226 protein-coding genes, 4 tRNA genes, 2 rRNA genes, 1 other RNA gene and 11 pseudogenes (2 of these 244 running past the window's edge) are annotated in these 230686 nt (G+C 34.9%); 108 read left to right on the forward strand and 136 right to left on the reverse strand.

Annotated features, from left to right (window positions below):
• Window positions 1–398, reverse strand: partial view of an IS3 family transposase gene (locus tag ABWU47_RS07075; RefSeq protein WP_174930894.1) — the 5' portion only. The gene continues 25 nt to the left of window position 1, outside the view; 398 of the gene's 423 nt are visible here — the first part of the coding sequence; its start codon is at window positions 396–398; its stop codon lies beyond the left edge, outside the window.
• 51 nt (window positions 399–449) lie between these two features.
• Window positions 450–713 (reverse strand): transposase, encoded by a 264-nt coding sequence (locus ABWU47_RS02690; RefSeq protein WP_236515149.1) that lies wholly within the window; start codon window positions 711–713, stop codon window positions 450–452.
• A gap of 136 nt (window positions 714–849) precedes the next feature.
• On the opposite strand from ABWU47_RS02690, the gene ABWU47_RS02695 reads away from it, so the two are divergent.
• Window positions 850–1557, forward strand: coding sequence for a pyridoxine 5'-phosphate synthase (locus ABWU47_RS02695; protein WP_006279877.1), 708 nt, complete (start codon window positions 850–852; stop codon window positions 1555–1557).
• On the opposite strand, the gene ABWU47_RS02700 is transcribed toward ABWU47_RS02695, so the two are convergent.
• From ABWU47_RS02700 to rplM, 3 genes are all read right to left on the reverse strand, one after another.
• Window positions 1550–1861, reverse strand: coding sequence for an HU family DNA-binding protein (locus ABWU47_RS02700; RefSeq protein ID WP_006279876.1), 312 nt, complete (start codon window positions 1859–1861; stop codon window positions 1550–1552). The genes ABWU47_RS02695 and ABWU47_RS02700 overlap by 8 nt on opposite strands.
• Before the next feature lie 146 nt (window positions 1862–2007).
• Entirely contained in the window at window positions 2008–2463 is a 456-nt protein-coding gene (gene rpsI / locus ABWU47_RS02705) for a 30S ribosomal protein S9 (RefSeq protein ID WP_006279875.1), read from the reverse strand.
• A 10-nt stretch (window positions 2464–2473) separates the two neighbouring features.
• Window positions 2474–2932: a 50S ribosomal protein L13 gene (gene rplM / locus ABWU47_RS02710; RefSeq protein ID WP_010082596.1), complete on the reverse strand. Its 459-nt coding sequence runs from the start codon at window positions 2930–2932 to the stop codon at window positions 2474–2476.
• Between the two features lie 129 nt (window positions 2933–3061).
• Here rplM and ABWU47_RS02715 point away from each other — a divergent pair, with 129 nt between their 5' ends.
• The 7 genes from ABWU47_RS02715 to ABWU47_RS02745 all read left to right on the forward strand — a co-directional run bounded on the left by ABWU47_RS02715 (window position 3062) and on the right by ABWU47_RS02745 (window position 10511).
• Complete coding sequence (locus tag ABWU47_RS02715; protein WP_006279873.1) at window positions 3062–4285, forward strand: TolC family protein; 1224 nt, start codon at window positions 3062–3064, stop codon at window positions 4283–4285.
• A 19-nt stretch (window positions 4286–4304) separates the two neighbouring features.
• A complete protein-coding gene (locus tag ABWU47_RS02720; protein WP_010082598.1) occupies window positions 4305–4880 on the forward strand; it encodes a PopZ family protein in 576 nt (191 codons plus the stop codon).
• 76 nt (window positions 4881–4956) lie between these two features.
• Window positions 4957–5535, forward strand: coding sequence for an RlmE family RNA methyltransferase (locus ABWU47_RS02725; protein ID WP_006279871.1), 579 nt, complete (start codon window positions 4957–4959; stop codon window positions 5533–5535).
• An 832-nt stretch (window positions 5536–6367) separates the two neighbouring features.
• Window positions 6368–8380, forward strand: a complete 2013-nt coding sequence (locus ABWU47_RS02730; protein ID WP_353285749.1) for an ankyrin repeat domain-containing protein — start codon at window positions 6368–6370, stop codon at window positions 8378–8380.
• Window positions 8381–8885: 505 nt separating this feature from the next.
• On the forward strand, window positions 8886–9296 hold the full coding sequence (locus ABWU47_RS02735) for a DUF3168 domain-containing protein (protein WP_006279870.1): 411 nt from the start codon (window positions 8886–8888) through the stop codon (window positions 9294–9296).
• Window positions 9271–9660 carry a phage tail tube protein gene (locus ABWU47_RS02740; protein ID WP_006279869.1) on the forward strand — a complete coding sequence of 130 codons (390 nt, stop codon included), beginning with the start codon at window positions 9271–9273 and terminating at the stop codon, window positions 9658–9660. The genes ABWU47_RS02735 and ABWU47_RS02740 overlap by 26 nt, the downstream gene beginning before the upstream one ends.
• Window positions 9661–9725: 65 nt before the next feature.
• Window positions 9726–10511: a hypothetical protein gene (locus ABWU47_RS02745; protein ID WP_077188485.1), complete on the forward strand. Its 786-nt coding sequence runs from the start codon at window positions 9726–9728 to the stop codon at window positions 10509–10511.
• Between the two features lie 429 nt (window positions 10512–10940).
• Here ABWU47_RS02745 and ABWU47_RS02750 read toward each other — a convergent pair.
• The 5 genes and pseudogenes from ABWU47_RS02750 to ABWU47_RS02775 form a co-directional block, all read right to left on the reverse strand.
• Window positions 10941–11763, reverse strand: a pseudogene (locus ABWU47_RS02750) (IS5 family transposase).
• Between the two features lie 58 nt (window positions 11764–11821).
• Window positions 11822–11986, reverse strand: coding sequence for an IS3 family transposase (locus ABWU47_RS02755; protein WP_010082072.1), 165 nt, complete (start codon window positions 11984–11986; stop codon window positions 11822–11824).
• Window positions 11979–12140, reverse strand: a complete 162-nt coding sequence (locus tag ABWU47_RS02760) for a DDE-type integrase/transposase/recombinase (RefSeq protein WP_010082071.1) — start codon at window positions 12138–12140, stop codon at window positions 11979–11981. Before ABWU47_RS02760 ends, ABWU47_RS02755 begins: the two co-directional genes overlap by 8 nt.
• A gap of 3 nt (window positions 12141–12143) precedes the next feature.
• Entirely contained in the window at window positions 12144–12566 is a 423-nt protein-coding gene (locus tag ABWU47_RS07080) for an IS3 family transposase (protein ID WP_174930894.1), read from the reverse strand.
• A gap of 51 nt (window positions 12567–12617) precedes the next feature.
• Window positions 12618–12881 (reverse strand): transposase, encoded by a 264-nt coding sequence (locus ABWU47_RS02775; protein ID WP_236515149.1) that lies wholly within the window; start codon window positions 12879–12881, stop codon window positions 12618–12620.
• A 154-nt stretch (window positions 12882–13035) separates the two neighbouring features.
• On the opposite strand from ABWU47_RS02775, the gene ABWU47_RS02780 reads away from it, so the two are divergent.
• The 6 genes from ABWU47_RS02780 to ABWU47_RS02805 all read left to right on the forward strand — a co-directional run bounded on the left by ABWU47_RS02780 (window position 13036) and on the right by ABWU47_RS02805 (window position 18047).
• A complete protein-coding gene (locus tag ABWU47_RS02780; protein WP_353285750.1) occupies window positions 13036–13359 on the forward strand; it encodes a hypothetical protein in 324 nt (107 codons plus the stop codon).
• Window positions 13356–13754, forward strand: a complete 399-nt coding sequence (locus tag ABWU47_RS02785; protein ID WP_077188486.1) for a hypothetical protein — start codon at window positions 13356–13358, stop codon at window positions 13752–13754. Before ABWU47_RS02780 ends, ABWU47_RS02785 begins: the two co-directional genes overlap by 4 nt.
• Window positions 13755–13761: 7 nt before the next feature.
• Window positions 13762–14766 (forward strand): Mrp/NBP35 family ATP-binding protein, encoded by a 1005-nt coding sequence (locus ABWU47_RS02790; RefSeq protein ID WP_077188487.1) that lies wholly within the window; start codon window positions 13762–13764, stop codon window positions 14764–14766.
• A gap of 467 nt (window positions 14767–15233) precedes the next feature.
• Entirely contained in the window at window positions 15234–15362 is a 129-nt protein-coding gene (locus ABWU47_RS02795; RefSeq protein WP_338482715.1) for a hypothetical protein, read from the forward strand.
• A 131-nt stretch (window positions 15363–15493) separates the two neighbouring features.
• A complete protein-coding gene (gene ubiH, locus ABWU47_RS02800; RefSeq protein WP_077188488.1) occupies window positions 15494–16642 on the forward strand; it encodes a 2-octaprenyl-6-methoxyphenyl hydroxylase in 1149 nt (382 codons plus the stop codon).
• A gap of 442 nt (window positions 16643–17084) precedes the next feature.
• Window positions 17085–18047 (forward strand): IS481-like element ISWpi4 family transposase, encoded by a 963-nt coding sequence (locus tag ABWU47_RS02805; RefSeq protein WP_006279689.1) that lies wholly within the window; start codon window positions 17085–17087, stop codon window positions 18045–18047.
• Window positions 18048–18049: 2 nt separating this feature from the next.
• Here ABWU47_RS02805 and pth read toward each other — a convergent pair whose 3' ends face one another.
• Together pth and ABWU47_RS02815 are read right to left on the reverse strand one after the other, a co-directional pair.
• Complete coding sequence (gene pth, locus ABWU47_RS02810; protein ID WP_006279688.1) at window positions 18050–18598, reverse strand: aminoacyl-tRNA hydrolase; 549 nt, start codon at window positions 18596–18598, stop codon at window positions 18050–18052.
• Window positions 18598–19209 carry a 50S ribosomal protein L25/general stress protein Ctc gene (locus ABWU47_RS02815; protein ID WP_006279687.1) on the reverse strand — a complete coding sequence of 204 codons (612 nt, stop codon included), beginning with the start codon at window positions 19207–19209 and terminating at the stop codon, window positions 18598–18600. Before ABWU47_RS02815 ends, pth begins: the two co-directional genes overlap by 1 nt.
• A 145-nt stretch (window positions 19210–19354) precedes the next feature.
• Here ABWU47_RS02815 and ABWU47_RS02820 point away from each other — a divergent pair, with 145 nt between their 5' ends.
• Window positions 19355–19654: an NADH dehydrogenase ubiquinone Fe-S protein 4 gene (locus ABWU47_RS02820; RefSeq protein ID WP_006279686.1), complete on the forward strand. Its 300-nt coding sequence runs from the start codon at window positions 19355–19357 to the stop codon at window positions 19652–19654.
• Between the two features lie 51 nt (window positions 19655–19705).
• Here ABWU47_RS02820 and ABWU47_RS02825 read toward each other — a convergent pair whose 3' ends face one another.
• Window positions 19706–20011, reverse strand: a complete 306-nt coding sequence (locus tag ABWU47_RS02825; RefSeq protein WP_006279685.1) for a hypothetical protein — start codon at window positions 20009–20011, stop codon at window positions 19706–19708.
• Window positions 20008–20952, reverse strand: a complete 945-nt coding sequence (gene rsmH / locus ABWU47_RS02830) for a 16S rRNA (cytosine(1402)-N(4))-methyltransferase RsmH (protein ID WP_006279684.1) — start codon at window positions 20950–20952, stop codon at window positions 20008–20010. Before rsmH ends, ABWU47_RS02825 begins: the two co-directional genes overlap by 4 nt.
• A 220-nt stretch (window positions 20953–21172) precedes the next feature.
• On the opposite strand from rsmH, the gene ABWU47_RS02835 reads away from it, so the two are divergent.
• Window positions 21173–22420 (forward strand): MFS transporter, encoded by a 1248-nt coding sequence (locus ABWU47_RS02835; protein WP_353285751.1) that lies wholly within the window; start codon window positions 21173–21175, stop codon window positions 22418–22420.
• 27 nt (window positions 22421–22447) lie between these two features.
• Here ABWU47_RS02835 and map read toward each other — a convergent pair whose 3' ends face one another.
• Together map and ftsA are read right to left on the reverse strand one after the other, a co-directional pair.
• Window positions 22448–23230: a type I methionyl aminopeptidase gene (map, locus tag ABWU47_RS02840; RefSeq protein WP_006279681.1), complete on the reverse strand. Its 783-nt coding sequence runs from the start codon at window positions 23228–23230 to the stop codon at window positions 22448–22450.
• A 132-nt stretch (window positions 23231–23362) separates the two neighbouring features.
• A complete protein-coding gene (gene ftsA, locus ABWU47_RS02845; protein WP_006279680.1) occupies window positions 23363–24601 on the reverse strand; it encodes a cell division protein FtsA in 1239 nt (412 codons plus the stop codon).
• A 138-nt stretch (window positions 24602–24739) separates the two neighbouring features.
• On the opposite strand from ftsA, the gene def reads away from it, so the two are divergent.
• The 11 genes from def (at window position 24740) to uvrC (ending at window position 37007) form a co-directional block, all read left to right on the forward strand.
• On the forward strand, window positions 24740–25279 hold the full coding sequence (gene def, locus ABWU47_RS02850; RefSeq protein WP_006279678.1) for a peptide deformylase: 540 nt from the start codon (window positions 24740–24742) through the stop codon (window positions 25277–25279).
• Window positions 25269–26090, forward strand: a complete 822-nt coding sequence (locus ABWU47_RS02855) for a uracil-DNA glycosylase family protein (RefSeq protein WP_077188492.1) — start codon at window positions 25269–25271, stop codon at window positions 26088–26090. The genes def and ABWU47_RS02855 overlap by 11 nt, the downstream gene beginning before the upstream one ends.
• Before the next feature lie 669 nt (window positions 26091–26759).
• Window positions 26760–26966 (forward strand): hypothetical protein, encoded by a 207-nt coding sequence (locus tag ABWU47_RS02860; protein ID WP_049973611.1) that lies wholly within the window; start codon window positions 26760–26762, stop codon window positions 26964–26966.
• Between the two features lie 66 nt (window positions 26967–27032).
• Complete coding sequence (locus ABWU47_RS02865) at window positions 27033–27245, forward strand: hypothetical protein (RefSeq protein WP_006279675.1); 213 nt, start codon at window positions 27033–27035, stop codon at window positions 27243–27245.
• Window positions 27230–29299 carry an NADH-quinone oxidoreductase subunit NuoG gene (gene nuoG / locus ABWU47_RS02870; RefSeq protein WP_353285752.1) on the forward strand — a complete coding sequence of 690 codons (2070 nt, stop codon included), beginning with the start codon at window positions 27230–27232 and terminating at the stop codon, window positions 29297–29299. Before ABWU47_RS02865 ends, nuoG begins: the two co-directional genes overlap by 16 nt.
• Window positions 29283–30308, forward strand: coding sequence for an NADH-quinone oxidoreductase subunit NuoH (gene nuoH, locus ABWU47_RS02875; RefSeq protein ID WP_006279673.1), 1026 nt, complete (start codon window positions 29283–29285; stop codon window positions 30306–30308). The genes nuoG and nuoH overlap by 17 nt, the downstream gene beginning before the upstream one ends.
• Window positions 30301–31296 carry a porphobilinogen synthase gene (hemB, locus tag ABWU47_RS02880; RefSeq protein WP_006279671.1) on the forward strand — a complete coding sequence of 332 codons (996 nt, stop codon included), beginning with the start codon at window positions 30301–30303 and terminating at the stop codon, window positions 31294–31296. Before nuoH ends, hemB begins: the two co-directional genes overlap by 8 nt.
• Window positions 31297–31442: 146 nt before the next feature.
• A complete protein-coding gene (locus ABWU47_RS02885; protein ID WP_006279670.1) occupies window positions 31443–32201 on the forward strand; it encodes a hypothetical protein in 759 nt (252 codons plus the stop codon).
• 44 nt (window positions 32202–32245) lie between these two features.
• Window positions 32246–33085 carry a glycine--tRNA ligase subunit alpha gene (locus ABWU47_RS02890; RefSeq protein ID WP_077188493.1) on the forward strand — a complete coding sequence of 280 codons (840 nt, stop codon included), beginning with the start codon at window positions 32246–32248 and terminating at the stop codon, window positions 33083–33085.
• Window positions 33086–33088: 3 nt separating this feature from the next.
• The gene (glyS, locus tag ABWU47_RS02895; protein WP_077188494.1) at window positions 33089–35206 is read left to right on the forward strand and encodes a glycine--tRNA ligase subunit beta; all 2118 of its coding nucleotides are present in this window, start codon (window positions 33089–33091) and stop codon (window positions 35204–35206) included.
• Complete coding sequence (gene uvrC, locus ABWU47_RS02900; RefSeq protein WP_077188495.1) at window positions 35190–37007, forward strand: excinuclease ABC subunit UvrC; 1818 nt, start codon at window positions 35190–35192, stop codon at window positions 37005–37007. The genes glyS and uvrC overlap by 17 nt, the downstream gene beginning before the upstream one ends.
• Before the next feature lie 101 nt (window positions 37008–37108).
• On the opposite strand, the gene ABWU47_RS02905 is transcribed toward uvrC, so the two are convergent.
• Window positions 37109–37185: transfer RNA gene (locus ABWU47_RS02905), tRNA-Arg, on the reverse strand.
• Between the two features lie 147 nt (window positions 37186–37332).
• Here ABWU47_RS02905 and ABWU47_RS02910 point away from each other — a divergent pair.
• From ABWU47_RS02910 to ABWU47_RS02935, 6 genes are all read left to right on the forward strand, one after another.
• Window positions 37333–38106 carry an ABC transporter ATP-binding protein gene (locus tag ABWU47_RS02910; protein WP_006279498.1) on the forward strand — a complete coding sequence of 258 codons (774 nt, stop codon included), beginning with the start codon at window positions 37333–37335 and terminating at the stop codon, window positions 38104–38106.
• Window positions 38107–38234: 128 nt separating this feature from the next.
• Entirely contained in the window at window positions 38235–38402 is a 168-nt protein-coding gene (locus ABWU47_RS02915; RefSeq protein WP_006013840.1) for a twin-arginine translocase TatA/TatE family subunit, read from the forward strand.
• A gap of 166 nt (window positions 38403–38568) precedes the next feature.
• On the forward strand, window positions 38569–39225 hold the full coding sequence (locus tag ABWU47_RS02920; protein WP_264705549.1) for an exopolysaccharide biosynthesis protein: 657 nt from the start codon (window positions 38569–38571) through the stop codon (window positions 39223–39225).
• Between the two features lie 90 nt (window positions 39226–39315).
• Window positions 39316–39972, forward strand: a complete 657-nt coding sequence (locus tag ABWU47_RS02925) for an exopolysaccharide biosynthesis protein (RefSeq protein WP_353271229.1) — start codon at window positions 39316–39318, stop codon at window positions 39970–39972.
• Window positions 39965–41338: a cysteine--tRNA ligase gene (cysS, locus tag ABWU47_RS02930; RefSeq protein WP_353285753.1), complete on the forward strand. Its 1374-nt coding sequence runs from the start codon at window positions 39965–39967 to the stop codon at window positions 41336–41338. The genes ABWU47_RS02925 and cysS overlap by 8 nt, the downstream gene beginning before the upstream one ends.
• A 6-nt stretch (window positions 41339–41344) precedes the next feature.
• Complete coding sequence (locus tag ABWU47_RS02935) at window positions 41345–41764, forward strand: YqaA family protein (RefSeq protein WP_077188498.1); 420 nt, start codon at window positions 41345–41347, stop codon at window positions 41762–41764.
• A 156-nt stretch (window positions 41765–41920) separates the two neighbouring features.
• Here the strand turns inward: ABWU47_RS02935 and ABWU47_RS02940 are convergent, their stop codons facing one another.
• The 4 genes from ABWU47_RS02940 to ABWU47_RS02955 all read right to left on the reverse strand — a co-directional run bounded on the left by ABWU47_RS02940 (window position 41921) and on the right by ABWU47_RS02955 (window position 46881).
• Window positions 41921–43690, reverse strand: a complete 1770-nt coding sequence (locus ABWU47_RS02940; RefSeq protein ID WP_353285754.1) for an NB-ARC domain-containing protein — start codon at window positions 43688–43690, stop codon at window positions 41921–41923.
• Window positions 43691–43742: 52 nt separating this feature from the next.
• Window positions 43743–45164, reverse strand: coding sequence for an Asp-tRNA(Asn)/Glu-tRNA(Gln) amidotransferase subunit GatB (gatB, locus tag ABWU47_RS02945; protein ID WP_077188500.1), 1422 nt, complete (start codon window positions 45162–45164; stop codon window positions 43743–43745).
• A 768-nt stretch (window positions 45165–45932) separates the two neighbouring features.
• Complete coding sequence (locus ABWU47_RS02950; RefSeq protein ID WP_082246250.1) at window positions 45933–46568, reverse strand: transposase; 636 nt, start codon at window positions 46566–46568, stop codon at window positions 45933–45935.
• Window positions 46552–46881 (reverse strand): transposase, encoded by a 330-nt coding sequence (locus ABWU47_RS02955; RefSeq protein ID WP_007548762.1) that lies wholly within the window; start codon window positions 46879–46881, stop codon window positions 46552–46554. The genes ABWU47_RS02950 and ABWU47_RS02955 overlap by 17 nt, the downstream gene beginning before the upstream one ends.
• A 490-nt stretch (window positions 46882–47371) precedes the next feature.
• Here ABWU47_RS02955 and ABWU47_RS02960 point away from each other — a divergent pair, with 490 nt between their 5' ends.
• Window positions 47372–47515 (forward strand): hypothetical protein, encoded by a 144-nt coding sequence (locus tag ABWU47_RS02960; protein WP_209473144.1) that lies wholly within the window; start codon window positions 47372–47374, stop codon window positions 47513–47515.
• 89 nt (window positions 47516–47604) lie between these two features.
• Window positions 47605–48072, forward strand: a complete 468-nt coding sequence (gene ruvX, locus ABWU47_RS02965) for a Holliday junction resolvase RuvX (protein ID WP_077188502.1) — start codon at window positions 47605–47607, stop codon at window positions 48070–48072.
• A gap of 44 nt (window positions 48073–48116) precedes the next feature.
• On the opposite strand, the gene ruvC is transcribed toward ruvX, so the two are convergent.
• The 9 genes from ruvC to ABWU47_RS03010 all read right to left on the reverse strand — a co-directional run bounded on the left by ruvC (window position 48117) and on the right by ABWU47_RS03010 (window position 55393).
• Window positions 48117–48605 carry a crossover junction endodeoxyribonuclease RuvC gene (gene ruvC / locus ABWU47_RS02970; protein ID WP_015588791.1) on the reverse strand — a complete coding sequence of 163 codons (489 nt, stop codon included), beginning with the start codon at window positions 48603–48605 and terminating at the stop codon, window positions 48117–48119.
• Window positions 48606–49433: a cytochrome c oxidase subunit 3 gene (locus ABWU47_RS02975; protein WP_006279354.1), complete on the reverse strand. Its 828-nt coding sequence runs from the start codon at window positions 49431–49433 to the stop codon at window positions 48606–48608.
• 47 nt (window positions 49434–49480) lie between these two features.
• Complete coding sequence (locus tag ABWU47_RS02980) at window positions 49481–50140, reverse strand: TenA family protein (RefSeq protein ID WP_010962391.1); 660 nt, start codon at window positions 50138–50140, stop codon at window positions 49481–49483.
• Window positions 50141–50184: 44 nt separating this feature from the next.
• A complete protein-coding gene (locus ABWU47_RS02985; RefSeq protein WP_070356740.1) occupies window positions 50185–50856 on the reverse strand; it encodes a TenA family protein in 672 nt (223 codons plus the stop codon).
• A protein-coding gene (locus ABWU47_RS02990; RefSeq protein ID WP_353285763.1) for an IS5 family transposase occupies window positions 50853–51637 on the reverse strand; the annotation gives its coding sequence in 2 pieces (ribosomal slippage) (window positions 50853–51316 and window positions 51316–51637; 786 coding nt in all). Before ABWU47_RS02990 ends, ABWU47_RS02985 begins: the two co-directional genes overlap by 4 nt.
• Window positions 51638–51756: 119 nt before the next feature.
• Window positions 51757–52768 (reverse strand): IS630 family transposase gene (locus ABWU47_RS02995; protein WP_410530061.1). Its coding sequence is split into 2 segments (ribosomal slippage): window positions 51757–52287 and window positions 52289–52768, totalling 1011 coding nucleotides; the frame shifts between segments, so codons are not numbered across the junction.
• 140 nt (window positions 52769–52908) lie between these two features.
• Window positions 52909–53172, reverse strand: coding sequence for a transposase (locus ABWU47_RS03000; protein ID WP_010082296.1), 264 nt, complete (start codon window positions 53170–53172; stop codon window positions 52909–52911).
• A 170-nt stretch (window positions 53173–53342) separates the two neighbouring features.
• The gene (locus tag ABWU47_RS03005) at window positions 53343–54515 is read right to left on the reverse strand and encodes a porin (RefSeq protein WP_077188504.1); all 1173 of its coding nucleotides are present in this window, start codon (window positions 54513–54515) and stop codon (window positions 53343–53345) included.
• Between the two features lie 62 nt (window positions 54516–54577).
• Window positions 54578–55393 carry a PAS domain-containing protein gene (locus ABWU47_RS03010; protein WP_077188505.1) on the reverse strand — a complete coding sequence of 272 codons (816 nt, stop codon included), beginning with the start codon at window positions 55391–55393 and terminating at the stop codon, window positions 54578–54580.
• A gap of 233 nt (window positions 55394–55626) precedes the next feature.
• Between ABWU47_RS03010 and ABWU47_RS03015 the strand changes: the two genes are divergently transcribed.
• On the forward strand, window positions 55627–56412 hold the full coding sequence (locus ABWU47_RS03015) for an enoyl-ACP reductase (RefSeq protein ID WP_006280349.1): 786 nt from the start codon (window positions 55627–55629) through the stop codon (window positions 56410–56412).
• Window positions 56413–56428: 16 nt separating this feature from the next.
• Here ABWU47_RS03015 and secD read toward each other — a convergent pair whose 3' ends face one another.
• Window positions 56429–57784 carry a protein translocase subunit SecD gene (gene secD, locus ABWU47_RS03020; protein ID WP_236514340.1) on the reverse strand — a complete coding sequence of 452 codons (1356 nt, stop codon included), beginning with the start codon at window positions 57782–57784 and terminating at the stop codon, window positions 56429–56431.
• On the opposite strand from secD, the gene ABWU47_RS03025 reads away from it, so the two are divergent.
• On the forward strand, window positions 57771–58052 hold the full coding sequence (locus ABWU47_RS03025) for a hypothetical protein (protein ID WP_039964338.1): 282 nt from the start codon (window positions 57771–57773) through the stop codon (window positions 58050–58052). The two genes, secD and ABWU47_RS03025, sit on opposite strands and share 14 nt — an antisense overlap.
• A gap of 129 nt (window positions 58053–58181) precedes the next feature.
• Here the strand turns inward: ABWU47_RS03025 and ABWU47_RS03030 are convergent, their stop codons facing one another.
• The 4 genes from ABWU47_RS03030 to guaB form a co-directional block, all read right to left on the reverse strand.
• Window positions 58182–58352, reverse strand: a complete 171-nt coding sequence (locus ABWU47_RS03030) for a DDE-type integrase/transposase/recombinase (protein ID WP_080717647.1) — start codon at window positions 58350–58352, stop codon at window positions 58182–58184.
• A 462-nt stretch (window positions 58353–58814) separates the two neighbouring features.
• The gene (locus ABWU47_RS03035; protein ID WP_007548509.1) at window positions 58815–58949 is read right to left on the reverse strand and encodes a hypothetical protein; all 135 of its coding nucleotides are present in this window, start codon (window positions 58947–58949) and stop codon (window positions 58815–58817) included.
• The gene (locus ABWU47_RS03040; protein ID WP_007548354.1) at window positions 58946–59080 is read right to left on the reverse strand and encodes an IS3 family transposase; all 135 of its coding nucleotides are present in this window, start codon (window positions 59078–59080) and stop codon (window positions 58946–58948) included. The genes ABWU47_RS03035 and ABWU47_RS03040 overlap by 4 nt, the downstream gene beginning before the upstream one ends.
• 63 nt (window positions 59081–59143) lie before the next feature.
• The gene (gene guaB / locus ABWU47_RS03045; protein ID WP_006279746.1) at window positions 59144–60637 is read right to left on the reverse strand and encodes an IMP dehydrogenase; all 1494 of its coding nucleotides are present in this window, start codon (window positions 60635–60637) and stop codon (window positions 59144–59146) included.
• A 228-nt stretch (window positions 60638–60865) separates the two neighbouring features.
• Here guaB and ABWU47_RS03050 point away from each other — a divergent pair, with 228 nt between their 5' ends.
• Entirely contained in the window at window positions 60866–61003 is a 138-nt protein-coding gene (locus ABWU47_RS03050; protein WP_156518046.1) for a hypothetical protein, read from the forward strand.
• A 192-nt stretch (window positions 61004–61195) separates the two neighbouring features.
• On the opposite strand, the gene rsmA is transcribed toward ABWU47_RS03050, so the two are convergent.
• Window positions 61196–62008 (reverse strand): 16S rRNA (adenine(1518)-N(6)/adenine(1519)-N(6))-dimethyltransferase RsmA, encoded by an 813-nt coding sequence (gene rsmA / locus ABWU47_RS03055; RefSeq protein ID WP_077188507.1) that lies wholly within the window; start codon window positions 62006–62008, stop codon window positions 61196–61198.
• Between the two features lie 80 nt (window positions 62009–62088).
• On the opposite strand from rsmA, the gene ABWU47_RS03060 reads away from it, so the two are divergent.
• A tRNA-Thr gene (locus ABWU47_RS03060) sits at window positions 62089–62161 on the forward strand.
• Between the two features lie 24 nt (window positions 62162–62185).
• A complete protein-coding gene (locus ABWU47_RS03065) occupies window positions 62186–62902 on the forward strand; it encodes a triosephosphate isomerase (protein WP_006279748.1) in 717 nt (238 codons plus the stop codon).
• Window positions 62903–62976: 74 nt separating this feature from the next.
• Here ABWU47_RS03065 and dprA read toward each other — a convergent pair whose 3' ends face one another.
• Window positions 62977–64065, reverse strand: a complete 1089-nt coding sequence (gene dprA / locus ABWU47_RS03070; protein WP_353285755.1) for a DNA-processing protein DprA — start codon at window positions 64063–64065, stop codon at window positions 62977–62979.
• A 61-nt stretch (window positions 64066–64126) separates the two neighbouring features.
• On the opposite strand from dprA, the gene ABWU47_RS03075 reads away from it, so the two are divergent.
• From ABWU47_RS03075 to ABWU47_RS03110, 8 genes and pseudogenes are all read left to right on the forward strand, one after another.
• A complete protein-coding gene (locus ABWU47_RS03075; RefSeq protein WP_077188509.1) occupies window positions 64127–64501 on the forward strand; it encodes a ferredoxin family protein in 375 nt (124 codons plus the stop codon).
• 188 nt (window positions 64502–64689) lie between these two features.
• Window positions 64690–65733, forward strand: coding sequence for an RDD family protein (locus ABWU47_RS03080; RefSeq protein WP_049973617.1), 1044 nt, complete (start codon window positions 64690–64692; stop codon window positions 65731–65733).
• Between the two features lie 60 nt (window positions 65734–65793).
• Window positions 65794–66813 (forward strand): D-alanine--D-alanine ligase, encoded by a 1020-nt coding sequence (locus ABWU47_RS03085; protein ID WP_077188510.1) that lies wholly within the window; start codon window positions 65794–65796, stop codon window positions 66811–66813.
• Entirely contained in the window at window positions 66794–67552 is a 759-nt protein-coding gene (locus ABWU47_RS03090) for a cell division protein FtsQ/DivIB (protein ID WP_006279753.1), read from the forward strand. The genes ABWU47_RS03085 and ABWU47_RS03090 overlap by 20 nt, the downstream gene beginning before the upstream one ends.
• Before the next feature lie 713 nt (window positions 67553–68265).
• Window positions 68266–69372 (forward strand): D-alanyl-D-alanine carboxypeptidase family protein, encoded by a 1107-nt coding sequence (locus tag ABWU47_RS03095; RefSeq protein WP_006279754.1) that lies wholly within the window; start codon window positions 68266–68268, stop codon window positions 69370–69372.
• Between the two features lie 99 nt (window positions 69373–69471).
• Complete coding sequence (locus ABWU47_RS03100) at window positions 69472–69786, forward strand: DMT family transporter (RefSeq protein WP_006279755.1); 315 nt, start codon at window positions 69472–69474, stop codon at window positions 69784–69786.
• Between the two features lie 16 nt (window positions 69787–69802).
• Window positions 69803–70147: a DMT family transporter gene (locus tag ABWU47_RS03105; protein WP_006279756.1), complete on the forward strand. Its 345-nt coding sequence runs from the start codon at window positions 69803–69805 to the stop codon at window positions 70145–70147.
• Window positions 70148–70413: 266 nt separating this feature from the next.
• Window positions 70414–71367, forward strand: a pseudogene (locus tag ABWU47_RS03110) (transposase); the annotation flags it as partial.
• Window positions 71368–71375: 8 nt separating this feature from the next.
• Here ABWU47_RS03110 and ABWU47_RS03115 read toward each other — a convergent pair.
• Window positions 71376–72387 (reverse strand): IS630 family transposase gene (locus ABWU47_RS03115; RefSeq protein WP_410530061.1). Its coding sequence is split into 2 segments (ribosomal slippage): window positions 71376–71906 and window positions 71908–72387, totalling 1011 coding nucleotides; the frame shifts between segments, so codons are not numbered across the junction.
• Between the two features lie 192 nt (window positions 72388–72579).
• Here ABWU47_RS03115 and ABWU47_RS03120 point away from each other — a divergent pair.
• Window positions 72580–73364, forward strand: a protein-coding gene (locus ABWU47_RS03120) for an IS5 family transposase (protein WP_353285763.1) whose coding sequence is annotated in 2 segments (ribosomal slippage) — window positions 72580–72901 and window positions 72901–73364 — 786 coding nt in all. Because the reading frame shifts where the segments join, the coding sequence is not laid out codon by codon here.
• 22 nt (window positions 73365–73386) lie between these two features.
• Window positions 73387–73574: pseudogene (locus ABWU47_RS03125) on the forward strand (IS4 family transposase); the annotation flags it as partial.
• Between the two features lie 141 nt (window positions 73575–73715).
• On the opposite strand, the gene putA reads toward ABWU47_RS03125, so the two are convergent.
• From putA to secB, 3 genes are all read right to left on the reverse strand, one after another.
• The gene (gene putA, locus ABWU47_RS03130; RefSeq protein WP_077188511.1) at window positions 73716–76856 is read right to left on the reverse strand and encodes a bifunctional proline dehydrogenase/L-glutamate gamma-semialdehyde dehydrogenase PutA; all 3141 of its coding nucleotides are present in this window, start codon (window positions 76854–76856) and stop codon (window positions 73716–73718) included.
• A 134-nt stretch (window positions 76857–76990) separates the two neighbouring features.
• On the reverse strand, window positions 76991–79576 hold the full coding sequence (gene acnA / locus ABWU47_RS03135) for an aconitate hydratase AcnA (protein WP_236514421.1): 2586 nt from the start codon (window positions 79574–79576) through the stop codon (window positions 76991–76993).
• Between the two features lie 14 nt (window positions 79577–79590).
• Window positions 79591–80094 carry a protein-export chaperone SecB gene (gene secB, locus ABWU47_RS03140; protein ID WP_006279761.1) on the reverse strand — a complete coding sequence of 168 codons (504 nt, stop codon included), beginning with the start codon at window positions 80092–80094 and terminating at the stop codon, window positions 79591–79593.
• 164 nt (window positions 80095–80258) lie between these two features.
• Here secB and ABWU47_RS03145 point away from each other — a divergent pair, with 164 nt between their 5' ends.
• The 9 genes from ABWU47_RS03145 to ABWU47_RS03185 all read left to right on the forward strand — a co-directional run bounded on the left by ABWU47_RS03145 (window position 80259) and on the right by ABWU47_RS03185 (window position 86636).
• On the forward strand, window positions 80259–80909 hold the full coding sequence (locus ABWU47_RS03145; protein ID WP_006279762.1) for a Tim44/TimA family putative adaptor protein: 651 nt from the start codon (window positions 80259–80261) through the stop codon (window positions 80907–80909).
• Window positions 80910–80926: 17 nt separating this feature from the next.
• Complete coding sequence (gene dnaQ, locus ABWU47_RS03150) at window positions 80927–81622, forward strand: DNA polymerase III subunit epsilon (RefSeq protein WP_006279763.1); 696 nt, start codon at window positions 80927–80929, stop codon at window positions 81620–81622.
• 44 nt (window positions 81623–81666) lie between these two features.
• Complete coding sequence (locus tag ABWU47_RS03155; protein WP_077188513.1) at window positions 81667–82275, forward strand: SCO family protein; 609 nt, start codon at window positions 81667–81669, stop codon at window positions 82273–82275.
• A 208-nt stretch (window positions 82276–82483) separates the two neighbouring features.
• Window positions 82484–84871 carry a DNA topoisomerase (ATP-hydrolyzing) subunit B gene (gyrB, locus tag ABWU47_RS03160; RefSeq protein WP_353285756.1) on the forward strand — a complete coding sequence of 796 codons (2388 nt, stop codon included), beginning with the start codon at window positions 82484–82486 and terminating at the stop codon, window positions 84869–84871.
• Entirely contained in the window at window positions 84858–85022 is a 165-nt protein-coding gene (locus tag ABWU47_RS03165) for a hypothetical protein (protein ID WP_353285757.1), read from the forward strand. The genes gyrB and ABWU47_RS03165 overlap by 14 nt, the downstream gene beginning before the upstream one ends.
• A gap of 43 nt (window positions 85023–85065) precedes the next feature.
• Window positions 85066–85395: a transposase gene (locus tag ABWU47_RS03170; protein WP_007548762.1), complete on the forward strand. Its 330-nt coding sequence runs from the start codon at window positions 85066–85068 to the stop codon at window positions 85393–85395.
• Complete coding sequence (locus ABWU47_RS03175; RefSeq protein WP_353271095.1) at window positions 85379–86014, forward strand: transposase; 636 nt, start codon at window positions 85379–85381, stop codon at window positions 86012–86014. Before ABWU47_RS03170 ends, ABWU47_RS03175 begins: the two co-directional genes overlap by 17 nt.
• Before the next feature lie 33 nt (window positions 86015–86047).
• The gene (locus ABWU47_RS03180; RefSeq protein ID WP_338482731.1) at window positions 86048–86173 is read left to right on the forward strand and encodes a hypothetical protein; all 126 of its coding nucleotides are present in this window, start codon (window positions 86048–86050) and stop codon (window positions 86171–86173) included.
• Complete coding sequence (locus ABWU47_RS03185; protein ID WP_077188515.1) at window positions 86166–86636, forward strand: hypothetical protein; 471 nt, start codon at window positions 86166–86168, stop codon at window positions 86634–86636. The genes ABWU47_RS03180 and ABWU47_RS03185 overlap by 8 nt, the downstream gene beginning before the upstream one ends.
• 14 nt (window positions 86637–86650) lie before the next feature.
• On the opposite strand, the gene ispG is transcribed toward ABWU47_RS03185, so the two are convergent.
• The 14 genes from ispG to ABWU47_RS03255 all read right to left on the reverse strand — a co-directional run bounded on the left by ispG (window position 86651) and on the right by ABWU47_RS03255 (window position 97369).
• Window positions 86651–87931: a flavodoxin-dependent (E)-4-hydroxy-3-methylbut-2-enyl-diphosphate synthase gene (gene ispG / locus ABWU47_RS03190; RefSeq protein WP_077188516.1), complete on the reverse strand. Its 1281-nt coding sequence runs from the start codon at window positions 87929–87931 to the stop codon at window positions 86651–86653.
• 16 nt (window positions 87932–87947) lie between these two features.
• Window positions 87948–88568: a TRP75-related protein gene (locus tag ABWU47_RS03195; protein WP_006279518.1), complete on the reverse strand. Its 621-nt coding sequence runs from the start codon at window positions 88566–88568 to the stop codon at window positions 87948–87950.
• 188 nt (window positions 88569–88756) lie between these two features.
• Window positions 88757–89302 carry a hypothetical protein gene (locus ABWU47_RS03200; RefSeq protein WP_006279517.1) on the reverse strand — a complete coding sequence of 182 codons (546 nt, stop codon included), beginning with the start codon at window positions 89300–89302 and terminating at the stop codon, window positions 88757–88759.
• Between the two features lie 154 nt (window positions 89303–89456).
• Window positions 89457–91580 (reverse strand): FtsK/SpoIIIE family DNA translocase, encoded by a 2124-nt coding sequence (locus ABWU47_RS03205; protein WP_077188517.1) that lies wholly within the window; start codon window positions 91578–91580, stop codon window positions 89457–89459.
• Window positions 91581–91859, reverse strand: coding sequence for a YggT family protein (locus tag ABWU47_RS03210; RefSeq protein ID WP_006279515.1), 279 nt, complete (start codon window positions 91857–91859; stop codon window positions 91581–91583).
• Between the two features lie 171 nt (window positions 91860–92030).
• Complete coding sequence (locus ABWU47_RS03215) at window positions 92031–92306, reverse strand: type II toxin-antitoxin system RelE family toxin (RefSeq protein WP_015588829.1); 276 nt, start codon at window positions 92304–92306, stop codon at window positions 92031–92033.
• Complete coding sequence (locus tag ABWU47_RS03220; protein ID WP_006279415.1) at window positions 92297–92518, reverse strand: hypothetical protein; 222 nt, start codon at window positions 92516–92518, stop codon at window positions 92297–92299. Before ABWU47_RS03220 ends, ABWU47_RS03215 begins: the two co-directional genes overlap by 10 nt.
• Window positions 92519–92619: 101 nt before the next feature.
• Entirely contained in the window at window positions 92620–92913 is a 294-nt protein-coding gene (locus ABWU47_RS03225) for a type II toxin-antitoxin system RelE family toxin (protein WP_306700832.1), read from the reverse strand.
• Window positions 92894–93112, reverse strand: a complete 219-nt coding sequence (locus ABWU47_RS03230; protein WP_006279413.1) for a hypothetical protein — start codon at window positions 93110–93112, stop codon at window positions 92894–92896. Before ABWU47_RS03230 ends, ABWU47_RS03225 begins: the two co-directional genes overlap by 20 nt.
• A gap of 200 nt (window positions 93113–93312) precedes the next feature.
• Complete coding sequence (locus ABWU47_RS03235; protein WP_006279412.1) at window positions 93313–93750, reverse strand: ClpXP protease specificity-enhancing factor SspB; 438 nt, start codon at window positions 93748–93750, stop codon at window positions 93313–93315.
• A 22-nt stretch (window positions 93751–93772) separates the two neighbouring features.
• Window positions 93773–94103: a transfer-messenger RNA gene (gene ssrA, locus ABWU47_RS03240) on the reverse strand.
• Between the two features lie 124 nt (window positions 94104–94227).
• Window positions 94228–94818 carry a CvpA family protein gene (locus ABWU47_RS03245; protein ID WP_010962383.1) on the reverse strand — a complete coding sequence of 197 codons (591 nt, stop codon included), beginning with the start codon at window positions 94816–94818 and terminating at the stop codon, window positions 94228–94230.
• Between the two features lie 57 nt (window positions 94819–94875).
• Entirely contained in the window at window positions 94876–95472 is a 597-nt protein-coding gene (locus ABWU47_RS03250) for a riboflavin synthase (RefSeq protein WP_077188519.1), read from the reverse strand.
• A 181-nt stretch (window positions 95473–95653) separates the two neighbouring features.
• On the reverse strand, window positions 95654–97369 hold the full coding sequence (locus ABWU47_RS03255; RefSeq protein ID WP_077188520.1) for a hypothetical protein: 1716 nt from the start codon (window positions 97367–97369) through the stop codon (window positions 95654–95656).
• 146 nt (window positions 97370–97515) lie between these two features.
• Here ABWU47_RS03255 and pheS point away from each other — a divergent pair, with 146 nt between their 5' ends.
• From pheS to metK, 6 genes are all read left to right on the forward strand, one after another.
• Complete coding sequence (gene pheS / locus ABWU47_RS03260) at window positions 97516–98559, forward strand: phenylalanine--tRNA ligase subunit alpha (protein WP_077188521.1); 1044 nt, start codon at window positions 97516–97518, stop codon at window positions 98557–98559.
• Complete coding sequence (glmU, locus tag ABWU47_RS03265) at window positions 98560–99852, forward strand: bifunctional UDP-N-acetylglucosamine diphosphorylase/glucosamine-1-phosphate N-acetyltransferase GlmU (protein WP_077188522.1); 1293 nt, start codon at window positions 98560–98562, stop codon at window positions 99850–99852.
• A gap of 1249 nt (window positions 99853–101101) precedes the next feature.
• Window positions 101102–101404, forward strand: a complete 303-nt coding sequence (gene rplU, locus ABWU47_RS03270; RefSeq protein ID WP_006279565.1) for a 50S ribosomal protein L21 — start codon at window positions 101102–101104, stop codon at window positions 101402–101404.
• A gap of 10 nt (window positions 101405–101414) precedes the next feature.
• Window positions 101415–101684 carry a 50S ribosomal protein L27 gene (rpmA, locus tag ABWU47_RS03275; RefSeq protein ID WP_006279564.1) on the forward strand — a complete coding sequence of 90 codons (270 nt, stop codon included), beginning with the start codon at window positions 101415–101417 and terminating at the stop codon, window positions 101682–101684.
• A gap of 9 nt (window positions 101685–101693) precedes the next feature.
• A tRNA-Ile gene (locus ABWU47_RS03280) sits at window positions 101694–101770 on the forward strand.
• 57 nt (window positions 101771–101827) lie between these two features.
• A complete protein-coding gene (gene metK / locus ABWU47_RS03285; RefSeq protein ID WP_353285758.1) occupies window positions 101828–103000 on the forward strand; it encodes a methionine adenosyltransferase in 1173 nt (390 codons plus the stop codon).
• A gap of 217 nt (window positions 103001–103217) precedes the next feature.
• Here the strand turns inward: metK and ABWU47_RS03290 are convergent.
• A protein-coding gene (locus ABWU47_RS03290) for an IS630 family transposase (protein WP_410530061.1) occupies window positions 103218–104229 on the reverse strand; the annotation gives its coding sequence in 2 pieces (ribosomal slippage) (window positions 103218–103748 and window positions 103750–104229; 1011 coding nt in all).
• A gap of 192 nt (window positions 104230–104421) precedes the next feature.
• Here ABWU47_RS03290 and ABWU47_RS03295 point away from each other — a divergent pair.
• The 3 genes from ABWU47_RS03295 to ABWU47_RS03305 all read left to right on the forward strand — a co-directional run bounded on the left by ABWU47_RS03295 (window position 104422) and on the right by ABWU47_RS03305 (window position 105612).
• Window positions 104422–105206 (forward strand): IS5 family transposase gene (locus ABWU47_RS03295; protein ID WP_238513981.1). Its coding sequence is split into 2 segments (ribosomal slippage): window positions 104422–104743 and window positions 104743–105206, totalling 786 coding nucleotides; the frame shifts between segments, so codons are not numbered across the junction.
• Between the two features lie 87 nt (window positions 105207–105293).
• Window positions 105294–105455 (forward strand): DDE-type integrase/transposase/recombinase, encoded by a 162-nt coding sequence (locus ABWU47_RS03300; protein ID WP_010082071.1) that lies wholly within the window; start codon window positions 105294–105296, stop codon window positions 105453–105455.
• Complete coding sequence (locus tag ABWU47_RS03305) at window positions 105448–105612, forward strand: IS3 family transposase (protein ID WP_353285729.1); 165 nt, start codon at window positions 105448–105450, stop codon at window positions 105610–105612. Before ABWU47_RS03300 ends, ABWU47_RS03305 begins: the two co-directional genes overlap by 8 nt.
• A gap of 294 nt (window positions 105613–105906) precedes the next feature.
• Here ABWU47_RS03305 and ABWU47_RS03310 read toward each other — a convergent pair whose 3' ends face one another.
• From ABWU47_RS03310 to mutS, 7 genes are all read right to left on the reverse strand, one after another.
• Window positions 105907–107310 (reverse strand): NAD(P)H-dependent flavin oxidoreductase, encoded by a 1404-nt coding sequence (locus ABWU47_RS03310; RefSeq protein ID WP_077188554.1) that lies wholly within the window; start codon window positions 107308–107310, stop codon window positions 105907–105909.
• A 253-nt stretch (window positions 107311–107563) separates the two neighbouring features.
• A complete protein-coding gene (locus ABWU47_RS03315; RefSeq protein WP_353285731.1) occupies window positions 107564–108199 on the reverse strand; it encodes a transposase in 636 nt (211 codons plus the stop codon).
• On the reverse strand, window positions 108183–108512 hold the full coding sequence (locus tag ABWU47_RS03320) for a transposase (RefSeq protein WP_049973609.1): 330 nt from the start codon (window positions 108510–108512) through the stop codon (window positions 108183–108185). The genes ABWU47_RS03315 and ABWU47_RS03320 overlap by 17 nt, the downstream gene beginning before the upstream one ends.
• 223 nt (window positions 108513–108735) lie before the next feature.
• Window positions 108736–109323 (reverse strand): dephospho-CoA kinase, encoded by a 588-nt coding sequence (gene coaE / locus ABWU47_RS03325; protein WP_006280338.1) that lies wholly within the window; start codon window positions 109321–109323, stop codon window positions 108736–108738.
• A gap of 311 nt (window positions 109324–109634) precedes the next feature.
• Window positions 109635–110813, reverse strand: coding sequence for a ribonuclease D (locus ABWU47_RS03330; protein ID WP_006279667.1), 1179 nt, complete (start codon window positions 110811–110813; stop codon window positions 109635–109637).
• A 77-nt stretch (window positions 110814–110890) separates the two neighbouring features.
• Window positions 110891–111043 (reverse strand): hypothetical protein, encoded by a 153-nt coding sequence (locus ABWU47_RS03335; protein WP_338482739.1) that lies wholly within the window; start codon window positions 111041–111043, stop codon window positions 110891–110893.
• Between the two features lie 945 nt (window positions 111044–111988).
• Window positions 111989–114484: a DNA mismatch repair protein MutS gene (gene mutS / locus ABWU47_RS03340; protein WP_353285759.1), complete on the reverse strand. Its 2496-nt coding sequence runs from the start codon at window positions 114482–114484 to the stop codon at window positions 111989–111991.
• 166 nt (window positions 114485–114650) lie between these two features.
• On the opposite strand from mutS, the gene ABWU47_RS03345 reads away from it, so the two are divergent.
• Window positions 114651–114803, forward strand: a complete 153-nt coding sequence (locus ABWU47_RS03345) for a hypothetical protein (RefSeq protein ID WP_353285760.1) — start codon at window positions 114651–114653, stop codon at window positions 114801–114803.
• Window positions 114804–115094: 291 nt separating this feature from the next.
• On the opposite strand, the gene ABWU47_RS03350 is transcribed toward ABWU47_RS03345, so the two are convergent.
• Together ABWU47_RS03350 and ABWU47_RS03355 are read right to left on the reverse strand one after the other, a co-directional pair.
• Window positions 115095–115910, reverse strand: coding sequence for an ankyrin repeat domain-containing protein (locus tag ABWU47_RS03350; protein ID WP_077188556.1), 816 nt, complete (start codon window positions 115908–115910; stop codon window positions 115095–115097).
• Window positions 115911–116095: 185 nt separating this feature from the next.
• The gene (locus ABWU47_RS03355) at window positions 116096–116278 is read right to left on the reverse strand and encodes a hypothetical protein (RefSeq protein ID WP_006279522.1); all 183 of its coding nucleotides are present in this window, start codon (window positions 116276–116278) and stop codon (window positions 116096–116098) included.
• 397 nt (window positions 116279–116675) lie between these two features.
• Between ABWU47_RS03355 and ABWU47_RS03360 the strand changes: the two genes are divergently transcribed.
• Window positions 116676–117389: a TerC family protein gene (locus ABWU47_RS03360; protein ID WP_006279523.1), complete on the forward strand. Its 714-nt coding sequence runs from the start codon at window positions 116676–116678 to the stop codon at window positions 117387–117389.
• Window positions 117390–117496: 107 nt separating this feature from the next.
• Here the strand turns inward: ABWU47_RS03360 and guaA are convergent, their stop codons facing one another.
• The 3 genes from guaA to ABWU47_RS03375 all read right to left on the reverse strand — a co-directional run bounded on the left by guaA (window position 117497) and on the right by ABWU47_RS03375 (window position 122861).
• Window positions 117497–119059, reverse strand: a complete 1563-nt coding sequence (guaA, locus tag ABWU47_RS03365; protein WP_006279524.1) for a glutamine-hydrolyzing GMP synthase — start codon at window positions 119057–119059, stop codon at window positions 117497–117499.
• An 882-nt stretch (window positions 119060–119941) separates the two neighbouring features.
• Entirely contained in the window at window positions 119942–121726 is a 1785-nt protein-coding gene (locus ABWU47_RS03370) for a ribonucleoside-diphosphate reductase subunit alpha (RefSeq protein WP_353285761.1), read from the reverse strand.
• A 58-nt stretch (window positions 121727–121784) separates the two neighbouring features.
• Complete coding sequence (locus ABWU47_RS03375) at window positions 121785–122861, reverse strand: methyltransferase domain-containing protein (protein ID WP_006279417.1); 1077 nt, start codon at window positions 122859–122861, stop codon at window positions 121785–121787.
• 335 nt (window positions 122862–123196) lie between these two features.
• Between ABWU47_RS03375 and ABWU47_RS03380 the strand changes: the two genes are divergently transcribed.
• The 3 genes from ABWU47_RS03380 (at window position 123197) to ABWU47_RS03390 (ending at window position 127647) form a co-directional block, all read left to right on the forward strand.
• Window positions 123197–125962: ribosomal RNA gene (locus ABWU47_RS03380) — 23S ribosomal RNA — on the forward strand.
• 66 nt (window positions 125963–126028) lie between these two features.
• A 5S ribosomal RNA gene (gene rrf, locus ABWU47_RS03385) occupies window positions 126029–126135 on the forward strand.
• Between the two features lie 129 nt (window positions 126136–126264).
• Entirely contained in the window at window positions 126265–127647 is a 1383-nt protein-coding gene (locus ABWU47_RS03390) for an IS66-like element ISWen3 family transposase (protein ID WP_353285577.1), read from the forward strand.
• A gap of 63 nt (window positions 127648–127710) precedes the next feature.
• Here the strand turns inward: ABWU47_RS03390 and ABWU47_RS03395 are convergent, their stop codons facing one another.
• The 3 genes and pseudogenes from ABWU47_RS03395 to rpmH all read right to left on the reverse strand — a co-directional run bounded on the left by ABWU47_RS03395 (window position 127711) and on the right by rpmH (window position 128538).
• Window positions 127711–127974, reverse strand: coding sequence for a hypothetical protein (locus ABWU47_RS03395; RefSeq protein ID WP_077188558.1), 264 nt, complete (start codon window positions 127972–127974; stop codon window positions 127711–127713).
• Window positions 127975–128060: 86 nt separating this feature from the next.
• A pseudogene (gene rnpA / locus ABWU47_RS03400) lies at window positions 128061–128336 on the reverse strand (ribonuclease P protein component); the annotation flags it as partial.
• 67 nt (window positions 128337–128403) lie between these two features.
• The gene (gene rpmH, locus ABWU47_RS03405; RefSeq protein ID WP_006279898.1) at window positions 128404–128538 is read right to left on the reverse strand and encodes a 50S ribosomal protein L34; all 135 of its coding nucleotides are present in this window, start codon (window positions 128536–128538) and stop codon (window positions 128404–128406) included.
• Between the two features lie 107 nt (window positions 128539–128645).
• Between rpmH and pstC the strand changes: the two genes are divergently transcribed.
• The 3 genes from pstC (at window position 128646) to ABWU47_RS03420 (ending at window position 131620) form a co-directional block, all read left to right on the forward strand.
• Window positions 128646–129734 carry a phosphate ABC transporter permease subunit PstC gene (gene pstC / locus ABWU47_RS03410; RefSeq protein WP_038199744.1) on the forward strand — a complete coding sequence of 363 codons (1089 nt, stop codon included), beginning with the start codon at window positions 128646–128648 and terminating at the stop codon, window positions 129732–129734.
• Between the two features lie 101 nt (window positions 129735–129835).
• Window positions 129836–131263: a F0F1 ATP synthase subunit beta gene (gene atpD, locus ABWU47_RS03415; protein ID WP_010962432.1), complete on the forward strand. Its 1428-nt coding sequence runs from the start codon at window positions 129836–129838 to the stop codon at window positions 131261–131263.
• 12 nt (window positions 131264–131275) lie between these two features.
• Entirely contained in the window at window positions 131276–131620 is a 345-nt protein-coding gene (locus ABWU47_RS03420) for a F0F1 ATP synthase subunit epsilon (protein WP_006279902.1), read from the forward strand.
• Between the two features lie 651 nt (window positions 131621–132271).
• Here ABWU47_RS03420 and ABWU47_RS03425 read toward each other — a convergent pair.
• From ABWU47_RS03425 to ABWU47_RS03440, 4 genes are all read right to left on the reverse strand, one after another.
• Window positions 132272–132442, reverse strand: a complete 171-nt coding sequence (locus ABWU47_RS03425) for a DDE-type integrase/transposase/recombinase (protein WP_080717647.1) — start codon at window positions 132440–132442, stop codon at window positions 132272–132274.
• Between the two features lie 462 nt (window positions 132443–132904).
• Window positions 132905–133039, reverse strand: a complete 135-nt coding sequence (locus ABWU47_RS03430; RefSeq protein WP_007548509.1) for a hypothetical protein — start codon at window positions 133037–133039, stop codon at window positions 132905–132907.
• A complete protein-coding gene (locus ABWU47_RS03435; protein WP_007548354.1) occupies window positions 133036–133170 on the reverse strand; it encodes an IS3 family transposase in 135 nt (44 codons plus the stop codon). The genes ABWU47_RS03430 and ABWU47_RS03435 overlap by 4 nt, the downstream gene beginning before the upstream one ends.
• Before the next feature lie 105 nt (window positions 133171–133275).
• Window positions 133276–133986, reverse strand: coding sequence for a class II aldolase/adducin family protein (locus tag ABWU47_RS03440; RefSeq protein WP_077188560.1), 711 nt, complete (start codon window positions 133984–133986; stop codon window positions 133276–133278).
• 280 nt (window positions 133987–134266) lie between these two features.
• Between ABWU47_RS03440 and ABWU47_RS03445 the strand changes: the two genes are divergently transcribed.
• A complete protein-coding gene (locus ABWU47_RS03445) occupies window positions 134267–134890 on the forward strand; it encodes an AAA family ATPase (protein ID WP_077188561.1) in 624 nt (207 codons plus the stop codon).
• Here the strand turns inward: ABWU47_RS03445 and tsaB are convergent.
• From tsaB to ABWU47_RS03460, 3 genes are all read right to left on the reverse strand, one after another.
• Window positions 134885–135469 carry a tRNA (adenosine(37)-N6)-threonylcarbamoyltransferase complex dimerization subunit type 1 TsaB gene (gene tsaB, locus ABWU47_RS03450; RefSeq protein ID WP_077188562.1) on the reverse strand — a complete coding sequence of 195 codons (585 nt, stop codon included), beginning with the start codon at window positions 135467–135469 and terminating at the stop codon, window positions 134885–134887. The two genes, ABWU47_RS03445 and tsaB, sit on opposite strands and share 6 nt — an antisense overlap.
• On the reverse strand, window positions 135469–136599 hold the full coding sequence (locus ABWU47_RS03455; protein ID WP_049973631.1) for a cation:dicarboxylate symporter family transporter: 1131 nt from the start codon (window positions 136597–136599) through the stop codon (window positions 135469–135471). The genes tsaB and ABWU47_RS03455 overlap by 1 nt, the downstream gene beginning before the upstream one ends.
• A gap of 138 nt (window positions 136600–136737) precedes the next feature.
• A complete protein-coding gene (locus tag ABWU47_RS03460; RefSeq protein ID WP_077188563.1) occupies window positions 136738–137727 on the reverse strand; it encodes a ribonucleotide-diphosphate reductase subunit beta in 990 nt (329 codons plus the stop codon).
• A 131-nt stretch (window positions 137728–137858) separates the two neighbouring features.
• Between ABWU47_RS03460 and ABWU47_RS03465 the strand changes: the two genes are divergently transcribed.
• Window positions 137859–138197, forward strand: a complete 339-nt coding sequence (locus ABWU47_RS03465; RefSeq protein WP_006279908.1) for an outer membrane protein assembly factor BamE — start codon at window positions 137859–137861, stop codon at window positions 138195–138197.
• A 184-nt stretch (window positions 138198–138381) separates the two neighbouring features.
• Here ABWU47_RS03465 and ABWU47_RS03470 read toward each other — a convergent pair whose 3' ends face one another.
• Complete coding sequence (locus ABWU47_RS03470) at window positions 138382–139002, reverse strand: hypothetical protein (protein ID WP_006279909.1); 621 nt, start codon at window positions 139000–139002, stop codon at window positions 138382–138384.
• A 171-nt stretch (window positions 139003–139173) separates the two neighbouring features.
• Here ABWU47_RS03470 and ABWU47_RS03475 point away from each other — a divergent pair, with 171 nt between their 5' ends.
• Window positions 139174–140205: a YhcG family protein gene (locus tag ABWU47_RS03475; protein ID WP_077188564.1), complete on the forward strand. Its 1032-nt coding sequence runs from the start codon at window positions 139174–139176 to the stop codon at window positions 140203–140205.
• Between the two features lie 207 nt (window positions 140206–140412).
• A complete protein-coding gene (gene recO / locus ABWU47_RS03480) occupies window positions 140413–141135 on the forward strand; it encodes a DNA repair protein RecO (RefSeq protein WP_065094880.1) in 723 nt (240 codons plus the stop codon).
• A 144-nt stretch (window positions 141136–141279) separates the two neighbouring features.
• Here the strand turns inward: recO and ABWU47_RS03485 are convergent, their stop codons facing one another.
• The 12 genes and pseudogenes from ABWU47_RS03485 to ABWU47_RS03540 all read right to left on the reverse strand — a co-directional run bounded on the left by ABWU47_RS03485 (window position 141280) and on the right by ABWU47_RS03540 (window position 160298).
• Entirely contained in the window at window positions 141280–142662 is a 1383-nt protein-coding gene (locus ABWU47_RS03485; protein WP_077188565.1) for a PleD family two-component system response regulator, read from the reverse strand.
• Complete coding sequence (locus ABWU47_RS03490) at window positions 142634–142930, reverse strand: hypothetical protein (protein WP_038250226.1); 297 nt, start codon at window positions 142928–142930, stop codon at window positions 142634–142636. Before ABWU47_RS03490 ends, ABWU47_RS03485 begins: the two co-directional genes overlap by 29 nt.
• Window positions 142931–142934: 4 nt before the next feature.
• Window positions 142935–147686: an NAD-glutamate dehydrogenase gene (locus tag ABWU47_RS03495; RefSeq protein ID WP_077188567.1), complete on the reverse strand. Its 4752-nt coding sequence runs from the start codon at window positions 147684–147686 to the stop codon at window positions 142935–142937.
• A 26-nt stretch (window positions 147687–147712) separates the two neighbouring features.
• Complete coding sequence (locus ABWU47_RS03500) at window positions 147713–150388, reverse strand: ATP-dependent Clp protease ATP-binding subunit (protein WP_082246123.1); 2676 nt, start codon at window positions 150386–150388, stop codon at window positions 147713–147715.
• A 132-nt stretch (window positions 150389–150520) separates the two neighbouring features.
• Window positions 150521–151532, reverse strand: a protein-coding gene (locus ABWU47_RS03505) for an IS630 family transposase (RefSeq protein WP_410530061.1) whose coding sequence is annotated in 2 segments (ribosomal slippage) — window positions 150521–151051 and window positions 151053–151532 — 1011 coding nt in all. Because the reading frame shifts where the segments join, the coding sequence is not laid out codon by codon here.
• A gap of 109 nt (window positions 151533–151641) precedes the next feature.
• A protein-coding gene (locus tag ABWU47_RS03510; protein ID WP_238513981.1) for an IS5 family transposase occupies window positions 151642–152426 on the reverse strand; the annotation gives its coding sequence in 2 pieces (ribosomal slippage) (window positions 151642–152105 and window positions 152105–152426; 786 coding nt in all).
• 956 nt (window positions 152427–153382) lie between these two features.
• Window positions 153383–153628 (reverse strand): annotated as a pseudogene (locus tag ABWU47_RS03515) (PD-(D/E)XK nuclease family transposase); the annotation flags it as partial.
• Between the two features lie 62 nt (window positions 153629–153690).
• Window positions 153691–155520 (reverse strand): translational GTPase TypA, encoded by a 1830-nt coding sequence (typA, locus tag ABWU47_RS03520; RefSeq protein ID WP_065094924.1) that lies wholly within the window; start codon window positions 155518–155520, stop codon window positions 153691–153693.
• 105 nt (window positions 155521–155625) lie between these two features.
• Window positions 155626–156222 (reverse strand): orotate phosphoribosyltransferase, encoded by a 597-nt coding sequence (pyrE, locus tag ABWU47_RS03525; RefSeq protein ID WP_006279657.1) that lies wholly within the window; start codon window positions 156220–156222, stop codon window positions 155626–155628.
• Between the two features lie 3 nt (window positions 156223–156225).
• Complete coding sequence (locus tag ABWU47_RS03530) at window positions 156226–157410, reverse strand: dicarboxylate/amino acid:cation symporter (protein WP_010082165.1); 1185 nt, start codon at window positions 157408–157410, stop codon at window positions 156226–156228.
• 198 nt (window positions 157411–157608) lie between these two features.
• Complete coding sequence (locus tag ABWU47_RS03535; protein ID WP_077188568.1) at window positions 157609–158934, reverse strand: dihydroorotase; 1326 nt, start codon at window positions 158932–158934, stop codon at window positions 157609–157611.
• A gap of 122 nt (window positions 158935–159056) precedes the next feature.
• Entirely contained in the window at window positions 159057–160298 is a 1242-nt protein-coding gene (locus tag ABWU47_RS03540; protein ID WP_006279654.1) for a hypothetical protein, read from the reverse strand.
• Window positions 160299–160466: 168 nt separating this feature from the next.
• Here ABWU47_RS03540 and ABWU47_RS03545 point away from each other — a divergent pair, with 168 nt between their 5' ends.
• The 3 genes from ABWU47_RS03545 (at window position 160467) to secF (ending at window position 165660) form a co-directional block, all read left to right on the forward strand.
• Window positions 160467–162428, forward strand: a complete 1962-nt coding sequence (locus tag ABWU47_RS03545) for a heme lyase CcmF/NrfE family subunit (protein WP_006279652.1) — start codon at window positions 160467–160469, stop codon at window positions 162426–162428.
• Between the two features lie 173 nt (window positions 162429–162601).
• Window positions 162602–164584: a hypothetical protein gene (locus ABWU47_RS03550; RefSeq protein ID WP_353285567.1), complete on the forward strand. Its 1983-nt coding sequence runs from the start codon at window positions 162602–162604 to the stop codon at window positions 164582–164584.
• 200 nt (window positions 164585–164784) lie between these two features.
• Window positions 164785–165660, forward strand: coding sequence for a protein translocase subunit SecF (secF, locus tag ABWU47_RS03555; RefSeq protein WP_006279649.1), 876 nt, complete (start codon window positions 164785–164787; stop codon window positions 165658–165660).
• Window positions 165661–165666: 6 nt separating this feature from the next.
• On the opposite strand, the gene ABWU47_RS03560 is transcribed toward secF, so the two are convergent.
• Window positions 165667–166182 (reverse strand): TIGR02281 family clan AA aspartic protease, encoded by a 516-nt coding sequence (locus ABWU47_RS03560; RefSeq protein ID WP_006279648.1) that lies wholly within the window; start codon window positions 166180–166182, stop codon window positions 165667–165669.
• Between the two features lie 134 nt (window positions 166183–166316).
• Between ABWU47_RS03560 and yidC the strand changes: the two genes are divergently transcribed.
• From yidC to nusB, 3 genes are read left to right on the forward strand one after another with little or no spacing between them, the layout of a single operon-like run.
• A complete protein-coding gene (gene yidC / locus ABWU47_RS03565) occupies window positions 166317–168026 on the forward strand; it encodes a membrane protein insertase YidC (RefSeq protein ID WP_077188570.1) in 1710 nt (569 codons plus the stop codon).
• On the forward strand, window positions 168004–168432 hold the full coding sequence (locus tag ABWU47_RS03570) for a 6,7-dimethyl-8-ribityllumazine synthase (RefSeq protein ID WP_006279647.1): 429 nt from the start codon (window positions 168004–168006) through the stop codon (window positions 168430–168432). Before yidC ends, ABWU47_RS03570 begins: the two co-directional genes overlap by 23 nt.
• A complete protein-coding gene (gene nusB, locus ABWU47_RS03575) occupies window positions 168432–168914 on the forward strand; it encodes a transcription antitermination factor NusB (protein WP_007549265.1) in 483 nt (160 codons plus the stop codon). The genes ABWU47_RS03570 and nusB overlap by 1 nt, the downstream gene beginning before the upstream one ends.
• Window positions 168915–169008: 94 nt before the next feature.
• Here nusB and ABWU47_RS03580 read toward each other — a convergent pair whose 3' ends face one another.
• The 7 genes from ABWU47_RS03580 to yihA all read right to left on the reverse strand — a co-directional run bounded on the left by ABWU47_RS03580 (window position 169009) and on the right by yihA (window position 174969).
• On the reverse strand, window positions 169009–169977 hold the full coding sequence (locus tag ABWU47_RS03580) for an IS110 family transposase (RefSeq protein WP_353285568.1): 969 nt from the start codon (window positions 169975–169977) through the stop codon (window positions 169009–169011).
• Window positions 169978–170453: 476 nt separating this feature from the next.
• The gene (locus tag ABWU47_RS03585; RefSeq protein WP_255324039.1) at window positions 170454–170576 is read right to left on the reverse strand and encodes a hypothetical protein; all 123 of its coding nucleotides are present in this window, start codon (window positions 170574–170576) and stop codon (window positions 170454–170456) included.
• A gap of 5 nt (window positions 170577–170581) precedes the next feature.
• The gene (locus ABWU47_RS03590; protein ID WP_041573564.1) at window positions 170582–171910 is read right to left on the reverse strand and encodes an IS4-like element ISWosp9 family transposase; all 1329 of its coding nucleotides are present in this window, start codon (window positions 171908–171910) and stop codon (window positions 170582–170584) included.
• A 33-nt stretch (window positions 171911–171943) separates the two neighbouring features.
• Entirely contained in the window at window positions 171944–172519 is a 576-nt protein-coding gene (locus tag ABWU47_RS03595) for a hypothetical protein (RefSeq protein WP_236717775.1), read from the reverse strand.
• 78 nt (window positions 172520–172597) lie between these two features.
• Complete coding sequence (gene dut / locus ABWU47_RS03600) at window positions 172598–173059, reverse strand: dUTP diphosphatase (protein ID WP_006279458.1); 462 nt, start codon at window positions 173057–173059, stop codon at window positions 172598–172600.
• Between the two features lie 400 nt (window positions 173060–173459).
• Entirely contained in the window at window positions 173460–174371 is a 912-nt protein-coding gene (gene argB, locus ABWU47_RS03610; RefSeq protein WP_006279509.1) for an acetylglutamate kinase, read from the reverse strand.
• A gap of 4 nt (window positions 174372–174375) precedes the next feature.
• On the reverse strand, window positions 174376–174969 hold the full coding sequence (yihA, locus tag ABWU47_RS03615; RefSeq protein WP_077188571.1) for a ribosome biogenesis GTP-binding protein YihA/YsxC: 594 nt from the start codon (window positions 174967–174969) through the stop codon (window positions 174376–174378).
• Window positions 174970–175067: 98 nt separating this feature from the next.
• Here yihA and prfA point away from each other — a divergent pair, with 98 nt between their 5' ends.
• The gene (gene prfA / locus ABWU47_RS03620) at window positions 175068–176147 is read left to right on the forward strand and encodes a peptide chain release factor 1 (protein WP_007548640.1); all 1080 of its coding nucleotides are present in this window, start codon (window positions 175068–175070) and stop codon (window positions 176145–176147) included.
• 27 nt (window positions 176148–176174) lie between these two features.
• Here the strand turns inward: prfA and ABWU47_RS07085 are convergent.
• Window positions 176175–176447, reverse strand: a pseudogene (locus ABWU47_RS07085) (MFS transporter); the annotation flags it as partial.
• A gap of 107 nt (window positions 176448–176554) precedes the next feature.
• On the opposite strand from ABWU47_RS07085, the gene ABWU47_RS03630 reads away from it, so the two are divergent.
• Window positions 176555–177339 (forward strand): IS5 family transposase gene (locus ABWU47_RS03630; protein WP_238513981.1). Its coding sequence is split into 2 segments (ribosomal slippage): window positions 176555–176876 and window positions 176876–177339, totalling 786 coding nucleotides; the frame shifts between segments, so codons are not numbered across the junction.
• A 36-nt stretch (window positions 177340–177375) separates the two neighbouring features.
• On the opposite strand, the gene ABWU47_RS03635 is transcribed toward ABWU47_RS03630, so the two are convergent.
• Together ABWU47_RS03635 and ABWU47_RS03640 are read right to left on the reverse strand one after the other, a co-directional pair.
• Window positions 177376–178387, reverse strand: a protein-coding gene (locus ABWU47_RS03635; RefSeq protein ID WP_410530061.1) for an IS630 family transposase whose coding sequence is annotated in 2 segments (ribosomal slippage) — window positions 177376–177906 and window positions 177908–178387 — 1011 coding nt in all. Because the reading frame shifts where the segments join, the coding sequence is not laid out codon by codon here.
• A 109-nt stretch (window positions 178388–178496) separates the two neighbouring features.
• Window positions 178497–179281 (reverse strand): IS5 family transposase gene (locus ABWU47_RS03640; RefSeq protein WP_238513981.1). Its coding sequence is split into 2 segments (ribosomal slippage): window positions 178497–178960 and window positions 178960–179281, totalling 786 coding nucleotides; the frame shifts between segments, so codons are not numbered across the junction.
• A gap of 176 nt (window positions 179282–179457) precedes the next feature.
• Between ABWU47_RS03640 and ABWU47_RS03645 the strand changes: the two genes are divergently transcribed.
• Window positions 179458–179616, forward strand: a complete 159-nt coding sequence (locus tag ABWU47_RS03645) for a hypothetical protein (protein WP_010962502.1) — start codon at window positions 179458–179460, stop codon at window positions 179614–179616.
• A gap of 183 nt (window positions 179617–179799) precedes the next feature.
• Here ABWU47_RS03645 and groL read toward each other — a convergent pair whose 3' ends face one another.
• Both groL and ABWU47_RS03655 read right to left on the reverse strand, forming a co-directional pair.
• Window positions 179800–181449 (reverse strand): chaperonin GroEL, encoded by a 1650-nt coding sequence (groL, locus tag ABWU47_RS03650; RefSeq protein WP_077188581.1) that lies wholly within the window; start codon window positions 181447–181449, stop codon window positions 179800–179802.
• A 100-nt stretch (window positions 181450–181549) separates the two neighbouring features.
• A complete protein-coding gene (locus ABWU47_RS03655; protein ID WP_173862895.1) occupies window positions 181550–181831 on the reverse strand; it encodes a co-chaperone GroES in 282 nt (93 codons plus the stop codon).
• Window positions 181832–182017: 186 nt separating this feature from the next.
• Between ABWU47_RS03655 and ABWU47_RS03660 the strand changes: the two genes are divergently transcribed.
• The 3 genes and pseudogenes from ABWU47_RS03660 to ABWU47_RS03670 form a co-directional block, all read left to right on the forward strand.
• Entirely contained in the window at window positions 182018–182824 is an 807-nt protein-coding gene (locus ABWU47_RS03660) for a YgfZ/GcvT domain-containing protein (protein ID WP_077188580.1), read from the forward strand.
• 260 nt (window positions 182825–183084) lie between these two features.
• Window positions 183085–184379, forward strand: a pseudogene (locus ABWU47_RS03665) (IS4 family transposase).
• Window positions 184380–184458: 79 nt separating this feature from the next.
• Window positions 184459–184716 (forward strand): annotated as a pseudogene (locus ABWU47_RS03670) (IS256 family transposase); the annotation flags it as partial.
• Between the two features lie 54 nt (window positions 184717–184770).
• On the opposite strand, the gene recJ reads toward ABWU47_RS03670, so the two are convergent.
• Both recJ and ABWU47_RS03680 read right to left on the reverse strand, forming a co-directional pair.
• Window positions 184771–186510 (reverse strand): single-stranded-DNA-specific exonuclease RecJ, encoded by a 1740-nt coding sequence (gene recJ / locus ABWU47_RS03675; RefSeq protein ID WP_353285569.1) that lies wholly within the window; start codon window positions 186508–186510, stop codon window positions 184771–184773.
• A gap of 60 nt (window positions 186511–186570) precedes the next feature.
• Window positions 186571–186804 carry a hypothetical protein gene (locus ABWU47_RS03680; RefSeq protein WP_010962507.1) on the reverse strand — a complete coding sequence of 78 codons (234 nt, stop codon included), beginning with the start codon at window positions 186802–186804 and terminating at the stop codon, window positions 186571–186573.
• A 176-nt stretch (window positions 186805–186980) separates the two neighbouring features.
• On the opposite strand from ABWU47_RS03680, the gene ABWU47_RS03685 reads away from it, so the two are divergent.
• Window positions 186981–187310, forward strand: coding sequence for a transposase (locus ABWU47_RS03685; protein ID WP_007548762.1), 330 nt, complete (start codon window positions 186981–186983; stop codon window positions 187308–187310).
• Window positions 187294–187929, forward strand: coding sequence for a transposase (locus ABWU47_RS03690; RefSeq protein WP_082246250.1), 636 nt, complete (start codon window positions 187294–187296; stop codon window positions 187927–187929). Before ABWU47_RS03685 ends, ABWU47_RS03690 begins: the two co-directional genes overlap by 17 nt.
• Before the next feature lie 2 nt (window positions 187930–187931).
• On the opposite strand, the gene ABWU47_RS03695 is transcribed toward ABWU47_RS03690, so the two are convergent.
• Together ABWU47_RS03695 and ABWU47_RS03700 are read right to left on the reverse strand one after the other, a co-directional pair.
• Entirely contained in the window at window positions 187932–188093 is a 162-nt protein-coding gene (locus tag ABWU47_RS03695; protein ID WP_353285570.1) for a hypothetical protein, read from the reverse strand.
• A 570-nt stretch (window positions 188094–188663) separates the two neighbouring features.
• Window positions 188664–189884: a cbb3-type cytochrome c oxidase subunit I gene (locus tag ABWU47_RS03700; protein WP_236718461.1), complete on the reverse strand. Its 1221-nt coding sequence runs from the start codon at window positions 189882–189884 to the stop codon at window positions 188664–188666.
• Between ABWU47_RS03700 and ABWU47_RS03705 the strand changes: the two genes are divergently transcribed.
• Window positions 189796–190002 carry a hypothetical protein gene (locus ABWU47_RS03705; protein ID WP_236718462.1) on the forward strand — a complete coding sequence of 69 codons (207 nt, stop codon included), beginning with the start codon at window positions 189796–189798 and terminating at the stop codon, window positions 190000–190002. The genes ABWU47_RS03700 and ABWU47_RS03705 overlap by 89 nt on opposite strands.
• Here ABWU47_RS03705 and ABWU47_RS03710 read toward each other — a convergent pair.
• The 6 genes from ABWU47_RS03710 to ABWU47_RS03735 form a co-directional block, all read right to left on the reverse strand.
• Entirely contained in the window at window positions 189958–191253 is a 1296-nt protein-coding gene (locus tag ABWU47_RS03710) for a Na+/H+ antiporter NhaC family protein (RefSeq protein WP_077188578.1), read from the reverse strand. The genes ABWU47_RS03705 and ABWU47_RS03710 overlap by 45 nt on opposite strands.
• 289 nt (window positions 191254–191542) lie before the next feature.
• On the reverse strand, window positions 191543–193996 hold the full coding sequence (lon, locus tag ABWU47_RS03715) for an endopeptidase La (RefSeq protein WP_006279987.1): 2454 nt from the start codon (window positions 193994–193996) through the stop codon (window positions 191543–191545).
• A 15-nt stretch (window positions 193997–194011) separates the two neighbouring features.
• A complete protein-coding gene (gene clpX / locus ABWU47_RS03720; RefSeq protein ID WP_006279985.1) occupies window positions 194012–195289 on the reverse strand; it encodes an ATP-dependent Clp protease ATP-binding subunit ClpX in 1278 nt (425 codons plus the stop codon).
• Window positions 195289–195915, reverse strand: a complete 627-nt coding sequence (gene clpP / locus ABWU47_RS03725) for an ATP-dependent Clp endopeptidase proteolytic subunit ClpP (protein ID WP_006280254.1) — start codon at window positions 195913–195915, stop codon at window positions 195289–195291. The genes clpX and clpP overlap by 1 nt, the downstream gene beginning before the upstream one ends.
• Window positions 195916–195926: 11 nt before the next feature.
• Complete coding sequence (gene tig, locus ABWU47_RS03730) at window positions 195927–197261, reverse strand: trigger factor (RefSeq protein ID WP_077188577.1); 1335 nt, start codon at window positions 197259–197261, stop codon at window positions 195927–195929.
• A gap of 158 nt (window positions 197262–197419) precedes the next feature.
• A tRNA-Leu gene (locus ABWU47_RS03735) sits at window positions 197420–197501 on the reverse strand.
• Between the two features lie 140 nt (window positions 197502–197641).
• On the opposite strand from ABWU47_RS03735, the gene ABWU47_RS03740 reads away from it, so the two are divergent.
• Together ABWU47_RS03740 and gshB are read left to right on the forward strand one after the other, a co-directional pair.
• Window positions 197642–198238, forward strand: a complete 597-nt coding sequence (locus tag ABWU47_RS03740) for a BON domain-containing protein (RefSeq protein WP_006279461.1) — start codon at window positions 197642–197644, stop codon at window positions 198236–198238.
• 60 nt (window positions 198239–198298) lie between these two features.
• Window positions 198299–199228: a glutathione synthase gene (gene gshB / locus ABWU47_RS03745; RefSeq protein ID WP_015589118.1), complete on the forward strand. Its 930-nt coding sequence runs from the start codon at window positions 198299–198301 to the stop codon at window positions 199226–199228.
• Here the strand turns inward: gshB and murG are convergent.
• Window positions 199213–200244: an undecaprenyldiphospho-muramoylpentapeptide beta-N-acetylglucosaminyltransferase gene (murG, locus tag ABWU47_RS03750; RefSeq protein WP_015589119.1), complete on the reverse strand. Its 1032-nt coding sequence runs from the start codon at window positions 200242–200244 to the stop codon at window positions 199213–199215. The two genes, gshB and murG, sit on opposite strands and share 16 nt — an antisense overlap.
• Before the next feature lie 69 nt (window positions 200245–200313).
• Here murG and ABWU47_RS03755 point away from each other — a divergent pair.
• Window positions 200314–200705: pseudogene (locus ABWU47_RS03755) on the forward strand (hypothetical protein).
• A 5-nt stretch (window positions 200706–200710) separates the two neighbouring features.
• On the opposite strand, the gene lpdA reads toward ABWU47_RS03755, so the two are convergent.
• The 5 genes and pseudogenes from lpdA to ABWU47_RS03780 all read right to left on the reverse strand — a co-directional run.
• A complete protein-coding gene (gene lpdA, locus ABWU47_RS03760; RefSeq protein WP_077188576.1) occupies window positions 200711–202084 on the reverse strand; it encodes a dihydrolipoyl dehydrogenase in 1374 nt (457 codons plus the stop codon).
• A gap of 75 nt (window positions 202085–202159) precedes the next feature.
• Window positions 202160–202582 (reverse strand): IS110 family transposase, encoded by a 423-nt coding sequence (locus ABWU47_RS03765; protein ID WP_049973639.1) that lies wholly within the window; start codon window positions 202580–202582, stop codon window positions 202160–202162.
• Window positions 202583–202905: 323 nt separating this feature from the next.
• Window positions 202906–203073 (reverse strand): hypothetical protein, encoded by a 168-nt coding sequence (locus ABWU47_RS03770; RefSeq protein WP_153296805.1) that lies wholly within the window; start codon window positions 203071–203073, stop codon window positions 202906–202908.
• A 483-nt stretch (window positions 203074–203556) separates the two neighbouring features.
• Window positions 203557–203718 (reverse strand): annotated as a pseudogene (locus ABWU47_RS03775) (transposase); the annotation flags it as partial.
• A gap of 339 nt (window positions 203719–204057) precedes the next feature.
• A pseudogene (locus ABWU47_RS03780) lies at window positions 204058–204715 on the reverse strand (IS5 family transposase); the annotation flags it as partial.
• Window positions 204716–205017: 302 nt separating this feature from the next.
• Between ABWU47_RS03780 and ABWU47_RS03785 the strand changes: the two are divergent.
• The 5 genes from ABWU47_RS03785 (at window position 205018) to ABWU47_RS03810 (ending at window position 208639) form a co-directional block, all read left to right on the forward strand.
• A complete protein-coding gene (locus ABWU47_RS03785; RefSeq protein ID WP_077188575.1) occupies window positions 205018–205320 on the forward strand; it encodes a hypothetical protein in 303 nt (100 codons plus the stop codon).
• Window positions 205317–206633, forward strand: coding sequence for a hypothetical protein (locus ABWU47_RS03790; protein WP_353285571.1), 1317 nt, complete (start codon window positions 205317–205319; stop codon window positions 206631–206633). Before ABWU47_RS03785 ends, ABWU47_RS03790 begins: the two co-directional genes overlap by 4 nt.
• A gap of 249 nt (window positions 206634–206882) precedes the next feature.
• Window positions 206883–207212, forward strand: a complete 330-nt coding sequence (locus ABWU47_RS03800; protein ID WP_353285572.1) for a transposase — start codon at window positions 206883–206885, stop codon at window positions 207210–207212.
• Window positions 207196–207831: a transposase gene (locus ABWU47_RS03805; RefSeq protein ID WP_353285573.1), complete on the forward strand. Its 636-nt coding sequence runs from the start codon at window positions 207196–207198 to the stop codon at window positions 207829–207831. Before ABWU47_RS03800 ends, ABWU47_RS03805 begins: the two co-directional genes overlap by 17 nt.
• 304 nt (window positions 207832–208135) lie before the next feature.
• Window positions 208136–208639 carry a protein-disulfide reductase DsbD domain-containing protein gene (locus ABWU47_RS03810; RefSeq protein WP_015589109.1) on the forward strand — a complete coding sequence of 168 codons (504 nt, stop codon included), beginning with the start codon at window positions 208136–208138 and terminating at the stop codon, window positions 208637–208639.
• A 265-nt stretch (window positions 208640–208904) separates the two neighbouring features.
• Here the strand turns inward: ABWU47_RS03810 and ABWU47_RS03815 are convergent, their stop codons facing one another.
• The 3 genes from ABWU47_RS03815 to ABWU47_RS03825 all read right to left on the reverse strand — a co-directional run bounded on the left by ABWU47_RS03815 (window position 208905) and on the right by ABWU47_RS03825 (window position 210543).
• Entirely contained in the window at window positions 208905–209540 is a 636-nt protein-coding gene (locus ABWU47_RS03815; RefSeq protein WP_265038583.1) for a transposase, read from the reverse strand.
• Window positions 209524–209853: a transposase gene (locus ABWU47_RS03820; protein WP_049973609.1), complete on the reverse strand. Its 330-nt coding sequence runs from the start codon at window positions 209851–209853 to the stop codon at window positions 209524–209526. The genes ABWU47_RS03815 and ABWU47_RS03820 overlap by 17 nt, the downstream gene beginning before the upstream one ends.
• Window positions 209854–210270: 417 nt before the next feature.
• Entirely contained in the window at window positions 210271–210543 is a 273-nt protein-coding gene (locus tag ABWU47_RS03825; RefSeq protein WP_353285574.1) for a hypothetical protein, read from the reverse strand.
• Between the two features lie 21 nt (window positions 210544–210564).
• Between ABWU47_RS03825 and ABWU47_RS03830 the strand changes: the two genes are divergently transcribed.
• From ABWU47_RS03830 to ABWU47_RS03840, 3 genes are all read left to right on the forward strand, one after another.
• Window positions 210565–211908 (forward strand): alanine:cation symporter family protein, encoded by a 1344-nt coding sequence (locus ABWU47_RS03830; RefSeq protein ID WP_038198671.1) that lies wholly within the window; start codon window positions 210565–210567, stop codon window positions 211906–211908.
• Window positions 211909–211943: 35 nt separating this feature from the next.
• On the forward strand, window positions 211944–212102 hold the full coding sequence (locus tag ABWU47_RS03835) for a hypothetical protein (RefSeq protein ID WP_153296804.1): 159 nt from the start codon (window positions 211944–211946) through the stop codon (window positions 212100–212102).
• A 152-nt stretch (window positions 212103–212254) separates the two neighbouring features.
• Complete coding sequence (locus ABWU47_RS03840) at window positions 212255–214387, forward strand: hypothetical protein (protein WP_353285575.1); 2133 nt, start codon at window positions 212255–212257, stop codon at window positions 214385–214387.
• Here ABWU47_RS03840 and ABWU47_RS03845 read toward each other — a convergent pair.
• The 3 genes from ABWU47_RS03845 to ABWU47_RS03855 form a co-directional block, all read right to left on the reverse strand.
• Window positions 214379–214975, reverse strand: coding sequence for a Maf family nucleotide pyrophosphatase (locus ABWU47_RS03845; protein WP_007550161.1), 597 nt, complete (start codon window positions 214973–214975; stop codon window positions 214379–214381). The two genes, ABWU47_RS03840 and ABWU47_RS03845, sit on opposite strands and share 9 nt — an antisense overlap.
• Window positions 214953–215216 (reverse strand): translation initiation factor IF-1, encoded by a 264-nt coding sequence (infA, locus tag ABWU47_RS03850; protein ID WP_007550159.1) that lies wholly within the window; start codon window positions 215214–215216, stop codon window positions 214953–214955. The genes ABWU47_RS03845 and infA overlap by 23 nt, the downstream gene beginning before the upstream one ends.
• A 112-nt stretch (window positions 215217–215328) precedes the next feature.
• Entirely contained in the window at window positions 215329–217767 is a 2439-nt protein-coding gene (locus ABWU47_RS03855; protein WP_077188572.1) for a hypothetical protein, read from the reverse strand.
• A gap of 269 nt (window positions 217768–218036) precedes the next feature.
• Between ABWU47_RS03855 and ABWU47_RS03860 the strand changes: the two genes are divergently transcribed.
• A protein-coding gene (locus tag ABWU47_RS03860) for an IS5 family transposase (RefSeq protein ID WP_238513981.1) occupies window positions 218037–218821 on the forward strand; the annotation gives its coding sequence in 2 pieces (ribosomal slippage) (window positions 218037–218358 and window positions 218358–218821; 786 coding nt in all).
• Window positions 218822–218930: 109 nt separating this feature from the next.
• A protein-coding gene (locus tag ABWU47_RS03865) for an IS630 family transposase (RefSeq protein ID WP_410530061.1) occupies window positions 218931–219942 on the forward strand; the annotation gives its coding sequence in 2 pieces (ribosomal slippage) (window positions 218931–219410 and window positions 219412–219942; 1011 coding nt in all).
• Between the two features lie 162 nt (window positions 219943–220104).
• On the opposite strand, the gene ABWU47_RS03870 is transcribed toward ABWU47_RS03865, so the two are convergent.
• The 10 genes from ABWU47_RS03870 to ABWU47_RS03915 all read right to left on the reverse strand — a co-directional run.
• Entirely contained in the window at window positions 220105–223254 is a 3150-nt protein-coding gene (locus tag ABWU47_RS03870) for an AsmA-like C-terminal domain-containing protein (protein WP_077188166.1), read from the reverse strand.
• A complete protein-coding gene (gene rnhA, locus ABWU47_RS03875) occupies window positions 223247–223684 on the reverse strand; it encodes a ribonuclease HI (RefSeq protein WP_077188167.1) in 438 nt (145 codons plus the stop codon). Before rnhA ends, ABWU47_RS03870 begins: the two co-directional genes overlap by 8 nt.
• A 175-nt stretch (window positions 223685–223859) precedes the next feature.
• Window positions 223860–224747: a heme o synthase gene (locus ABWU47_RS03880; protein ID WP_077188168.1), complete on the reverse strand. Its 888-nt coding sequence runs from the start codon at window positions 224745–224747 to the stop codon at window positions 223860–223862.
• Window position 224748: 1 nt separating this feature from the next.
• The gene (ctaD, locus tag ABWU47_RS03885) at window positions 224749–226299 is read right to left on the reverse strand and encodes a cytochrome c oxidase subunit I (RefSeq protein WP_077188169.1); all 1551 of its coding nucleotides are present in this window, start codon (window positions 226297–226299) and stop codon (window positions 224749–224751) included.
• A 15-nt stretch (window positions 226300–226314) separates the two neighbouring features.
• The gene (gene coxB / locus ABWU47_RS03890; protein ID WP_010962498.1) at window positions 226315–227079 is read right to left on the reverse strand and encodes a cytochrome c oxidase subunit II; all 765 of its coding nucleotides are present in this window, start codon (window positions 227077–227079) and stop codon (window positions 226315–226317) included.
• A 1093-nt stretch (window positions 227080–228172) separates the two neighbouring features.
• Complete coding sequence (locus tag ABWU47_RS03895; RefSeq protein ID WP_353285576.1) at window positions 228173–228391, reverse strand: hypothetical protein; 219 nt, start codon at window positions 228389–228391, stop codon at window positions 228173–228175.
• Window positions 228392–228570: 179 nt separating this feature from the next.
• Window positions 228571–228735 (reverse strand): IS3 family transposase, encoded by a 165-nt coding sequence (locus ABWU47_RS03900; protein WP_081600772.1) that lies wholly within the window; start codon window positions 228733–228735, stop codon window positions 228571–228573.
• 238 nt (window positions 228736–228973) lie between these two features.
• Complete coding sequence (locus tag ABWU47_RS03905; protein ID WP_095866567.1) at window positions 228974–229315, reverse strand: IS3 family transposase; 342 nt, start codon at window positions 229313–229315, stop codon at window positions 228974–228976.
• A gap of 21 nt (window positions 229316–229336) precedes the next feature.
• A complete protein-coding gene (locus tag ABWU47_RS03910) occupies window positions 229337–229621 on the reverse strand; it encodes a transposase (protein WP_038198869.1) in 285 nt (94 codons plus the stop codon).
• A gap of 142 nt (window positions 229622–229763) precedes the next feature.
• Window positions 229764–230686, reverse strand: the 3' portion of a protein-coding gene (locus ABWU47_RS03915; protein WP_186809115.1) for an HlyD family type I secretion periplasmic adaptor subunit. The gene runs 598 nt beyond the window's last position; the window shows 923 of its 1521 coding nt (coding positions 599–1521); its start codon lies beyond the right edge, outside the window — the gene reads right to left on this strand; it ends in the stop codon at window positions 229764–229766.

The raw sequence follows: 230686 nt of genomic DNA on the forward strand, positions 1-230686 counted from the left end.
CCAAATATAGCCATCCCTCCTTGGTTTTGATGTAAGTAATCCCATACTTTATTTGGTTGATCAACAATAAAGTTTTGATCTAGTATATTGGGAGCTACAGCTCTATTATCTGTTTGTTGTTTTTTAATTTTAAACTTTCTTCTCAGTATAGCCCTGATGTCATTTTTCTGCATAATACTTTGCACCGTTTTCAAATTGCAACTTTTACCCAAAGCCTTCAATTCAGCATGAATTTTAGGAGCTCCATATCTACATTTAGAAACTTGATATATTTTTTGAATAGCTTCGAGTAGCTCTTTATTTGCTGATTCTCTACTGCTTATTTTTCTTGTGGTCCACTTATAGTAGCAACTAGCAGAAAATCCTACATAATTCCTGTACTTTATAGCAGTTACTATGCTCTTTTATAAAAAAATATTTTACTCTTTTTGACTGGCCAGGGCTTTTTTTTAAATGTCTCTTTCCCTTGTTACTTTTGCTAACTCTTTCTGTAAATCAAATCTCTCTTTGTCGTAAGGAGCCATGTTACCTCTACCTGGAAATGCATCTGCTGCCGACTTTTTTTCGTTGTGTTTCTTTATCCATTTTCCTAATAAACCACCCTTTATTCCTAAATCCTTTGCTGTTTTTGTAATTGTTTGACCTACCTTTCTTTGTTCATTTGCCAGCTTAACAGCTTCCAATTTGAATTCTGCCGTATATTCTCTTGCCATTTCTAATCCTCCAAAATTTTATTTTACCCAAAAAAACTCTTTTCTTTCTCTCCACTTTTTCTGGATAAGGTCAAACAATGACTATGCAAAAAACCTAATAACATGTATAATCTATAAATAATTTCTGAGGTAGATTGTGAAACTAGGTGTTAATATCGATCACGTTGCAACCCTCCGCAACGCACGCGGAACTTCTTATCCAGATCCATTGAAAGCAGCAGAAATAGCCATTGACGCTGGAGCAGACTTTATTACTGTACACTTACGAGAAGATAGAAGGCATATTAGAGATGAAGACGTATTTAACCTAAAAAAAAGCATTAGCACTGAGCTAAATCTTGAAATTGCAGCCACGGAAGAAATGCTTGAAATAGCAAAAAAGGTAAAACCCTATTCGATTAGTATAGTACCAGAAAAAAGAGAAGAATTAACAACCGAAGGTGGCCTGGATATCGTGAATATGCACAGTAAACTTTCTAGTATAATAGAGGAAATGCATAGCTCTAGCATAAAAGTCTCACTGTTTATCGATCCAAATATTGATCAACTAAAATATCTTGAAAAGCTAGGGACAAAACCTGACATAATAGAAATTCACACAGGGGATTACTGTGATAATCCATCAGAAAAAAAGTTACAGTTAATTACTAATGCTGCAGAGTACGTCAATAAATTAGGAATAGAATGCCACGCAGGACATGGCATAACTTATAAACACGCTAAGAAGATGACAAGAATACCTCACATCTCAGCTCTTAACATAGGCCACTATTTAATTAGCGAAGCTGTATTTTACGGCTTACACAGCGTAGTAAAAACAATGAAAATGACAATGTCTAACTAACTGCTGCTTTTTCCTTCTCATTTAAAATACTTAAAAGAGTTTGGCTTGCTTTAAATTTTACCCTTGTCTTTTTAGGAACAGTCATGATCTCACCACTTTGGGGGTTACGACATTGTTTTTCCTGACTGATAGCAGTAGAAAATGTTCCTATTCCATGCAAACGTATTTCACCTTTCCCATGCAGCTCATTCTTTATTATTTTAATAAACGCATCATGAATCTTGCTCAAATCAGATTTTGTTATATCTATATTCTGACTAGAACAATCTTCCTTTAATTGTTTTATTATATCTTCTTTACTCATAAATTACCTTAATATTGAAAAAATCACATAAATAGCATATTATGTTGACACCGATAGTCAACTAAATTCATCACAAAAATAGAGGATATCATACATTTTTGCAAATATTTGTATAATACTTACAAAAAAACACCCCTATAAAATAACTATCTCTTAGAAAATTGACACTTTTTCCGAGCTTTATGTTGACCATATTTCTTACGTTCAACAACACGTGAATCTCTAGTTAAGAACTCACCATTACGTAGTATAGAATGCAAATCTTGGCTTACACTACTTAAAGCTCTGCTTATTCCATGAGCTAGAGCACCTGCTTGACCAGATAGCCCTCCACCTTTTACAGTTGCAAATACATCGTATTTATCCAATGTGGAAGTTGCAACAAATGGCATTTTTACTATTTGGCACACTGACTCTCTTTTAAAATAAGAAATTAGATCGCCTTTTTTGTTAACACTAAATTTTCCACTCCCCGGCTTTATCCATACTCTTGCTACAGATTCTTTTCTTCGGCCTGTAGCATATAAACGACCAAGCGAATCAACTGCTGATTTAATTGTCTTTTCTGACCAATCATTGTTATTTATTGTAGAACTCTTCATTTTTACTCCATTACTTTTTATTTTTACGATTCAAAGAGGCAAAATCTATCTTTTCAGGTTGCTGTCCTTGATGCTTATGCTCTGAACCAGAATAAACATACAAATTTTCAAAGCGTCTACGTGCCATAGGCCCATCATCAAGCATCCTTTTCACTGCCATTTCTATTACACGCTCAGGAAATTTGCCATTTAAAATATTATCTGGAGTAGTTTTCTTCAAACCACCAGAATAACCTGTATGCTTATAGTAAATTTTATCTTTAAGCTTCTTTCCGGTGAAATGCACCTTTTCTGCGTTGATAATAATTACATTATCGCCACAATCCATATGAGGTGTATACTCAGGTTTATGCTTTCCACGTAATAGTGTCGCTACAAATGCTGCAAGCCTCCCTACCACTAATCCTTCTGCATCTATGACAAACCACTTTTTATTGATTTGTTTCTCCTTTAAGAAAAAAGTCTTCATTATTTGATCCAACAATAGTAGGCTATGATATACTTAATTTCTCAATAGTGTCAACAATATTAGTTATTGATTATTAAAGTAATTTATGTTAGTAATTGAGCTGCGCAACCAATATGCATAGGAATTAGAATGTTTCGATTGATTATCACACTTGCGATCATTTTTAATACTATAAGTTGCTATGCAACCGATGTGGGAGAAGTGATAAGCAAAGCCATCAAAAATAGCTCAAAAATAAAGTCTCAATTTTACCAATATAAAAGCGCAGAAAAACACTATAAATCTTCTGGGTTAGCTGGATTTTTACCTGACATTAATTTGCAATACAATTTCGATAGTAACTTTAATCTTGATACATCTGAAAAAAAACTTACATTGCGCCAGAAATTAATCGATGGCGGTGGTACCTTTGCCACATTCAGTCGATCAAGCCATCTTCTCAAAGCAGAAAAGATGCGATTTCAGCAATTAAAACAAGAGCTTGCACTTAATGCTGTGAAAGCATATGTTAATGTTTTACAAAAGACAGAAATATTAAAGCTCAGAGAACATAAAGAACGCGTTTCTTTGGAACATTTGTCAGCTATGAAAAAACGCTTTTCCCTTGGAGAGGTAACCAATGCTGAAGTTTTGTTAGCAAAAGCAAAATTTTCGTCTTCTATATCCGAAAGAGTTGATGCTGAAGGTAAATTAAAGTTGGTAAATATTGCTTATTATCATTTGATTGGCGAAGATGCTGATGACCTTTCTGAAGCTAATGATAAACTACCTTCTGTTCCAGAGCTAAATGAATGTTTACAGTTAGCAAAAACCAATAATTTATCTCTAAAAGCAGCAGTTTATCAAAAAAGAGCAGCCGGAATGGAAGTGATTGCTGAAAGCTCCAAGTGGCTTCCTTCTTTAAATCTAAGTGCAAGCAAAAATTTTGGGGAGGATGGTATGAAGGTAGACAAACTATTAGAAAATGTTCATGTAGTTTTTACTCTTGATGTTCCGATCTTTAAGAGAGGAGTTAATGCTTTTGGTGTCAGTAAAGCTAAAATGGATGCAAAAAAATCTACCTACGATTATTATGAAACGGTAAAAAATATAGAACAAGCAGTTGTAAATGCTTGGAATAATGTGTTGACAGCAAAGGCCATTATCAAAGCAAGTCAAGAAGCGGAAAAAGCAGCAGCTCTAGCATTGGAAGGAGTTGAGCAAGAAGTAAACTTAAATTTAAAGAGTACATCTGACCTTTTGGACACTGAAGATGCATTATTTAAAGCACGTTCAGACTTAGTTGAAGCAAAAAGCAATTATGTGATTAGTGTTTACAACTTGCTTTTTATGATAAATAGTATAGACCTCTAAATTTAATGGTATTAGCACTATGCATGATGAACAAGGCAATCAATCTGTAAAAGATATCCTAGAAGATATAAAAAAAGCTATATCGGGTAAAAACGCGAGTAACGATAAAGCAGAAATAAAGGATGAAAATGATGATGTGCTATACCTTGAGGAAGAGTATCCAGAAGAAATAGAAGAAGATGGCAAAAAAGAAAATAATGAAAAAGAGGACATTGATAATGATGACCAAAGTGAGGAAATGGCTTGCAACAATAACCAATTTAATGGCCATAGCTACAATTCAGAAGAAAAAAAAGATATTTATTTGTACGATAATATCCAAATGAGTAATAACAAAGCGAGTAATAGCGGCTTACAAGCGCAAAATAACGATCATCTAATTTTAAAAGAGAATATGGAAGAGATCAAAGCGTTGCTTGGAAAAATGCAAAACGAATTACAGCATAAACAACAAAAAAAAGCGAACCTTACTGTTGAAGAATTAGTTACATCTCTTTTAAAACCTCAGCTCTCAGAATGGCTGAATAAATATCTACATGCACTGGTAAAAGAAGTAGTTGAAAAAGAGCTTAAAGATATAATCAATAATAAGTAGGGTATTAGCAATAAAAACTAGAGTAAAGACGGCTAGAGGCAGAAAACTATCTTCAACAAGGTGGCTACATCGTCATTTGAATGATCAGTATGTGCAAAAAACTAGCAAGGATGGTTATAGGTCACGCTCAGCATATAAGCTGGTAGAAATGGATAACAAATTTAAATTATTCCAAGAAGGGCAAAAAATTATTGATCTTGGTGCTTCTCCTGGTGGATGGTCACAAGTTGCATCTCAGAAAGATGCAAATGTAGTTGCTCTTGACGTAAAACCAATGAATGCAATTAATGGAGTAGAGTTTATACAATGCGATATTATCAATGAGCTTGAAATTTTAAGAGAAAAATTCAAGGATCAAAAATTTGATGTAATTTTATCTGATATGGCCCCCGAATCTTGTGGTTTAAAATCGTTGGATCATATCAGAATTATGCTTTTATGCGAAGCAGCGCTCAATTTTGCAAAGCATTTCTTGAGTCATGGTGGCACGTTTGTAGTAAAAATTTTCCAAGGAGAATCTGATAAAGATTTTTGTAACGAGCTAAAAAAAATGTTTAAAACAGTAAAATACTTTAAACCAAAGTCAAGTAGATCTGAATCTACAGAAATGTATTTGGTAAGTTTAGGCTTTATTGGCAGCAAACCTTCTATATAATATTAATCCAGGTAGTCCGCAGAAACAAAAAACTTACTTGACAAACTCCGCCAGCGCCCTTATCATGAAACTGAAGCTATTTATTTATCTTCTCTGTACAGATTAAATGACAAAAAAACTCACGTATCTGGCGTCTCATGTTTAATTTTTTGCACTATGTGCACCTTATGTCTTTATAAAACTTCTGCCTACATAAGCTGAAACGCGCTTATAAAGCGTTTAAAACATAAAAAAACGCCAACTTAAAAAATGGATAGTGAATAACTAGCTACCCTAGGGTTTCTTTTGCCTTTTTTTCTGTTTAGTAAATTTCTTAATGTTTATAATTTAGATTAGTTGCGGCTTAAAAGCAACTAAATCGCGGTTATTAAGCGTTTAGAATAAAAAAACGCCATACTTGAAAGTATAATGTAAGTAATTAGCCAACCACGAGGCTTCTTTTGCCTTTTTTTTCGTTTGGTAAATTCCTTAATGTTTATAGCTAAACGACAACCGTCATCCCGCTACTTGTTAGCGGGATCTATGTTAAGGTATGACGGTTAAGTAACTCGTCATCCCGCTACGTGTTAGCGGGATCTGGAGATACCGTCACGGTATGATGAGGGAGAACAGTTAGCGGCTGAGATACCGCGAATGAATCGCGGTATGACGGTTCGCGGTGGCATGATGTAGGACTGCTGTGACACCATTATAGAGTGAACCAGTGTCAGCTACTTGGATGACAGACAAGAAAATGTTTATGACTAATTTTTAGATCAAACATGGAATTTCGACAAACTTAACTTTTTTGTGAGACTGTTCAGCAATAATAAATAAATTGAGAGGAAAGGTTATGGCAATAAAAAAGGAAAAGTTTTTTGAAATAATAAATGAGGTAAGCAAGAGTGAAGGTTTAAATGAGAATAATTTACTTGAAAGAATAGGAAGTGAGCTAAAAGATGCAGACTCAATAGTATATAGCACTTATAACAATTTGAAGATAGATAAGATGTTCAGTATATTAGATTCAGACAAAATTGTAAATTATATGTTGGTACATCTTGCTGTGGAATGTAACAGTGTACCAATAGTAAAACTCCTACTAGCAAAGGAAGCAAAAGTTAATGAACCAATATATGAACTTGATGAAGCTAAGTCTAAGCTAACTGCTTTGCACATTGCTGCTTTGCATGGTCATCAAGAGATAGTTCAGCTTTTATTGAATAATGACGCAAATTCTTTACTAAAAGATAGTCAAGGCCGAACTCCAAGGGATATTGTCGGTGATGTAAAAGGTAAAAAGGCTATAATAGAAATGTTAGAGGAAGGAGAACAACGTTATGCTGAGGCAGGAGCTACGAGAAGACAAAATAGACAAGGCACTTTACCGCAGCCTAATAATAAAACTCCAGGAAATTTAGCTGTGAACGGAAATAACGCAACTGCTGCAGTGCAAGCATGTAATGCAAGAGATCAGGAAGAGAACAACGGAACTACACCAAACAACAGAAAAATCTATGTACAAGATGAGGATGAACAGACTTCTTCAAACTCAATCGTTAATGAAAACAATACAGACAAAGTAGATGATACATTAGAAAAAGAACAGGCTATAAGAGAAAGAGATGCTATGGCGCAAAAGTTGCAAGAGGCAGAACAAAGACTTGCCAATAATCAGAAGCGCATAGAACATAATGACTTGCACAGTCAACATCCAGAGCAGTATACTACATATAATGGGGAACAGATCTTTTTAAATAAAAGTAATAGTGGCGATAGTGGAATATATTTTGATGCAGATGAATCTGAAGCTTTAGACCAATCTATATTAGAAGATGGAGAAGACATTAATGCACAAGATAAAGATGGCGTGACCCATTTACATTATGCTGCTACATATGGTTATGTAGAGATTGCAGAATATCTAATAGATAATGGAGTAGATGTTGATGCACAAGATAAAGATGGCGTGACCCCTTTACACTATGCTGCTGCAAAAAGCGCTAAAGAATCAGTAAAACTTTTGATAAAACGTAAAGCAAATATTAATGCACAAGATAAAGATGGACATACCCCTTTATATTTTGCTGTTGCAAATGACAATAAAGAATTAGCAAAACTTTTGATAAAATATGGAGCAGATTGCTCATTGATAAAGGATGAAGACCTAATAGATAGACTAAACAGTATGTGTGATCAGCCATCTGAGGTTGTACCTAGTACCTTTTCTCATTCCAAAACACACAACGCAACGGAAACTCCAGAAAAAGCAGAAAAGGTTGAAAAACGTAAAGCTAAGTTAAAAGAATTACGTACTCAGCTAAAGGATGAGCAGAAAAAGAATGAATTGCTAAAACAAAAAATACAAGATCTAGAAAGTAAAAATACAACGCTTAATAGCGAATTAGAAGAAAACGAAAATAAGCATTCTAAAACAAAAGTGTTGTTAGAAAAAGCGCAAAAGGAACTAGCAGAATCAAAAAGTTGTATAGCTAGACATGAGACTAAGTTGAAACAATTCAATAAAGAGAATGAATCACTAACACAAAAAATAAGAAGTCTGGAGAATGAAAACACACCACTTGAGGGTGAACTGGGCAAAACTAAAACAAATGAAGTGTCACTAGAAAAAGTAGGAAAAAGACAATTTTCCCCAAAAGTTGCCTACGCGAGCCTTGCAGCTATGTTAGCAGTAGGTGCTGCTCTTAGTATTGCTTCCGGATTGTCTGCTCTATTAATAGTTGCAGCTTCTGTGGTATCTGCATTGATAGCTGGTGGCATTACATACACAATATCAAAACCCATCGCTCCTGACACTGAATTGAAAGAAGTGGATATTCAAGGTTCAGCACAACGGTGTTTGTAAAACTTAGCACCCACAGTTGTACGAACATTGCAATTTGCAGATGCAAGTAGCTGCACTGGAATCCCAAAAAAGGATGATGTCATTCCAGTGCTTGACACTGGAATGGCTTTGTTGCATCGCTACTTATGAAAGGCTAACTATAGTTAGGATTATAAGCAACCTATTGAAAATCTTGTTTTTTTGCAATCAATCTGATCAAATTTAAGAATAGTAACTTGTTATTTATATTAATAAATTTAATTCTATTGAAAATAGCTAAAGCATTGAAATTCTTGAATTTTAGCCGGATTAGTGAGTGGTAGTGAAATTTCTTTTACTCAAATTTAGGTATTCACTGACCGTTCTTGTTATAAATACCAGAATAATAAGCTACTGATATTCTCCACCTTTTTTATCTTTAATCCATCATAGCTAGCGATGCAACAAAGCCATTCCAGTGTCAAGCACTGGAATGACACCATCTGCCACCTGCAAATTGCAATAGCCGTGTCTGTGAGGGTTAATTATGGAAAAAATTCAAGCTATAAATGAGTTGTACAATAGCATTTATGCAGCACTAAAGGCAAATTCTGATTTAAGAAAATATGTTACTAACATTTATGACTACTTACCTAAACAGGTCACCATTCCTTACCTAAGATTGCGCGTAGTGAATTATAATAACCTGCATATGCTGTCCAATTTTGCTACAAAGGCAAGATTTTCATGCGACATATATACCCATCATATAGGCAGTATGTTTGCCATTATAAGGCATATTAACTTGATACTTAAGAGCATTGAAGGTTTTAATAATGAGGCCATTTTAGAAAGTAATTGTGCTATGGATCAACACGATGAAATTTTACATTCAACAATTAATTTTGATATTTTAATAAAAGGAGGTGATAATGAGCAAATTACAGCTAAAAATTAAAGATCATGACAATAATTTTATTGTGTTAAATAATATACGAAACCTAAGGTTTACTTTGCGTAATAACAGAGAAGAGGTGAAAGATATTTCTTCTTTTGGCTGGAGAAAAGTATTGGATTCTGCTGGAAGCAGACACATTACGATAAAAATTAATGGAATTTTAGACTCTGTATTAGCTGATGAATTATTACGTAATTCTGCTATGCTAAACTCTAATAATGATTATGAAATTAGTTTTAATGCTAAGGAAAAGATAAGGCTTAGGTGTTCAGTTGAATTGTATGAGAGGTGTTATGATCCTGTTACTTTTGACAGCTTTACTGTCGTTTTAGTCAGTGCTGAAGTTGTAAACGCTTTTCATTAATGTTAATTTAATTTTTTCATATACAATAGTAACTGGTGAGAATTTTAACTAAATTAAAAAAAATCATGAACGACAAAGACCTTTTCGAGGAAGACGGTGATGATATTGAAGAAAATAACGATGATAAAAGAGAGAAAAGTTTAGAAAATGAAAATCAGCAAAATCAAGAAGAACAACACAAAGAGGAAGATAAGCAATACATAATACAATATATTCAAGACTATTTGAAAGTTTTTGAGGATATTCTAAATCAGATCGACGAAGGAATTGATAATTTAGATAGTTACGAAAGGACTATGCAAATAAAGCGAAGCATAGACAGGCTCATAGAGACTTTATATAGTCAGGCTGCGTCCGAAGATATTGATGCAGAATTTGAAACTACCAAACACACTCGCGATAAATCAGAATCTATGAAAAGAGTTAGAGAGAAGAGAAGAAAGCAAGTGATAGAAGAAGTATTAAGTAGCATGTTTGCCCAGCAACAAAAGGAGCTAATGAACGCTAAACACTTAAGTCATGGACATGAAACAGCAAAAGATGGGGATGTCCACGAAGCAAAGGAAAAAGTGAAGTCTTCAATCAGGGGAGTGTTGTTTTCGGTGATTGCTCATAGGATGGATCCAAGAAGGAGGGCAGGGGAAACTGCTGACGGTAACGAAAAGCAAGCTCATATATATGGCAGGGAAGCAGTTGGTGGAGCTTTAGGTGCATTGTTAAAAACGTTTTTAACAGCAGTTATTGCCGTTGTGCGTGAAATTGCTAAGCCACTTCAGAAACCGGAAACATCTTTTGCAAAACAAGTTGAAGAAAGCAGAAACGCAGATTCACAAAAGGGTCGATCTGTGTAGATTTCTCCTTGTAATAATCTTTCGATTCTACTGTCTGTTAATTCAAATTAGGGTTATAAAATTTTAGAAGCCAGCTCTTATATAACCAATTTATAGCAAGAAATTACGATACAAAAATCAGCGTCCGTTAGAAAATAAACATAACACAGGGTGATAGAGTTGCCCCTATCCATAAGCGTCAGTTAAGCTCAAAATTGTAAGCTTAAAATATGGTTGAATAATTATTAATAATAGTATATAATTATTAACGTTTTTCAGGCATTTTTGTTATGGGTGCGCCAAGTAAGCGTTTAGAATACAATTGGTGAAAATCCAACTGACCTTACCCAGAAAAAGTGGAGAGAAAGTTTGGAATGTTTTTTACAAAAAGAATGATGCATCAAATTGTTCTGGAATGCAATAGTTAGAGGTTGTCCACAAACCAGTAAATCAAGCATATTCCCTACTTAACATAACTTTACTCATAGCCAGATATATGAAACTTTCAGTAGATGTTGTAAGTAAATCGTACTCCTTTGATAGCCTTCTATTTCTATTGATCCAAGCAAAAGTCCTCTCTACCACCCACCTTCTCGGCTGTACTGAAAATCCAGGATCCCGTTGTGGCAATAGTTCTAGTGGTGTATCTTTATGCACCCAAAACCTACATGGAGGCCTTTTGACAATTTCAATATCTATCCCATATTCTCTCTTTACGTAATCCTTTAAATCTTTTCCTTGGTATCCCATATCAGCCCACATTTTCTTAATATTGCTGTATTTTTCCTTCATATTGTCCAATGCCATCTTCACCCCATCTCTGTCATTTTCGCTTGCAGCTCCTACATAGCAACCAAGCACAAATCCTTGAGTATCTGTGATTATATGTCTTTTTCTCCCCTTTACCTTTTTCGCACCATCATAACCTTTGCCCCCCCTTTTTCCGTGGTTTTTACCGATTGACTGTCCACTATGCATGCGCTCGGCTTCCCATTTTTGACCTACTATATTTAGTGATATCATAGTTCATTTTCTCAAAAATTCTCTGCTTTTTCCATCTTCTAAACTGTTCATGCACAGCCTTCCACGGCGGAAAATCGTGTGGTAAATAGCGCCATTGACATCCTGTGCGCAGTATATAAAGAATTGCATTTACTATCTCACACTTACTGTATTTTGGTGGCCTTCCTCCTTTCTTGTACGATACTCTGAAGTGTTTTTCTATTCTTGCCCATTCCCTTTTACTTAAATCTGTTGGATATTTTTTCCTCATCTCTTACCTCAATATTCTTTCTTTATATACTACGTATTCCTTGGTTTGTGGACAACCTCTAATAGTGACGTTGTTTGTTATAAAAAATTTCTATGTATTCAAATATTGCAGTTCTAGTTTGTTGAGCAGAGTGTTGTGAAGTATCAATAAGTATTTCTCTTTTCAATGAGCTAAAGAAGCTTTCTGCAACAGAATTGTCGTAACAACAGCCTTTATTACTCATCTATATTCTTTACAGCTAAGAGATATTGATACCCTTGCGCAGTATATTGTGAACCTTGGTCACTGTGCAGCAGTAGATTTTTAACAGGTTTACGCCTATTAATGGCCATTAATAAAGAGTTCATAACCAATTGTTTATTTATTGCACTACTCATTAACTACCATACGTGAGAATTATTGCTGCCAAATATAGCCATCCCTCCTTGGTTTTGATGTAAGTAATCCCATACTTTATTTGGTTGATCAACAATAAAGTTTTGATCTAGTATATTGGGAGCTACAGCTCTATTATCTGTTTGTTGTTTTTTAATTTTAAACTTTCTTCTCAGTATAGCCCTGATGTCATTTTTCTGCATAATACTTTGCACCGTTTTCAAATTGCAACTTTTACCCAAAGCCTTCAATTCAGCATGAATTTTAGGAGCTCCATATCTACATTTAGAAACTTGATATATTTTTTGAATAGCTTCGAGTAGCTCTTTATTTGCTGATTCTCTACTGCTTATTTTTCTTGTGGTCCACTTATAGTAGCAACTAGCAGAAAATCCTACATAATTCCTGTACTTTATAGCAGTTACTATGCTCTTTTATAAAAAAATATTTTACTCTTTTTGACTGGCCAGGGCTTTTTTTTAAATGTCTCTTTCCCTTGTTACTTTTGCTAACTCTTTCTGTAAATCAAATCTCTCTTTGTCGTAAGGAGCCATGTTACCTCTACCTGGAAATGCATCTGCTGCCGACTTTTTTTCGTTGTGTTTCTTTATCCATTTTCCTAATAAACCACCCTTTATTCCTAAATCCTTTGCTGTTTTTGTAATTGTTTGACCTACCTTTCTTTGTTCATTTGCCAGCTTAACAGCTTCCAATTTGAATTCTGCCGTATATTCTCTTGCCATTTCTAATCCTCCAAAATTTTATTTTACCCAAAAAAACTCTTTTCTTTCTCTCCACTTTTTCTGGGTAAGGTCAGTCTTTAGGCACCCAAACAAAGGGAAATGCTGGATAAAAAGAAAATACTTTAAAAAGTATAATAACGATAACTGGCGTTTTATGACAAGTAACAAGATACATCTTATTATACACAGCGATCATGATATTAAACGACATATCAAAGTGCAAAAAACCAGATCTCCATATGATGGTGGTTGGGTATATTGGGGTAAACGTCTGAGAAAAATACCAGATAAGCCATTAAGAGTAATAAAACTATTGAAGTTACAACAAAGTAAATGTGATAATTGTAGACTATGGTTTAAAAGTGATGATACAATAGAAATACATCACAAAGACCGGAATAGACGAAACAACATGATCAAAAACTTATCTTTGTTACATGGACATTGTCACGATGAATTACACAGGAGGTGTGCATGAAAAGCACCAAATTGGAGAGAAGCCGTATGAGGCGCAAAGTCTCACGTACGGTTTTGAAGTCGAGTGAGGAGGGGCGACCTTCTTCACTTAGACAACAATATGCAGATGAAACTACGGAAGAAGACTTAAGGAAAATAGCAGAAAAAGCACCAATAATAAAGTTAGCCTACGATGAATTAGACAGGTTTAGCTGGAATGAAAAAGATTTAGTAGCATATGAAGAAAGAATAATGGATCTGCGGAAAGAAGAAGGCATCCTCGCTAAAAAACTTGATGAGGGAAAGATTGAAGTAGCAAAAAACCTACTTAAGGCTGACATCTCTATTGATATTATCTCTCAGACAACCGGCCTTCCTCAAGCTGAGATTAAACGACTTCAGGAAGAAATCACCTAAAAGGCTAATGATCAACGAAAAAATTGTAAGAGAGAACTTAAAAAAAGTCATAGAGCAAAAAAGCGGTAAAGATGTGACCGCTCTTGGCATAATATCCTCAATTATTATTAAAGGTCAAGATGTTGGTTTTGTGCTTGAAGTTGCCGGTAACACGCAAGCAAATGAAGAATTAAGAAAAAATTGTGAGCAAGCTGTTAAAGCTATACCGGGGGTGACAAAAGTGACCGTGGTTGCTACTGGTCAAAAACAAACTGGGCAACAAAAAGCTAAATTACATATCGAAGGAGTGAAAAATATAATCGTTGTAGCCTCTGGTAAAGGCGGTGTGGGCAAGTCCACAGTTGCGCTAAATCTTGCTCTCTCATTAGCAAAGTTGAAACATAAAGTTGCGCTGGTTGATGCAGATATATATGGTCCTTCAATTCCTAAAATGCTTGGCGCTGAAAAATTAAAGCCAGAAATACAGGATAGTAAAGCAATGCCTATAGAAAAGTATGGACTGCATACTATTTCAATTGGCTATTTTATCGATAAAGATCGTGCAGCAATATGGCGCGGACCTATGATTACAAAAGCACTTTATAGTCTGCTAATGGGAACAAAATGGTCCGATATAGAGTATTTGATAATTGATACACCACCTGGAACTGGCGATGTGCATTTAAGTCTTATGGAAAATTTTAACTTAACTGGGGCGATAATAGTTTCAACTCCACAGGAGCTCTCTTTAATCGATGCTCGCAAAATTTATGATATGTTTACAAAGCTCAGCGTACCGGTTATTGGCATTGTAGAAAATATGAGTTATTTCATTCAAAGCGGCTCAAAAATATACATATTTGGAAAAGACGGTGCAAAAAAAATGTCTGAGGAGCTGGGCATCAAACTTCTAGGCAGAGTTCCTCTAGATCCACAAATATGCCATGCTTCTGATTGCGGAAATCCTTTAATGCTAAGTGAGGATTTGGCAGAGATTTATGAAGACATTGCTCAAGGTATAGTTAAACAATAGAATAAGCGTGAGAAACATGCGAATCAAAGTCCTCTTTTGTTAGTTACAAAATAGACTGCTTGCATAACCATTATTTACATGAAAAATTAGCAGCTTTTGTCATTCCAGCGCGTGACGCTGGAATCCAGAAAAAAAGAAGAATGGATTCCAGTGGGCTTTGTTGCATCGCTACTTATGAAAGGCTAACTATAATTAGGATTATAAGCAACTTATTGAAAATCTTGTTTTTTTTGCAATCGATCTGATCAAATTTAAGAATAGTAACTTGTTATTTATATTAATAAATTTAATTCTATTGAAAATAGCTAAAGCATTGAAATTCTTGAATTTTAGCCGGATTAGTGAGTGGTAGTGAAATTTCTTTTACTCAAATTTAGGTATTCACTGACCGTTCTTGTTATAAATACCAGAATAATAAGCTACTGATATTCTCCACCTTTTTTATCTTTAATCCATCATAGCTAGCGATGCAACAAAGCCATCCCAGTGTCAAGCACTGGGATGACACCTTTATGTTTGAGGCAAAACCGGCCATAGCATTTAACACACTGCCTTCGCAAAATGTTCGTACAGTTGTTCGTTACGTGCTGGAATGACAAGGTGGAGTGTCTTTAGATGTCATCCAAGTAGCTGACACTGGGATCTAAAAAATTTAATTTATATATAAAGTTTGTTTAAACTATTTTCAAAACAGATAAAATATAATTTTACAATTAGCGTAAATAAAATGAATTATGATGTAATCATTTCAGGTGGTGGGTTACTTGGTCTTATTACTGCCATTGGCCTCAGTTGTGACTCTGTGTCTGTAGCTGTGATTGAAAAAAATAGTCTACCACGTGTAGTAGATGATAATCGAGCATTTGCTATTTCTCAAGGCTCGAAAAAAATATTGGAAAAGTTAGGGATTTGGCAGTTTGTGGAAAGTGAAGCTGAGCCAATACTTGATATATGCATATTAGATGCGGTTACTGTGCATTACAATCATAAAATGGTTAGCGAAGAGCCAATGGGTTATGTTATCAACAATGCTACTATATGGAATGCAATCAACAATAATTTTCTAAATAAACTGAATATATACTCTCCACATTCCTATAAAACAATTGCTTGTGATTCAGGATATGTGGAAGTGATTCTTGATAATAACCAGGAATTAATATCATCGCTACTTATCTGCGCTGAAGGCAAAAACTCTAAATTACCAGAGTTATTTTCTATACCGACAGTGAAATTTGACTATAAACAAAGTAGCATAGTATTTAATGTAAAGCATGAACTGCATCACCAAAACTTAGCTGTAGAGCGTTTTTTTCCTGGCGGTCCATTTGCAATTCTACCGATAAAGGATGGCTATACTTCTTCGATAGTTTGGACAGAAAAATCTGGAATTTCAAAAATGCTAATGGATCTGTCTGAAGAAGAATTTATTATAGAGCTTAAAAAAAGATTTGGTTCTTATTTAGGAAAGATAAAACTAGAGGGTGAAAGAAAACTTTATCCTTTAAGTTTTGTTTTCGCAAAAAAGTTATATAAGGGTAGAGTTTTGCTTATCGGCGATGCAGCACATTCAATTCATCCAGTTGCAGGTCAAGGGCTTAATCTTGGAATTAGAGATGTAGAAAGTATTATAAAGCACGTAGTTGCCGCAAAAGCATCTGGTATTGATGTTGGCAGTAGTTATTTATTAAAGAAAATTTCACGTAACAGATACTTTGATAATTTTACAATGGCGCTTGCAACTGATGGATTAAATAGGATGTTTTCCAACAGAATATTCTGCGCTAAAGCACTAAGAAATCTTGGCTTGATTGCAGTTGAAAATTCAAATTTCCTCAAAAAACGCTTCATTCGGCATGCTATGGGATTTATATAAATCACTATTTTATAGTTAATGCAAGTCAGGTTTCCCACGTCATACCGCCGCGGTATCTTGGCCGCTAACACGTAGCGGGATGACGAATGTATCTGTTTAGCAGTTGTGTTAAAAGTCAATAGAAAAATTGATGTAGCTGTGGATAAGTACTTTTATCTGTATAAACGTGCTTATCCACAGCTATACTGGCTCTTAGATAGAAACAGACAGAGAGTTATATTCCTCAGTAAAAACCCTGTCATCTCTGACTAAAGAGTTAGCAAGAATAAGCAATTTCCTCATGGCAGCAGTGGAAGCAATTTTATATGGCTTTTTATATTGACTATATAATCTAGTAAAGAAAGGTTTGATATAGGAATTAGGGGGGGAGGGGGGGATGTATGGTCCCAGAGTGTGATGGTATGATAAAATATGAGAAAACAATACCATCAAAGGAGGAATTATGGGACAAATATTACATGGGTGCGCCAAAACAACAGAGACAATTCGTAGAGCAATACAAAATAGTAAAGAGAGCATAGCAAAACTCTCCAGGTACTATAACCTTAATCCAAAAACTATCATTAAATGGAGAAAACGGTCTTTTGCCAAAGACGCTGATATGGGTCCGAAGCATGCAAGATCAACTGTTTTAACTTTAGAAGAGGAGGCTGTAATTGTTGCATTTCGTAAGCATACTCTATTGCCATTAGATGATTGTCTCTACGCTTTGCAAACCTCAATCCCACACTTGACTCGCTCTAGTCTACATCGTTGCTTACAGAGGCACAGCATTAGCAGACTACCAGATGTTGATGGCGAAGTTAAACCAAAAAAGAAATTCAAACAATATCCTATAGGCTATTTCCATATTGATATTGCAGAAGTCAGAACAGAAGAAGGAAAGTTATATTTGTTTGTTGCAATAGATAGAACATCCAAATTTACGTATGTTGAGTTGCATAAAAGTGCTACAAAACCTATAGCTGCTGAGTTTCTACGTAATTTGATTAAAATTTTACCATATAAAATCCACACTATTTTGACAGATAACAGTGTACAATTTACCAACCAAAAACGCCATAAATACGCTTTTCAACATATATTTGATAGAGCTTGTGAAGAAAATGACATTGAACACCGTCTAACAAAAGTTAGCCATCCTTGGACAAATGGGCAAGTTGAGCGTATGAACAAAACTTTAAAGAATGCCACTGTTAAGAAGTATTACTATCAGTCTCACCAGCAACTCAAAGAGCATCTTTATGACTTTGTTATGGCCTACAATTATGCTAAAAGACTCAAAACTCTTAAGGGTCTTACACCTTTTGAGTTTATATCTTTACAGTGGACAAAATCTCCTGAATTGTTCATACTAAATCCACACCATCACACTCTGGGACCATACACTTCCTGTGTTTCGTAATATTATACAATCAAATTGATAAAAGCTGTATTATCTCCTTGCAGCATTAAGTGTATATTTTTTGCTATTTTTTCCACTAAGGGAGTAACATTATCAAAATTTGAAAATTTTGATAACACATAATCTGCTAAGCTTCTTTGATCTTCAGGTCTACCCACTCCAAATCTCAAGCGCCAATAATCGTTGCCAATAAAACTATCTATGGATTTAAGTCCATTATGTCCAGCAGAGCTACCACCTTTCTTTATTTTTATTCTTCCAAGTTCCAAATCAGCGTCATCGTGTATGACAACGATATTATCTAGCGATAATTTGTAAAAGTTTCGTATTTTTGCAACAGGGATGCCTGAATTATTCATAAATGAATAAGGCTTTATTAACATGATTTTATTATCATTAATTATGCCAGAGGTTATCAGATAATCGGCTTTTTTAGAGAACAACTGAAAACCCCAATATTTGCAGATTGCATCAACGGTGATGAAGCCGATATTATGATGAGTTAACTCATATTGACTACCAGGGTTACCAAGCCCAACTATCAGGTGCACTATTCCTCTGTTTCTGCTTGAGGTTCTTCAACGTCACTATCGGCAGCAGAAATTGTAACAATGGTAAAATTTTCTTCTTCATGGGCTACAAACTTAACACCTTCTGGTAATTTTACATCATTAATATGTATAGACTGGCCAATCATTTTACCGGATAAATCAACTTCAATAACCTGAGGTATTTTATCAGGAGAGCATTTAACAGCAATAGAACGACACAAAACATTAAGCACTCCACCTAACTTGATCCCTGGGGCTTTACTTTCATTCACAAATGATAGAGGTATGTCTATTTTAATTTCACTGCCTTTATCAACAAATTGAAAATCAACATGTTGCACAGTATCCTTTACTACATGCAATTGGATATCGCGAACAAGAGCATATTCCTTTTTGCCCGAAATATTCAGCTCTATCAAATGTGCAGAAAGAGAACCTGATTTATATTGCTTCGTGAATTCCTTTGCAGACAATGTCAAATTTACATTATCATGGCCCTTTCCATATATTATTCCAGGGATGTTTCCTTTCTTCCTTAGAGAATGCACCGCTTTTGTTTTTGTCACGTTACGTAACTCTGCATTAATTGTTACTATTTCCTGTTGCGTCATCGATTACTCCTATTCAGCTAATCCTTTTAATATAATTTAATAATAATATAACATAAAAATATTTATTTCAAACTTCATTCTTTCATACTAATTGTTTGTGAAAGGATTTATTTAGATATATATTTAAACTTATTTAACAAGAACTATGGGCATTGACGATAAAGTAGTTTTTAGGATTTATAAACCAACAAGAACTGCAACACAATCTGGTTTAGGTAATACAAATTTCTGGCACCTAAAAATTGAATCTGGCTCCTACTACATTGAACCTTTGATGGGGTGGGTTGGCTCAAAAGATCCCAAAAAACAGATTGTATTAAAGTTTGATTCTCTTGAAAAAGCAGTATTCTACGCAAAAAAATGCAACGTTAAATACATAATTGAAATGCCAAAAAATGTTAAGAGGCTGCCAAAATCTTACGCAAGCAATTTCATACTAAAGTAAGGTTTATTGTGGTGTGCTTATCTGTAAAAGATAAAGCTTAGTATAACCAATTTAACTCTGGGTTTTAAGTTGTGCTAACACACTGCGGCCATTTAAAGAGTCAAGATTTTTAACCTGGCTAGCCAGTATTAAAGAGTTATTTTTCAGGTATTTCTTTACAAGGCTTGCAAGTCTTTTTGGATTATTCAAATAGCTCCATTCTGCTTGTAAAACTTTTATATCACTTTGCACTAAATTAATTTCACTTTTTATTTTTATTAGCTCTCTATTTAACGACTGAACATGTAATTTTACCTTAAATAATCCTACAATGCTAAGAAAAAACACAGCTATTGAGATGATGCAGAAAGTTCTCACGACAACCTCTGTATAGCTCTTAGTTTTGCTGAGCGTGAACGCGGATTTGCACTTACTTCTTCTATACTTGCTTCGATCACTTTTTTATTTAGCAGAGAGAATGTCTTGCAATCAGTAGCACATAAATCTTTAAAAAAAGTTTTGACTATACGATCTTCTAAGGAATGAAAGGTGACGACAATTAATTTGCCATTCTCACTTAAAATCTCAGATGCAGCTTTAATACCCTTTTCAAGTTCTCCCAGCTCATCGTTTACCCATATTCTGATTGCCTGAAATGTTCTGGTTGCAGGATCAATTTTGCTTTTTCCACGAAATACCACGGAACGTACAATATCCGCAAGCTCAAATGTAGTTTTGATAGTTTTCTTCTTCCGTGCATTTATTATTGCTCTTGCAATTTTGCGAGAATGACGTTCGCCTCCGTAGTTATATATAGTATTTGCGATTTCTTCTTCGCGTAAAGCGTTAACAAACGTTGAAGCGTTTATATAAGAAGAGTTATCCATGCTCATATCGAGTGGACCATCATGTAAAAATGAGAACCCTCTATCTCCGTTATCAAGCTGCATAGATGAAACTCCGATGTCAAAGACCACTCCATCCACCCCGTTTGATGTCATTCCAGCGCGTGACCAGTTATTTTTTCCAGTATCAAGTACTGGGATGACAGGAGATGGCTCAACGCTGCTTAGTATACTTTTAATATTACTAAACTTCTCAATGAATAGTTTTATTCTATCTGGATATCTAACGCTTAAATCATCATAAAACTTAGTTACCGTTTCATCTCTATCAATTGCATATACTTTGCAATCAGCTGACTCCAATATTGCTTTGCTATACCCTCCAGCTCCAAATGTGGCGTCCACGTATATGCCACCATCCTGCGGTGATAGTAGTGATAGCATCTCTTTTAACAAAACTGGAGTGTGTGTCATAGTGCTCCATCAAGAGACTCTGTGCATACAAATAAAAATAGCTTCCCACTAAAACATATGGAAATATACAGGCAATAATATAAAAATACTTGAATATAGTCAATGATATAAAAATATTAAGATTTAATAAGATACCATTATTAGTATAATGTTCAAATTTTTCTATTATATAAAAAAAAGTAATGTATATTACTAAATACTAAACAAACTATAGAAGATTATGCAGCAAATAACAAAAGCAATATTCTCGAGTTTGATTTGTAACACTTTATTGTGGTATGACCACATGCTTTTTGGCCACTTAATAAACATAATAGGTGGTGTGTTTTTTCCATCAGATGATCAACTAACCAGCGTATTGAAAGCTTTTGGAGTGTTTGCAGTGGGTTTCTTAATGAGACCAATCGGCGCTGCTATATTTGGTCACATTGGTGATAAGCATGGCAGAAGAGTTGCCTTATTGCTCTCGATTATATTAATGACTTTATCAACCGTATTAATTGCTTTTGTTCCAGGTTATCAAAGCATTGGAATACTAGCGTCAATGCTGGTAGTGTGTTTAAGATTATTGCAGGGTATATCTCTTGGAGGAGAAGCAGGAAATGCACCATTTTTAATAGAACATGCTCCTAAAAACAAAAAAGGATTTTTTGGCAGCATTGAAGTATTAAGCGCAATTTTTGGTTCAGTATTAAGCCTGATAGCGGTACTCATATGCAAAAAAGTATCTGATTTTGAATCTTGGGGGTGGAGATTACCTTTCATTTTCAGTTTAGCAATGGGATTAATTAGCATATATATGAGATATATACTTGATGAAAGCCCAGAGTATAAAAGACAAAAAAATCCGTCTAAATTGCCACTAAAAGAGTTATTAAACAATTACAAAAAGCCTGTTCTAATATCAATAGGTATTGACTTGGTTGAAAATGCGTCTCTCTATATATATTTGGTATTTTTCAATGTGCTTACGAATAAAATATTAACAGTAAATACTCATTTTAATCATATAGTGGAAATACTGAGTCAAATTGCGCTCGGAGGATTGACAATATTGTTTGCAATACTTTCTGATAAGGTAGGAAGAGAAAAAGTTATGAAATTTGCATTTATAGCTTTTGTAATAGTGAGTTATCCAGTTTTTTCAATGTTATGTAGTAGCAATTACTTGCTGGCACACATTCTTTTTATAATTCCAATAGCTGCATCGCTTGGTCCTGTCAGTGCACTTATGTGCGAATTATTTCCAACAAAGGTTCGGTACAGTGGATTTGGTTTATCAAGAAATATAGCTGCTGGATTTTTTGGCGGCCTTGCACCATTTATATGCACAACAATTATCAAGGTTACAGGACAAGAGACTTCAGCTAGTTTTTACATGATTTTCTGTGCATTAATTGGGCTAGTTGCTATATCGCAAATTAAGGGTGAGCTTTCTTCAAAATTACCCAAAGTAAACCAAGTATAGTTGCAGTATAGCAGAATTTAAAAAAATCTAATTATAAGGCGGGAAGTGCCAATTTTTAGGTGATAATGTGAATATTTCAGCACCATCTTTTGTTACTCCGAGCGTATGTTCAAATTGAGCAGAAAGTGAAAGATCGCGTGTTGTCACTGTCCAATCATCGAGTTTACTGAGCAGAGTCTCATGTTTTCCAGCATTAATCATTGGCTCTATTGTAAAGAACATACCTTCCTTCAAGACGAGATTTTCATCTTGATCATAGAAATGCACTACATTTGGTGGAGCATGAAAGACTTTTCCTATACCATGTCCGCAGTAGCTGCGTACGATAGAATATCCAAAATCTCTAATATATTTCTCTATAGCAAGCCCTATTTCATTTAACTTATTGCCGGGCTTAACTTGTTTGATTGCTTCCATCAATGCATGATAAGTAGCGTCACACAAGCGTTTTGCTTTTATTGATGGCTTGCCAACCCAAAACATGCGACTTGTATCACCATGCCAGCCATTTAAAATCACCGTGACATCAATATTTAAAATATCTCCATCTTTAAGTGGTTTATTATCGGGAACACCATGGCACACAACTGCATTTTTTGAAGTGCAAATCGATTTTGGATACCCCCTATAGTTTAGTGGTGCTGGAATTGCACCTGCATTAATTATAAAATCATGACATAGATCATTTAACTCATTAGTTGTCACCCCTACCTTTACGTACGGTGCAATGAAATCAAGAGTTTCAGCAGCAAGCCTGCCAGCCTTGCGCATAAATTCAAAATCTTCTTGTGAGTGTATAGTTATGTTCATATTTTCCATGTCTTATTGTAATTGGTACGCTTACTCGCAAGTACATAAACATAATAATTTTACATATTATAAAAATAAGTCCTATGGATCCTAGTGTCAAGTCATTTGTATGAAAGGTGGTAAAACAGAAATCTAGACTGTAACTTTTGATTTAACCCAATTATACAATTTACTCATTTTACCATCCTGACCTAAAATACCAGAATTATTTTTATAAAAAGTGTCAACTATTAGCTTTATAGAGCCTATAGCAGCAGAAAATACAGGATTTTTATCATATTCGCCATCAAGACCGCTACAAGACTCAGGGCACCCAATTCGAACTTGCTTATTGAATATATAGCCTGCAATTTCCTTCATGCTTGTGAGTTGACTAGTTCCACCTGTGATCACTACTTTATTAATTGGATCTTTCTGCTCTTGAAATTGCTCTCTTACCATTTCAAGTATTTCTTCAACTCTTGGTCTTATGATGTTAATAAGCTCAGATTTGAATACTTGAGTAGGTTCATCATTTTCGTTGTTTTGCATTGTAATGTACTCATTCTCATCTATTGAAGTTACGATAGTGCTGCCATACAGTATTTTTATATACTCTGCACGTTCTATGCTTGTGCATAGCCCGTAAGCAATATCTCGAGTGATATGAACACCACCAATTGGAACGCTGCTTGCATACACAAGTTTCCCTCTTTTGAAAATTCCAATTGCAGTGCACCCACCGCCTATATCAACAATAGCAGTCCCGAGCTCTTTTTCATCTCCACTCAGACAGGCAAGACCTGCAGAATATGCAGAAGCAATACAACCTGCCATATTTAATCCACCATTATTGGTAATACAGTTTTCAATATTGGTAAGCGCTGGACGCGAAGCAGTGACAACATTAACATCAGCAGATAGTCTTTTTCCGTACAATCCACCAACTTCTTTTATGTCAGTCATGTCATCTAAGTGATATTTTAGTGGTATATTGTGAATGATAACATTGTCTTCAATATATTTCTCAAATGTTTGAAAAACTACACGTCTTATATCACGCTCAGAAATCTCATGGTTAGCTGCAATAATTTCATTATGTACATTGAAAGATGAGATGCCACATCCAGCAATGTTCACATATATCTGATCTATGGTTTCTTCTGATACTTGTTCAGCTAAACCTATAGTTGATGAGATGGAGTAATTTGCGTGTTTTACATTAGTTATTGATCCACCGTTTACACCTTCTGCAATCTTATAACCCGTTCCTGTTACTTTATAGCTGAAGTTGCTATTTATCTTAACGATTAGACAAATAATCTTTGTTGTACCTATGTCTAAAACAGCAAAAACGTTTCTCTTTGGTTTTGCTATTACTGCAGAGTACATTAGTTAACCTTATTACGCAATTTCATTTAAATTGTAGCTTTCTTTAATAATTTATATTTCTATTATAGATATAGCAACATTTTAATATACACTAAATTCTGGACAAAAGGAAAAGCAAAACATAGAATTATGATTTTTATGTCCATATTACCAATTGTAATTGCCCCTGATGAAAGACTAATCACACGTGCCAGTGAAGTAACAGATATAAACGATAAAATTAAAGAATTAGTAAACGACATGTTCGAAACTATGTATGATGCAGAAGGTCTTGGCCTTGCTGCAGTGCAAGTTGGAGTGTTAAAGAGAATTTTTGTTGTGGATGTTCAGCTAGAAACAATTGAAAATGAGCCAGCAGGATATGAATCAATTGGCAAATTTTGCATGATTAATCCAGAAATTACGGAATTATCTGATGAACAAGTGACTCTCAAGGAAGGGTGCCTTTCAATTCCAGAGCAAAGCTATGAAATTAAGCGTCCAAAGTATTTAACTGTGAAATACAGAGACTTAAATAACGAAGAACAGACGCTAAAAGCTAGTGGTTGGCTTGCAAGGTGTATTCAGCATGAATTAGATCACTTAAACGGCATATTATATATTAGACATTTATCTAAATTAAAGTATGATATGGCCATGAAAAAAGCACAAAAGGTTAAAAAGCATTATGAGCAATAAAGACCTAGAATTATTAAAATTTTACCATGAAGTGGGCGTTGATTGCACACTAATGGAGGGTGAAGAGGAAAAAAAGCTGGAGAGCAAGGAGAGTGTACAACCCTCTGTTATCCAAACTGGGACCAAGAAGAAAGATGCAGATATGCGCTGGGATGACACTAAAGATGGAAAAGACATGTTTCCAAGTGACTGGATAATCGAAGCAAGGAAACTTGCAAGCAAATGTAATAGTGTGGATGAACTAAGAAGTGTAGTGAAGTCATTTGAAGGTTGTGAAATAAAAAAAACTGCAACTAATACTGTCTTTTCCGATGGTAATCCAAACGCAAAAGTTATGCTCGTTGGTGAAGCTCCAGGAGCAAATGAAGACCTTCAAGGCATACCATTTTGTGGTGCAAGTGGAATGTTGCTCGATAAAATGTTAAATGCAATCAATCTTGATCGCACTAAGGTATACATAAGCAATACTGTATTTTGGCGTCCACCTGGCAATAGAAAGCCAACCGACCTAGAGCTTGATATGTGCAGACCATTTGTCGAAAAACACGTTGCACTAGTTTCACCACAAATTTTAATTTTGGTCGGGGGAATCGCATGTTATAGCCTTCTTGACAGCACAGAAACTATATCGAATTTGCGTGGCAGATTTCATACGTACACTAACCAATATTTGTCCAATTCAATCACCACAGCCGCTATATTTCATCCAGCTTACCTACTTCGCCAACCGGCACAAAAACGTTTAGCCTGGGAGGACTTGAAGAAGATTAGGGAGTATCTTGATAACACCAATAACTGCACAAATGCCTAATAAAGTGGTAGACCTCTTGCATAGTTTTTTGCAGCATGTTAACAATCGTTAGAAACGAAAAAACTTACTTGACACCCTTCGCCAGCGCCCTTATCATGATAGTGGAGCTATTGTATTTGCTTTCGCCAATCTGCAGATTAAAAGGTAAGGATTACTTAATGTATCGGCGTCTTATGTTCAATTTTTTGCAGTATATAGATACTGTATGTCTTTACAAAACTTCATCTACATCTAGATTTTTATCTAAATAAGCTGAACGCGCTTATAAAGCGTTACAAGACATCAAAAAATGCCAATACTTGACAGAGATAGTAAAAGACTAGCTAACTCGGGGATTCTTTGTCTTTTTTTCTGCTTAGTAAATTTCTTAAACATTTGCAGCGTAAGTTAGTTGCAATTAAAAGCAGCTGAATTTCGCTTGTCAAGCGTTTAAAACATAAAAAACGCCAATATTTTAAAGCGGATGATAACCCCAGGGCTTCTTTTGCCTTTTTTTCCGTTTGGTAAATTTCTTAATGTTTATAGCTAAACGACAATCGTCATCCCGCTGCTTGTTAGCGGGATCTATGCTTTGAGATACCGCGAATAAATCGCGGTATGACGTAGAGCTCGCGTTAGCTATACTTTTATGCTTACCAACTCAGTATCCAATCAAAATCCTGGATTTCAGTGTCAAGCACTGAAATGACACCAAAAGAGCTACTGCTGTTTTGGATGGAAACCAGTGTCAGCTACTTGAATCTGCCACGCAAATTGCCTGCAAATTGCAATGTTCGTACAGCTGTGCGTCATGCGCTGGAATGGCATCAAGGGGTAACTTTTTATTTAAACAATGATTGTAAAATGATTATAATAAGAGATCTATTGAAATTTTAAAGTTATTAAATATTGACGCTATATACTTAAGTGTTAAAATAGAATGAAAAGTTTTTAGGAGTTTATATGGCAGCAGGTGGGAAAGCAAAGACAGCTAGTAAAAATAACCCTACTCAGCGTAAGAAAGCTGAGCAAAAAATGTATAAAGATAAACCGGTAAAACCTGTTAGATATATAGATCGTGATTCGCGCATGAATTATATGTCTGCTCAATATGACAACGGCAATCTGGTTGAAGATGAGGTAAGCGGCAATCCTATAAAGTGGGAAGCTGTATAATAGTTGTGGTTAAAGTTACTATTAATTCTAAGGAATGTGAAGTAGAGCATGGGCTCACTATAATTCAAGCTTGTGAAGTCGTGGGCGTTGAAATTCCACGTTTTTGTTATCATGAGCGTTTAGCAATTGCTGGTAATTGCAGAATGTGTTTGGTTGAAGTGGAGGGTGGACCTCCAAAACCAGTAGCCTCTTGTGCAATGCCAGTTGCAGAAGGGATGGTTATTCACACTGATACCCCTAAGGTTAAAAAAGCACGTGAAGGTGTGCTTGAGTTTTTGCTAATTAACCACCCGCTTGATTGCCCAATTTGCGATCAAGGTGGTGAATGCGATTTGCAAGATATCACGATGGCTTATGGGAAAGGAACCAGCAGACTTGATGAGCATAAGAGGGCTGTGCCAAAAAAACACTTCGGACCACTGATTGAGACTGCGATGAATCGATGCATTCATTGCACTCGGTGTGTTAGATTTTTGTCTGATGTTGCAGGTACAAATGAACTTGGAGGAATCGGAAGGGGAGAAAATGTAGAGATTAGCACTTACATAAAAAGGCATATTAGTTCTGAATTATCTGGAAATATCATAGATCTCTGCCCGGTAGGGGCTTTAACTTCAAAGCCTTACTCCTTTACAGCGCGTCCATGGGAGCTATCACATTGTGAGACTATAGATGTGCTAGATGCTGTGGGCAGCGCAATTAGAGTTGATTATCGTGGCCCGGAGGTTATGAGGATATTACCAAGGCTGAGCGAAGAGGTAAATGAAGAATGGATATCAGATAAAACCCGCTTTGCCTATGATGGACTAAAAGTTCAGCGTCTTGATCGACCTTATATAAAAAAAGATGGTAAATTAGCCCCAGTTGATTGGAATGAAGCATTAACTGTTGCTGCAAAGAAATTAAAGAATACAAAATCAAATAAAATAGCTGCAATTGCAGGTGATTTAGCAGATTGTGAGTCTATGCTTCTACTCAAAGAAGTGATGCAGAAGCTCGGCTCGGGGAATATAGACTGTAGGCAAGATGGTGCAAAGCTTATACCAAGTAATCGTGGATCGTATGTGTTCAATACCACTATTGAAGGTATAGAAAATGCAGATTTATGTCTGCTTATAAATGCAAATCCAAGGATAGAAGCACCGATTATTAACGTAAGATTGAGAAAGAGATATTTACAGGGCAACTTTCCTGTTGCAAGTGTTGGTCCTAACATTGAATATTTGTATCATGTTGAGAAATTGGGCGATAATCCTGATATTTTGAGTGAAATAGCAAATGGAAATCATAAGTTCTGTGAGCTGCTGAGTGCTGCTCAGAGCCCTATGCTGATTATCGGTCAAGATGCATTAGTAAGAGACGATTCTGAATCAGTTCTAGTTCTAGCTGGCAAAATTGCAGAAAAATTTAACATGGTCAGAGATGACTGGAATGGCTTTAATATGCTGCATAAAGCTGCAGCAAGAGTTGGTGGGCTAGATACTGGGTTTGTTCCTAAAAAAGGCGAAAGGGATATTAATCAAATATTGGAACATGCAGAAAGTGGTGAAATAGAAGTGGTTTATCTTCTTGGTGCAGATGAAATTGATACATCAAAATTAGAAAATACATTTGTAATTTATCAAGGTCATCACGGTGATAAGGGTGCACATGTGGCAGATGTTATCTTGCCTGGTGCTGCATATACAGAAAAATATGCAACTTATGTAAACACTGAAGGTCGAGTGCAAAGAACAAATTTAGCTGTATTTCCTCCAGGTGAAGCAAAGGAGGATTGGTTAATTATTAAAAATCTCTCGCAATATTTGGATCTTTGCTTACCATATGATAGTTTATTTGACGTGAGAAAAAAATTAGATACTATCGGTCCACAGTTTAGAAATGCTGATCAAGTGGTAAAAAACACATGGGTACCAATCAGCAGCGGTGAAATAAGCTTAAGTAATACACCTTTTACTTTAAAGGAGTGTAATTTTTATATGACGGATTCAATAAGTCGCGCTTCAAAAATAATGGCAGATTGTACTAAAGCTTTTTATGAACACGCTAGTTAATATTTTATTTATTTTAGTACCGCTACTACTTTCAGTTGCATATTTGACATACTTTGAGCGTAAGGTCCTTGCTGCAATTCAACTGAGGCACGGCCCAAGTGTAGTTGGACCTTTTGGGCTATTGCAGCCATTTGCAGATGCTATTAAGCTCCTGATTAAGGAGCCGATAATACCATTTAGAGCGAGCACCATACTGTTCATTATGGCTCCAATGCTTACCTTTATCTTGGCATTAATTGCCTGGGCAGTTATACCGTTTGGTGCTGAAGTAATTGTAAAAAATGGCCAGCAAGTAGTGATTCCTAAGGTTATAGCAAATATTAATGTTGGAGTGCTTTATGTGCTAGCTATATCGTCGCTGGGAGTATACGGCGTAATTATTGCAGGCTGGTCAAGCAATTCTAATTATGCATTTCTTGGCGCTATACGGTCGGCTGCTCAGATGATTTCATATGAAGTTTCAATAGGCTTAATAGTTGCTACAGTCGTTATTACCACTGGAACATTGAATCTTGGAGAAATGGTAGTGGCAAAACATAATATGCCATTTTGGGTTGATTTACTACTAATGCCTATAGGAATAATATTTTTTATTTCTTTGCTTGCAGAAACTAATCGTCACCCATTTGATTTACCAGAAGCTGAAGCAGAGCTTGTCTCTGGATATAACGTTGAATATTCATCCATGCCTTTTGCCCTCTTTTTTCTTGGAGAATATGCAAATATGATTTTAGCAAGTGCTATGATGACAATATTCTTTCTGGGGGGATGGTATCCTCCGTTAGAGCTTGGTTTGCTTTATAAAATTCCAGGTTTGATTTGGTTCGTTTTGAAGATAGTTATATTTTTATTCGTATTTATTTGGATTAGAGCAACAATACCTCGTTATCGATATGATCAGCTAATGCGCCTTGGTTGGAAAGTATTTTTACCAATATCAGTGTTTTGGGTGATACTCATTTCAGGGGTGTTGCTCTTTACTGGGAATTTGCCTGGATCCAATGTTTAATTTCCCAAATACAAGATTAAGACGCAGGCGCTCGAGCAAATGGGTTCGCAATTTAACAAGTGAAAATAGTTTATCAGTAAATGATCTGGTTCTTCCTCTGTTTGTTCATGACGGAGAAGAAACAACTGAACCAATTTCTGGCTTACCAGGCGTAAAGTGTTATTCAATAGATGGATTAGTGTCTATAGTTAAGGAAGCTAAAGATTTAGGGATTAATGCTGTTGCAATTTTTCCTGTAGTTGATAGTAAACTAAAATCTGAAAACGCTGAGGAAGCATATAATTCTGACAACTTAATCTGCAGAGCAATTTGTGCTGTAAAATTAAAGGTACCTGAAATTGGTATTATTGCAGACGTTGCATTGGATCCATACACTATTCACGGCCATGACGGCATTTTAAAAGATAATCAGATGGATGTAGAAAACGATGAAACTATATCAGTGCTGTGTAAGCAAGCGTTTGCTTTAGCGAAAGCAGGATGTGATATAGTTGCTCCTTCTGATATGATGGATGGTAGAATAGGAAGAATCAGAAAATCATTAGATGATAACAACTTTCAAGACGTATTAATATTATCTTATGCAGTGAAATACTGCTCTAGCTTCTATGCTCCATTCAGGCAAGTCGTTGGTTCATGTGGGCTATCACATTCTATAGACAAAAGTGGTTATCAAATGGATTATAAAAATGCGCGCGAAGCAATGTGCGAAATTGAAATGGATATAAATGAAGGTGCAGATTTTATTATGGTTAAACCGGGTATGCCATATTTCGATATTATCAAAACAGCAAGTGATAAGTTTAATTTTCCGATTTTTGCTTACCAAGTAAGCGGTGAGTACGCAATGATAAAAGCTGCTGCAAATAATGGCTGGCTAGATTATGACAAGGTGATTTATGAATCTTTGATTGGTTTCAAACGTGCGGGTGCAAGTGCAATATTCACTTACGCTGCACTTGATATTGCAAAAAATTTAAGTGCATAAGCCCTATAAAATTATTAAATTTTTGGCGCACGTTCTTCTACTGTTGCTGCATATTACTTAAAGTTTTCCAATACGTGTTTTAAGTTGTTGATAAGTCCGTTACAATACAGTATTATAAATAATATAAACCAAGTGTTACTTAGAACATGGGGATTTTTTTTAAATTTTTGGGAAAGATGCTAGGTAAGGTTTTTCCTGCCAAAACAGTAAGCTCTCTTTTAGGAATAGGATATTTACCAAGTTGGCAGAACTATTGGTCTTCTTTTTTAATATTATTTATTGTCGATGTTATATTAATTCTTACATATGGAGGCGAATACTTACTATATAAAATGCCAGACTCAGGAATAGTTGTAGCTGCTGTTTTTACAAAATTGGCAATAGTTATGTTAGTAATGCAATTAATTGGAATATTTATTTTTCATGCTCAAGACCCTTCAGCAAACAGTGGTGAAGAAATAGTAATACAAATAGCGTCAGGGCAAGTACTGACTGTAGCACTTTCAATGCCAGCAATAATGTCAATTTATTATGCTGTAAGTAAACTCTATGGGAATATATGTAAGCAGATGTTTCAATGCCCATTTTGGTTTAATGATTTTATGCACTTTTTCTTTTTTCTTATGATACCTTACGTATTTTTTAATGTCGTAGAAGTGATAAAACCATGGCCAATAAGTTCAATACAGCTCAGCTATAATAATGCAATGTCAATTACATTTGAGGGGATTTTTCACACATTTTATGCGGTGATTTTACTGTATTTAACAGCATTTATATTCTGCGATTTAACTATGCGTGATGCAATTGTCCTAAATAAAAGCATAATTCAGTATGTGAGGGAAAGTTCAGCAGTTTTAGGTGATTATTTACATAGTGCTGCAAAAAAAATAAATATTGAATAGTACTTATTTATTTATATATTTAGTATAAAAAGTGTACAATTTGTGTGAACTTACAAAGTATAATAAAAGAGTTACAAGATTTTTGGGCTGGTGAAGGGTGCGTTATACTTCACCCATACACATCTGAAGTTGGTGCTGGTACATTACATCCTGCAACAATTATGTCTGCAATTGATACAAAACCGACAAAAATTGCATATCTACAACCAGTAATTAGGCCATCAGATGGGCGCTATAGTGATAATCCTAATCGCTTGTATCAACATCACCAATATCAAGTTATAATAAAGCCATCTGGTAATAATTTACAAGACGTCTATTTAGATAGCTTAAAAGCTCTTGGCATATCTACAGAAAAATATGATATTAAGTTTGTTGAAGATGATTGGGAAAACCCAAGTGTTGGTGCATCAGGACTTGGATGGGAAGTTACATGCAATGGAATGGAAGTAACACAGCTTACTTATATACAGCAAGTTGGAGGGATTGACTGCAAGATGATTCCTGGTGAGGTGGCATATGGGTTGGAACGTTTAGCAATGTGCATACAAGGTGTAGATAATGTTTACGATATAATTTGGAACGATAACGGTGTAACTTACGGAGATATTTTTAAACAAAGAGAATATGAATTTTCTTATCTAGCGTTAGATTATTATGATACTAAAGTGGTACAGCAGCAATTCGAAGATACGGAAAAATTGTGTAAGTTCCTTATTGAAAAGGAGCTACCAATGGCAGCTTATGACCAATGTATTAAAACTAGTCACCTACTTAATCTGCTTGATGCAAGAGGTGTGCTTGGTGTGAATGAACGTACAGCTTATATTGGTAAAGTTAGAGAGCTAACAAAAAAATGTTGTGAATTGTACATGAGTAAATAGCGTATGTCGTTGCAGTTGTTATTTGAGTGCCTTTCAGAAGAAATACCACCGAGAATGCAGAATTCAGCTACAGTTCAAGTTAAGAGCTGTATTGCCAATGTTTTTAACAAAAATAATGTAAAATTTACATCAATGGAGGTTTTTATAACGGCACGTCGCATTACCCTATTTGTCGACAACATAAATGCTTTGGAGCTAAAGGATTCCAATAACGAAGTTAAGGGACCAAACATTAACGCACCAAAAAGTGCTATCGAAGGTTTTTTAAGAAAATATCAGAAAAATGAAGAAGATTTGCTCGTTCGAAAAGTAAATAATGAGGATTTTTACTTCATTAAAAGAGAAAGCTGCTCATTTAACATTCAAGAGTTTCTTAAAAATCAACTAGGAGAAATATTAAAAAATTTCTCTTGGCCAAAAAGTATGAGATGGGGCAAAGGAAAAGAAAGGTGGGTTAGGCCAATTAAAAACATTTTATGCATTTTAAATGATGAAATAATACCTGTATCTTTTGCAGGGATTACAGCATCTAACACAACATATGGCCATCGATTTCTCTCAAGTGGTACGGCGCTTACTGTTAAAACACCTAAAGACTATTTTGAATTGCTAGAAAAAAACAGTGTAATTCTCCAAATGGACAAAAGAAAGCAATTTATACTAGATCAGATTAATAAATTCACAAAAGAGCAGAATTTACAACTTGAGAAAAATGATTATTTACTAAATGAATTGACAGGGCTTATAGAGTGGCCAATCGTACTGTTTGGTGAAGTGAATCAAGAAAAGTCATTTGGATTACCGAAGGAAGTAATACTTAGTATAGTTAATACACAACAAAAATACCTTGCTTTAAGTAATGGAAAGAGAATTTCACACTTTGTCACTGTTGTCAACGTCAACAATGGTGAAGTTGTTAAAGGACACGAAAGAATATTAGAAGCACGTCTTGCTGATGCCCAATTTTTAATATCTCAAGATAAAAAGGAAAATCTAGATTATTATGTCAAAAGATTAGGTTCAATATTATTTCATGCTTCACTTGGCAGCGTGGGGGAAAAGGTGAAGCGTATTACGGCTTTGTCAAAGTATATAGCTATATTTATTCCACATGCTTCGCTGATAAAAGTTGAACGTGCTGCATATTTGGCAAAAGCTGATTTGGCAACATCGATAGTAAGAGAGTTTCCAGAATTACAAGGAGTAATGGGTGGATATTATGCTTCTTATTTTCAAGAAGATAGAGAAATAGTGGAAGCTATAACTGAGCATTATAAGCCAATCGGGCCAGAGCAGGAGTGTCCTAAATCTCCTTCTGCAATTGCTGTGTCAATTGCAGACAAAGTGGATAGCTTAGTTGGTTTAATTGCAGCAGGTGAGAAAATCTCTGGTTCGTATGATCAATTTGGTTTGCGGAGAATGACAATTGGTATAATTAGGACAATACTTGAAAATAATTTGCATGTTCCAATTAGGCTAATGATAGACAAGTCAGTATCTTTATATTCAAGGCTTCTATTTAATAAAAATACAGCGTCAGTTGATAAGCCGAATAGAAAACAAATTTCAGAACTAGTATTTAGATTTTGCTTAGAAAGATTCAAGGTTATTTTAAAAAATAGAGATATAAGGCAAGATGTTGTAGATTCAATACTATATAAAATCGATATTAATGATCTGCTGACAGCAGAAAAGCAAACTGTTATATTGGATCGTTATCTTAGTACTCCAGAAGGTGAACAAATTCTAAGCACTTACAAAAGAGTCAGTAACATGATGAGCAAAGCAAGGAAAAGTGATGGCACTACTTATAGTGCATCTTACGGTAAGAGGTTTTTGATTGAAAGTGAAGAAATTGCGCTATCAAATTGTGCTATAACTGCTTGTAAAAACATAAAACAAGCGATAAAAAATAACCACTTTAATGTAGCACTTGATGAACTTGCTGGTTTTGCTCCGTTTATCAATCAGTTTATGGACAGTATAAAGATTAACTGTGATTCTGATAAGCTGAGAAGAAACAGATTATCTTTGCTTGAAAATGTAGTTTCCATCTTTCATTTAGTAGCAGATTTTAACCTCATACAGGTTAAGCAATGGATAAATGCTCAGGCAATATAAAGAACAAATCAAATCATCTCCACAGTCCTGTGGCGTGTATAAGATGGTCGGAGATAAGAATAAAGTTTTATATGTTGGAAAAGCAAAAAACTTAAAGTCGAGATTATCCGACTACCTTCAATTCGAAAACCTTTCTGAACGAATTAGAGTTATGCTCTTACAGGTTATTAAGGTTGAAATATTCATCACTGAGAATGAAATCGAAGCACTGCTTCTTGAAGCACAGCTAATAAAATCATTGAAACCACTTTATAATATTGTGCTCAAGGATGGAAAATTTTATCCTTATATAACAATTTCCAAGCACGATTATCCAAGAATAGCAAAATATAGAGGCAAATTTAAGAAAAATGAGTTTCATTATTATGGTCCCTTTACATCTGCCGCTGCTGTTAAGCAAACTATATTGTCATTGCAAAAAGCTTTTCTCCTAAGAGTATGTTCAGATCAATACTTTTCCTCAACAAAAAGACCATGTATTGAATATCAAATTAAGCGCTGCTCAGCACCATGCATAAACAAAATCACAAAAGACGACTACTGCCAATCAGTAAAACAGGCACGAAATACATTGCTTGGAAGAAATAAGGAAGTGAAAGAACAGTTACTTTTCACAATGAGAAAGTGCAGCAGTGAAGAAAACTATGAGCTTGCTGCTATATATAGAGATCGGGTAAAGTTTCTTGAGCAAATTCAAATACAGCACACGGATTTTTCTTTTGAAAAAGATGCAGATTTCTTCAGTATTGTACGTGAAGAGGATCTAGCATGTATTAGTGTGTTATCGTTCAGAAATAAAGACAACTACGGCAGCACTCCTTACTTTGCCGAGAACAGTGGTGATCACTCAAATGATGAAATTTTATCCACCTTTTTGGTCAATTTTTATAATTCAGCTAACATACCTCCAATACAAATTTACGTTCCAGATTCTATTGTGGATAAGGAAATTATAGAACAAGCACTATATAAGGTTGCTCAAAAGCCAGTAAAAGTTCTGCATGCAAAGAATAAAAAAGAGCGTGATTTATTGAAATTTGTTTATGATAACTCTCAGCATAGCTTAGAGCAGAAGCTTATCGATTATAGGAATAACCTAGAAAAGCTTGAGGAGCTTAGCAAAATCTTCTTGTTACCAAATATTCCAAAGCGTATTGAGGTTTATGACAATAGCCATATATTTGGAAACCAACAAATTGGTGTAATGGTTGTTGCAGGGCAGGAGGGTTTTTTAAAAAGTGAGTACAGAAAATTTACTATAAAGGAAAAATTTTCAGGCGATGACTATAAAATGATGAGGGAAGTGCTAACCAGACGTTTCTCCGGCAATATAAAAGGCATAATACCTGATTTTTTACTGATTGATGGTGGACCAGGACATGTTTCCATAGTACAGAATGTACTGGAAGTATTGAATATAAACGTTCCTTTTGCTTGTATGGCAAAAGGTCCTGATCGTAACGCAGGAAATGAAAGATTTTATATGCTGGGCAGGGAAGAATTCAGTCTGGCAAATGACAGCAAAGTCATGCTTTACTTACAATCGCTGCGTAATGAAGCCCACCGTTTTGCGATAACTTCACATAGAAAAAAACGCGATAAACAGTTTATAGTTTCACAATTAAGCAAAATACCCGGCATTGGCAACAAAAGAAAAAAAGCGTTGATGTCTTATTTTGGTTCAGTGAAAAATATAAGCAAAGCTTCTCTGGCTGAAATTCAAAACGTACCTGGAATTAGTAAAGGTTTAGCAGAAGTCATTCTTAAATACGTGAATTATAAGAGAGGAGTACTGGAATGACACAAAACCCGTTTTATTATTAGGGAATTTATATCTTAAAACCGCAAAAAAAGGTGTGCGTATTTGTGAAAAAAAATCTCCATAAAATTTGTGAAGCAATGTGGTGGGACTAGTGCGATTCGAACGCACGACCTTCGGATTAGGAGTCCAATGCTCTATCCTGCTGAGCTATAGTCCCGTGTTTCCTACCATTCATGTAAAGTTATAGCAAAAAATCCTTTCTTTTCTAGATTTCTTGCATAACCAATTTATGACGACAAAAAACATTTCTGTACTTCTTGAGTATAATGCTATTATACTTAATAACATGGTTTAAGTAAGATTAATGCTAGTTAACAATATTGGTTATTTCTATAACAATCAAAACGACTTTGCTTTAAGCAATATAAACATTAAAGTAAAGAAAGGAAGTGTTGCATGTTTATTGGGGCATTCTGGCTGTGGCAAGTCAACAATTTTGAAATTAATTGCGGGGATAGAAAATCCAAAATCTGGAACTATTTTTATAAATGATAGGTTAGTTGCAAGTAATAAGGCATCAGTCGCTATAGAGCATAGAAATATCGGATTGATTTTTCAGCATTCTGCATTATTTCCTCATAAAACAGTAGTAGAAAATATAACCTTTGCTATCCGCAGCTCTTCCAAGAGAGAAAAGCACCTAATTGCATTGGAAATCTTGAAGTTACTCAATATAGAAAAATATGAAAATATGTACCCTAACGCCTTATCTGGAGGACAGCAACAATTAGTTGCAATAGCAAGAGTGATGGCACAAAACCCTGATGTTGTGTTGTTAGATGAACCATTTTCTAATTTAGATATACTGCTCAAGTGCCGAATAAGACAACATATATTGTCCCTTTTTAGAAGTAAAAATATCCCTGTGCTAATGGTAACTCATGACCCGCAAGAAGCATTGAAAGTTGCAGATTTTATCTACGTAATGAAAAATGGTAAAATTATTCAATCAGGAGTTTCTAGCGATATATACCATAAGCCTAAAGATGATACGCTAGCAAAGTTTTTTAGTGAGCTCTCTTCTACTCTACAGTTAAGCGAAAAGTTTCCACTTATTCGCTGCAAGAAAATAATCTAGTTTGGGATTGTTATAAAGTAATTAAAAAACCTTGATTTATAATTAAATAAAGGTGATATAATCTATGTGTTACTTGACTTCAGTCAAGTTTTAATATTTAAAGGTCAATATTTTAAATGGAGGTGAAAATGAGTTTAGGACCATGGCAATTGTTTCTAGTCTTAATAATAATTTTAGTTCTGTTTGGTGCAGGCAGATTACCGCAAGTTATGGGTGATTTAGGAAAAGGCATCAAAAACCTTAAACAGGAGCTTAAGGACTCAGAAAAATTATCGTCTAATGAACCAGATCGTTAGCGTCCTCATACTTCGTGACATGCACCTTAGTGCATGTCATCTGTTTAAAAACTTAGTCAGGTTAAAGAATGAAAGAGATGAAGTGTTGGTATGAAATAAATAACAAATATTGAAATACAGCAACAACTATGTTAGCTTAAGAGGAATATTTTATTAAAGGATAATTGTGCAAAAAAGTGAGAAACTAACTAAAGATAAAAAACTAGCTTCTGATATTCTAAAAGAGGTTGCAGATACCAATAACAATGATAGCGATAAAGTAACTTTGTTTGACATTAAAACAGCTTTGCATGAGCGCGGTTTTGGTATTTTAATAATCATCTTCTCCTTGCCGCTATCGGTGCCTATACCGGTTCCACCTGGTTATACAACTATTCTTTCTATACCTTTAATCTTATTCTCACTGCAGCTTCTATTTGGATTTGATTCTCCTTGGATGCCCAGTTGGCTAGAAAGAAGATCTTTTCAGCGTTCAACACTAGCTCTTGTGGTAGAGAAAACTTCCCCTGTATTAGAAAAAATAGAAAAATTCATGAAGCCAAGACTGTCTTTCATTTTCTATGGGCCTGGTGAGAAGATTCTGGCTTTTATGATGTTGCTTTGTGCAATAATAATAGCTCTTCCATTACCTTTTACTCACTTCCTTCCTGCAATTGGCACAACTCTTATTTCACTTAGCATTATGAGTAAAGACGGGTTTCTATCCATATTGGGAGTTTTAGTATCATTGTGCGCGTTGTTGCTTACTCTTGTTGTAATAGTCAAAGGACCACAACTTATAACCGGAGCACTTTCTCTTCTTAAAAGCTTTACAACACTTTAACAAAAGAACGAATTACTAGCGCAAAATGAATAATGCATATTGAAATAAAACAATAATTGTGTTAAGAATTATTTTTATCAAAGGTTTTTCGTGTCAAAAAATGATAAGTTGACTAAAAGTGATAAATTAGCTTCTGATATTCTAAAAGAAGTTGCAGATACCAATAACAATGATAGCGATAAAGTAACTTTGTTTGACATTAAAACAGCTTTGCATGAGCGTGGTTTTGGTATTTTAATAATCATCTTCTCCTTGCCGCTATCGGTGCCTATACCGGTTCCACCTGGTTATACAACTATTCTTTCTATACCTTTAATCTTATTCTCACTGCAGCTTCTATTTGGATTTGATTCTCCTTGGATGCCCAGTTGGCTAGAAAGAAGATCTTTTCAGCGTTCAACACTAGCTCTTGTGGTAGAGAAAACTTCTCCAGCATTAAAAAAAATAGAAAAGTTCATGAGACCAAGAATGTCTTTTATTTTCTATGGGCCCGGTGAAAAAATTTTAGCTTTTATAATGCTGCTTTGTGCGTTATCAATAGCTCTTCCACTACCTCTTACTAACTTCATTCCTGCAATTGGTACGACTCTTATTTCGCTTGGTATCATGAGTAAAGATGGGTTTCTATCCATATTGGGAGTTCTAATATCATTGTGTGGGTTATTGCTTACTCTTGTTGTAGTAGTCAAAGGGCCACAACTTATAATTGGGGCATTTTCTTTTCTCAAAAGCTTTGTATATGGTTAGGCTTTACAACACCTTAACAAAAAAAAAGGAACTTTTTACACCAACCGATAAAGATCATGTGAAAATGTATGTTTGCGGACCAACAGTATATGACACAGCACATATAGGCAATGCACGATCTGTTGTTGTGTATGATGTGTTATTTCGGCTACTCAAGTTTTGTTATGGCAAAGTTACCTATGTGCGTAACATAACCGACATTGATGATAAGATAATTAATGCAGCAAGCGAGAAAAATAGCAACATAGAAAGTATAACCACATATTACATTAAAGCTTTTCATGATGATATGGAAAGCATAAATTGTAAAGAGCCAACACACGAGCCAAAAGCAACGGAAAACGTAGATTATATTATAAAATTAATTGAACATTTACTGCAATCAGGCCACGCTTACGAATCTGACAAACACGTGTATTTTAATATAGAATCTTACCATGAATATGGTGCTTTATCAGGAAAAAAAACTGATGAATTGGTTCCAGGTAGCAGAGTTGAAGTTAATGAAAATAAAAAGCACCCTGGAGATTTTGTGCTGTGGAAGCCTGCAAATGATATTGACTACAAACTTTCAAGTTATTGGAATAGCCCATGGGGAGAGGGCAGGCCTGGATGGCATATAGAATGCTCAGCAATGTCATATGCTTACCTTGGCAAAGATTTTGATATTCATGGTGGCGGCATAGATTTACAATTTCCTCACCATGAAAATGAAATTGCACAGAGTAAGTCCGCATTTGCTGGATCAATGTTTGCAAAATACTGGATACATAACGGCTTTCTTACAGTAAATGAAGAAAAGATGAGCAAGTCCTTATTTAATATAGTCAAAGTAAGGGATTTGCTAGATAGTGGAATAAAGGGTGAAGTAATACGCTATGCACTGCTCAAAACTCACTACAGAAAACCACTTGATTGGACAGAAAACGTTATTTCTGATGCACAGGAAACCTTAAGCAAATTTTATCGGTTATTACGTGGTTTAGATATAACGAATATTGATGAAAGTAACGCAGAGATTTCTAAAGATTTTATAGACGCTTTAAAAAACGACTTAAACATCCCTGAAGCTCTAGCTATATTACATGAAATGGCTGCAAAAATCAACAAAATGAGTAATGAAAGTGAAAAGCTTAAATTAACTGAGAGTTTTGTTAAGAGTGCCAGATTTATTGGTCTTCTTGAGTCAAGTTATGAAAAGTGGTTTGCTGTGGATGTAAATCATCAAGAAATAGAAAGGTTGATAGACTTAAGAAAAATTGCAAAAAAAAATAAAAATTACGATACTGCAGACAAAATAAGAAATCAGTTGAAACAAATGGGGATTACAATTTCTGACAATGAAGATGGTACAACAACCTGGTAAATTCATATGGAAAACTACTTCCTGTTATTCACAGATAGTCTAGTATCATCATTAGTCTTACCCATACATCAAGGTTTTGTGTTCAATACCATGCTTTATTTCAGGTCGTATCACACTCCACTACTTATGTTATTTTTTGGAGTACTAGGATCAAGCCTTGGTGGAATAGTTAACTGGTACTTAGGTAGAATAACAATCTCTATACGAAAATCATACCACAAACTAGAGAACGAGCATAAAACACCAAAAATCGTAAGAAATCTACTGATTTGTGCAGTTGCATTACTTTCGTGGGTGCCAGCACTTGGAAGTGTGATTCAAATTTTATCAGGTTATTTTAAGTTAAACCTTTATATCCTTGCCCCTTTAATCATTCTATCTAATTTCTTCTATTTGTTATATCTAATACTTACTTTTGGCGTATAACAGCTATAGTACTACAGCTATTAAAGCCCACTTCTGTCATCCTATGCCCTGATAGAAGCGGAGCTATAAATTAAATGCAAAATTTCAATAGTTATAAGGATGCACCATGAGCTAAAAGTAACTTTATTTGAAAAAATTTCTCTTATACAAATATCATCAGGAGCAAGGTAGGACATTTGTAATTTTCCAAATTACAAATGTTGTTTTAGTATAACAGTCACTTTTATATTTGGATTCAAAGTCAAGCAGTTTTTCTGCTTCTTCTTCATATTCTTTCAGGTAGTCACTAACACTAATTTTTTTCTTACTTCTACGACTTAGTACAATATTGCTTTCGTTTATATATTTTACTGCTTGCCCCAAAGCTAATGGAAAATACTGCAATTCTTTTGTTAGTTTTTTTATTTCTTCATCTTGTAAATTATTTCTTATATTCAAAGCCTTCTTCACAAACCTCAAAGCTTCTGTTTCAGTAAACTCATCTAATTGTATTACTTGTATCTTACCTTCCTCTTCTCCTACTTTCCAATCTTTACTACGAGAAGTAATTAATACGCAAGGCTTGTTATAGTCCTGGCCTAAAGAGAATGGCAAAAACTTACTAATATCCTCATATCCCTCAGCATTATCAAAAATGAACAGGCTTTTCCTTCCCCTTCTTGCAAAGAAAGCATATATTTCTTTAACAATAGTTTCTATCGTCTTGTCATTTCCGTACTTATCCTGGGGAGGAATACCTAGTTTATCATCCTCAGCTAACTTCAGAAAAGAATTCTTCATAATTCCAAAGTTTTCAGCGTTTACCCATACAACATTGCCATCATAATCTTTTCTATATTCATAAGCGTATTTCCTAGCTAACTCACTTTTTCCTATTCCTCCAAGACCACCGATAACAAGCATTTGTGATATTGCCGTTAGTTTGCCAGTACTTTCATGCAATTTACCATATATTTCTTGCAATTCGCTGTCCCTCCCAACAAACATCTCAACTGGATATACCATATTAAACTGAATAGGCTTCTCTATCTGCTTGTTATTCTGTGTTGTTGCAACTGCATGTATTTTATGCAGTGTTTTACTATCCTTACGCTGTTGTTTTGCTATTTTACCTATTTCTTTATTCCCTTTCTCTACTTCTTGTCTTATCTCACTTAAAGTACTAGCACACATCTCTACTTTTCGGAAAAGCTCTTCGCCTTCTTTATGTGAAAGGAAACGTCCTTCTCTATCCTTCATCCAACTCCACATTTTCATAAAAAGCGCGTTGTAAGCAGTTTCGTCATTACCAAAGTAGTTGAACTTTTCGATCAATTTGTTACTTATCTCATTTTTGATTAATCCTTCCAGTTCAGCATGGTTAGGTAAATTAACTGCAAACACCAATTTATCTGGAAATTCCTCTATTTTCTTATTTATTTCTCCATCGCTAACTTGTCCACCTACCTCACCCTTTATAAAATCCATATTCTCTTGCAAGTGTGAGATAATACTATTATCAAATTTATATCTTACACTACTGCCTATATTCAGAAACTCATCTTCTGTGTTCATTCTTGTAAATGAAATTCCCTTATCTGCTAGACTTTCAAAGTCAAAACCGACATTTGTGGCAATAAAAAAATCCTTTATTTCACCCTCAAACTCTCCACTACTTTTGATCTTTAAATAAGCAATGAGATATTTTATTAAGCCAAACGCACCATTCTTTCCCGGTGTTAATAAGTCACCTATGCTGATCTTTTTGTGCCTACCCTGCCTGTGCTTGACTTGTATGAATCTATGTACTATTTTCCCATCTTGTTCATACCGAAGAACAATATCATCAAAATCCTTAGCTGATTTTTTCTCTGTGAATAGGCGGAAAGAATACTCTCTATCTACTGCATGTTTAGGAAACAGCATTAGCCATCTCGCTTGATACATAATACCATGAAAGGTGCGCTTAACTGCCGAGCAGGATAATCTTACAGGCACCTCACTCTAATCTCTCACTCAAAATTGAATTCACCACATCAGGGCTGGCTTTTCCTTTGGTAAGTTTCATAACTTCGCCGACAAAGAATCCGTATAACTTTGTTTTACCGCTTTTGTATTCTTGAACTTTATCTTGGTTGTTATTGACGATTGTGTCGATAACTCCTGATATTTGACCTCTATCGGTTATTTGTTTTAGGTCTTGCTCTTCTATAATTAAAGATGCAGGTTTGCCAGTTTCAAACATACTATCGAATACCTGCTTGCCAAGTTTAGCAGAGATTGTTCCATCAACGATAAAATCTAAGAGTTCGGACAAAGCATTTGCTTTGATTGGGGAGCTCACAATATCAATACCTGCTTTATTTAAACGACCGAAAAGCTCTACAGTTAACCAGGTGACCGCGAGCTTTGAATCATGTTTTTTTATCAATTCCTCAAAGTAATCAGCAATCGCCTTATCGGAAGTAATGACGTTTGCATCGTATTCGTTGATACCCAATTCCTCAATGTATCGCAGCTTTTTTTGATCTGGCAACTCAGGCAAAGATGATTTAATAGAATCGATTTTATCCTGGCTTACCTCAACAGGTAATAAATCAGGCTCAGGGAAGTATCTATAGTCGCTTGCATCTTCTTTGTTTCGCATCACTTTTGTTTTTCCCGAAGCAACATCAAACAATAAGGTATCTTGACTTATTTCTTCCCCACTTTCTAAAATTTCAATTTGTCTTTGTATTTCATAGTCTATAGCTTGCACAATATAACGTATCGAGTTCAGATTTTTTATCTCACAACGAGTGCCAAGTGCGCTACTGCCTTTTAGGCGGACAGAAACATTTGCATCACAACGAAGTGATCCCTTTTCCATATCACCATCACACGAACCAATGTAACGCAAAATCTGCCTCAATTTTTTCATGCATTCTGCAGCTTCCGCAGATGAACGGAGATCTGGTTCTGAAACAATTTCCATTAAAGCAACCCCTGCACGATTTAAATCTACATAAGTTTTGCTTTCCTCATGAACGCTCTTTCCTGCATCTTGCTCTAAATGAATTCTCGCAATTCTTATTTCTTTTTCATTGTCGTTGATAAATACTCTACCGTTTTTAACTATTGGCTCAAAAAACTGAGTTATCTGGTAACCTTGCGGTAAATCAGGATAAAAATAATTTTTCCGATCAAAGTAAGAATACTTATTAATTTCTGCAGAAAGTGCAAGACCAGTGCGTATTGCTTGCTCTATGCAGTAATAATTTAGTATTGGCAGCGTACCTGGCATTGCCGCATCAACTAGAGAAACTTGAGTGTTATGCTCAGCACCAAATTCCGTTGATGAGCTAGAAAATAGCTTCGTATTAGAAGAAACTTGAGCGTGTACCTCAAGCCCAATTACCGCTTCCCAATCCTCTTTCGTCATGTATTTTATTTAAATGATAATCTTAATATTCTGCAAAATTAGCACAAAAAGTCAAAACAAAACTCATGTTAGCTAAGTGGTATGCAGATTGTTTTACCCATAGAAACGGGTTAAATGCAAAAGATTACTTGACAAGCTTCGCCAGCCCTCTTATCATAAAATTGAAGCTATTTATTTATCTTCTCTGTACAGATTAAATGACAAAAAAGCTCACGTATCTGGCGTCTCATGTTTAATTTTTTGCACTATGTGCACCTTATGTCTTTATAAAACTTCTACCTACATAAGCTGAAACGCGCTTATAAAGCGTTTAAAACATAAAAAAACGCCAACTTAAAAAATGGATAGTGAATAACTAGCTACCCTAGGGTTTCTTTTGCCTTTTTTTCTGTTTAGTAAATTTCTTAACGTTTATAATTTAGATTAGTTGCGGTTTAAAAGCAACTGAATCGCGGTTATTAAGTGTTTAGAATAAAAAAACGCCATACTTGAAAGTATAATGTAAGTAATTAGCCAACCACGGGGCTTCTTTTGCCTTTTTTTTCGTTTGGTAAATTTCTTAATGTTTGTAGCTAAACGATAACCGTCATCCCGCTACTTGTTAGCGGCCGAGATACCGCGAATGAATCGCGGTATGACGTAGGATTGCTGTCATTCCAGTGCCAAGCACTGGGATCCAGCCTTTATTATTTGGTTGAAATTAAGTCTTCTGGATCCCAGTGGGCTTTGTTGCATCGCTCTTCGGATAGTAGGTAACGTACAATAAATTCATGAAGCTATCTCAAACTTAGCCATGCCTATTTCAGTAAATTTGTTAAGCAAATAACACTTGAGTAGCAGTTCCTTCTCACGATTAATTTCAGATTTGCTCCTAAAACTAAACCCAAATATTCGCTTCAACCTTGAGAAAAATCCTTCAATATACGATCTTTTTCCGTAATTTACTTCTTCTTTCCATCTTTTTATACCATTCTCACCATGTAATTTCATTAACTGAATAGCGGCATTTCTATCAAGCATATAATCCAATTTTGGATGCTCTGCTGCGTTGTTTTTCGGAGGAATTTTCGTTTTTATACCATATTGATTACACAGCTTATAGAGCTTTTCTCTGTCATATGCCCTATCTGCATATAGTACTTTTATGACATACTGAAAATCGACTTCTTTTAGCAAATCACAAGCTCCATAGTGATCAGAGTAGACACCGTTACTGTATTTTACAGCTATGGCTTTTTTGCTGTTTGTATTCAACATTACATGCAATTTTCTTGTCTGTTCATAGCTGCGATACTTTCTATCTTCGCTATTTTCTTTGCTATGACCAGGAGTGTTGTTGTATATACTAATTCCTGTACTGTCTATAGCAATTTCGATATCTTCCATATTATTTTCTGCAATCATTGATCTTAATATTGAGTTTCTTAAACCTTCTTGATGATTGTGAATAGCTGATAACTTGCAAATTTTTCCCAATTTGCTCAAGGTATCCTGCTATAAACCCAACTGTTTGCCTCAGGCCTATTCTAAATAAACAAGTTATTATGTGCACCAAAATTACAACTTTATCGCTATAAATATTGTTGCCACCTGGTATTTTTGGACCATTCTCGTACCACTTTTCTATGGCTTCGTTGATATAATGAAAAATATTTCCTCTTTTTTCTAGAAATTTGTTATATTCGCTATGGTTACTGACCCTCATTTTTTGTGGCATATTTTTTCTTTCAAGGTTAAATGGCTATTTTATAATGAATTTTGTCAGTAGCCACCAGATTTTTCAGTTGCTATGCAACAAAGCCCACTGGAATCCAGTCCTTTTGCACAGTTCCATCAAAAACGTTGTAAAGCGCTTTCGTGTTTACCAACTTAGTGCCCAATCTGGATCCCAGTGGGCTTTGTTGCATCGCTACTTATGAAAGGCTAACTATAGTTAGGATTATAAGCAACCTATTGAAAATCTTGTTTTTTTGCAATCAATCTGATCAAATTTAAGAATAGTAATTTGTTATTTATATTAATAAATTTAATTCTATTGAAAATAGCTAAAGCATTGAAATTCTTGAATTTTAGCCAGATTAGTGAGTGGTAGTGAAATTTCTTTTACTCAAATTTAGGTATTCACTGACCGTTCTTGTTATAAATACCAGAATAATAAGCTACTGATATTCGCTATCTTTTTTATCTTTAATCCATCATAGCTAGCGATGCAACAAAGCCATTCCAGTGTCAAGCACTGGAATGACATCATAGGGGCACTGCCCTTTTGGATGGAAACCAGTGTCAGCTACTTAGATGATACCTTTTTTCTACTTAGTTTGGGTTATGCAAGAAGTCTATTGCATTCCTGAGCAATTTGATTCATTATTCTTTTTGTAAAAAATTTTCTTAACTTTCTCTCCACTTTTTTGGTAAGGTCACTTTAAAGGAAGTCTAATAGATGCTACATAGAAATCCAGATGAGTTTCTAAAGTCTATTCCAAAAGATAAGCGCATAATGTGCCTTGACATGGGAGAAAAGCAAATAGGCATAGCATTTAGCGATAAAACACAGCTCATAGCCACAGCTCATAGCATATATCACAGAAAAAATATGAGCAAAGATTTAGGTTATCTGCATAGAATATTCAAAGAAAATGAAGCTGGATCAATGGTAATAGGAATACCATTAAACATAGACGAGCAAGAAACTAAATGGTGTAAAACCATAATCCAATTTGCAAATAAAATAATAAAAAAATATAAAGTAAATATATACTTACAAGACGAGAGCTTATCAACATCTATTGCAACTCATACACTAAAAATCACTGGAATATCAATCACAAAATCGAAAAAAATAGATGATAAAATCTCCGCATGTATTATTTTGCAACGAACGTTAGACAAGATAAATACAATCAAATAGTTTTTCCAGATCTGGAAATCTTCAAACTGAATCCCATATAAAAGTTACTCAACAAAACAAGAACCTTTCGTATAAGCATGACAAATTGCTACAGCAAGAGCGTCAGCAGCATGGTGGCATTTTATACTCAAATTTTTAACTATTTGCTTCACCATAAATATCATCTGATCCTTATCAGCATGACCATTTCCGGTAATGCTTTTTTTTACATAGTTTGCATCATATTCATTCATAGTTAGCTTTGTTATTTTTAACGCTAAAATTACAACCCCTCTTGCATATCCTAAAGTTAGTGAAGATTTAGGATTTTTATTAACAAAAATTTTCTCCACCGCAGCTTCATTCGGAGAGTATAGGGAAATTACTTTCTTTAATTGTTCAAAAATTGTATGTAGGCGTTCACCTGTACCCAATTTACCATCAGTTGATATGGTACCGCCGCCCAAAAATTCAATATTATTTTTTTCGTTCAGGCTGATAATGGCCCACCCAGTCTTGCTTATTCCTGGATCTAGACCTATTATTTTAACCACTTAATAAACGCTTAACCAATAGACAAACAAAAATAAAAATATCCAGACTACATCTACAAAGTGCCAATACCAGGAGGCAAACTCAAAGCACAAATGGTCCTGAAGTGTAAATTGGCCTTTCCGTGCTCTAAATAAACACACTGATAAAAATATTATTCCTATTATAACGTGTGCGCAGTGAAAACCGGTAATCATATAAAAATTGGATGTATAAATAAGCTTTTCTCCTGTTTCTTGTAGAGAAAAACTCGCTTCATGATACTCTATTGCTTGCACTATTATAAAAAAAACTCCAAGCAATATAGTTATGGACAGCATTTTAATCATGCTCTTTTTATCATTTTTAAGTAAAGAGTGATTTGCCCAAGTAATTGTTGTACCAGAAAGCAATAATATTAATGTATTCATGAATGGTAGTGACCACGGATCAGGTGGCAAAATTCCCTCAGGGGGCCATTCAACTTTTTTTGCAGGAGAAAACGCCTCAAATAAAAAAACTGGATCAAGCCAGGCTTTAAAGAATGAACAAAAGAACACTATAAAAAATACGACCTCCGAGAGAATAAACAAGTACATTGCAAATTTGAGTCCATGTTTTACAATGGCAGTGTGACATTTGTCATAAATGGCCTCCCTTATTACATCTCTCCACCAATAAAACAGCACCCCTGATACTGCGGAGATTCCCAAAACTAAACAAAACATTCCGACAATTTGTTTATGAAGCGCGCCAACTAATCCAAGTGCAAGAATAAGAATTGCTGCTGATACAGCAATTGGCCAAGGGCTTGGATCCACTAAATGAAAATCATGTTCTTTACTTTTCATAGCATTTTAAAAAATACTTATTAAGGATACAAATTAGCTTAAAATTGTCAATGTTCCTTAGGAAATTGATTGAATCTTGAAAAATTATATGCACCGTTCAAAAAATCTAACACAAATTGTGCAGTTATTCTAAACAACTCAAGCATTCTGCTCTTTTCGTTTTCTCTTGCTCTGCTGCAATATCCATCAACAATATTTTCCAAAATAATGCATCCAGACTTTACTGAATCACTGTAACAAAAATTAAACCAATCCCTGTATCTATTATTTTTCTTGAATCTATTTTTCATGCTATCAACGACAGTCTCGTATATAAACATGCAAGAATACAAAACCGTCATAGCCTCATAGGTATTACTATGCGAGATGGATAAAAGAAAATTAGTGAAATTAAAACACTCAAGAGATTTCTTTTCGCGACTTATACCGTACATAGTAAAGTAGTAGTCATATAGCATTCTATTAACAGTCACTACTCTTTGGGCTACTTCAGCAAGCGAGATAATACTACTATAATCTTCCATTTTGGATGCAGTAATTAAGGTGGTACGAATATAATCACCTAAGAACAACGTCTTTTGTTGAGCATAGAATTTGAAGTTCTCTATATTTAGGGTGTTATTCGCTAACTCAACATTAAAAGGATGCTCAATTATATCCTTTAAAAGATTTGACCCGTAACAGCTCCTAATTATGCCACTGAACACTGTAGTTATCGATAAAAGATCAAGTTAACGTAAATAATCCGCTGCTAATATTCTTTGCTAGATATATTAGAGTAATATGCCTCATCCCAAAACATTATTTCTAATTCCAGCCCTTTCTTAAAAAACTCATACATCCTCTTTTTTTCACAGTCACTAGCTTTTTTATATAGCTTATTTGTAATATCAGTAACCTCATCAATTACAGCATTTACTGTTTCGCTACTATAAATGTTGATCCACTCTTTGTATTTGTTATTTTTAACCCCTTTAGTTGTTATCTCATTTACCATATGGCGTATAACGATTTGGTATATGTTAAAGCAAGAATAAGATGCTACTAAAGCTTCATTAACAGAATTGTGATATGCGGCACTCATGAAAAAGTCAGTAAAGGCAGAACAAGCTCTTGACTTTTTGTGATCATCAGATAGATCACAATCTTCAAAATATTTTTTATACTGTTCTCGAACATAAAATGCTCCTTGTGCCAAATTGATTAAACTACTCATCATTTCAATATCATCAACTCTAGCTGCAACAATTAAAAAAGCACGAGCGCAATCTATACAATACAGAAAATCCTGCTGAAGGTAGAATTTGAATTTTTCATAATCTAATGTATTATTTATCAATTCAACATTAAAAGGGTGTTCTTTTATTTTATCAATAAGATCAGAAAACTCTTTTAGAGGTTGTCCGGAAACAAGTAAATTCAAGCATATTCCCTCTTTAACATAACCCTACTCATAGCTAGGTATATGAAATTCTCAGTGGATGTTGTGAGTAAATCATACTCCTTCGATAGCCTTCTATTCCTATTAACCCAAGCAAAAGTCCTTTCTACAACCCATCTTCTTGGCTGTACTTTAAACCCTTGTTCTCTTGTTGGTAGTAGCTCAGGTGGCGTATCTTTGTGCACCCAAAATCTACATGGAGGCCTTGTAACAATTTCAATATCTATGTCATATTCTTCCTTTATGTGATTCTTTAAATTTCTTCCTTGGTATCCCATGTCAGCCCACATTTTTTTAACTTTAGTATATTTTGTTCTCATATTGTTTAATGCTATTTTAATACCATCTCTATCATTTTCGTTAGCAGCGCCTACGTAACAACCTAGTATAAAACCCTGAGTGTCTGTAATTATATGCCTTTTTCTACCCTTTACTTTTTTACTTCCATCATAGCCTTTGATCCCCCCTTTTCTGTAGTCTTTACAGATTGACTATCTACTATACAGGCACTCGGCTGCTCATTCCTTCCTATTTTTCTTCTACTATATTTTGTAATTTCATAATTCATTTTCTCAAAAATTCCCTGCTTCTTCCATTGCCTGAACTGCTCATACACAGTCTTCCATAGCGGAAAATCATTTGGTAAATACCGCCATTGACACCCTGTACGCAATACATAGAAAATTGCTTCTAATATTTCTCTTTTGCTATACTTTGGCAGCCTTCCTCCTTTCTTGTATGATACTCTGAAGTGTTTTTCTATTCTTGCCTATTCCCTTTCGCTTAGATCTGTTGGATACTTTTTTCTCATCTTTACCCCGTACTAAAATTTCAGATATTATAGCCTTTTACTTGTTTCCGGACAACCTCTAATACCAATTCTCATTGTTGTCCAGTCAAATAGGAAACATTGCAGAGTTGTTTAATTGTGGAGCTGGCAAGAGAAGTAATAAATTTGCACAAAGCACCCTCAAGTAGAGCAATTGTATCGTATATTTTATTGCGCAAAATGTTCTGTTTTATATATAACCAAAGCCTCTCAACAGGATTTAGCTCAGGTGAGTATGGAGGTAGGTATATAATGTCGATATTTTTAGGTACCTTTAAATTTTTTGACCTATGCCAACTAGCACAGTCCATAACGAGAAAAGCCTCTCGTGTTTCTAGATATTGCGAAATTTGCTCAAGAAATATGTTCATGCAATCAGTGTTGACATTTGGTGCAAATAAGCTAGAACTCTCTCCATTTCTAGGATTAACTGCACTATAGAGATAGAAATTTTGCCTACCTAATTTTGTTTTAACCTGTGTTCTAATCCCCTTTTTAAACCACCCATGTCCAACTTTTGAATGTGTGCCAAACCGTGATTCATCAAAGAAAAATAGCTCTTTTTCTGGATACTTGCTAATAGCTCAATTGAGATTTTTTTTTGAATTCCTCTTGTTTGCTTTTATCTTGTCCATTATGAACTGGTCTTGGTGTAATATATGAGAATTTCATCTTTTGCATATGGCGGTGTACTGTAGATTTGCTGATATTTAATCCGAACTTTTCCTGGATTCTTATTCTCATTTCTTTAATGGTGATATTAGGATTTTCTTCTATCCACTCTTCAATTTGCTGTAGTTGAGCCTGATTTAATTTAGTTTTTCTACGACGTTGTGAAGGAGCAAACAGTTTTTCTTCTCTGCCAATTTTCAAGAGTTTTACCCACGAAGTTAGTGCGCTTCTTGAAATGCAATATATTTTTGCTACAGCCGTTATACTGTACTTTTTTGCTGCAATTACAGCATTTAGTTTTTTTGAAACATATGCATTATTCCTTACTTTCTTCAGCATTTCTTTTGCTGATTCTACTACTTTTTCATCCAATAATTTTGATCTTAATGCCATTTAAACCTCGCTATTTTACTTACTTCAGTATGGCTTTTCTTCCATCATTGTCCATCTGTTTGCCCTGTAATGGGAATTGGTATTACTATGCTCTTTTATAAAAAAATATTTTACTCTTTTTGACTGGCCAGGGCTTTTTTTTAAATGTCTCTTTCCCTTGTTACTCTTGCTAACTCTCTTTGTAAATCAAACCTCTCTTTGTCGTAAGGAGCCATGTTACCTCTACCTGGAAATGCATTTGCCGCTGACTTTTTTTCGTTATATTTCTTCATCCATTTTCCTAATACACTATCCCTTATTCCTAGATCTCTTGCTACTTTTGCAACTGGTTGACCTACCTTTCTTTGTTCATTTGCCAGCTTAACAGCTTCCAATTTGAATTCTGCCGTATATTCTCTTACCATTTCTAATCCTCCAAAATTCTATTTTACCCAAAAAAACTCTTTTCTTTCTCTCCACTTTTTCTGGGTAAGGTCAGTTTACTGGCCTCTCCATGAGTGAGATTGAAAAATTAAGTGGAAATCTGTGAACGGTTACCTTGGATGACAGAAAAGAGTGTTGGAAGGAGGCAATATTAAAAACTTAATTTCAGTCCAGCCAAGAACACATAACCAGAGTTGTTATTTTCTATTTTAGGCTCTTTTGTACTAAACTTTACAATATCGAAATAGTATGAAGTACCTAAAAAAAGAGAATTTTCAAGACTTAAAGCATATGATGTTAACTCGTTTGTACCTTCGCCTGCAATATCCCTACCACTACTAAAATATGTTAAGCTCGATTTGTAAGAATCAGAACGGTAAGCGATACCTGCATTCATATAATACGTATTATTTGTTTCAGGATTACGCTTCTCACCAGATTTACCACCATTACCATACGAAAAAATGTAATCAAGATCGAACAATTTTAGCTTCAAACCAAAATTCCAGTGTAGTAATTGATTGCGGCATTCATAATTTTTAGAAGTCCCATCTGAGCAATCAGTTAAATTTTCTCTTGCAAATTCACCAGTTAAGGCAGTAGTAAAACCTATATCATCTGACAAGCTGTTTTTATAGGAAAGGCCAGCAGCAATTAAATTGCTATACTGTAAGTTATTTTTTCCTGGAACATAACTGAATCCGAGTTGAAAGTTATAGATTTCAGGGGAGGTGTAGTTAATTGATGATTGTTTTAACCCTAGTTCGAGTTCATTATAATCGCTATAAATATTGGGCTTGACCCAGAACACCTTGTCTTGATCATATCCAGGGTCACCATCTTTTTTATGATCACCGCGCAAATTTGCATAGTTTGTCCAATGACCATTTACTCCTCCAGCAGCTGCATAAATTTTTGAAGTGTTAATTAACATGCTCTGACCAACTAAACTTCTTTTACCATATTCAATTGATCCAAGTTCCTGGTTTTTTATGATAAAATACCATTCCTCCATGTCTAACTTTTCTATGTCTAACGCTTTTAGGTTTGCAATACCAGAAACCCCTGCCTTAACATTAACCCCCATTTGAGTATTTGGATAAACTTGCTGTAAATAAAGAAAGCGCAAGTATGAATAACTTGAAGTTTTATCCTTAGGCTTAGCATTGAAAGAATCTCTGTTGAAGGCGTAGCCGAATCTCAAATCTATTTTTCCGTCTAGTTCTGCATAAAATATTTCCTTATCCAAAATTGTTTTAGAGCTAGCACTATTCTGCAAAAACAATGATGAAAGCAGTGCTACCAGGTAGTACTTTAACTTCATAAATAAACTTAAATCTTTATAAAAATTTAAGTTTAAACTCAATATAAATAAAAAACAACTTTTCAGAAGGCACCGCTGGTAGATTTTGCTGCCTGTTTTTGAGCTATATTCCCATAAATTATTGATACACTTGGTAATTTTTGCATTAATAACTGCTTATTAATGGCAGAATGTATACGATTAATTATTTTAGATGTACTTTTTACATCGCAGTTAATCAAAACAAAAAGCACTTTATTCTCATCAATATACCCTAGAAAATCATCACTACGGCAATTTTTATAAAAATGTTCTATGACAACTTTCAGTGCATCATTTGTCTCGCTACAGCTACTATTTAAGCCAATTATTCCTATAGCTGCATTAATTTGATGTTGAAAGGCGAAATTCAATATAACGTATAACTCTAGAATAGTGGACTCATTGCCCGGTATATCGAATAAGTCATGGTTTTTATATTTTTTACCCATTAGATATTCATCTCTAAAGATTCCTAATTTATGGGACAAACTGATATCACGTATTAACAGCTCATAATTTATTTTATTACTGGCAAATTGTGCAGTGCGGAAAACTTTTACTTTTGTCCTGATATCTTCTCCTTTAGCATCAGTTAAGGAAAAATCTATCACTTTAGGTAATATATCAAGTAAATCGTGCCCATTTTCGGTATACTCTAAATAATTCTTCACGTTGTCAGCTGCTCTTGTGCTTAAGATATTAATTAATGGCTTATTAAGCAAATTCTCCTCTTCATATTTTAACAAATCCCTTGCAACTTGATTGAGCCCTAAAATTAACACGTTTTTTTTCTTATTATCCTGACAAACAGATACCACAGCATCATCTTTTCTTCTTGCAGTTATGAAATCATCCATACTTTCATTCTATACAGCGTATTTATAAGTATAATAAGATTATATTAAGATTTACTTACTTATTGATATGCTTAATTAGGTATAGACAAAATGTCATACGGGATGGCTTTGTTGTAGAAGAATCAAGATTACTGTTTATAGACTTCAAGTTACTGCAAAAAATATTTTAAAACATAGTGATATCTTGACTTTACCTAGTTAATATTCCAAATTATAAAAAAACAGATAGTTCTATGACGACAAGTCTATTACAAGGCAAAAAGGGATTAATAACCGGAATAATAAATAAGAGATCAATAGCATACGGTATAGCAAAAACTCTCTCAGAGCACGGAGCAGAACTTGCAATCACCTACCAGAATGAAATAATAAAAGAAAAACTATCACCAATAGCAGATGAACTAAATGTGGAGCTAATATTACACTGCGACGTTTCAAATGAAAAAATCATAGATAACGCTTTCGAAATAATAGAGAAAAAATGGGGTACTCTTGACTTTTTGGTGCATGCAATAGCATTCTCCGATAAAAATGAGTTAGATGGTAAATATGTCAATACTTCACTGGATAACTTCCTCAATGCAATGCATATATCGTGCTATTCTTTTACTGCTTTAGCGCAAAGGGCTGAAAAAATGATGTCAAATGGTGGTAGTTTACTTACTTTATCTTATTATGGCGCTGAAAAAGTTATGCCAAATTATAACGTTATGGGTTTATGTAAAGCGGCACTTGAAGCAAGTGTAAAATATATAGCATGTGATCTCGGGCCACAAAATATCAGAGTAAATGCAATTTCCGCTGGTCCAATCAGAACTTTAGCATCTTCTGGAATAAGCGATTTTCACTCCATATCAGAATGGAATAGAAATAACTCTCCGCTCAGACGCAATGTTACAATAGAGGATGTTGGCAAGGCAGCGTTATACTTATTAAGCGACTTAAGTAGTGGCACTACTGGAGAAATTTTGCACGTTGATTCAGGATATAACGTTGTGGGAATGAAGGTGGTTGACTGAGATCTAAATCCTTAATTCAAAGCGCTAGTTCCTTCGGGTTCATACACAACTCTATCAGGAGTTTTGTGACTGTGATTGCAGAAAACATCGAACATAAAATTCCTATTGATAGAGTGACAGAAAAGCCTCTTATTGCTCCACTGCCAATAATGAACATTATTCCTGCAGCAATTAATGTAGTGATATTTGAATCCAGTATTGTCTTTATAGCGTTTTTAAACCCTTCTTCAATAGCACGTTCCACTCTCTTGCCAGATTTGATTTCCTCACGAATTCGCTCAAATATTAAAACATTTGCATCCACCGCCATACCGACAGTGAGTGCAATACCGGCAATTCCAGGTAAAGTTAGAGTTGCTTCAAGCAGAGTGAGAATTGATAATATAAGAACTACATTAGAAAAAAGTGCAACAGAGGCCAATACACCTAATTTGCCGTAAGTGATGATTATAAATAAAGCCACGGCTATAATAGAGATTGTTGCTGCCATTTCCCCTGCCTTTATTGACTCTTCTCCAAGACTTGGGCCAATGTTTTTTTCTTCAATTATTTTAAGTGGTGCTGGCAGTGCTCCAGATTTTAAAAGTATTGCAAGTTCGCTTGCTTGTTTTTCAGTGAAATTACCGCTAATTTCTCCCTCTCCATTTAAAATTGGCTCACGTATTGTAGGTACTGTTAAGACTGTGTTATCCAGAACAATTGCAAAAGGTTTTCCCACATTTTCTTTAGTGATTTTTGCGAATCTTTTACTCGCTATGCTGTCAAATTTAAAATGCACTGTTGGTTTACCTAAGTGACCAAATCTAACTGATGCGTTAACCAGCGAATCACCACCTATTTCAGTTTTGCGGAATATTGGATAAGAATTACCTAAAGAATCCTTGAGCATGACAGTGGTTTCATGGTCTATATCCTGCACCTTGGCTATGTTAGTGTTTGCCAAATGAAAAGCTAGCTTAGCAGTTTTGCCAAGCAGAGATTTTATCTGCTTGGTATCTTCTACTCCAGGCACCTGCACTAATATTTTATTCTGCCCTTGTTTTTGAACGCTGACTTCCTTTGTGCCAAGTTTGTCCAAACGGCGCTGGACATTGTTTATTGATTCTGCAGCTACTTCACTGATCAAAGAATTTTTATAATGGGGTTTATACGAAATGAGAATTGAAGAATCTTTTCTATTTAGCTCTAAATTTGGATTTATCGCATTAATCAACACAGATGCTTTTTTATAATCATCAATATTATTTAAAGTTATAACGCTATTTTGTACGTTAGATTCAATATCTTTTGTTAGCAACGTCTCTTTTATTTCGTTAGCTAGCATGCTTAGCTTTTCCTTAAAATAGAAGTCTAAGTCTATGTTTAAAAGCAAAGATGCCCCTCCTTTCAGGTCAAGGCCTAAGTTTATTCTTTTTTTCGAAATAAAAAGCTTATTATCAAAGAAATTTGGCAGTGTTATGTATAAAGCAAATAAACAGATGCATAATACTGAAAAAGATTTGACTATAAGTCTGTTGTACATAAGTTGTAGGTTTAAAATTGTAATAATTGATTGTAAGTTAAAAATAGATTTTTGTAAAATTCTCTATTTGACCTTACCCAGAAAAAGCAGAGAGAAAGTTAAGACGTTTTTATCATGAGAATAAATTGTGCAGGAATGCAATAGTTAATAGTAGAATGTCTACGTTATTTGTTATAAAAGATTTCTATGTATTCAAATATGGCAGTTCTGGTTTGTTGAGCGAGAAGTATCAATAAGCAGCTCCCTTTTAAGTGAACTTTTCTGCAACAGAGTTATCGTAACAACAGCCCTTATGGCTCATGCTGGAAATGATGTTTTTTGTATTCAATAGAAATTGGTAATTTTGAGAGGTATACTGTGACCCTTGATCGCTATGTAACAGCAGATTTTTATCGGGTTTGCGTTTATCAACGGCCATCAATAAAGAATCTATAACTAATTATCATGTTACTCATTAACCACCATGCGTGAATATAGGTCAATTATTGCCGCCAACAACCTTCTTTAGTTTTTATGTAGGTAATCCCAAACTTTATTTGGCTGATCAGTAGTAAAATTTTGATCCAATGTGTTCGGAGCCACAACTCGGTTGCTTATTTGCTGTTTTTTATTTTTGAACCTTCGTCTAAGCTTGGTTTTAATGCCATTTTCTTGCATAACACTTTGTACTGTTTTAATTTTTGCCTAAAGCTTTTAATTCAGCGTGAATTTTAGGGGCTCCATATCTGCATTTAGAATGCTTGATGTATTTTTTGAATATCTGCTAGAAGCCCTTCTTTTGCTAATTCTTTACTGCTTTTTTCCTTAGCAACCCATACCACCAGTACAAAACCCTACATAGTTCCTGTGTTTTATAGCAATTTCTATATAAAAGAATACTTTACTCTTTTTCTTTGCCCAGGGCTTTTTTTAAGATGTCTCTTTCTCTTATTAGCTCTTTTTTTAGATCAAATCTTTCTTTGTCATAAGGAGCCTTTGCCTGGAAATGCGTATGCTCCAGACATTTTTCCATCATATTTTCTTACTTAACATACTGCCATCTATACCTAGATCTTTTGCTATTTTTGTACTTGCTTGACCTGTTTCTTTAACCAGCTTAACAGCTTCTAATTTGAATTCTGCTGTATATTCTCTTCTATTTGTCATATTTTGAAAAAACGTTTTACTTTACTCCAAAAACGTCTTAACTTTCTCTCTACTTTTTCTGGACTACTCCGAATCGGTTGACAAATTGGACGCTTGATAAGCATAATTTGGAGCTTCTTGTGTAATGACTATATCATGAGCGTGACTCTCTCTTAATCCTGATGCAGTAATAGTAACAAATTTACAATTTTTTTTCATCTCTTCTATATTCCTATTACCAGTATACCCCATTGCAGCTTGCAATCCGCCAATCAATTGATGGATTACTCCTGAAGCTGGACCTTTGAATGGAACTCTTCCTTCCACTCCTTGTGGAACTAATTTGAGTTTTGAATCTTTATCTTGAAAATAACGGCTAGCTGAACCTCGTTTCATTGCACTAATAGATCCCATTCCTCGATAGCCTTTATATGCTCTGCCCTTATACATAATAATCTCACCTGGGCTTTCGTCAGTGCCAGCAAAAATCGAACCAATCATCACAGAGTCAGCACCAGCTGCAATAGCTTTTGCAACATCTCCTGAGTATTTTACCCCACCATCAGCAATTAGTCTGACGTTTCTTGCTCTACACGCCTCTGCAACATTCTTGATTGCAGAGAATTGTGGCACACCAACACCTGTAACTATTCTGGTTGTACAGATTGATCCTGGTCCTATTCCGACCTTCACTGCATCAACACCCGCATCAATCAACGCTTCAGCAGCCTCCTTTGTTGCAATGTTTCCGCCAATTAATTGCGTATTAGGATACATCTTTTTTATTTCCCTAATGGTATTGATAACGTTTTCGGAATGACCGTGAGCAGTATCCACAACAACTACATCAACTTCTTCTCCGATCAAAGCTTCACATCTGTCTATACCATCTTTTTTACCAGTGCCAATTGCAGCGGCAACTCTGAGACGCCCTTTACTGTCTTTACATGAATTTGGGTATCTATTGTATTTTTCAATGTCTTTAACCGTAATTAAACCTATACAACAAGAATTTTCATCTACGACCAAAAGCTTTTCTATTCTATTTTCATGCAACAATTTCATTGCTGAGGCACTATTCACTCCCTGCTCCCGCACTGTCACTAACTTATCTTTTGTCATCACTTCGGAAACTTTTACATTCATGTTCTGGTCTTCAATAAATCTCACATCTCGGTTAGTTAAAATTCCAACTAACTTGCGTTGATCGACTACAGGAATGCCAGAATAATTGTGCTCTCTCATTAATGAAATTGCTTCCGCAACTGTTTTATCCGGTGAAATCGTAATTGGGTTATACACGATCCAACTTTCATATTTTTTCACCCTTCTTACTTCTAAAACTTGTTCATCTATTGATAAATTCTTATGTATGCAACCTATCCCTCCATGTTGGGCAATAGCTATTGCAAAGCCCGATTCAGTAACAGTATCCATTGCAGAGGATATGAGAGGGATATTTAGTTCTATACTATTTGTTAAATAAGTTTTTGTATCTGCATCGCAAGGCAATATATTAGAATAGGCTGGCAAAAGAAGTATATCGTCAAACGAATAACAAGCTTCCATTTTTTTCATAGGCTTTATTTAAAGCTTATACGCCAATTAATTAAATTGCAATAGGCAAAATTAGCTAGGAGCCTTTAATTGTATAGCTCTAACTGTTTTTAGGAGATAGAAAAGCTATATGGTTGCTAATACATTTTATTGCAGAATAAGCATTCTATAGCTAACCCAAGAAAGGTTTCCCTACGTCATACCACGATTCATTCGCGGTATCTCTAGATCCCGCTAACAAGCAGCGGGATGACGGTTCTTCAAATCGTTAAGGTGTCATCCAAGCCTCCTATGATGTCATTCCAGTGTCCCTATGATGTCATCCCAGTGCCCAGACACTGGGATCCAGGAATTTTATTAAGTATAAAAGTAGCCGTTTTATGTTAAAATACAACGTTTTAATGATTATGAAAAAGCTGGATTCCAGACTGGAATGACATCGTTTACTATGTGCCATATTGCAATGTTCGTACAGTAAGCCATAGGATGACAGAAGCGGAGCTATAGAAGCCGGTGTGGCTCTGTCGTATAGCTCTCACTGTTTTTAGGGGATAGAAGAGATACCAGAATATATAGCTGCTAATATATTTTATTGCACAATAAGCATTCTACATTATTTGCCAGCAAACAGAACTGCTCAATAGTTAAGTTTTCTGGACGTTCATTTCCACTCAATTTAGCGTTTTCAAGGACAGTTTCAGCGTGGTTCGTTATATTTTGCAAGCTATTTCTCAGCATCTTTCTTCTTTGAGAAAAAACAGCACGTGTTAATCTTGTTAAGGTTTCCAAATTTACTGCAAATTTTGGGATAGGCAAAGGATTTACTGTAATTACTGAAGAATGTATTTTTGGTCTTGGAAAAAACTCTTTAGGTTCAATATCAAATTCCTTTTTTATATCACATAGTAACTGGCTTAGCACTGATAAGGAACCATAATCTTTAGAATTGGGTCTTGCCGTAATGCGATCTGCTACCTCTTTTTGAAACATTAATGTCAAGTTCGTAAAAAATTTTATATTATTTAACCACTTTAAAAATAACACTACCGAGATATTGTAAGGCAAGTTAGCAATAACTTTAACTGGACGTTCTATCAGCTCTTCTTCTATAACGTGCAGTGCATCTGCTTCTATAATTTTATACTTTCCTTGATGCTCATTTAGCAGTTGATCATGGTGTTTTACTAAATCTCTATCTTTTTCTATAGAAAGTAGAGACTTTGGATTATGCACCAATATTTCTCTTGTTAATGCACCATATCCAGGACCAATTTCAATGACATTAAAATTTTCCAGACTACCAGCTAAAGCGACTATTTTTTTTGTTATCTCACTCGATAAAATAAAATTTTGCCCTAGACTCTTTTTTGGCTTCAGTAAAAATTTTCTCATATTATTTTCATTATACAGTATTTTATAAAAATTAGTTGACGAAAATTCATTGATAATTGTATATTATTAATGTGTTTAACGCCGGCTTAGCTCAATTGGTAGAGCAACTGACTTGTAATCAGTAGGTTGTCAGTTCAAGTCCGACAGCCGGCACTCTCGCCCATATAAGTAAAGTTGATGTCCTTTTTAATAGTAGCAAATTGGAAAATGAATGGAATGCGTTCTTCATTTGTTGACTTTATAGGCAAACTTAACAACAAGAGCAACGAAATTACCTCTAAGCTAGTGATTTGCCCTCCTTTTACGTCATTTCCAAGCAGTATAGAGTTGAACAATAATATTAATATAGGAGCACAGAATTGCCATCATAAAAAGTTCGGTTCTTACACAGGTGAAATTAGTGCAGAAATGTTAAAAGAACTAGGGTGTACTTACGTAATACTTGGGCATTCTGAAAGGGCTAATGAAAAAGATAGTGAAATAAAACTTAAGTCGGAAATAGCAATAGAATCAGGCTTACACCCAATTATCTGTGTGGGTGAAAATTCAGAAGATTATAAGAAAGAAGTAATAGAATATCAATGCAAAAACCGCTTGCCAATACACGGTGAATATACCGTAGCATATGAGCCAATATGGGCAATAGGCACAGGTCATGTGCCAAATAATGATGCAATTGCTGAGGTGATAGAGGTAATAAAATTGTGTACTAGTAAAAAACACATTATATATGGTGGTTCAGTCAGTTCAGAAAATATAGAAAATTTGTTAAATATTTCAAATTTATCAGGAGTTTTAATTGGCAGTGCAAGCTTAGATTTCGATCACTTTTATAAAATTATACAACAAGTTGAAAAAAAGTTTTCTCTTATCAATTCTAAAATCAGCAACTAAGAATCCTATAACAAATGGCATCATTCCAGTGTCAAGCATATGTCTGTACGAGCATCTAGTATAGCTAAAGTAATCTAGAAAATTAACGATATTTTATTCCCCGGTGAACGCTCTATTTTGTTTTCCAACTCTAGTTCCAAAAGAGCCATTAGAGCTATGTTGGTAGAAAGTCCGCTTGCTAATATAAGTTCATCTATATCAACAGGTACAGAGTTAATATGATCAACTATAACAGATTTTGCCTGTTGTAATTTTTCTTGTTTTTGGTTAACAAAATGGTGCTCAACATCAAATAGGTTTTTTTGCTGCGGAGGTAAACTAAACCTAATACTCTCTATTATGTCATCAGCGGATTCGACAAGCTTAGCACCGTTTTTAATTAAATAATTACTACCACTACAGCGTGAATCTAAAGGGAAACCAGAAACTGCAAACACCTCTCTCCCTTGATTTAAAGCAAAATCTGCTGTTATTAGAGAGCCAGAACGTTTCGATGCTTCAATCACTGCAACACCCAGCGATAGACCAGATATAATTCGATTCCTTTGAGGAAAATACTGAGGCTTTGGTTTAGTAGCAAATGGAAGCTCAGTAACTACTAATCCACCATTCTCGGTGATTTTTTTGTATAGATCAAAATTTTCTTTTGGGTACACCACATCAATTCCGCTTGCTGTAACAGCAATAGTGGGATGATTTTTGTATATTACACTGTTTGCTGCAGTATCGATTCCTTTTGCAAGTCCAGAAACGATAACAAAACCAGCTTCGCTTAAATCAAGTGCCAACTTATTGGCAAAATTTCTTCCATTCATTGAAGAGTTACGCCCACCGATTACTGCAATTATCTCACGGCTTAATAATGATATATCACCAAGCGCAGTTATTACAGGAGGACAACTAGAGATATTTCTTAAAAGATCAGGGTAATCTGGGTCACATGCGGGTATAATTTTAGCTCCAATTCTTTCTGCATTATTGATTTCTTCTCGTGCATCTTGAATGCCATACACCTTATTATTAGCCACCCTATTGAGATATTTTAGCACCTCATCTAGCGATCCATGTGTTCTTAGTATACTAAAAAACTTTGTTGGTCCTATAGTTCTAGCCAAGCTTAACCATACTTCTAATTCTTTGTTGTTCAATTTATTTATCTTCATAAAAGGCTTGAATTTCTTATCAATTTAGTGTACCCAAGATAATGCAAATATACAGTGTTTTATGACGCATTTTGTTACAGATAAATGCATAAAATGTAAATATACGGACTGTGTGGAAGTATGTCCCGTTGACTGCTTCTATGAAGGTAAAAACATGCTCGTGATTAACCCAGATGAATGTATTGATTGCGGAGTGTGCATACCTGAGTGTCCAGTAGATGCAATTGTAACTGATGATTCCATAAAAGATATTTTAGAACTAGATGAAGAGTTACTGAACAGTGAACAAAAAATCTTCAAATCATTTTACAACATAAACGTAGAATACTCACAAAAATGGCCAAATATCACAGCTAAGAAGCAACCTCTCTATACTGCAGAAGAGTATAAGGAAAAAAAGGATAAAACAGCTTATTTTGACGAAAATTTAGAATAATGCTACTGAAGGAAAAAGAAAATTTCTCTTGTATCTCACAATTATTGTTTTGCATTGCTGAAAGTGGCTGTATTGTTTATGTCCTTGATAGCATAACTAGTTTACTTGAGAATACAAATAGTAATACAGCAATTTTACTGCTATTTAACTGTTAATAGGTACATTAGACGGATCATATGGGGTATAAAATGGATATTAAAGTAAAATATGCGGGAATAACTAAGCGTGCTGCAGCTTATATAGTTGACCAAATTATATTCCTAGTCTGTTATTCATTATTTTATTTATTAATTTTATTCATATTATCAGGAGAGCCCCTTGCCGATGTTTTTAATTATGTCTTTCCTGATATTGACACTAATAGTGACCTTATATCAGAGCGATATGAAATATTAGAAGACTTAGATATATTATTGAAAGATTTAGTATATATAGCATTGGAAGTATTAATGATAACAAGACTTGGTTGGACTCCAGGAAAGTTGCTACTTGGTATATACATAAAAGATGCAAACACACTTAAAAACGCTGCTTTAATGCAAGTAGTGATGAGAAGCACTCTCAAGGCACTTTTGTGGGTACCCACCTACATTTCTGAGTGGTTTTTTATTTTACCAATATTGGTTCTAATGTTTGCAATATTTGATAAGCGCAAGCAGCTTTTCTACGACAAAATTACAAAAACAGTAGTAATGGATTATAGGTCTGAAGCATGCTACCCAAAATTAAACTATGTATATGTGGGAATAACTAGGCGTGTGTTAGCGCATATTATTGACAGTCTTATTATTAAGGGAATTCCTTTATTCTGTTTGATTCTTGTAAGAGTGGTTTTTCACATTGCTAGACCTAAATTATTAATTATACGTATTTGCTTATCTTTTTTGCTATCGATAGTATTCGGAGTATTCATGATAAGAAGATTTGGTGGTACTCCAGGACAATTGTTATGCGGTATTAATATCAAAGATGCAAATACACTTGAAAATGTTACTCTAGTGCAAGCAATAGTTAGGCATATTTCATTTGAAGTTATTTGCTTCCCCATATTCATCACGAGAAGGAAATTTTTTGATAAGTATACCTCTGAATGGTGGTTTGATCCTTTATTAGGCTTAATCTTTATGACCACAATACTAATTTTCATATGTGCAATATTTGACCAACGCAAGCAGTTTCTTCATGATAAAATTGCAAAGACAGTGGCAGTAGATTATAAACCTCCAAGCTAACTTTCCCTTCTGTTTACAAGGTTCATATATGTAGTTATAATTAATAAGGTTCTTCTAAGAGTGCCCATGGTTCCAACTATAGCAATTTTAAGTGGTGGATTTTCTTGTGAGAGAGAAATATCACTTATGAGTGGAAGAGCAGTAAAGAAGGCACTTGATAGCCTTTCATATAATGCAATAGAAATAGATGTTGACAGCAACATTGCTGAAAAGCTTAAAAAAATTAATCCGGGCCTTGCTTTTATCGCTCTGCATGGACCTTATGGTGAAGATGGCTGCATTCAAGGTTTATTGGAAATCTTAGGTATAAAATATACACACTCAGGAGTTATGGCTTCTGCTGTTGCTATGAACAAGGCAATGTCAAAGCATATATTTTGGTCCCTTAGTATTGATACTCCAAAAGGTTATGTAATTAGCCGAGAAGATCTACTAAAAAATAATATTAAAATTGATTATCCGTACGTCTTAAAACCAATTAATGAAGGCTCTAGCATCGGAGTACATATTGTTTCCTCACATGAGGATTATTTAAAACTGAAATTTGATGTCATTCCAGCGCGTGACCAGGAAAAAAAAACAGTACCTGGCTACTTGGATGACAAGGAAGGAGCTACTTCTATGACAAAAGATTTGATGATCGTAGAAGAATACATACCGGGCATAGAGTTACATACTGCTGTATTGCTGGATGAAGCAATTGGCACTATGGAAATACGACCAAAAAATAAATTCTATGATTATGAAGCAAAGTATACAGATGGATTTGCAGAACATATATTTCCTGCTGAAATTCCTGACAATATATATAAAATGACCTTGGAACACGCACTGAAAGTTCATCAATTTTTAGGATGCAAAACTATTTCCCGCTCAGACTTTCGTTATAATCCCAAGAATAACACTTTAAAAATGCTTGAGATTAATACACATCCTGGCTTTACTGAGTTATCGTTAGTGCCAGAAATTGCAAAATTGGCAAAAGGAATCAATTTTAATGAATTAGTTAAAATTATTATTGAAGATAGTTTGCAGCACAAAAATATTAGGGATTTAAGTCATGTTGAGCAGTATTACTAGAAGCCAAAGGAGTTTTTTGCGTAAGTGTGCCTTGGTTATTATCACAGCACTTTTTCTTACGCTAATACTTTACAGCTCACTTGATAAAATAATAAATCGATTTAATTACTACTTTACTTGGTATAATGACTGCCTATCTAGTTTATTACTCAGTAGTGGATTTTCAATCGACGAAGTAGTCGTGAGCGGCAATAAATTTACAAACAAAAAGGATATTCTAAGTTTGACAGATAGAACGCAACCTATCCTGTATATATCACTTTCAAAACTTGCCGGTAACATACAATCCGTAAGCAGGTGGATAAAACACGTAAGAGTTCACAGAATTTTGCCCAATACTCTACGCATTAATATAGATGAGCATAAACCGTTTGCTCTCTGGAAAGATAATAACAAAACCTCGGTAATTGATTTCGAAGGCAAAGTGATCGTAGATAACTATCCAGTAGATGATCTTGTTGTAATTACAGGACAAAACTCGTTATCAAACCTAGAATTTGTTAGAGATGTGTTAGAGAGTAAAACTCAATTAAGTGACCACATTTCTTCTTTTGCTTATATAGGGAATAGAAGATGGAATATCATACTTGATAACGATTCCACAGTAAAACTGCCTGAAGATAACCCTTATAGTGCATGGGAATATTTAAACCACTTGCAAAATACAACTGATTTTACTTTCAGCGATTGGAGTATTATTGATATGCGTATTACTGATAAAATCTTTGTGAAGAGGTGATCTGCTGTCATCCAAGCAGCGGGATACTTAACCGTCATACCGCGATTCATTCGCGGTATTCAGCCGTTAACAAGCAGCGGAATGACAGCAATCCTACGTCATACCGCGATTCATTCACGGTATCTCTTGGCATAGATCCCGCTAACACGTAGCGGGATGACGGTTGTCGTTTAGCTATAAATATTTAAGAAATTTACCAAACGAAAAAAAAGGCAAAAGAAGCCCCGTGGTTGGCTAATTACTTACATTATACTTTCAAGTATGGCGTTTTTTTATTCTAAACGCTTAATAACCGCGATTTAGCTGCTTTTTAATGCAACTAACCTTTAGTCATAAATGTTTAAGAAATTTACTAAACAGAAAAAAAGGCAAAAGAAACCCTAGGGTAGCTAGTTATTCACTATCCATTTTTTAAGTTGGCGTTTTTTTATGTTTTAAATGCTTTATAAGCGCATTTTAGCTTATATTAGGTAAAAACCTAGAAATTTTATAAAGACATAAGGTGCACATAGCGCAAAAAATTAAACATGGGACGCCAGATACGTGAGTTTTTTTGTCATTTAATCTGTACAGAGAAGATAAATAAATAGCTTCAGTTTCATGATAAGGGGGCTGGCGAGGTTTGTCAAGGAATTTTTATGCAAGAGATCTATTGAAATGCCCCTGTAAAATTATACTATTAATTAGTGCACTGTAAATTTAAAATTATAGATATGTTAAGCAGATTGGTAATTTTGCTATTAGTTTTTATACTTCCTTTTTCTTCATACTCATACCAGTTTAGAACCAAAGCAAAGCAAGCAGTAGTCTTAGATTTAGCTTCAGACTCATTCATTTTTGACCATAATTCTGATGAAAAAATGGCCCCATCTTCAATGAGCAAGCTAATGACTTTATATATAGCCTTCGATTATCTAAAAGCTGGAATAATACACATGGAGGATAAATTTCGAGTAAGTAGAAAAGCGTGGGAAAGGAGAGGCTCTTCTATGTTTTTGAAAGAAGGTCAATCCGTTACGGTGAGGGAATTACTTGAAGGAATTACAATAGTCTCAGGCAATGATGCCTGCATAACACTAGCCGAGGGCATTGCAGGATCAGAAGAGAATTTTGTGGCTGAAATGAATGAAGTTGCACAAAATTTGAATCTGAATGACAGTCATTTTGTCAACTCAAGCGGGTGGCCAGATGAAGATCATTTTATGAACGCAAAAGACTTGGTAATGCTGGCAAAAAGGATTTTCACCGATTTTCCTGAATATTATGATTTATTTTCTGAACAATATTTGACATATAATGAAATTGTACAAAAGAATAAAAATCTTCTACTTTTTCACGACATTGGGGTTGACGGTTTAAAAACCGGTTATACAAATGCTGGTGGTTACGGCATTGTAGCATCTGCAAAACGAAATGATAGGAGAATTTTTGCTGTCGTAAATGGCTTAAACACTGAGAAAGAGCGAATAGAAGAAGCAAAAAGACTGATACAATACTCCTTAAATCATTTTAACACCAAGAAAATATTCGCTAAGGATAGCGTAGTTGAGGAAGTAAATGTTCTCTATGGAAAAGATAAAAAAGTGCCTATTACAGTTGCAAACGATGTTACCATAACTTACAACCGCAAATTGCATGACCAAATTAAGGTGCGTATTGAATATAAAGATATGATACCTGCACCCATTAAAAAAGGTCAAGAAGTGGGCGAAGTTTTTGTAGAAATACCAGGTATTGAGCAACAAACTACACCACTTTATGCAGCAAATGACGTGCAGGAATTGAATTTCGTAGAAAAGTTTTTTAGGATGTTGTTTTAAGTTTGATATTAAAGCAATTTCGAAAGAGAGATCTATTGCACTTTAGTGTAGTTTTAACTAACAATTTCTGTTACAATACAAGATTGAAGTGTTACGAAAATGTGCTGGTTATATTTGTTGCTGTCTAGTATCCTAGAGATACTGTGGGCTGTAACACTAAAGTTTAGTAACAGTTTTACTAAAGTTGTGCCTTCGATTGCAACATTGGTAATTATGATCATTAGCATTTATTTTTTATCTCTTGCAGCATGCTTTCTACCTATTAGAGTATGCTATGCAGTTTCCTCTGGAATATGCACAATTGGAATAACTATAATTGGTGCAACCACTTTCACAGAGAATATTAATTTATATCAAGTTTTATGTATCGTTTTAATTGTAATAGGAACCATAGGGCTAAAGCTCTCTATTTAAACCTAAAAATTTATGCATGAATTGGATATATTTACTCTTATCGTCACTAATTGAAGTGTTCTGGGTCATAACACTTAAGCATAGTTATGGATTTACTCATCTCGTACCATCAATAATTAGCATACTCTCCATGGCTCTTAGTACATATTTACTTTCGCTCGCTACACGTTCTATACCTATCGGAGTATGCTATGCAATTTGGACTGGAGTGGGCGCTATAGGAGCTTCGATACTTGGAGTTTACCTATTTGATGAACCAGTTAATTTATTCGAAGTAATATGCTTTATTTTAGTTACATTCGGGATTATAGGATTAAAATTGTTTGATACTGCAAAACAAACTGTTGATAAAATGGAATAAAAGATCCCACTGGGATGAAAGAAGCAGATACTCCATATTGTCATGCAAATTGGAATCCAGACTTTTTTCTATATAGCATGGTGAAGACGGGAAACCGTAACCGTTCACACAATGGCGTCAACTTAAGGAAAAATGTCAGAGATTGTGTATAAAATTTCTCTCTAAATTTTTTATCATTAAATTATCCAAAGAGTGCAAGGGACAGCACTTTTGTTTCTATTTTATTGCAACAAAAAAGTTTAAAATGTGTCTTTTTTAGGTGAGGCATGCAAAAAGGAAAAGATCTTATCTTACAAATTAAAAATGCAATATACTCGAAAACTTTTCAGAAAATCCATTGTGTTGAGTTTTACACGAACAAGAAAACTTCCTTTTTCGACAGTATTTTCTATGATTTTAAAGTTAGTTAAAAAAAGTTTGGGAATAGAATGTGAACTTATGGAGCCATTGACATGTACCATCAAAGCAAGCTTTTTCTAAAGCAAGGTATAAGATTTGCCATACAGGCTTTCAAGAATTTAAGCATCCAAACAGCCTATCAGGATGAACCTGAGTTGGAGAGGCTATAGACTTATTGCAGCAGATGGTTCTGGTATGAGATTACCCAGCTCTGGGGAAATTGTATCCGAGTTTGAACCAAATGGAACAACAGGCACCATTGGCAATTTGTTTGTTGATTTGTGTACTTCGCTGATTTGTAGTGCTCGTCTTGCAGCTTGGAATATAGGTGAACAAACGTTGGCGGCAGAGCAATTACCCGAAGTTATCACTCAAATGCGTTTATTAAATCAAGAGAAATTATTATTTATCTATGATCGTCTTCAGTAAAATTCATTCAGCAGCATTATGATTTGGAAGTAGATTTTATTTTTCGCTTGCAAAAAAGAAATTATAGTAAGCTATGGGAACGCTGGCGAATTAGATTTTGATTTTATATTAGAAAATGAAAAGCTAAAAAATAAAATGAAAGGACAGAAAGTAAGAGTTATAGTGCTGACATTAGCCAACTGAGAAACAGAGTTTTTGACCGAGACTTTGGAGCAAAGCTTATGTGCTAAGGTGGCACATAGAGGAAACGACTCAAAGTAGGAGCAGAGTTAGAGAATTTTTCTGGAGAGGCTGTATTACAAGAATTTTGGGCAAACTTGGTCATGTGCAATATATTATCGCTTCATATATGTGATGCACAAGGGCCTTGGAACCCAGATCAAATTACTGATACCAATTCTCATTGTTGTCCAGTCAAATAGGAAACATTGCAGAGTTGTTTAATTGTGGAGCTGGCAAGAGAAGTAATAAATTTGCACAAAGCACCCTCAAGTAGAGCAATTGTATCGTATATTTTATTGCGCAAAATGTTCTGTTTTATATATAACCAAAGCCTCTCAACAGGATTTAGCTCAGGTGAGTATGGAGGTAGGTATATAATGTCGATATTTTTAGGTACCTTTAAATTTTTTGACCTATGCCAACTAGCACAGTCCATAACGAGAAAAGCCTCTCGTGTTTCTAGATATTGCGAAATTTGCTCAAGAAATATGTTCATGCAATCAGTGTTGACATTTGGTGCAAATAAGCTAGAACTCTCTCCATTTCTAGGATTAACTGCACTATAGAGATAGAAATTTTGCCTACCTAATTTTGTTTTAACCTGTGTTCTAATCCCCTTTTTAAACCACCCATGTCCAACTTTTGAATGTGTGCCAAACCGTGATTCATCAAAGAAAAATAGCTCTTTTTCTGGATACTTGCTAATAGCTCAATTGAGATTTTTTTTTGAATTCCTCTTGTTTGCTTTTATCTTGTCCATTATGAACTGGTCTTGGTGTAATATATGAGAATTTCATCTTTTGCATATGGCGGTGTACTGTAGATTTGCTGATATTTAATCCGAACTTTTCCTGGATTCTTATTCTCATTTCTTTAATGGTGATATTAGGATTTTCTTCTATCCACTCTTCAATTTGCTGTAGTTGAGCCTGATTTAATTTAGTTTTTCTACGACGTTGTGAAGGAGCAAACAGTTTTTCTTCTCTGCCAATTTTCAAGAGTTTTACCCACGAAGTTAGTGCGCTTCTTGAAATGCAATATATTTTTGCTACAGCCGTTATACTGTACTTTTTTGCTGCAATTACAGCATTTAGTTTTTTTGAAACATATGCATTATTCCTTACTTTCTTCAGCATTTCTTTTGCTGATTCTACTACTTTTTCATCCAATAATTTTGATCTTAATGCCATTTAAACCTCGCTATTTTACTTACTTCAGTATGGCTTTTCTTCCATCATTGTCCATCTGTTTGCCCTGTAATGGGAATTGGTATTAGAGGTTGTCCGGAAACAAGTAAAAGGCTATAATATCTGAAATTTTAGTACGGGGTAAAGATGAGAAAAAAGTATCCAACAGATCTAAGCGAAAGGGAATAGGCAAGAATAGAAAAACACTTCAGAGTATCATACAAGAAAGGAGGAAGGCTGCCAAAGTATAGCAAAAGAGAAATATTAGAAGCAATTTTCTATGTATTGCGTACAGGGTGTCAATGGCGGTATTTACCAAATGATTTTCCGCTATGGAAGACTGTGTATGAGCAGTTCAGGCAATGGAAGAAGCAGGGAATTTTTGAGAAAATGAATTATGAAATTACAAAATATAGTAGAAGAAAAATAGGAAGGAATGAGCAGCCGAGTGCCTGTATAGTAGATAGTCAATCTGTAAAGACTACAGAAAAGGGGGGATCAAAGGCTATGATGGAAGTAAAAAAGTAAAGGGTAGAAAAAGGCATATAATTACAGACACTCAGGGTTTTATACTAGGTTGTTACGTAGGCGCTGCTAACGAAAATGATAGAGATGGTATTAAAATAGCATTAAACAATATGAGAACAAAATATACTAAAGTTAAAAAAATGTGGGCTGACATGGGATACCAAGGAAGAAATTTAAAGAATCACATAAAGGAAGAATATGACATAGATATTGAAATTGTTACAAGGCCTCCATGTAGATTTTGGGTGCACAAAGATACGCCACCTGAGCTACTACCAACAAGAGAACAAGGGTTTAAAGTACAGCCAAGAAGATGGGTTGTAGAAAGGACTTTTGCTTGGGTTAATAGGAATAGAAGGCTATCGAAGGAGTATGATTTACTCACAACATCCACTGAGAATTTCATATACCTAGCTATGAGTAGGGTTATGTTAAAGAGGGAATATGCTTGAATTTACTTGTTTCCGGACAACCTCTGAGTATCGTTTAAATTTTTCAGTTTTATTTAGTGTAATGAGACAGAAACTCTATCAGGTACTTATTGCGCCAAAAAACTTTCAAGCCCTTTTTAAGTATACGCGCTAAAGTTAAAATCCGACCGGGACAGCCGCAATAAAGTAGATAAGCCTAAACGCCATCATGTCTTTAGGAGAGTTTGCTAATGAAAGTTCTTAAGTTGACGCCATTGGCTGAACGGATACGATTTATTTCAGTGCATGAGCTGGTCCTTTTCGGATTTTAGCGCTGTGTACATAACTGCACGAACGTCTAGTTTAGGGGTAAGAAAAATTAGGGCCTGCAAATTAATCCAAACACATAAGTGTAGTGTTACCACCAAATGCTGTAGTGTTAACACTTACAACTTTTTCTGTAGAAAAACGCTGTAAATAATGAGGACCACCAGCTTTTGGCCCAGTGCCAGATAGTCCTCTACCACCAAATGGTTGTATCCCAACTGCTGCACCTATCTGGTTACGGTTGATGTAGACATTTCCAACTGATATTTTTTTACTTATAGTGTCAATTTGACTTTGTATACGACTCTGCAAAGAAAACGTAAGCCCATATCCAGTACTATTTATATCACTTATAACTTCATTTAATTGTGACTTGTTAAAACGTATGATATGTAAAATAGGACCAAATACCTCTTGCTTTAATTGCGAAATTTTTTGTATCTCATAAATATATGGAGGAAAGAAATAACCATTATGAGAATTTGTATCCATGGGTACTTTAAATAACAGATTTGAATCTTCATCCTCTGACATTTTTTGCGTATGTTGAGTGAGCATATCGATAGATGCTTTATCAATTATTGGACCAATATCAGTACTAAGTTGTATTGGGTCACCAATCTTGAGTTCTTGCGCTGCACCGCATATCATTTTTATCTGCTTCTCTGCTATGTCCTCTTGAATAAACAGCACTCTAAGCGCAGAACAGCGTTGACCACTGCTACGAAACGCAGAAAGCAAAGCATCCATAGCCACTTGCTCTAAAAGAGCAGAGCTATCAACTATCATAGCATTGAGCCCTCCTGTTTCAGCAATAAGTGGCACAATAGGACCATCCCTATTTGCAAGCATTTTATTGATTATTTGAGCAGTTTGTGTTGAGCCAGTAAAAGCTACTCCGGCAATTCTATTGTCTGGAACTAATATTTTGCCTAAATATCCACCATCCCCAGGAATGAGGTGTAACACATTCTTTGGTACCCCAGCTTCATGTAGTATCTTAACAGCTTCGTAGGCAATAATCGGCGTTTGCTCTGCCGGTTTTGCCAGCACTGCATTACCTGCTGCAAGTGCAGCTGAGACCTGCCCAATGAAGATAGCGAGCGGAAAATTCCACGGTGATATGCATAAGAAAACTCCTCTGCCTTCAAAAAAGATGAAGTTATCTTCACCTGTTGGGCCCGGCAATTTTTTCCAGTCGCTCAGTTCATTTTTTGCTATCATTGCATAATAACGCAGAAAGTCGATTGCCTCTCTTACTTCTGCTATTGCATCGGATAAAATTTTTCCTGCTTCCACAATCAGAATGTAAATTAACTCTTTCATCCTTTCCTCAAGCAAATCTGCAGCTTTTTCAAGGCATTTAGCGCGCTCTTCTGCTGAAACATTCTGCCACTTAGCAAAAGCACTATGTGCTATTTCAAGAGCGTTTAAAGCTTGATCGCTTGTTGCACTTGACACTTCTCCAATTACATTTTCCAAATGTGCAGGATTCACTACTTCGATAAATTCAGCATTATCAAATAGTGCTTTTCCATCAATTATTGGTCCAACTTGCCACTTTTTTTCACTAAAACCCTTTATATCATCTGCAAATTGTGAGACTATCACAGAATCACTAATATCCATCCCCAAGGAATTTTTTCTTTCTGGTCCCAAAATATCTTGTGGTAATGGAATGCCTGGATGAGGTTCATAATTAAAATTTATAGCTTTTTCCAGTGGATCTGAAATTAACTCATCGATTTTAACGTTAGGATCACTTATTTGATTAACAAACGAACTATTAGCTCCATTTTCAAGAAGGCGTCTTATAAGATAAGGCAACAAGTCACTATGTTCCCCAACGGGTGCGTAGACACGACAGCTAACATTTGTTGCAAGCTCTGACATTGCATAATCATATAAGTCTTTTGCCATTCCATGTAAGCGTTGAAATTCAAATCCAGGGTGGTTTTTATCAGCAAGTTCCATGATAGAAGCAAAAGTATAGACGTTATGAGTTCCAAAGCATGGGTAAAAGCTGTTTGGTTTACTCAAAAGTTTCTGTGCGCACACGAGGTAAGATACGTCAGTATAGCTTTTTCTTGTAAATACTGAGTAATCATTTAATCCCAATTCTTGCGTACACTTGATTTCTGAATCCCAATATGCACCTTTTACAAGCCTCACCATAATTTTATGATTTGATCGAATAGCAACATCCTCTACAAAGTCAAGAACAGATAAAGCACGTTTTTGATATGCTTGTACAGCCAAGCCGAGCCCTTCCCACTCAGAAAGTGATTCATCAAGCCGTAATTGTTCAAACAAGATTAAGGAAATTTCAAGCCTTTCTGTTTCTTCTGCGTCTATGCATAGTGAAATGTTGTATTTTTTTGCCTCGCGGCAGAGCTCTAAAACCTTAGTGAATATCTCACCAGCAATTCGGCCAAGTTGACTAAATTCATAACGTGGGTGTAAAGCAGAAAGTTTGATTGAAATTCCATGGGATTTAAAACAATCATTTATTTCAGTGGATTCACCTATAGCTTTTATTGAGTGCATGTATGAATTAAAATACTCTTCTGCATCCTCAGTTGTGTGAGCAGCTTCGCCAAGCATATCAAAAGAGTATAAAAACTTACTATTGTCATCTAGTTTTGCGTACCTTAAAGCTTCTTCTATGGTTTCTCCAACAACAAAATGATTACCAAGCATAGACATTGCTTGTTTTACTGCTTTGCGAATGATCGGTTCTCCTAAATTCTTAAGTAACTTAGAAATTGCGTAATAGAACTTCGAATCGCCTTCATTATCTCTCAATATACTGCTACCTATCATCAAGCTCCATGTGGAAGCATTAACAAACAACGAAGAAGAGTGCCCTAAATATTTATTCCATTCCTGATTGGCAATTTTATCTTTGATTAGCTCGTCTATTGTATAATCATCTGGTATTCTAAGTAGTGACTCAGCAAGACACATAAGCGCTATTCCTTCATCATTGGAAAGCGAGTATTGCTGCATAAAGGAATCTACAATACTTAATTTATTGTGTTTGATTTTTTCAATAACTTGTTTTGCTATATTATAAATTCTATTTTTTGAATCAGCCGAAAGCTCTGCTTTTTCTACAAGATAACGTATATAACTCTTTTCATCAGTACGATAAAATCCTTGTAAACGTTTTCTGAGTTCATTAGGTTCTTGTATAGAGCTTATCATATATAATTATCTCCAAAAAATACTCCGACACCATATGTATGGTGAAATTATATCATAACTTTGCGCAGAGCAAATTGCTATTTACAAAGGGATCAGGGCTGGCTAAAAGAAGTCCATGCAATAACTTCACTAAATCAAAAAGATTGTGCAAGTATGTAGCTCAACACTCCACCACACATCAAGTATTTAGTCTCAGTTGCGGTTTGTACACAGCATTTGAGTTGAATTGATTGCCTTGAATTATCCTTTCTTTTGATGATACATTCTAGATTTCCACTCGGCACTATTTCACCTTTTATGCTTATTACCTCGCTACCATCAAATATCTTTCTGGTTATTCCATTTTGGAATATAAGTGGAAGAACACCCATACCAACTAAGTTGGACCTATGTATACGCTCAAAGCTTTCTGCAATTACAACTTTAATCCCCAACAATAAAGTACCCTTTGCTGCCCAATCCCTACTTGAACCTGTGCCATACTCCTTTCCTGCCACAATGATGAGAGCTTCCTTGTAGCGCATCGCCGCATCAAAAATTGGCATAGTTTCTTGAGAAGGAATATATTTTGTATATCCACCTTCGGTGCTAACCATTTCATTTTTTATTCTAATGTTAGCAAAAGTCCCACGCATCATTACATTGTGATTACCACGACGAGATCCATATGAATTGAAATCCTGTGGTTCAATTCCAAGCCCTTTTAAATATAGACCGGCAGGACTACTCGAGGCAATATTTCCCGCAGGGGAAATATGATCAGTAGTTATGCTATCGCCAAACATTGCTAATATTTGTGCACCCTTTATATCGATTTTATTATTTTTAGGTGATAAGTTATCAAAATAAGGCGGATTTTGTATGTAAGTGCTGTTTGCATCCCAATTATAGATTTCACTTTTTTCACACTTTATCTTTCGCCAATGTTCATCACCAGAAAAAACATCCTTATACTTTTGTATGAACATCTCACGTGTTACCACACTTTTAACACAATCTTCGATTTCATTGTTTGTTGGCCATATATCTTTGAGATAGACATCATTTCCATTCTTATCTTTGCATATTGAATCTTTTGTCAGATCAATTTGCACAGTACCAGCAAGTGCATATGCAACAACAAGTGGCGGAGATGCCAAGTAATTAGCTTTGACTAACGGATGAATTCTTCCTTCAAAGTTACGATTGCCAGATAAAACTGCAGCAACGGTTAAGTTTTTGTTTTTAATGCCATTTTCTATATCTTTATTAAGTGGACCAGAATTCCCAATGCAAGTTGTGCAACCATATCCAACTAGATTAAAACCCAAAGCATTTAGATCTACCTGCAATCCAGACTTTTCTAAATATTCTGTTACAACTTGTGACCCTGGAGCAAGAGAAGTTTTAACCCAAGGCTTTGATTTTAATCCAAGTTTAATTGCATTACGAGCTACAAGACCTGCAGCAATCATCACACTTGGATTTGAGGTATTAGTGCAGCTTGTTATTGCTGCAATAACTACACTTCCATCTTGGAGTTTATCGCTTTCCTTTGACTCATTAACTGAAAATGATTTAGAAAAAGACTCTGCCACTTGTGAAAGAAAAACCTTATCTTGTGGTCTTTTAGGACCAGCCATTACTGGCTTCACGCTCGATAAATCAAGTTCTAGTGCGTCAAAAAATGCTAACTCATTATTGCCACGCCACAATCCTTGCTCTTTCGCATAAGCCTCAACTAACTTAATCAGCTTTTCTGGTCGCCCTGTTAAATGTAAATAATCGAGTGTTTTCTGATCAATTGGAAAAAACCCACAAGTTGCACCATACTCTGGGGCCATGTTTGCTATAGTGGCTCTATCTGCCAAAGATAAATAATCTAAACCATCACCATAAAATTCTACAAACTTACCAACAACGCCTTTTGTTCTTAGGATATTGGTAACCGTCAGCACTAAATCAGTCGCAGTTACTCCTTCCGGCAATCTGCCAATTAATTTAAATCCAACTACTTCTGGAATCACCATACTAATTGGTTGACCAAGCATCACAGACTCAGCTTCTATGCCTCCAACACCCCAACCAAGAACTGATAATCCGTTAACCATTGTAGTATGGCTGTCAGTACCAACTAAAGTGTCAGGATATATGACTCCATCATTATTACACACAACTTGCGCTAAATATTCAAGATTCACTTGGTGGCAAATCCCTGTGCCAGGCGGCACTACTCTAAAATTTGTGAAGGACGATTCCCCCCACTTTAAAAATTGATATCTCTCCAAATTTCTTTTTACTTCTAGCTCAACATTCTTACTGAATGCGGAAACACTTCCATAACTATCTACTTGAACAGAATGGTCAATCACAAGATCAACCGGTACAGACGGATTTATGTTGCTCGGGTTTCCTCCATTTTTCTTAACATAGCTCCGCATTGAAGCTAGATCAACAACAGCAGGAACCCCTGTAAAATCTTGCATCAACACCCTTGCTGGTTTATAGCTAATTTCGTGATTAGTGTGTTTATTAACGCAGTCTGCTAGCACTCTTATGTCATCCAGCTTTACGTTTACTCCATCTTCATTGCGCAATAAATTTTCAAGCAGAACCTTAAGTGAGCAGGGCAATTTAGTCACATCTATTCCTAAAAATTCACTAACACTACTTAGGCTAAAATAGTTGTATGACTTCCCGTCAATGTTTAAAGTCGTTTTTGCGTTTAAAGAATTATTCATCAAGTTACATCATATTAGTTAAAATTGGAATTACTACCGTTACTTTTTTGTTGTTGACCTTGCTGCTCATACATAGTTTCAAAATCTATAGGATCTAGCATCAGTGGGGGAAATCCACCACTACTTGTAACTCTTGCAATTATTTCTCTTGCAAAAGGGAAAAGAAAAGTAGGTCCGCCAATAAACAAAGCTTGTCTTACCTCTTCCTCACTCAACTCTTTTAAATTTTCTATTGAAAAAATACCACAATATTTCGTCTCACAAATGAAAGCTACGCCATCTTTTATGCCTTCATCTTTTACCGTTGCTTTGACTTCTATATGCAAAGTAATTTCATGGAAAGATTTTTCTTCATTCACTTCTTCTTTGTTTTTCGTCCCTTCTAATTTTGCTGAATTGATATTAACCATTACATTAATATCTGGAGCTTTACTAGAAGAAAGGAATGGCGAATTCGGATTCTCAAATGATAGATCTTTAACATATTGACCGTGAATTCTCATTTTTTGTTGTGGCATTTCTTACGTCTCCTTTAATTAAGTTGAGATATTTAATACTTTCTTATATAATATATTCATTTACAAACGAATAGCAAACCTGATTATAAGTTGATATGAAAAACATATTTTCATTAATAATTAATAATGTTCGGATACTTTATATGCCAAGGAGTTGAGTTACTATGATAGAGCTTGTAATATATGCTTTATTAGCGGCGTTCATTTTTTCACGTTTGTATAATTCTTTAGGAAGGTCAGCCAACCTCAACCTAAAAAAGCTAACTAATGTATTGGATGTAAGCCGAAGTAGAGAAGATGTAGTAGAAAACATTGAGGGTTACATTGATAGCAATGATGAAAATTCAATAAAAGTTACTTATAAACAAATATTAAAAAAAAACAAAGATTTTTCTATTTCCCACTTTATAGAAGGTTCAAGCATAGCTTTTGAATTAATAATAAAATGTTTCAATCAAGGAAATTTGTCTCAGTTAAAACCACTTCTCGATAAAGACTTATATGATAATTTTGCAGAGAAGATTAAACATCGTAAAGAGGTGCACGAGTCTATAATTGTTTCTATTGTTTCACAAAAGATTTTAGAAATAAAGCTAGTAAAAAACGCAGTGTTTATTGCAGTATATTTCCTTTCAGAGCAAATTAACTTCGTTAAGAATAATAAAGGGGATATCATATCAGGTAGTACATCCACCATTAATAAAGTTGAGGATGTATGGCAATTCAAAAAAAATGTTAATTCATCAGACCCAAGCTGGTTGCTTGTTTCTATTCACTATAAAAAGACAAGTAACGATAAGACAAATGACAAGTAAGATGAGTTTTTTTTGAAATGGAAAGCAAGCTACGCGAAATAGTACTTGACACTGAAACGACAGGTCTTGACACTGGATCTGGTCATCGAATTATTGAAATAGGGTGTGTGGAATTAATTAACCGCATTCCAACAGGTAAAGTATTCCATCGGTACCTTAACCCAGAAAGAGATATACCTTATCACTCATTTAAGATTCACGGTATTAGTGAAGAATTTTTAGAAGATAAACCATTATTTTCAGATGTTGCACTTGAATTTCTTGACTTTATATCTAATGATATTTTGGTAATTCACAACGCTGAATTCGATGTTAAGTTCCTTAACATGGAGTTAAGCAAGCTGAATGCTGGGTTAATTTCCTCAGATAGAGTGCTAGATACATTACCTCTTGCGAGGAAAAAATTCGCAGGATCACCTGCTTCTTTGAATGCATTATGTAAGCGTTTTGATATATCGCTAGAGAATAGAGAATTGCACGGAGCACTAGTTGATGCTCAATTGCTTGCAAAGGTATATGTTGAACTTACAGGAGGGTTACAAACCTTTCTGTTTGATAATGAATGCAATCAGGACAGTAACTCTACATTCGTTCAGCATAAAGTGCGTAATCTAACTCCCAGAGAACATTCACCAAATAGTGAAGAAATTGATGAACATAAGAAACTGTTAGACAAAATTAACAATACACTTTGGAATAAATGTATTGAATAGATCAACCAATAAAGATACAATTTAATTTTACTGAGAGCATTCTAATGGTAAGGTTTGTAAGATTGTTATCTAATGTGCTAGCAGCATTAGCAGTTGTTTTTTTAGGTTATTGTTATTTCACTAAAAAAGGCATATTTGCCCCAGTAGCGATTCACAACGCAGAAGTTAAGATAGGCGGAGATTTTTCTTTAATTAATCAGGACGGACAGATCCTGCGCAGTAGTGATTTTAAAGATAAATACATGATGATTTTCTTTGGGTTTTCCTCATGCAAAAGAACTTGCCCTATGAACCTTGGAATAATTTCAGAAACACTTGCAAAGTTAGATGAGAAAACTAACAACAAGCTACAAACATTTTTTATCACAGTTGATCCTGAGCACGATAGCACGGAAAGACTTAAAGAATTTCAGCAGCAATTTGACCACAGAATACAAATGTTAACTGGTGAAAGAGAAAAAATAGACGAAGTAGTTGCGAAATACAAAGTATATGCAAGCAAAGTTGGTGGAGAAGAAGAAATCAACCATTCTTCGATAATATATCTTATTGGCCCTGGAGGAAAATATGTTACACACTTTGCAGCCGATTTAAATTCAGACGAAAGTCAATCTGATAAGATTTTGGCTGAGATCAGAAAATACGTAAACTGAATTATAGATTCTTCTGTTAATTACGCAACTGCATGAGCGTTATAATTTAATCTCCACCTGGAAGACACATTGGAATGACACTATTTGCTGTCTTCAAAAATAAACATTCGTAAAATTGTGCTTTTAATATGGGTTATCAGTTTAAAAATGTTGCTAATCAGCATATATGAATGTAATATTAATTAACATTCATAAACGAAGCAATACCATGGAAAATAGTTATAATGCCGATGCAATAAAAATCTTAAGGGGTCTTGATGCTGTAAGGAAACGTCCAGGTATGTACATTGGTGACACTGACGATGGATCTGGCTTGCACCACATGGTATATGAGGTTGTTGACAACGCAATAGATGAGTCTTTAGCTGGATATTGTGATAAAATTGAAGTTAGTATAAATGCAGATGGTTCAGTATCTGTAACTGATAATGGTCGTGGCATTCCAATTGACATTCATGAAGAAGAAGGAATATCAGCAGCAGAGGTAATAATGACTCAACTCCATGCTGGTGGTAAATTTGACAGCAATACCTATAAGGTTTCTGGGGGATTACATGGTGTTGGAATCTCAGTTGTGAATGCATTATCAAGCTGGTTGGAATTAACTATTTGGCGCAATAAGAAAGAACACTTTATGCGTTTTGAAGATGGTGAGTCTATTGAACCTTTAAAGGTAGTCAACGAAAATACAAACAAAAGAGGAACTAAAGTCACGTTCATGCCATCAACAGAGACTTTTAATGGCATTAATTTCAGTTACTCAACGCTTGAAAGTCGTATAAGAGAATTAGCATTTTTAAATTCAAATATCGACATTACTTTACGTGATCTGCGCAATGAACCATATACAGAATCTCATTTCAATCAGAGCAATCAATCTAAAGACAATTTTGGTACAGCAAATTTTGTGCAGTATTTAGATAAGAATAAGACACATGTAACTAAAATTGCCAGTATGAAAGGAGATGCAGAAGATCTTGGCATCAGCTTGGAAATATCGATGGAATGGAATGATTCCTACTATGAGAATATGTTGTGTTTCACTAATAATATACGGCAACGAGATGGTGGTACGCATTTGGCAGGATTTAGATCTGCACTAACTAGATGTATCAATAACTATGCAACTAATGAAGGGTTTTTAAAGAAAGCAAAAGTAAATTTAACTGGAGAGGACGTTAGAGAAGGTTTAACTTGTGTTTTATCTCTCAAGATGCCTGACCCTAAGTTTTCTTCACAAACAAAAGATAAACTAGTTAGTTCTGAAGCACGTGCAGTTGTAGAAAGTATAGTTTCTGATAAATTGAGCACAATCCTTGAAACTGATCCCAAATTGGCGGCAAGCATAGTAGAAAGAGCAATTAGGTCAGCAAAAGGAAGAGAAGCCGCAAGAAAAGCACGAGAGCTAGTTAAAAGCAAAAACAATATTGATATTGCAACTCTGCCAGGAAAGCTTGCTGATTGCCAGGAAAAAGCCCCTGAGTTATCGGAATTATTTATAGTAGAGGGTAATTCAGCAGGTGGTACTGCAAAGCAGGGGCGTAATCGTAAAACACAAGCAGTGCTTGCCTTAAGAGGAAAAATTCTAAACGTAGAACGTGTAAGTTTAGATCGTATTTTTTCATCTGCAGAAATAGGCTCTTTAATTACTGCAATTGGTGCTGGAATAGGGAGTGAACACTTCGATATTGAAAAAGCTAGATATCATAAAATTATCATCATGACAGATGCAGATGTTGATGGTTCACATATAAGAACTTTGATTCTGACTTTCTTTTTTAGACACATGCGTGAAGTTATTGAAAAAGGCTACTTATACATAGCACAGCCACCCCTCTATAAAGTTACAAAGAATGCTAAAGACACTTATATTAAAGATGACGAAACTTTTGAAGAGTATATAATAAACTCAGCAGTTAAAAGATTAACACTAAGTAGTACAGCTACAGAATTTAACGATTTGCGCCTTATTTTGAATAAATGCGTTAGCATTTCTAATATTAGCAAAAATTATGATAGAGAAATACCACAAAATCTCTTAGAGTCATTGCTAATTTTAAGTAAAAAGAATGCTCTATCATCGGCTGATGAGATATTAAAGTATTTGAAGTTAATGTACAGCGAATACACTTGGGAAGTGGAAATAAAAGATGAAGAAAAAGAAATTCATATCTCTAAATTGTTTCAAGGATTGGCAGACAAATATATATTTGCACTTAGTATGCTTGAAGGCAAAGATATGCAAAACATATTAAGTTTGCTTGATGGTATAAGTAATTTATTTAATGGTGATTCATTTTTAAAGTCACAAGAAACTGAAATAAGAATCACTTCTCCAAGTACGCTTGCAAAAATAATAATGGACTATGGTAAAAAAGGTTTAACTCTGCAGAGATTTAAAGGTCTTGGTGAAATGAATGCTGATCAGCTATGGGATACTACGTTAAATCCTGAGGCTAGAACTTTACTAAAGGTTGAAATAAAAGATTGTGAAGAAGCTGATTCCATATTTTCAATACTAATGGGTGATATAGTTGAACCACGCCGTGATTTTATTAATAGCAATGCACTCAACGTGCATGATGTTGATATTTGAACTTTTAGCAAAATGTACGAACGTTACGGGTTTAAGCAAAGACTGTGTCATTCAAGTAGCTGACACTGGTTTCTTTATAACGGTGTCATTCCAGTGCTTGACACTGGAATGGCTTTGTTGCATAGCAACTGAAAAATCTGGTGGCTACTGACAAAATTCATTATAAATAGCGATTTAACTGTTGAAGAAAAAATATGCCACAAAAAATGAGGGTCAGTAACCATAGCGAATATAACAAATTTCTAGAAAAAAGAGGAAATATTTTTCATTATATCAACGAAGCCATAGAAAAGTGGTACGAGAATGGTCCAAAAATACCAGGTGGCAACAATATTTATAGCGATAAAGTTGTAATTTTGGTGCACATAATAACTTGTTTATTTAGAATAGGCCTGAGGCAAACAGTTGGGTTTATAGCAGGATACCTTGAGCAAATTGGGAAAAATTTGCAAGTTATCAGCTATTCACAATCATCAAGAAGGTTTAAGAAACTCAATATTAAGATCAATGATTGCAGAAAATAATATGGAAGATATCGAAATTGCTATAGACAGTACAGGAATTAGTATATACAACAACACTCCTGGTCATAGCAAAGAAAATAGCGAAGATAGAAAGTATCGCAGCTATGAACAGACAAGAAAATTGCATGTAATGTTGAATACAAACAGCAAAAAAGCCATAGCTGTAAAATACAGTAACGGTGTCTACTCTGATCACTATGGAGCTTGTGATTTGCTAAAAGAAGTCGATTTTCAGTATGTCATAAAAGTACTATATGCAGATAGGGCATATGACAGAGAAAAGCTCTATAAGCTGTGTAATCAATATGGTATAAAAACGAAAATTCCTCCGAAAAACAACGCAGCAGAGCATCCAAAGTTAGACTATATGGCTGAGAGAAATTCTGCAGTCAAGCTCATAAAGTCATATGATGAAGATGGTATAAAGAAGTGGAAAAAAGAGATGAGTTATGGAAAAAGATCTTATATAGAAGGTTTTTTCTCGCGATTAAAAAAGACATTTGGATTTAGTTTTAGGAACAAATCTGAAATGAATCGTGAGAGGGAACTGCTACTCAAATGTTATTTGCTTAACAAATTTACTGAAATAGGCATGGCTAAGTTTGAGATAGCTTCATGAATTTATTGTACGTTACCTACTATCCGAAGAGCGATGCAACAAAGCCCACTGGAATCCAGTTATTTGGATTTTGACTCTCATATAAAGACCAAGAGACTAGGCAGTATTTCTAAAGCTTATACAAAGCATAAAATGGGTTTACTGTTGCATAGTGCCTAGCAAAGACGGATTACCTTTAGGTCTATCTTCCCAACAATGTTGGGCGCGTTCTATTAGGGAAGAAGAAACGGCACAAGAAAAAGCAAACAGAAAATACCGTACCTCCATAGAAGAAAAAGAAAGTTATAAGTGGATAACAGCTCTCAAAGAAACTATAAACAACCTTCCTCCAAATGTACAACTTGTTACCCTTGGTGATAGGGAAGCAGACATCTTCAAATTTTTATGGGTGGCTGAGACGTTAGGTAGTTTTTATGTAATCCGCAATCGAGCTAATAGAAGATTTATCTGTACTGAAGTCGGAAAAACAGATTTGCAAACACGCATCACTCAACTGCCAGTAAAAAAGAAAATTTCTCTAGAAGTTACTAAAGGTGGAAACCAGAGATCAAGAAAAGCTAATATTGAAGTTAAGTATATGAAAGCCTATCAGATCTTCTTCCATTTATGGGTAAGGTCATAATTAACCGTGAAAGGTTACGTGTAATGTTTCTTCACATAATTATCAATAATTGCCTTAAATTCTTCAGAGACATTATCACCTTGTAAAGTTTTGAAATATTTGCCGTTTTTGTAGACTGCTGAAACAGGTTTTTCTCCATATCCAGGTAAGCTGATTCCCAAATTTGCGTGTTTGCTTTCTCCAGGACCATTTACTATGCATCCCATAACAGCAATGTTCATATGCTCTACACCTGGATTTTTTTTCTTCCACATCGGCATATGAGTTTTTATATAGCCATTCACTTCTTCAGTTAATATACGAAAACGATCGCTGCTCGTGCGCCCACAACCAGGACATGAATTAACCTGAGGGTTAAAGTATCGCAAGCCTATAGACTGCAATATTTCCTGACACACCACCACTTCATTAGTACGCGATTCACCAGGACGTTGAGTCAAAGAAGCCCGTATTGTATCTCCAATGCCATTTTGCAATAAATAAGTAAGCCCTGCTGCGGTATTTACCACACCTTTATTGCCCATACCAGCCTCAGTTAAACCCAAATGCAGCGCATAATTGGAAGATTTTGCAAGTGCCATATAAACTAAAATTAAATCTTGCACTTTGCTAACTTTACATGAAATGATTATTTTGTTTGAATTTAGACCAATTCCTTCAGCTTTTTTTGCACTATCAAGAGCAGACATTACAAGTGCTTTGCGCAGTATAACATCAGAAGGCCTTGAATTACTAAGCGAAGAGTTTTCATCCATCAATTTTTGCAAAAGGTATTTATCAAGACTACCCCAATTTACCCCAATTCTAACCGGAAGATCGTGCATTATTGCATACTCTATCACCCTTTCAAACTTCTCATCACGTTTGTCGCCAAAGCCTATATTGCCTGGATTGATTCTAATTTTACCCAGCATTTTGATGTTGTCTGGATAATCTTGAACTAATTTATCTAGCTCATATTGACCGCAGCCTACCAATATTTTACCGTCAAAACCTTCTTTATTTATCTCTTCTACTATATAAGGTATTGCTCTTGCTACCTCCTCTGAGTTCAAGGCAATTCGCACCAATTCTGAACCTGTACGCGCTAGTTCTGTTATCTCTTTTGCATAATGTTTTGCGCTACTTTTTATATTATCAGAATCTATATGCACACCAAGCGCCATAGATTGTACAACTACAGGATTATTTCCGCCTATCTTTACTTTTCCAACTTCTACAACATGAGTTTTGTGCCTGGAAATTGGCGATAATTCACATGCATCGTCATTCAATATCAGGTCTGTATCTAGCATATTATTAATTGTGATACTATTTTACTGTCTCAGCTACGCTGCCAAACGAACTTGAACCATTCAAACTATAAGCATCTACGTTATCCAAATTAGCAATAGAATCATGTGAGCAGGTTCTTCTTGAAGGAGTTTCTTTTATAGTGATATTTATAGGAGAAACTTTCTTTTCTCGTGTTGAAGTAACTTTCTTCCCTTCTTGTTGTTCACTTTCATGCTGCTTACTTTCATACTGAGAAACTGGCTCTTGATCTATAAATACAGCACCCTTTAAACGTGCGATATTAATACCATGCTGATTTATCATAGCGCTCTCTTCATCGTCGACTATGCACGCTTCCATGTCATTTGGCTCATTATCAAGACTAGCAATTTTTTTCTCTTTTAATTTTTTTATTAGATCTTCTTTATTTATAGCTCGATCTTGTGACTTTTTTTTCTTGAGCAATTCCCTACGCTTCTCATACAGTTTATATGACTCAGCAAAATCCTCATCTGTATGAAAGTTTGCACCACCAGGGTTACCAGGAGGTATGTATCTCTTACTGAGCTTAGATTTAGCTCCAGCACTATGCACAGTAAAAAAGCTAGAAACCAAAAACATTAATATAAACAAAACTTTAGAAAAAATCCTAAGCATATGGTGCTATAGTAAATATCGTGTTTTAAAAGATAGCAATTAACAAACTTTAAGTAAACCAGAATCTTTACTAACTTTACAATACAAATATTTTTCTAAAAAGTGATATGTTTACTATCAAAAAATCTACATAGGCTAAGGGAAGAGGAAGGTGTTACAAGTTGCGTAACACCTTTTCAAGAAAAGTGTTATGCAGCTATATGTTTGTCAACTTTTAAGTCATTCCGTAGTTTTTTAGTACCATCGGTAGCATCTACATTATTAAGTTTTGCGTCTGGTGTATCTTTAGACAAGTTCTTTTCTTTCTCCCTTTCACACTTAACTCCCTGATAGATACAGAATGCAACAAAACTAGTTATCGCTATTACGGCAACAGCAGTGGCTATGGTACAAATTAGTAGTGTTTTTTCTTGATCTGCTACTGCCTCTGCAAGTGTTTCCACTTTTTCTTGCAGGCCGTTTAAGTGCTCTTGCATAGCTTGAAACTGCTCAGTACCAATCTTGTCTTCTAATGCACTAAAAACTTTTTCAAACTGCTCAGCATCTATCTTTTGAGCTTCTTGCCATTCTTTTAATGCACTAAATACCTCTTCAAACTGTTTAGCATCTATCTTTTGAGCTTCTTGCCATTCTTTTAATGCACCAAAAACTTTTTCAAACTGCTCAGCATCGATTTTTTGACTTTCGTGCAATTCTGTTACACCTAACCAATTGCACAAAATTTCTTTTATCATTTTAACCCCCTAGTTAATTAATATATTATAATTTTACATTCCCAATGTTTAAATTATTATTAAATTAACTGTCATTATGTATTGACCTTTTAATAATTTTGTTTGACTTGCTTTTTGAAAGTGCGGAAACTTAAATTAAGGTATTACAAGATTGTTATTCAACCAATATCTCTCTTTTCCCTGAGTAATTTGGAGCGCTGACAATACCTTCCTTTTCCATTCTTTCAACGATGTTTGCTGCTCTGTTATAGCCTATTCTAAGCTGCCTTTGAATGTAACTGGTTGAAACTTTTTGATCTCTTTGAATGATGGCCACTGCTTGGTTATAGAGGTCATTTTCTTCATCCTCCGTTTCATCGTGTGACTCTGTAGAAGAATTTTCATCTTCTTTAGTGATTTCCTCCATGTAGTTTGGCTCACCTTGCATTTTCAGATGATCAACTATATCTTGCACCTCATTATCACTTACAAATGGGCCGTGAACTCGAATGATCTTACCACCAGAGGCCATATAGAGCATGTCACCCATGCCGAGCAATTGTTCAGCCCCTTGTTCGCCAAGTATTGTACGGCTATCTATCTTAGAAGTAACAGCAAAACTGATTCTCGTTGGAAAGTTCGCCTTTATCACACCTGTGATCACATCCACAGATGGGCGTTGTGTTGCCATTATGATGTGTATTCCTGCAGCACGAGCCATCTGAGCTAAGCGTTGAATAGAGCACTCTATTTCTTTGCCGGCAACAAGCATCAAATCTGCCATTTCATCCACGATCACTACAATATATGGAAATGTTTCCATCTTGATTGGTATTTTTTCAAACAGAGGTTTGCCTGTTGTTGAGTTAAAGCCAATCTGCACAACGCGCTCCAATTCTATTCCACTATTCATCGCTTCTGTGATTTTTTGATTATAGTTTATAACATTGCGTACATTCAAATACGACATCATGCGATAGCGGTTTTCCATTTCTTTCACTATCCACTTAAGAGCGACTACAGCCTTTTTTGGCTCTGTTACTACTGGCGTTATTAGATGTGGTATTGCATCATATATTGAAAGCTCAAGCATTTTGGGGTCGATCATTATCATCTTGCATTCGTCAGGACTTAATCGATAAACGAGTGAAAGAATCATAGTGTTAATCGCAACTGATTTACCAGACCCTGTGGTTCCAGCAACGAGCAAGTGAGGCATTTTAGTTAGATCTGCAATAACTGGTTTTCCACTTATTTCTTTGCCAAGCGCAATTGGAAGATTTAAGTTTGCATTTTGGTATTCTGGTGATTCAAGCAAATCACGCAGCATTACAATTTCCCGTTCCTTGTTCGGCAACTCTATTCCCATAGCATTTTGCCCACGAATTATTGAAATACGTGCAGAGAGTGCACTCATCGAACGTGCAATGTCATCTGCAAGGCCAATTACTCTTGCAGATTTCGTACCAGCTTGTGGTTCAAGTTTGTATAAAGTCACAACCGGCCCATAGCATACACTGATAATTTTTCCTTGCACGCCAAAATCACTCAGGACTTGTTCCAGCAGAGATAAATTTTTATTGCTCTCCATTTCATTCAGCTGTTTTCTCTGCAAAGACTCCTCTGCTTTGGAAAGTAAATGAATGCTTGGAAATTCGAACTCACTGGAAGGTTTAAAAATTTCTTCGGTAGCTTTTTTCTGTCTTTCTTTTGGTTGTTGTTTAGTAGTGATTTTAGTTTTATGTTTTTCTTCTACTACTAATGGTGCAACTGAATATTCAGCAGTTTTATGTGATCTGAAGAATGGAACATTTACAAATAAGCAAGCTATTTTTTTACATAAGAAGAATAGAGAGTAAATTGTTCTCTTCCAACCAACAGATCCTACAAGACCTATTAATGTTACTATCACAAATACATAAAACGGGCAGTTATTAACGAGTGCATTCCCTATTATTCCACTGTGTCTGTACCTTGCTGTGATGCCTAGCGAAAGTTGTGGTAATATAGCACATACCCCTAAATTGATTAATATTAAATAGAGAATTTTCAGCAGTATTTTTGCTGGCCTGAAGATCAACAAGTAAACTATGGTTGTAGCTATTGTAACACTAGTTAATCCAAGAAATTGAACCAATATATCAGCTAAATATGAACCTACTATTCCACCTAAATTTGTCACTTCCTCATTTGTAGCCGTGTTTAAGGAAGGATCTTTATAGTTATAGCTAAAAACTGATATATATATATATATTAAAAGGGATAGATATATTGCTGATTTTAGATATTTTTTTAACATCTACCTAAAGTAGTAAGCTACTGTATATTTTACAAAGTGAATTGTTATTAGCAATATCATTATAGATAAATCTAATCCGTTGAACGGTGGTATATATCTTCTAATAATCTTTAGTGGTGGATATGTCAATTGGTTCAAGATGTGCATTATGCTACTGACAGTTTCATTATATATGTTCACCATATTAAGTTTAACCAGCCAGTTTAGGACAACCCAACATATTAGAATGAAGCTATAAAGATCAAGTAACGTATTGAGTAGATATATGATTGGATGCATACATATCTATTACACGAAAGTTATATAAAAGACAAGTATTTAGCCTTTTCAAACTCAAAATGTTGTTTTTGCTGAACCAAAAAAAACTTCATTTTTTGAGCTGGGCAAAGCCACCTAAAGTAGAGAATGGACAAGGAAGGAGGGGTGTATAATATATATTAATGTTGGTATTTATTTCTTATAAATATCATCTCTATGTCCTATCTCTGTGATAGTTACTATATGATCTAATTGATTTACTCTGTAAATTACACGATAGTCACCAACTCTTAGCCTTCTACATCCTTTTAAGTTATGATGTAGTGGTTCACCAAAATTTATTGGGTCAACTGTAAGACGTTCTTTTATAGCCTTTTGAACTCTTAGCCTTATTGTCTTTGGAAGGTTTGGTAAATCTTTTTCAACAACACTCTTTAGAGACTTAACCTTGTAACGCTCTAATCCCACTTAATATCTTCAAAATCAACTGTTTCTGCACCTTCAACATCACGCTCATCAGAAATTTTAGATACTAAAAAATCCTCCATTTCAAGCTCAACTGCTTCTCTAAATAGTTTTCCTGCTAATTCTTGAACGGGCTGTTTAGTAAATTCAGATAATTCAGCAAGATGCTTTAAAGTTTCTTCGCTAAGAGCTATGTTAATGCCTGAATTTGCCATATGTTTTACCAAAGTCCACTAATAATTATACAACATTTTTTTTAATTTTTCAATAAAGAAAGGAAGGAAGGAGGGCTGTATAAAAATATATTTAATGTTTATCAAGTAGCCTTCTCATAAATGGTGTCTCTATGTCCTGCTGTAGCAACAAATACCTTATGTTTTGCAATATTTACAGTATAAATAATTCGATAATCACTAACCCTTATTCTTCTATACCCTTTTAGCCTGCCACGTAATGGTTTACCAAATTTAATTGGATCAGTTGTAAGCCGCTCGTTTATCGCTTTTGTAATCCTTGATCTTATTGTTTTTGGAAGATTTAGAAAATCTCTTTCAGTAAAGTTTTTTGAGTAGACAATATCGTATTTCAGTTTATGTCCTCTCCCTTTCAGATAGTACTGTGTTCCAGTCTACATCCTCACATTCCTTAATAGTTTTATATAACGCAATATCTTCTACTTCGCACTCGATTCCTTCGATGACTAACCTTTTTGCTAGTTCTTGAACGGATTCCTTGGTGATTTCAGCTAACTTAGTAAGGTTATGTGAAGTTTTTGGGTCAAAAGTTATACTAATTCCTGAATCTGTCATATGTTTTACCAAAGTCTACTAATAATTATACAACATTTTTCTGAATTTTTCAATAAAGGAAGTTGATGATATGTAAGAAAAATTTTGCCACCTGCGTTAATAAATAATTAAAGATTTAGCATATTTATCTACCCTCTATTCTATTACTGAAGTTAGACCACTTTTTTCTATTAATATTTTTTGTTTATAAAGATGAGCAGTTACTCATCACGCAGTTGATCTATGGATATAATACTACCGTTTGATAGTTTTTCAGTACATTTTTCACTTTTGTATTCTTTATCAGAGTCGATACTGATTTTGTCAAATATTAAAACATCTCCTGAAATTTTATCACGAAACTCACTAATAGCAAAAAACGGTATAGTAATTCGCTCTTGTTTTCCTTGAAAACTCAAACTGACGCTAAATTTATCCTCAGAAACTTTTAAATCATAGAATTGATGCTGTAATATAATAAGCATTTGAGTAGGGTATGACTTTTTCAAACGATCTGGCATGGTCACACCATTAAAATATGTGAAAAATAATATTTCTAAGTGAGGGATAAAACCATTACCTGATATAACATCTAAAGTCTTTTTGATAACTTGAAACTTAGCAGAATTAAGCAGTTTTTTGTAATCTGTTTGCTCCATATAACTTTCACATACGTAAATTTTGGGGGAACTTCTGTTACCCGGCGTTCCCTGAACCGTGCTTTAGTAATAAATTGGTTGTGCTAAATTAAGCAGCAACACGATATTCTTCAGCAGCAAAATTATCGTTTGCATTTAAATTATGAACTCTTAGCGGTGGTGTCTAACCGAGCAAAGCTACCATCTTTACTATGCATGTCGATCCTTAATCGCCCCCGTATAATTAAAAAACATGGTGGAGGCGCCGAGTACTGCCCTCGGGTCCAATACACCTATTACAAGGTAATTTTATTGCTATAGTACACAAAATGTACATAGCTATTATATAGCAACATTAAATAAATGTCAAGATATTATGACCTTAAGTTGATTTATTGCTAAAACAAAATTAATATTTCCAGTAAAAAATTCTGTGCTCTTAACCTGACACATATGGCTTTTTGAATACTCCCAATGAAAATATTTATAAATAAATATTTACTCTTCTTTTTTATTGTTTTTAGGTTTTTCTTGATCAACCATTTCTCCACCGATCTCTTTTATTTTTAGTATCAACGACTCTGGTACATACATGTCAATTACTTCTTCTGCTGTCACAAATAAAGCCTGATAAGAGTGTGAATTTATTATCCAATTAGGCAATATGTCTTCTGCTTCTATTTTATACTCTCCCTCTTTTTTGTCATATACTGTGTAGCAATATAAGTGCACAGCAAAAAATAATACATAAGAGAGCAATATTCCTTTAAGCACTCCGAGAAAGATTCCAGTAACTCTATCGATAAACCCCAACCTTATGGGTGATAATATGTACATTAGCCAGTTATTTATTATCATGAATATAAGATTAAGTATAATAAATACAGAGATTGTAGAAAGTATGTTTAGTGTAACTTTAGAATCAAAATATTTACTATAATTTGGAGCGAAAAAATCATAGTGATTAGCTGTCAGAAAGACCGATAAAAATAGAAACATTAGTGCGCATAGCTCTTTTATAAAGCCTCTAGTTACCGAGATTATTACGCATAGAACAACAATGAAGATAATTAGGCTATCGAAAAGCATGTTTTATATCTATATGGTTTTCAAGATATAATAGTTGTAAATAACAAGGTTGTAAAATTAATTGTATTTATGCTGCATCAATTGATCTAAATACCTAGCGATCATGTCAATTTCTAAATTCAAATAATCATTTACTTTGTTGTACTGAAAAGTTGTATTTTCCCATGTATAGGGAGTGATATTTACTGTAAATTCCTGATTAATAACTGAATTCACTGTGAGGGAAACCCCATCTAGTGTAACGGAGCTTTTTTTTGCAACAAATTTAATTAATTCTTGTGGGCACGATAGTTTGATTTCATGAGAATCTAAATTTTGATTAATTGTTAAAAATTTTACTATCCCGTCAACATGACCCTGAACTAGGTGGCCATCGATCTTATCACTTAATCTCATTGCTTGTTCGAGATTTATTTTTTTTCCTATTCTCCACGTATTTAAGTTAGCAACCTTCATAGTTTCTTGAGATGCTTGGACTGTAAATGTATCGCTCATTATATCAACAACAGTTAAACACACACCAGAGCAAGCTATTGAATCTCCTTTATTTATAGAGGATAAATTTTGTGTCTTGATATGGAAAATTTGATCAGAGTTGGAGTGAGTGGTAGTATCAGTTGTAGTCCCGATATCCGTGATAATTCCTTTAAACATATGGTGAAAATAAATAATTTTACCATGAAAAATTTTTTACAACAACTTATTTCTATTTTTTTATAGTTAAAGTAATTCTGGTTTACCGACAATTTAAAAAACGACAAATTCGTCATCCCGCTACGTGTTAGCGGGATCTAGAGATACCGTGACGGTATGACGTAGGAAAACTGAGCCTGCACTAGCTATAGGCGCGAGAAAGGGGATCGTTTTCACTTACTTGTTCAATAGATTCTATAGAATATTCAGAATATATGAAATAAGCCAAACTCAGAACACATAATGCAGTTAATATTGGTAACCCTATGTTCAATGCTAGCCCAATACTTTCTCTTTTTTCTGGTGGCACTAATCCTTTTAACATTGACACTTTTCCTAACGGAAAATGCCATAAGCAAAGTGTTGATGCAGATGCTACTATTATAAATAGACAAAAATAAGCCTTTTTTGAGGAAAATACAGTTTTTAATGATGATTTGAGTGTAATGTTAGTAGGTGGTAGAGTTTTAGCTTCATTTGTTGCTGGTGAAAGATCTTTAATTGGTAAAGGGTTTGTAGATTTATGAGGAGTATTTTCATGTTGTGGAGAAGGTTGTTGTATATAAACACCTGAAACTAATTTAAGCAATTGCTCTTTTTTTCTATATACTTGTTTTTGTAAATATTCTTTACCTAAAAGTGAGTTACTAAGAGGTTGTGGCCTTTCGAGTATCTGTAATACTTCTGATATTTCGCCTGGCTCTAATATTGCATGTAATTGTTTATCTTGAAAGTAAACAATATTGAATACTGAGCTGAAAATATTGCAAAATGTTTCTGGATCTTGATTTTTGTATCCACTCATCACTTCAATAAATATTTTATCGAGTTTTTTCCCCCTGTGCTCAATTTGGTTATCTATCATAGCTACTCTAGCATCATTTTGTGCTTGTTTTATGGCTAATGGTTTTTCTTTCTCTGATAGTTCTTTGGTCTGCTTTTTTGACTTCTTTTTTCTGTTAGCCTTAAAATACTCTGTGTGCGAAGTAGTTTGACCGAAATCAGAAATAAGCATTGTGACGTCTTCTATTCTTCTTTCGTCGATTCCATCTTTTTGTGTTACCTTGTCCTGTTTTGTCTCTTGAAGTGTTGGATGGTAAGTCAAAGCCCTCTGGTTTCGTATGGACAGTTTTGGTGGCTGTTGAAAGAAGAATTGTATTGTATTAAAAAAATTGGATAGCCGAAAAGAAGATCCAAACCAAAAAAAATTGTCACGCATTGCAGCAACAACTATTGGAACCCGCATCACTTGCTTTTTACTACTTGTTAAATTATAGCCAAACAGGCCTGTAACTGGTACGATTTGTTTATTTTGTGCATTTTTTTGGTTAGTTTCACTCTGTTCTTTTTTGTCTTCATTTTCAGTTTTTTCTGCATGTTGTAGCTTTTCATTTAGAAATAACTCGATTTGGTACAAGTTGTCCAGGTTAATGTTTTCAACGTCTGTTTGTAGCGTTATCGTTGTGCCCTGCAGAAGGATTTGAGGCGGAGCACTATTTACGAATTCTTCTACAGTTTTATAACTGTTAGTTTTACAGTAGTTATTATATAGTTCACTGCTTTCTTTGGGCACTTTTATGTTGGCTGTAAATTTTTTTTCCCGGGAAAGGCAGATTTTGAAAAAATCAATTAAAGGGTTTATTCGAAATAATCCTACATTAAAGGTGTCTTTATCTGTTGCTGTTAGCTCAAATGAAAATTCTTGTATATTACTTTCAATACTTCTCGAGCGAATAGTACTGATCTTAATTGTTTCGCTAGAAAATGCTTTACTTATGTTTCTGGATTTTTCCTTAAAGAGCTTAGGTAAATCCTCTATTTTATACTTATTCTTAGTTTCAGTATTACTGTTGTGCATAGTTGATACAGCAAATTCATCAACGCAAAGGTAAATAAAAAAGATTAATCAGTCAATAAATTAATAATCAGAATAGGGCAATTTTTCGGATTGTTGATGATATTTAAAATTTCACTATAATGAAAGTTTAAGCCAGCGTTTTTAAGATGAATAAAGAGTTATTAGATGACATACTTTCACTTGAAGATAAAGCAGTTTCCGAAATTGAGAATGCTTCTTCTTTGCAAGATTTAGAAAAAGTTAGGCTATTATATTTGGGAAAAAAGGGTGTAGTTAGAGCGTATTTTGATAACTTAAAAAAGATAGAAAATGCAGAGAAAAAGCGTGATTTAGGTGCAGTGATTAACGCTTTACGTGATAAGATAGATCATCTTATCATGAATAGGGAAAATGTGCTAAAAACAGAAGAAGTTAACTTTAAATTGCAGAACGAGGCGGTTGATATCACGTTGCCCGTTAGACCAGAAAAAATGGGCAAGGTCCATCCACTCAGTAAGGTTATAAATGAAGTAAAGCTTATTTTTGCACATATGGGTTTTAAAGCAGTTGATGGCCCTGATATTGAAGATGAATTTCATGTATTTGATGCACTGAATACTCCAAGTCATCATCCTGCGCGAGAGGAGCAAGATACCTTCTACTTAAAGAATAAAATAAACGATAAAAGAATGGTACTGCGCACTCACACTTCATCTGTACAGATTAGAACCATGGAAAAAACAAAAAAATTCCCAATTAAAATAGTAGCCCCTGGTAGGGTATACAGAAATGACTTTGATGCAACTCATACTCCTATGTTTCACCAGATAGAAGGGTTATATGTCGATGAAAACGTCAATATGGGCCAGTTAAAATTTACTATTCATCACTTCCTTAATAAGTTTTTTGGAGATAAAGGGCTGAAGATACGTTTTCGTAATAGTTTTTTTCCTTTTACTGAACCCTCTGCGGAAGTGGACATAAGTTATAAAGGTAGTAAATGGATAGAAGTGCTTGGATGTGGTATGGTGCATCCAAATGTCTTTCAAAATGTTGGAATAGACCATACTAAATACAACGGTTTTGCGTTTGGCATTGGTATAGAAAGGCTTGCGATGCTAAAATATCAAATCAGCGACCTAAGAAGCTTTTACGATAACAAAATCAGTTGGCTTGATCATTATGGTTTTCATTTTTCATCTTTAAGATAAGTGATAAATAAAGCTCATACTTTTATCATACTTGCTGCCGGGCATGGCAGGCGGATGAATTCAGATTTGCCTAAGGTTCTGCACGAAATAGGCAATTTTTCCATGCTTCAGCATGTCATTTACAATGCAAAACAGTTAAATCCTGAAAATATTGCTGTTGTAGTTGATCTGCCTTTAATTGAAAGACTAAAGTGCTTTAAGGATATACAGTTAATTACACAAGAATTAACACTTGGTACGGGAGATGCGGTCAAAACTGCGATGAGAAACCTAAGAGAATTGCCAGATTCAAGCATAGTTGTTGTGCAGTATGGGGATACTCCGCTCATAAAAAGCAGCACAATAACTAAAATGATTAGTTATTTAGAAGGCAAGGCTCTAGTTTGCCTAGGTTTTAGGACAAGCAATAAAGAATACGGTAGGTTAATTATTGAGAATGGTTCCTTAAGAGAAATCGTAGAAGCAAAGAGTGATAAAAATAATCATGAAGAATTTCTTGCAAATGCTGGAATAATGGTTGCATGTGCAAAGAATTTACGTGAATTGGTGGAGAAAATAGAGTGCAATAGCTCAACTCATGAATATTACTTGACCGATATAGTTTCCATTGCAGTGAAGAGTAATTTAAATGTCGGTTACGTTATTACCGGTGGAGAAGAAGCAACGGGAATAAATAACAGAAATGACCTTATAAAAGCTGAATTTTACTTTCAAGAAAATAAAAGAAAAGTTTTTACCGACTCCGGAGTAACGCTTGTTGCACCAGAGACTGTTTTCTTTTCTCTTGATACGCAAATTGCCAGAGATTCAGTTATTTACCCATATGTTTTTTTCGGTACTGGAGTGAAAATAGAGTCTGGTGCGAAAATACTGCCATTTTCGCATTTAGAAAACTGCTTAATTAAAAGTAATGCTGAGGTCGGTCCATTTACCAGAATACGCGGAAACACAACAATTGGTAATAAGGCAAAAATAGGAAATTTTGTGGAAGTGAAAACAAGTGAAGTTGGTCAAAACACTAGAATAAAACACTTAAGTTATATAGGAAATGCTAAAGTAGGGCAGGAGAGTAATATAGGAGCAGGCACTATTGTTTGTAATTATGATGGGAAAAATAAACATGAAACGAATATAGGGAGCAATTGCTTTGTTGGCGCCAATAGCTCACTAATTGCGCCGCTTAATATTCATGATGAATCTGTAATTGCAGCAGGTAGTGTTATAGTTGAGGATGTACCAGAAAAAAGCCTTGCAATAGCAAGAGAAAAGCAAGTAACTAAGAGAATAAAGTAGTCTAATTTAATTATGTTGTTGTGTCATTTTTAATATTAGACTTCTTGCGTAACCATATAACAAACTTTTATTGGGAATAGAAACAAAAAAACTTCCTTGACAAACTCCGCCAGCCCCCTTATCATAACAGTGAAGCTATTGTATTTGCTTTCGCCAATCTGCAGATTAAAAGGTAAGGATTACTTAATGTATCGGCGTCTTATGTTTAATTTTTTGCAGTATATAGATACTGTATGTCTTTACAAAACTTCATCTACATCTAGATTTTTATCTAAATAAGCTGAACGCGCTTATAAAGCGTTACAAGACATCAAAAAATGCCAATACTCGACAGAGATAGTAAAAGACTAGCTAACTCGGGGGTCCTTTGTCTTTTTTTCTGCTTAGTAAATTTCTTAAACACTTGCAGCGTAGGTTAGTTGCAATTAAAAGCAGCTGAATTTCGCTTGTCAAGCGTTTAAAACATAAAAAACGCCAATATTTTAAAGCGGATAATAACCCCAGGGTTTCTTTTGCCTTTTTTTTTATTTGGTAAATTCCTTAATATTTATGGCTAAACGACAATCGTCATCCCAGCGGGATCTAGAGATACCGCGGCGGTATGACGGTGTAGATAGTATCCCGCTACGTGTTAGCGGGATCTATGTTAAGGTATGACGGTTAAGTAAGGGATCTATGTTAAGAGATACCGCGGCGGTATGACGGTGTAGATAGTATCCCGCTACGCGTTAGCGGGATCTATGTTAAGGTATGACGGTTAAGTAAGGGATCTATGTTAAGAGATACCGCGGCGGTATGACGGTGTAGATAGTATCCCGCTGCTTGTTAGCGGGATCTATGTTAAGGTATGACGGTTAAGTAAGGGATCTATGTTAAGAGATACCGCGAATGAATCGCGGTATGACGGTTAAGTAGGGTGTCATCCTAGTGCTCCTTTTTTTGTCATCCGAGTAGCTGACACTTGGATGACATCGTCATAAAGGAACCAGTGTCAAGCTACTCGGATGACAGGAGAAGGGGCTACTTGCATGACGGTGTCGGTAAACTTAGAGCTATAATAACTATTTGCCTTTTTTCTGCTTAGGTTATGCAAGAAGTCTACTGTCTGAGAAAAGGTAGATAAAAGATGAAAACAGATAGAAGTATTTTAGTAGCTCAAAAAGAACGTTAAGTCATGCTTTTTATTTATATTGACAGCGTATATGACATCGTTTACGATTAAAGTTAATAACAATAATTTATATTTATCATGTTTGCAGTAATTGAGACTGGTGGAAAGCAATATTTAGTAAAAGAAGGTAGTATAATAAAGGTAGAGAAGTTAGAAGCTGAAGAAAAAAAAGAGGTGGAAATCAATAAGGTGATTTGTATTTCAAATAATGGCTTATCTTATTCATCTAATGCTACTGTTAAAGCTGAAGTGTTGGAGCAGTGCAGGGGGGAAAAAATTATAATCTTTAAGAAGAAAAGAAGAAAAAATTACCGTAGGAAAACTGGTCATAGGCAGTATATAACTGTTCTTCGTATAAATGAAATTAGTCTTCAAAAGTAAGAGGTAAGATATGGCAACTAAAAAATCAGGTGGTAGTTCCTGTAATGGTAGAGATTCAGCGGGTCGTAGGTTAGGAATAAAGAAGAATGGGAAGGTTATTCCTGGTAACATAATTGTGCGCCAAAGAGGCACAAAATTCCATCCTGGGAAGAATGTTGGTATAGGTAAAGATCATACGATTTTTGCTAAAATAGAAGGCTGGGTCAGCTTTAGAAGATCAGCAAATAAAAAGACTTTTATTGATATCGTGCCTACAGATAATATGAAAGCTTCAGCTTGAATAAATCATGGGTCTGTAGCTCAGGTGGTTAGAGCGCACGCCTGATAAGCGTGAGGTCGGAGGTTCAACTCTTCCCAGACCCACCATTTAGTAGTTACTAACTGTGTTTTCTATAGCGGTTTTGGTATTGTATAAGCAAAAACATGAGTTTATATAAAAATTTAGTAACCAGTGAATCAGTGGCGGCTGGTCATCCAGATAAAGTAGCAGATCAAATTTCAGATGCAATACTTGATGAGTACCTTTTTACTGATCCTTTTGCGCGAGCTGCAATAGAGACTTTAGTCACCAAAGATAACGTTATTATAGCTGGGGAAGTGTTTGGGCCTAACATCAAAAATAGCAGGATTGAAAGTATTGTACGGAATACAATAAAAGATATTGGTTACAAGCACGATGGGTTCCACTGGAGAAAAGTGAAAGTAAATATATTGCTGCATGAGCAATCAAATGACATTGCAATAGGGTTGGATCAAGGTGCTGGAGATCAGGGCATAATGTATGGCTATGAAACAACAGAGACAGAAAACCTTATGCCGGCACCCATTTTTTATGCACACTCGATTCTGAAAAATATCATGAGCGCAGTTAAAGAAGCAAAACTTGGTCCAGATGCAAAGTCACAAATCACTTTGGCATATGAGAATAACCTCCCGGTACGTGCTGAAAGTATTATTGTCTCAATACAGCACCCTGAGGATTTGGATCAATCAAAAGTAAAAGAAATAATTTACCCTTACATAGTTTCATCTTTACCTGAAGGATGGATGTGTTCTGAGGAAAATCTCTTAGTCAATCCAACTGGTAGATTTGTTATTGGTGGACCGGTTAGTGATTGTGGATTAACCGGACGAAAAATTATGGTTGATACTTATGGAGGTTATATTCCACACGGTGGAGGAGCGTTTTCCGGAAAAGATGCAACCAAAGTTGATAGATCTGCGGCTTATATGGCAAGATATCTTGCTAAAAATATTGTCTTTGCAGGTTTGGCTGAACGTTGTCTTGTGCAACTTTCTTATGCAATTGGTGTATCAAAACCTACTTCATTCTATATTGATACATTTGGTGCGAATAAGGTAGAGGAAAGAGTAATTAAAAAGTTTATCGAGAATAATATAGATTTATCAACAAAAGGCATAATCAAGCATTTATCGCTTAATTGCCCTATATATAAACGTACAGCCTGTTATGGACATTTTGGTAAAGAGTCAGAAAGTGACGGTGGATTTTCTTGGGAAAGCATAAACTTGTCTGCTGATCTTCGTAGAGAATTCAATATAGAAGGTAATAGTAAAATTTCTTTAGATTGCTAAAATTTTTGATTTACAGCCCCATATTTATATACTAGCTTATTGTTAAAGCATAGCACGCTTTTTCATAATAATTATACCGCATTAGTAATAATTTTTATATTCAATTTTTATTGTGAGGCTTATAAAGTGTATAACGAAATAGAAGGAGAACTGTACAACGTAATTGTAAGAGGTTGTCCGGAAACAAGTAAAAGGCTATAATATCTGATACCAATTCTCATTGTTGTCCAGTCAAATAGGAAACATTGCAGAGTTGTTTAATTGTGGAGCTGGCAAGAGAAGTAATAAATTTGCACAAAGCACCCTCAAGTAGAGCAATTGTATCGTATATTTTATTGCGCAAAATGTTCTGTTTTATATATAACCAAAGCCTCTCAACAGGATTTAGCTCAGGTGAGTATGGAGGTAGGTATATAATGTCGATATTTTTAGGTACCTTTAAATTTTTTGACCTATGCCAACTAGCACAGTCCATAACGAGAAAAGCCTCTCGTGTTTCTAGATATTGCGAAATTTGCTCAAGAAATATGTTCATGCAATCAGTGTTGACATTTGGTGCAAATAAGCTAGAACTCTCTCCATTTCTAGGATTAACTGCACTATAGAGATAGAAATTTTGCCTACCTAATTTTGTTTTAACCTGTGTTCTAATCCCCTTTTTAAACCACCCATGTCCAACTTTTGAATGTGTGCCAAACCGTGATTCATCAAAGAAAAATAGCTCTTTTTCTGGATACTTGCTAATAGCTCAATTGAGATTTTTTTTTGAATTCCTCTTGTTTGCTTTTATCTTGTCCATTATGAACTGGTCTTGGTGTAATATATGAGAATTTCATCTTTTGCATATGGCGGTGTACTGTAGATTTGCTGATATTTAATCCGAACTTTTCCTGGATTCTTATTCTCATTTCTTTAATGGTGATATTAGGATTTTCTTCTATCCACTCTTCAATTTGCTGTAGTTGAGCCTGATTTAATTTAGTTTTTCTACGACGTTGTGAAGGAGCAAACAGTTTTTCTTCTCTGCCAATTTTCAAGAGTTTTACCCACGAAGTTAGTGCGCTTCTTGAAATGCAATATATTTTTGCTACAGCCGTTATACTGTACTTTTTTGCTGCAATTACAGCATTTAGTTTTTTTGAAACATATGCATTATTCCTTACTTTCTTCAGCATTTCTTTTGCTGATTCTACTACTTTTTCATCCAATAATTTTGATCTTAATGCCATTTAAACCTCGCTATTTTACTTACTTCAGTATGGCTTTTCTTCCATCATTGTCCATCTGTTTGCCCTGTAATGGGAATTGGTATTAGAGGTTGTCCGGAAACAAGTAAAAGGCTATAATATCTGAAATTTTAGTACGGGGTAAAGATGAGAAAAAAGTATCCAACAGATCTAAGCGAAAGGGAATAGGCAAGAATAGAAAAACACTTCAGAGTATCATACAAGAAAGGAGGAAGGCCGCCAAAGTATAGCAAAAGAGAAATATTAGAAGCAATTTTCTATGTATTGCGTACAGGGTGTCAATGGCGGTATTTACCAAATGATTTTCCGCTATGGAAGACTGTGTATGAGCAGTTCAGGCAATGGAAGAAGCAGGGAATTTTTGAGAAAATGAATTATGAAATTACAAAATATAGTAGAAGAAAAATAGGAAGGAATGAGCAGCCGAGTGCCTGTATAGTAGATAGTCAATCTGTAAAGACTACAGAAAAGGGGGGATCAAAGGCTATGATGGAAGTAAAAAAGTAAAGGGTAGAAAAAGGCATATAATTACAGACACTCAGGGTTTTATACTAGGTTGTTACGTAGGCGCTGCTAACGAAAATGATAGAGATGGTATTAAAATAGCATTAAACAATATGAGAACAAAATATACTAAAGTTAAAAAAATGTGGGCTGACATGGGATACCAAGGAAGAAATTTAAAGAATCACATAAAGGAAGAATATGACATAGATATTGAAATTGTTACAAGGCCTCCATGTAGATTTTGGGTGCACAAAGATACGCCACCTGAGCTACTACCAACAAGAGAACAAGGGTTTAAAGTACAGCCAAGAAGATGGGTTGTAGAAAGGACTTTTGCTTGGGTTAATAGGAATAGAAGGCTATCGAAGGAGTATGATTTACTCACAACATCCACTGAGAATTTCATATACCTAGCTATGAGTAGGGTTATGTTAAAGAGGGAATATGCTTGAATTTACTTGTTTCCGGACAACCTCTTACATCAAAACCAAGGAGGGATGGCTATATTTGGCAGCAATAATTCTCACGTATGGTAGTTAATGAGTAGTGCAATAAATAAACAATTGGTTATGAACTCTTTATTAATGGCCATTAATAGGCGTAAACCTGTTAAAAATCTACTGCTGCACAGTGACCAAGGTTCACAATATACTGCGCAAGGGTATCAATATCTCTTAGCTGTAAAGAATATAGATGAGTAATAAAGGCTGTTGTTACGACAATTCTGTTGCAGAAAGCTTCTTTAGCTCATTGAAAAGAGGAATACTTATTGATACTTCACAACACTCTGCTCAACAAACTAGAACTGCAATATTTGAATACATAGAAATTTTTTATAACAAACAACGTCACTATTAACTATTGCATTCCAGAACAATTTGATGCATCATTCTTTTTGTAAAAAACATTCCACACTTTCTCTCCACTTTTTCTGGGTAAGGTCAGTTAAATCCAGCTTAGGGTCGAGAAACTTAGATAAAGCCATAGTAAAAATACTGAGAAAAGATTAATAATTATACACTATTCTATACAAATATTCAATCTTTTTTGATATTCGTTCAAGTGTGGCAGAAGAACTTATTCAAATAAAGTAGGTAGTAAAATATAAACATTTTATAAAGTGAAAAATGGACTTTTCAGGCCACTGCTGACTCAATACCCAGTCAATATCCTTTCCACCAGTTCTTTTACTGCCGGTACGTAGCCATTCTCATAAAATGGATCTTGCTTAAATTTGTACACATTGTGCCCGGAAAACATGAGTTCGTTCTCAATATCACCATCGTGTATAACGTTTTGCAGTGTTTTTTGTATGCAAAAACTACGCGGATCTGGCTTTCGTCCTGTTGAATGGTCACCATGATCTTTCCAATTGCTAAACAAACAATGACTTAAGCATCCCATACAATTGATTTGATCTTGTCTTATCTCTGCAAACCTGCCTGGCGTCACAAAAATAACAGTTGTATCTGGAGTTTTCATTGCTTCTGTATACCCTGCTTTAGTCCATGTATTTGCCAGTTCTTTGTCTTTTGCAGTAAGGTAGATCTTTCTACCTCTGCTACCCATTGCAAATTCATTATTAAATTCTTCGCTAGCATTTTCTGAAAACTTTATTTGACGTGAATTCCGTTCCTGCAACTCACGTATGAAGTTATTTTTTACTGCAGATGAGTAAAACCCTGTTGGACTGAATTTATTTAAAAATACATCACCTTCTTCTAAAGTGAGTAGCTTCTTTTTCCACTCTGCAGAAATTGGGCTTTCTTTCGTCAAAAGTGGACGAGTGCCAAACTGAAAAGCTATTGGTCCAATTTGCAGATTGTCAAACCAATGTTCCCAATCTTTCAAATGCCACACTCCTCCTGCTATAACAATTGGTGTTTCTGAAAGACCGATCTCGTTCATGAAAGATCTAAGCTCTGCAACTCTTTCAAATGGAGCCTGTGGTAGCTCTGGGTCTTCACTGTTACTCAGTCCATTGTGCCCTCCAGCAAGCCATGGATCTTCATACACTACTCCACCAAGCAAATAGGAAGATATTCTTTGGTAAGCACGCTTCCATAATGCTTTAAAAGCACGCACCGATGAGATAATAGGGTAATAATAAACCTGATATTTAGCTGCAATTTCTCCAAGCCTATAAGGCATACCAGCACCGCAGGTAATACCATGAATCAAACCTTTCGCTCCTTCTAATATGCCATGAAGCACGCGTTCTGCTGCTCCCATCTCCCAAAGTACATTCATGTGTATTCTTCCATGACCTTTTGATATTTCATTTGCTATTCTTGCCTGACTAATTCCAGCTTCAATACTATACTCAATCAATTCACTATGCTTTTCATTTCTTGTTTTGCCTTTATAAATTAGTGGCACTAACTCGCCATTATCATCAATAAGCTTAGCATTTGCACCAGAAAATGTACCCACAGCATCTGCTGCAGCAAATGCTCCGCTTGATCTTCCATCACTAACTGCAATGCCTTTGCCGCCCTCGATGATTGGCCACACTTCCTTTCCTGAAATTACTATCTTTTTTATCTTATTTTTCAAAACTTCCTCGCAATCTTTCACTCTATTTTACTTAATTACTAAAAAAATGATAGCTGTTTATTTTTTCTTGTATCATTAAAGCTTCTGTAGCTACTCATGCTGTTGTAGTTTGAGAGCAGTTCCCATCGGAAGGGTGTCATTCCAGTGCCAAGCACTGGGATCCAGCCTTTATTATTTGGTTGAAATTAAGTCTTCTGGATCCCAGTGGGCTTTGTTGCATCGCTCTTCGGATAGTAGGTAACGTACAATAAATTCATGAAGCTATCTCAAACTTAGCCATGCCTATTTCAGTAAATTTGTTAAGCAAATAACACTTGAGTAGCAGTTCCTTCTCACGATTAATTTCAGATTTGCTCCTAAAACTAAACCCAAATATTCGCTTCAACCTTGAGAAAAATCCTTCAATATACGATCTTTTTCCGTAATTTACTTCTTCTTTCCATCTTTTTATACCATTCTCACCATGTAATTTCATTAACTGAATAGCGGCATTTCTATCAAGCATATAATCCAATTTTGGATGCTCTGCTGCGTTGTTTTTCGGAGGAATTTTCGTTTTTATACCATATTGATTACACAGCTTATAGAGCTTTTCTCTGTCATATGCCCTATCTGCATATAGTACTTTTATGACATACTGAAAATCGACTTCTTTTAGCAAATCACAAGCTCCATAGTGATCAGAGTAGACACCGTTACTGTATTTTACAGCTATGGCTTTTTTGCTGTTTGTATTCAACATTACATGCAATTTTCTTGTCTGTTCATAGCTGCGATACTTTCTATCTTCGCTATTTTCTTTGCTATGACCAGGAGTGTTGTTGTATATACTAATTCCTGTACTGTCTATAGCAATTTCGATATCTTCCGTATTATTTTCTGCAATCATTGATCTTAATATTGAGTTTCTTAAACCTTCTTGATGATTGTGAATAGCTGATAACTTGCAAATTTTTCCCAATTTGCTCAAGGTATCCTGCTATAAACCCAACTGTTTGCCTCAGGCCTATTCTAAATAAACAAGTTATTATGTGCACCAAAATTACAACTTTATCGCTATAAATATTGTTGCCACCTGGTATTTTTGGACCATTCTCGTACCACTTTTCTATGGCTTCGTTGGTATAATGAAAAATATTTCCTCTTTTTTCTAGAAATTTGTTATATTCGCTATGGTTACTGACCCTCATTTTTTGTGGCATATTTTTTCTTTCAAGGTTAAATGGCTATTTTATAATGAATTTTGTCAGTAGCCACCAGATTTTTCAGTTGCTATGCAACAAAGCCATCCCAGTGTCAAGCACTGGGATGACACCATAGGGGGCTACTTGGATGGCAGGGGAGGGAGGCTGCTGGGATCCTGACAACCGTCATCCCGCTGCTTGTTAGCGGGATCTAGAGATACCGCGGCGGTATGACGTAGAGCTACGTGTTTAGGTTTAATGAATCCACTATATCTTTTACTTGAGAAAAAACATACTCTTTGCTTACACTGGTATCGATAATAAAGTCACTCATCTTCCTTTTCTCCTCAATAGATAACTGAACATCGGAGATTAGATTAAGCTTTTCTTTATCTATGTTGCGTTCGTTAAGTCTTTGAGCTTGCACAACGCTATCTGCATGAACAAAAACAATAAGGTCGCAATATAAATAAAATTTTGTTTCTAATAGAAGTGGCACATCTAAGACTAAAAGTTTTCTATCGATCTTTTTTTCCTTGGCAATAAAAAATTCTAATTCACGCAGCACAGCAGAGTGAACCAAAGATTGAAATTGTTTCCAATTTTCATCGTAGGCTAAGAAATATTTAGACAGTACTGTTCTATCTATTTCACCATTTACTACCACTCCAGGAAAATTTTTCTCTGCATAACTTATTATGCTTTTATCCACTTTATAAAGTTGGTGTACAACAGAATCAGCATCAAATACAACAGCACCAAACTCTTGAAAGCAATTAGCTACAAAGCTCTTTCCTACCCCAATTCCGCCTGTTAGACTTATAATCATATAACAAAATACATTCGACTTCTTTTGAAACTATAGCTAAGGTTTCTCTATATATATTAACTAGATTTTCTAGATCCCAGTGTCAAGCACATAACTATACGAACATTGCAATTTGTAGGTGGTGTCATCCCAGTCTGGGATCTAGCTTTTTGGTAATTTTATCGAAAATGTTTGCTCGTTTACAATCAATTTTCCTGGATCGAAGTAGTCAAGGCACTGGGATGACACCCTACTTAACCGTCATACCGCCGCGGTATCTCTTAGCCGCTAACACGTAGCGGGATGACGATTGTCGATAAATCTAAGTTACTTTAGCAACAGTTATTCTCCACTAAATTACTCTGAATTTTGGTTATATTATTTGCGGATTTCACTGCTGAAATCTCAAATTTTGAGCTTGTGTTCAAAAATGATTCAACTGACCTGCCAAAAAAATCATATCTCCACCCCTTGAATAATTTATCTGTCTGTCCAGATATTGACCCGGTTAACTCATCTTTTGAAGAAACTAATTTCCTTGATATGTTACTTTCTTTACATTTACTATCTAAAATAATTGAGAGTATATCAAGTACAGATTTATCATAATTACTCGATAAGGTGTTGTTTTGCTGCATCCAATTTCTCTCATTTTCATTAAAAATATTCACAAACTCTAGTAAATCCGCATCTTTTATATTTTTTGTATTCCTCTTGAGATCATCTAAAATCTCATCAACATGCTCTACATTTTTTTCAATAAAATCAGCTATTACAGCATTATTGATTATTTTATTACGGTTCATATTATAGCGCTGTGCTAAGGTTTCTTGCCACTCACTAACTGCTTTAACAGTTAGTATCAATCTTGGATTTACTTCATAATTAAATTTAATCCTCTTCCATGCATCTTTTGGGCTATGTAAATACTTATTTATATCAACTATTGATTCCATCTCTTCTTGAAACCAACCCATCCTATTATTTTCTTCAAGTTTATTGCACAATATTTGGTATAGGTCATATAGGTGTACCACGTCGTTTACTGCATAATCTAACTGATCTTCGGACAACGGACGCCTTAACCAATCTGAATTTTTAGCTTTAATTTTATCCAGTGCTATTCCTTGATATTGCTCCACTACTTTTGAGTAACCAATAAAGTCATGATAATAATGACAAAACATAGCAGCAACTTGGGTATCAAAAATGGGAGTGGGAATACATTTAAACACAGTGAGTAAGGATTCTATATCCTGCCGGCAGCTATGAAACACTTTGGTTATCCCCTGATTTAGCATTATTTTCTTAATGAATGATAAATCAATTTCTGGCACTAATGCGTCTACAATAAAACTCTTCTCTCCGTAAGAAATTTGAATTAACGATAATTTTGGGTAGTAGATTAAATTATTTCTAATGAACTCCGTGTCAACTGCTATAAATTTTGGCTTTTTTGCTATCAACCCCTCACATATGTCCTCCAGCTCCGACGTTGTATTAATTAACATATGTTTTTTATTCAGTGGTTCTACTTTACCACTTATATTAAATTTTTGCAATTAATGACTTCTTGCAGAACTTTCTATCACTCATTGGCATCACACAAATAGCCTTTTCCATCCCAATCCCAGTGCTTCCTTCTCCTGTCATCCAAGTAGCTGACACTGGGATCTAGAAGACTTAATTTCAACCAAGTGGCTGCATAATAAAGGCTGGATTCCAGTGGGCTTTGTTGCATCGCTAGCTATGATGGATTAAAGATAAAAAAGATAGGGAATATCAGTAGCTTATTATTCTGGTATTTATAACAAGAACGGTCAATGAATACCTAAATTTGAGTAAAAGAAATTTCACTACCATTTACCAATCCGGCTAAAATTCAAGAATTTCAATGCTTTAGCTATTTTCAATAGAATTAAATTTATTAATATAAATAACAAATTACTATTCTTAAATTTGATCAGATTGATTGCAAAAAAACAATATTTTCAATAGGTTGCTTATAATCCTAACCATAGTTAGCCTTTCATAAGTAGCGATGCAACAAAGCCATTCCAGTGCCAAGCACTGGAATGACAGCACTCTACGTCATACCGCCGCGAACTGTCATAACGCCGCGGTATCTCTAGATCCCGCTGCGGGATGACGATTGTCGTTTAGCTATAAATATTAAGAAATTTACCGAATAAAAAAAAAGGCAAAAGAAGCCCTGGGGTTATTATCCGCTTTAAAATATTGGCGTTTTTTATGTTTTAAACGCTTGACAAGCAAGATTAAGCTGCTTTTAATTGCAACTAACTTACGCTGCAAATGTTTAAGAAATTTACTAAGCAGAAAAAAAGACAAAGAATCCCCGAGTTAGCTAGTCTTTTACTATCTCTGTCGAGTATTGGCATTTTTTGATGTCTTGTAACGCTTTATAAGCGCGTTCAGCTTATTTAGATAAAAATCTAGATGTAGATGAAGTTTTGTAAAGACATACAGTATCTATATACTGCAAAAAATTGAACATAAGACGCCGATACATTAAGTAATCCTTACCTTTTAATCCGCAGATTGGCGAAAGCAAATACAATAGCTTCACTATCATGATAAGGGCGCTGGCGAAGGGTGTCAAGTAAGTTTTTCGTTTCTATAGCTACTACCACGATTGTATAGGTAATTCTTCACTCATAATAATGATTCAAGCCTTCAGCTCCTCAAACACTTCACTTGCTCTATTTAAAACAGAATCAGGAAAACCAGCAAGTTTTGCTACATGTATTCCATATGACTCATCTGCAATGCCTTCAATGACTTCATGTAGAAAAATAACCTCTCCGTTCCACTCTCTTATTTTTACACAAAAACATTTCACGTTCTTCAAGTATTTGCTTACTTTAGTTAATTCATGATAATGAGTTGCAAAAATGGCGCGGCACTTATTTACATTGTGAATATGTTCAATCACCGCCTGTGCAATAGATAATCCATCATACACCCCTGTGCCCCTACCAATTTCATCAAGTATCACCAAGGAACGGTCCGTTGCCTGATTTACTATCGTTGCTGTTTCGATCATCTCTACCATGAAGGTAGAATAACCAGCTGTTATATTATCCGTTGCGCCAACCCTGCTGAATATCTTGTCAATCACTCCAATATGTGCACTCTCTGCTGGCACAAATGACCCCATGTGAGCTAAAATTGCAATGAGAGCGTTTTGCCTCAAGAAAGTGCTTTTTCCAGCCATATTAGGACCAGTAATTAGATGTATACCAGCTAAATTGATGCTATTTGCAATGAATTTATCGTTAACTTCAACCACTGGATGTCTTCCGCTACAGATATTGAACTCTTTGCTGTCATCAATAATGGGTTTTACGTAATTATTTTGCACTGCAAGCTCTGCAAATGCGGTTCTAATATCAAGTTTTGCCAAAGCATTTGCAGCAAGAGCAATTTTTTCAGACTCTTTAGCAACTTCACTACACAGTTCACTAAAAATTTTCATTTCTAAGCCGATTGCAGCATCACGTGCCGTAAGAATTTTATTTTCTAGTTCTTTCAATTCATTAGTAGTGTAGCGCATGCTATTTGCTAAGCTTTGCCTATGAATAAATATATCCGAAGTTATTTTGTGATTTGCCGACACTTCAACGTAATAACCAAGTATGTTGTTGTGTAATATTTTGAGTGCGGCAATGCCAGTTAGGTCGCGATAAGATTCACGGAGTTTGGTTATTAGTTTATTACTATTATTTAATATGTAGGATAACTCAGATAATTCTGAGTTGTATTTTGAGTGAATAAATCCTCCTTCTTTCACGGAACTGAGGTTATTATCGAGTATAGCACTATTTAACAGTTCAAATAGGTCTTTATGATTGCCAAGGCTTTTATGTATTGTGCTTAGTTCACTCTCGTCTGATTTTACTGTTATTCCAGCGCGTGACGCTGGCTGGATCTCAGTTTGGATGACATATTGTTGTGGGAGAGATCCATTTTCACCTGATTCAATTTTACATAAGAACTCAGACAACTCTAAAGTTTTTCCTAGGCCTATTTTTAATAGGTTCATATCCTTTGGTGAACCACGCCCTAGTATTAAGCGCGATAAAGACCTTTCAATATCCGGAATGTTAGATAATATCTCTCGTATTTTTTTGCGTGAATCATGATTATTTACAAAAAATTGAGCGGTACTGAGCCTTAGGTTAATCGCCTTAGAACAAGCAAGGGGTGAAGCGAGCATTTGTTTGAGCAGGCGTCCACCAGAAGCTGTAACTGTATGATCAATAACTGAAATTAGTGAACCTTTCTTTTCACCAAATTGAGTTGAAAACAACTCAAGATTTCTCCTTGCTGAAGCATCAATAAGCATGAAATTTTGTTGCTTATAGGTTTTTGGGAATTCAAGCCTTGGAATGGAGCCCCTTTGCGTTACTCTGACATATTCAAGCAGTGCACCACACGCCATGATTTCTACTTTGCTGAAATTTCCTATACTCCCAAGTTCCCTGATTTTATAAAACTCGCATAACGTTCTGTGAGATTTACTATACTCAAAAAAGCTCTGTGCGTGTTGCGTAATTGATATTTTATAATTTTTTAAAACCGATCTAATTTTTTCATCCTCAGTGAATTTTTCAGAAATTAATAATTCTCTTGGTGATATACGCAATAAATCACTATCTAGAGCTTTCAAACTCGTTAAAGTGTGAAAAAATTTTCCCGTCGATAATTCAAGCCAACTAATAGCATATTCGTCATTTTGTTCAACTATGGACGCGAGATAATTATTGCTTTTATCCTCCAGTAGTGAATCTTCTATAATTGTACCTGGAGTTACAACTCGCACTACATCACGTTTTACTATGGATTTATAGCCCCTCTTTTTTGCTTCATCAGCAGTTTCTAATTGGTCACAGATTGCTACTTTGAATCCTAAATCTATTAGCTTGTGTAGGTAAGATTCACTACTGTGTGCTGGCACTCCACACATTGGTATTTCTTGCCCACACGAATTACCTCTCTTAGTGAGCACTATATTCAGCAATTTCGCAGCTTTAATAGCATCATCGAAAAACAACTCATAAAAATCTCCTAGCCTATAAAATAGCAGATGATCCTTGTATTGAGCTTTCAGGTTCAAATACTGCTCCATCACAGGGGTGTTTTTTTCTTTTACGAAGCTCATAATATTTTTTAATATATTGTATTGATAAACGTTATTATAGATTATATTGTACATGTGGATAATATAAAATTTAAATAGGTGTATAGAGGGGAAAATTTAAAACAATTAAATTTCTTGGATCCAAGTAGTCAGGACACTTGGATGACATAAAGAGTAGGAGTATTTGATGACAAAAAAACAAAAAACGCAGTTGTCATTCCAGCACGTGACGCTGGAATGGCTTTGTTGCATCGCTACTTATGAAAGGCTAACTATAATTAGGATTATAAGCAACTTATTGAAAATCTTGTTTTTTTGCAATCAATCTGATCAAATTTAAGAATAGTAATTTGTTATTTATATTAATAAATTTAATTCTATTGAAAATAGCTAAAGCATTGAAATTCTTGAATTTTAGCCGGATTAGTGAGTGGTAGTGAAATTTCTTTTACTCAAATTTAGGTATTCACTGACCGTTCTTGTTGTAAATACCAGAATAATAAGCTACTGATATTCTCCACCTTTTTTATCTTTAATCCATCATAGCTAGCGATGCAACAAAGCCCGCTGGAATCCAGAATATCCTAATTACAAGGTTTATTATTTAGTTTGAAAAATACTATAGCTTTTTCTATATAAGTTGTTGCCCTTCTTTATCATTTTTACCATTTGCAGCACCAACAGATATTTCAGAGCTAACAGAGCTAACAGTGCTAATAGTTTTTTCTATCGCTTTAGCCTGTTCATAGTCTTGACTCAAAAAATACATGGCCAGTCCAACAGCTATACTAGCAACAAGAACAGATGCTATCATTACACCTAGTATCATACCACCAGAAAGACTTACTGCAACATACACACCAGCTCCAAGTACAACACCAAGAAAACCACCAATTATTACGCCAGGCACTAAACTGCCTATCATAGCGCTTTCTTTTTTCGTATGAGCTTGTTTTTTCATACTTTTAATAAGCACTTCTTTTGTTTTTCCTTGAGCTAAATCTGAAGGAATTTTATTATCCGCGTTTTGTATCAAAGGATTTGCACTATATGTAACAAGAAGGGTGGTTATTTCTTCAGTTTTATTACCTATAACTGCATGATGTAGTAATGTATTTCCCTCTTCATCTTTAAAGTTTATATGAGTACGAAATTCTTCATCTAGATTTCTTATTGGGTTGTTTTTTGCATATATCCCAGATTGTATTGCTCTATCTAAGCATTGTATCACTTGTTCTAGTGATTGCTCGCCAGGATTTTGTATAAAATGAAGCAGAATTTCGTGTACTATCGCTTCCTTTGTAGTTTTTGGGCATCGTAAAGCGTAATTAAATGTCTGTGTAGTAATAACTTCTTCTTTTCTTTTTTTAAGAACAACCCTTAAATCTTCAATCGCCTTTTCACCATCTTTTATTCCAAGAATTATTGAATCCAAATTATTTATCATGCTATCCTCCTTGGTTTGATTGCATTACTCATTAATAAATAATATAATAAATCCTGCTAAAAGTCAAGCAATTAATTAATAAGTTAATATAATCCTCCAAAAGGAGCTCCTTACTTTTTGTTCAGCATGTCCATTGGATCAGACTCTTTAAGCTTGCTGTTTGCTGAATTTATTCATCACAATAGCTACAATGTGCTATCGAAGTTCTCTGTAATCTTAGTTGGTTCTTCTAGAATATTCAAAATATCAGTTGCACAATAAACCCGATCTCTCTTTCCTTGAGAAGTTTGTGAAACGATGCCTAAATCTTCAAGCTTTACGATTGCTCTTTGGGCTGTTGTAAATACGACACCTAAGTTTTCAACCACTTTCCTTATAGTAAAGTAAGGGTTTAAAGACTATTAACTAAATCATTGTCCCATTCAAATTTTGGTGGCAAGGGGCTTGGTATAAATGCCTGATAACCAGCGAATACTTTGCCTGATGGTGATCCTTTAATATACATTCATTCAACCGAGCACACTATTTTTATAGTATATATTATTTTCAAATAAAGTCAAAAATGAAAATAAGGCTTTATCTTATTTGCGTGCATGAAAATAAGAAACTCTCTTATTATTGATTTTGCTCAAAAACGAAAATAGAAGAAGCTGCTGAACTTTATATATCCTGTTTTTCTGGAGAACTGCTATAAAACTTCTGAGTGAAGTCACTTAATTTTTACACATCTATTGTAGAGTAAGAAGAACCGAATTTGAAACAAAAATGCTAACTGATGCTTGGACTTTACTGACACTTACACTACTTGAAACTATACTTAGTGTAGACAATTTAATCTTTATTTCTCTAGCAATAGATAAGGTACCAAATGCGCTGAGAGAAAGAGTGCGCCTTATGGGCCTTGGATTAGCACTATTAATGCGTTTTGTAATACTATTTTTTACATCATCTATATTATCAATGCAAAAACCTATATTTCACACTGCATCAGCAAGGGATTTACTTATGATCGCAGGGGGATTATTCCTTATTGTTAAGAGCTCTATGGAGTTACGGGATGACATCTTTGTATGTAAGAAAAATAAAAAGAAAGCAAACGTTAAATCAAAATTTTTTTTAGTTGTGCTACAAATTATATTAATAGATTTAGTTTTTTCGGTTGATTCGATATTAACTGCTATAGCACTAACTTATAACATGGTAATAATTGCTACAGCATTTACATTTTCCATGCTAGCAATGCTGTTTTTATCAAGTTATACCGCCCAGTTAATCAAATCTAACCCAGGGTTAAAAATAATCGCCATTTTATTTATTTTACTTGTCGGTGTGTACCTCATGCTTCATGGATTTCATATAGAATTACCAAAAGGATATTTGTATTCTTCATTTATGTTTGCACTGCTTGTGGAAATTATAAGCAAAATAAAGAAAATTAACCGTCATACCGCGATTCATTCGCGGTATCTCAGCCGCTAACAAGCAGCGGGATGACGAGGTTATCGTCATGTTGCCGCGAACTGTCATACCGCGATTCATTCGCGGTATCTCTAGATCCAGCTAACAAGCAGCGGGATCTTTTTGATTTACTCCCACTCAATAGTTGCGGGTGGTTTAGAAGTGATATCATAAACAACTCTATTTACTCCGGGAACATTATTAACAATTATACTGCCGACATTGCGTAAAAAATCCCAAAATACTAGCAAGTGTTGATCCTTATCTTCAAATGGAAATGCATCGGCTGTCATACCATCAGATGATGTTACAGCCCTTAAAGCACAAACATATCCATACGTACGACCATCTCCCATAACGCCTACAGTTTTTATTGGTAATAATACAGCAAAAGCTTGCCATATCTTATCATATAGATCGTAATTTTTCATCGTATTAATATATATTTCATCTACTTCTTGCAATATTCGCACCTTTTCTTCATCGACTTCACTTATAATCCTCACTGCAAGTCCAGGTCCAGGAAATGGATGTTGAAATATTATCTCATCTGAAAGCCCAATTTCTTTTCCAAGTAGCCTTACCTCATCTTTAAAGAGGTAGCGTAAAGGCTCCACTAGCTTCAGGTTCATCTTTTCTGGCAACCCACCAACATTATGGTGAGACTTAATTGTACTAGTGTTGTTTGAGGCATGCCCTGACTCAACTACATCAGAGTAGATGGTACCTTGCATCAAAAAATCCACATCACCTATTTTTTTTGCTTCTTCTTCAAACACTTCAACAAAAGTGTTACCGATAATTTTTCGCTTTTCTTCTGGATCAGTTATTCCCTTCAACCTACTCAAAAATAAATTTGATTTATCAACGTAATTTATCGGAATCTCTTTCAACATAGCGATGGTTTGGTTCTTGCGTAACAACCCAGTATCGATAAAAATACAGTTCAATTGTTTTCCTATAGCTTTATGTGTGAGAGCCGCTGCAACGCTTGAATCAACCCCACCACTTACTGCAGCGATTACTTTTTTCTCTCCTACTACATTTTTGATTTTTTCCTTTTGCTCCTCAATAAACGACTTCATTGTCCAGTCTCTTTTGCAATTTGCAATATCCAAGAAGTTAGAGAGCAATTTACTGCCATTTGTTGTGGGCTTAACCTCAGGATGGAACTGAGTACAGTAAATCTTCCGCTGTTCGTTGACAATCATTGCAATTGTTTGATTTATCACACCTGATGCGATAACAGTAAATCCCTGTGGTATAGTATCAACACTGTCCGCATGGTTCATTAATACATCCACTTCAGAATTAACATCCCAGGTATCCTTTACAATGGGGGATTCTTTTAGTATCTTGATTTTAGTTCTACCAAACTCCTGTTTGAAACTCTCTTTTACTTTTGCTCCAAAATAATGACAAATGAGTTGCTGTCCATAGCATATTCCAAGTATAGGAACGCTTGTTGCCTCATTAAGTTTTATAATTTCATGTACTACTCTACTTGTTTCAGAACAATCATCATTTACAGATTGTGGTCCTCCAGAGAGAATAAACCCATTGAATTTTGATATTGTTTCAAAACTGATGTTGCTTGGAAATATCTCACAATAAACACCCATTCCTCTTACTTGTCTTGCGATAAGCTGTGTAAACTGTGAACCAAAATCAATAATGGCAATTGCTGACAATTTGCTCCTCCATATTATTTAAAATGATATCTGATAATAAAGAAAATAATGGAGTAAGTAAACCAAGACCTGTTTAAAAGCTTTAACGCGTGGTACAAGTTAGCTATATAGCTAATTTTCCTACACCATACCGCTGCGGCGCTAACTAGTAGCGGAATGACAGCAATCTACGTCATACCGCCGCAGTATCTCAGCCGCTAACAAGTAGCGGGATTATCTTCATGCTGCCACGAACCGTCATACCACCGCGAACCGTCATACCGCGATTCATTCGCGGTATCTTGGCAATAGATCCCGCTAACAAGTAGCGGGATAACGATTGTCGTTTAGCCATAAATGTTTAAGAAATTTACCAAATGAAAAAAAAGGCAAAAGAAGCCCCGTAGTTGGCTAATTACTTACATTATACTTTCAAGTATGGCGTTTTTTTATTCTAAACGCTTAATAACCGCGACTCAGCTGCTTTTAAATGCAACTAACCTTAGCTATAAATGTTTAAGAAATTTACTAAACAGAAAAAAAGGCAAAAGAAACCCTAGGGTAGCTAGTTATTCACTATCCATTTTTTAAGTTGGCGTTTTTTTATGTTTTAAACGCTTTATAAGCGCGTTTCAGCTTATGTAGGTAGAAGTTTTATAAAGACATAAGGTGCACATAGTGCAAAAAATTAAACATGAGACGCCAGATACGTGAGTTTTTTTGTCATTTAATCTGTACAGAGAAGATAAATAAATAGCCTCAATTTTATGATAAGAGGGCTGGCGGAGTTTGTCAAGAAAGTTTTTTCGTTTCTATTCCCAATAAAAGTGCGTTATATGGTTATGCAAGAAGTCTATTTACCCATTTGCTTAACTTTCTCTCTACTTTTTCTGAGTAAGGCCGCTATTGGCATGACAGACATTCATCGTAGTCAATATCTGTTTTTTGTTGCAATATTTCACTTTTTTTGAATATGTCATGCGAGACCTTATCGGCTCTCTGCATTGATTGTGATCTGCAGTAATATAAGCTCTTCAATCCTTTTTTCCAAGCAAGCATGTGTATTTTGTGCAAGTAACGTTTATGTACGTTGGCAGGTAAGAACAGATTTACTGATTGAGATTGACAAATATACGAAGTTCTATTACTTGCATGTTCTATAATCCATCTTTGGTCAAGCTCGTACGCTGTTTTAAATGTCAATTTTTCATGCTCACTAAGAAAATCTAAATGCTGAACGGAACCCTCGTTTGTTGAAATTGAAGACCATATTTTATCATCGTCTTGATTTTTTTCTGCTAATAGTTTTTGCAAGAATTTATTTCGCACTACAAATGAGCCTGTAAGTGTCTTTTGTATGAATACGTTTGCTGCGTATGGTTCTATTCCAGGGGAGGTATTACCTGCAATAATGGAGATCGAGGCAGTAGGAGCAATAGCGAGTTTGTGTGTAAACCTTTCCATTAGATCAACTTCTTTGGCATCAGGACATGCTCCCTTTTCTTCTGCTAATTTTTTAGAAACTATATCTGCTTGCTCGCGTAAATACTTAAATATTTTTTTATTCCATTGTTGTGCTGTTACTGATTCAAAAGGAACCATTTTGCTTTGTAAAAATGAATGAAAGCCCATCACACCAAGACCAATACTGCGTTCTCTGGCTGCAGAATATTTTGCTCGCTGCATTTCATTCGGTGCTTTATTTATGAAATCTTCCAATACATTATCAAGAAAGCGCATTATATCTTCTATGAAGAGTTTATTGTCTTTCCATTCTTCGTAGTACTCAAGGTTTACGGATGATAGACAACACACAGCAGTGCGTGACTTATTCAGGTGATCATAACCTGTGGTTAAAGTTATTTCACTGCATAGATTTGACATCTTGATGTCTAAGTTGAGCTTTTTGTAAGATTCTGGCTTATTGTTATTTGTTGCATCAAGGAAAATAATGTAAGGTTCTCCAGTTTCAACTCTTGCTGTTAATATTTTGATCCATATATCCCGCGCTTTTACAGTTGAAATAACCTTATTGTTGTGAGGGCTTATTAAATTCCATTCTTGATCATTCTCAACAGCCTGCATAAATTTATCTGTTACTATTACAGCATGATGTATATTTAACGCTTTGCGATTTGGGTCACCGCCTGTTGGCTTGCGTAAATCTAGAAACTCTTCTATCTCCGGATGAGATACAGGAAGGTAGACTGCTGAACTTCCTCGCCTTAGGGATCCCTGACTAATTGCAAGCGTTAGAGCATTTTGCACTACAATAAATGGAACAATTCCTGATGTTTTGCCGCTACCCTTTACGCTTTCGCCTATTGAGCGTAAATTTCCCCAATAACTACCTATGCCTCCTCCACGTGCAGCAAGCCAAACATTTTCGTTCCATAGATCAACTATTCCCTGCAAGCTGTCTTCGGTTTCATTAAGAAAGCAAGAGATAGGTAACCCTCTCTTAGTGCCACCATTGCTGAGTATTGGTGTTGAAGGCATGAACCACAAGTTGCTCATGTAGTCATAAAGACGCTGCGCATGTTCTTTATTATCAGAATAGTAATTAGCAATACGTGCAAAGAGGTCTTGATAACTTTCATTTTCTATTAAATACCTGTCTGATAGAACTGCTTTTCCAAAGTCGGTTAATTTGCTGTCCTTTGCGTAATTAATGGTAATGTTATTCATAAAGTTCCTTTTATTCTTTTATTATATATAGATACTTAAAAGTCATTTTGAGCGATTTTTAAGTTAGGTTTTTCGGACTTTCTTGTTGATGCTGTAATGCAAACAAGATACCGTCAACCTGACTGCCATATATTTTACAGTAACTCATATAACTTATTTGCATATTTATTTCTTTTGCAACATGTTGAACATAACTTTCTGAGTGACGAAAATAGTCTCCTTTATTTACAAAGTCAATACCTTCACCTTCCTTTCTTCTTATTAAACATACAATAACCCCTTTTTTGCTCGTAGATCTTTTTGCTAATTCCAATTCTTCTTGAAAGTCATGTAGATAATGTAGCACTTCAGCAAAGATAATTACATCATACTGCTGGTTTTTCTCTTGTTTAAGAAACTCTTTCATTTCCATATGTATTAATTCATTGTAAACAGGCTTACCTTTTATAAAGCATCCTCTTGCGATATTTAGCATTCTACTTGAAATGTCAATTCCTGTTATATGGTTTCCAATACCATTTATTTTCAAGAAATGACCACATATTCCAGTTCCACAACCAAGGTCGAGTATATTGAGCTCAGAAGTGGAGTTGTTGAAGATTTTTGTAATTATCATGTGTACAAGTTCATGCCCTCTATATTGTTTGGCAATCAACCAATGCTCAACAAAATATTCACCTGTGTAATCAAAATATTGTCTTATGAGGTTTTTTGGCAATTCTGTAATAGGCGCTGAGTTTGTCATTTTTTTTATATAGTAAGACGCCTCCTCGTGGTCATTATCTAATTTTAGTGCCCTTGTTAAATAATTATAAGCTTTGTTAGTATTCCCTACCGCAAAATGACACCTTCCGATGTTATACCAGACTATAGGTAAATGGGGGTAAAATATGCTAATTAACCAAAATCGTAACTTTGCATCTGATATGCTACCTTCATAAAAGTGATATAAACCGATTTCAATGTTGGTGTTTAACAGGTTCTTAGATTTTTTAAGAAGCACTGTCATTTCTTTATGAAGAGTATTATATTTATTCACAATGAAGTGTTTTACTTTCTTAATATTTAATACGCCAATGAGCTTAGACATACAATTTAAAGCAACGTTTTTTATAAAAGAGAGATTACTTTTCATACGTTAGAAATACTCCGAATGTTTATTATCATTTTTAGGCAATTGATTTTAACACATTTTATCTTACAAAATATCTTTTTTATTAATTTTTACTGTATATATAAGTTTACCACATATTTCTCAGATTATACTGTTTAGGATTGCTAGTATATTGTTGTTGATAATATAAGTAAATGTTTTGTGCAAAAAGGCGTTGACATATTATTTATTAGGTTATAATATATAAAAGATTAATTTAGTTTTTAGATGTTTGACAAGTTTTATGGTAGAGATTAATTTAATCTCAATTCAATTTTAATAATATTTAACTCTGCATATTCTGCATATAGTCGGATAAATAAATTATTGAGAGCACTTGATGGATGCCTTGGCGTTAAGAGGCGATGAAGGACGTGGCAGGCTGCGATAAGCTGTGGGGAATTGTCAACAAATTTTGATCCGCAGATTTCCGAATGGGGAAACCCAACTAGTTTAGCTAGTTATTACGTACTAAGTATGTAAAGCAAACTTGGTGAACTGAAATATCTAAGTAGCCAAAGGAAAAGAAATCAACCGAGATTCTGTTAGTAGTGACGAGCGAAAGCGGAAAAGGCTAGTGATTTAAGAATAAGAATTAGAATACTCTGGAAATAGTAACCATAGAAGGTGATAGTCCTGTATAAGTAGAAAGTTTTTAAATCCTTGAGTAGAGCGGGGCACGTGAAATCCTGTTTGAATATGGGGGGACCATCCTCCAAGCCTAAATACTCCTTAACGACCGATAGTGAACAAGTACCGTGAGGGAAAGGTGAAAAGAACCCCGGGAGGGGAGTGAAATAGAATCTGAAATCAAGTGCTTACAAACAGTTGGAGCTCTATATCAATTTATTGATATTTAGAGTGACAGCGTACCTTTTGCATAATGGGTCAGCGAGTTAATCTATGAAGCAAGCTTAAGCCGTTAGGTGTAGGCGTAGCGAAAGCAAGTCTGAATAGGGCGTTTTAGTTTTATGGATTAGACCCGAAACCAAGTGATCTAGTCATGACCAGATTGAAGGTGTGGTAAAACACACTGGAGGATCGAACCAGTTAATGTTGCAACATTATTGGATGAGTTGTGATTAGGGGTGAAAGGCCAATCAAACTTGGAAATAGCTGGTTCTCCGCGAAATCTATTTAGGTAGAGCGTTGTATGTATGTTGTTGGGGGTAGAGCACTGGATAGACTAGGGGGATTCACCGTCTTACCAAATCTAACTAAACTCCGAATACCAACAACTAATTATACAGCAGGCACACTACGGGTGCTAAGTCCGTGGTGAAGAGGGAAACAACCCAGATCACTATCTAAGGTCCCAAAATTACAGCTAAGTGGGGAAGGAAGTAGAAAAACCATTACAGCTAGGAGGTTGGCTTGGAAGCAGCCATCCTTTAAAGAAAGCGTAACAGCTCACTTGTCTAAATAAGTTTTTCTGCGCCGAAAATGTACCGGGGCTAAAGCTGTATACCGAAGATGTGAGTGCTTATTGATTTCGATCAATAGGCGCGGTAGCGGAGCGTTCCGTAAGTCTGTGAAGGTGGTTTGTGAAAACTGCTGGAGATATCGGAAGTGAGAATGCTGACATAAGTAGCGTAAAAGAGTGTGAAAAACACTCTCACCAAAAATCTAAGGGTTCCTACGTTAAGTTAATCTGCGTAGGGTTAGTCGGTTCCTAAGGCGAGTCCGTAAAGGAGTAGTCGATGGCAATTAGGTTAATATTCCTAAACCTCTTAAGTGTGACGGGTTTCGTATTTGTATAGATCTTATTGGATTGATCTATGCTTAAAAGAAGCTCCAGGAAATAGCACTTATATTTATGAGGCCGTACCGCAAACCGACACTGGTGGATGAGTAGAGTATACTAAGGTGTTGAAAGAATGATGTTGAAGGAACTCGGCAAATTATACCTGTAACTTCGGAAGAAGGGTAACCTGCTTTTAGGCAACTATGAGTAGGTGGCACAAAATAGGGAGTAGCGACTGTTTACTAAAAACACAGGACTCTGCAAACACGTAAGTGGAAGTATAGGGTCTGACGCCTGCCCGGTGCTGGAAGGTTAATAGGAAGGGTGCAAGCTCCGAATTGAAGCCCCAGTAAACGGCGGCCGTAACACTGACGGTCCTAAGGTAGCGAAATTCCTTGTCGGGTAAGTTCCGACCCGCACGAATGGCGTAACGATTTCTCCACTGTCTCCAACATCACTTCAGCGAAATTGAATTCCCCGTGCAGATGCGGGGTACCCGCGGTTAGACGAAGAGACCCCGTGCACCTTTACTATAGCTTTACATTGCTATTAAAAGTGTGATGTGCAGGATAGGTGGGAGACTTTGAAGTTATGGCGCTAGCTATAATGGAGTCAACCTTGAGATACCACCCTTTACACTTTTGATATCTAACTATGTTTCATTATCTGGAGCTAGGACATTGTATGGTGGGTAGTTTGACTGGGGCGGTCGCCTCCTAAAAAGTAACGGAGGCGTGCGAAGGTAAGCTAGAGCTGGTCGGAAATCAGCTTGATAGTATAATGGCATAAGCTTGCCTGACTGCGAGGCTGACAAGCCAAGCAGAGACGAAAGTCGGTCATAGTGATCCGGTGATTCTGTATGGAAGGGTCATCGCTCAACGGATAAAAGGTACGCCGGGGATAACAGGCTGATGGTGTTCGAGCGTTCATAGCGACGACACCGTTTGGCACCTCGATGTCGACTCATCACATCCTGGGGCTGAAGAAGGTCCCAAGGGTTCGGCTGTTCGCCGATTAAAGTGATACGTGAGTTGGGTTTAGAACGTCGTGAGACAGTTCGGTTTCTATCTGCCGTGGGTGAAGGAAATTTGAGAAGGTCTGACTCTAGTACGAGAGGACCGAGATGGATATACCTCTGGTGTACCAGCTGTTATGCCAATAGCATCGCTGGGTGGCTATGTATAGATGGGATAATTGCTGAAAGCATATAAGCAAGAAACCCTCTTCAAAAAGATTTCCCAATTAAGGCCGTGGAAGACTACCACGTTGATAGGCTAGGTGTGGAAGCATGGTAACATGTGAAGCTAACTAGTACTAATAGCCTGATTGATTTATTTGCTTTCTATATGTGTGTATGCAGTGTTAAATATTAAGTTAAAATTGTTAAGTTAGAAATTTTTATTGACTTGGTGGCTATAGCAAAAATGAACCACCCGATCTCATCTCGAACTCGGAAGTGAAACTTTTTAGCGCTGATGGTACTTGAAAAGGGAGAGTAGGTCGCCGCCAAGTTTATAAAAATTTCTTTGTTAATTAGACAGTAGGTATACTTATATTTTAACTGTATCCGTTAAGCGGAGTGGCAGAATAAGGTAGACAAGGTGATCTAAAAAGATAATCATAGAGCAAAAGTGAAATAATATGGTAAACCTTTTAGAACTTTGCAAAAATTTACAGCAAAAAATAGAAAGGTTAGAAGCAAAAATAGAAAGATTGGAAAAAGAGAATGAAAGTTTAAAAGCAGAAAATAAGGCTTTAAAGATAGAAAATGCTGAGTTAAGAGAAAGACTCGGTTTAAGCTCAAAAAATTCATCAATACCAAGTTCCAAAGAGTTGTATAAAATAAAAAAGAATAAGCCGAAAAGCGAAAGGAATATTGGCGGTCAGGTTGGTCATAAAGGAAGTTTTCGCGCCAACATGGATGCAGATAAAGTAGTAAAGATAGAGTTGCCTAATACTTGCGAATGCGGAGGAGAAATTGCAATATGTGAAAAACCATATATTCATCAGAAAGTTGATCTTCCAGAAATCAAGCCTTATGTAGTGGAATATCAGTTAGAACATGGCCGTTGTCGGAGATGCGGAAAGAGAAGAAGTAGCAAGTTACCGGAAGGTGTTACGCCAAATACATTTGGTCCAAGGGTTAAGTCAATAATTGCAGCGTTCAGCGGATTCTACAAAAATTCAAAACGCGAAATAGCGAGTGTCGTAAATGATATCTTCAATTTGAACATAAGCGTCGGTAGCATATCAAATAGTGAACATAGAGTTGCTTCAAAATGCAAAAAAATGTATGAGCAGATCGAACAAGAGATAAGTAGGAGTAAAGTTCTACATATTGATGAAACGAGCCATTATAACAAAGGTAAACTCGCTTGGTGTTGGATGTTTGCAAGCAATACGGCAAGTTTTGTAAAATTTACAGAGTCAAGAGGAATGAAAGTTTTACAAAATAGTAAATTCTGCAATCGCAATAGCTTGGTAATAACTGACAGGTATGCAGCATACAATTATTTTGCCGATAAAAACAGGCAAATCTGTTGGGCACATTTATCAAGAGATTTTGAAAGATTAGCACATAGTTGGAATATTGAAGTTAAAGTTCTGGGTTGTTACTTGAGAAACGTGGCCACTGAATTATTTGCACTAAAAAAAGCTTTACTAAAAAGTGAGATAGATGTTTTGAGGTTTGTCAGACGTGCCAGAAAATTAAGAAAACGTACAAAGTATTACTTGAAGGAGATATCTCGTTTACCTGAAGCAATTGGAGCCTCTCGAGTTGCAAAAAATGTTCTGAGATCTGAAAGAATGATGTGGAAATTTTTAGATGACCCAGAAAATATTCCGCTGACAAATAACCACGCTGAACGGCAAATTCGGCATTATGTCGTTTATCGCAAAAACTCATATTTTACACAATCAAAGCGGGGAAATACATTCCTTGAGCGGATAATTTCATTATACTTAATTTGGAAACAAAGGGGTCTCAATCCTTTCCAAAATCTCCTATCTATTGTTTCTTAAACCACTCTCCTGAACGGATACTTTTAACTTTCTTGTTTTGTTACTATTCTTTAAGTTTTTACTTTAACTACGATATCTTTTTTTTCTTATATGTTCTTGGTCATTTTCTACATTATTTAGCATTGTTCCTACTTCCCCTAATTGATTCCCTTTTGAAGGAGAATTACTGATTTCTGGTAATATTACATTACCTCCCACTTTTTTAAATAATTCTTCTTGTTGGCGAAATGCTGACCTCCAATCTGTTCCTGTTCCTTTAGGAAGAAATAAGAATTGATACATCTGACCAAAGCCTGTGTTATTTACCTCTTTTATATGCTCTACCACTCACCACACCCATTAACTATTTTTAAAAATTTTACCTATATTATCATAAAAAATATAGTTGTAAATACCTTAATTGAGATTTTTTTTTATTTTATCTTTTTTAAGCAAATAGTTAGATCTTTTTGTAAATTTTTATAACTTGCTTGCATAATGTTTCTATGAGTTAGTATTATGTAGTAGTGCCCTATATTACTTATATTTAAAATGCTAATTTTAGCAAGCATTCGTAGTTGCCTTTTTATTTTATTTCTTTTTGCTGCTTTTCCGGTTTTTTTACTGATAGCCAGACCTACTCTAATAGTATGAATGTACTTCTCAGGTTCTCTTTCTTTTATAGCGTACAGTGATATATAAAGCCCACGATAAAAAAGACTGTTGAGTGCTAACTTATTTTTGAAAGCAGAAGAAAAATCTTTTTTTTTATACTTACTATGCGCATAATTTGTTACACCCTAATGAACGGCGCCTATTAAGGATTTTTCTTCCAGCTCTTGTTGCCATACGTGAACGAAATCCGTGTCTGCGCTTTCTTATCAAATTTTTTGGTTGAAATGTTCTCTTCATTGTTTTTATATTAATATAATTATTTATTTTAAATTGTTTTACTTTATTGTCAAATAATGGTGAACTTGTATGACATTTTCGTAGAATAAAATTTGATGCATGGAAGAATGAATTCGGTGATAGTCATACCTGTCTTACTAATCCTTTTATTTTGTTTTAGTAGGTTTCAAGAAGTAAATAAGGTTAAGTCTTATCTATATCTTAGTTGTGTATGGATGCTAACTTGGTTGTTAGTATTCTATAATAATTGTTTTGTAACTTTTATTTCTATAGCGTTACTTTTTTTCATGCTTGCTTTTATCTTTAAAAATAAAAGAAATAAGATAATAAAACTTTCGTTATTTGTGGCTTTGGCCATATCATTTTTTATCACTTTATTTATAATGCTGTCTATTTTTATTCAATCCATTAGTTTTTTTAATAAAGTAGCTATTTCAGAATTCTTGTTTTGCTTGAAATGGGGCCACAATGTAGTCACTATCAATGAAGAGAAGATAGGATGTTTTGGTATAGCGCCGCTTTTAGTTGGTACATTACTTATAACTATTATAGCAATGTTAGTTGTCGTTCCGCTTGGTTTATTTTCTGCAATATATATTAGTGAATATGCGAGTGAGAAAGTGCGTTATATTGTTAATACAACTTTGCAAGTTTTGTCTGCTATTCCTACGGTTGTATATGGATATTTCGCGGTTGTGTTTTTGTCTTTCTTTATAAAGCAGGTAGCAAATTTTTTTGGTTTAAGTATACACTCAGAAAGTGCCTTAGTTGCCGGTTTATCGATTGGGATAATGATTCTTCCTTTTATTATTTCTTTACTCGAAGATGCCATAAGATCTGTTCCAAAAAGCTTGCGTTATGGCTTCATGGCACTTGGTGCAACTCCAGCGGAAACTATATGGCATATAACAATACCTTATGCAATGCCTACAATTTTAAGTGCAATTTTATTGTCAATTTCAAGAGTGATAGGTGAAACAATGATTGTGCTAATGGCTGTGGGAATCAACGCAAATTTGACTTTTAACCCTCTTAATTCAGTTACTACCATTACCGTGCAGATCGCTACATTACTTACCGGAGATCAGGATTTCAATAGTGTACAAACTCTTGCTGCTTATGCGCTTAGTTTAGTATTGTTTATTATTACTTGGCTATTAAATGCATTTGCATTGTTTGTAATGAAGCGTAACTAGTAAGCGTTTTAATGTTGCAAAATTTCTATTAATAATATAAAATTTATTTTCTTTAGAAGTTCTTTTATGGAATTATAGTGTTAGGTGATAAAAATAAAGAGATGAATATAGGTAGAGCGATTAAGGTAACTCAAGCAGTTGTTGATATAAAATTTGAAGGTGAATTGCCTAAAATATTTAATGCTTTAAAAAGCAAACTAAAATATAAGGATAAGGAGCTGGTTTTAGAAGTTTCGCAGCATATAGGTGACAATATAGTTCGTTGTATTGCTATGGATAGCACAGATGGCATGTCAAGGGGGGATGAATTTGTTGATACAGGTGCACCAATATCGGTGCCAATTGGGCGTTCAACTTTAGGAAGGATTTTTAATGTTGTTGGAGAGCTTATAGATGAGTGTGGTCCACTGAAGGGAAAGTATAACTTAGAGCCTATACACAGAGCACCTCCAAGTTTTACTGAACAGAGAATACAGGAAGAAGTTTTAGTTACGGGAATAAAAGTTATAGATCTTCTTGCACCTTATCTTAAAGGAGGAAAAATTGGCTTATTTGGTGGAGCCGGTGTTGGTAAAACAGTCCTAATAATGGAATTAATTAATAATATAGCAAAAGCTCATAAAGGATTTTCTGTGTTTGCCGGGGTAGGGGAGAGAACGCGTGAAGGTAACGATCTTTATCACGAGATGATCACTTCAAATGTAATAAATATAAATGAGCATGAAAAATCTCAAGCTGTTTTGGTTTATGGTCAGATGAATGAGCCTCCTGGAGCAAGGGCTAGAGTTGCTTTAACAGCACTTACTATGGCAGAGTATTTTCGTGACCGTGAAAACCAAGATGTTCTATTTTTTGTGGATAATATCTTTAGATTTACACAAGCTGGTTCTGAAATTTCTGCTTTACTTGGAAGAATACCGTCAGCTGTTGGTTATCAGCCAACCCTTGCAACTGATATGGGTGCAATGCAAGAAAGAATAGCTTCAACAACTTCTGGCTCTATTACTTCTGTGCAAGCTATATATGTTCCTGCGGACGATTTGACTGATCCAGCCCCAGCAACTACATTCTCTCACCTTGATGCAACCACAGTGTTGTCAAGGCAAATAGCTGAAATGGGAATATACCCTGCTGTTGATCCACTTGATTCAACTTCTCAGTCTTTATCTGCTGAAATCATTGGTGAAGAACATTATAATGTAGCTTCTGAGGTGAAACGTATATTGCAAACTTATAAATCACTGCAAGATATTATCGCAATACTTGGTATGGATGAGCTATCTGATGAAGATAAAATTATTGTTGATAGGGCTCGTAAGATTCAGAAATTTCTTTCTCAACCTTTTCACGTTGCAGAAATATTTACTGGCATGCCTGGTAAATTTGTTTCACTTTCTGATACTGTTTCCAGTTTTAAAGGGATTGTTGAAGGCAAATATGATCACTTACCAGAGGCTGCTTTTTATATGGTGGGGAATATAGATGAAGCAATAAAAAAGGCTGAATTAATACAAGCTGAAGCTAAATAAAAGTTAAAGATTATGAATACTTTTAAAGTGCAATTTTTCTCTCCTGATGATCAAATTTCATTCAGTGGAGTGGTTTCTCTTTCAGTAACTGGGCTCGAAGGGGAGCTTATGATTTTAGCTCACCATGCTCCTTACTTAATTTATTTATTGCCTGGTATGATTACTGTTAAAATGAGTAACCAAACAGAAAAGAAGGTTGTAATTGATAGTGGCGTATTAGAAGTTGCAAATAATAATTGTAGCATTATAACAAGTCAAATTCAGGTTTTTGATCGTGCAATTCATGATGAGAAATCGTTTAAAAATAAGAGAATTAGTATATATTTAAGTTATCTTGATGAGAAGTTTCTTTCTTAGTTATTTTAGGCAAAAAGTCAATTATCATTCAAGTGGCTATAAGATTTTTGCTCAGGGGGCTCTTTTTTGTCATCCCAGAAACCCCGGGGTGTCATCCCAGTGTCGGAGTACTTTAGGTGTATGATCCCAGAGTGTGATGGTATGGGACCATACACCTAATCAAATAAAAATTAAAGAAGGAGAGTTGGTTGTAACGGTTGGAGATAACGACTTTGTTTTACCTGGAATTTACGTTGGATAAACTACAAAAAATAACAGGTAAAAATCAACGTAAATTTAAGATAAATCGATTTTATTAGTATTATCAAATCAAAATCTGTTTTTAATTAATCAATAATACTTTTTTACATATTTTCATCCCCTTTCATGGATTTTTTAATTTTATAGATGATATCTAATATTATTAGAAGCATTGTAAAATATCTTATGAGAAAAATTATAAAATATATTAGCATTATTGGTATTGCATGTTTGACCTTACCCAGAAAAAGTAGAGAGAAAGTTAAGACGTTTTTATCATGAGAATAAATTGTGCAGGAATGCAATAGTTAATAGTAGAATGTCTACGTTATTTGTTATAAAAGATTTCTATGTATTCAAATATGGCAGTTCTGGTTTGTTGAGCGAGAAGTATCAATAAGCAGCTCCCTTTTAAGTGAACTTTTCTGCAACAGAGTTATCGTAACAACAGCCCTTATGGCTCATGCTGGAAATGATGTTTTTTGTATTCAATAGAAATTGGTAATTTTGAGAGGTATACTGTGACCCTTGATCGCTATGTAACAGCAGATTTTTATCGGGTTTGCGTTTATCAACGGCCATCAATAAAGAATCTATAACTAATTATCATGTTACTCATTAACCACCATGCGTGAATATAGGTCAATTATTGCCGCCAACAACCTTCTTTAGTTTTTATGTAGGTAATCCCAAACTTTATTTGGCTGATCAGTAGTAAAATTTTGATCCAATGTGTTCGGAGCCACAACTCGGTTGCTTATTTGCTGTTTTTTATTTTTGAACCTTCGTCTAAGCTTGGTTTTAATGCCATTTTCTTGCATAACACTTTGTACTGTTTTAATTTTTGCCTAAAGCTTTTAATTCAGCGTGAATTTTAGGGGCTCCATATCTGCATTTAGAATGCTTGATGTATTTTTTGAATATCTGCTAGAAGCCCTTCTTTTGCTAATTCTTTACTGCTTTTTTCCTTAGCAACCCATACCACCAGTACAAAACCCTACATAGTTCCTGTGTTTTATAGCAATTTCTATATAAAAGAATACTTTACTCTTTTTCTTTGCCCAGGGCTTTTTTTAAGATGTCTCTTTCTCTTATTAGCTCTTTTTTTAGATCAAATCTTTCTTTGTCATAAGGAGCCTTTGCCTGGAAATGCGTATGCTCCAGACATTTTTCCATCATATTTTCTTACTTAACATACTGCCATCTATACCTAGATCTTTTGCTATTTTTGTACTTGCTTGACCTGTTTCTTTAACCAGCTTAACAGCTTCTAATTTGAATTCTGCTGTATATTCTCTTCTATTTGTCATATTTTGAAAAAACGTTTTATTTTACTCCAAAAACGTCTTAACTTTCTCTCTACTTTTTCTGGGTAAGGTCACTACTTGGATGACAGATAGTAGTGCGAAAGTCTCTTACAACTTACTTTTAATTAGTCTAACCCATGCGTGCCAATCCCTCTCACCAAGATTGCTTTCAAAAGATAGGAGATCCTTTACAGCTTTTGAGCAAATTTCTTCACTTGGAATTGATAACTCCTTATTCATTGCTAACGTTAAACATTGAGTTTTGCACGCTTGTTCTAAATGATACGTGTAAAACATTGCTTCTTGTATAGTCCGACCACACGTTATAGATCCATGATTACGCATTAACATGACAAAATTTTCTTTCAGATCAGCTATTAACCTCTTTCCTTCTGTATCGCTAAGTGCTAGGGAATTATAATTATGGTAAGAGATTTTATTGTAAAAGTGCAGTGCCCATTGACTTATAGGAAGCAGCCCATCTTTGAGAGAAGAAACCGCTACAATAGAAGGTGTATGCAAGTGAAAAATTGCTTGAATATCTTTCCTTGCTTGATAAATAAAACCATGAATTATATAGCCAGTTCTATTATATTGATATTCTTTGCCTTCAATTACATCTCCATCAAATGATACTTTCATTAACGAACGTTCATCTACTTCATCAAAACGCATACCAAACGGATAAATATAAAACGACTTTTGATCTTCAGAACGCACTGAAAGGTGAGTATATGTATGATCATCGAACTTAAGGTAGGACAAAATCTGATAGGCATAGACTAGATCCCTTTTTACTCTGCTCTTTGTTAACAACACAATCCTCTGTTAGAATCTTCTGAAGGTTTATACGCGAAAAGAGACTTGTAGTAAACTAATAAGTCTATGCCACTCTGTCTTGCTTTCTGAATACCAAACACTTTTGTGTTGTAGCTTGCTTAAAAATAGTTATCGTTATTATAGAGTTTATATACAGAATTTATGTTTTTAAATTACATAATATCTTAACTACAAAAATAATTTTCTATATAATATTTCATATGTTTTAAAGCCTCATTTTTATGTTATTATAAATGTAAGTTTCAAGATTGAAAATAATATGGTAAATATTAACACAAAGAAACAGCCAGCAGGATTTTTCATATATCTCTCTGGTCTTTCGGGAAGTGGTAAACTTTCCACAGCAATAGAATTATCTAATATGATAAACGCATTAATTGTAAATAGTAAGTTCTATAACAATGTTCAAGCTTGCTCTATATACGATGGTGTCTTTGAACGTGATCAAATACCTAAAGAAGTTCAAGATAGAATATATGGCATTATGCAAATTATGCTTCAGGTAATAGAAAATTATCCGATTCACTCAAAAAATTACATATTTATTGATGAGTTGATGGAAAATAATGACCAGAACATGAGGATGTATGATTCAATAGTAAGGCTTAGTAAAAAAATGAACACAGAAATCCTTCCTGTGGTACTTAGGTGTGATCTACCGACATTACAAAAGCGTATTGCATTAAAAAGGCAAAGAAAAAATAGGAAGGTGATTAATCTAAATAGCATGATAGAGCAATGTAGGATTAACAATTTATTTACACCACCGAGTGCTATAGAGATAGAAAATTCAAATATGAGTATAAAAGAAGTAGCTCAAGAGATAGTAAACCAGATGCACAAGCTTAGCCAAATTGCGTGTATGCAAAAAAATAGTCTATAGCAATTTCATATACTGAGGCTCATTTAAATATAGAGCTTCAACTTCATTTAATTTTTGCTTGTTCTTTAGTCTATAATGAACTAATAGCCCTGCATGGCTAGCATTTAAATTGCAATCCATATGTGTACTGCTTGTAGCGTGACCAGGGTCACATGCTGCAGTTGGACCAGACAGCGGCAACAAATTGAAATCAAATAACTGTGTATAAAACCCTTGAGCATTTTTGATTATAGCTCTGATATTTTTTTTGCTATTTGCACAAAGCAAAGATATTGCGTAGGCTTGAACTTCCAGCGCACTAACCCCGTATAACGGCTTATTTGTAGCAAGATTTATACCTTGTGCAGCTGATATACCAACTCTAATTCCAGTGAAACTTCCTGGTCCAACTACTACCGCCAAATGATCTATTTTATCATAATTATAGTTGTGCTTATCAAATAAAGTACTTAGTATTTGAAAAAATGATTCTGCATGACTATTGCTGGTGGAATTGTGCTCTACAAAACAGTTACCATCATAATCAACTATTGCTATTGAACTACCAATACCTACAGTATCAATCGCTAAAATAGACATTACTTAAGCTTATCATAGAGTTTTGAAAATATCATAGTAAAGGCACCATTACCCATAACATTTGCTGAAGTGATTATTGGATCAAACACTATATACAATGCTGTGATTAACGAAAGCATTTCTGGAGAAAATTTGAGGTATTTCTCAAGAATAGGTAGCATTACCATAATTCCTCCTGCCGGCACTGCAACGATAGCAAACTTAAATAACAAAAAATAGAGAAGGAAAGTTACATAGTCTGTTGTGCACAATGAATAACCGGAGGCAATTATCATTGATAATATTATGATAAAAAAGCAATCACCTACTAAATGAAAGCTAGCAGTTATTGGCACAACAGACGATGCTATGTCAGGTTGCTTTACATTTTTTTTGCTTCCTTCAAGACTAAGAGGCATAGTTGCATTACTAGACATTGTGCTCATCGCAGTAATAAATGCCGGTATCATATTGCCTATACTAGCTATCCAGCTTGTGATCTTGAATGAATTTGCTGCTCCATATAAGAGGAAAACATAAAGGTAGGTTGCAGATGCTATAATAATGAAAATTATTGAGTAATCCTTAAATATTATAGATAAAACTTGATCATGCTGCATTTTTAAAGCAAGCCCAAGTACAAATATTGGAATAATCGGCGTCAAAAACGTCTTCAAAATAAAGAGAGTTAAATCTAACATTTTGTTCGAAAGCTCTTTGCTTTTCTTGGGTAGCAGTGTGGACACTACTATGCTGGACACAAATCCACAGGCAAGGGCATAAAAATTAGAAAGCAATGCAGGCAGCCTAAACGACCATAAGGGAACAATTGTTTCTTCATACGTTATATCTTGTATTGAATGAGTGTTTTGTATGATGAAATGCCCAACAGAATAAGCTATTAAACTTGAAGCCAGATTTGACAAGAAGATCATTATAATAAGTAACAATATGAACTTTATAGCTGACTGCTTAAGATTGTTAACACTGCTAAAGATTAACGCAAAAATAATAAAAGGCATTATAAATAGCAAAACCTCTTTTATACTCAGGCTCGTTGAGTACAAGAAGGTTTTTGCTTCCATTGGAACTAAATGACCAAAGAATGCAACTGAAGTGATGACCGTGAGTAAGATTAATAGTTGTAGCACGTTCTTATGTACCAATGTCCTATGGACATATATATGGTAAGTTAGTTGTTAAGTAAAGCAAAACTGTCTAAACTGCACAGCAAATGGTGTAATGAAAGTAGCTGACACTGGAATGACAAAGAAGAGTGAAATTAGCACTCACTTATTATTCGTGTCGTTTTCAGTAAAAGCCTCCTCCCATGTGCCTTGAGTTGCTGCACGGCTATACTCTGTTACTCTATTTTCAAAGAAATTCGTATGTTCCACGCCATTTAGTATTTCATCAAGCCACGGAATAGGATTATCATTAACATCATATATGGACTCAAGACCTAATTGCATTAACCGTCTGTTTGCTACGTAGCGTATGTAATTGCGCACTTCTTCTGCGGATAGTCCTTCAACGTCTCCGAAATCAAAAGCAAGCTTTATGAATTCATCCTCAAGTTCAACAATGGTGCGACATGCAGAATATAATTCCTCTTTAAACTCGTCGTCCCAAATTTCATTATTTTCTTTAATAAATGTATTAAACAACATGATAATTGAATTGGTGTGCAAAGTTTCATCACGGGCTGACCAGGCAATTATTTGTCCCATGCCTTTCATTTTTCCAAAGCGTTGAAAATTGAGCAAAATTGCAAATGATGCGAATAACTGCAACCCCTCGGTAAATGCACCAAACACCGCTAGAGTTTTAGCTACATGTTTTTTATCGTGTTTTTTGCTTTCCTCGAATTCTAACATGTATTCATACTTCTTTCTCATAGCATCATACTTTAAGAATGCTTGATACTCGCTTTCTGGCATGCCAATTGTGTCTAAAAGATAAGAATAAGCTGCAATGTGTATAGTTTCCATATTGGAAAAGCTTGCAAGCATCATGCATATTTCCGTTGGCTTAAATATATTTGAATAATGCCTCATGTAGCAGTTATTTACTTCAATGTCTGCCTGAGTAAAAAATCTAAAGATCTGGGTTAGTAGATTTTTTTCTACACTTGAAAGTTTAGTTTTCCAATCCTTTACGTCATCAGCAAGTGGAACTTCCTCAGGTATCCAATGGATTCTTTGTTGCTGCAGCCATGCATCATACGCCCAAGGGTAATTAAAAGGTTTGTATATTGGATCTGCTTCTAACAATGACATAAGACACCTATTATTTTCTAAAGTAAATATTATATTAAGTGATATTGAGAATCAGTCAATTTAACTTTTTTGAAATTTGACGGCAGATAATTTATTAGTGTATTATAGCTTCAAGTAATTTATCAACAGAAATGCGAGTATTAATATCTTTTATTTTATTATTTACAGTGAGCTGCACTCACACTATTCACAATCACGGAGCTCCTGGCATTAGTGTTGAATTGTGGAGCAAGATAAAAGTAGGTGACGATAAAGAAAAAGTGGTTCACACTTTAGGATCACCAACATTAGTATCAAAGTTCGATGACAATGTTTGGTACTATGTCTCATATAAAATTAAACAAGCCAACTTTTTAGGAAAAAGGAAGTATAGTAGTAAGTCTCTGCAAATTTCATTCGACCAGGACGGTAAAGTTGAAGATACAAAAGAAACTGACATCTTAGAGAGATCTTTGGCTGTTTCTGATTGAAAGTTTGCTAACTATGGAGTTTTTCTCACTCTTCTTTGCATCCAAGAACCGTATAACGTCATCCCAGTGTCAAGCACTGGGATGACACCATTTGTTGTAAACTCACTTTTACTCTATGGTTATACTACCTTGCTGCTATCCTGAACGGATACAGTGGGCTTATTAAATTATAGAATTACTTTAGCTATAGAATAAAGTCTAGTGTTACTTCACGCCAAATGTGGTGGTGCTGAGTAGGCAAGCCGGTTAATGGGCTACATTTATATACTGCACGCATTGCGTTATCTGCTATCGACCTGAAAAGTGGATTATTTCGATAGGAATCACTGTCTGCTACATCCGCCATAATTATCTCGCCTTGACTGGATAACAATAAGTTAATTTTTATATTAAAATTTTCTTTGTAAGCTATGCTTTCAGGAATGCTCCAGCATTTTGTGAGCTTGTCTCTTATAGAGTTAATAATTTCTGTTACAACTAATTCATCCTTTTTGCTCTCAACGCTTTTTTCGTTTCCTATTTCATTTTTTGCCCCTCTAACATCCCTTCTTAGTTTTTTCTCTACACTTTTTTTTCTTTTTGGAATTGGAATGAATTCTTTACCCTCGTTAATAATGACTTCTTCTTGCATTTCGATAATTTGCCTCGGTTGTGCTACAACAGTGTGCTCAACCAATTCTTTTTTCCTTTGTGGTATAGGAACAACTGACGTATCATTCGTTTGGGCTTTTGTTGAAGGTAACGAAAAAAGCAGAAAACAACATAAAGACAAAAAAAGAATATAATTAGAATAGAAAAAACGCATATGTTAAGCAGCTTGTTTTACTGGTTTAAAGCTAATATTGCACGTAAAGTCAATATATTTTAGTTGATGGACAACTTTGAAGTCAATAAGGAATCCCTTCAAAGTTGCAGGCAAGCGAAAGATTGTCTTCTCGACAGACAAAGAATTGTATAATGGATTAAAAGGGACCGTATGACAAAAATTATAGGAAAAGAATATACAGAACTTTTAGAGCAGTTGAAAGATCGTATTGCAACAAACCGTTATAAGGCAGCACTTGCAGTAAATAGTAAGCTTATTTTGCTTTACCACCATATTGGTACAGAGATCCTAAAACGCCAAAAAGAACATACCTGGGGAGCTAAGGTAATTGATCAATTAAGTAAGGATTTGAGAAGTACATTTCCAGAAATGAAAGGCTTTAGCACGAGAAATCTGAAGTATATGCGTAAGTTTGCCGAAGAATATCCTGATGTTGAATTTGTGCAGGAGCCTCTTGCACAATTAACTTGGTATCACAATATCACTCTTTTGGAAAAAATAGAAAGTCATGAAATAAGATTATTTTATGTAAAAAAAGCTATTGAACATGGCTGGTCACGTAACATTATGGTGATGCAGATAGAACTTGGACTACATAAACGTCAAGGAAAAGCAATAACTAATTTTAAAGAAAAATTACCATCTCCACAATCCGATCTAGCACATTACACATTAAAAGATCCGTATATTTTTGATTTTTTAAGTATAGGTAAGGATGCTCATGAAAGAGAAGTAGAAAAAGGACTCGTAGGGCATATGGAAAAATTTCTGTTAGAACTCGGTGAAGGATTTGCATTTGTTGGTAGACAATTTCATTTAGATGTTGGTAATAAAGACTTTTATATTGATTTATTATTCTATCATTTAAAGTTACGTTGCTTCGTAGTGATTGAACTAAAAGATAAGGATTTTAAGCCGGAATATGCTGGTAAAATGAATTTTTATCTTTCTGCAGTTGATGATTTACTGAAGCACTCGACAGATCAACCTTCTATAGGGTTAATCTTATGTAAATCTAAAGACGATGTACTTGCTAAATATACACTCAAAGACATAAATAAACCAATAGGATTAGCGGAATATCGAATAACTGAAAATCTACCAGAGAACATAAAAACAGCTTTACCGACGATAGAAGAATTAGAAGCTGAATTATCCAAAATTTCAGATAAGGAAAAGTAATGGTTACTAAAATCATTCAAACAATTATTTAGCAAACCAAAAACCAAAAGCTCAGCATGGAGGCTCAGGAAGAAGGGTGGCAGCCAATACCTTACTCTCTCATAGCCTTGAAACTTTGGAAGCAGACAGTAACGGAGTAAGTGATTTTTATGGATTACAAGCTCTAGGTGTACTATCCTATAATATCATACGGTCAATATACTCTAAATGAGATGGAAAGATGAAGGCATCATTATAGCTGCTAAAAAATACGGCGATAAAAACTTAATTCTCTCTCTGTTTACAAAAAATCATGGAAAGCGCAGGGGATTAACTAAGCTAACAAACAATAGCAATTATAAGTTTCAGATAAGTAATCTATTACATGCAGAATGGAGTGCTAAGTTACCTGAAAATCTAGGTTTTTTTAAGTGCGAATTAATCGAATCTCCATTCCATCATTTCTTTCAAGATAGGTTAAAAAGCATTACTATTGTTTCTTTCTCCTCTATTTTAGAAAAAGTGCTTCCAGAAAGTGAACCCTGTGCCATGCTGTATGACAATTTTCGATATTTCATCGATGTAATTAAACACAACAATCAGTCTTGGCAAAGCCATTATCTTAACTTAGAGCTTCTGCTTCTTACGCAATTGGGATTCAAGTTAGACTTATCCAAATGCGCTGTAACAGGTGTTAAGGAAAATCTGCAATTTATTTCTCCAAAAACTGGTAGAGCAGTGTCAAAAAAAGTAGGAGATTATTATGCAGATAAACTCCTACCTTTTCCACAAATGTTGCATGATGTATACAATAATACCCTACAAAACAGCTACTCATTCCAAGAATTTCAGTTAGGACTGAAAGTCACAGGATATTTTTTAAATAAGTATCTATTTTTGCAGTTAAACGTGAAATTTCCAGAGCTGAGAAACCTCATGTTGTCGCTTTAATCTTAGTTATCATTTTTTTGAAATCATTTCAGAAATCTATAGCTAACCCAAGCAACACGTCATACCGCGATTCATTCGCGGTATCTCAGCATAGATTCCGCTCACGAGTAGTGGAATGACGGTTGTCGGTAAACTTAAGCCACTTTAGCTATAGCCAGTAACCACTCTATTTCTACCACTGTTTTTTGCTTTATATAAATATCTGTCAGCACGTACTATAAATTTTTTAATATCATCAAAGTCAGATCCTTGCATTTCTGCAATTCCAATGCTCACAGTTACATTATGGGTTGTATTTTTATCCGCAAGTACAAAAGGTTCTTTAGCAATAATTTTTCGTATTCTCTCCGCAATAGTATACGCATCTGATACATTGGTATCTGGCATTACAACAACAAACTCCTCACCACCAAACCTAGCTAGTAAATCTGTCACTCTGATATTTTCAGAAATTCTTTTCTGTATTTGCTTTAAAAGTTCATCTCCAGCACTATGCCCAAAACTGTCATTCACTATCTTAAAATAGTCTATATCAAGTATCATAAGAGACAACCTTCTATCCTTTTCCACAGAGTCCTTAACAATGTTTCTTAAGTGTGCATCAAAATATCTTCTATTATAACAGTTAGTTAATGGGTCCTTTATAGACATTTCCGCATTATTAAATAAATTCATTCTCAAGGCATCTTGATATCTTTTGCGTTTTACTTGCGAATTAACCCTTGCTATTAGCTCACCCTCATCCAAAGGTACTGTTAAATAATCATTAGCACCTACATCAAGTGCTTTTACTAAATTGTTTTTATCATAATCCTCAGAAAGAATCAGAATTGGTGTATAACGTGTTTCCACCTTACTACGAAACTCAGAACACAAACGCAAGCCGTCAGTTTTTGAAAATTGCATATCAGAAATGATCAGGTCGTAACCATTCTCAATACCAACCTTCAATGCTTCCATTGGATCACTCAGTATTTTAATTGACCTAAAGCGTTGCTTTAATATATTATATATCTGCTCTGCTTGATGAACATCCTCATCTATAACAAGTATGTTAGCATCAAAAATCTGATTGGAATAATCCATAATACTGTTTCCTGCGACTCCACCAATCTCAGCGTTAGTTTCTCCTCTCAAACGCAATTCATCAATAATCATCTTTAAGCGTGTGAGAGACTTAATTCGTGCAGATAAAGCAGTTTCGTTTATTGGTTTAGTCAGAAAATCATCCGCGCCAGCATTAATACCTTGCACTCTATCATGAGTATCATGCAGCGCAGTTACCATAATTATTGGAATATGGGTTGTCAAGGGATCACTCTTTAGCTCCTTACAAACTTGAAAGCCATTCATCTTTGGCATCATGATATCAAGTAATATAATATCGGGCTGCTGCTTTGCTACTAAATCTATAGCTTCTTCACCATCATGAGCTACGATAACCGTATAGTACTCTGCTTTTAGTCGAGCTTCTAAAAGCTTGACATTAGATAGTACATCATCTACTACCAGAATCTTTGCTGTCATTATCTTTAGATGTATTATCTATATCATAAGTAGGATAAAGCTTACCATTTTTACCAATTATGTAATTTACTTTCTCAGCATTACATTCTTTATATAAGTCTTCAACTCCTGCGTCTTTCAATAACCTCCTAGCTTTTGATTTTATAATCATAAGATACTTATACACATTCCTAATAAGATCAATAAATACAGGCACCTTATTTTTATCAAGAACAATTATGCTCACTAAAGCCACAACTAAAATTTCTGAAAGACCTATATTGAACATTTTCCTATGAAGCAAGTACTTTAATCCTTCTGATTATAAATATTAATTTGCTTAAATCAAGTTTAGAAGCAACCATCTCATCTAAAAAACTATTATAACGTTCTATGTAGTCCTTATCATTACAAGCCCAGGTTTGAACCTTATCTTCAGGGTTATCAGTAGCTTTTATGACTTTAACAGCTAGCTTGTGATGGTAATTGCTTAAATCGTCCAATAAATCATTAACTAAGCTGCGATCCCAATAAGAAGAGCGGCTTTTCATCTTGATGGCAATTGTTCTAATCAGATCGAATCTTAACAGCGACTTTAACTCAAAGTATATTTTACCAGCATCAAGAATGGACAAAGATGTCTGTTCAGCAACAGATATAATGTCCAGTGCATAAGCAAGAACGCATAGATCAGCAACTTTTTTTGCTAGATCTTTATTTATATTAAGTTCTACTAAAGAAGTTGATCCATGGCTATAGATCTTTAATAGGTGTTCATCTAAAACATCAGTTAAGTTCTGGCCTAAAGTTTCAATTGCATCTTTAAATTTTGTAACATCATCCAATTCTACAAAGCTAAGCTTGCCAAGATTTTTCACTAGCCAAAATGATACTCTGCCAATAAATTTCTGCACGTTCCTCACTATTTGTAAGTATGAGTTAACATCAATTTTTCCATCCAATTCATCAATTTTCTGCCACAGGCTGTTTAAATCATACAGGTGGTTAACAACAATATATATGTTAACCGCTTCTTGTATCTTAATTCCAGTGTTCTCAGCCAAATTATTGATGAATATACAGCCCATTCTATTCACTACATCATTTGCAATGCAAGTAGAGATAATTTCTCTACGAAGTTGGTGTTTTAATATGAAATCCTTAAACTTTGTTACCATCTTTTTAGGAAAATAACCTAGCAAGTAGTCATGAGATATAAGATCTTTTTCAGACAGATCGGAATGTATAATTTCATTTTTTATTGCTGTTCTAGCATAAGACATTAGAACAGAGAGCTGAGGAGAACTGAAACCTTCTGCACCAGTTAACATCCTTGCTATCTCTTCTTCAGTTGGAAGAAATTCTACGCTTCGGTTTAACAGCCCAGATTTTTCTAAACTGAGCAGTAACCTGTGGTGCTGCTCCAATCTCTCTTTAGCTTGCAAACACTCAAGAAGTAATGCTTTTGTTTCAATTTTGTTGTGGTTCTCAAGCACTTTGGATGCAACTTCATCCACCATACTTGCCAGTATTTCATTCCTTTTTTCTAAAGAAATACCCCCTGCTTTCATAGCTGAAACAAATGCAATCTTAATGTTAACTTCAAGGTCCGAACATATCACTCCGGCTGAATTATCAACAAAATCTGCATTGATATATCCATCTTTTTCAGCATATTCTATTCTTCCAAGCTGTGTACAACCAAGATTTCCACCCTCTATAAACATAGAAGCTCTAATATCCTTACCATTTACTCTCAGCTCATCGTTTGCTTTGTCACCGACCATGCTATGATTTTCACTCTTTGCCTTAACAAACGTGCCAATTCCTCCATTCCATATGAAGTCCACTTTTGCTTTCAACAGATATCTAATCAAATCACTTGGAGGTAGCATATCTTCTGTTATATCAAAGCATTCTTTTATTTCTTGAGAAATGTTTACTTGCTTGCTGCTACGCTCAAATACTCCTCCACCCTTAGAAATCAAATCTTTATTATAATCCATCCAAGTTGAAAATGGTAACTCAAAGAGACGTTTACGCTCTGTGAAACTCTTTTCTGCATCAGGGTTTGGGTCAACAAAAACATGCATATGGTTAAATGCGCCGATTAAATGTATATTTTTTGAAAGCAGCATACCGTTTCCAAATAGATCGCCAGCCATATCTCCAATTCCAATAACAGTTGTATCCTGGTAAATATCCTTATTCATTTTCCAAAAATGCCTCTGTGCTGCAATCCATGCACCTCTGGCTGTAATACCCATTTTTTTGTGATCATAACCTGCTGATCCACCAGATGCAAATGCATCGCCAAGCCAAAAATTGTATTCAGAGGCTATCTGGTTGGCATAATCAGAAAATGAAGCAGTGCCTTTATCTGCTGCAACTACCAAGTATGGATCGTCTTCATCATACCTAATCACATTCTCTGGTGGAATTATTTCACCATCAACCACGTTATCAGTAATATCAAGCATTCCTCTAATAAAACTCTTATAGCACTCAACACTTTTCTCTCTTAAAATATTCTTATCTTTATAAGCTTGCTTTATTACAAATCCACCCTTTGCACCAACAGGGACAATAACCGCATTTTTTGTCATCTGAGCTTTCATGAGCCCCAAAACTTCAGTGCGAAAATCTTCCGTCCTATCCGACCACCTTAAGCCACCACGGGCTAATTTCCCTCCTCTTAGATGTATTCCCTCAAAAAGGTTTGAATAAATATACAATTCGCGATACGGACGAGGATCAGGCAAACCATTTATTTTACTTGAGTCAAATTTTGTAGATAAATATGGTTTATCGTCTTGATAATAACTGGTCCTTAAAATAGCCATTATCAAGTTAAATATCGAGCGTAAAACGTAATCATGTGAAACATTGCTGATCTCTTTTAGAAGTTCCTCAATTTTTTCTCTGACAATGTCCGTAGTTTCTGCTCTATCAATGTCTATGTTAGGATCAAATCTTGCATGAAATAGTTGTATCAAATACTTTACTACTTTTGGATACTCTGAGACTACCTTTTGGATATATTCTGGGTTGTAGTTAAATGACGTCTGCTTTAGGTAAGCACTTAACGCTCTAACCAGAAGCACTTCTTTCCACTTGAGCCCAGCAATAATGATCAAACTATTGAAATAGTCATTTTTAATTTCCTTGCTAAACACTTTCGCAAGTGTTATTTCAAATTGCTCTTTTAGAGTAATGTTGTCTATTAATTCATCGACTCTTGACAACACAAAATGGTGTATCCATATTCCGCCGTTAATTTCTATGTAATAGCCATTATGAGATAGAATCTTAGCTCCCAAATTCTTAGTAATTCTTAATATCTTCGATAATTCAAGACCTCCATTGCTCGAAGTGTAAACCTTTAATTGATAATTAAGATTGTCACGAGTAAGTCTTAAATCGACCTCGCTAACTCTTTTTTTCCTCACTATCTCCAATTTTTTCATATCGTAATATGCGTCATGAGGTTCGAAACTCTCTTGATAGCTTATTGGAAATGCCTTGCAATAACGGATGAATATATCCTCAACAGTGCTAAAAGTATTATATAAATTGTCTATAAAACGATCTTCCCATTTTTCCGTAATGTTCCTTAATTTGTTTTCGATACGCAAAACTTCATCATCAGGAACACTAGCGTTTTTAGCCTTTAGCACTACATGCAATTTCATCAAATCATATTCATTGATAATGTGATTGTTATAAATATCTGAACTTCCTGCACTTGTCTCATCCTTCAATATGTCACGTATCTTGAACATTAGCCTAGCGCTAGCATAACGCATCGGTATCAGCACTATGCAACTAATAAAATCCCCGACTCTTCTTAAAAATAATCTGACCCTTGGCCTAATCGCAAGAGACATGATCGAAATGCAAATTTTAAATAATTCGTCTTCATTTGATTGGAATAATTCATCACAAGAGAACACTTGCAAAATAGAAATCAAAGCTTTATTGTTGTGGCCCCCGGTTACAAATCCTGCATTTTTTTCTATAACTTTAACTTTATCTTTTATTATTGGAATAGTTCGAATATCTTGGACCTCCGCTACAGAAGTAAATAGCCCGAAAAAACGCCGTTCCTTTACTACATTACCCTGGTCATCAAATTCTTTTACTCCTATACAATTCATGTATGTACGCCGATGGACTATTGAGATTAGATCTGATCTCAATATGTATAGGGAATCAAGGTTTGCAGAAGGAATCAACGTACTTTGACCTACTCTCATCAGGCCAAGGTCCTTTTTGCCATCACAGACGAGTTTTTCATCTTTACCAGCAATATATTCTTGATAACCTAGAAATACAAAATTATTATTCTTTAACCAAACTAGAAAATCTTTTTGCTCTTGATTTCGGTCTGGTGTCATTCCAGTGCGTGACACTGGAATCCACGTGTCCTTTTCCTGGATCCCAGTATCAAGTACTGGGATGACAGAAAGACTTGCCTCATCAAGTTTCTTAAGCATTAAGTGCCAATCTTTCACAACACAATTAACTGCTTTCAGCGTTTTTTGTAGAGATTCTTTTAATGTATCAACAAAACTGTCACTTATACCTTTGATAATTACATATATAACTGACTCTTTTATTCCATTACTTTCTTCCAAAGGGTAAATCTCATCTATTAGGCCATCTTTTCTTTTAATGTTAATTATGCTGTTGCTGTAATAGCATATGGTTAAATCGTGCGACTTAATAGTTGCAATAACGGAGTCAACCAAAAATGGCATATCATCGTTTGTTATCTTAATCGTGGTAAAATCGCCTTCTATTCCTGGTATATCATCTATATTACTTACTACTAACTTACTTTCATCTTTCTCTTTTTGAGAAACAAAATTGTAAGCATCGTTTACAATATATAGCAAAAACTTATCATTGGCTTTTAGGTCGCTTTTATAAACAAAACTATAAAAATACTTAATAAATTTTTTAATTTTTTCTTTATCTTGCTGATTTTCTTGATCAGCTAACTTAAATAAAGACTCAGTGTCAACATTATGATCTATACACATTTTTTTAACAAAAATACACAGTGAACTTAAACCTTTTTAACTAAGATTTCATTATCAAGAGCGTACACTATTAGTTCATCATTTTCTACTACTTCCCCTGATAAAACTAATTTAGCTAAATTATTTTGAATACACTCTTGTATCACCCTTTTTAGGGGCCTTGCTCCATATTCAGGGTCATAGCCAGTTTGTGCTATTAGTTCTTTAGCTTCCTGCGACAAACTTATACTCAGTTTACGCTTAGCAAGTGTTTTTTGTAAATAAGAAAATTGAACATCTATAATTTTATAGATGTCATTTCTGGTTAAACTGTGAAATATAATAATTTCATCCAGTCTGTTTAAAAATTCTGGACGAAATGTTGATTTAACTATTTGCATCACTTCGCTTTTTACAGAGTTAGCAACTCCTCCTTCCGATGTCATTCCAGCGCGTGACGCTGGAATCCACTTTTTTTCCTGGATCCCAGTGTCAGCTACTTGGATGACAGAGGGCTTTTCAAGAGGGCTATTTTCTTTTGCTCCTTTAAGCATTATCTCAGCACCAAGGTTAGAAGTTAAAATCAGTATGGTATTGCGAAAATCAATTAATTTGCCATGACTATCAGTGAGTCTACCCTCATCCAAGATCTGTAGCAATAGGTTAAATATATCAGGATTTGCCTTTTCTATCTCATCAAATAAGATTACCTGATATGGTCTTCTCCTCACTGCTTCAGTTAATCTGCCACCTTGTTCATAGCCAACATACCCTGGAGGCGCGCCAATTAACTTTGAAACAGAATGTTTTTCCATATATTCTGACATATCAAAACGCAAAAGCGCTGATTGATCGTCAAACAGAAATTCAGCAAGGGCTTTTGCCAATTCTGTTTTTCCAACTCCGGTTGGACCCAAGAATAAGAATGAACCAAAAGGTCGATTAGTATCTTGCACACCAGAGCGAGAGCGCCTAACTGCATTACTTATCGCTTCTATTGCATCTTTCTGCCCTATTACTCTTCTTCCTATTTCATTCTCCATGTTGAGAAGTTTTTCCTTTTCGCTGTGCATCATGTTATCAACTGGAATTCCTGTCCACTTTGAAACAATGTTTGCAATATCATCTCCAGTCACTTCTTTCTTTAAGAAACTATCAGTAACCTTTTCCTGATTTTTTAATTCATTCTCAAGCTGAGGAATCACACCATACATCAGCTCTCCTGCTCTTCCCAAATTCCCACTACGCTGAACTAATTCCAACTCTTTTCTAGCGTTATCTAATTTTTCGGCTGTTTCTTGTATTCTAGCTATTTTATTCTTTTCCATCTGCCATTTGCTGTTCAAGTCAGCAAATTTACTGTTTAGATTTTCGATCTCTTCATTTATCTTTTTTAAACGCTGTTTAGAATTTTCATCACTTTCTTTTTTTAAAGCCTCTGCTTCAATCTTTAGCTGTATAACCTTTCTCTCAAGTTCATCAATAACTTCAGGCTTGCTATCCATTTCAATTCTCACCCTGCTTGCTGCTTCATCAATCAAATCAATTGCTTTATCAGGTAAAAACCTATCTGTTATATATCTATTGGACAACGTTGCAGCAGCAATTATTGCACCATCTGTAATTCTTATACCATGATGCACCTCATATCTTTCCTTCAAACCCCTGAGTATTGAAATGGTATCAGTTTCAGTTGGTTGAGAGATAAACACAGGCTGAAAACGCCTTGCAAGTGCAGGATCTTTTTCTATATGCTGACGATATTCATCTAAAGTTGTGGCTCCTATACAGCGAATTTCTCCACGCGCAAGAGCAGGCTTCAGCAGATTCGAGGCATCCATTGCACCACTTGTTGCTCCTGCTCCAACTAAAGTGTGCAATTCATCGATGAATAATATAATTTTTCCCTCTGCTCTCGAAATCTCATTAATCACTGCTTTTAACCTTTCCTCAAACTCTCCTCTAAACTTAGTGCCAGCAATTAGTGCTCCAAGATCCAAAGCTAAGACCTTTGCATCATGCAAACCAAGTGGCACATCGTTTGCAACAATTCTATTTGCAAGCCCCTCAACTATTGCAGTTTTTCCAACACCAGGTTCACCGATCAGCACTGGATTATTTTTTGTCCGCCTCAGTGATACCTGCATAGTTCTTCTGATCTCTTCATCACGACCAATTACAGGATCAAGCTTTCCTTGCATAGCAAGCTCTGTAACATCTTTTGTATATTTCTTTGCCGCGTTTAATTTTTCCTCACTGTTTGGCGAGTCCGCACTGCTGCCCTTTCTCATTTCTGCAATAACTGAGTTCAGTTTTTGTAGAGTCACACCATTCTCTGCCAGAATTTTGCCTACAGTATCATCTTTTTGTGCAGTGAGGCCCTGTAGTAAACGCTCAACAGCAACAAATGAATCTTTATTTCTTCTTGCAATACCAATTGAATCTTCAAAAACTTTTGCTATTTCTCTTGAAAGTTGAAGGCCACCACTTCCTGGACCTTCAATTACTGGCAACTTTTTTATTGCGCTATCCACAGCATCAGAAATACTTTGCACACTTCCACCACAAGCGTTTATCAAATCCTGAACTAAACCTGATTCATCTTCAAGCATCACTTTTAGTAAATGCTCAGGCATAAAAATCTGATGCCCAGCTCCCAACGCTTTCATTTGAGCACTTTGAATTAGACTTTTTGCTTTTTCGGTAAATTTATTTAAGTCCATAACACCAGTTAAATTCGTATTTGCTGATGTATATAACAACTGATTTCATAAATTTAAACCTAAAGTTGTTTATTGTTAGGTATGAAATTTAAAACTTTCTTAAAAAAGGAACTATCATAGTAATACCAATTCTCATTGTTGTCCAGTCAAATAGGAAACATTGCAGAGTTGTTTAATTGTGGAGCTGGCAAGAGAAGTAATAAATTTGCACAAAGCACCCTCAAGTAGAGCAATTGTATCGTATATTTTATTGCGCAAAATGTTCTGTTTTATATATAACCAAAGCCTCTCAACAGGATTTAGCTCAGGTGAGTATGGAGGTAGGTATATAATGTCGATATTTTTAGGTACCTTTAAATTTTTTGACCTATGCCAACTAGCACAGTCCATAACGAGAAAAGCCTCTCGTGTTTCTAGATATTGCGAAATTTGCTCAAGAAATATGTTCATGCAATCAGTGTTGACATTTGGTGCAAATAAGCTAGAACTCTCTCCATTTCTAGGATTAACTGCACTATAGAGATAGAAATTTTGCCTACCTAATTTTGTTTTAACCTGTGTTCTAATCCCCTTTTTAAACCACCCATGTCCAACTTTTGAATGTGTGCCAAACCGTGATTCATCAAAGAAAAATAGCTCTTTTTCTGGATACTTGCTAATAGCTCAATTGAGATTTTTTTTTGAATTCCTCTTGTTTGCTTTTATCTTGTCCATTATGAACTGGTCTTGGTGTAATATATGAGAATTTCATCTTTTGCATATGGCGGTGTACTGTAGATTTGCTGATATTTAATCCGAACTTTTCCTGGATTCTTATTCTCATTTCTTTAATGGTGATATTAGGATTTTCTTCTATCCACTCTTCAATTTGCTGTAGTTGAGCCTGATTTAATTTAGTTTTTCTACGACGTTGTGAAGGAGCAAACAGTTTTTCTTCTCTGCCAATTTTCAAGAGTTTTACCCACGAAGTTAGTGCGCTTCTTGAAATGCAATATATTTTTGCTACAGCCGTTATACTGTACTTTTTTGCTGCAATTACAGCATTTAGTTTTTTTGAAACATATGCATTATTCCTTACTTTCTTCAGCATTTCTTTTGCTGATTCTACTACTTTTTCATCCAATAATTTTGATCTTAATGCCATTTAAACCTCGCTATTTTACTTACTTCAGTATGGCTTTTCTTCCATCATTGTCCATCTGTTTGCCCTGTAATGGGAATTGGTATAAGAGGTTGTCCGGAAACAAGTAAATTCAAGCATATTCCCTCTTTAACATAACCCTACTCATAGCTAGGTATATGAAATTCTCAGTGGATGTTGTGAGTAAATCATACTCCTTCGATAGCCTTCTATTCCTATTAACCCAAGCAAAAGTCCTTTCTACAACCCATCTTCTTGGCTGTACTTTAAACCCTTGTTCTCTTGTTGGTAGTAGCTCAGGTGGCGTATCTTTGTGCACCCAAAATCTACATGGAGGCCTTGTAACAATTTCAATATCTATGTCATATTCTTCCTTTATGTGATTCTTTAAATTTCTTCCTTGGTATCCCATGTCAGCCCACATTTTTTTAACTTTAGTATATTTTGTTCTCATATTGTTTAATGCTATTTTAATACCATCTCTATCATTTTCGTTAGCAGCGCCTACGTAACAACCTAGTATAAAACCCTGAGTGTCTGTAATTATATGCCTTTTTCTACCCTTTACTTTTTTACTTCCATCATAGCCTTTGATCCCCCCTTTTCTGTAGTCTTTACAGATTGACTATCTACTATACAGGCACTCGGCTGCTCATTCCTTCCTATTTTTCTTCTACTATATTTTGTAATTTCATAATTCATTTTCTCAAAAATTCCCTGCTTCTTCCATTGCCTGAACTGCTCATACACAGTCTTCCATAGCGGAAAATCATTTGGTAAATACCGCCATTGACACCCTGTACGCAATACATAGAAAATTGCTTCTAATATTTCTCTTTTGCTATACTTTGGCGGCCTTCCTCCTTTCTTGTATGATACTCTGAAGTGTTTTTCTATTCTTGCCTATTCCCTTTCGCTTAGATCTGTTGGATACTTTTTTCTCATCTTTACCCCGTACTAAAATTTCAGATATTATAGCCTTTTACTTGTTTCCGGACAACCTCTAACCATACAAATATCTTGTATCTCAAGACCTTTGGTTTTTGTTGCTGAAAATGGTTGTATTATTTAAGTTATTAACAATATACAATACTAAGTTAATGTAATTTATTTGGAGATGACAGGAAAATTTATTGTAACTTTATATTCTAAATAGAATAAAGTTCTTTTGTTAGTATTGTCCTTTTTGTAAAAAATATTCCTAATTTCTTCATCATTTCTGTGGGTAAGGTCATCTGCTTCTCTACCTCAAGTGGTTAACAAAGTTTCTTGTCACGAGGGACCAAATGGAAATCTGCTCGTTTTCACGCGAATTAATGTTACAAATTCTATACATTTCGTTACAAAATGGCATTCGCTTTCTCCATTATCCTTTACCTGCATTTTCATCAGCGTTCCTTGCGGTTTGCTTGCCATATAGGCGGAAATACAGGCTTACCCTGTTCCTTCTGTCATACAACAGTGGGTTAGGTGACTTCTCTATACCGGTGATTTGCGTACATCCAGAAATGAAAAATGTCACATTACCTTTTGGTCGGAGCTTATCAGCATCTTTAGCTCTTTAATCGTTACGATACTTATGAAGCTTCACTTACGTTCACCATACCACTAAGCCTAGCTCTCCAACCACATGATGCTTGTAGTTTATGCTCCTTTCACGATTGAGCATCTTCTTTTTCAAGAGGAGGTTCATTGTCCGCATCGCTTGGCACCAACCGGTTACCCGATTCGCATTGATGCGTAGACTCAGATGGCAAAACATCTGGTTTAATAAGTTTTAGAACTCTTTTAGTTTCTTTCTGAAGGAATTCCTCTCCTTTTAAACAATATGACCGAAGACTTTCAGGTCGCACCATTTCAATAATTAGCTGGGTTCCAGCAGAATCAGTACAGAAAACATCAACAATACTTTGTTTTTTAGAGGCAATCTCAGCATCCATGATAGTGCTGAGAAATTCTATTTCTTCTATTTCATCTTTGCCAGCGAAGCCCAATATATCATTGAGAAAGTGAATGAGAATATCTTTATTTTTCTCAGTGCCAAATATTCTCTTGAACGCGAAATTGTTTTTTGGATCGAGAAATTTCGAAAAGGCCATAATTAAATACAATTAGGAGACGAATAATTATACACTATTTTTCGCAAATGTTCAACCTCTGATTACTCCTTATTCTTTGCCCTTCCTGCACGCTTACGTTCATTTGGATCAAGGAATTTCTTGCGTAAACGTATAGATTTTGGAGTTACTTCCACCAATTCATCATCATCTATATACGCTATCATATCCTCCAGTGTCATTATCTTTGGTGGAGTGAGCTTTATAGCTTCATCACTACCTGAAGCTCTTACGTTTGTTAATTGCTTACCCTTTAACACATTTATCTCCAAATCATTGTCACGGCTATGCTGGCCGACAACCATGCCACAATATACCTTATCCTGTGGCTTAATAAACATAATTCCCCTGTCTTGCAAATTGAAAATTGCATATGCCACAGCCTCACCCTTATCTGTAGAAATTAAAACTCCATTGCGCCTTCCAGAAATTGGACCTCTATGTGGAGCATAACTGTGAAATAAACGGTTAATTATGCCTGTGCCACGAGAATCAGTTAAAAACTCTCCTTGATAACCGATTAATCCTCTTGATGGCACTAAAAACGTTAATCTTGTCCTGCCATTACCAGAAGGTCTCATGTCAGTTACTTCACCTTTACGGAAGCTGAGTTTTTCCATGATGATTCCACTATATTCATCATCTACATCAATTACTACTTCCTCTATAGGTTCAAGTTTTTTGCCATCTTCTTCCTTAAATAGCACTCGAGGGCGTGATACCGAAAGCTCAAAACCTTCTCTCCTCATATTTTCAATTAACACCCCAAGCTGTAGCTCACCACGTCCACCTACTTCAAACGCTTCACCGCTTGGTGCTAAAGTCACAGTAATTGCAACATTTGTTTCTGCCTCCGCGTATAAGCGATCCTTTATAGCAGTTGAGGTAAGCTTTGTACCTTCTTGCCCAGCAAAAGGTGAATCATTAACACTCAGAGTAATCGCCATTGTCGGCGGATCAACTGGAGTTGAGCTTACTGCAGTTGTAACCTCTGGTGCTGCTATAGTGTCTGAAACTGAAGCTTCCTCAAGCCCTGCAATTGCAATTATGTCTCCTGCCACAGCTTGTTCTACTGGAATGCGTTTCAAGCCAGAAAATGAGAGCAACTTAGTTAATCTTCCTCGTTCAATTACTTTGCCATCGAGGTCAAGCACCTTAAGATCTGAATTGACTTTTGCAATGCCCTGATAAACCTTTCCTGTTAATATTCTGCCAAGAAACTTATCAGACTCAAGTAGAGTGACCAACATAGCAAAAGGTGCATTTTGATTATAAACAGAAGGTTTTATATAATCTATAACCGTTGAAAATAATGGGCTTAAATCTTTTCTTTCATCAGAAAGCTCCTTAGCACACCAGCCATTTCTACCTGAAGCATACAACACTGGAAAATCTAGCTGCTCGTTGGTTGCATCAAGGTTAAAAAATAACTCATATATTTCATTTAATACTTCATCAATTCTGCTGTCTGGTCGATCGACCTTATTGATTATCACAATTGGCTTCAAATTTGCTTTTAGTGCTTTTGAGAGCACAAATTTTGTTTGTGGCATGGGACCTTCTGCAGCATCAACCAGCAGCAACACGCCGTCTGCCATGCACAATACCCTTTCTACTTCTCCACCAAAGTCTGCGTGCCCTGGCGTATCAATAATATTGATTTTTTCATCACCCCACATTATTGATGTGCATTTTGCAAGTATTGTAATCCCGCGCTCACGTTCTTGGTCGCCACTATCCATCACTCGTTCTTGAACTTCTTGATTCTCGCGGAATGTGCCACTTTGTTTTAACATGTTATCAAGTAAAGTAGTTTTACCGTGGTCAACGTGTGCGATTATTGCTATATTTCGGATCGATTTAAATTCGTTCATTTTCTATCATTTCAAAATTAATTTAGTAATAAGTATACATAAAATACACTTGGAGTAAATAACTAAAGCTGTGTATAAATGCTGTGTTTCCAAGATATTATAGGATTACTTTGTTAAATATTCCCTACTCCCAGGTTTTGTTATGGGTAGTTGTTTTAATTCACTTGGAAGTTCTTCCTCGCTGTAGTTTTTGATGTTCAGTTCAATCAAAGATATGACAGGAAAAGGCAGTTTCGTTTCACTATTTCTCTTTATCAAAGAAGCTTCAGCAACAACTTTACCTCCTTCCCCTTCTGCACATTCCACTGCTTCAAGTGAAGATTTACCTGTGGTTATTACATCTTCAATGAGCAATATTTTCTCACCCTTTTTGATCTTAAATCCACGGCGTAATTCAAACTTACCATTAACGCGCTCGCAAAACATTGTCTTTATTCCAAGCTGCCTGCCAATCTCATAACCCACAATTATTCCACCAATTGCAGGAGATAATATTAAATCTATGGAGCTATTTAATTCTTTTTTTATTTTATCTGCTAATAATGCGCAAACTTTCATGGCTCTGCTTGGATTTTCAAAAATCTTCGCACACTGTATGTATGTGTCACTATGCAGCCCGGATGATAAAACAAAATGCCCATGCAAAATTGCTTCTGCTTCTTTAAATTCTTTTATTATTAGGTTATTTTCGTCTAATATCATTTTTTAAGTTTCACTATTACATTCTTTATTAATTATCTGAGTGATACAAACATCAGACCACACATTTATTGCAGTTTCAAACATATCGATGATTGTATAAATAGGCAAAATCAGTCCCATAATATGCAGAGGAACATTCATCGACATGAGATAACTGGTTGCCATAAAATAGCACCCCATCGGCACTCCAGCGTTACCAATTGCAGCCCCTGTAGCTAAAAAAATCCATATCAACATTTCGCTTAAGGAAAATACGTATCCGTTCATTTCTGCAACAAACATTACAGTGATTAGTATAAATGCAGCACATGCATTCATGTTAATTGTTGTGCATATTGGTAAAATAAAAGACGATAATTTCTTTGGCACCTTTAGCTTGTTCTGCACACATTCTATAGTTGTTGGCAATGTTGCACTGGATGATTTAGAAAAAAACGCAAGTGTGAGTGCTGGCATAACCCCTTTCAGCGTTTGAATTGGTGATATGCCTTTATACCACATAAATAGCGGTAAAATCAGAAATGCCTGCACAAAATTTGCAGACATTATGCAAACAAAATACCATAAAAGATTGTAGAACTCACTACCGCCTTTTAATTCATGCAAAAAACAAGTAATAAAAGACCAAACAGCAAGCGGAATAAATTTTAATAACCCTTGAGCAATTTTAAGTAGCGTATCAAAAAGTGCAGAGAATACTTGATATAATATATCCTGCTTTTCTTTTGAAAGTGAAACAATAGCTCCACCCATCAAAAAAGCGATTAATATGCTACCAATCATATTATTTTCAAGAAAAACTTGCACAAAATTAGAAGGAATGAGTGATTTTAAATATGAAAAATAACTGTGGTTATTGCTGTTAATACTCCCTATTGTATTACTTATGAAATTTTTTCTTGCTGGATCTATTAACAAATAAAACGATAATGCAACAAACGCAGCTATAATAGTTGTAAGCAGAGTATAAAATAGTGTTTTCTTAACTAAGACTTTGATTTCAATTGAGTCTTTGAGCCCGGAAATTGTGGAAACTATGGATAAAAAAACCAGAGGTAAGCTTATTAATTTGAGCAAGCTGATAAAGATATCACTAAATAGCTTTGCTATTTCAAATATGATTTCATTGTTTAGGTAGTAAGCAACTATTGCAAGCAGTATAGAAAAAAGTATTGCAAACTTGTGCATTGAAAATAAAACTTCAAAGTAACATTATACAATAATTTTGCTGTTTTGGAATCAGATTGATAGACAAAATAACTTTACAGATTAGGGAAAGATAAGAGGATGTGTTTATTCGGAGACAGTGTAAGATTTCTTAATTTAAATTTAGGTGCACTTAGCCCATTCTGGTGATAACAAATTGGAATAGATAAGATATGATAACTAACTCTTCTGCGAGTATATAGTTTTGCCGGACACAACAGTACGTACTACGTGTCCTTTTACTTTGCGACCATCGAAAGGAGAATTCTTTGATTTACTAGCAAAGTTGTCAGTTTTAATTTCCCATTCATGATTGAGGTCAACTAAAATTAAGTCTGCAGCAAGGTTTTTTTGTATACGACCACGTGGTATGTGTATTATATCTGCAGGCTTATATGTCAATTTTGCAAGCACATCAAGTAGACCCATTTGCCCACTGTGATAGAGTTCAAGTGAAAGGGGCAGCATTGTTTCAAGACCAACAATACCAAATGCAGCATTTTCAAGTGGTAGATCTTTAGAACTACGATCATGCGGAGCGTGATCAGTTGCAATGCAATCAATCACACCTGTCTTTAAACCTTCAACCATAGCTAAACGATCTTCTTCAGTGCGAAGCGGCGGATTCATTTTTGCAATTGCCCCATGTTGTTTTACTATATCTTCAGTCAAAGTGAAGTGATGAGGGGTTACTTCGCACGTAACATTTAATCCCAAATCTTTTGCACGTTTAATAGCATCAAGTGAATCTTTTGAAGAGACATGTAGAATATGGTAGTGCACATTTTCCATATCCTTCATTAGCAGTATATCACGATTTACCATAACCGATTCTGACGCACTCAAGATCCCCTTTACTCCCAATTCTTCAGAAATTTTACCTTCGTTGATTGCGCCACCAGCAGATAAATTTAAATCTTCTGCATGTTGAGCAATAGGGACATTCAGCATACTTGAATAAAGCAGTGCCTGTCTCATAATCATTGGGTTCATAACTGGCATGCCATCATCAGTGAACCCAACCGCACCTGCTTCCTTTAAAAGTGCCATTTCAGTCAACTTTTCTTCCGAAGTGGTGATTTTAGCGTAAAATTCAACGTTTACATGTGAAGTTTCAAGTGCTCTATATTTCAAATATTTAGCCAAAATAACGCTATCAATTGCTGGAACAGTGTTTGGCTGACAAACTACAGTTGTAACTCCCCCCGCAGCTGCAGATTTGCTGCCTGTATATATAGTTTCTTTATGTTCCTGGCCTGGTTCACGAAAATGTACGTGAATGTCAATAAGGCCTGGCATTAGAACAAGCCCTTTACAGTCTATTGTTTCATCAACTCCACTTGTTGAAAATAATGATTCACCAAAGTCAACAATTTTATCCCCTTCAGTCAATAATGAACCTTTTATATCAAGTTTAGTTTCCGGGTCGATAATACGAGCATTAGTATACGCAATTTTATAGCCTTCCTTTTGCCCTGTTTGCAACAAATCCCAAGTTTGAGTCATTATATTTGGGTATCGATTATAAAATAAATCTAAAGTTTTTTTAATAAAACACAACCAAATTAAAACACAGACTAAGAGCTGTCTTGAATTAAAGTGCTTTCATTATCCTAAAGATTTGGTTCTTATAACCTAGTTAGCTCAGTTTTAACGTTAATGTGTGAAGCTCTGAGTTCTGTTGAAGGATTTTCCAGCTGAATATCTAGCTCATTCTGTATGTTCGATAAACAAATTAAAGCTGAATCAAAAATTTCATCACACTGCTTTGCTTCATGTATATCATCAATTATTTCCTCGAATTCTTCCACATCATCCATTTCTTGCGGCGCACTTTTTAATATCGCTTTTATTTGGTTTAAGTTTTGACGAATTTTCTCCTGATATCCAACAATTCTCTCTTGATATATATCAATCATTTTTTGACATGCGTTGCCTCTAAATGGATGTTCTTTTTTCTCTTTTATGTAAGAATTTTGAAAGTCTTTACAGTTAAGGATTGCTTCTCTATGTTTTTTTATGTCATTAATTGCGCTGATTATCGACTTATCTATTTTCTTTAAATTTTCTTCCCGTTCTTCTCTTTTAATTATACTTTTGGATTCATTTTTTATCTGGTTCATTTTGTCATACAGGTTTCTGCATCCTTTGTAAGATGCCATTGGTTGTAACATTCCTTCTTTTACACCTTTATTGTAAAAATTCTTCAACTCATCACTTGATAGTATTGTTATAGCATCTTCCCTTTTACCTTGTGATTTAGGATACTTTTTATTCAATAAACTAACATGATTTAACAAGAAATCTCTAACTAGCCCTTCTTTTTTTACTTCGGATAATCTTTCTAGTGTTTCTATATATTTCAGAGTTTCCGCAAAGAGCTGTCCACCAGAGGGAGCAAATCCTTGAAGTGATTTACTCTGTGCTTTACAAAAATCGGTTTGTAAAAAATCTTCAGCTTGTTTTTTTATTACTGAAAGTTCATTAAAGGCTTTTTCTGGATTGATTTTTCTCAAAATACTAATAGCTTTTCTAATCGCTTTTTCTCTCTTTTTATTATCTTGCTTTTCATTTAATATGAGATGTTCAGTTTTGGTAAAAGCATTACCTTGATCACTCTTTGCAATGTTACAAACGATGTTTTTTACAACTTCTTCGGTTGCTGCATAATCTATTTCTTTTGCAAAGCAGTCAACAAATGATTGCCAAACTTTTTTATTAACAAGTTTACTTGTCTTATTTTCAAAATCTTCTATATCTTTGAATCCTAAAATAGTATAGAGATTTTTTTCGATTATTGGTTCGGCATGTTGTTTTGCCACTTTACCTTTTATATTGAATGGAAATTTACTAATCTTAGTTGTACCCACAATGTTACCTCAATATTAACGCTATCTATAAAAGTATAAAGATTTAATATTTAATTTTTAATTAATACTAGCACAGCTAACTACGGGAGCATTATGCTAGCATCAATTAACACTTTAACTTCTTACTTGTCATCAGTAATATTGTTTATATAAAAACTATAATTTTTTATGCCTGAACTTGGGAATATATTGCTATTGCTAGCCTGCTTATTGTCTTTGACATATTTGTTTTTACCGCTTAGTTCTTGTCGGTTTATTACCACTGCCATATTTTTTTGTGTATCAGCGTCAATGGCTATTTTGATCTACTGCCACATTACAAATGATTTTTCACTTGAAAACGTATACTACCACTCACACACAACAAAACCTTTGATCTACAAGATTTGTGGTGTTTGGGGAAATAAAGAAGGGTCCATGTTGCTTTGGGCATTAGTGCTTACCTTTTACCTATTTCTGATGGATATTTTTACTGATAACGACAGTAAATTGAAGAAAGTATCCTTGATCACCCAAGGCTTGATTTGCTTTTGTTTTTTACTGTTCACTTTACTTGAATCCAGCCCCTTCACTAAAATGCCAAGCGTTGAAAAAGATGGTCTTGGTTTTAATCCGATATTGCAAGATATAGGCCTTGCTATTCATCCACCGATATTATATTTGGGGTACCTTGGGTTTAGCGTTCCTTTTTCGCTCTCTATAGCTGGATTAATTGCAAAAGTTGAAGGAAATGTTTGGGCTAAAATTGTCAGGCCTTGGGTACTTATTTCTTGGTCGCTGCTCACTTTGGGCATCAGCTTGGGTAGCTGGTGGGCATATCGCGAACTTGGGTGGGGTGGATTTTGGTTTTGGGATCCAGTGGAAAACGTTTCTTTGATGCCGTGGCTAATTGCAGTAGCGCTGACACATTTGTTGCTCGTGGTACGGAATTTCAATGTTTTAAAGAACTTTGCTATTTTACTTACGCTTACAACTTTTATATTGAGTGTGACTGGAACATTTCTAGTCCGCTCAGGAATACTCACCTCAGTGCACACGTTTGCAGATGATCCAAGGTATGGACTGTATATATTAGCTCTACTTGGTGTAATTACAGTCAGTAGCTTAGTAATATTTGTAGTATTTACGAGAAAAAATCACACGTCTGCGATGTCATTCCAATGCTTGACACTGGAATCTGAAAAGAAACCTGCTACTCAAGTGACAGAGGGTAGAAGATTCTTTTCACGCCTTACGATGATGCTGATGAACAATTTATTATTCATCACTGCCTTTTTCATTGTGTTCGTTGGCACTTTATACCCTACAGTGCTCGAATATTTAACCGGTGAATTAATTTCAGTTGGAGCACCATATTACAATTCTTTATTTAATCCTATTGCACTGGCTATTCTAGCCCTCACGATAATTGGGCAATACTGCAGTTGGCAGGGAAATAGTCTATTGCCAATATTCCGTGAATATAGATTTTCATTTTGTAGTGCTGCAGCTATTTTGCCGTTTATTTTTCACATGGAGCTAATAATTGTGCTATCAATTACTATCTCCATAGCATTATTAATCTTTGTTTTAGAAGCATACAGTAAAAGAATTTGTTTATTTAAGGTAGCATTTGGTGAATCAATTTTATTAGCAAGAAAAGTTTCTAAATCCTACTATGCAATGATGGCAGCTCATGCTGGAGTGGCAATTCTAGTGCTTGGTATAGCATATTCGGTTGGTTGGCAGGAGAAAAAAGAAAATTACTTAAAAATAGGGGATAGCATAACAGTCAATAAATTTAAAGTTACTTTACGAAATATTGAGCTAATAAAAGAAAAAAATTTCCATGCAGTGAGAGGTACAATGTATATCAGGAATTTGCTGAATAATAAGATATTAGGTGAGATGACCCCTGAATATAGATTTTACCTTGCGGAAGGTCAAAAAAATGTTGAAAGCAGTATCTACCACAATTTGCTTTCTGATATTTATGTTGTAATTGGAGAGATTGATAAGAGTAAGAGCAAAATTGCAGCTAAAGTGCACTATAAACCTGGAATGTCTATAATCTGGCTTGGATCCTTTCTCATCGCTTTTGGTTCGCTCTTTGCTGCTTTTCCTTTTAGTAAACGGGCGAAGGTTGTCTAGCTGTCGTGGATTTATTAACAACGCTCCTAGGTCCAGAGTGCAATATATGAGAAATTACCGGGCTATAGATACTGATTTGCAAAGGTTAGAACCAAAGAAAGTTATATTTTTTTATTGACAGACCTATATATTACGATATTCACTAAGGGATTAGTGAGTAATGGTTATACAATATGAATGGTGGGGTATCAGGCAAGGAAAAAGTTATACGCACTGCTTTCGATTTTAAGGAGCCTTACAGCGATTGGCGTCAAATTTTTAAACGTCCTAATCAACAGTATAACCCTTCCAACTATGATTCGTCGAGCGAAATAAATGAACACGATATAGAAACTCAAAAGATTAAAGAAGGTGATGGCCATGATTCAGGTATTAGTTCCGATGATGAGGATGACCGGACAACTTATACAGCAGTACAATTAACTAATGATTCTCTTGATAGCCAAAGATATACAGGAATATATATTCCAACAACAACTGATGGTTGGGTAGGTGAAAATAATCATCAGACTGGTTTATCAGGTAATTTGCCAGACGGAAGTAATAATCCACAAATTTTTGAAAGTACTGATTCAGTAGAGCATAATTCTACCTGCAATGATCATGTAATTTGTGATTCAGGTCACAATTCTGACGATGAGGATCAGTTTAAACTGTTGTACGAAAAGGAGAAAATAGAAGCACAAAATAATCAAAAATATACAGAAAATGTATGTAATCCAACAAATGGTGGTTTGTTAGGTGAAAGTGATAATCAACAGATTTCTGAAGATACAGAAATAACTTCTGATTGTAATCCAGATGATTCAGATCCAAAAGGGAATGAGGGCTATGGTTCAGATGGTTCTTGTGAAAGTAAAGAAAATTTGACAAAGGGCGCTGGTGGTAGTAATCAGACTTTTGAAGGTGAACAGAAAAGCTCAGAATTTCCGAAAGTTGACAATTGGTTAGATAGTGATGGGAACTCAGAAGATAGTTCGGACTCAAAAAAGGGTTCGTACTATAGCTCAGGTAATTTTGATTCAATGGAGTTAACAGATGATTTGGATTCAGAAGATGATAATCCTTTTCTAAAAGACTCACTTTTTATGAAACTAAAAATGTCGTTAACTCAAAGTAAACAGGATCTGATTGATAAATGCTGTGGGGAGGTGAGAGGTATAACAGAACAAAATGAACAAAAAGATATAAAAAATACTCCAGAAAGTACTAAGTGCATAGTAGCTAAATACTTAGAAAAAGAAGTAATGTTAAATTTAAAATGTAGTTGTTGTAACAAAACTGTAACAAATACAGTATTTGAAGAAATAAAAGATCTTACTAGTGGTAGTCATATAAGTAACAGAAGTAACACTTTTGTATTTGATAACTTTCCCTATCAAAGTAAAGATAAAAACTGTAACAAAGAAAGTGAAGATCAAAACTGTAACAAAAAAAATGAAGTGTCCGAAGAGGACATTATCAAAAGCATTGTTAGTAATTTATTGTTAGAAGGTGGGAAGGTAAAACGCCATAATTTTTTCGATGGGAATGAGTTTGAGCAGATAGTTACTTGTAATGGATTTGATGATGGTCTTTCTGAGAAATGTAAGGAAATTGAAAGCAAGCTAAAAGGTTTAGCATATGAAAGTATTGTAAACAAAAGCAAGCAGACTCAAAATGTATTAGGAGTAGACAAGGATAATAGATATTTTTGTATAGAGTACTCGCAAGATAGTATTGTTGAAGTTGCAGAAATCCTAAACAATGAAAAAGCCAAAGACTTAAATTTAAGAGTTGGCATACTCAAAATTGGAGAAAGTATAGTAAGAGTTGAAAATGTAGAAGAAATAGGGGGAAAAAGAAATTACATGGATGTCTCAAAAGGTGGTATTGAAATGTCTTTTACTACTGAGGTAGGAGAGATAAGTATTTATCTAAGTCCTAGTGAGAAAGGCAGCAATAAAATAAAAGTGGAGATTGATGGGGAAAACAGAGCAAGGCTTAATGAGTTAAAAAATAGGGGAAAAAGTTTAGGGGAAAACTGTCTTTTAGGAGGAAAAAGTGTTGAGGAAGCTATAGAGCATGAAAGTTTTGAAAGATATGGCAGTGTACCTAACACTGCTATGAAGGAACCTAGCTTAGGTTGCGTTGCTAACATAGCAAGGGGGGGATAAGCTTGCAGAGATAAAATGATGGGCCAAATTGGCGGTATTTTGCTCTTGTAATGTACTTCAAAATTGCAAAGTTTGCACTAGATAGAACTTAATCGACAGACAAGAATCAACTGACAGAAAAATTTACATAGTCAAACAATCACAGAATAAACTAGTGAATTTTTTGAAAAGTATATAAAATTCAAGTTTAAGTAAATAGCATGGCACTTAGACTCATTCCAGATAACCTCAATATAAAATTTAGTAAATATAGGGATTTGACTGCATTAATTAGCATTATTCTTATCATCTTTTCAATATTCACTGTTGTGCTGCGTGGAGTGAACTTAGGCATAGACTTTGCAGGCGGAATTTTGATAGAGATAAAATCTTCAGATGAGAATCACTCTATTCTTGATGCATTAAAAGAAAATGGTTTTACAGTGCAGAGTTCAAAAGCGGGTGATAATTTAGTCATGCGTTTTAAAGATGAAGGAGATGAAGATAAAATCAAAAAGATAAAAAGCATACTAGAAGAAAAGCTGGGGAGCTCAATAAGCTATCGTAAAATAGACTATGTTGGCCCACAAATAAGCTCAACACAAATATTTGAAGGAATGTTATCCATGTTGATCGCAATTGTTGGAATATTTTTTTACGTTTGGTTTAGATTTAATTGGCAATGTGGATTCAGTGGAATAACAGCACTGATTCATGACGTGATTTTAACTGTTGGTTTTATTAGCCTAACTGGCATTGAGTTTAATATTTCATCAGTTGCAGCTCTTCTCACTGTCATTGGTTATTCAATCAATAACTCAGTAATTATATACGATCGGATTCGAGAGTATTGCAAGAGTGGTAAAAGTGGGCGGATGAGTGAGATAGTAGATGCAAGTATCAACGCTACATTATTTCGCACTATATTAACCTCGGGTACAACCCTTCTTGCTGCTCTTCCTTTGGCATTAATCTGCACAGATGCAGTGAAAGACTTCAGCTTGATCATTTTTTTTGGTATTTTGATTGGCACTTGTTCTGCAATATTTATTTCTGCTCCTATATTAACCTACAGAGCTTTGATAAGTAGATTGTAGAAGTGTTTAGTCGCGGTATAATATCAACTTATTATCTCTTATAGTGAAATGAAAATACCTTAAAAAGCTCATTCCAAGTAGTGAATGAGACATAGAATGAGTGTTAACGCTTGCCTGTACATCATTAATCAAAAAATTTCCTATTTTAACTTGAGGTATTTGAACCACTCCAGCTTTTATTTGACCTTTCGCAGTTTCATATATTTTAAAATCCTGAACATTTTGTAAGTTAATACCAACATGTAATGCGTCTTTTTGTGATAGAACAATATCGGTTGCTCCAGTATCAAGCAAAAACGTTATATTGCGATCATTGACTTGAGCCTGAATATAAAAGTGTCCATCATATGACTTCGTAAATTCAATACTTCCACTATTCTGACCGCTATTTTGAATTCTTCCTTTATATGGTAAAAAAGTACTGAGAAATCTGTCGCTTAGTTTGTCCCTTTGTGAATCAATAAGCATTGCAGTAGTGGCTATTATTAGCAACCAAATAACTAGATTTTTCACCGCGTTCATATTGTTAAAATTTGAAGCTATTAAAATAAATTTTAAAGATCAGCGTTAAAAGTTATTATTAAAAATAAGTAAATTTCATTGTTTTAGTACAATATTTAGTATACACTTTAAGAAGATATGTTTGATTTAATTTCATGTCAGAAGCAAAAAGTTTAATTTTGGCAGCTATCCTTTCCATGTTAATCATGGTGTCTTGGCGTATTATTTATGATAATTTTTTTAGTACAAACCAAAACCAGCCATTGATTGAAAATATTGAACATATCGAATCTTTTAACGACCTTGCTCCTATAATATACCAAAATCGTTCTGAAATTATTAATTCTACTCGAGAACAGAGGGTTAGTTTAACCAATAACATGATTAAAGGATCAATTTCTCTGAAAGGTGCAAGGTTTGATGACTTAATTTTAACTAATTACCACTTAGAACCGAGTTCTTCTTCTCCACAAGTGGTGTTACTGTCACCTGCAGAATCAAAAGATGTATATTTTGCAGAATTTGGGTGGCTCGATCCGAGTAACAAGATTAAAGTTCCAGATTCTAAAGCAGTCTGGCGAGCAGATAAACTTAATCAAAAAGAGGTCAATTTATCTTGGGACAATGAGAATGGCATTTTATTTAGAATGAAAATTAACCTCGACGATAATTATATGTTTAAAGTTGAGCAAGTTGTTGAAAATAATACAAAGGATAATGTAGTTTTGGTTCCTTATGGTAAAATTAACCGTAAACGTGACAATATCAACGAATCTTATTGGATATCCCATGAAGGAGTACTGGGTGCATTTGATAATAAACTAGAGGAGTGGACATATAAGGATATTTCCAAAAAACATTTAATAAAAGCAAGCACGAGTGAAAAAAATTGGTTTGGTTTTGCTGATAAATACTGGCTCACAGCCATCATACCTGAAAAATCTGATAAAATAAATGTAAGCATTAAACATACTAACGCTAATGATATTGATAAATTTCAAGTAGATTTTGTTAAGTCTTATAAGAGTATACTTCCTGGTGCAAGCACTTCTAATGTGAATTATTTTTTTGCTGGAGCAAAAAAGTTGAATTTACTGGATTCTTATAAGGATACTCTCAATATACCTTTGTTTGATAAAGCTGTAGATTTTGGTGTTCTTTACTTTATAACTAAACCAGTGTTTTTACTGCTTGAATACTTTAACTTCGTTTTAAAGAATTTTGGCTTAGCAATATTATTGCTGACTTTAGTAATCAAACTTTTGATGCTTCCCTTATCTAATAGATCATATGTTTCAATGTTCAAGGTGAAAAGCTTGCAGCCTGAGCTAACTCGTGTAAAAGAGTTGTATAAAAATGACAGCTTAAAGCAGCATAAAGAGACAATTGCATTGTTTAAGAGAAACAACGTAAATCCAATGTCGAGCATTTTTCCCATGCTAATACAAATACCGGTATTTTTTGCTCTATATAAAGTATTATTTGTTACTATAGAGATGAGGCATGCTCCTTTTTTTTTATGGATTAAGGATCTTTCAGCTCCTGACCCAACGAACATCTTTACATTATTTGGGTTGTTTAATTATAACTTTCCTATTTCTATAGGCATTTTACCTATAATTTTCGGTGCCACCATGATAATTCAGCAGAAGCTAAGTGAGAAAGATCAAACCAGTAAAGATGATATTCAAGTAAATGTTATGAAGTTTTTACCTTACATTTCTGTCTTTATTTTTTCTTCTTTTCCTGCCGGCCTGGTAATATATTGGATATTTAGTAATATTATAACTCTAATTCAACAGTCATTAATAAAGTTGTTTTTAACAAAAAAAGTGGTAGTAAATGTCGAGAATACTAATAGTTAATTCGATTTATTATACTGAAATAGCGAACCTTTTGCTTGAAGGTGCAATTGATAAATTAAAAGGCAGTAATGCCAGTTACGATGTAGTTGAGGTTCCTGGTACATTTGAGATACCAGCTACAATTCTTTTTGCAGTCAAGAGTGGGCATACTAATTATGATGGTTATTTAGCTCTTGGGTGCGTAATTCGCGGTGAAACCGATCATTATCAATATGTTTGTAAAGGAGTAATTGAAGGCTTAAATGAGGTTGTTATGCATTATGCAATACCCCTTGGTATGGGTGTAATTACCGCTGACAGCAAAGATAAAGCACTAGTTAGAGCTGATAAAAACAAAAAGAACGTTGGTGGCCATGCAGCCTCAACTGTTTTGCGTATGATAGATTTACACAATAAATTAAAATAATGGAGGAAAAACCAGTAGATAAAAAATGGCGCATAAAAAGAAGCACGGCAAGATTTCTTGCTGTACAAATTGCTTATTCAAATATTTTCGTAGGTTACAACAAAAGCACTTTTAAACTGGAAAATTGTGAGCTTAAGGACTACATAAATAAGTTGAAAGATATATTTGAATGTGAAGAATTTGAACATCAGTTCTTAGAAAACTTGTTATATAAGGTTATAAAAAGCAGTGAAGAATATGATAAAATAATAGAGTCTTATTTACACCCAAGTTGGTCCCTTTCACGGTTAAATCTTATAAGCTTATCTATTTTGCGTGTTGCAATATGTGAGTTAGCTAATTGTGATACGCCAGTTCCAGTTGTCATTAATGAATATACTAACATTGCATCTGATTTACTTGATAAACCAAGCGAAATTGGTTTTATTAATGGGTTATTGGATAAGGCAAAAGATGCAGTTAAATTAAATAAAAATCCTTAGCAATTATAGCCAGCAAGCACAAGGTGTCATCCGAGTAGCTGCTGTATGAACATTGTCTACCAGATCCCAGATACTGTCTCTGCTGTCAAACAAATTATCCAACAAAATTACAATTAAATGGTTGATTATTTTTAAGAATACCAAAAAAGACATGCATTAATTTTCGCATTAACGCAAGAACTATGACTTTTGGACATTTGCCTTTACTTGCTAGACGCTGACAAAACTTTTGAAAATGATTATTATGGTTTTTGACTACTATAGCTGGCATATAAAGAGCTTTTCGAATACGCTCAGATCCTATTTTGCATATGCAACTTCTCTTACTTACTGACGATCCCGATTGATAATGTCCTGGATTTAGACCAGCAAAAGCTGTAAATTGTTTAGCATTGTCAAAGTTATCAACTGATGGCATTTCTGCGACAACAGCAACAGCAGTAAGATATCCTATACCTTTTATAGTCTTAAGGTTTTCCACCATATTTTTTAGATGTGGATAGTTATTTATATGCTCATTAATTTCTTTTTCGAGAACAATAATTTGCTCCTCTATTGCCAAAATTACTTTAGATATAGCTTCTTTGCAACTGGAATGCATATTTTTGTTTTCCAAGCGATTTGTCTGTTGCACCTTATCATCTTTTAGCGATTGCATGCAACGGTAAAGCTCCCTCAAATGCCTCATTTCAGGTGCAATGGGCTTCCAAAGAGCAGGTTTGTTGGCGATACAAAATCTAGCTATCATAGCTGCATCTGATTTATCTGTCTTATTTCTGAGCAGCTCACTTTTGCCAAAAGCTTTGATTTGGGCTGGGTTTACTATACTGACATTATGTCCTAAATCGTGCATAAAAGTAGCCAAATCTTCTCCATACCAACTAGTTGCTTCAAGACATAAATGAGTAAGATTTGCTCCATGGCCATTGCACCAAACTACAAGTTTTGCAAAACTATCTTGATTATTTTGAAAGACTTTGTGTCGTTTTTTACTGTCCACTAACAAACAAACATCAAATTTCTTTTTTGAAATATCCACACCCAAAATAGCATTTACTTGCATAAAATTGCCTCCAAGACTATAAATAAACTGAGAGTTTAGACTAACCTTGTAATACGGGATATAATTCCAAAAGATACTGTTCAGTCTTTAACTCTATGGGAGGGAAGCAAAATCTGGGATTCGGCCTTAATGGCATTAGTGTCGCATCAGCTTCACCCTCCCTGTGAGGTATTTTAGCTCTAATGCCTCACATCATAAAGATACAAGTGTCAGCTACTTGGATGACAAGAAAGGGAGCACTGGAATGACATTATCTGTTGTGCAATTTACCTTCAAAAATGAATGTTTGTACAGTTATGTGTCAAGCACTGGGATGACAAGAAAGGGAACACTGGAATTTTTGTTTCAGCATTAGCCATGCATCTAAACAGATACGTTGCCTTGAGAATCGCAACATCCATGCAGTTATGCGCGTAACACTAAAAATCAAAAAAAACAAAGAGGCAGACTTAATCTACCTCTTTTATTTCACTTGGCTATACTGTCTGTTGTTGAGAAGCAACTTGTTCAACAATAAGCGAGCCTAAATAAGTGTTAACCTCTTTAGCACCCTCTTTTTCTAAACCTAATGTTTTATTCCATTCTGTTTTATCTACCATACGCGTCAAGTTAAGGAATGTAGAGAGCTTAAAGTAGATACCCTGGTCTTCCTATATCTGTCTTTCAAAGAAAACTTTGACCAGATTATAGTAAGCTTTTTTAGAAAAATTTTTAAATTATTGACAATATTGTTTAATATCAAAAAGAGCTCTCTAACCCGCCTTTTCAATTCAATAAATGCCTTTGTTAAACTGAGCTCCGTGTTCTTTTTTAGTTTTACACAGCCAATCATTCCGTGAAATACGAGAATAGCACATAATTTTGCGTATAGCTCGCACAATACTCTAAATGGATTTGTCTTTCCTTTTAGTTTATCAAGATTGATATGACTTTTATATAGTTTAAATAGTAATTCGATTTGCCATCTTACTCTATAAACCGTCAATATTTGTTCAGCATTAATTTTACTCTCTGGAACATTAGTTATAAATATTGACCAATCTAATAACTTTTGATTCTTTTGAGAAGATGTATATCCATGTGACTTTGCTAATTTATTAGCCTTTCTTCTTCTAGCCATAGACTGTTCTTCAGTTAGCTTTTGACATATAATTCTTACCTTAATTTTTACTTCCTTTCCTAATAATACTTCTTTTTCTGAAGATAATTGACCTTCCAAATACTCCAATAGCTCTATTTTTTGATTTGTTTCTATATCATATATATTGGTATCAGACTTATAACGACTAACAAAATATGCACCTGCTTCATCAATCTGTTTAAAAGAACTAGGCACAAAGTAGCCCAAGTCAAATATTAGCAAATCATTGGCTGATAAACCGTTCAGATAATCCCTATAACCTTGATCCGACCTTATTCCTTCCATAAAATTTAACTTATCTAGCGCTTGATTCAGGTAATCAAAGACTAACTGTAGCTTTATTCCTGATTTGGTATTATTCTCACAATCTCTATAGCTACTGCCATATCCTTTGTACATATCTTCCATGCTACTGGGCAGGCTAATGTAGCTGCTATCCAATAATTTAACGCTTCCAAATTGCTGTAAAATTTTGCAATCAATCTGTAGACTTTTTTTAAATAAACACAAAGCTTCGTTATACATTTTTTTCATGAACTCAACTGCTTCTTCACTAAACCTAAAATCTAAACCCTGTTTTGTAATTTCTATCGAGTCTTCATTTAGCAATTGGCACATTGTTTCTATGCTGCAATCATCAACTCCTATGTTACCAAAAACCATAGCTTTTATGAATGATGAGCCATTAAGTTTTCTCTTTCTTTTTATAAAACCTACTGCAATTGATATTTCGTCTGCTTTTTCATTAAAGAATTCATTGAGGTCTTTTGATAAGCAAGCTATTCTGTCCATTGTAAGTTCTCTCATTCATATATCCAAGAGAATTTATACCTTATTATTTTCCTTCACTCTATCAACTTTACTTACACTTTTCCTTAACTTGACGCGTATGGTTTTATCTACTGTCTCGAACTTACCTTCTTTGTTTTTCACTTCTAGTGAATCTATCTCGAAGAGTGAAGTATTGCCCAGCTTATTGGTAAACTGATTAATATCAACAATAATACGGTAGTTCTTGCCTTCTAAGCTGAAGTCTATATAATATTTATCCTTTTCTACCTTACCTTCTTCATCTTTAACTTGGTTATTCCTTGCAATTTCCCTAAATGCGTCTTCTGTTACTAGCAACCCATCCTCAATAACCTTCAGAGCTTTCAACTCAGATATTTCGTTATTTTTGCTGATAGCATATATTGCTAAATAAGTCAGCGCAGCAGCAACAAATGCTAAAACGCCCATTCCAAGTGGTGTAGCTGCAAAAGCTGCTAGCTTGCAAGTTGAAGGCCTCCAAAGCGGTGTTGAAAGTATTGCTAATCCACCTATAACGTATATAGCAGTAAATGCAACAAATACAGTGTTTGCTTTGTGGAGCTGGCCACAATGATTTTTGAAAGTTAGCATAAACGACTTCATTTAATAAAATATTAATATGCTTAAATTGTGTATAAAAGAACTGTCATAGTCAAGCTTTTTCGTAAGCTACCTGCCGCTTGAGCCAAAGCCCCCTGCATTGCGACCGGTTTCTTCTGCGCAGAATTCTTCTCTGTCATCCCAAATTACCTGAGATACAGGAGAAATAAGGATTTGTGCGATTCTATCTCCTCTTTTTATTTCGTATGGCTGATTACTTAGATTAATTAGACAAATTTTAACTTCACCTCGATAATCAGAGTCTATAGTGCCCGGAGAATTTAAGACAGTGATTCCATGTTTTGCAGCAAGACCAGAACGTGGGCGGATTTGCCCCTCAAAACCGTTTGGTATTGCAATCACAATTCCAGTTGGAACAAGTAATCTTTCAAGTGGATTTAAAACAGCAGAATCATTCAATGCAGCATAAAGATCCATGCCAGCACTCTGCGTAGTTGCATAACATGGAAGAGACAAGTCTTCTCCGTGTGATAATCTTTTTATTTCTACTTTAATTTTACTTCTTTGCACTCCAATTTACCATCTATGAAGACTCAATTATAGCATGTAAATTGTATCTGCAAAAGTGATAAATGTTACATCGTAAATGATGTCATTCCAGCGCGTGACGCTAGGCCATAAAATTCCTTGACAAGTTCAGTGCCCCTTTTTTTGTCATCCCAGTGCCCCTATGATGTCATTCCAGTCTGGAATCTAGTCCTTATTATGCAGCCACTTGGTTGAAATTAAGTCTTCTGGATCCCAGTGTCTGGGCACTGGGATGACACCCTGACAACCGTCATCCCGCTACTTGTTAGCGGGATCTAGAGATACCGCGAATGAATCGCGGTATGACGTGGATTGCTGTCATTCCAGTGTCAGCTACTTGAATGACACCCTCTTGGTATTCGTGTGGTTGTAAGCAGTATAGCTATAAATCACTCACAATCAATATGCTTGAATTACTCTCAGTAAATAAATCAAGCATAATGTTAGGTATTCTACCATCAACTATGTGAACAACTCCAGCACATTCCTCCGCCATTTTAACGTATGCCATAAGCCTTTCAATAAATTTTTCCCCTTTAATTTTCCCACAATCAATCGATGCATTTAAATTTTTAACAGATATCTTCCTGCCACCAATTTTATCTATTTCTTCATCTGTGTCACTCAAGATTATCATTTTAGATGCAGAAACTGCAATTGCAATTGCGCTTGCAGTGCTATCGGCATCAATATGATACGTTTCCCCATCTTTTCCATGACCAATTGGTGCAATAACTGGTATAAAATCTGATTCTTCAATAAAAAATAATATATCAGGATTGATTTCAGTGGGTCTACCGATGAACCCCATGTCTAATATCTTTTCGATATTATTTGATCTATCTTCTCTAAGCGTAGCGGTTATTTTTTCGGCTTTAATTAAGTGACCATCTTTTCCACATAATCCAATAGCTGAACCACCAGCAGAATTTATATACTGAACAATTTTTTTATTAACTGAACCACACAGTGCCATTTCAATGATTTTCATAGTGTCTTTGTCTGTAAGTCTGATACCATTCACAAACTTACTGTTCATATCCAGCATTTTTAACACTGAGTTAATTTCATATTCTCCGTCATGAATTATTACCGGATTTATACCAAGCTGCTTCAACAAGACAACATTATGCACAAAAGTATTAAATAGTGTTTCATCTAAGATTATTGTACCACCGCATTTAATGACAAAAGTCTCGCCTACAAAGCTAGGTATGTTAGATAGCACTTCAAGTAATATTTCTGCTTTTTGTTCAAATGATACCTCACCCTTTAAAAATTCACTACTCTTCATTTTTTTATCTTGTAAACTTGAAAAACTCATCTCTTACCTTGGTTATTTTATGCTTAACACGGATGCTCATTTGATGAATTGACACATTCTCATTATTAATCCATTTTTGAATATCTTCTATAACAGCACCTAAGCTTTTTTGACTTACTTTATCTATTTTTGTTAGCACAATGTTAAAGTTAATGTTATTATATATTAACCAATAAATGAAGTCTTTGTCTATTTCTTTTAATCCTACCTTGCTATCTATCAACACAAACACTCTTCTTAGATTTCTTCTTTGAATTAGATAATACTCAATTAAGTTTAAATATTGTATAATTTCCTCCTTACCTGCATGAGAATAACCATACCCTGGCAGGTCAACAAGCCTGAACTTATCATTGTACATAGAGTAAAAATTTATTTGTCTAGTGCATCCAGGTTTAGAGGAAACTCTGGCAGCTTTTTTGCTGTTTATCAGTAAGCTAATCAGACTGGATTTTCCTACATTTGATCTACCAGCAAACGCAATCTCTGGAGCCGATTCATCTGGTAATGTTTTTATGTCCGAAGCTCCAAATATGAAATTGCAGTTTGATGTTATCTGTTTTGCCATTATATTCAACTAGAAGGTAGTAGGTATATTATAGTGTTATTGCTTGATATAAGAAATTTTTTATTTCAGTATATATTACTTAGCTAGATCTGTGCTATATGGATATGGAAAATAATTTACAAGACTTAAAGAAAAAATTTAATGATATAGAGAGGAATTTGGAAAATCCTACCAATTTAAGTCAAAAAGAATTCATTACCCTTTCAAAGGAATACTCTGAGCTCAGGCCAATAATCAAGATAATTGATGAATATAACACGCTGAAAGAGGAAATTTCAGACTTAGAAGAAATAATGAAAGATGAAAACAGCGAAGGTGATATAAAAGAGTTAGCAAAAGAAGAATTTTTCGAAAAGCACAAGGTATTATTACCAAAAATAAAAGCAAAATTAAAGTTAGCATTATTGCCCAAAGATGAAGATGACTCAAGAAATGCAATATTAGAAATTAGAGCAGGTACAGGCGGAGAAGAAGCAGCATTATTTGCAGCAATGTTATTTCGTATGTATCAAAAATATGCAGAAAGAAGAAATTGGAAGTTCGAGCCAATAAGCATTTCTAATACAGGTATAGGTGGCTATAAGGAAGCTTCTGCACTCATTAATGGAACAGAAGTTTTTGCAAGGTTGAAATTTGAATCAGGGGTGCACAGAGTACAGAGAGTGCCAGAAACTGAATCCTCAGGAAGGTTGCATACCTCTGCCGCTACTGTTGCGATATTACCTGAAGTAGAAGAAGTTGACTTTAAAATAGAAGAAAAAGACTTACGAATAGATGTTTATAGATCCAGTGGTCCTGGAGGGCAATCAGTGAATACAACTGACAGCGCAGTAAGGGTCACCCACTTGCCAACAGGGATAGTTGTGATACAGCAAGATGAAAAATCGCAGCACAAAAATAAAGCTAAAGCGCTCAAAGTATTGAGGGCAAGGCTATACGAAATTGAAAGACAAAAAAAAGAAATGGAAAGGTCAACAATGAGGAAAAGCCAAATTGGCTCTGGTGATCGTTCCGAGCGCATAAGAACATATAACTTTCCACAATCAAGAATAACAGATCATAGAATTAATCTAACTTCACATCGGTTAGAGCAGATTATAAAAGAAGGTGAACTAGATGAATTTATTGAGGCATTAATTTCACGCAATGAAGCAGAAAGATTGGCCGGGGAAAGTTAGCAGCCTACAATGGAATATCTTTATTAATTACATAGGATCTTTTAAACGCAATAGATAGACAGTAAAAACAAGTTCTAGTACTATCGCGGATAAAACAAGAACAGCTACACTAATTGTTTGACCATTGTAAATGTAGCTTGTTAAGCCGATAAAAATAGCCATGATAAAAGCTCTAATGAACGAGACTGCAGAAGAAGCTGTGCCTTTAATTTCAGGGAAAACATTTATTGATGCATTAAAAATCACTGGCTGGAAAATTGCACAACCGATAGAAAAAATAATCATAGACAGTGTTACTAAGAGGTTGTCCGGAAACAAGTAAAAGGCTATAATATCTGAAATTTTAGTACGGGGTAAAGATGAGAAAAAAGTATCCAACAGATCTAAGCGAAAGGGAATAGGCAAGAATAGAAAAACACTTCAGAGTATCATACAAGAAAGGAGGAAGGCCGCCAAAGTATAGCAAAAGAGAAATATTAGAAGCAATTTTCTATGTATTGCGTACAGGGTGTCAATGGCGGTATTTACCAAATGATTTTCCGCTATGGAAGACTGTGTATGAGCAGTTCAGGCAATGGAAGAAGCAGGGAATTTTTGAGAAAATGAATTATGAAATTACAAAATATAGTAGAAGAAAAATAGGAAGGAATGAGCAGCCGAGTGCCTGTATAGTAGATAGTCAATCTGTAAAGACTACAGAAAAGGGGGGATCAAAGGCTATGATGGAAGTAAAAAAGTAAAGGGTAGAAAAAGGCATATAATTACAGACACTCAGGGTTTTATACTAGGTTGTTACGTAGGCGCTGCTAACGAAAATGATAGAGATGGTATTAAAATAGCATTAAACAATATGAGAACAAAATATACTAAAGTTAAAAAAATGTGGGCTGACATGGGATACCAAGGAAGAAATTTAAAGAATCACATAAAGGAAGAATATGACATAGATATTGAAATTGTTACAAGGCCTCCATGTAGATTTTGGGTGCACAAAGATACGCCACCTGAGCTACTACCAACAAGAGAACAAGGGTTTAAAGTACAGCCAAGAAGATGGGTTGTAGAAAGGACTTTTGCTTGGGTTAATAGGAATAGAAGGCTATCGAAGGAGTATGATTTACTCACAACATCCACTGAGAATTTCATATACCTAGCTATGAGTAGGGTTATGTTAAAGAGGGAATATGCTTGAATTTACTTGTTTCCGGACAACCTCTAATACCAATTCTCATTGTTGTCCAGTCAAATAGGAAACATTGCAGAGTTGTTTAATTGTGGAGCTGGCAAGAGAAGTAATAAATTTGCACAAAGCACCCTCAAGTAGAGCAATTGTATCGTATATTTTATTGCGCAAAATGTTCTGTTTTATATATAACCAAAGCCTCTCAACAGGATTTAGCTCAGGTGAGTATGGAGGTAGGTATATAATGTCGATATTTTTAGGTACCTTTAAATTTTTTGACCTATGCCAACTAGCACAGTCCATAACGAGAAAAGCCTCTCGTGTTTCTAGATATTGCGAAATTTGCTCAAGAAATATGTTCATGCAATCAGTGTTGACATTTGGTGCAAATAAGCTAGAACTCTCTCCATTTCTAGGATTAACTGCACTATAGAGATAGAAATTTTGCCTACCTAATTTTGTTTTAACCTGTGTTCTAATCCCCTTTTTAAACCACCCATGTCCAACTTTTGAATGTGTGCCAAACCGTGATTCATCAAAGAAAAATAGCTCTTTTTCTGGATACTTGCTAATAGCTCAATTGAGATTTTTTTTTGAATTCCTCTTGTTTGCTTTTATCTTGTCCATTATGAACTGGTCTTGGTGTAATATATGAGAATTTCATCTTTTGCATATGGCGGTGTACTGTAGATTTGCTGATATTTAATCCGAACTTTTCCTGGATTCTTATTCTCATTTCTTTAATGGTGATATTAGGATTTTCTTCTATCCACTCTTCAATTTGCTGTAGTTGAGCCTGATTTAATTTAGTTTTTCTACGACGTTGTGAAGGAGCAAACAGTTTTTCTTCTCTGCCAATTTTCAAGAGTTTTACCCACGAAGTTAGTGCGCTTCTTGAAATGCAATATATTTTTGCTACAGCCGTTATACTGTACTTTTTTGCTGCAATTACAGCATTTAGTTTTTTTGAAACATATGCATTATTCCTTACTTTCTTCAGCATTTCTTTTGCTGATTCTACTACTTTTTCATCCAATAATTTTGATCTTAATGCCATTTAAACCTCGCTATTTTACTTACTTCAGTATGGCTTTTCTTCCATCATTGTCCATCTGTTTGCCCTGTAATGGGAATTGGTATAAGAGGTTGTCCGGAAACAAGTAAATTCAAGCATATTCCCTCTTTAACATAACCCTACTCATAGCTAGGTATATGAAATTCTCAGTGGATGTTGTGAGTAAATCATACTCCTTCGATAGCCTTCTATTCCTATTAACCCAAGCAAAAGTCCTTTCTACAACCCATCTTCTTGGCTGTACTTTAAACCCTTGTTCTCTTGTTGGTAGTAGCTCAGGTGGCGTATCTTTGTGCACCCAAAATCTACATGGAGGCCTTGTAACAATTTCAATATCTATGTCATATTCTTCCTTTATGTGATTCTTTAAATTTCTTCCTTGGTATCCCATGTCAGCCCACATTTTTTTAACTTTAGTATATTTTGTTCTCATATTGTTTAATGCTATTTTAATACCATCTCTATCATTTTCGTTAGCAGCGCCTACGTAACAACCTAGTATAAAACCCTGAGTGTCTGTAATTATATGCCTTTTTCTACCCTTTACTTTTTTACTTCCATCATAGCCTTTGATCCCCCCTTTTCTGTAGTCTTTACAGATTGACTATCTACTATACAGGCACTCGGCTGCTCATTCCTTCCTATTTTTCTTCTACTATATTTTGTAATTTCATAATTCATTTTCTCAAAAATTCCCTGCTTCTTCCATTGCCTGAACTGCTCATACACAGTCTTCCATAGCGGAAAATCATTTGGTAAATACCGCCATTGACACCCTGTACGCAATACATAGAAAATTGCTTCTAATATTTCTCTTTTGCTATACTTTGGCGGCCTTCCTCCTTTCTTGTATGATACTCTGAAGTGTTTTTCTATTCTTGCCTATTCCCTTTCGCTTAGATCTGTTGGATACTTTTTTCTCATCTTTACCCCGTACTAAAATTTCAGATATTATAGCCTTTTACTTGTTTCCGGACAACCTCTAAATTGTATCTGTTCAGCAGAGTGGCAAAATAAGGTAGACGAGAAAAGACAACTATAGGAACAAATGGGTGTCATGCCAGTGCGTGACACTGGTTTCCATCCAAAAGGGTGTCATTCCAGTGTCAGCTACTTTCATGACATCGTTTACTATGTGCCATATTGTAATGTTCGTACAGTTGTGGAATGAATCGCGGTATGACGTGTTGCTTGGGTCAGCTATAGTATAAATATACTAGGGGTTATAGTTTTCTTATGCTGCCTTTTTGTTATTAGACAACCACAATATAAAGGAGTGAAACGGGTGCAAACAGTAGTGCATTTCTGCACCAAACGTATTACCTTTAACGAATAGTAAAATGTGAGATTTTTTGGAACTACCGTGGAGCAATTGCTCCACGGTTTCATTCTACTTAGAATCCACCCATGCCACTCATTTCTCCTGCACCCATAGGAGATGAAGCATTTTCTTTGCTTGGTACATCAACTATCATAGATTCAGTAGTTATCAGCACACTCGCAACAGATACCGCTGTTTCAAAAGCAATACGCACCACTTTTGCTGGATCAATCACACCAGCTGTAAACGCATTAGCATAATTCATAGCCTCAACGTTGTATATAAGCTCTTTATCATTCTGCTTAATCAAATAGTCAATTATAACAGCAGATTCAAGACCAGCATTTTTGACTAACCTTCTAATTGGAGCACTGAGAACTTTCTTGATAATGTTTATGCCTATTTGTTCCTCGTCACTTGCACCTTTTAATTTGTCGAGAACAGATGAAGCATAAAGAAGCGCAACCCCACCACCTGGAACTATACCTTCTTCAATTGCAGCTCTTGTTGCATGCAGCGCATCTTCGACTCTATCTCTACGTTCTTTAACTTCCACTTCAGTTGCTCCACCAACTTTGAGCACAGCAACGCCACCTGATAATTTCGCTAAACGTTCTCTTAGCTTTTCTTTATCATAATCAGAAGTTGAAGTTTCAATTTGAGATTTAATCTGCTCGATTCTAGCTTTCACACTGTCAGAATCGCTATTTTCGCTGACAACTGTGGTATTATCTTTAGTAATTTTAACATTTTTAGCCGTACCAAGATCATCAAGCGTGAGATCTTCCATCTTGATTCCAAGTTCATCTTTTATGACGTACTTAGCACCAGTTAAAGTTGCTATGTCTTCGAGCATCTCCTTTCTTCTGTCACCAAAACCTGGAGCTTTTACTGCAGCAACTTTTAAACCACCACGCAATTTATTGATAACTAAAGTGCTTAATGCTTCACCTTCGATATCCTCTGCAATAATAACCAAAGGTTTACCAGATTTAACAATAGCTTCAAGAATAGGAAGTAAAGGTTGAATAATATTTAATTTTTTCTCTGTAATTAATAGATAAGGATTATCAAGCTCCACGATCATTTTTTCATTATTTGTAATAAAATACGGAGAGAGATAACCGCGATCAAATTGCATGCCAGTAGTCAGCTCAACTTCTAACTCTTTTGAACCTTTACTCTCTTCAACAGTTATTACACCCTCTTTTCCAACTTTTTTCACGGAATCAGCGATACTGTTACCTATATCCTTATCACCATTTGCAGAGATTATTGCAACTTGTGCCACTTCGTCTATTTTCTCTAGAGAAATTGTACGAGACATTGACGCAATTTCCTTTAATATTACATCTTTTGCCTTCTGTATTCCGTTTTTAATACCAACACGATCGTTTCCAGCAGCAATTGACTTTGAAGCTTCCATTATCATGTTGCTAGTTAGTATTGAGCACGTTGTTGTACCATCACCAACTTTATCGTTACATTGAGAACAACTTTGTGCAAAGATGCTTGCTATCGCAGCGTTTAATGGTTTTTCAGGCTTGATACCCTTCATCACCTTATAACCATCTTTTGTAATTTCTGGTGCTCCATAGGGCTTATCAATCCCTACTGTTTTTCCTCTAGGTCCTGCAGTTATTGCTACCGTTGAATCCACTATTGCTGCAACTTCACGAAAGGCTTCTTGCAACTGCTCACCTGATACTACTACATTAGTCATTTTTACCACCTCTTGTTAATAAAAAATTTAGAAAACTATAATAAAATCATTTACAATGCGCTATGTTGCGCTTTGTTTCAGTTTAGTAAAATAAAGACTGCTACTTAATGACAGCAAGTATATCGGACTCTTTCATCACGATAAGCTTCTCATTATTATGTTCTATTTCTGTACCAGCCCATTGGCGATAGAACACTTTATCACCAGCTTTCACAGTTAAAGTTACGCGTTCGCCACTTGAATTGCGTGAACCTTCACCAATTGCTATAACTTCACCTTTAGTAGGTTTCTTTTCAGCACTTGATGGAAGCACAATTCCACCTTGCTTTTCTTCGCTAATAGGCTTGATCAGCACGCTATCATCTAATACATTTAAACTTATACTTGACATTTGTTTTTCCTCATCAACAAATTAACTTATAAGTTTATATGTATATACTCGTAAGTTAGATTTCAAGGGCTGGAGCTTGTAAAATATGCACGCCATTATAAAATATGCACGCTAAAAGCAGTTTCTAAAAGAGCCTAATGTTATATAATAAAATTTAGATTTATTTATAGAGATTTCATGAGTTATATACCATTTTTAAGTCGTGGTGTGATAGTGCTATATGGGCCTGACACTAGAGATTTTCTGCAGGGTATTATAACCAATGATATTAATAAGTTGGATAGCCAAAAAGCCATTTATTCTTTATTGCTTAGCCCTCAGGGAAAATATCTATATGATTTTTTTCTTATTGAATATGGTAAATACACCCTCTTAGAGTGCGAAAACATACACTTGCAGCAAATAATCGAGAAACTAGATTTACTTAAAACTTATTTGAGGGTAAAGATTAAAGACGTTAGTGCACTATATAAGGTTGGGGTTTTGTTTAATACTAAGTTGGCGGAGTGTAGTAGTAAGTCACAAGTTATTTTTCAAGATCCAAGGCACAAGCTGCTAGGAATGAGGATCATACATAAAGATGAAATAAAAGAGCCGGTTGGGGATTTTACTCAGTATGAAAAAGTCAGAATTCAAAATCTCGTTCCAGATGGAGCGAAAGATATGGTGCAGAATTCATCGTTTCCGCTGCAATTTTTAATCGATAAGGTAAACGGTATAAGCTTTAATAAGGGGTGTTATATAGGTCAGGAAGTTGTAAATCGAATGAGCAGACAAGAAATATTCAGAAGAAAACTTTACCTTGTTGAGGGGGATAACGCACTTCCAGATATTGGCACTAAAGTGACAAATGAAAACAATGAGGAAATAGGGGAACTGCGCTCTAGTGTAGACAACATTGGATTTGCATTGCTTAATACTGGAAAGAGCCATGCAAATTTATATGCAGATGGAGTTAGGTGCGTTAAGACGTTGAAGTCTTAAGGTAGCACATATAGAAACGAAAAACTTGCTTGACACCCTTCGCCAGCGCCCTTATCATAACGGTGAAGCTATTTCATTTAACTTCGCAATCTGTGCAGATTAAAACGACAAGGACTCCTGATATAATGTTGAACATTTTTTTTCTGCATTTCCGGGAATGTTCAAAAAAGCATACGCGTCAAGTTAAGGAAATAAAGGTATGAAAGAGATAGAATAATAAGGTATAAGTTCTCCCAGATATACTTTTAGTGAGAGAACCAATGAATAAAATAACTTGCTTATCAAAAAAGCTCAAAGAATTTTTTAATGAAAAAGCAGAGAAAATCTCAATTACAACAAGGTTTATAAAAAGAAAGAGAAAGCTAAAAGGTTCATCATTCGTAAAAGCCATGGTCTTGGGTAATATAGGAGTTGATAATTGTAGCGTAGAAACAATGTGTCAATTACTAAACGAGGACTCGATAGATATAACAAAACAAGGTTTGGATTTTAGATTTACTGAAGAAGCAGTGGAATTTATGAAAAGGATGTATAATGAATCTGTGGTTCTCTTTAAAAATATCTTGCAAGTTGATTGCAAAATCTTACAGCAATTTAATAGTGTTAAATTATTGGACAGTAGCTATATTACTCTACCTAACAGTATGGAAGAGATGTATAAAGGTTATGGTACTAGCTACAGTGGCTATGAAAGCAATACTAAGTCTGGAATAAAGTTACAATTAGTTTTCGATTACATGAATCAGATAATAGACCAACTTAATTTAACGGAGGGAATAAGATCAGACCAGGGATATAGGAAACATTTAAGTAATATATCAAGCAATGATTTGCTAATATCTGATCTCGGTTATTTTGTGCCAAGTTCTTTTAAACAAATCAATGAAATAGGAGCTTATTTCATAAGTCGTCGATACCAACGTATATGATGTAGAAACAAATCAAAAAATGGAGTTATTAGAATGTTTAGAGGATAAGTTATTTTTAGAAAACGAGGTATTGTTAGGAAAAGAAGCAAAAATTAGAGTAAGAATTATATGTCAGAAACTAACTGAAGAACAGTCTATAGCCAGAAGAAGGAAAGCTAATAGATTAGCAAGATCGCAGGATCCTCTAAAAGAAATCAAAAATTGTTGAATTGGTATAACTAATGTTCCAGAAAATAAAATTAGTGCTGAGCAAGTATTAACGATTTACAGAGTAAGGTGGCAAATTATTTAAATTGTATAAAAGCCATATCAGACTTGATAAGCTAAAAGGAAAGCCATGCAGAGTATTATGTGAACTATATGCTAAATTGTGCGCAATTCTTATATTTCACGGCATAGTTGGTTGCACAGAAGTGAAAAAGAATACAGAACTTAGCTTAACAAAGGCATTTATTGAGCTAAAAAGACGGGTTAGAGAGTTATTTTTAGTATTAACCAAGATTAATAGTTTAAAAGCATTTCTTAAAAAACTCACTATAACTTGGTCGCGATTTTCATTAAAAGACAAACGTAGAAGGGCTAGAGTATCCACTTTAACCTCTCTAAATTTGCTCACAATCTCTTAACTTGACGCGTATGGTTCAAAAAAGTGTGTCAAACCGAAAAAAAAGTAATAAATTGATATAAAAAAATGGAGGTTTGACAATGAGTCAGAAAGTAGTAAACAGAACTACCGGTTTGGTAGATTACAAAGAACTGGAAGCAAATATACTGTCATCAATAAGGGAAGGCAGACCATTAACAGGAAGGGATGGAGCATTTACACCATTTATAAAAAAGCTGCTGGAGGCAAGTTTGGAAGGTGAAATAGAAAATCACTTATTAGCTGAAAGTGAAGAGAATAATCGAAGAAATGGGAGAAATGGAAAGACTTTACGGACAAGTGCACACTCACTTCTTCTTGATTTTTTGGTTTATCTTGTCTACCTATTTTGCCACTCTGCTGAACAGATACACTCAACTAATGGTCAATACATCTTCTATTAAAAATTGTACAAATTCATTGCCATTCCAGTAATTCATAGAGATTTTACCCAAAATAGCTTTAACATTACCCTGCATGATAGCAGAGCCAAGATGAGTATTTGCAGAACGAAATGCAATAGCTCTTACCATAACATTATCATCAGCAATAAAACATTTTATATGGTCAACTCCTATAACTTCAGGCTTTCTTATCTTTGCTCCTTGGATAATAAACCTTGGTTCAGGATTTCCAACTCCAAATGGTCCCAAGCGTTGCAATTGATTCCATAAAGACAAATTTATTGCTTTAGCAGTTACTATACTATCAGCTTTTAAAGTTTTCTCATTTATAGAATTTGAAAATCTTTCAGTAAAAAAATCATGCAAATCATTTATTTTGTCTTCTTTAATTGAAAATCCTGCCGCCATACTATGGCCACCACCTTCAATAATCAAATTTATAAACTTTGCGGAAAGGACTGCAGCACCGATATCAACTCCCAAAATTGATCTACAGCTTGCTTTTCCTATTCCATTATTTAAAGATATCACTACTGTTGGCAAGTGAAACTGCTCCTTTAGCCTTGATGCAATTATACCAATTATTCCCTGGTGCCAATTGCCACTTATCATTATAAAATTCGCACCTGATTGGGCAGACTTTTCCGCTTGTGCTGTAGCTTCCAAGAGAGCCTCATTTTCTAACACTTTTCTTGCATTATTCAAATCTATTAATTTTAGCGCGATTGAATGTGCCTTTTCATCATCATCGGTGGAAAGCAACCTTGCACCAAGCGATGCTTCTCCAATTCTTCCTCCAGCATTTATGCATGGCCCAATACTAAACCCTAATCGAGAAACACTTGGTTTTTCAAGGATTCCCAAAGCATCAAATAAAACACGCAAGCCAACGTTTTTTCTTGTTGACATAACTTTTAATCCTTGTGAGACAAGTGCTCTATTGAGGCCTGTGATCTGCATAACATCACAGACAGTTCCCAGGGCAACCAAATCCAACAGATCAAATAAATCTGGTTCTTTTTTGTTGGTAAAAAATCCTTGCTCACGTAGGCTTTTATTAAGAGCAACAATTAGCAGAAATGACACTCCAACTGCTGCTAGGTTATTATAAGGAGAGCTCTCATCAAGGCGGTTTGGATTCACAACTGCTACGGCGCTTGGTAATTTTTCCGTACCAAGGTGATGGTCAACAACTATAATATCAAGACCAAAAGCCTTTGCATCTTCTATTGGTTGATATGCAAGCGTACCACAATCAACGGAAATACATAAATCAATTCCATTCTTTTTAAGTTGTAATAAAGCATCTGTGTTTAATCCATAACCCTCATCAACACGATCTGGAATGTAGATTATAGAGTGTATATCGATTGCTCTCAGGTACCTGTTAATCAATGCTGACGACGTTGCACCATCAACATCATAGTCACCAAATATTGCAAGGTTTTCATCATTTTTTATTGCCCATATTATACGAGAAACAGCTTTATCCATATCAAGAAGGTGAAAGGGATCTGGTAATAGCGATCTGATTAGTGGATATAAGAAGTCGCTTGCATTTTCTATGTTAACACCACGAGTAACCAATATTCTTGCTAATATTTCTGGTAACTCAAATCTCTGTGTAAGAGTTAAGATTTGCCTTTGATCTGCTTCTTGCAACTTCCACAATGCATTTGTTATGCTGCGCTTTTCAATTTCAAGTAGCATATTCTTTCTTTGTAAATAAAACTACTTTACCAGAATTTTTAAGCTTGTTCTATAATTGTATTAGACTTCTGCATAACCTAAACTAAGTAGAAAAAAGGTATCATCTAAGTAGCTGACACTGGTCTCCATCCAAGAGGGCAGTAGCCCCTTCGGTGTCATTCCAGCGCGTGACCAGGTCTTTTTAGCTATCATAGGATGACAGAAGCAGACACTCCACTTTGTCGTTCCAGTGCCTCCTTTTTTTGTCATTCCAGTGCCTTGACTATTTGGATCCAGGAAAAAGAATGGTGTCATCCCAGTGCCCCTATGATGTCATCCAAGTAGCCTCCCTCTCCTGTCATCCCAGTGCTCCTTTTTTTGTCATCCGAGTAGCTGACACTGGGATGGCTTTGTTGCATAGCAACTGAAAAATCTGGTGGCTACTGACAAAATTCATTATAAAATAGCCATTTAACCTTGAAAGAAAAAATATGCCACAAAAAATGAGGGTCAGTAACCATAGCGAATATAACAAATTTCTAGAAAAAAGAGGAAATATTTTTCATTATATCAACGAAGCCATAGAAAAGTGGTACGAGAATGGTCCAAAAATACCAGGTGGCAACAATATTTATAGCGATAAAGTTGTAATTTTGGTGCACATAATAACTTGTTTATTTAGAATAGGCCTGAGGCAAACAGTTGGGTTTATAGCAGGATACCTTGAGCAAATTGGGAAAAATTTGCAAGTTATCAGCTATTCACAATCATCAAGAAGGTTTAAGAAACTCAATATTAAGATCAATGATTGCAGAAAATAATATGGAAGATATCGAAATTGCTATAGACAGTACAGGAATTAGTATATACAACAACACTCCTGGTCATAGCAAAGAAAATAGCGAAGATAGAAAGTATCGCAGCTATGAACAGACAAGAAAATTGCATGTAATGTTGAATACAAACAGCAAAAAAGCCATAGCTGTAAAATACAGTAACGGTGTCTACTCTGATCACTATGGAGCTTGTGATTTGCTAAAAGAAGTCGATTTTCAGTATGTCATAAAAGTACTATATGCAGATAGGGCATATGACAGAGAAAAGCTCTATAAGCTGTGTAATCAATATGGTATAAAAACGAAAATTCCTCCGAAAAACAACGCAGCAGAGCATCCAAAATTGGATTATATGCTTGATAGAAATGCCGCTATTCAGTTAATGAAATTACATGGTGAGAATGGTATAAAAAGATGGAAAGAAGAAGTAAATTACGGAAAAAGATCGTATATTGAAGGATTTTTCTCAAGGTTGAAGCGAATATTTGGGTTTAGTTTTAGGAGCAAATCTGAAATTAATCGTGAGAAGGAACTGCTACTCAAGTGTTATTTGCTTAACAAATTTACTGAAATAGGCATGGCTAAGTTTGAGATAGCTTCATGAATTTATTGTACGTTACCTACTATCCGAAGAGCGATGCAACAAAGCCCACTGGGATCCAGGAATTTTATTAAGTTGGTAAGCATAAAAGTGTTATGTAAAATACAACGTTCTTGATGGGATTGCGTGAAATGCTGGATCCCAGTGTCTGGGCACTGGGATGACAAAGGAGGACAGTGTCAGCTACTCGGATGACAAAAAAAGGAGCACTGGGATGACATCATCCTTTTTTTGGGGTTCCAGCGTCACGCGCTACCTTCCGTATAAATATTAAAAAATTTACCAAATGAAAAAAAAGGCAAAAGAAGCCCCGTGGTTGGCTAATTACTTACATTATACTTTCAAGTATGGCGTTTTTTTATTCTAAACGCTTAATAACCGCGATTTAGTTGCTTTTAAGCCGCAACTAATCTAAATTATAAACATTAAGAAATTTACTAAACAGAAAAAAAGGCAAAAGAAACCCTAGGGTAGCTAGTTATTCACTACCCATTTTTTAAGTTGGCGTTTTTTTATGTTTTAAATGCTTTATAAGCGTATTTCAGCTTGTGTAGGTAAAAACCTAGAAATTTGATAAAGACATAAGGTGCACATAGTGCAAAAAATTAAACACGAGACGCCAAATACGTTGAGTTTTTTTGTCATTTAATCTGTACAGAGAAGATAAATAAATAGCTTCAGTTTCATGATAAGGGCGCTAGCGGAGTTTGTCAAGTAAGTTTTTTCGTTTCTATGGGTCAGTTGGTACGCGCTTTGCCTTTTAACAGATGTAAAAGCACAATTATTACGAACAACATTCCACCAACAACTGATATAGCGCCACCTATAATGAAGCACGTGCGTGCTAACATTGATGAAATACTTGGCAGATCTGCAACCTTCCTTAAAGCACCATACCCACCAAGCCAAACAAGGCCAGTAATATGGAGAAAATGCCCTACACTGTAGGCATAAATCTGTAATCTTACCATGGAGTTTTTTACCTCTTTAAAGTTTAATTTGGGTAACAGCCAATAAATGAAATTCATAAAAGCTATAGTGATCCCAACTACAGAACCGTGATAATGAGCGGGAATGGTGACATTCCCTTCAATAGTCAACACTCCGAGCACATCTCCATAAGTGAACAACAAAAATGAATGTAATAAATAGTTGCTTTTATCATTAATAAAAGTTCTGATGTTGTAGCACACTAATATTATCAAAAAGCACGGCAAAACTGCTCCAGCAATCCTCATATGCCAAGTAAAAAACTGTATTAACTTGGCACTATCAACTGGATAAACAAAATATACAAACGGTGCGCCTACAGCTAAAATCGTGTTTATAAATAGTGGTAAAATAGTAATTTTATTGTTTGAAGCTAAACTAATATCATTGGAACTTAGCATTATTAAATAGACTAAAAACATTCCTTGAGTAAAAGCAAACTGCAATAAATGTCCGCCTCCCCAAAAGAGATATTCGTAAAATAAATTATTATCTGAGTGATATAGACCTGGAGGCATATTATTATATGCTAAAACAAAGCAAAGAAATGACGATACAAGTATAATAACTAGCCCAATTTGTCCAACAGAGAGAAATGAAACCTCTTTTTTTGATGTGTATGCTAGCATTGTATTTACTAATATACTGGCAATAAATAAACTGAGTCCAAGTAAAAATAATTTGTTTTGTAATACGGGAATATAGTTACTTTTGATAACTTCAGTGTTTGGAACGAATGCAGATATAAACATGAGCAGCATCGAAAGGGTTGATAGAACCCATGAAAAGTTAAACCAACTATTGGTATTTTGTAGGTTTATGATAAAGAGCAGAGATATTATAGAGCACATCCACACTAAAATTGACAAGTTCACGTGTATTACCAGCGCATTATCAAAAATATATTGTGCAGAAGGAACAAGAGAGGAGATAAAAGGCAATCGTAGAAAAATAACAATTATTGACAGTAACCCAGAGCAAGCAAGAGCACATACTGCCAAGAACATCCATTTTCTACAGAGCGGAGCGTTGTCTTGTATATTAAGCACAATCTTTTTTCTCAATTTTGTTCAATACAATATATAACACTGCAATAATACCTAAAACATAGCAATAGTATACGTGTGGCACGACTGCCAAAGGTGAAACTCCAGCAATAGTGCTAGCCAAAAGCAATTGAGCGCCATACGGTATTAATCCTTGAAATACACAAGAAAATATGCCTAGCCATGCTGCACTATAGTGAGGCGGTATTTCATATTTCTTAGCAATATCTCTAGCAATTTCACCACTAAAAATTATAGCGATGGTGTTATTTGCAAGTAAAATATCAAATATGCTGACTATTTTTGCAATAAATAATTGCGCAGTTTTTTGTCCACCACGTTGTATCATAACCCAAGATGAAAGTTTATCTGCAAACTCCTTAGAATTTTTACCTACCAGTCCTGAAAGCCCGCCAACCATCAATGACAGTAGCATAATTTCATGCATACTCATAAACCCCTTAGTGATGTTTTGGCTTAAAAACAATAAACCATAATTGTTGTTATTTATAAATCCAATGATTCCAGCAAAAGTTATGCTTAAAACCAATGCCGTAAATACATTTATTCCAAAGTTTGCAAGCAATATAAGTATGATGTAAGGAGCCACAAGCAATAAAGAATACTCCTTAACTGAAATAGCAGCACTATTGCTTGAGCTATAAAATAATATAATTATTGTGAATATAGAAGCAATTAGTGCCACTTTTGCATTCAGTTTTAATTTTTTCTTTATATCAGCCTTTTGAGACATCACAGATGCAATTGTAGTATCAGAGATAATAGATAAATTGTCGCCAAACATTGCTCCTCCTACAACGGTTGCCACTCCTAAGGAAGGAGAAATCCCAGCTTGTGTCAGTTCAACTGCAACAGGAGCAATTGTTGCAATGGTGCCCATTGATGTACCAATAGCAGTGGAGATGAAAGCTGCTACAAAAAATAATCCTATGAGTAAAAATTGTGTTGGTATAAATGAAAGAGCCAAATTAACTGTGGCATCAGCACTACCGATTGCTTTAGTTACTTCACTGAATGCACCTGCAAGTAAGAAAATGATACACATAGTGATAATATTACGATCTCTTACCCCATCTAGAAAGGCATACATTTTTTCTTCAGTATTGCCCTTGTATAAAATCCAGCCCAGAGCTATGGCAGGAGCAATGGCTACCAGTGGAGATAACTGATAAAAAGCATTTGACACGCCAAGAACAGTAAAATATATACCACTTCCTACAAAAAGAAATAGGAACAGTAAAATAGGCAAAAAATTTGTAAGATAAAACATACCTCTACTCCAGCTCTGATAAACGCAAATCAACTATGATATGATTTATATTATTATAAACCACAGTTAGCACCTTGACCAAGGTTTTTCTAGAAAGCAATCTACCAGAAAAGGTTTCCATGAAAAGGACTATTATAATATATCATCTACTTGAATAAAACTGGGAGATAGAATAAGTAAAAAATATGAATGACATAACAACAAAGCAAGTCATATCCTTATGGGACACACAAGTTGGTGGGTTTTTGCCGGATAAAAGAGAAATGGAGATTGATAATATTTTTTTAATCTAATGCTTCAATGTTTCCGACATAGGAAAAGTATCATCTTTATTTTCTATAGAGGAAGGCACACTATTTTGATTATCATCACCATTAATTGGAGTAGTAGGGTGCATTAAAGCAACTTTCGTAACTTCATCAATATTCTTAGCAAAAACTACGTTGATCCCTTCTTTGATGCTTGCCGGAATTTCTTGCATATCTTTCTCATTTTCACTTGGTATAATCACAGTTTTGATTGATCCTCTGAGCGCTGCAAGCAATTTTTCTCTCAAGCCCCCGATAGCTAAAACTCTACCACGCAATGTCACTTCGCCTGTCATAGCAACATTTTTGTTAACTGGTATATTTGTCATAAGAGAAACAATAGACGTACATACCGCGCCGCCAGCAGAAGGGCCATCTTTTGGTACTGCACCCTCAGGTACATGTAAATGTATATCATTATTTTGGAATTTTTCGGGCTTTATACCAAAAAACAAACAATTTGATCGAATATAACTATACGCAGCTTTTATAGATTCTTGCATAACCTCTCCAAGCTTTCCTGTGTATTTTATTTCTCCCTTGCCCGGAATTAGGACTGATTCTATCATCAAAATATCACCACCTGTTTCAGTATAGGCGAGCCCAGTTACTATTCCTACTAAACTCTCATTTTCCGCAATGCCAAAGGTATATTTACGTACCCCTAAATAATCTTGTAAATTGTCAACCCCTACGGATATTTTCTTATTTTTATCAGTCAATATTTCTTTAACTGCCTTTCTCATGAGCTTTGCAAGCTCCCTTTCCATACTCCGCACACCACTTTCACGTGTATATAAACGTATCAACTCGTATAACGCCTCATTAGTTATGTCCCATTCCTTCTGATACAAACCATGCTCCTTCTTTAACTTCGGAATAAGGTGGTGTGTAGCAATACTGATTTTTTCATCTTCAGTATACCCGGACAATTGTATAATTTCCATCCTATCACGCAAAGGATGTGGTAAATTTAAGCTGTTTGCCGTAGCTACAAACATTACACTTGAAAGATCAAACTCAACTTCCAAGTAATGATCCGTAAAGTGTTTATTGTGCTCAGTATCTAAAACCTCAAGTAATGCAGATGCAGGATCGCCACGCGAATCAGAACCCATCTTATCTATTTCATCAAGCAGAAAAAGCGGGTTGCATGAATTAGCTTTTTTCATGTGTTGAATGATTTTACCAGGCATTGAGCCAATATAAGTTTTCCTATGCCCTCGTATCTCAGACTCATCACGCACACCACCAAGAGCTATGCGAACAAAATCTCTTCCTACTGCTCTTGCCATAGACTTAGCTAAAGAAGTTTTACCAACACCTGGCGGTCCAACTAAGCAAAATATAGGACCTTTTATCTCTTTTACTCTTTTTAATACCGCTAAAAATTCTATTATTCTATCTTTTACTTTCTCTATGCCATAATGATTTTCATCTAAGATTTTCTTAGCTGCATTTAAGTTAATTTTTGCATCTTTGTACTTTCCCCATGGCAACTCAAGCAACCAATGCAAGTAACTAGATATAACTGTAGCTTCAGGAGAAATGGGATTCATTTTCTTGTATCTCTTCAAATCAGTTATAGCTTTCTCTCTTGCTTCCTGAGAAAGCTTTGTTTCATTTATCTTTTTTTCAAATTCATTGAGTATATTCCCTTCATCACCATTCTCAAATTCGCCTAATTCTTTCTGTATAGCTTTCAATTGTTCGTTAAGGTAGTAAACTTTCTGAGTGCTTTCAACTTGCGATTTAATTGTCTTATATAAACGGTTTTGTGCGTTCAAAATACTCATTTCTCTCTCAATAAAAGCAAAAGCTTTTTTTAAACGCTCTTCTGGGTCATAAGCCTCAAGTATGCTTTGTTTATCTGATACTTTTATATTTAAATGTGAAGCTACCGTGTCTACAAGTTGATCAACTTCTTTGATTTGATCAATGGAGTTAATGGCAACCTCGGGCTGATTTTTCTTGTTTAGCTTACACCAGCTATCGAACGCGTCTACAACAGACCGCCTTAAAGCTTCTAAATCAATATTGTCTTCATCTTCTTTATAATGATTGTCTAACTCTACCCTGGCTTGTAATAAAGTATGAGAGCTAATATATTCTACAACTCTTCCCCTTCTTATCCCCCGGATTATAACTTTTACTGCATTGTCAGGTAATTTTATTAACGGTTGTACAATGCTTGCTAACACACCTACTTCATAAAGATCTTCAGGCTCTGGATTATCAACAGAGCCATCTTTCTGTGCTACAAGAAAAATCTCATTTTGGTGATTACTACTACTTATTGCATACTCTAGTGCATTAACAGATTTTTCTCTGCCTATGAATAAAGGCACCATTATATTTGGAAAAATTACTACATCTCTTAAAGGTAATACTGGCAATGCAGTAAAACTAGAGCTTACAGCACGTTCAATGTTCATAATATATGCCTCAAATTAATCATTAACCGTTATAACATTGCCATTGTTATTATGATTAACCGTTGCTTTTCCTAATTCTACCATTTTCTTAGTGATTACTATAGTGCTACCTTCAAAGCCTCCGTTTCCAGATGTATACATAATGTCAAGCAAAAGTGACTCCAAGATAGCACGTAACATTCTTGCACCTGTTTTGTAGCTTATAGCCTTTTTAGCAATAGCTGATATTGCTTCATCTGAAAACTCAAGGTTTACTTTGCTAAACGCAAGCAATGCTTTGTACTGTTTTATTAGTGCATTCCTTGGCTCTGTCAACACATGTATTAAATCTTCATGATCCAGCTCATCTAAAACAGCAGTTATTGGAACCCGCCCTACAAATTCGGGTATTAAACCGAATTTGATTAAATCTTCAGGTTGAACATCATGTAAAGCATTCTTTTTCTTTTGCTCTTTAGACTGACTTATATCTGCTCCAAAGCCAACTGACGTTCCCTTTTTTCTCGCTTCAATAATTTTATCGAGGCCTTCAAAAGCTCCTCCACAAATAAACAGTATGTTACTAGTATCCACTTGTATAAACTCTTGTTGTGGGTGTTTTCGCCCTCCTTGTGGCGGAACATAAGCAACTGTACCCTCCATAATCTTAAGCAGAGCTTGCTGGACCCCTTCACCTGAAACGTCACGGGTTATTGAAGTGCTTTCAGATTTTCTTGTAATCTTGTCTATTTCATCTATAAACACTATACCACGCTGTGCTTTTACAACGTCATAATTTGCAGCTTGTAATAAACGCGACAACACGCTTTCTACATCATCACCCACATAACCTGCCTCAGTTAAAGTTGTCGCATCAGCCATAGCAAATGGCACATCTGAAACTTTAGCAAGTGTTTTGGCTAGCAAAGTCTTACCAGAACCAGTGGGACCAATAAGCATTATATTTGACTTCTCGATTTCAATATCACTTATAGCATGAAATTGTACCATGGATTGACAATGGTTATACATAGCTACAGATAAAACGTGTTGCGCGTGTTCTTGACCTACAACATGCTTGCTGAGAAAGTTTTTTATATCCTCAGGTTTCTTTAGTAATAGCTTCATATCAGATATACGATCTGAATTAAAAGATCTATCTTTCTTTTGACTTATTGCTTTATGAGATAATTCTATGCACTCATTACAAATAAACACCTTTAAACCATCCGAAGAGTTAGTAATCAATTTATCTACTTCATCTTGCGCCTTGTTGCAAAAAGAACAGTAGTGTAAATCATTATTGTTATCCATTAACCCACCTTTTGTTTAACTTTAATATTTTCAATTTCAATATCTGTACGCTCAGCTATCACCCTGTCAATTAAGCCAATTTTCCTTGCTTCTTCAGGATCCATGAATTTATCTCTTTCCATCATTCCTTCAATTTTCTTCAGTGAATTTCCAGTATGTTTTTCATAAATTTGATTTAGTTTTTTCTTAACCCGCAAAATTTCATTAGCATGTATTTCTATATCAGTTGCTTGACCATGATAACCACCAGATGGCTGATGTATCATAATTCTTGAATGAGGTAGAGAGTAGCGCTTACCTTTTGTACCAGCTGCAAGCAATAAAGAACCCATAGACGCAGCTTGACCTATACATAAAGTTGAAACGTCTGGGTTTATATACTGCATTGTATCGTAGATCGACAAACCAGCAGTTACAACACCACCTGGTGAGTTGATGTACATACAAATGTCTTTATCGGGATTTTCCGATTCTAAAAATAAAAGCTGTGCTACTATTACACTGGCCATATTGTCTTCAATAGGACCTGTTACAAAAATTATTCTTTCTTTCACTAGTCTTGAATATATGTCATAAGCGCGCTCACCGCGACTAGTTTGTTCAACTACAATTGGTATAAGAGTCATACCTTTTCCTATTAAATATTATCAAATAATTCCTTTAATTCTTTCACAGAAACAATCTGCTCTTCTTTACTAACTTTTTCTATTATATAATCTGTCACTTTATACTCAAGCGCTTGCCCTCTAACTAATTCTTGAAATTGTTTATTTGATTCAAAATGCTTAAGTACTCTGTCAAATTGCACATCTTTACTGACATATTGATTTACAATAACACTCAAAACATCATTTTGAGTTAATGATATTTTATGTTCTGCACTAAATTTCATAAATAACATAGCAAGCTTTACACGTTTTTCAGCTTCTTTACGAGAATCATTTTGAGCACCCAATTCTCCTTCCATTCTTTGTTGCTCCTGTTTTACTATGTCTGTGGGTAAATCAAAACTATAATTAGCATTCAAATAATCAAACAGCTCCTTTTTAATTAAGAGATTTCTCATTTCGGTGCACTGATCACCAATCATTTTTTTTGCATGATTTATTAGCAAAGAATAATCTTTAAACCCAATACTCTTAGCTATTTCATCATCATTTTCAAAATCTTTGGCAATTTGAATCTCATTAACTCGCACAGAAAAATCAGCTTCCTGTCCTGCAAGGGAAATGGCTTGGTAATTTTCAGGAAATTTCAACTTAAAGTTCTTTGTTTCTCCCTTTTTCATACCAGTTAATTGATCCTCAAAACCATTAATAAATGTGCCAGACCCTAAATTAACGGCAAAATTTTTGCTACTTCCACCTTGAAAGAGCTTATTCCTAATCCGCCCTTCAAAATCAATTATCAATTTATCCCCATCTTTCGCTTGATAAGAAGCATCATCAACAGAGGCGAAATTGGGGAACTTTGTTTTAATAGAATCAATAAATTCTTTTATATCTTCCTCTTCAATCTTTGCTTCAATTTTCTTTAAGTTTATTTTGTCAAGATCTATCACTGGTACTTCAGGCATCGACTCAAAAGATAGCTTGTATACAAAATTGCCCTCCTCATTTTCTTTGCCCAGATCTGGTAATGATATAACATCAACCTTAGGATAAATGTGAGACTTGACTTCAATTTTTTTCATCAAATCACTTGAGCAATAATCAATTGTATTATTTATCACATATTCCAAAGCCTCGTTTTTATAATTTGCAACAACAAGGTCATAGGGCATCTTTCCAGCCCTAAACCCAGGTGATTTTGCATTTTCTGCTATCTCTTGCAACCTGGAATTTACCTTTTGTTTTATATAATCACTACCAACTGTGATTTCATACTCATACTTTAGTTTATCTATACTAAGCTCTTTGTAGGTATATACGCTACTTACTTCGACTGTATTTTGAGGTATATTATTAGACATCATAATTCATTTATTAACATTTTAATTCATATCTTAATAGAGTCATTTTACCAGAATTTAAGTTAAACACAATCCTTAAGAACAGGTTTTTACACAAACAAAAGTGTATTTAGTGATTATAAATTTTCCCTTAAAACCTAAGTTACATGACTTTAAAGTGCGGATAGAGGGACTTGAACCCCCACGAGCAAGCTCACCAGGACCTAAACCTGGCACGTCTACCAATTCCGCCATATCCGCAAGAAATTTTCAGTACCCTATTATAGGTATTCCATTAAAAATATTCAAGGTTTAAAGTCTTACTTAATTTATGGTATTTACACAATCAAAAAAGCTTATTAACATTTCTTAATGAAAGCTCTAAACCATGAAAATCAATAATGAGATTAATAACAAGCTTCTTACTCGCAATTTTTTTGATTACACAAAGTGGTTGCACAACCCTTATAATAGGTGGTGTGGTGGCTACAGCGACAGCAACAGCAATAACAATGCAGGACAAATCCTTGGGAAATATCATTGATGATACGACTATGGTCATCAGAATTAATAAGGGGCTCTTAAAACATGGGCTATTTTCATCCATAAAGGTTAAAGTAAGTGAAGGAAGAGTATTGCTCATTGGAAGTGTTGACACTCCTGAAAAACAACTTACAGCAGAAAAAATAGCTTGGCAGCAAAAAGAAATTAAAGAAGTGATAAATGAAATAAGAGTAATACCAATTCAAATGGCTTCCATGCTAGACACCACTGTAGATGGCATGATAACAGCGGAAATAAGAACAAGACTCCTGGGAAAAAGAAATATTAAGTCAATTAATTATAGCGTTAATACGGTTGATAGAGTTGTTTATTTGATGGGTATAGCCCAAAACAAAGCGGAATTAAAAGCTGTAATAGCAATTGCAAGAAAAGTAAAGGGAGTAAAACAAGTTGTAAGTTATGTACGATACAGGTACAGTAAGTTACGCCATTAGGCAAAAATCGCTTTCAAATTATAACATTTGTACAGTTGTGACAATAGGTAGAGAACATAAATGAAAATTGCCTTTCAGATGGATGAAAATATAAATTTTGAAACTGACACTACATTCGTGCTAATAAAGGAAGCACAAAGGAGGAAGCACGAAGTTTTTGTCTATGCTCCTAACAATTTAGCACTAAAGCTAAACCATCCAATTGCTCTGGCTCAGAAAGTCAGCGTTGATGATTTTAGTTTTATCTCTAAAGAGGATGTAGCAATCAACTTGAATGAAATGGACATCATATTTATCAGACAGGATCCACCCTTTGATATGCGTTATATTACAACAACATATATCTTAGAAAAAACCAGCGCATTGGTAATTAACAATCCAACAGAAATAAGAAATTGTCCTGAAAAATTGATAACTTCATTATTTCCAGAGCTAATTCCGCCAACTTTGATTACTGAAAATATATCAATGATTAGAGATTTCTACTACAACTATCAAGATATTATTCTGAAGCCATTGTATAGTTATGGAGGAAACGATGTGATAAGAATACAAGATGAGAATAGTATTCAAGTAGTAGTGGATCTCATGATAGCAAAATACGAATGCCCTGTGATTGCACAATCATTTTGTAAAAACATAGATAAAGATAAAAGAATATTGCTACTTTATGGCCAACCAATTGGTGTAATGAAACGAATTCCAAAAATCAGTGGAGAGATCAGAACAAACATGCGACTTGGAGCAAGTTTTGAGCCCGCTCAAATGAACGATAGAAACAATGAAATATGTAACAAAATTGGTCCTGAATTAAAGAAAAGAGGGCTAATATTTGTTGGTATTGATATTATAGATGACTTCCTGCTCGAAATTAACACAACTTCACCCACGGGAGTAGTTTATATCAATAAATTGTATAATATATCGCTAGAAAAGGATCTTTGGGACGTGTTTGAAGAAAAAGCAAGCAGCCATCAACTAAACCTGTGAACAATCACCTTAACAAACTCAGTAGTCCCATTCTTTATCCCTGTTTTTTCTGTACTATTGGTCATATCACGCAATTTTTGAGAATTATTTAATAGATCAAATAGTACCTCTGTTAGATTTTTTTTTGCTTCACTATTCTGCTCAACTATTATAGCTGCTCTCGAGTCTTCAATATATTTTGCGTTATAAAATTGGTGATTATCTTTTGAGTAAGGGTAAGGAATATATATAGCAGAACGCCTAGCAAGAGTGATCTCTGCTATTGAAGTTGCTCCTGCTCTGCTAATTACCAAGTGAGCATTGGCCAGTCTATTCTCCATATCATCAAAAAATTCACTCAATTCACAATCGATCTTTTCACTTTTGTATAGACTTTTGACCTTGTTTACATTTTTCTTCGTACATTGCTGCGTCACTCTAATTTTCTTTTTCATTTTAATAGGTAAATCACAAATTACGCTGCTTACTACATCATCAAAAAAATTTGCACCTTGGCTGCCTGCTATGACCAATATATTTAGGATTTTCTCAGTGCTAGAATGGCTCTGTGCTTTTATATCAACAAAATTTCCTGTAAAAATACATTTATTGCCCTCTGCATATTTAGTCTCCGGAAAGCTGGTTGCAATTAATTTTGCACTCTTGAAAAAGAATCTATTTACTCTCCCTAAAACTGTGTTTTGTTCATGTAAAATTATAGGTATAGAAAGAACTCTTGCTGCAAGAAGAGTTGGAAAAGAAGCATAGCTACCAAAACCAATGACCGATTTTGGTTTTAATTTTCTTACTTGATACAGTGCTAACATAGAGCTGTATATCAAGAAAAGGAAAAACTTAAATTTGTTGCTGCTTGGTCTACGTAATGGTAAGGTGTAGCTTTCTATGTCGGTATTTTTATTTGTTTTTTTATCAGTGAATAATATGCAATTGTATCCTTGTGTCTTTAGTGCTTTTGCTAAAGCTATGGCCGGAAAGATATGCCCACCTGTGCCACCTGTTGCTAAAATAATATCCATCTGTAAATAATAAATCCTAGATTGTTAACTGTTATTTAACAATTTGCACGTAGAATTTTATTAAGCGTTATGATAGTTGAGTTAAAAATGCCTAAAAGTAATAGTAAAAAAGAACCTAATGAGAAAATAAACCTCAAGAACAAAGAGAAGGCAGAAGCGGAGGTTTTTTAGAACTGCTAAAAAATATAATAAAAATTCTTTTCAATTCGGTCGTTGACCTACCTGAGCACGAGCAGCATAATAAAATGAAAAGCACTAATCTACAACAAGGTTTGGATACTAAAGGAAAAGGCCCAGAAGATCTTCATCCAAAGGCAAAGCTTGAAGTTAAAGAAGCAGCTAAGGGATTGAAAGAAGAGTTACAGAATTCTGATGCTGGTGGTAATCAATCTATTGAAACTAAAGTGCCTAATCAAACTACTACTCAAGACATTGACAACTCTAAAACGATGGAACGTTAGTTCAACTATTTAACATCTGCAGCAAGCACTGATTCATGTATCATCTCTGAAATGGTTGGATGAGGAAAAATCGTAGATTTTATGTCGAAGTCTGTTCCTTCTAGTTGCTTTGCAAGAGCAAAATTGCTAATTAACTCCGTTACTTCTGCACCTATCATGTGGCTACCCAGAATTTCTCCGGTTTTTTTATCTATAATCGTTTTCACTAACCCTTCAGTTTCACTGAGTGCAACAGACTTACCATTAAAGTTAGAATGAAATTTTCCTATTTTTATATCATACCCACCTTTTATTGCCTGTTCCTCAGTAAGGCCGATGCTCGCTATTTGTGGATGAGAATAAGTGCAATTTGGTATGCACTCTTTTTTTAACGCATGAGTACCTTTACCAGCAATCTTTTCAATGCAGATCACGGCTTCATGGCTCGCTTTATGTGCTAAACATGGTGGGCCAGCTACATCACCTATTGCATACACATTTGATTCACTAGTTTCATACCATTCATTTATTTCAATAAAACCAGAAGGGCTTAATTTAATTTTTGTATTTTCTAAACCTATATTTTCAGTATTTGCCTGAATGCCAACCGCAACAATCACCCTATCAAATTCTTTGCTCTCACCACTACTTAGTAGCACTTGAGCAGAGTCTTTATTTTTAGTCAAAGCTTTTACGCTACTATTTGTATATATTTTTATCCCCTGTTTTGTGAATATTTCTTGTGCTAAATCTGAAATGTCTTTATCCTCCAGCGGCAAAATAGTGCTCTTTATCTCTATGATTGTTACATCAACCCCCAAAGTACTATAAAAACTTGCAAATTCTATTCCAATTGCACCAGACCCTATAATTAGTAGTGATTTTGGTAATTTGCCCGGCATCATAGCATGCTGCGCATTCCATATTAAATCTCCATCTGCCTCTATTCCAGGCAGATTCCGTGCCCTCACGCCTGTTGCTAAAATGATATGCTTGGAAACAATTTCTTGTTCTTCCTTATCGCCAGCAACTTTTATAGTACCATTGCCTGCAAGTTTACCAAAACCTTGATGAACTTTGATATTATTTTTTTTCATCAAATATGCAACACCGCTTGACAATTTATCAACAACGTTTCTTGAGTATTTCACTATTGATTGTATATCAAAATTCGCTCCCTTTACTTCTATACCAAACTCTTTTGATCTTTTTATTAGCCTATAAACCTCAGATGCTCTAAGCAGTGATTTTGTTGGTATACATCCCCAATTTAAGCATATACCGCCTAAATTTTTTTCTTTTTCCACAATTGCAGTTTTAAACCCAAGCTGTGCCGCCCTAATTGCCGCTATATAACCACCAGGACCGCTACCTATAACCGTAATATCATACTCATTCATCAGTTTTCTTCGTATTCAAAAAGATTATATATAACAGATGAAACCCATACAATCAATGGTCTGTCATCTACCGTCTTAAGAGTCAAGATAAAAGTTGTTATTTTTTATCATGGCATTTAAACAAACGATAATTTTTCTCATGACAGCAACTAATGCAACCTTAGCAGCTTTGCCAGAATCAACCAAACGCTGATAAAACGCTTTCATTTTTCTGTTGTGGCGCATAGCAACAAGAGCTGACATGTATAGTGCTTTCCTTGCATAAAACCTGCCTCCTTTGATTTGAGCTTTGCCAACTTTTCTTCCACTTTCACTAGTTTTAGGTGCAACTCCAACTAAGCATGCAATTTCTCTATTCTCTAATCTACCAAGCTCAGGCACCTCTGTCAGTAGAACGCTCGCCGTCTTTGATCCAATACCTTTATAGCTGATTAAAAGCTCATTTTTTCCTTTCAATTCAGCTATTGCGTCTTCTATGTCTTGCCTAATTTCTTTCAATTGTTTTTCAGCAAACCCTATCTGTCTTTCTATGTATTCTCTAGCTTTTCCCGTCGCACTTTGCAGGCGACACTTGTTTGCATGAATTGCATCATTTAAATTACGCTCAACTGTCCCCAGCTCCTTTAATTCCTCTTGCTTTTGTGAAATTATACATCCTTTTACTTCACCGTCTTTACTGACAAATTCAGCGTATTTTTCCAGTAATTTAGCATCTAACTTGTCAGTTTTTGCAAAATGATTGCAAGCTTTGGCAAATGCATATACCCGATTCGGGTGAGCTTTATGGACAGTTATCTTGCAACAATTTTATAATGAGCTTTTCATAGCCACCAGTTTACATATAACTTGATGGGTAAATCGACTATATTTGTTTCTATAAACTTAGATATAGCATCACTCACGTTTGCTATGCGCTTATGCTTGCCATTAATTGAGATGTCCAATGCTTCCTTGGAAACATCTACTCCCATGAAAATTATTCTAGCCATTTTTGTACCTATAAATATAATCAAACAATAATGCAAAATGCTGTATACAGGATTGTAATTCGATCTTTTAGATCCACCTACCGTTCGTACTACATTTTGCTTTAAGCCTTACTATTACCCACAAATAAAAACATAGTATTGTATTTACTCAAATAATTTAATTTTATTAACCTGAAAGCTTATTAGATTAAAATTATTAAACTAAGAGTTATAATTTTAGCAACTAAAAGCTGTAAATTGCACCATATAAACAGTTATTTCAAGCAAAAGTTATGCCATTAAGAGCTATGCAACAAACATTTATATTTGTGGGTAATAGTAAGATCTAAATCCGATAGAGCATTGTTGGCACACCATCAAAAGTCGCCTCAGACCTCTAATGCATCAATGTACAGACTTACACCTTTTAGTTGGTAATACCATTTTAGACGTTTATCATTCGTTTTAGAAAATACTATAGGAGGTTGTCCACAAACCAGTAAATCAAGCATATTCCCTACTTAACATAACTTTACTCATAGCCAGATATATGAAACTTTCAGTAGATGTTGTAAGTAAATCGTACTCCTTTGATAGCCTTCTATTTCTATTGATCCAAGCAAAAGTCCTCTCTACCACCCACCTTCTCGGCTGTACTGAAAATCCAGGATCCCGTTGGGCTTTGTTGCATCGCTAGCTATGATGGATTAAAGATAAAAAAGGTGGAGAATATCAGTAGCTTATTATTCTGGTATTTATAACAAGAACGGTCAGTGAATACCTAAATTTGAGTAAAAGAAATTTCACTACCACTCACTAATCCGGCTAAAATTCAAGAATTTCAATGCTTTAGCTATTTTCAATAGAATTAAATTTATTAATATAAATAACAAGTTACTATTCTTAAATTTGATCAGATTGATTGCAAAAAAAACAAGATTTTCAATAAGTTGCTTATAATCCTAATTATAGTTAGCCTTTCATAAGTAGCGATGCAACAAAGCCATCCCGTTGTGGCAATAGTTCTAGTGGTGTATCTTTATGCACCCAAAACCTACATGGAGGCCTTTTGACAATTTCAATATCTATCCCATATTCTCTCTTTACGTAATCCTTTAAATCTTTTCCTTGGTATCCCATATCAGCCCACATTTTCTTAATATTGCTGTATTTTTCCTTCATATTGTCCAATGCCATCTTCACCCCATCTCTGTCATTTTCGCTTGCAGCTCCTACATAGCAACCAAGCACAAATCCTTGAGTATCTGTGATTATATGTCTTTTTCTCCCCTTTACCTTTTTCGCACCATCATAACCTTTGCCCCCCCTTTTTCCGTGGTTTTTACCGATTGACTGTCCACTATGCATGCGCTCGGCTTCCCATTTTTGACCTACTATATTTAGTGATATCATAGTTCATTTTCTCAAAAATTCTCTGCTTTTTCCATCTTCTAAACTGTTCATGCACAGCCTTCCACGGCGGAAAATCGTGTGGTAAATAGCGCCATTGACATCCTGTGCGCAGTATATAAAGAATTGCATTTACTATCTCACACTTACTGTATTTTGGTGGCCTTCCTCCTTTCTTGTACGATACTCTGAAGTGTTTTTCTATTCTTGCCCATTCCCTTTTACTTAAATCTGTTGGATATTTTTTCCTCATCTCTTACCTCAATATTCTTTCTTTATATACTACGTATTCCTTGGTTTGTGGACAACCTCTAGTAGCGGAATGACGAATTTTTGTTTTTCAAATTGTCAGTAAATCTAAGTCAGTTTAGCTATATAAAACATAGTATAAAAAGAGCTATTTTAGCAAAATTTTAAACAAATAAAGTTAATTACTTCACAATTGATACCTTACGAGAAAAGCACATTTGATACAGATTTAAAATACAAGTTAACGAATTATTATGATTTTTACCAAGATAATAATATAGTAAGGTTTGGTAGTGAGGTATCAAAATGGGAAAATACACTAACGCATGGTTTTATAAGAAGACTGACCCAAATCATCACGATTGTGCAAATGATGGCACTTGCGGGCAATCTATAAAGGATTTTAGGATTGGTGATTCTGATATTTTCTTCTATGATAGTAATGGAACAGCGATTGCGCAGATACCTAAGTTGCCTAACGGAAACTCTATTACATACCGTAATAATTTATATAAAATTGCACAATCAAAAAACTTTGGTGAGAATACAAAATACGTAGGATTACAAGATGTATTACCTAATCAATTCAATTTTGAATATGGAAGTTGAATTGCGTAATACATTATGACAATGTATCGCAACGGGAGCAAGATCAAATAAAGCTTGATATTCAAAATGCCTATGAGGCATATAAAGCAAAGTTTTGTATGGATAGTGATACTCAAGTGACTGTGCATACCTATGTTTTTAATAATAAATATGATTATAAGGGATATGGCACTTTGGTTCCTGGGTTTTCATGGAATCAATCTTCGCTCAATATTTCTGGTGGGATGACAAATGGAGAAAGCGTATTGCTCTATAAAAACGCTTATACGGACAACGTTTTAGCCCATGAATTTGGTCACGTATTTCAATTCAAGTTTTCCCCAACAAAAGTAAGAGAATTGGACTATAAAAATAGTCAGCTGATGGCAAATGCAATTGGACTTGAGGTAGAAGAAAAAAATTATAAAGCTATTTGCAAGCAGATGGGTGTAGATGAATATAAAGACCGTGGATGGATGTTTCAATTTAAATATAAGGACACAACTGGCAGTATATACCGCAAAGATCTTTCAGAAGCAGAGAAATTTCAAATTATACAACGTGTCAAGAATTCTGGACTAGATGAATATGAAGATCGTGGATCGATGTTTAAATTTAAATATAAAGATACAACTAGTAGTATATACCTCAAGGATCTTTCAGAAGCAGAGAAATTTCAAATTATACAACGTGTCAAGAATTCTGGACTAGATGAATATGAAGACCGTGGATGGATATTTAGTTTTAAATACAAAGGCACCACTTATAACGTAAGATGCAAGGACTTTTCAGAAGAAGAAAAATTTCAATTTATCAAAGACATTAAGAACTCTCATGAATCGCTCGTTAGTGAATGTGATGGATTGGGGAACGATAATACAACTTTAGTGATTTACATTGATGAAAATAAGGAGATAAGTCGAATGTATTTTCAAAACTCCGACAAAAATATATTCAAACAGCTAGATAAGACATTTATAAGCAGAAGTAAACCTGAACAAGATGTGGAAAAATCAAATGAAGTAGAACAAAGTAATGTAGAAGAAGAAAAAAGTAGCCAGCAAGACACTCAGCAACCCAGTAATTTCTTATCCAATATTTTTTCAGCAATTAAATCCATTATTGATTCTATCTCATCACTCTTTTCATGGTTATTTGGGTCGAAAGAGAAAGAGTCTAATCAACAATCTGATGATAATCCTTCTTTGTTTAAGCTCGATGCTAATGAGTTAGATCACGAAGTTAAGCCTGATGCCAATGAGTTAGGTCACGATGTTAGAGATCACTTATCAGACAATTATAACCATTACAACTCATCTGATGGGCTAATGTAATATAGCTAATTTACAGTATCTGTTCAGATGCATGGCTAATGTACAAATATTGAAACAAAAATTCCAGTGCCCCTGTGATGTCATTCCAGTGCTTGACACTGGAATCCAGCTTTTAATCGAAAATGTTGTATAGTGCACAATCAATTTTTCTGGATCCCAGTGGGCTTTGTTGCATCGCTCAAGTGAAAAGAACTGGCAGTTACTGACAAAATTCATTATAAATAGCCATTTAACTGTTGAAGAAAAAATATGCCACAAAAAATGAGAGTCAGTAACTGCCATGAATATAACAAATTTCTCCAAGAAAGAGGAAGCATTTTTTGTTATATCAATGACGCCATAGAAAATTGGTACGAGAATTGTCCAAAAATGCAGGGCGGCAACTATATTTATAGTGATAAAGTTGTGATTTTGGTGCATATAATCGTCAGTTTCTTTAGAATTGGTTTAAGACAAACAGTCGGGTTTATAAAAGGGTATTTGCAACAAATAGGAAGAGATTTGGCAGTTATCAGCTATTCACAATCATCAAGAAGGTTTAAGAAACTCAATATTAAGATCAATGATTGCAGAAAATAATATGGAAGATATCGAAATTGCTATAGACAGTACAGGAATTAGTATATACAACAACACTCCTGGTCATAGCAAAGAAAATAGCGAAGATAGAAAGTATCGCAGCTATGAACAGACAAGAAAATTGCATGTAATGTTGAATACAAACAGCAAAAAAGCCATAGCTGTAAAATACAGTAACGGTGTCTACTCTGATCACTATGGAGCTTGTGATTTGCTAAAAGAAGTTGATTTTCAGCATGCCATAAAAGCACTATATGCAGATAGAGCATGTGATAGGCACAAGTTTTATAAGTTGTGTAACGAATATGATATAAAGACAAAAATTCCACCAATAAACAATGCGGCAGAACATCCAGAAATAGATTATATGTCTGACAGGAATGCTGCTATTAGGTTAATAAAATTATACGGTGAAGATGGCATGAAAGAATGGAAAAAAGAAGTAAATTATGGGAAAAGATCTTATATTGAAGGGTTTTTCTCAAGATTAAAGCAAATATTCGGATTTAGTTTTAGGAATAAATCTGAGATAAATCGAGAAAAAGAACTGCTAATCAAATGCTATTTGCTTAATAAATTCACTGATATTGGTATGGCTAAATTTGAGATAGTTATATGAATTTACCATAAATCACCATCTCATAAAGTGTGATGCAACAAAGCCATCCCAGTGTCAAGCACTGGGATGACACCCTCCTTATGGGCCAAAATCACAATGTTCGTACAGTTGTGGATTCATTCGCGGTATCTCGGCATAGATTCCGCTAACAAGTAGCGGAATGACGAATTTGTCGTTTTTTAGATTGTTGTAAGTCAGTTTAGCTATAGCATAATGCTATATTAATAAATAATCTATATAATGCTATTAAATGTAATAATTAAAATCTAAATCACTTTCTCCATAAAAGGAGAAATTTACCTTAATGAAAATATATATATATTTAATATTATTTTTATTTTTTTCTTGCGCTCAACTATATGCTGACGAGGAAATTGCAAAATTTGATTTACTTATCGGCGAGATAAATGAAGCAAGCTTCACTCTTAAAGGTGCAATAAAGGTTACAGTAGAACCAGGCTGGCACATATATTATAAAGATCCTGGAGATTTTGGCCTTCCCACGTCTATTAGTTACAAAGGTAATGCATCAGATATAAATATTCACTGGCCTATTCCAAAGGAACATAAAGATAAAGTAGGGAGAGAGACGTTTGTAAGTAACGTATATGAGGATATGGTATTATTTCCCTTTAAGATGAATATATTTTTAAATCAAGGGTATATTGACCTTAACTTCCATATAAATTATGCGATATGTAAAGATAGGTGCATCCCTAAAAATGTTGAGATAAAAATCAGGCAACCATTAAAGGATTTTATAGATTCTGATATCAATAAACTTATAAATGAGTGGTATGAAAAATAGAGTTCTCATGGGGTAGGTGTCATTCCAGCGCGTGACACTGGAATCTCATTTACTTTTTTGTTCACTATGTGAGGAACTTGGGCCTACAAGTATATAAACATAATGGTTTCGCATAAAAAATTTAGATCCCAGTGTCACGCACTAACTGTACGAACATTGAGATATAAGAGTAATTTGTACCAAGAAAAAAGATGTCATCCCAGTGCTTGACACTGGGATGGCTTTGTTGCATCGCTCTTCGGATAGTAGGTAACGCACAATAAATTTATGAAGCTATCTCAAATTTAGCCATACCAATATCAGTGAACTTATTGAGCAAATAGCATTTAACAAGTAGTTCCTTCTCTCTATTTGTCTCAGATTTATTCCTAAAACTAAACCCGAATGTTTGTTTCAGTCGCGAGAAAAAACTTTCTATATAAGATCTTTTTCCATAACTCATCTCTTTTTTCCACTTCTTTATACCATCTTCATCATATGACTTTATGAGCTTGACTGCAGAATTTCTCTCAGCCATATAGTCTAACTTTGGATGCTCTGCTGCGTTGTTTTTCGGAGGAATTTTCGTTTTTATACCATATTGATTACACAGCTTATAGAGCTTTTCTCTGTCATATGCCCTATCTGCATATAGTACTTTTATGACATACTGAAAATCGACTTCTTTTAGCAAATCACAAGCTCCATAGTGATCAGAGTAGACACCGTTACTGTATTTTACAGCTATGGCTTTTTTGCTGTTTGTATTCAACATTACATGCAATTTTCTTGTCTGTTCATAGCTGCGATACTTTCTATCTTCGCTATTTTCTTTGCTATGACCAGGAGTGTTGTTGTATATACTAATTCCTGTACTGTCTATAGCAATTTCGATATCTTCCATATTATTTTCTGCAATCATTGATCTTAATATTGAGTTTCTTAAACCTTCTTGATGATTGTGAATAGCTGATAACTTGCAAATTTTTCCCAATTTGCTCAAGGTATCCTGCTATAAACCCAACTGTTTGCCTCAGGCCTATTCTAAATAAACAAGTTATTATGTGCACCAAAATTACAACTTTATCGCTATAAATATTGTTGCCACCTGGTATTTTTGGACCATTCTCGTACCACTTTTCTATGGCTTCGTTGGTATAATGAAAAATATTTCCTCTTTTTTCTAGAAATTTGTTATATTCGCTATGGTTACTGACCCTCATTTTTTGTGGCATATTTTTTCTTTCAAGGTTAAATGGCTATTTTATAATGAATTTTGTCAGTAATCACTAATTTTTCTGCTGCTATGCAACAAAGCCCACTGGGATCCAGATTGGACACTAAGTTGGTGAGTATAAAAGTAGCTAACCTTATGTTAAAACACAATATTTTTGGTGAGGGGTTGCATTAAAAGCTGGATTCCAGTGGGCTTTGTTGCATCGCTAGCTATGATGGATTAAAGATAAAAAAGATAGCGAATATCAGTAGCTTATTATTCTGGTATTTATAACAAGAACGGTCAATGAATACCTAAATTTGAGTAAAAGAAATTTCACTACCATTTACCAATCCGGCTAAAATTCAAGAATTTCAATGCTTTAGCTATTTTCAATAGAATTAAATTTATTAATATAAATAACAAATTACTATTCTTAAATTTGATCAGATTGATTGCAAAAAAACAAGATTTTCAATAGGTTACTTATAATCCTAACTATAGTTAGCCTTTCATAAGTAGCGATGCAACAAAGCCATTCCAGTGTCAAGCACTGGAATGACATCGTCTTAACATTGTACCATATTACAATGTTCGTACAGTTATGTGTCACGCTACTTGGATGACAAGAAAAGGTTTCTAGAATGACGGAAACGAAGTCATACATAGAAAATAGGTTAGGTATTTTCAATTTTTGTTGTATACTCAAATAAAAATCTCACTTTTACAGATGGATACAGTAAAGTTTGTTTTATTACTGCCAACAATATTACTCATGCTAGTTGCTGGTGTTTACCTATCGATTAAACTAAAATGGCTACAGGTATTTAGATTACCATACGCCCTTTCACTCCTTGGAGCTAAAAAAGGAGAAAATAAATTTTCTTCTATAGCCGCTCTGTTTACAATTTTAGGGGGAAATTTAGGAGTAGGAAATATTTCAGGAACTGCTGTTGCTCTAAAAACCGGAGGACCGGGCTCTATTTTATGGATGGCAATAATTATTGTTATCACTTCTGTGATAAAATATGTCACTTGTTATCTAAGTATAAAAACCAGAAAGGAAAAGAACGAAAGGTTTATAGGTGGCCCTGTAGCCTACATGACTGATGCGTTTAACTCTAGGAAGGCCACAATTGTCTTTCTAGTTATCATGATGATGGTTTCAATAACAGTTGGTAACCTTGTTCAGGTAAATTCTCTATCAATACCACTTAATATGATAGATGTGCCTGTAGTTGTTGGTGGCATTGTAATGGCCATAATATTTTTTGTTGTTGCAGCTCTCAGCTTAAAAAAAATTAAAATTTTTATATCGGCTATGATACCGATAATGACGGTAAGTTACCTCACACTTTGCGGTATCATATTATTTAAATTTAGTGAAAATATTCTTCCTTCTCTAAAACTAATAACAAGCAGTTTTTTTACAACCAGTAGCTTTAACTCTGGTTTATCTCTAGGTTTGATTCTAGAAATGTTGACTATTATTCAAGTCGGAACTTTGCGAGGTATTTTTGCAACAGATATAGGGCTTGGCCTTGAAGGAATCGTACATTCTTCAATTGTTCCTAAGAAAAATAATAATAAATTTATTATTGAGCAGAGTCTAATTACGATAATATCGCCTTTTATAGTTGCGTTTATAGTGTTTATTACAACAATGGTACTGCTTGTCACAGATTCTTGGGTCACTGATTTAGAGAGCACTAACATGTGCATATTTGCTTTTAGAAAGGCAATGAATTGGCCTTATATTGACTATTTAATTATGGCCATAATGTTTTGTTTTGCTTTTACTACTATTTTTACTTGGTTTTTTTGCTCAAAACAGACAATACGCTATGTGTCTATGGATAATAAATACACTAAAATCTGGATTGTAATTTTTACCATGATCATTCCGCTTGGTGCGATAGGTAAAGTCCGGTTGCTATGGGATGTTGCTGATATCTCGATTGCTGCTTTGTTGTTTATCAACATACTCGCTATACTCAAGCTAACCTCTCAAGATCCAGAAGTGTTTACTATGAGTAGCAGATATTTGAAGTTGCAAAAACAGAGCTATAGCTAAAGCAATTTAGGCTATGCAGCTGTTGTGATATAAGAGTGATTTCCGCCAAGAAGGATGTCATCCCAGTGCCCAGACACTGGGATCCAGGAATCTTGATTGGCACTAAGTTAGTGAGCATAAAAGTAGCTAATCTTATGTTAAAACACAACATTTTTGATGGGGTTCGTGAAAGGCTGGATTCCAGACTGGAATGACAACTTAAATCGTTTGATGTTACCATAAAATAGCTTGTGTCATCACATTAGTAACACAACCTTCCTTAATAAAAATTCAACCAATGCTTGTGATAATTATATTAGCTAGTATTAGCTAGAACTAAAGGCAGAGGGTTATTAGTGAGGGATATATGGGCACTAACGATACACAACAAGAACACATTTATAATGAGCGCATTCAAGAAATTTTTCCTTTATTTGATAAAATAAAAAAGGAAGACGACCCAATTTATAATGCTAGAGTTGATTTTAACACAGTAAAGTTTTTAACAAAACACGCCAACTGGAATTGGGACGAAGAAGAAAACAAAGATAAAGCATATGGAGTTATTCTTCAGAAATGCGACAAGACAAAGAAAGCTGGACAAGACCTTGAAAGTGAAGTTAAAGAAAGGTTGAAAGAGTATGTTGATGATGTTGCAGGAGTTTCAATATACGGTAATCACGCAAGTATTACGCTGGGAAATAACAAAAAAGAGTTTAAAATCAGCGAATTTTTAAACAGTGATTTTTGTGAGAAGAATGAAATCTCGGGATTTTCAACATTGCATAGTGATGGAAAGAGCGGAATGCATGGTTTTGTTGCCGAGGAAGAAGGGAAAAAAATAAGACATTATGTCGTAACTGATGGTTCATATGAAATGACTTTAAAGTGGTATGCGGAGGGGAAGGAATGTAAGATCAAAATTAAGATTGATGCTAACGGTGTAGACCTTGTTAAAGGTGATGATTTTTCTCTAGAACGGTTAGAAGTAAACAGAGATGTAAAAATAGGTGGTTTATTCTTGCATGAAATACAATTCAGGGAGAAAGGACAAGGAAAAGCGAATGAGATGCAACATAATAAAGACAGTAACGAGCTATCATCTGAAACTACAACAAGAATTGATGTTAATAGAGGTGTTAGCGTTCAAGCTACTGATATAACTCAAAAAAAAGAAGACCACCATTCACATTTTGGACTACAATCTAACAGCAGAAGGCAGTCTTACGATAGCGGAATTGGAAAAGATTTTGACGATAAAATTAATTCTCAGGAGGCTAAAGAAAAGCGTGAGCTTAGACAAGCAGCACGAGAAGCAAATTCGGGAGGTCAAGTTTATAACCTACAATCGCTTTTTGAGGAGAATCCTCAGAACAAAAAAACTCCTCCGCCACTTCCACCTAGAACTAGTTCACCACCACCTAAAAAAGGTGTTTTCGATGAGCAAGGGGGAGCCAAATCTGGAAGCCAAAAACCAGATGACTTGCGCGAAAATGAGCAAACACCTAATAATCAGCAAAAAGGTGCAACTTCTGATTCTTCAGATAGTTCTACTTTCACCAAGTCTGTAAGCCACAATCAAGATAATAGGCAAGAAGATGAACGGTATGACAATCCTACATTTGGACATGCTGTACCTGGAAGCCAAAAACCAGATAGAAGTGAGCAAACACCTAATGATCAGCAACAACCTAAAACCCAGCAACAAGAAGGAAATAGCAAAGGCGATCTGTTACAAGACATCAGAAATTTCAAGAAAAATAACTTACGGCACATTGATGTTGATGATAGAAAAGCATCAATTGCAGGAAGTAGAAAAAATAACCCATCACCGTTAGAGACATTAAAGGACATAATTCCTTATTCATCTTCTCCAGATAACAGTGATAACCAAGATGCTAGTGATGCTAAGTGGAAAGAAAGTGAACAGCCGCTCTCTGCTACAGCACTCAATAATAAAAGTGACTCGGGCTATTCATCTCCAACTCATGACAATAATGAACAATCTCAAGTAAATCCTGAACAGTTAAAGAAGAGCTTAGAAAACATTGAACCAAAAGAAATCGGAGATACGAGTGAGTTAAAAGGAGCATTGGGAAACCCGGATAAAGGGTTAAGAGAACCGGCACAACAGGCTACTGAAGAAAATATTCCTAAAGATTCATTCTCAGAAAACATTTTAGAAAAGATAGGAGAAGGTAAACAATATGACCCTATACGTAAGTGGTTAGAAAAAACAGTGGCAGAACGAGAAAATAATGACACTAATCCAACTGTAGATAAAAATAGCGAACTATATAAATTACTAGAGAAAGATGAAGCACAACTGAAAGCTGGAGTAATAGAAGAAGAAAGAGGAGATACTTTAACAGAACACACTGATGGTTATGATCGCAATAGAATTGCATTAGCTAACAGAAATAAAAGACCACTAGATTGGGCTAAACAGGTTGCTGAGTCACAACAAAAAAAAGATACTAATAAAGGTATTTCAATATAAATTGAAGTTAAAATAATTGCTTAGCAAACAATAGGTTTCATGTAATGGTAACCCTATAACGGAAGAGTAGGAGCCGCGTAAGAACAATACGAACACTCCAGCTAGGCCTTGTATATTGCATCCCCCCGCCCTATTTTTCCACTCTTCTGATGCTAAATAATACTTAATTTCTTGTTCACTGAGACGTTTAAATTTCACTATTGTAACCACAGTCCTGATATGTTGTTTAGATTGATCGGGAGTTAATAGACATACACTGGTGTATACTCTATGCCTTCTTCCTGATAACAAGCGGATACATTTTTCTGCTTGCTCAACGTTTTCAGCTTTGAGCAATATCCTTCTACCACAAGCAACAACTGTATCAACACCAAGCACAAAGTAATTTGGATTTGAGCTTTGTATTTTCTCCGCTTTACTTTTTGCCATACGGATTGAGTAATCCTTCGGAAGTTCCTTTTTTAAAGGGGCTTCATCTATATCTGCTGGCAAAATTAAACCTGGCTCAATGTTTATTTGTTTTAGTAAAGCTATACGCCTTTTCGATGATGAAGCAAGAATAAGATTATTTAGAGATCGTTCTGTCACTTGTACCTTTAAGCCTTCTAATGATCCTACCCTTTCTCGCATTCCTATCGTAAATGCTCATCTCAACTAACACCCTATCCCCTATAATGATGCGTATTTTACTTCTTCTCACTTTCCCTGATACATGACAGATAATCTCATGTTCATTGTCCAGTTTCACTCTAAATTCTGCTGCAGGTAGTAAAGCAGTTACTGCCCCTTCCACTTCAAAAATTGTTTTCGATTTCTCGTCTTTTATCATATGTTATATTATAATTTAATAATCTTTTTTAGTCTACTATAGATTTTAAATTATTATCAACACAAAAGACCTTTTGCGCCCCACTTAAGTTGCAACTTAACCCCAACCATCTTCACAATGATACCCTACCTACGTTTCTACTCTCTGCCACCTTCTCAATAGAACTTATAGGACTTATGTTGAAAGATAAATCATTATCACAATTTTCTTCATCGCTATCAAGTCCACTATCAACGCTTAAAGATCTGAGTAATGTTGTCTTCTCTCTCAGTGGAACATAAGACTCATTATCAACGCTTGAAGATTTGGATAACCTTTTCTTCTGTCGTGGAGCATTACCAGACTCATTAGAAATTTCTCCCGTTAATTGATTGTTGAAGCTCCTTTGTTCATCAGCACGAATTTTTTCTTCCAGTCCATCAAGTATTCCTACCAATTCATCACCCCATTCATTTTCTTCTTCTAATAATTGTTTACACTTTTCTTTCTCACGCTCTAGCTCGTTTCTTAACTCTTCGACTTTATCTTCATCTTTAGTGAGTTCAAGTGTAAGCACCTTATCTCCTGGAAATTCCTCGTACTCGTTTTCTAGCTCTTCAATGTTGAGTTTTAGTCTCTCTTCTCCAAGTGTATCTTGTAAATTGCTATCCTGCCTATCTGATTCTTTAATCTTTTGCCCAATTTCTACTTGTACCTTATATTCCTGATCTAATTCTCTTAGCTGATCTTTCAAGCGCTCTTTCTGCTGGCGTCGTTCAACCATTATCTGTTCCGCATCTTCTCGTGCTTGATTTAGCTCTTTTTCCAAATTCTTCTTTCCTGCATTAACAATTTTCAGCTCTTCCTTTAGCTTTCTTTTTTCTTCATATACACCTTTAAGTTCTTGTGCTTTCCTTTGTAGCTCTTTTAACACACCTGCTAATTCTTCATTTTTTTGTGCCAATTCAGTTTGCAATTCCGTGTTTTTTTGCTCCTCTTTTTCAAACCTGTCTTGTAAATTGCTATTCTGCTTCTCTAACTTTACAATTGTTTGATTAGCTTCTGCTTGGGTTGTTTCTAGTTTCTCCTGTAGTCGCTGATTTTCTTGTATTAATTCATGGTGCTTTTTATTTATCACTTGCAACCCTGCTTCTATTTCTTGCTTCAATTCAACAGCTTCTTTTTTCAAATTTGACATTTCTTGCTTCAATTCAACGTTTTTTTCGGACAGCATCTGATTATTTAAAATCAATTCATCCATTTGTTGTGAAGCAAATTCTGTCTGAGTTCCAGTGTGCTGTAAATTGACTTCCGTTTTAGTTTCAATTTGTTGTGAAGCAACTTCTGTTTGAGTTTCAGTGTGTTGTAAATTGACTTCCGTTTGAGTTGATGCATTGCTATTAATAGAAGGAGGAAGGCTATTGTCAGCATCAACTTTAGGGTCTAATTCCCCCTCTGGTTCCTCGCGATAGGCCGCTATAGACTCATTTTGAAAATTATTATTAGCAGTAGGTACAACATCAGCAGCCTTACCTTTTTCTAGTACAGCATCATATAAGGAGAGACCTTGAATATATAATTCATCGTTTTGCTTTATTAATTCTAAGATCTCATCCGATAGCACAAAATCTTCATCATTAAATTTTAGTACTTCAGTTATGCCATCGCTACTCACATTCATAATCATGGTACACATTTCGGATCCATCCTTTACAGGCCAAGTGCTTTTCATTTCATAATATGCGCCCTCTTTAAATTCATAATATCTTTCCTTACCTTTCCGATGAGCGTGTATTTCATGTTTTTTATTGCAATAGATATTCAGCTCTTTAATATCTTTCTCTTGCTGTAAAATGTCACTAATCCTGGTTGGCTCACTTCTATTGTAATTAATAGAGTTGATATTCAAAACTCTATAAGCGTTATCAGTTTCTGTGTAATAAGCTTGAAGCTCTACGCCTTTCCTTCCAAGATATTTACTTGCAGCTTTTTTTCCCTGCTCTGCCAACTTTATGCATTTATCTATATCTTTCTTAAAGCTCTTATTAGCAGACTCTGTTACTGCTTTATCTATGTACGTTTTTTTAAAATCTCTATCATTTATTAGGTCATAAAAACTCCACTCATCTCTATAAGCCTCCTGTATAGCAGTGAAGTCACTTTCTTCTTTCAAAAGCATTAAGAAGCTTACCTTGTCTTCTAGGTCTTTTAGTTTAAAGCCTGTTATTATCTTCTCTAATTGAGAAAAATTTTCAGCAGGATTATTTAAATTTTTTAACTCTTTGTATAATTTATTATTTTCTGCAATTGAGCGGCAGAACTTTATTATAGCAGAGTCCTTAGTGAAAGAATTGTCTTTTTCCATTTTATTGATACAGTCCTTGAGGGATGTAAAATGCGATTCAAGCCATGACGAATATAGATCGTATTCATAAGATGCCAACAAGCAATGTATTGCATTCCAAGCACATGATGCTACCCTTATAACTGATTCAACATCATAATTCTCTGACTGATTACTTGTTTTTCCTGCCTCTGCTGTTTTTTCTTCCTTAGCCAAACTTCCAGTCATAATACGCCTCCTTAAATATATTTATATTATACCAATTAACATATATTAAAAGAAATCAAACTGTATAACCTCGTCCTACACTAACTTTTATGATTACTTAATTGTGTAAAAATAACTGCAAGTGTTAAACTTGAGCTTTTATTTTTCATTATACATTTCTTAGAGGTTGTCCGGAAACAAGTAAAAGGCTATAATATCTGAAATTTTAGTACGGGGTAAAGATGAGAAAAAAGTATCCAACAGATCTAAGCGAAAGGGAATAGGCAAGAATAGAAAAACACTTCAGAGTATCATACAAGAAAGGAGGAAGGCCGCCAAAGTATAGCAAAAGAGAAATATTAGAAGCAATTTTCTATGTATTGCGTACAGGGTGTCAATGGCGGTATTTACCAAATGATTTTCCGCTATGGAAGACTGTGTATGAGCAGTTCAGGCAATGGAAGAAGCAGGGAATTTTTGAGAAAATGAATTATGAAATTACAAAATATAGTAGAAGAAAAATAGGAAGGAATGAGCAGCCGAGTGCCTGTATAGTAGATAGTCAATCTGTAAAGACTACAGAAAAGGGGGGATCAAAGGCTATGATGGAAGTAAAAAAGTAAAGGGTAGAAAAAGGCATATAATTACAGACACTCAGGGTTTTATACTAGGTTGTTACGTAGGCGCTGCTAACGAAAATGATAGAGATGGTATTAAAATAGCATTAAACAATATGAGAACAAAATATACTAAAGTTAAAAAAATGTGGGCTGACATGGGATACCAAGGAAGAAATTTAAAGAATCACATAAAGGAAGAATATGACATAGATATTGAAATTGTTACAAGGCCTCCATGTAGATTTTGGGTGCACAAAGATACGCCACCTGAGCTACTACCAACAAGAGAACAAGGGTTTAAAGTACAGCCAAGAAGATGGGTTGTAGAAAGGACTTTTGCTTGGGTTAATAGGAATAGAAGGCTATCGAAGGAGTATGATTTACTCACAACATCCACTGAGAATTTCATATACCTAGCTATGAGTAGGGTTATGTTAAAGAGGGAATATGCTTGAATTTACTTGTTTCCGGACAACCTCTTATACCAATTCCCATTACAGGGCAAACAGATGGACAATGATGGAAGAAAAGCCATACTGAAGTAAGTAAAATAGCGAGGTTTAAATGGCATTAAGATCAAAATTATTGGATGAAAAAGTAGTAGAATCAGCAAAAGAAATGCTGAAGAAAGTAAGGAATAATGCATATGTTTCAAAAAAACTAAATGCTGTAATTGCAGCAAAAAAGTACAGTATAACGGCTGTAGCAAAAATATATTGCATTTCAAGAAGCGCACTAACTTCGTGGGTAAAACTCTTGAAAATTGGCAGAGAAGAAAAACTGTTTGCTCCTTCACAACGTCGTAGAAAAACTAAATTAAATCAGGCTCAACTACAGCAAATTGAAGAGTGGATAGAAGAAAATCCTAATATCACCATTAAAGAAATGAGAATAAGAATCCAGGAAAAGTTCGGATTAAATATCAGCAAATCTACAGTACACCGCCATATGCAAAAGATGAAATTCTCATATATTACACCAAGACCAGTTCATAATGGACAAGATAAAAGCAAACAAGAGGAATTCAAAAAAAAATCTCAATTGAGCTATTAGCAAGTATCCAGAAAAAGAGCTATTTTTCTTTGATGAATCACGGTTTGGCACACATTCAAAAGTTGGACATGGGTGGTTTAAAAAGGGGATTAGAACACAGGTTAAAACAAAATTAGGTAGGCAAAATTTCTATCTCTATAGTGCAGTTAATCCTAGAAATGGAGAGAGTTCTAGCTTATTTGCACCAAATGTCAACACTGATTGCATGAACATATTTCTTGAGCAAATTTCGCAATATCTAGAAACACGAGAGGCTTTTCTCGTTATGGACTGTGCTAGTTGGCATAGGTCAAAAAATTTAAAGGTACCTAAAAATATCGACATTATATACCTACCTCCATACTCACCTGAGCTAAATCCTGTTGAGAGGCTTTGGTTATATATAAAACAGAACATTTTGCGCAATAAAATATACGATACAATTGCTCTACTTGAGGGTGCTTTGTGCAAATTTATTACTTCTCTTGCCAGCTCCACAATTAAACAACTCTGCAATGTTTCCTATTTGACTGGACAACAATGAGAATTGGTATTACAACCACCCCCTACCCTTTTTAGTTGTTCAGCAAATATAGAGAGGTTAAAGGGAGTGGTATTACTTAAACAACTAAATAAAAAACCAGGTAGATCATTCTGAAATTCTTGCATTTTTGTCCATAATTTTGTTAAATAACTTCCCTTTTGGTCATATCGAACCAAATTTCTTTTTCACACCACCTTTTAAGCCACTTTCGTTAGTTTTTGTCATAATGCGATCAAACACTCCCAATAACCTCTTTAATAGGTTTGGAGTTAGCGAAGAGATAAGATCAACAGATACGTTATTGTTTTTGTCATCACCACTTGCTTTATAGTCTATTGAAACGATTCCCCTATTTTTCCCACCAGTAAGAAGTTTTCCAATTATAGGAATTTTTAACAAAGATTTATTAATTGAATATGCTGGTATTACTTGTCCTGCAACCTGGAATTTATAATCTTTAATATCGAGCTTACCACCAGTGCTAATACCTAACTCCGCCCCTTCAAGCCAAGATTCTTCAATTTCAATAGTGCCATCTTTGTATGAGAAAGGTGCATTACATTTATAAAAGTATACACCTTCGTTCTTTATGGCATTTACGATACCAGGCAATGAAGACATCGACAATAAAGTAGTAAGTAGTGGAGCATCTTTGATGTAGAAATTGCTAATGGATAACGTACCATAATGTTCTCCACTTTCTCTCTGAGGAGAGATATAAAAAGACAATTTGCCGTTTTTAATTGATTTACTAATGCCTAAGGAACGCGAAAGTATACCTGCATTATCCGCATATATTTCGAGCCCTATTCCACTGTATTCCGCTAGTATGTTGCTGCTATCTTCTAGAAACTGTCCTGTAAATTGACTTCCATCGCAATTACCTTTAGTACAGGTTACATTCAGCTTAGCATTTTTGATAACGATGCCTTCTTTCATGATTACATTGTCAACATTCATACTAATCTCTATATCTTTGTTTAATCCATTACTGTTTTTGCCAAGCAAGCCTAAAATATCACTTAAGTTAATTTCCTCACCATAAATAGTTATGGCATTTTTTTCCTTACCTGATTCAATTTCTATACTAAAATCATTATCAGGCAATTTAAAACTACTAGAATTTAAATATAAATTTCCATTTTCTACTCTTCCGCTGAATTTTATATCTAGGTCATTTCCTACAACATCTAATTTGTCTATTAACAATTCACCTGCTCCTTTTAACCTTGTAGAAAACAAAATTTTATTGTGATCTTCAAAACGATTTTTCCATCCTAAATAACTTGAACGTGATTCAAGCTCTGATAAATCCATATTACCATTAACATGCCCCGTCTTATCTTGATTTATCACCGATTCTATATTTGTATTGACATAGCCACCTATATTTTCATCAAAATTAAGTATTTGAGCGGGTAAATCTCCGGTCAAATTCCAGGCGAAACTTTCATTCCTATTGCTACTTTTCAGGTCAAATAATAGCTGTGTGTTATTCACCATACCACTACCATTTAAATCTATAAAGTCACTGCCAAAACTAAGCTTAATATCATATTTACCAAGACTTGCATTATAGACGGCCAAATTGTCAATTTCAGAATGAAAATTTGCTGAGAAGTCTACTTTTTTGTCATCAGCATTTAGATTAAAAATGCGAAAATTAAATACGGATTTTGCCATTCCACTTACTTTATCCCTTTCAACCTTCACCACATCATCCAGCTTAAATCTTATAGGCTCATATAAACCATACGCATCACTTACAGCTTTGCCATTAATGGTTAGAACTGAATCTTCCTTATTTAGAGATTTCATTTCAATATCACCACCATTAACAGTGAAATTCTGAAACTTAGCGCTATTTACAGTAATTTCAAGATCGTTATTCTTGATGATCAAATCACCCTTTAATTCCTTTACTTGCTCAAAATCTTCATCAAATTTTACGCTACCGTTTTCTATATCAGCAACAATTACAATGTCTGACAGATCGTCATCAACCAAATTGTTAATTTTGCCATTGAAACTTACAATGGTATTTAAAACATCCCCTTCGATATTATCACAATACCAGCTTTTAAATTTACTATTTACTACACTATCTGGTATATAAGTACATAAATCCTTTGCAGCAAACTTACTAATATTAATTCTAAGCAAAGCATGACTTGTACTAAAGTTCATTTTGCCTATTAAAGAGAGATACGTGTCATTTAACTTAAAATGGAAGTTTTTTACACTAATAATTCCATTACTATATGTTAAATTTATATTTACATTAGTTAAGGCCAAATTTTTGTTCAAATAATTTTCTGTATTTAATACGTATATATTTCCATCTACAATTTCATCCTTTTTATTAATTTTCACTGAGAAGCTTCCTTTGAATCCTATATTTTTGTCCAAATTGTAGCTTTTAACTAATGTAGAAAACTTGCTCAATAGTCCCAATTTTAGATCATAAAATGTCCCGTACACATTTAGCAAATTGTTGCGATTTTTTATCGTAATTGATAAATCATCCAAAAATCCCTTTCCATCTTTTGTATTCACATGAATATCTAAAACATTAAAATCTTCCCCCTTCCCTATATATAATTTATCAATAAAAAATTCATCTTCTGTGCTTTTATCAATAGCGATGTTAGTAAATTCAATTTTTGAATCCGCATTTAAGTCAAAAAAAAATTCCCTTATTGTTTTTAATAGATTTTTTGCACTGCTTTCTGTCATCTTGAAATTCTTCCCTGTCATCCCAGTATCTTTTTTTCCTGTCATCCCAATATCTTTTTTTCCTGTCATCCCAGTGCTTGACACTGGGATCCAGGTTTCTTTTTTTCTAGATTCCAGCGTCACGCGCTGGAATGACACCGAAGGAAGGCGGTTATTACTTAAATAATGATTATCCAAAAGGTCTAATGAGTTTTGCGGATTAACATTAGTTTCTTCTCTCTTGATATATACATGCACATTATCAGCTGAAACCTGAGAGAGATTTGTGCTAGCTTTAAATAAGGAACTTAACTTAAAATGTACAAAAAGCTCAGGAACTTTTATAGTAAAATTAGGATTTGCTATTGCCAAATCTGTAATGACTAAATACGGATCTTTACTACCTTTCTGCCAAACAACTGAGGTATTCTCCATATTAACGCTTGAGCCAACAAATATCTTTGATATTTTATGTTTAACATAAAAATTAATATAATTAATATTGATTTCTAAAGGACTCTCACCCTTAAAAAAGACAAATAAGCAGAATACAAACAATAGAACTATGGAAAGTGATATAGTGATTTTTTTAAGCATCGATTATTGCTTTTCTTGCTAAACTATCAGCCTCCTCATTATACTTATCGCCACTGTGTGCTTTAACCCACTTCCAATCAATTTCGTGTTGTGAAGCAACGTTGTCTAGCTCTTTCCACAATTCCATATTTTTTACTGATTTTTTATTACTTGTTTTCCAGCCATTCATTTTCCACTTATTTATCCACTCTGTTATGCCATGTTTAACATAAAGACTATCCATATATAAATTAATATTACAAGAAAATTTCAATACTTTCAGCCCATTGATCACCGCTGTTAACTCCATTTTATTGTTTGTGGTATTTTCTTCTCTACCATAAATGTCTTTTCTGTAATCTTGAAATAATATGATAGCTGCCCATCCTCCCGCTCCAGGATTACCAGAACACGCCCCATCCGTATATATTGTCACTTCTTTTTTACTCATCTTTGTTTATATCGGTTAACAAAGTATATAGTTGCTTTTATGAAAGCACAATTTCTAAAGGTAGTTTAAGCTGCACCTTTAAATTTTATTATAGAAACAAAAAAAAGTGTGACAACGAGCATTACCAAAAGGAAAAGGAAAAAATAGTTTTTATGTTTCTGCCGTTCTTTCATAACTAAAATAAATCAATAGAACAAAAAATAATACTGGCAAATAGGGAAAATAGATAAGAAATTGAGTAAGAAAACATTTGTTTCTGTGAGTTGTGGTTCTTGAATCTTAGAATTGATATAGCGTACCAAATAAAGATGCAACCTGCAAAAATTGCCATGCTTAGATAAAGTAAAGCCTTTTTCAAGAATAGAGCTGGAAGCAAGCTAGTTAGCACCAGCAAGACACTATAAATTAATATATATTTTCTTGTTTTTTCCGGACCATAAACAATATTGAACATTGGAATCGATGCCTTTGCATAGTCTTCAGACTTATTTAAAGATAGGGCCCAAAAGTGTGGCGGAGTCCACATAAAAATTACTAAAAATAAAATGAAACTTTCCCAACTGACAGAATTAGTTACAGCTGCCCAGCCAATCATTGGAGGAAAAGCACCTGCTGCACCACCGATAACGATATTCTGCGGAGTACGCCTTTTTAGCCAAATTGTATATACGAAAACGTAAAATAATATGCTAACTGCAAGCAAAGCAGCAGAAATATAATTTACTGCTATTGCCATGATAAATACTGACAATATTCCAAGAGTTATACCAAATTCAAGCGCGCTTTCTGCAGAAACTCTACCTGAAGGTATAGGGCGGTTTTTTGTCCTTTCCATGAGCAGATCTATGTCTCTGTCATACCACATATTTATAGCACCTGCAGATCCTGAGCCAAGAGCAACACATATAAGAGATATTAGTACTAGAAAAGGGTGCATACTACCTGGTGCAGTAACCATACCAGCAACTGCAGTAAATACCACAAGATACATTATCCTTGGCTTCAGCAAACGCCAAAAATCCAGTATTGTTGATTCAACATTTAGCAAAACACTTGTGTACATTCTATTTTACCACTGGTGGTTTTTCGAAAGTATGAAAAGGCGGTGGTGAAGATACCGTCCATTCCAAGGTGTCACCTCCCCAAGGATTATCTCCAGCTTTCTTGCCCCATTTAAAAAGATGTATAACTATAAACACAAAAAACATAACTGAAACAAAGGACATATACGAACCAATTGAGGATATATAATTCCAAGGGATAAACGCATCAGGATAATCAGGTATACGCCTTGGCATACCAGCAAATCCTAAGAAATGTTGAGGTAAAAAAGTGATATTGGTGCTAATAAAAGTAAGCCAAAAGTGGATTTGACCTAAGCGCTCATTATATTGTTTACCCGACATTTTACCAATCCAATAATAAAAGCCAGCAAAAGCTCCAAATAATGCAGCAAGTGACATGACATAATGGAAGTGAGCAACAACATAATAGGTGTCGTGCAGGAGCTTATCTATTCCACCATGAGAAAGAATTATTCCCGTTATGCCACCGCCAACAAACATAAAAATAAAACCTAGTGCAAATAGCATAGGGGTCTTAAACTCAATTGCTCCGCCCCACATAGTTGCAATCCAACTAAAGACTTTTACACCAGTTATAACACCGATAAAAATTGTGGTGGTGCTAAAAAATGCAGCAGCGTCAGCACTAAGCCCAACAGTGAACATATGGTGAGCCCAAACCATAAAGCCAAATACTGCTATACCTATCATTGCATAAACCATCCCTATGTAACCAAATACAGGTCTGTGAGAAAAAGTTGATACAACCTGACTTATGATGCCAAATGCAGGAAAAATAATTACGTAAACTTCTGGATGACCAAAAAACCAAAATAAATGTTGAAATAACACAGGGTCACCACCACCTGCAGGATCAAAAAAGGAAGTACCAATATTGCGATCAGTAAGAAGCATAGTTATAGCACCGGCAAGCACTGGTAAGGCAACAATCAACATAAATGCTGTTAGCAAGACAGACCAAACAAACAGTGGCATCTTAGTTAATGACATTCCTTTTGTGCGCATGTTAAATATAGTAACTATAAAGTTGATCGCCCCAACAATTGACGACATACCAGCAACATGAAGTGCAAGTATAGCAATGTCAACTCCTGCACTTGGATGGGACATTACCTGTGATAAAGGTGGATATAAAGTCCAACCTGTACCTGGACCTTCACCAATAAACACTGAGAGAATGAGCAAAATAAAAGATGACACTAATAACCAGAAACTCAAATTATTCATACGAGGAAACGCCATATCTGGTGCGCCAATCATGAGAGGTACAAACCAGTTACCAAATCCTCCCATGAGGGCTGGCATTATCATAAAAAACACCATTATCAACGCATGCCCTGTAACCATTACGTTATACAATTGATAGTTATTGTTAAGTATATTAATGTGCATTAGCTGAGTGCGAATAATCACCGATAATAATCCACCAATAATTCCAGCTAATATGGAAAAAATAATGTACAGTGTCCCTATATCTTTATGATTGGTGGAAAACAACCAACGCTTTATGCCCTTTGGTACGTCACTCATATCTATACTCCAAATTTAACTCACTAATTTTCTATTTTCAATCCACTTATTAAAATCTTCTTTGCTTACTGCTTCAACAACAATTGGCATAAATCCATGGCCTTGACCACACAATTCGTAGCACTGCCCATAATAAACACCAGGCTTTTTGATATTAAACCACGCCTCATTCAGCCTGCCTGGTATCGCATCAATTTTTACACCAAAAGCCGGTACTCCCCAACTGTGTATCACATCTCCTGCTGTAACTTGTAAACGAACGTTAGTATTAACGGGTAAAATGATGTTGTTATCAACAGAGAATAGCTTTAAATCTCCTTCGATAAAGTCTTCTTTTCCCTTAATATAACTATCAAATGACACACCTTGATATTCTGGATATTGGTAGCTCCAATACCATTGATGGCCAATAACTTTTAGTGTTATGTCAGCTTTCGGTATTTCTTCCTGTAGCTTCAGTAATTTAGCGTTTTCAAAGGCTAATATTCCAACAATGATAGTTGGTATAACAAACCAAATAATTTCTAAAGGAACACTATGGGTAGTTTTACTTATGTTTGTTACTTTGCTTTTACGAAAGCGAAACGCTATATAAGCAAGCAGCGCCCACACAAAAAGCATTATTGTAACCATCACAAGCATCACAAACGAATGTGACCTAACTACAGCCTCCATTACTTCAGTTGCAGGAGCAGGAAATCCAAATTGCCAGGAAGTAGGAGCAGAGGCAACAGATATATTTGAGTAAAATATTATCAATAGTGCAAATAACTTCACCATATCTTTTGTTTGTTTGCTATAAAACTAAGTGATATACTGTATAATAGTACATATAAACTTACTATGCAAATAGAGATTAGTGATGGTTAATAATTTTTTAGCATTCAACAAGTATAATAGTACAATACTAATTTGAGGAGAAAAGCATTTACATAAATCTATTGTAAGTAAAAATATTATAATATTTTAAATTAAGTATTTACTTTAAGTAAATTCTATAATAAGTTTAATAGTGTCTGTTACTGCTAATAACCCTCTAGCCTCACACCTAAAAGCAGTAACAGACACTATTAAACTTTATGATAAGTTTATGATTTGCAAGATCAAAATCTTGCAAGTGTCTTTATTTCATTATACATTGCAGTTTGTTAATTAACTTTTAATGCCTATGGTAGCATTTACTGAACCAAAGGTTTGCGTATTATAGAAAATAATTACAAAAAAAACACACTATTTATATACCATACAAACTTTTTTCATTCTGCATAGCTGAGTTACTAGATTCTGTAAACGAAATCTTTAGAGAAGCCAAATGGGCAAAGTTTCATGAAGGTCTTTGGCATCTCTTAGCATAGATCCCTTACTTAACCGTCATACCGCGATTCATTCGCAGTATCTCAAAGCATAGATCCCGCTAACAAGTAGCGGGATGACGGTTGTCAGGGCAGTGTCCCTATGATGTCATTCAAGTAGCTGACACTGGTTCCTTTATGATGGCAGTGCCCCTATGGTGTCATTCCAGTGCTTGACACTGGAATCCAGCCTTTCCATAATCATCAAAACATTGTATTTTAACGTAAAACAGCTATTTTTATGCTCACCAACTTAATAAAATTCCTGGATCCCAGTCGGCTTTGTTGCATCGCTACTTATGAAAGGCTAACTATAGTTAGGATTATAAGCAACCTATTGAAAATCTTGTTTTTTTGCAATCAATCTGATCAAATTTAAGAATAGTAATTTGTTATTTATATTAATAAATTTAATTCTATTGAAAATAGCTAAAGCATTGAAATTCTTGAATTTTAGCCAGATTAGTGAGTGGTAGTGAAATTTCTTTTACTCAAATTTAGGTATTCACTGACCGTTCTTGTTATAAATACCAGAATAATAAGCTACTGATATTCGCTATCTTTTTTATCTTTAATCCATCATAGCTAGCGATGCAACAAAGCCATCCCAGTGTCAAGCACTGGGATGACAAGGTATAAACCTTATCGTCATACCGCCACGAACCGTCATACCGCGATTCATTCGCGGTATCTCTAGATCCCGCTAACACGTAGCGGGATGACGATTGTCGTTTAGCCATAAACATTAAGAAATCTACCAAATAAAAAAAAAGGCAAAAGAAGCCCCGTGGTAGTTGGCTATTTACCATGTACTAAAATATCGGCGTTTTTTTTGACCTTACCCAGAAAAAGTGGAGAGAAAGTTTGGAATGTTTTTCACAAAGAGAATGATGAATCAAAATGCTCAGGAATGCAATAGTTAATAGTGACGTTGTTTGTTATAAAAAATTTCTATATATTCAAATATAGCAGTTTTGATATGCTGTTTAGAGTGCCGAGAGGTGTCTATTGGTAACTCCCTTTTTAGAGAACTGAAGAAGCTTTCCACAACAGAATTGTCGTAACAACAACCTTTATGACTCATCTATGTTTTTTATGGATAAGAGATATTGATAACCTTGCAAAGTATATTGTGAACCTTGATCACTATGTAATAGTAGATTTTTGGCAGGTTTACGCTTGTTAACGGCCATTAATAAAGAGTCCATAACCTATTGTTTATTTATTGAACTGCTCATTAACTACCATGCGTGAATATAGATCGATTATTGTTGCCAAATATAGCCATCCTTCTTTGGTTTTTATATAAGTAATCCCATACTTTATTTGGTTGATCGACAATAAAGTTTTGGTCTAATATATTGGGAGCTACTGTCCGTTTGTTGTTTCTTAATTTTAAATTTTCTTCTCAATATAGCCTGAATACCATTTTTCTGCATAATACTTTGCACTGTTTTTAAGTTGCAACTTTTACCCAAAGCCTTTAATTCAGCATGAATTTTAGGAGCTCCATATCTACATTTAGAAGCTTGATATATTTTTTGAATATCTGCTAATAACTCTTTATTTGCTGATTCTCTACTGCTTATTTTCCTTGTAGTCCACTTATAGTAGCCACTAGCAGAAAACCCTACATAATTCCTGCACTTTATAGTGTTTACTATGCTCTTTTATGAAAAAATATTTTACTCTTTTTGACTGGCCAGGGCTTTTTTTAAAATGTCTCTTTCTCTTGTTACTTTTGCTAACTCTTTCTGTAAATCAAATCTCTCTTTGTCATAAGGTGCTACATCTGGAAATGCATTTGCCGCTGACTTTTTTTCGTTATATTTCTTCATCCATTTTCCTAATACACTATCCCTTATTCCTAGATCTCTTGCTACTTTTGCAACTGGTTGACCTACCTTTCTTTGTTCATTTGCCAGCTTAACAGCTTCCAATTTGAATTCTGCCGTATATTCTCTTGCCATTTCTAATCCTCCAAAATTTTATTTTACTCGAAAAAACTCCTTTCTTTCTCTCCACTTTTTCTGGGTAAGGTCAAGAAGCCTATTGTCTAATTATGTACCTAAATTTTATTACGGCACTTTCACTACTACTTTAACGAGTGAGCTACCTTTCTATAAAAGACCTATCGACTGTTGCAATTATAGGCGTAAACAAGAATGATAAAAGAGTACGAGATTGAGTAACTATGTACACTTCTGCTGGCATACCAGGGTATAGGTATACGTTTTTAAACTGAGCAAGCTCTGGTTTTGGTATCACTACACGTACTGAATAATAACGCCCTAGCCTTGGATCATCAAGGGCATCGGGAGAAATATTGCTTACTATACCATTAATTAAACTTAAACGACGTGCACTGTAAGCACTTAAACGAACTTTAACCTTTAGCCCTTCTAGCCCATCAATAGAGACTATATTGCTATCTTTCTTTTGTGCTGACAGTATCTCTTCTATGTTTCTGGTCTGAATTTTAGCATCTATTATTAGGTCATCATCCGATGGCACTACGCTCATGATCGGAACTCCAGATTGTATAACACCACCTTCAGTATGGTATCTTATATCTGTGACTATCCCATCTTGAGGCGATTTAATTATTGTACGTGCTAATGAATCTTCAGCAACCATCAGTCTCTCTTTCAAGTCTGCAATAGACGTACTAACTTCCTTAAGTTCAGCGTTTGCTCTTTCTTGAGAATCATTTCTCACGTTTATAATTTCTAATTCGTTCTCTCCAATTTTTTGCTGCACTTGAGATATTGCAGAACGGTAATGTCCAACTCTGCCTTCAATTTCAGCAAACTGCTTTTCTAAAGCTAAAATGTGTGGTTTGCTTATATGGCCACTATCAAGTAATTGTCTTTTTGTTTCCAACTCCTCAGTTATCAAGTCATATTGCTTATGAGCTGCATTTAGTTGAAAGTTTAGCCCCGCTAATTCATCATTTAACTGCTTTATACGTTGTTGCAGTATGTCTGTTTTTCCCAATATGCTCTTTCTCTGAGAGTTGAACAACTTTACTTGAT

It is taken from the genome of Wolbachia endosymbiont (group A) of Gastracanthus pulcherrimus (genome assembly GCF_964028265.1).
Taxonomy (GTDB): domain Bacteria; phylum Pseudomonadota; class Alphaproteobacteria; order Rickettsiales; family Anaplasmataceae; genus Wolbachia; species Wolbachia pipientis.

Bases quoted from the DNA above. Each gene is read 5' to 3' on its own strand.
- ubiH (WP_077188488.1), top strand. From the start codon at position 15,494: ATGAATTATGATGTAATCATTTCAGGTGGTGGGTTACTTGGTCTTATT.
- rplM (WP_010082596.1), bottom strand. From the start codon at position 2,932: ATGAAGACTTTTTTCTTAAAGGAGAAACAAATCAATAAAAAGTGGTTT.
- ABWU47_RS03370 (WP_353285761.1), bottom strand. From the start codon at position 121,726: ATGAATAACATTACCATTAATTACGCAAAGGACAGCAAATTAACCGAC.
- ABWU47_RS03900 (WP_081600772.1), bottom strand. From the start codon at position 228,735: ATGAGTCATAAAGGTTGTTGTTACGACAATTCTGTTGTGGAAAGCTTC.
- ABWU47_RS03710 (WP_077188578.1), bottom strand. From the start codon at position 191,253: ATGTTTTATCTTACAAATTTTTTGCCTATTTTACTGTTCCTATTTCTT.
- ABWU47_RS03590 (WP_041573564.1), bottom strand. From the start codon at position 171,910: ATGGACAGAATAGCTTGCTTATCAAAAGACCTCAATGAATTCTTTAAT.
- ABWU47_RS03560 (WP_006279648.1), bottom strand. From the start codon at position 166,182: ATGAACGCGGTGAAAAATCTAGTTATTTGGTTGCTAATAATAGCCACT.
- ABWU47_RS03785 (WP_077188575.1), top strand. From the start codon at position 205,018: ATGGGAAAATACACTAACGCATGGTTTTATAAGAAGACTGACCCAAAT.
- ABWU47_RS03235 (WP_006279412.1), bottom strand. From the start codon at position 93,750: ATGGAGCAAACAGATTACAAAAAACTGCTTAATTCTGCTAAGTTTCAA.
- ABWU47_RS03205 (WP_077188517.1), bottom strand. From the start codon at position 91,580: ATGTTAAAAAAATATCTAAAATCAGCAATATATCTATCCCTTTTAATA.
- ABWU47_RS03245 (WP_010962383.1), bottom strand. From the start codon at position 94,818: ATGCTTTTCGATAGCCTAATTATCTTCATTGTTGTTCTATGCGTAATA.
- ABWU47_RS02805 (WP_006279689.1), top strand. From the start codon at position 17,085: ATGGGACAAATATTACATGGGTGCGCCAAAACAACAGAGACAATTCGT.
- ABWU47_RS03390 (WP_353285577.1), top strand. From the start codon at position 126,265: ATGGTAAACCTTTTAGAACTTTGCAAAAATTTACAGCAAAAAATAGAA.
- ABWU47_RS02790 (WP_077188487.1), top strand. From the start codon at position 13,762: ATGATCAACGAAAAAATTGTAAGAGAGAACTTAAAAAAAGTCATAGAG.
- ABWU47_RS03530 (WP_010082165.1), bottom strand. From the start codon at position 157,410: ATGCACAAGTTTGCAATACTTTTTTCTATACTGCTTGCAATAGTTGCT.
- ABWU47_RS03010 (WP_077188505.1), bottom strand. From the start codon at position 55,393: ATGGATGATTTCATAACTGCAAGAAGAAAAGATGATGCTGTGGTATCT.
- ABWU47_RS03855 (WP_077188572.1), bottom strand. From the start codon at position 217,767: ATGACTGGAAGTTTGGCTAAGGAAGAAAAAACAGCAGAGGCAGGAAAA.
- yidC (WP_077188570.1), top strand. From the start codon at position 166,317: ATGTCAGAAGCAAAAAGTTTAATTTTGGCAGCTATCCTTTCCATGTTA.
- ABWU47_RS03050 (WP_156518046.1), top strand. From the start codon at position 60,866: ATGACGGTTCTTCAAATCGTTAAGGTGTCATCCAAGCCTCCTATGATG.
- ABWU47_RS03005 (WP_077188504.1), bottom strand. From the start codon at position 54,515: ATGAAGTTAAAGTACTACCTGGTAGCACTGCTTTCATCATTGTTTTTG.
- tsaB (WP_077188562.1), bottom strand. From the start codon at position 135,469: ATGTCTATTTTAGCGATTGATACTGTAGGTATTGGTAGTTCAATAGCA.
- ABWU47_RS03420 (WP_006279902.1), top strand. From the start codon at position 131,276: ATGAATACTTTTAAAGTGCAATTTTTCTCTCCTGATGATCAAATTTCA.
- dnaQ (WP_006279763.1), top strand. From the start codon at position 80,927: ATGGAAAGCAAGCTACGCGAAATAGTACTTGACACTGAAACGACAGGT.
- ABWU47_RS02855 (WP_077188492.1), top strand. From the start codon at position 25,269: ATGAGCAATAAAGACCTAGAATTATTAAAATTTTACCATGAAGTGGGC.
- ABWU47_RS03460 (WP_077188563.1), bottom strand. From the start codon at position 137,727: ATGTCATTGTTAGAAGCAGATCCAATATACAAACCTTTTAATTACCCT.
- rnhA (WP_077188167.1), bottom strand. From the start codon at position 223,684: ATGAGTAAAAAAGAAGTGACAATATATACGGATGGGGCGTGTTCTGGT.
- ABWU47_RS03105 (WP_006279756.1), top strand. From the start codon at position 69,803: ATGAATTGGATATATTTACTCTTATCGTCACTAATTGAAGTGTTCTGG.
- ABWU47_RS03200 (WP_006279517.1), bottom strand. From the start codon at position 89,302: ATGATAAAAGAAATTTTGTGCAATTGGTTAGGTGTAACAGAATTGCAC.
- rplU (WP_006279565.1), top strand. From the start codon at position 101,102: ATGTTTGCAGTAATTGAGACTGGTGGAAAGCAATATTTAGTAAAAGAA.
- ABWU47_RS02815 (WP_006279687.1), bottom strand. From the start codon at position 19,209: ATGACGCAACAGGAAATAGTAACAATTAATGCAGAGTTACGTAACGTG.
- ABWU47_RS02975 (WP_006279354.1), bottom strand. From the start codon at position 49,433: ATGAAAAGTAAAGAACATGATTTTCATTTAGTGGATCCAAGCCCTTGG.
- ABWU47_RS03230 (WP_006279413.1), bottom strand. From the start codon at position 93,112: ATGACAGATTCAGGAATTAGTATAACTTTTGACCCAAAAACTTCACAT.
- secB (WP_006279761.1), bottom strand. From the start codon at position 80,094: ATGCCACAACAAAAAATGAGAATTCACGGTCAATATGTTAAAGATCTA.
- ABWU47_RS03810 (WP_015589109.1), top strand. From the start codon at position 208,136: ATGAAAATATATATATATTTAATATTATTTTTATTTTTTTCTTGCGCT.
- ABWU47_RS03360 (WP_006279523.1), top strand. From the start codon at position 116,676: ATGCTAACTGATGCTTGGACTTTACTGACACTTACACTACTTGAAACT.
- ABWU47_RS03015 (WP_006280349.1), top strand. From the start codon at position 55,627: ATGACGACAAGTCTATTACAAGGCAAAAAGGGATTAATAACCGGAATA.
- ABWU47_RS03375 (WP_006279417.1), bottom strand. From the start codon at position 122,861: ATGAAAAGTAATCTCTCTTTTATAAAAAACGTTGCTTTAAATTGTATG.
- ABWU47_RS03690 (WP_082246250.1), top strand. From the start codon at position 187,294: ATGATTGCAGAAAATAATATGGAAGATATCGAAATTGCTATAGACAGT.
- ABWU47_RS03550 (WP_353285567.1), top strand. From the start codon at position 162,602: ATGAATGGTGGGGTATCAGGCAAGGAAAAAGTTATACGCACTGCTTTC.
- ABWU47_RS03175 (WP_353271095.1), top strand. From the start codon at position 85,379: ATGATTGCAGAAAATAATATGGAAGATATCGAAATTGCTATAGACAGT.
- ABWU47_RS03040 (WP_007548354.1), bottom strand. From the start codon at position 59,080: ATGACAAATAGAAGAGAATATACAGCAGAATTCAAATTAGAAGCTGTT.
- clpX (WP_006279985.1), bottom strand. From the start codon at position 195,289: ATGGATAACAATAATGATTTACACTACTGTTCTTTTTGCAACAAGGCG.
- ctaD (WP_077188169.1), bottom strand. From the start codon at position 226,299: ATGAGTGACGTACCAAAGGGCATAAAGCGTTGGTTGTTTTCCACCAAT.
- ABWU47_RS03535 (WP_077188568.1), bottom strand. From the start codon at position 158,934: ATGACTCAAACTTGGGATTTGTTGCAAACAGGGCAAAAGGAAGGCTAT.
- map (WP_006279681.1), bottom strand. From the start codon at position 23,230: ATGAACATAACTATACACTCACAAGAAGATTTTGAATTTATGCGCAAG.
- glyS (WP_077188494.1), top strand. From the start codon at position 33,089: ATGTCGTTGCAGTTGTTATTTGAGTGCCTTTCAGAAGAAATACCACCG.
- ABWU47_RS03685 (WP_007548762.1), top strand. From the start codon at position 186,981: ATGCCACAAAAAATGAGGGTCAGTAACCATAGCGAATATAACAAATTT.
- ABWU47_RS03210 (WP_006279515.1), bottom strand. From the start codon at position 91,859: ATGCATCCAATCATATATCTACTCAATACGTTACTTGATCTTTATAGC.
- ABWU47_RS03330 (WP_006279667.1), bottom strand. From the start codon at position 110,813: ATGTTAATTAATACAACGTCGGAGCTGGAGGACATATGTGAGGGGTTG.
- ABWU47_RS03800 (WP_353285572.1), top strand. From the start codon at position 206,883: ATGCCACAAAAAATGAGAGTCAGTAACTGCCATGAATATAACAAATTT.
- ABWU47_RS03595 (WP_236717775.1), bottom strand. From the start codon at position 172,519: ATGCTAACTTTCAAAAATCATTGTGGCCAGCTCCACAAAGCAAACACT.
- ABWU47_RS03465 (WP_006279908.1), top strand. From the start codon at position 137,859: ATGCGAGTATTAATATCTTTTATTTTATTATTTACAGTGAGCTGCACT.
- ABWU47_RS03090 (WP_006279753.1), top strand. From the start codon at position 66,794: ATGTTGAGCAGTATTACTAGAAGCCAAAGGAGTTTTTTGCGTAAGTGT.
- ABWU47_RS02960 (WP_209473144.1), top strand. From the start codon at position 47,372: ATGCAACAAAGCCATTCCAGTGTCAAGCACTGGAATGACATCATAGGG.
- ABWU47_RS03000 (WP_010082296.1), bottom strand. From the start codon at position 53,172: ATGGTAAGAGAATATACGGCAGAATTCAAATTGGAAGCTGTTAAGCTG.
- ABWU47_RS02700 (WP_006279876.1), bottom strand. From the start codon at position 1,861: ATGAGTAAAGAAGATATAATAAAACAATTAAAGGAAGATTGTTCTAGT.
- ABWU47_RS03815 (WP_265038583.1), bottom strand. From the start codon at position 209,540: ATGATTGCAGAAAATAATATGGAAGATATCGAAATTGCTATAGACAGT.
- ABWU47_RS02795 (WP_338482715.1), top strand. From the start codon at position 15,234: ATGCAACAAAGCCATCCCAGTGTCAAGCACTGGGATGACACCTTTATG.
- lon (WP_006279987.1), bottom strand. From the start codon at position 193,996: ATGAACATTGAACGTGCTGTAAGCTCTAGTTTTACTGCATTGCCAGTA.
- ABWU47_RS03035 (WP_007548509.1), bottom strand. From the start codon at position 58,949: ATGATGGAAAAATGTCTGGAGCATACGCATTTCCAGGCAAAGGCTCCT.
- rpmA (WP_006279564.1), top strand. From the start codon at position 101,415: ATGGCAACTAAAAAATCAGGTGGTAGTTCCTGTAATGGTAGAGATTCA.
- ABWU47_RS02935 (WP_077188498.1), top strand. From the start codon at position 41,345: ATGGAAAACTACTTCCTGTTATTCACAGATAGTCTAGTATCATCATTA.
- putA (WP_077188511.1), bottom strand. From the start codon at position 76,856: ATGATAAGCTCTATACAAGAACCTAATGAACTCAGAAAACGTTTACAA.
- ABWU47_RS03500 (WP_082246123.1), bottom strand. From the start codon at position 150,388: ATGGACTTAAATAAATTTACCGAAAAAGCAAAAAGTCTAATTCAAAGT.
- ABWU47_RS03585 (WP_255324039.1), bottom strand. From the start codon at position 170,576: ATGGTAGATAAAACAGAATGGAATAAAACATTAGGTTTAGAAAAAGAG.
- gyrB (WP_353285756.1), top strand. From the start codon at position 82,484: ATGGAAAATAGTTATAATGCCGATGCAATAAAAATCTTAAGGGGTCTT.
- rpmH (WP_006279898.1), bottom strand. From the start codon at position 128,538: ATGAAGAGAACATTTCAACCAAAAAATTTGATAAGAAAGCGCAGACAC.
- lpdA (WP_077188576.1), bottom strand. From the start codon at position 202,084: ATGAATGAGTATGATATTACGGTTATAGGTAGCGGTCCTGGTGGTTAT.
- ABWU47_RS03030 (WP_080717647.1), bottom strand. From the start codon at position 58,352: ATGGCCGTTGATAAACGCAAACCCGATAAAAATCTGCTGTTACATAGC.
- coaE (WP_006280338.1), bottom strand. From the start codon at position 109,323: ATGATTATAAGTCTAACAGGCGGAATTGGGGTAGGAAAGAGCTTTGTA.
- ABWU47_RS03660 (WP_077188580.1), top strand. From the start codon at position 182,018: ATGAGTTATATACCATTTTTAAGTCGTGGTGTGATAGTGCTATATGGG.
- prfA (WP_007548640.1), top strand. From the start codon at position 175,068: ATGGATATGGAAAATAATTTACAAGACTTAAAGAAAAAATTTAATGAT.
- ABWU47_RS03580 (WP_353285568.1), bottom strand. From the start codon at position 169,977: ATGCAAGTAAATGCTATTTTGGGTGTGGATATTTCAAAAAAGAAATTT.
- groL (WP_077188581.1), bottom strand. From the start codon at position 181,449: ATGACTAATGTAGTAGTATCAGGTGAGCAGTTGCAAGAAGCCTTTCGT.
- ABWU47_RS03820 (WP_049973609.1), bottom strand. From the start codon at position 209,853: ATGCCACAAAAAATGAGGGTCAGTAACCATAGCGAATATAACAAATTT.
- murG (WP_015589119.1), bottom strand. From the start codon at position 200,244: ATGGATATTATTTTAGCAACAGGTGGCACAGGTGGGCATATCTTTCCG.
- ABWU47_RS03485 (WP_077188565.1), bottom strand. From the start codon at position 142,662: ATGACAGCAAAGATTCTGGTAGTAGATGATGTACTATCTAATGTCAAG.
- ABWU47_RS03170 (WP_007548762.1), top strand. From the start codon at position 85,066: ATGCCACAAAAAATGAGGGTCAGTAACCATAGCGAATATAACAAATTT.
- ABWU47_RS03870 (WP_077188166.1), bottom strand. From the start codon at position 223,254: ATGCTTAAAAAAATCACTATATCACTTTCCATAGTTCTATTGTTTGTA.
- ABWU47_RS03180 (WP_338482731.1), top strand. From the start codon at position 86,048: ATGCAACAAAGCCCACTGGAATCCAGTTATTTGGATTTTGACTCTCAT.
- ABWU47_RS03255 (WP_077188520.1), bottom strand. From the start codon at position 97,369: ATGCACAACAGTAATACTGAAACTAAGAATAAGTATAAAATAGAGGAT.
- ABWU47_RS02820 (WP_006279686.1), top strand. From the start codon at position 19,355: ATGGGCATTGACGATAAAGTAGTTTTTAGGATTTATAAACCAACAAGA.
- typA (WP_065094924.1), bottom strand. From the start codon at position 155,520: ATGAACGAATTTAAATCGATCCGAAATATAGCAATAATCGCACACGTT.
- ABWU47_RS03165 (WP_353285757.1), top strand. From the start codon at position 84,858: ATGTTGATATTTGAACTTTTAGCAAAATGTACGAACGTTACGGGTTTA.
- ABWU47_RS03895 (WP_353285576.1), bottom strand. From the start codon at position 228,391: ATGGCTAAACGACAATCGTCATCCCGCTACGTGTTAGCGGGATCTAGA.
- clpP (WP_006280254.1), bottom strand. From the start codon at position 195,915: ATGACTCTTATACCAATTGTAGTTGAACAAACTAGTCGCGGTGAGCGC.
- ABWU47_RS03470 (WP_006279909.1), bottom strand. From the start codon at position 139,002: ATGCGTTTTTTCTATTCTAATTATATTCTTTTTTTGTCTTTATGTTGT.
- ABWU47_RS03155 (WP_077188513.1), top strand. From the start codon at position 81,667: ATGGTAAGGTTTGTAAGATTGTTATCTAATGTGCTAGCAGCATTAGCA.
- ABWU47_RS03435 (WP_007548354.1), bottom strand. From the start codon at position 133,170: ATGACAAATAGAAGAGAATATACAGCAGAATTCAAATTAGAAGCTGTT.
- infA (WP_007550159.1), bottom strand. From the start codon at position 215,216: ATGATAAAAGACGAGAAATCGAAAACAATTTTTGAAGTGGAAGGGGCA.
- ABWU47_RS03145 (WP_006279762.1), top strand. From the start codon at position 80,259: ATGATAGAGCTTGTAATATATGCTTTATTAGCGGCGTTCATTTTTTCA.
- ABWU47_RS03770 (WP_153296805.1), bottom strand. From the start codon at position 203,073: ATGGCTAGAATAATTTTCATGGGAGTAGATGTTTCCAAGGAAGCATTG.
- ABWU47_RS02760 (WP_010082071.1), bottom strand. From the start codon at position 12,140: ATGAGTAGTGCAATAAATAAACAATTGGTTATGAACTCTTTATTAATG.
- ABWU47_RS03080 (WP_049973617.1), top strand. From the start codon at position 64,690: ATGGATATTAAAGTAAAATATGCGGGAATAACTAAGCGTGCTGCAGCT.
- ABWU47_RS03195 (WP_006279518.1), bottom strand. From the start codon at position 88,568: ATGCTTAGGATTTTTTCTAAAGTTTTGTTTATATTAATGTTTTTGGTT.
- ABWU47_RS03880 (WP_077188168.1), bottom strand. From the start codon at position 224,747: ATGTACACAAGTGTTTTGCTAAATGTTGAATCAACAATACTGGATTTT.
- ABWU47_RS02730 (WP_353285749.1), top strand. From the start codon at position 6,368: ATGGCAATAAAAAAGGAAAAGTTTTTTGAAATAATAAATGAGGTAAGC.
- dprA (WP_353285755.1), bottom strand. From the start codon at position 64,065: ATGAAGATAAATAAATTGAACAACAAAGAATTAGAAGTATGGTTAAGC.
- rpsI (WP_006279875.1), bottom strand. From the start codon at position 2,463: ATGAAGAGTTCTACAATAAATAACAATGATTGGTCAGAAAAGACAATT.
- ABWU47_RS03910 (WP_038198869.1), bottom strand. From the start codon at position 229,621: ATGGCAAGAGAATATACGGCAGAATTCAAATTGGAAGCTGTTAAGCTG.
- ABWU47_RS03680 (WP_010962507.1), bottom strand. From the start codon at position 186,804: ATGACACCATTCTTTTTCCTGGATCCAAATAGTCAAGGCACTGGAATG.
- nusB (WP_007549265.1), top strand. From the start codon at position 168,432: ATGGAGGAAAAACCAGTAGATAAAAAATGGCGCATAAAAAGAAGCACG.
- ABWU47_RS03490 (WP_038250226.1), bottom strand. From the start codon at position 142,930: ATGTTCAATATAGGTCTTTCAGAAATTTTAGTTGTGGCTTTAGTGAGC.
- ABWU47_RS03805 (WP_353285573.1), top strand. From the start codon at position 207,196: ATGATTGCAGAAAATAATATGGAAGATATCGAAATTGCTATAGACAGT.
- ABWU47_RS03065 (WP_006279748.1), top strand. From the start codon at position 62,186: ATGTCCTTTTTAATAGTAGCAAATTGGAAAATGAATGGAATGCGTTCT.
- hemB (WP_006279671.1), top strand. From the start codon at position 30,301: ATGTTTAATTTCCCAAATACAAGATTAAGACGCAGGCGCTCGAGCAAA.
- def (WP_006279678.1), top strand. From the start codon at position 24,740: ATGTCCATATTACCAATTGTAATTGCCCCTGATGAAAGACTAATCACA.
- uvrC (WP_077188495.1), top strand. From the start codon at position 35,190: ATGCTCAGGCAATATAAAGAACAAATCAAATCATCTCCACAGTCCTGT.
- ABWU47_RS03840 (WP_353285575.1), top strand. From the start codon at position 212,255: ATGGGCACTAACGATACACAACAAGAACACATTTATAATGAGCGCATT.
- ABWU47_RS02950 (WP_082246250.1), bottom strand. From the start codon at position 46,568: ATGATTGCAGAAAATAATATGGAAGATATCGAAATTGCTATAGACAGT.
- tig (WP_077188577.1), bottom strand. From the start codon at position 197,261: ATGTCTAATAATATACCTCAAAATACAGTCGAAGTAAGTAGCGTATAT.
- gatB (WP_077188500.1), bottom strand. From the start codon at position 45,164: ATGACGAAAGAGGATTGGGAAGCGGTAATTGGGCTTGAGGTACACGCT.
- secF (WP_006279649.1), top strand. From the start codon at position 164,785: ATGGCACTTAGACTCATTCCAGATAACCTCAATATAAAATTTAGTAAA.
- ABWU47_RS03740 (WP_006279461.1), top strand. From the start codon at position 197,642: ATGAGATTAATAACAAGCTTCTTACTCGCAATTTTTTTGATTACACAA.
- acnA (WP_236514421.1), bottom strand. From the start codon at position 79,576: ATGAATAATTCTTTAAACGCAAAAACGACTTTAAACATTGACGGGAAG.
- rsmH (WP_006279684.1), bottom strand. From the start codon at position 20,952: ATGACACACACTCCAGTTTTGTTAAAAGAGATGCTATCACTACTATCA.
- ABWU47_RS02910 (WP_006279498.1), top strand. From the start codon at position 37,333: ATGCTAGTTAACAATATTGGTTATTTCTATAACAATCAAAACGACTTT.
- ABWU47_RS03220 (WP_006279415.1), bottom strand. From the start codon at position 92,518: ATGGCAAATTCAGGCATTAACATAGCTCTTAGCGAAGAAACTTTAAAG.
- ABWU47_RS02940 (WP_353285754.1), bottom strand. From the start codon at position 43,690: ATGTATCAAGCGAGATGGCTAATGCTGTTTCCTAAACATGCAGTAGAT.
- ABWU47_RS02775 (WP_236515149.1), bottom strand. From the start codon at position 12,881: ATGGCAAGAGAATATACGGCAGAATTCAAATTGGAAGCTGTTAAGCTG.
- ABWU47_RS03475 (WP_077188564.1), top strand. From the start codon at position 139,174: ATGACAAAAATTATAGGAAAAGAATATACAGAACTTTTAGAGCAGTTG.
- metK (WP_353285758.1), top strand. From the start codon at position 101,828: ATGAGTTTATATAAAAATTTAGTAACCAGTGAATCAGTGGCGGCTGGT.
- ABWU47_RS03445 (WP_077188561.1), top strand. From the start codon at position 134,267: ATGGTAAATATTAACACAAAGAAACAGCCAGCAGGATTTTTCATATAT.
- ABWU47_RS02835 (WP_353285751.1), top strand. From the start codon at position 21,173: ATGCAGCAAATAACAAAAGCAATATTCTCGAGTTTGATTTGTAACACT.
- recJ (WP_353285569.1), bottom strand. From the start codon at position 186,510: ATGCTACTTGAAATTGAAAAGCGCAGCATAACAAATGCATTGTGGAAG.
- ABWU47_RS03320 (WP_049973609.1), bottom strand. From the start codon at position 108,512: ATGCCACAAAAAATGAGGGTCAGTAACCATAGCGAATATAACAAATTT.
- ABWU47_RS03570 (WP_006279647.1), top strand. From the start codon at position 168,004: ATGTCGAGAATACTAATAGTTAATTCGATTTATTATACTGAAATAGCG.
- ABWU47_RS03430 (WP_007548509.1), bottom strand. From the start codon at position 133,039: ATGATGGAAAAATGTCTGGAGCATACGCATTTCCAGGCAAAGGCTCCT.
- gshB (WP_015589118.1), top strand. From the start codon at position 198,299: ATGAAAATTGCCTTTCAGATGGATGAAAATATAAATTTTGAAACTGAC.
- ABWU47_RS03425 (WP_080717647.1), bottom strand. From the start codon at position 132,442: ATGGCCGTTGATAAACGCAAACCCGATAAAAATCTGCTGTTACATAGC.
- ABWU47_RS03350 (WP_077188556.1), bottom strand. From the start codon at position 115,910: ATGATAAATAATTTGGATTCAATAATTCTTGGAATAAAAGATGGTGAA.
- ABWU47_RS02885 (WP_006279670.1), top strand. From the start codon at position 31,443: ATGGGGATTTTTTTTAAATTTTTGGGAAAGATGCTAGGTAAGGTTTTT.
- ABWU47_RS02690 (WP_236515149.1), bottom strand. From the start codon at position 713: ATGGCAAGAGAATATACGGCAGAATTCAAATTGGAAGCTGTTAAGCTG.
- ABWU47_RS03335 (WP_338482739.1), bottom strand. From the start codon at position 111,043: ATGCAACAAAGCCCACTGGAATCCAGCCTTTATTATGCAGCCACTTGG.
- ABWU47_RS02720 (WP_010082598.1), top strand. From the start codon at position 4,305: ATGCATGATGAACAAGGCAATCAATCTGTAAAAGATATCCTAGAAGAT.
- ABWU47_RS03300 (WP_010082071.1), top strand. From the start codon at position 105,294: ATGAGTAGTGCAATAAATAAACAATTGGTTATGAACTCTTTATTAATG.
- ABWU47_RS03075 (WP_077188509.1), top strand. From the start codon at position 64,127: ATGACGCATTTTGTTACAGATAAATGCATAAAATGTAAATATACGGAC.
- ABWU47_RS03305 (WP_353285729.1), top strand. From the start codon at position 105,448: ATGAGTAATAAAGGCTGTTGTTACGACAATTCTGTTGCAGAAAGCTTC.
- ABWU47_RS03345 (WP_353285760.1), top strand. From the start codon at position 114,651: ATGACAAAAAAACAAAAAACGCAGTTGTCATTCCAGCACGTGACGCTG.
- ABWU47_RS03250 (WP_077188519.1), bottom strand. From the start codon at position 95,472: ATGTTTAAAGGAATTATCACGGATATCGGGACTACAACTGATACTACC.
- nuoH (WP_006279673.1), top strand. From the start codon at position 29,283: ATGAACACGCTAGTTAATATTTTATTTATTTTAGTACCGCTACTACTT.
- ispG (WP_077188516.1), bottom strand. From the start codon at position 87,931: ATGCTAGATACAGACCTGATATTGAATGACGATGCATGTGAATTATCG.
- guaB (WP_006279746.1), bottom strand. From the start codon at position 60,637: ATGAAAAAAATGGAAGCTTGTTATTCGTTTGACGATATACTTCTTTTG.
- atpD (WP_010962432.1), top strand. From the start codon at position 129,836: ATGAATATAGGTAGAGCGATTAAGGTAACTCAAGCAGTTGTTGATATA.
- ABWU47_RS03095 (WP_006279754.1), top strand. From the start codon at position 68,266: ATGTTAAGCAGATTGGTAATTTTGCTATTAGTTTTTATACTTCCTTTT.
- ABWU47_RS03100 (WP_006279755.1), top strand. From the start codon at position 69,472: ATGTGCTGGTTATATTTGTTGCTGTCTAGTATCCTAGAGATACTGTGG.
- ABWU47_RS02735 (WP_006279870.1), top strand. From the start codon at position 8,886: ATGGAAAAAATTCAAGCTATAAATGAGTTGTACAATAGCATTTATGCA.
- ABWU47_RS02865 (WP_006279675.1), top strand. From the start codon at position 27,033: ATGGCAGCAGGTGGGAAAGCAAAGACAGCTAGTAAAAATAACCCTACT.
- ABWU47_RS02785 (WP_077188486.1), top strand. From the start codon at position 13,356: ATGAAAAGCACCAAATTGGAGAGAAGCCGTATGAGGCGCAAAGTCTCA.
- ABWU47_RS03495 (WP_077188567.1), bottom strand. From the start codon at position 147,686: ATGTGTATAGATCATAATGTTGACACTGAGTCTTTATTTAAGTTAGCT.
- ftsA (WP_006279680.1), bottom strand. From the start codon at position 24,601: ATGTACTCTGCAGTAATAGCAAAACCAAAGAGAAACGTTTTTGCTGTT.
- ABWU47_RS02745 (WP_077188485.1), top strand. From the start codon at position 9,726: ATGAACGACAAAGACCTTTTCGAGGAAGACGGTGATGATATTGAAGAA.
- ABWU47_RS03025 (WP_039964338.1), top strand. From the start codon at position 57,771: ATGTTTAAAAGCAAAGATGCCCCTCCTTTCAGGTCAAGGCCTAAGTTT.
- pyrE (WP_006279657.1), bottom strand. From the start codon at position 156,222: ATGATATTAGACGAAAATAACCTAATAATAAAAGAATTTAAAGAAGCA.
- mutS (WP_353285759.1), bottom strand. From the start codon at position 114,484: ATGAGCTTCGTAAAAGAAAAAAACACCCCTGTGATGGAGCAGTATTTG.
- pstC (WP_038199744.1), top strand. From the start codon at position 128,646: ATGAATTCGGTGATAGTCATACCTGTCTTACTAATCCTTTTATTTTGT.
- pheS (WP_077188521.1), top strand. From the start codon at position 97,516: ATGAATAAAGAGTTATTAGATGACATACTTTCACTTGAAGATAAAGCA.
- ABWU47_RS02955 (WP_007548762.1), bottom strand. From the start codon at position 46,881: ATGCCACAAAAAATGAGGGTCAGTAACCATAGCGAATATAACAAATTT.
- ABWU47_RS03545 (WP_006279652.1), top strand. From the start codon at position 160,467: ATGCCTGAACTTGGGAATATATTGCTATTGCTAGCCTGCTTATTGTCT.
- coxB (WP_010962498.1), bottom strand. From the start codon at position 227,079: ATGGTGAAGTTATTTGCACTATTGATAATATTTTACTCAAATATATCT.
- ABWU47_RS02715 (WP_006279873.1), top strand. From the start codon at position 3,062: ATGTTTCGATTGATTATCACACTTGCGATCATTTTTAATACTATAAGT.
- rsmA (WP_077188507.1), bottom strand. From the start codon at position 62,008: ATGAGAAAATTTTTACTGAAGCCAAAAAAGAGTCTAGGGCAAAATTTT.
- recO (WP_065094880.1), top strand. From the start codon at position 140,413: ATGAGATGGAAAGATGAAGGCATCATTATAGCTGCTAAAAAATACGGC.
- ruvX (WP_077188502.1), top strand. From the start codon at position 47,605: ATGCTACATAGAAATCCAGATGAGTTTCTAAAGTCTATTCCAAAAGAT.
- ABWU47_RS03830 (WP_038198671.1), top strand. From the start codon at position 210,565: ATGGATACAGTAAAGTTTGTTTTATTACTGCCAACAATATTACTCATG.
- cysS (WP_353285753.1), top strand. From the start codon at position 39,965: ATGGTTAGGCTTTACAACACCTTAACAAAAAAAAAGGAACTTTTTACA.
- ABWU47_RS03315 (WP_353285731.1), bottom strand. From the start codon at position 108,199: ATGATTGCAGAAAATAATACGGAAGATATCGAAATTGCTATAGACAGT.
- ABWU47_RS02780 (WP_353285750.1), top strand. From the start codon at position 13,036: ATGACAAGTAACAAGATACATCTTATTATACACAGCGATCATGATATT.
- ABWU47_RS02740 (WP_006279869.1), top strand. From the start codon at position 9,271: ATGAGCAAATTACAGCTAAAAATTAAAGATCATGACAATAATTTTATT.
- yihA (WP_077188571.1), bottom strand. From the start codon at position 174,969: ATGGCAAAACAGATAACATCAAACTGCAATTTCATATTTGGAGCTTCG.
- argB (WP_006279509.1), bottom strand. From the start codon at position 174,371: ATGAAGAGTAGTGAATTTTTAAAGGGTGAGGTATCATTTGAACAAAAA.
- ABWU47_RS02915 (WP_006013840.1), top strand. From the start codon at position 38,235: ATGAGTTTAGGACCATGGCAATTGTTTCTAGTCTTAATAATAATTTTA.
- ABWU47_RS02755 (WP_010082072.1), bottom strand. From the start codon at position 11,986: ATGAGTAATAAAGGCTGTTGTTACGACAATTCTGTTGCAGAAAGCTTC.